We start from the raw sequence: 230,686 nt of genomic DNA, 5'->3' as shown, positions 1-230,686 counted from the left end.
ACTATGCTTGGGGCGGCGATGAATATAGTACCACCACGGGTGACGAAAAGGATAAAGACAATGAAACGAAACGCAAACGCGTATGGATAAGCTGGTCACCGGATGGTCGCTATTTTACACTGACAAGAAAAGACAATAGATCGTTGCGACCTTTGTGGGTGATCAATAATGTAGGTTCCTCTCGGCCTACCCTGGAGACTTATAAATACCAGATGCCGGGCGAGGTTGATTCAACCGAGACTGAATTCTATATCTTTGAGACAGCAACAAAGGCTCCGCGTAGGATAAATATCGCAGCTTTTAAAAACCAGACCATTTCCAACTGGACTAAAACGCCAGACAGAAATTCATACAAAGAAGATTATTACATTAACTACTGGTTGGGTAATAACGAAGAATTCTATATTTCCCGTTCTAGCCGTGATTTAAAAAGAATAGATCTTTTAAAGGTAAATGTGAACGGAACAGTAAATCCCATTATTCAGGAACGTTCCAATGTATATCTGGATGTTCAAAAGCCACTATTGCTTGAAAATGGAAAACAATTGGTTCATTGGTCCGAAAGAGACGGATGGGGTCATTACTATCGCTATGACACCAATGGTAAATTTTTAAACCAAATTACTAAGGGAAGCTTTCACTGTGAGGAAATTACGGGGTTAGATCCAACAACCCAGACCTTGTTTTTTACAGCATCTGGTCGTGAGAAAAATGAGGACCCCTATTACCTTCACCATTATAGTGTCAATCTAAACGGAAATGGAATTAAACTGCTGAATCCGGGAAATTTTGATCATCAGATTGAGATGAGTGAATCGTCCAAATATTTTGTAAACAATTCTTCAAGAGTAAATACAACACCCGAATCTGTATTATTAAATAGCAACGGACAGAAGATCATGACGCTTGAAAAGGCCGATTTATCGCTGTTATTTGCTGCCGGTTATAAATTCCCTGAGCCGTTTAAAGTGAAGGCTGGCGACGGTACCACAGATCTCTATGGTGTCATGTACAAACCTTTTGATTTTGACAGTACAAGAACTTATCCTATTGTAGAATATGTCTATCCGGGACCGCAGACAGAAGCCGTCAATAAATCTTTTGGACGGAGTATGGACCGGATAGATCGATTAGCGCAATTTGGCTTTATCGTGGTTACTGTAGGAAATCGCGGCGGTCATCCATCCCGCTCACAATGGTACCATACCTATGGTTATGGCAATCTGCGGGATTATGGATTGGAAGATAAAAAGGTGACAGCAGAGCAACTCGCAGACCGTTATAAGTTTATTGATATCAATCGTGTAGGCATTACGGGGCACTCCGGAGGCGGATTTATGTCGACAGCGGCAATGCTTGTTTACCCCGACTTCTTTAAAGTTGCTGTATCGGGAGCGGGTAACCATGAAAATCAGATCTACAACCGCTGGTGGAGCGAACGCCACCATGGTGTAACAGAAAAGGTTTCAGCAAAAGGTGATACGACGTTTTCATATCAGATCAACAAGAACACGGAATTAGCCAAGAATCTTAAAGGCCGGCTGTTGATTGCAACGGGTGATATTGACAACAACGTGCATCCGGCAAATTCGATCCGGATGGTCGATGCATTGATCAAAGCAAATAAACGGTTCGACTTCTTGCTCTTGCCGGGACAAAGACATGGGTTCGGCGATATGACAGAATATTTCTTCTGGAAGATGGGTGATTATTTTAGTCAATACCTTTTGGGAGATTCCAAAATGGACGAAGTCGATATGACCGAAATGAATCGAGAGAAGCCGTTAAAATAACAGGTTTATGACCTACCATGAAAAAATAGAATTTTTGTCCGTTACCTTAAGATCGTTTGAGGTAACGGATTTTTCTTTGGATATGCTTGCTGATATTAGCCTTCAAGATTTGCTCAACATTTCGCTGGAGAAGGATAAAACGCTGTCTTTTCGTGCTGCCTGGGTGTTTGAGACAATTGTATTAAAGGACACGGCCCTGCTTCAAGGATTGTTGCCACAATTTTTTGAGAATCTGAAAAAACAAAAAAACTGGAGTTGTCTTAGGAGTTATAGCAAAATTTTGATGTACTTGACATCAAAGAAAAATAAAAGCTATCATCTTGATGATAAGACTGAAGAAGAGCTTATTGAATATGCTTTTCAATGGCTGATTGAACAACAATGTCCGGTAGCTGTGTTGGTCAATTGTTTGGATATTTTAAATAATCTGAGCAAGAAACATACTTGGATAAAAGAGGAGCTTTTTGCCCAGATCAGTTATTTTCAGCAGATAAAACCTAGTCCGGCATTGCTGAGCCGTACGAAGCGAATCCTTCAAAGTAGCTGATTGGAAGGATATTTTTAAGCTTAGTAATTAAAATAATGTATTTCCTTTTGGATGATGTGTGCGGCCGAGATGCTTATATGCAGCTTCGGTACATTCACGCCCTCTAGAGGTGCGCATGATATAACCTTCCTGGATCAAAAAAGGTTCGTATACTTCTTCTATTGTACCTTCATCTTCCCCTACGGCAGTGGCAACAGTTTTGAGTCCAACTGGACCACCTTTGAATTTATCAATAATTGTGGTCAAGATCTTATTGTCCATTTCATCTAAACCATTTTCATCAACATTAAGCGCATGAAGTGCATATTTCGCTATTTCCTGATCAATACTTCCATTTCCTTTAATCTGGGCAAAGTCTCGTGTTCGGCGCAACAAAGCATTTGCAATCCGTGGGGTTCCCCTACTTCTGCGTGCAATTTCGTACGCTCCTTCGTCTGAGATTGGCGTATTCAGAATGTGCGCAGAACGGAGTACGATTGTGGTCAATAATTTTGCATCATAATATTGAAGGCGTGAATTGATGCCAAACCGTGCGCGTAGCGGAGCTGTCAGTAAGCCTGATCGGGTTGTTGCGCCAATTAAGGTAAAAGGATTCAATGAAATCTGAACAGAGCGGGCATTTGGACCAGTCTCCAGCATGATGTCAATTTTGAAATCCTCCATTGCCGAATAGAGATACTCTTCGACTAAGGGACTCAAACGATGGATTTCATCAATAAAGAGCACATCCCCTTCCTCCAGATTTGTCAACAGCCCAGCAAGGTCTCCGGGCTTATCCAAGACCGGGCCGGAGGTAATTTTTATACCTACTCCCATTTCATTTGCGATGATGTGGGATAGCGTTGTTTTACCTAATCCCGGAGGCCCATGCAACAATACATGATCCAATGCTTCTCCGCGCAATCGCGCGGCTTTCACAAAAATATTTAGATTCTCCAATATTTTTGCCTGTCCCGTAAAATCTTCAAAAGCCTGAGGTCGCAATGCCCGTTCGATATCGCGATCGGTATTGCTCAAACGTTCGGGATTTGGATCTAAATTCTCGTTCATCGACCAATAATATTAATTTCTCTTATAACTTTTTCCAATACTTCCCAATTTAAGCTGGATCACACCAAAAAAAGCTTCCTTAAAGATACTTGTACTCATTTTAGATGTGCCCTCGGTTCTATCAGTAAATATGATAGGCACCTCCACAACATTAAACCCATATTGAATAGCCGTAAATTTCATCTCAATTTGAAAAGCATAGCCAACAAATTTAATCTTGTCCAAGGGAATAGTCTTCAGCACCTCCCGCGTAAAACAGACAAAACCAGCTGTAGCATCCTGAACTTTAATTCCGGTAATAAAACGGACATATACTGATGCAAAATATGACATCAATACCCTGCTCATAGGCCAGTTGACAACATTTACACCTTTGATATAGCGGGAGCCGATACTCATATCGGCACCATCCACACAGGCTTGTCTCAATCGGACCAAATCTTCAGGGTTGTGGCTGAAATCCGCATCCATTTCAAAGATGTACTGATAATGTTCTCTTACGAGCCCCCATTTAAACCCATGGATATAAGCTGTTCCCAAGCCTAGTTTCCCTTTTCGTTCCTCGATAAATAAACGGTCCTGAAACTCATTTAATTGTAAGCGCTTTACGATATCTGCAGTTCCATCAGGCGATCCGTCATCAACAATCAGAATATCAAATGCATGTGATAAGGAAAAAACTTTACGAATGATTTTTTCAATATTTTCCTTTTCATTATATGTTGGAATAATAACTAAACTCTCCGCCACTTTCTTTTATTTAAGACCAGTAAAGGTAACAATTTAAGCCAAATTCTTTACTAAGAATTTCGACGAAATCCGTACAAAAAAGATATTTCGAAGGAACCTAAGTTGATGTTGCCTGCTTTTAACAATAAAAGTATCTGCCCGCTAAAACAGCTGAGTGATAAAAAGAAAAGCCCGTTACTATGGGAGTAACGAGCTTTCATTAACCAATTATAAACTTAAATTATGAGACTGCAAATATGGTGAATATTGCTTATATATGCAAATTTTAATGCGTTTTTGTGCAACATTTTCAATACAATATCTCAGTTTTTGTTAAAACTATTTGATAATATGCATAATACTGCAATTTATCGGTCAACTTCGCCAAGAACAATATCGATTGACCCTAGTATAGCGATAAGGTCGGCAATTAAAACCCCTTTTCCCAATTCGGAAATGACAGAAAGATTGTTGAAACTTGGTCCTCTTGATTTTACCCTTAAGGGAATATCAGATTTTTCTTTAGTTACAAAATAAAAGCCAAGTTCTCCTTTCGGATTCTCGGCACGCACATAGTAATCTTGCGCTTTCAAATTTACTTTTTTGGGCACCAAAGCACGTGGATCAAAATCCGTAGTACGCTTAAAATCTTTCTGCAACCTTTCAAGGCATTGTTCAACGATACGTACAGATTCACGTACTTCATCTACCCTGACCTTATAGCGATCCCAGCAATCTCCGATACTACCCATCGCCCCTTGTCCCACTGGAATCTCAAACTCTATTTCCGGATAGACGGAATATCCATCAATCCGTCTCAAATCCCATTTAATACCTGAGGCACGTAGCATAGGGCCAGAGATACCATAATTGATCGCAACGTCGGCCGGTAAGACGCCTATATTAGCTGTTCGAGATATAAATATCTGATTCTGCGTTAATATCTCATCAAGTTCAACTAGCTTTGGTTTAAAATAACTTATAAATTCGGAACAACGTGCTTCGAAGCCAACGGGCAAATCGTAGAATAGGCCTCCTACCCATATATAGTTATATAACATGCGTGAACCGGATACCCATTCCAACATGTTCATGATATGCTCACGATCTCTAAAACACCATAGAAAAGGAGTTGTTGCACCGATATCAATGCCGTATGTACCGATAGCAATAAGGTGTGATGCAATACGATTCAGTTCACATACCAATACACGAATATATTCTATCCTTTTGGGAATCTTATTATCCAAGCCCAACATACGTTCTACACCCATGACGAACGCATGACTATTATTCATGGAGGCCAGATAATCTAAGCGATCGGTGAAAGGAATTGTTTTACCATAGTTTAATGATTCAGCATGTTTGTCGAAACATCGGTGCAGATACCCCAAATGTGGAACGACCTCTTTCACAATTTCGCCATCGGTAATCAGTTGCAAGCGTAATACTCCGTGTGTTGATGGGTGTTGCGGTCCCATATTCAACACCATTTCCTGCGTCGAGATCTCGGTTAAATGTCTTTCATAGCGCTCTAATGCTTCTTTATATTTTGGATTCGCCATAGGGATCAATTAATGTTAATACCATGATATTTTTCAGGGTCCTGATAATCTTTACGTAATGGGTGCCCCTCCCAATCATCGGGCAAAAGGATCCGCCGCAGGTCTGGATGACCTGAAAAATATATTCCCATCAGATCAAATGCTTCTCTTTCATGCCAATCTGCTGTACGCCAAACGGATGCTATTGATGCAATCTCTGGTAGTTCGTCCAAAGACCGGTTTCCCTCCAGTTCCACTTTCAAAACAAGTGTATGTTGATAAGGCAGGGAATTAAGATGGTAAACAATGGTAAAGTGGTCTTCATAATCCACCGCCGTTATATTGCTCAAAAAGTCAAAATAAAGTCCTTCCGTATCTCGAAGAAAAGAACATACAGGAAGCAGATCTTTCGAGGCGATAAACAAAGCTGGTTGTAAGCCAGTGATCTCTTCTTTCAGTATTATCGCCCCCCCCAATGTGGAAACTAGTTTTGATTTAATTTCTTCAAATGTCATATTATGGGGCTAAACGCGTGATTTTCCAAGAATCTGATACTTTTTTATAAACAATACGGTCGTGAAGGCGGCTTGCACGCCCCTGCCAAAATTCAAAATAAATGGGTTTTAAGATATAACCGCCCCAATGTGCTGGACGAGGTACAGGAACATCGTCAGTATATTGCTTCTGAAGCTCTTCTACTTTACTTTCCAAAAAATCTCGATTTGGAATTTCCCGACTCTGCGGCGACGCCAAAGCTCCTATACGACTTGCTTTGGGACGCGATTGAAAATACTCATCCGAGTTAGTTTCATTGACAAATTCAATAACCCCCTCAACGCGGATTTGGCGTTGTAGTTCGGGCCAGAAAAACAAGAGCGCCGCATGCGGATTGGCTTTCATGTCTTCCCCTTTTCGGCTTTCGTAATTTGTGAAGAATACCAAGCCGTCTTCTGCAATATCTTTTAATAACACAATCCTTGAAGAGGGTAAATGTTGCGATGATACAGTAGACAGCACCATTGCATTGGGTTCAATGACCTCACTATGAATGGCCTCATCAAACCATTTCTTGAACTGAAGGACGGGATCATAATCCACATCCGATTCCGATAGGTTACCTAAAAGGTAATCTTGTCTGATCGCTGCAATATCTTTATGTTGAATGGACATATAAACCTATTTCTATATTCCTACAAACTTACTAAAATCATTGCTTTTTCTCTATAAACTTAGTAGAAATTGCCAAAAACGTTTTTTTGGCACAGATCTCGCATACGTTAAATAAAAAAGGATAATTTCTATATATACTTAATTTTACGTCCTATGTTTAATGAATTAGACCCCCAAAAAGGAAGTTTATTGATCTCAGAACCGTTTATGTTGGATCCTCGGTTCTTGAGGTCCGTTATTTTACTCTGTGACCATAACAGCGAAGGAAGTTTGGGCTTTGTCTTGAATAATAAGACAAATGTTCAAATTGGTCAATTATTGGAACCAATACCGACGTGTACTTTTCCAATTTATCTTGGTGGACCAGTGGCACAGGAAAGCTTATTTTTTGTACATAGCCGATTCGATCTTTTATTAAGTGGTGAAGAAGTTGCGCCAAACCTCTACTTTGGTGGTGACGAGGAAAAGCTTATTAATGCCATTCAACAACATCAGATTAAAACTGATGAAATTAAATTTTTCATCGGCTATTCAGGTTGGTCAAGCGGTCAATTGGATAAGGAAATCAATGAGAATAGCTGGGCCGTTCAAAATAAATACCGTCATCACATTATTTTTGAAGGAAATGGAGATTTGCTCTGGAAGGACGCTATTATTGGGTTAGGTCCTAAATATGCGCATGTCGCCAATTTTCCGCAGAGTCCGGAGTTAAATTGAGTTACTCCTTAATTGAGGTCCGCCCGATTTTTGATCCGATGGCTCAAACATCTGTTTGCTCCCTTAGGGAACAGGTATTTTTTTTTCTGCCTACGTTATTCTGACGTAGGTTTAAAGTACGATTAATAGTGTGATTGAACGTTTATGACAAAATGAATGAATTTCTGCCATCCTGTCCTACTATCAGTATTTGGAACACTGATTGTGCATGGATCACCAAAATCATAACATTAAATAGCAACATACAAAATTATGAATCCAGAAAAAGGTAGTATTTCAATCCACACGGAGAACATATTTCCCGTAATCAAAAAATTCTTATACTCAGATAATGAGATTTTCTTACGCGAACTGGTATCTAATGCAGTTGATGCTTCCCAAAAGATTAAACGTTTGGCTTCTTTGGGGCAATACAATGGCGAAACAGGTGAGTTAATCGTAGACGTCAAGTTTGATGAAGCGGCCAAGACCATTACGATTTCAGACAATGGTATCGGTATGACAGCTGAAGAAATCAAAAAATATATTAATCAGATTGCGTTTTCGGGAGCAACGGAATTCATGGAAAAATTCAAAGAAGCGAACGATGCAAACGAGATTATCGGTCGCTTTGGATTGGGATTCTACTCTGCATTTATGGTGGCAGATACCGTAGAAATTCAATCATTATCCTATCAAGACGGAGCTGAGCCGGCGCATTGGACCTGTGACGGTAGTACCTCATACGAAATTTCAACAGGGACTAGAACAACGCGTGGTACAGATATCATTTTGCACATCAATGACGAGTCCACCGAGTTTTTAAGCCAAGCGCGTCTGCAGGATATCTTGGACAAATATGCAAAGTTCCTTCCTATTCCGATTCGTTTCGGTACAAAGACAAGTTCTGAGGCAGATGGTGAAGACGAGGAAGGCAAACCAAAATATAAATCTTTAGAAGTTGATAATATTATTAACAACACAAATCCAGCTTGGACAAAGTCTCCGTCTGAATTAAAAGATGAGGATTATTTAGCTTTCTATCGCGAGCTATATCCTTATTCGATGGATGAGCCCTTGTTTTGGATCCACCTTAATGTAGACTATCCATTTAATTTGACTGGTATACTTTACTTCCCTAAGGTGAAAAATGAGCTGGAAATACAACGTAACAAAATCAAGCTTTATTCGCGACAAGTATTCATCACTGACGAAGTGAAAGATATTGTACCAGAATTCCTAATGTTACTGCACGGTGTAATTGATTCGCCCGATATCCCATTGAATGTCTCGCGCTCATTCTTGCAGGCTGATAGCAATGTCAAAAAGATCAATAGCTACATCACCAAAAAAGTTGCTGATAAATTAAATGAAATATTCAAAACCGACCGCAAAGGTTTTGAAGAAAAATGGAACGATATCGGCCTATTTATTAAGTACGGTATGTTAAGTGATGAGAAGTTTGCAGAAAAAGCGAGTGATTTCTGCCTTTTGAAAAATACCGGCAATGCGAGTTTTACGATCAAAGAATATTATGAAAAGGTAAAAGACATTCAAGTCGATAAAGACGGTAATATCGTTTACCTCTATACACACGATGCTGCTCAGCAAGATGGCTTTATCCAAACAGCGTTAAACAAAGGTTACGACGTGTTGGTACTTGACGGTCCGCTTGATACGCATTTTACTTCCTATTTGGAGCAAAAGGGTGGCGAAAAAGTACAGCTTAAACGTGTAGACGCAGATGTAATCGACAAGCTTATTCAAAAAGATGAAAAAATAGAACTTTCGTTGTCTGAAGAAGAATCCAAAAAAGCATTGGAGGTTTTTGAAAAAGCGATCTCTCGTCAAGATATGAAGGTTGAGGTAGATGCACTCAGTGAAGCTGACTTGCCAGTATCTGTCACCATCGATGAGTTTATGCGTCGTATGAAAGATATGGCGAAAACTGGTGGTGGTATGAACTTTTATGGTTCACTGCCGGACAATTACAAAGTAACTGTTAACGGTAATCACCCCTTGATCAAACGGATTTTATCAGCTTCTGAGGAAGAAGGCTCAAAATTAGCGAAACAAGCTTTTGATTTAGCACTCTTGTCAAGAGGTCTTTTATCGGGTGCGGACTTGACATCTTTCGTAAAAAGAAGTGTTGAGATGATCTAATACCCACTACAATCTTAATCAAAAAAGCGATTACCCGAATAGAGTAATCGCTTTTTTCGTGCTTTTTTGTTCGCATATTTGGCAAATTTCTAGCTTGATTTTAAGTAAAAGAAGCATATTTAATCTTGTGGGCTAACGCAATCATTTTTTATTAAAATTTAATAAACTAATTTTCACTTAGTTGTCTTGAATCGTTGTTTTTTTTGTTCAATTATTTGGAGGGAATGGGGTTTAATCGTACTTTTGTATCATCAAAATCACGGTAGGTATAGCTCAGTTGGTTAGAGCACTAGATTGTGGTTCTAGGGGTCGTCGGTTCGAGCCCGATTACTTACCCAAAGGGGCAAATCAATGTACATTGATTTGCCCCTTTTTATTTCTGTGCCTTTCATACCTTAATTAATAGCTTGAACAAAAGCATTTGCTAGTCCCTACTTAAATCTTATTCCTTTTCGAAAAATAGCCCTCTTTATACATAAAGGACTAGAGTCTGTAGATGTTTAGTAGTTAGTAAAAACTATAATTTTATCACTCAGGTAAAGGATCTATCGCAGCTGGTTTTTGCGGGTCAAAAACCGCTACGCCGACGCGTGAATCAGCACAACCGTAATACAGAAACCATTTCTGTTTAAAATATACTAAGCCCTCGATAAATACCGTTCCATCGACATACTGGCCACTCTTTTCAAAAGCTTCCATTGGACGTAGAAATGGTGTATCCAGACGAGCTAGTACTTTGGTGGGATCTTTCCGATCAAAGAGCACCTGCCCTGCCGAATAGGTGTTTTTATTGAATCTTGGATCTCCTTTGTCTGCATGGTTTTTGCCATTATAGAGCAGTAGAATTCCTTTCGCTGTCAAAATCGCGGGTGGTCCACATTCGGTGAGGGAGCTATCAAAATAGCCCTCGCGTGGAGTGATAAATGCTTGCAACTTTCCATTTTTATCTACTACAGGCTCCCAGTCGATCAGATTGTCTGATGTAGCTCCATATACCCCGTGTTCGCCCCAATATAACCAATACTTACCATTTACCTGAGTGATAATCAGTCTATCTCCTACCAACTTTGTGAGAATAGATGCGGATTTGTGTGCCATGTCAACAAGATTGGGTAATTTGGCGGATTTTTTGAAAATAGGTCCATGCTTTGTCCAGTTTCTTAGATCACTGGAGGTGGCCACGCCTAATCGCGGAACCTTGCGATTCCATTGTGTGTAGAACATGACAAAGGTTCCGTCTTGTGCCTGCGCAATACGTGGATCTTCAGTTCCCCCTGGCCATTCGCTGGCTTGTTGACTATCTTTATCCGGAAAGAATATAGGTGTTTTGCTTCGTTCAAAATGCAGTCCATCCCCGCTCGCCGCAAGCCCAAGACGGGACGTTCTATGCCCAATTTTTATTCCTGTTTTATCTTCAGCGCGATAAATGACATAAACACTATCTCTGATGACAGCGGCCGCCGGATTAAACGTATCATTATCCTCCCAGCGGATGGTAGTTTGGCTAAGGGGATCGTAGAATCTGGTGCTACTGTCCGGTGCAATAACAGGGTTAACACCTGAAGGCCGCTCAAATCCACCCATTATCCAATTTTTTCCATTGTACTTTCCATGCTGCGTACTACATCCCTGTAAAATAATAGATTGGATAATAATATAAAGTTTAATAAATGTCTTCATAATGGCTATTTTATTTCCTCCAGCGCTCTGCCTTTCGTTTCTGGTAGGAAAAGAATAAAGATAAAAGATAACACAACCATAATGGCGTAGAAAAGAAATGCATAAAACCCACCCAAAACTGTTCCCTCCACGATAATGGGAAAAAGCCAAGATATTATTGCGGCAAAAAACCAATGTGTTGTACTCCCCAAAGATGATCCTTGCGCACGCACTTCATTCGGAAAGATCTCTGCCAAGAATACCCAGATAACAGCTCCCTGCGATAATGCAAAGGCAGCAATAAAACCGATAATGAAAAATAAGAGATAATCAGCGTGGACGCCTTTTAGTCCATAGGCCGATAGCAATAGAAAGAAAAACATTCCTACTGCTCCTGTCAGTAATAATTTCTTACGGCCAAAACGGTCTATAATACTCATCCCTATCAAGGTAAAGAGCAAGTTAGTCCCACCAATAAATATAGGTTGGAGATAAGCCAGTGCAGCACTAAATCCTGCCATTTCGAATATGCGCGGCGCATAATACAGAATTGCGTTTATACCCGTCATCTGATTGAAAAAAGCCAATAGAACAGCTAATACAATGGGTTTAGCATAACGTTTTTGAAAAAGATTAACCTGCTTAGATGGGCGAACATCCCTGGATTCAGTCATAGGCCCGTACAGCATTTCCTCTTCCCCTAATACAGTATAGCTCTTACGTGCTTTGTTACTGTTTCCCACCTGCAATAACCATCTTGGACTTTCTGGAATTCCCCGTACAAGTATAACAAATAACAATGCAGGCAATGCCATGATACCAAGCATATATCGCCAGGCATCCGTCTCTATTCCTAAAAAAACAAAGTTGGTGAGATAGGCTGTAAAAATCCCTGTCACAATCATAATCTGAAATGTACCAGTCAGCTTTCCCCGATCCTTGGCGGGCGCGATTTCAGAAGTATATACCGGACCGACAACAGAACTTATCCCAACGGCAAGCCCACCAAAAAAGCGGAATAAAAGAAAAACTTCCCAAATAGATGCGAGTGCACATCCTATCGCGGATAATAGATAAAGTAACGCAATAGCATAAAGCATTGGCTTCCTGCCATAACGATTGGTGAGCTGACCAGCGATAATAGCACCGAGGATTGTACCTATCAATGAGATGGAGACAGTGAGACCATGTCGTACTGCATTGAGCTGCCATAGTTTTTGAATAATCTGCTCAGCACCCGAGATGACCGCAGTTTCAAATCCAAATAAAAAGCCTCCCAAGGAAGCTATCAAAGTAAATTTCCAAACAGGTTTCATATTGAAATTGGTTATAGCGTCATAAAAAAGCAAAACCGGTTTTGTTAATTAACCAAATATACTTTTTATTCTAAAATAAATCAAAATCTTTTATGAGGGAAAAGAGAATTGTATATGCCCGCGTTATGATCTGTCAATGTAGGTTGCAATGGACGTAGTTGAGTTAATAGGATGATACAGCTGGAAGATCTTTTCGGATCCAGCTATAGTACTTTCCTCGGGGACCATTTCCTCGCATTTCCAGCCAACCGAGTGCATGCAATAATCTAATGGTGGAATACAATGTTGCCCAGCTGATATGCTGTATTGACCTTAACTCGACGTAAAGATCATCGATGTTGTCAATAATGACTTTACGCCACAAGTGTTGAATAATATGTAGGCGTTGAGGCGTCAATTTATGACCGTTACTGGTTAACGAGCTAATTAAAACTTCCATATCTTTTTTACAATAAATAGAAGAGTCCAAAATAGATTGGTTTCGTTTTTATATGTCGTAACCCTCTTCTCTATACTATATATTGCATAAGTTTAAAAATACCGAAGGCGTAAAAACTTATTTCCGAACAACTAAAAGTCAATACGTTGTTATCCAGTTATATAAAATATGTTTTTTACGGTTCTTTCCTTTTGGAATGGAAATATTATTCCTCTTTCCCGCTGAATGTACTCTTCAATGCACATACAATTGGATAAAGCAAGGTTGGCAAGGAACATATACATGTTATTTCCTGAAAAATCCGGTCAAAATATTAACGGGGATTCATCAAAATAAGATAAGATATTTCTATATTTATGTTAGGTCTTTCCTAGGTTCGACAATGGCATGAATAATCGGAGTAAGAATATTCAATTTCGGACAACATCGCTACAACAAGATTAAATAAAAATGACAAGTACCAAAATCAACACCGGAATTTTAAGTTTTGGCATGTCTGGGCGTGTCTTTCACGCACCGTTCATCCATATTAGTCCACATTTTAACTTAACTGCTGTCGTAGAACGGTCAAATAAAACAGCACAGGAACTTTATCCAGAAATTATTAGTTATGATAGCGTAACTCAATTATTGGCTGACGATACAATTGAACTTGTGATTGTAAATACGCCAAATCATACCCATTTTGAATTCGCTACCGAGGCTTTAAAAGCAGGAAAACATGTTCTTATCGAGAAGCCGGCAGTGGAAAATATTGCACAATTCGATCAACTTATTGAGGTCAGCAAGAAAAGCGGGAAGCGGATTTTCTTTTATCAAAACAGACGTTATGATAGCCATTTTCTTGATGTAAAGAAAGTTGTCGAAAGTGGTGATCTTGGCAAACTTGCTGAAGTATCTTTTCGCTTCGACCGCTATAAACTTGAGTTGGGCCAAAAATATTTCAAGGAAAATAACCAATACATCTCCAGTGGACTTACATACGACTTAGGACCTCATCTAATAGATCAGGCTATAGCACTTTTTGGTAAGCCATTAAAATTTAGTAAAACAACCTCAATCAATCGACCGGGTTCTCAAGTTGCGGATTATTTTCATTATCATTTGCGTTATGCGGATGGCTTGAATGTATTTTTAACAGGAAGTCTCGCCGTTACCGAACCTTTACCTGCTTTTGTTTTACACGGTACAAAGGGCAGCTTCATTAAAACGATGGCTGATGTACAGGAACAGCAATTAATAGATGGCATGCTTCCCAACAATTCGATATATGGCATGGAGCCGGACGGCAGTGAAGGGAAACTTGTGACTATTGATAGCGCAAATCAAAAGCATATATCTTATCCCCGTCCTCATAAAGGAGATTATAATCTATTATTCAATGCTATCTATGAAAATCTTGTTAATGATGTTGAATATCCGATTACAATGGACCATATTAGGTGGCAGATTGAAATGTTATCGGCAGAAAATATAGGATAATATAGCTAAAAAAACCATCCCGATTACATCGGGATGGCCCTCTCCTGTTAATATTGCCAATATCAATTTTATGCAAAAAATCAACTTTTAGCAAATTCTTCCACAATGAGGTATTGCACCTAAATCCATTTAAAATAATTCAAATTTGAATCCCAGTTGATATTGTTCAATATCCGCAGTCCAATTGTCAATAATATTATTTGTCCTATTAAATTTTCGATATCGAAAATAAACTCCACCCAATTCTGCACCTAAACTGTAACCTGTTCTTGGTTTACTACGAAACGCATTGTCTCCATTGTTCAATTTATAGCGATCATCATTGAGTAAAAAATTAAAGTCGAGACCACCCATAATTGCGATAGTACGGGTAAAGTTTAGTTTCAAATAGAGTGGTACACTCATATAGGCTAACTTTCTGGTACCGGCCCCAATCCCGTGCTCACGCTGTGCTGTCTGGTCATTATTTCGGACCCGCATCAAGTTATAAACTGGTTCAGCTTGTAAAGCGATGTTTTTATTGAAATGATATGTAAGATCCCCTCCGATCTGAAAACCGACTCTCTTATTTGAGCGAAAGGCAGAGCCATCTGTATTTGATAGATTCCCCCCTGCCCGAATGCCCATCCCAAATTGTGCTGAAGCTTTGTGTGTGGACAATAGTCCAAAAATTATTGTTACGGCAAATACAATTTTCTTTCTTTTGTTGACTGGCATACAATGTCATTTACTATTTAAGTTCCTCCTGGTAATTCTGTTAACGTAACCGAATGCCTGGTTGTATACAGCCAAATCGTAATCCAACAGGAGAATGCTGACAAAAAACTATTTTTAGAGAAGTAAGTTATTACTTAGGATAAAGCTAAAAGAAAAATAAATACAGATTGACTAAATTATACGAATAGCCTTATTTTATATACGAACACCCTAATTAGCATTAAACTTCTTACTTCAGTCGATACTTTCGCAGGGCTCAATGTGGATCATGACATGTCCCAGGTCTGGGATGTGTTTAATCAAATAATCTTTGAGTTGATGCGCCAAAGCATGTCCTGCCTTCACCGTAATTTCACTGTCGACAATCGCATGTAGGTCGACGTGATATTTTGTTCCTGATTTTCGAACATAACATTTTTCGGTAGCTTTGATCCCTTTTACTTCCAATGCATATTTTCTGATATCTTCGATCACCTCAGCGTAAACATTTTCATCCATAATTTCGCCAAGGGCTGGTCTAAAGATGTGATAGCAGTTATACAAGATGAATCCGGCTGCAAACAGTGCAGCATAGTCATCTGCATTCTCATAGCCTTTTCCTAATATCAAAGCGACAGATATCCCAATAAATGCTGCAACTGAAGTAATTGCATCGCTTCGATGATGCCAGGCATCTGCTTTCAGCGAGGAGCTATTGGTCTCTCGACTCTTCTTCATCACGATTCGATAAGAGCTTTCTTTCCAAATAATGATCCCACCCAGGACAAATAAAGTCCAGGGTTTAGGGAGTTCGTGCGGTGTCCCGATATTTGCTATACTTTCATAGGCTATAATTGTAGCTGACACAATGAGAAAGCCTACGACAATAAAAGTGATAAGTGGCTCCACTCTTCCGTGGCCATAAGGATGATTCTCGTCTGCGGGCCGTTGTGCGTACTTTAGTCCGAGAAGAACGAGAAAGGAAGAGAAAATATCAGCCGTTGATTCTATGGCATCTGCGATTAGTGCATAAGAATTCCCAAAAAAGCCCGCCAGCCACTTTAGCAATGCCAGTATAGCATTTCCAATAATACTGAAATAGGTGGTTCTTACTGCTGTTTGCTCTTTAAGTTGCGACATATCAATACTGCTCTGATGTAGTACGAAGGTAGTATTTTTATTGTCAACGATAAAGAAAGTATATAATTCAATGTTGTGACGTATTGACAAAAGTTTTCAATAACTTTAATATAAAATTATCCTGCTCGCCGAAAATGGAGATTTCAATTGGTTGCTCAAAAACATATCGCCAGCTATCTCGAGGTCAAACTGCCATCGTTGAGTAGAATCCGTCGACGGATTTTAAAACGTCAACTTAAGTTATATATTTAATAGCAACTTAAATATATATTTGTTTATAAACTTCAACGAACATGGGAAATCAAAATGTAACAATTATTTTAGTGCACGGAGCCTGGGGAGATGGATCCCATTGGCGACATGTTATTGCAAATCTTCATGCGGAAGGTTATACGGTTCGGAGCGTACAAAATCCATTGACATCTGCCGAAGATGATATTCAGAAAACGAAGGATTTAATTGACTTACAGGTAGGTAAAGTTGTGTTAGTTGGGCATTCTTACGGCGGAGCAGTTATATCGGCAGCAGGGCATCATGAAAAAGTTGCGGGTTTAGTGTATATTGCTGCCTTTGCTCCAGATAAGGGCGAAAGTCTGGGTGGGATATTCAGTCGCCGAGAGCAGCCTTCTGGCGCCGCAAGTATTGTTCCTGATGCAAAAGGATTTCTTTGGATCAAGTACGATAAATTCCACGAAAGCTTTGCCCATGATTTAAACGAAAAAGATGCGATCGCGATGTCTTTAGCTCAAAAGCCAACTCATGGCAGTATTTTCGCCGCTGAGGCGGATGAGCCAGCATGGAAAACAAAACCTAGCTGGTACCAGGTATCGGACAATGATCATATGATACCACCGGCAACGCAAACAGAAATGGCTGAGCGGATCAACGCAAAAAAAATCATTCATTTAGCAGCTAGTCATGCTTCCCTGGCTACCCATCCAAATGAAATTGCTGCATTGATCAAAGAGGCTGTGAGTGCAGTATCTTGAAATCATCGTATTATAAAAAGAGCTAAATGGGTTTAAAATCCATTTAGCTCTTATGATATTTTACTTTAACTATTTGTTCTCTTGTTAATTTGCTTTTGTAAGTTCCGCTAATGCTTTTGCTATCTCTGGAGCAGCATAGTCTCTACTGCCCTCTAAGCGTTCGACTATCTGCCCATTTTTGTCTAGGATTACTGTCGTAGGAATTGATCCACCTAAAAACTCTGGTGGGATTTCTCCTGCGGGAGTGTACAAAGGTAAGTCATAGTTGTTCTTTTCCATAAATGCTGCCGATTGATCGATATCATTATCTACATCCACCATCAGGAATTCAATATTTTTATTATCCTTGAATTCTTTTCTTAGGGTATTTATGGATGGCATTTCATGTATACATGGAGGGCACCACGTAGCCCAGAAGTTAATAAACACAACTTTGCCTTTTAATGCACTCAGCGATACCACATTTCCCGACTTATCTTTAAAAGAAACGTCCGCCACGTTTGGAGTCTGCATCTCCTGGATAGGCTGATCTTTTTCGGTTTCTGGTTTGTTACTCGGTGTTGGATTTCCGCAGGAAGTCGAAACACTTGCCGCAATAATAAAAAGCCCAATACGTATGGTTATACTGTTAAATCTTATATTCATCATTGTATGTGTAAGTTACTATAGTTTATACTCGAAATTTATTGCCTTAATTTTTTTTACCCTGCTAACCTTCAGCTGTATAAAAATGTGAATACAGCTGCTGCCGTTCTGTTGAGAAGACACAAACTTGTGAAAAAAGATAATCCTAAATGCGCAATGTTTGATATTGGAGAAAAATGGGTAAGGTACGTGTGGTTATCTGACTAAAATACTGTATAGCTTTGATCTTCAGGTGTGAATATGCACTAAATGGATAAAATAAAGTATCCGTGCATAAATTCCGAGGTAAAAGAAGGCTCCCTTGAGCAAAGACTGATCGTGTATTTCCGTTCTCTATCGACTCACTGCATCGTTCAGATCCATTTTCAATCAGGACGGTGGGTTGCTTCGCACTTCCTTGGACGGTATTTATCGGTAGCCCGATGAGGCTTTTGATTCCACTCTTTATTGGGCAAGATGTGAACGATACGATGATCAACATAAGAAAAGTCATCACATATTGTCCGTAGTTTTTGAAAATGTTAGATTTAATGTAGCCCATCAATGGCTAAAATAAGCTTAATTGTGCAAGCGCACAAGTGACTGAAGCTATTTTATTTATTTTTAAAGTCCATTCGATAACATTCAAAATGATCTCTATAGAGCAGACGTTTTCACCATGATGTCAACTATAAGCTTTTAAAAAATACCCTATATAGCTAGAAAAAAAAGCCGTCCGGGATAAACCGGCGACTTTTCCTTGATGATTGCAGTTAATTATGCAGAATGTGATTCTGCAATAAAGCCTTTCTTTTTGATAATCTCGATAATTTCTTCTTCGGATATACCGTTTGATTTCACGGTAAGAATCTTATCACTGTTCGATGTGTCGACATTCCATTCGCAGATCCCTTGGGCATTGTCCAGATCAGCACGAACTTTGGCTACACAGCCTGCACAGTTGAGGTTTGTTTTGAATTGAATATTTTTGCTTTCCATGTTATTTAATTTTAATATTATTAATTCTATTTTTCCCATTTTAAACGCAAGCTATTGCTCACTACACTAACACTGCTCAAGGCCATTGCCGCTCCGGCGATCATAGGGTTTAAAAGGAGGCCATTGATCGGAAAGAGTATGCCGGCGGCAAGCGGAATACCGATCACATTGTAAATAAAAGCCCAGAATAAATTTTGTTTGATCGTGGCTACCGTTTGTTTTGACAGCCGGATTGCCTGTGGTATTTTAGTTAAATCCGAGGCGATGATGGTCATTTTCGCCACATCCATAGCAATATCGCTTCCTTTACCCATCGCTATACCGACGTCAGCTGTCGCCAGCGCGGTGCTGTCATTGATACCGTCGCCGACCATGGCCACCACTTTCCCCTGTTGTTGAAGTTCTTTTACAAAGTCAGCTTTGTGTTGTGGCATAACTTCCGCTTTGTAGTGTTTAATACCGGTTTGTTCGGCAATTGCTTTAGCGGTAGATTCATTATCACCCGTAAGCATATAAAGTTCAATGCCCATGGCCTCCATTTCTTGAATGGCCAACACGGAGGTTTCTTTGATTTTATCGGAAATTGCAATTACCGCAAGTGTATTTGTACTGTTTGCAAACCAGATAACAGTTTTGGACTCTTCACTCCATTGGTCTTCCTGACGCTGCAATTCTGTCGCGATGCTGATCCCATTTTCCATTAAAAGTTTCTTATTTCCCACATAATAAGTTTCCAACCCATACTTAGCTTTTGCGCCTTTGCCTGTTATGCTATCGAATGCAGCTATTGGCGTGGCGCTTACACCTGCCAAATGATTGACTAGTGCTTCTGCCAGCGGATGCTCTGACTGTTTCTCAATATTCAATAAGATGCCATTTGTGGTATCATCATCATTTAACCATTGGATACCTGTTACCCGTGGTCTTCCCTCTGTTATTGTTCCTGTTTTATCCAATACGATCGCATCTATGCGTTTGGCAAGCTGAAGGCTTTCCGCATCTTTGATCAAGATACCATGCTCTGCCCCTTTACCGACGCCAACCATAATTGCGGTAGGTGTTGCTAGACCAAGTGCACAGGGACAGGCGATAACTAATACGGTAACAGCAGCCAACAAACCTTGTACCACTCCGTTGTCCCCAACCAAAGTAAGCCACATAGCAAAGGTAAATAGCGCAATGCCGATGACTACCGGAACAAATACACCGGCGATTTTATCGACCATTTTCTGTACGGGTGCTTTACTCCCCTGGGCGTCCTGAACCATTTTGATGATCTGAGCTAGCATGGTCTCCTTACCCACTTTTACGGCGCTAAACTGGAAGCTGCCCTTTTGATTGATTGTGCCGGCAAAAACTTTTTCATTTTCTTTTTTCAGGACAGGTACAGGTTCACCGCTCAACATGCTTTCATCCACGTAGGAGTCTCCCGATATGACCATCCCGTCAACGGCAATTTTTTCACCAGGTTTCACCTGAATGATGTCGCCAACATTGACCGCTGCTATAGCAACCTGTCTTTCAGATCCATCTGCTTGTATCACCATCACTGTCTTAGGTTGTAAGCCCATCAACTTTTTTATGGCTGATGAGGTATTGCCCTTTGCTTTTTCCTCCAACAATTTCCCGAGCAGAATAAAAGCAATTACCACAGCCGCAGCTTCAAAATACACATGTGCATGCAATCCACGTTGATGCCAAAAATTGGCAAACAGCATATTGAAAATACTAAATATATAAGCGATCCCAGTACTTAACGCGACCAGGGTATCCATATTGGCTGAACCATGTTTTGCTTGTTTCCATGCATTGGTAAAAAAGTCCTTTCCCAACCAGAGTACAACAGGTGTCGCAAAGAACCACATAATCGGGTTCGCATAAGGCATATCCATAAAGAACATACCAATTATCACCACTGGTAGAGACAGAATGATAGCCCATATTGTTTTGGTTTTGAGTGTTCTGAATTTTTCAGCGTGAATGGACTCTAAGGTTTCTTGTTGTGTTGCTTCGTCTTCCATCAATAAATCGTAGCCGCCAGCTTGAACAGCTTTCTGGATTTTCGTAGCATCGGTTATATTCGGAAGATATTCGACAGTCAAGTTTCCGGTGGCAAAATTTACGGCAGCATTTAATACTCCCTGCTCGTATTTGACCATACTCTCTGCACTGCTTGCACAGGAAGCACAGGTCATTCCCAATACCGGAAAAGTTTTTGTTATCGTAGATACGCCATAGCCAAGGTCTTTGACAGCCTTTACGGCAGCGGCAACAACTTCATTATCCTTGACAGTGATAGCTGCCCTACGGTTATTTAATTCTACGTTGTGGCTCTCAATCCCTTTTACCAGGGACAGTTCTTTTTCAACAATTAATGCGCAATGTTCGCTTTCAACATCTTCCAATGGAATGTAAATTGTTTCTTTATAGTTATTTGTAGCCATAGCTGTATGTTTAATCTTACATTACAAATTTGCACACAAACGGCTCGGAAATCTTTATGGAATTACTGGATTGATTTGTAAAATTATGGGCTCTTTGATGGGAGAATTTCAATATGTGAAAGTACAATTTAAGTGCAACATAGTGCCGGAGCAAAAAGTAAGTTATATTATGTCATTTTTAAGTGTTGTCGCAGGTATTCTGCTGTTGACGACCTTTTATCTTTTAATAGACTAGCCACTGTCCCTTCAAAAAGTAGTTCACCTCCATATTTACCTGCCCCGGGACCAATATCAATTACCCAGTCGGCTTGTGCAATAACATCAAGATTATGTTCGATCACAATAACCGTATTCTTATTTTTTACAAGGATATCTATAAAGTCCAATAGCTTTTCCGTATCTGTAGGATGCAGTCCTGTACTCGGTTCATCAAGGACAATAATACCATTGCTTTGATGGAGTTTGCGTGTAAGTTTCAGCCGTTGCCTTTCGCCACCTGAAAAACTATCCAGTCGCTGTCCTAGGCTAAGATAACCAAGGCCAAGCTTGGATAATAAATCAAGGGCAGAATGAAATGGCTCTTCGGGAAAAAAGCTGACGGCCTCGATCACCGTCATATCCATAATATCAACTATATTTTTACCTTGATAACGGTAATTTAGAATTTTGGGCGAAAAACCCGAACCACCGCAAAGTTCACAGGCCTGTTCAATATCCTCCATAAAAGCAAGATCAATTTTCTCAATACCTAACCCTTTGCAATTTTCACACGCTCCAAGGCTATTTCGACTAAATAGTTTTTCGGAAATGTTATTAGCTTTTGAAAAGAGTCTTCGAATCGCATCCGATAAATTTAGATAAGTAAGCAGATTTGAACGTACACTAGCGGCGAATAAGGTCTGATCGACTACGATGACTTCTGGGTAAAATGTTGGCAAGACCTTGTTGATTAAGGTGCTTTTACCCGAACCAGCAACCCCTGTAACAACAGATAGAACTTGTTTTGGTATGTTAACATAGATGTTTTTCAAATTATATAAGTCTGCTTGCTTTATCTCCAAATAACCTTTCGCCTGGCGCGGACTTCGATTGAAGTCAAAATGCTCGACAAAATAGGCTCCTGTTTTCCCTTTTGAATCTGGAAGCGCCTCGAATTTTCCCTGGTATACAACTTCACCGCCCGCTTTTCCGGATCCGGGGCCCATATCGACAACCCAATCCGCAATTTTGATCAGATCCGGATCATGTTCAACAATTAATACAGTATTTCCTTTTGCTTTAATCTGTTGGATAATAGCAGCAATATTTTGGAGGTCTTTGGGGTGCAGCCCTATACTCGGTTCATCGAAAATATAAAGTAAATCGGTTAAACTATTGCCGAGATTACGCACCATTTTGATGCGTTGGGATTCCCCTCCGGACAAGGTGTCTGTACGTCGTTCCAACGTCAAATATTGCAAGCCTATGTCAACAATATGTTGTAATTTCCTAATAAGTTCGCTTAACAACACGTCATACGTACTCGAACGTATGGTATTCATGAAGTCGAGGAGTTCATCTATTGCGAGCGATGCACAATCGGCTATACTTTTTCCTGAAATTTTACAGGATAACACCTTTTTATTCAGTCTTTTACCATTACATTCAGGGCAGTCAGTCGTGGTAATAATCTTCTTGAGTACTTCTTTACGGGCGACGTGTTCTTTCGAATCCTTCTTTAGGAATGCTTTTTCGATGCGGGGAATTAATCCTTCATATTTTACAGTTTTCCCCCATTGTCTATTAGGATTTTTGGGTTTATGTTCTGTCGCATTTAAGAGGATCTCCCATTCCCACTCGTTATAGTCTTTTAATTTCTTATTGTTGTCAAAATATCCCGAAAGTATATATCGGGTTAAGCGCCATCCACCGGGCTGAAATGTCGGAAACTTGATTGCGCCCTCATTTAGGGATTTTTCCTTATCCAGAAGCTGCCCGACATCTATAGTCTGCACAAACCCAAGACCTTCGCATTCATGGCACATCCCCTGTGTGTTATTAAATGAAAACACATTGGAATACCCTACGAAAGGTGTTCCCATTCTAGAAAAAAGCAACCTCAATGAGCTATAAACGTCTGTTGCGGTACCTACGGTAGAACGTGCGTTCCCACCTAGTCTTTTTTGATTGATGATAATGGGTACATTTAAATACTCAATTTTATCCACTTCGGGTACTCCAATATGTTGTAATCGGTTTCTGATAAAGCTCGTTTGAGTTTCATTAAACTGACGTTGGGCTTCTGCTCCAATAGTCCCAAACACCAGGGACGATTTGCCCGAACCGGATACACCTGTGAAAACTGTAATCTGCTTTTTGGGGATATTAAGCGAAATATTTTTTAGATTGTTCTGCTTGGCATTTATAACGACGATATGCTCCATTTTATTTATCTTTGGTATTTATTGTTTAACTAAGTTAAGTATATTATTTAACAAAGTTAACTAATATATTGTTTTATGAATGAGAGCGAAGTTGATTTTTATCATGTCTTTACGGACTTACAGTGCTATATATTGGCACACATGAATAAGGGCAATGTGCACGGCGTGACTGCCACACATTATAATATTATTGAGTATATATATAGAAAACGTCAGGTAACAGGAAAACAGATTGCTGAAGCTTTTCAAATCAGTCAAGCGGCTATTTCCAAACAGCTTAAATTTCTGATTAAAAATAAGCTTATCGAGCAGCAACAGTCTGCGATAGATCGTAGATTCTTTGATCTAACAGTGACAGATGAAGGCAGGTATATCATCGACAATTCGGAAAATTTTAGGGAAAGTATTGCAAAAAGAGTTTCAAAATCTTTGACAGATAATGAATTGAAAACACTTACGCTACTTTTACAACGGGTTATGCAAGTTGTAAAAGTGGAATGAAATTAAATCATAATCTTTTTAATGTTGACAGTCTGCTGTCAGTTCGATGGTCTAACTTTGTCCAGCAATAAAAAATTTAATACAATGAAATTTCAATCCAATAGAATTATTACAAGTGACATCAGGAGGTCTGTAGCATTTTACGAAAAGGTTTTAGTAGTTGATGCTCATTGGTTTACAACAGATTTTGCAGAATTGTCCCTAAATGCCTTTACACTGGCTATTGGCAGTACGCAAACATTACAGTTATTTGGAGATGACTCGCCAATTCATGGTGATAATTCAGTTATCATCATGGAATTTAAGGTGAGTGATGTGGATGAAGAGTATTTACGGATAAAAGATATCACGGAAAAAATCATTCAAAAGCCTACCACGATGCCTTGGGGAAACCGTTCACTGTTGTTCTGTGATCCTGATGGAAATCTACTGAACTTCTTCACACCGGTTAGTCCTGCAGCCATTCAAAAATTTAGTTAGGTTTTATCGTTCACTCCATGCTCTGATGTTATTTTCTTTTTAGTTATTTCCTGAATAAGAAAATATATATTTAAACTATTTAGTGTGTATTTATGAGTCTTATTAAGAATATCTATTCTATCAGTTTTTACCAACAACTAGCAGATCAGTTTAGCCGTGTAAAACCTGATTTCGATGGCAAGCAATTTATCAAACGGATTTTTAGCGCTAATTTTAATGATTTAGAATGGAAGGAACGGACAAAACACAGCACAAAAACCCTACATGAGTTTATGCCACCCGATTTTGAAGAAGCGGTTAACTTGATTAATCAGGTTGTCAGAAATTCCATTGCCGCAGGCCATTCTGGTGGTCTCGAATATATTATTTTTCCCGACTATATTGAAACTTACGGTATTGACCATTTTGAATTAGCAGTAGAATCATTTGAATTAGTTACAACCTTCATAACCTGTGAATTTGCGGTTCGTCCCTTTATTATCAAATACAGAGAGCGGATGATCGCCGTTATGGAACAATGGGCTGAAAGCCCGCGTGCGGCGGTCCGTCGTTTGGCAAGTGAGGGTATGCGGCCAAGATTGCCCTGGGCAATGGCTATCCCTTTTTTAAAGCAAAATCCGGCACCAATTTTACCCATTCTGAACTTGTTAAAAAGTGATGTGTCCGAAAGCGTAAGAAGAAGTGTCGCCAATAATTTAAATGACATTTCGAAAGACCATCCAGTTATTTTATTGGAGATAGCCCGGCATTGGAGAGGGACTAGTAGCGAGACAGATGCAATTATCAAACATGCTAGCCGTACATTGCTCAAGCAAGGGCATCCCGAGATTCTGCATTATTATGGTTTGGACGGTACAGATTTCAAGACCACCGATTTATGCATCGAAACTCCGGTCGTAAAGATTGGAGAGAAGGTCAGTTTCTCTTTTCAGATTGAAAATACCCAGCCGTACCCGAAAGCGCTCCGGCTGGAGTATGGACTGTATTATAAAAAATCAAATGGCTTATTATCACGCAAAGTATTCAAAATTAGTGAACGGATCTACCAGGGATCTGAAACCAATCGGATTCAACGAAACCAATCATTTAAAGTAATTACCACGCGAAAATTTTACACCGGTAGACACAAAATATCCATTATTGTCAATGGACAGGAAACATTGACGATGGATTTTGAACTGATTTAGGTTTGATAAGGGCGAGTGCAGGATACTTTTTAATCTTGGGAAATGGTTTAAAACAAAGCAAGCAATAGGATGTTTTTATCTGTAGATTTCTATTTCAGATGATATTGACGTAGATTTCACATGACAAGTAAGATTCTTATAAAAAAGCTTCTTTTTGTATTATTGCTATTGTTAATTGCGCTTTTTGTTGGCCTGTTGATCAGGACGTTAATGTTTCCCTTTGCCCGGATAAAAAAATCCGATACAAAGGCTATTCGGTTAATTCCCGACGATACGATCTTATCCGATTAGCAGGGGGCATCAAGATACCGTTGGTTTCCACCGTGACACCTTACCTAACTGTTGGTGGGACGGATGCAATCAAATACCAGGAACTCAGCAAGAATATCTACCGATTTATGCCTGTCAAGATTAATCATTCTGAGCAACAGAGTCTGCATGGTACGAATGAATACATCAGTATTGAAAACTATATGAAAATGATCGAATATTTCTACTATATTATGCGAAATTATGATGAATCGTCTTCTGATTAACAAGATCGGTGATCACTGCTGGTTTCGAAAATTAAAGTTCTATAGCCGATCGGATTGACCAATACATGTCAGATGTTACAATAAAGCTTAAAACACGATGAAAATTAAACTCTTAATCATATTGCTCCTATGCGCTCTTTTAACTGACAACAGTCTTGGTCAACAAAAACCTTTTCCATTAAAAATAGGTTTAATTGCGGATCCGCAGTATGCTTACCAGGATACAAAAGGAATTCGATATTACAGCAATTCACTTTCAAAATTGTATGCTGCAACCACAGCAATAAATACAGCTCAAGTGAATTTTACGGTTATGGTCGGAGATCCGGTCGACGCAGGAACAAAAGATTTGATTCCTACCTTAAAAATGTCTCGGCGAGCTCAAAGCATCGGTCTATAATTCTGCTAGGTACCTTAACTATGTCGATGTGAAGGACGGTAGTGGCCTTTACAAAGCGTATAGAATGCCCCACCTACTATACCGTGACAATAAAAATAGGCTGTTTTACCTTCCTCAATACCAATGAACTTACCGAATATGCTACAGCCGCCATATCTCGCGTGCAATCTGCATGGCAATTATTAAACAATCGGCTAAAACTCGAGCAACGTTAAATACGCAGCCATGGAAATGGAGGTATCATCCATTATTTCCTGAGAACGGCCTTGAAACACTCGACAACAGGGATATTCTCGCGCTTATTGAAAGATATTCCGGCGTTAAAGCAGTTATTTCCGGAGATCATCATCCAGGTAACTTTGGTAAATATAAAGGAATTCCCATGATTACGCTTGAAGGTATGATCGAAACCGCTAATGACAATGCCTATGGTGTTTTGGAATTACATTTACTTCAGCTGGAATTGAAAGGGCAAGTTTATAAACATAATCCCGTGCGGCTGAGGTAATGTTCACAAAAAATTATCTTAGTGTTAAATTAGATTCGATTCAAATTGCAATTAGATACTGATAAAGAGACTGAAAGCGAAGTTTTAAAATTATCTTTAACGTGCCAAATATAATGAGCAACAGAAATGGAAAAAATAAGAACTTTTCAGCAATATGAGCTAAATAAAATCAGGAAAAATGTTAAAGATAGTGGCCTGCAATTCGAAAAGTTTGGAAGATCTTCAAATATAATGGACTATTCCGACAGGGAAATTAATGAGATGATCCTGGGAATCTATAAGGATAGTAAACATCTGTTGGTTGATGGTGATTACTTTATTGATGTTTCTACAGTTCAGAAAGCGAGCTGCATTTTAACGGATATATCCTATTCCCGTCGGATAAAACCCGATAAAACCTCTCCGATCAAGCTGAAAGATATTAGAAATTTTTATATTGAGGACTATTTTGTGGAGACAAGTGAAAAGTTCTCAAATTCCTATCAACACAGAATTACGGGTTACCTGAAAAAAATTGGCGGTATTAGTCTTGGAAAAGGAAAATACAGTCAGTCTTATTCTATTCCAAATGACTTTAAAACTTTCTACAACGGCATCCCGCTGGACCTCTTCTATCCTATTCAGCATTATATCAATGGCTTGTTTTTTGCTGATGATTACCATGTGGCAACATTTGAAGTTGCTAGCAATCTTACAATTATAGACGAATAGCATACTCTGTTTCGCGCTTTATTTCGTAGATTCAAGTTGTACACCGATGTAAGCAAGATATGAGAAAAGTAATTGCGGCAATTAATATGAGCTTGGATGGTTTTTGCGACCACAATTCGATGGTTGCAGATGATGAAATTCATTGGCATTATACCACCTTGCTGTCTGAAGCCGATACCATACTCTATGGCCGGATAACCTATCAGCTTATGGAGTATTGGCGTCCATTTTTAACAAAACCTAGTGGCTCTAGATCCATGGATGAATTTGCCCATGCTATGGACAGAATATCGAAAATCGTGTTTTCCAGAACCCTTAATAAACTGGATTGGAGTAGCGCTAGATTAGCGCACCGAAATATGTTTGATGAAGTTACGGCGCTAAAACAACAATCTGGTAAGGATATTTTGGTGGGTAGCCCGAGTTTAATCGTATCTTTAACAAATTGCGATCTGATAGATGAGTATCAAATTTGCATCCATCCTATAATAGTTGGAAGTGGTTTACCACTGTTTAAGCATCTAAGCCAAAGGATAGTGCTCAATCGCGTGAAAACAAAAACTTTTAATGGTGGGGCAATAATCATTTATTATAAACCAAAAAGCCGTTAACAAAACCAAGTGTTAGCTGGTCCAACTTAAAGTTTTCTCAATACCTTTGACAAAAAAAATGCGGCTCAAAAGCCATGAATATTCATGATAACAGGATGTTATTTAAAAATATCCTTACTTTCATCATAAATAGGGCTTTGAATATTTAAGAATTTCAGAACACTATGGAATACATGGTTCTGTGTCAGTAGTTTATTTTGCTTTAGCTCTTTTGATGAATTAGATACCCATACGATAAATGGAATATCATATTGTTCTTTAGGTGCAATACTCATTGGTAGCCCATGCATATAAAGATTATTTTCACCTAATGATTCGCCATGATCGGAAACAAAGAGCATGGCACTATCATATTCCTTCAATTCCTTTAAATCATCAATCAGACGATTTAAAATATAATCGGTGTAGACAATTGTATTGTCGTAAGCATTGATAAGCTCATCTTTGGAGCATTTGCCCAGTTCAACACTATTGCAGACAGGTTTAAAGGTTTCAAATTGAGCAGGATATTTCTTACTGTACGTAGGCCCATGGCTGGTACTTGTATGCAATACAATAAATATTTTATCTTTTTTGCTGGCAACAATCTGTTCTTTTAACCCAGCCAGAAGAACCTCATCGTAATTACAGCCCTCTCCTTTGCAGTTTGGTGCCAATTGCTCCGCCTTTTTATAGTCTTTGATGTGAACTGGAGGCTCTCCCCAGTTGGATGTCCGCCAGATCACATCCACATTGTTTCTGAATAAATAATTTGGCAGAATTTCATATAAGTCACTGCTATTTTTATGTTCTAAAATACATTTTACGCCCGCAGTTGTATAAGTAGAGCAAGAGGTAGCGTCAAAATGATATAAGTTAGGAACTTTGGATAGTAAAGGATTGGTGTTTTTCTGGTACCCATACAATGAAAAGTTCTGACTTCGGGCAGATTCACCTATTACCAACACAACAACAGATTTTTTGTTGTCCATGATTTTAGCATCAGGGAGGAGAATTTCTTTTTTATTCTCTTGCTGTTGATGAATATAAAAACGCGTGAAGTTTACGGTGTAAGACCAAGGCATTGCGAGCCCTCCTAATGTCTTTGAATTTTTATCTATCCATAACCAATTACTTGCATTCGCAAATATCAATATAACAATAAATAACAAACTAAGCGATGATGTAATTAAAAACCGCTTTAGTTTTACATTGATTATTTTTACTTTGATAATGTAAATACTGGGTAGGATACCTAATAGAACAACATATAAAATCAATTTAAAGGAAAAGAAACTACTCGACTCCGAATAATTGGTGTTGAGAATATTTCCAACCATTGTTTCATCGATAATAACGCTATAGGTGTTGATAAAGTAAACAGCGATTGCATTGCCAATAAAAAAGAAAACCAATAGAGCCTTGCCCACAAAGCGCGATAGAAAAAACAACAAATAAAGGACAAAAGCATTTAAAACCAACATTAATATCACGAGGCTTAGAATTAAAACAAAGCCATTTAAACTCTTATAGTCAGCATTATTAAAAACGAAGGTAAAAAACGGGAGATGAAAGAATATAAAATTAAGAACACTCATCAATAAGACGAAATGAGTTATCTTTAGGTTGTTTTTTTGCATAAACATCACATTTTATTCAAGTAAAATCATTATTCCGCTCAACGAAAAATTAAAATTCATCAACCGTTTCGATGATCAATATTGTGCCGAAAATAAGAAATAATACAATAAAAAACCGATAAATTTTTGTATTACCGATTTAACTGAAAATTTTCTATTTTCGGACAATAAAGTATGCGTTCATACATGTAAGCTCACTTTCTGTGATAGCGACTAGTTTAAAAATATAAACATAAGGACTTCAGTTTGTTATTAACTTAGTTAAAGCGATACATGTTTCAGTTATAAGCTAAAGCTGTTCAAAAAAAAATCTAATTCCTCTATCGAAACCTTGTTTACTGAAGAAACAACAGCATAGCGATTGCTCTCTAAATATTGAATACTCGTCAACTCGTCACTTTCTGACATACTCCAGTCGAATGAAGTCAACCAGCCTTTATAACTTTTAACTGTTGCTTTGTCTTCCGGCGTCTGGAATTCTTTTAGTTCTAAATAGTTCAGTAAATTACCTTTTATTTGCTCTGATCCGGGACCTGTTCCATCTGTTACCATCAAATAAATGGTCTGCTTCCCTTTTACGTAATTTGCGGTGGCATAGGAGCCTGTTTCCGGGTCTTCGAATGCGTTGACTTCTGTCAATTTAAATCCATAGATCTCGTTTTTAAACTTTGATTATTCGATCTCCTTTACAATCCAAAACAGAGTAAAAAGATCATTAAAGGATACATAACGATAATTTCTGTGATTTGCCAACTTGTAATAGATTAAATAGCTAGGCAACTTAATCTGGAAAAAGCGCAGCAAAAACTTTTTTTAAGTTGCAGTGTTTGCCTAACTAGCAATCTAATTTTTTACAAGACTAACAAAATCAAGGATCTGTAGTTTTAAAACTACAGTTTTGGCTATTGATATATTTGGTTTTATAACTGGGCATGACTTTTGCCAAATAAAATTTATAAGTAATAAATAAAAAAAAGATTATGAGAAGAACACCCTATACTACGACAGTTATTGTCCTACTTGTATTATGTGCAGTAGTACTAATGACAACATGCGCAAGAATTGTATAAATATCAATACGTATCTGATTCTTTAGGTCAGTCAATAAAAGACCAGGCGCATATTGCCCCTAGTCCTTTATGTGCACTTCGAAGGATAAATCGTGTGAATGTAACCATCTATTCAGCATCCGATGCTTACACCATTCGAAATAACTGCATTTTTCTTTACAACAACAATGCCGTCGCAGATGCTGTGTGTCTGAAAGTCCCCATCCGCTAAATGCGGACCTCCTTTTATTCGGACGTCATTTCCGATCCTACAGTTTTTATCTAATATTGCATTTTCTATATAACAACGTTCCCCGACCCCTACTGGTGGTGGTTTTTGTGTATTACCCAATTCAATCACTTCCTCAAGTTGTTCATAATAATCGGAACCCATCATATAAGTCGATTTAATTACGGTTCCCTCCCCGATACGGGAACGGATCCCGATCACTGAACGTTCGAGTTTATCACCATTAAGAATACAGCCGTCGGCAACAACAGTATTGTTGAGGGTCGTTCCCGAAATTTTTGACGGCGGTAGCATGCGTGCCCGTGTAAATACGGTTTCATCAAATAAATTGAAATCAGGAACATCTGCAGTCAATCCAATATTGGCATCAAAAAATGACTTTATGGTTCCGATGTCTGTCCAATACCCGTCAAACTGATAACTTAGCACTTTGTATTTATTGATTGCATCTGGTAATATTTCCTTCCCAAAATCCATACCCGGATTGGCTAAAAGAAGATTGAGCAAAACTCCTTTCGAAAAAACATAAATTCCCATGGAAGCCAGATAATTTCGGCCCGATAGCGACATTTCGTTGGATACTTCCGAGGACCAGTCCAATACTTCCTTCTTATTTGGTTTTTCTGTGAAGGCGGTGATGACATTTGCCTCATTAGCCTTGAGGATACCAAAGCCTGTGGCATCATTGACATTGACAGGAATAGTTGCAATTGTAATATGTCCGCCATTCTGTACATGAAAGTCGACTAGAGCGGCGTAGTCCATTTGGTAGAGCTGATCCCCGGACAGGACAAGGACATAATCATAATCGACATTCAGCAAATGTTTATATGTACGCCTTACAGCGTCAGCCGTTCCTTGGAACCATCGGTCACCCTCGTTCGTTTGCTCAGCGGCCAGTATGTCTACAAACCCCTTACTAAAAATGCTAAAATTGTACGAATTTTTAATGTGTGTGTTTAAAGATGCCGAATTGAACTGCGTCAAAACAAATATCTTATTATATCCAGAATTTAAACAATTCGAAATAGGAATATCTACCAAACGATACTTCCCCGCAATCGGAACAGCTGGCTTAGAACGCTGTTGTGTTAGTGGATAAAGTCGCGATCCTCGACCCCCTCCCAAAATAAGGGAAACTACTTTGTGTACCATATCTCAAATTAAATAATTGGTTTTAAATCTAATTAACTATCGAACTCGTCCGTCCAAGGATCTGTATAACAATCTTCTTAACGACTTTCATTTATATTATGTCAAGCACAGGAAATTTCTTTCTGTTAGATGTAATTGGTTATCATTACTAGCGTGTACCTGGCAGCCTATATTGCCGAGCTAAGCTATCTAAATATAACAAAATTAATTTTTTAAACAAAAAAAAGTGTAGATTACAATCAATTCAGAATGATATAAATGGAGGTAGTCAAAGGAGGTACTAGTTATTTTAGGCATTCGGACTAGTCAGATAAAAACTAAGAAACAGACCTTTTAAGTGTAATGACCGTGATCTCTGGCCACACGCCTATTCTACCCTTTAGCCCGTGAAAACCAAAACCACGGTTAACATACAGGTACTTACCCTGTTTTTGATATAATCCGGCCCACTGTTCGTAAAAATATTGGATAGGACTCCATTTAAGCCCGAAGAGCTCTATTCCAAATTGCATGCCATGTGTATGTCCCGCAAGCGTCAGATGCACATGTTTATCATGCGCCAAGGTGACCCGATCCCAATGTGAAGGATCATGTGACATCAATATTTTAAAGGAATCAGCTGATAAATCAGCTGTTGCCTTACTAAGGTCCCCATATTGATGAAAACCACCCTTGCCCCAATTTTCCACACCGATCAATGCGATGCTTGCTCCCTTTTTATTAATTTTGATAGATTCATTCAGCAAGAGTTTAAATCCCATTTCTTGATGAATTTCTTTTAATCTGTGGAGGTTGGATGCCTTCAAATCAGCATTATCCCATTGTGTATAATCCCCGTAATCATGATTCCCAAGCACCGAAAATTTACCAAACGGTGCCTTTAAAAGTGTAAAGTCTGAAATCCATTTTTCCATTTCGGCAGCCTTGTTATTAACGAGATCTCCTGTAAACAATAAGACGTCACTATTTTGTGCGTTTGCTAAGGCTATCCCCCTCCGCACTCCATCAACGTCGGATAAGCTACCAGAATGAATATCTGAAATTTGTGTGATTTTAAATCCGTCGAATGCATCTGGCAGATCTGGAAAACTTAAGATTTCTTTTTTAACCCGGTAAAAATGCCTTCCCCTTGTGAGGCCGAAAGCGATAACAAATACGATCAGCGCGGCACATATAAGAACGAACTCGCTTAGATATATGTTTCTCGGCGGAAAGCCCTGTACTATACGCAGTAAATCTTCAGTCAATAAAATTGGCAAGGCAACCAGTTTCGGTATATACACAATTAAAAAAGAAGTGATTAAATTGCCTGCTTGCCGCTGAATATCTTTACCCTGCCGTCGGAGAAAAATCAGCGTTAAGACTCCGATGAGCAATAATAAATCTATATACCAATATGCCTTGTGTAAAAATGCAGTATGAAAAACAGTAGTAAATGCTTGAAAAAAATAAATATCACCAAGTATAAATATCAGGAATATGAGCAACAGTCTCTTTGCCATGTTTGAATTGTTTAAATCTATGCTGGCGAAAGATATGCCAAAAATGCCTGGAGAGAAAACGAATGGCTTCTTAAATTAGATATTGATTTCTGTGTGACAATAGGGAATGTAATTAGCTGATCCCTATGTGATAATTGACAGATTGACATGTTCTAAAGTAGCAATGGAAGAAGAAAAATGAGCGGTTCGCTTGTGACAACTGGACAACTGATTATATGCAGACTGTCAGTTGCTGATAAATATAAAAATAGAACGTATGAATAAATAATAATCTTGCGCAGATTATTGCTGATGAACGGGCTGAGCCAAGCCTATGAGTAGTCCCTCCACACCACGAATATAGCAAAGACGATAAGCATTTTCGTACTGCACAAGCTCTCCGACAAGTTGAGCTCCATGTTTGACAAGTCTACTTAAAAGTTCGTCAATATCGTCAACAGTAAACATTGCTCTTAAGTAGCCTAAAGAATTCACTGGGGCGGTCCGATGGTCAGATATCACAGCAGGAGTGAGAAATTTCGATAATTCCAGCCTACTATGTCCATCGGGTGTAACCATCATAGCAACTTCTACTAATTGCGCATGGACACCAGTAATCCGGCCTGCCCAATCACCTTCAATTATACTTCGCCCTTCAAGCTGTAGGCCGAGTTCCGTAAAAAATAGAATGGCTTTGTCTAGAGATTCTACAACGATGCCCACATTGTCCATTCGCAGTAATTTGCTTTGTTGTGCCATAACGATCAATTTAAGAAATGAATTTATATTAATGGGTTGCTAGTTATCAGGATGAAGCTGGCTTTGTCTGCTCTCCGTATGCCCAGGAGAGAATTGTTTTAACCGCATTACGTATTCTGTTTAAACCTTCTTCATTTAATTCAATTTCGCAAAAAGTACTATCCGTGTTTATTGAATGTAACACTAAATAATAAATTCCTGCGGTTAAAATACTGCTAATAGCTCTTAAATCCACATTCTTACCCTCCATTTCCTGATCAGCAAATGCAAAAAACAAAGCGCTCATCTTTTCACGTTCTCTGGTAATCTGCGACATAATCTTAGATTTCTCGCTTATCTGCCACAAAACCGCTTTCTGCATTTCAGTATTCTGAAGAAAACTGTCCATTTGGTTTAATAACAGTGATTCCAAAAAACCTTTTGATCCTTCTTTTGGTGCGGTTCCAAAGTATTCAACAGCACCGAGAGTCGCAGCTACCCAATAATCTTTACTTCTGATGTATGTTTCCACTAAATTGTCAATTGAACCAAAATAAAGGGAAATGAGTTTCCTGTCAACACCAGCAGTTTTAGAAATATTGGCTATTGTCAATCCTGTGTACCCTTTATCTCTAAGCACTTTGCCTACAGACAAAATGAGTTTGTTCATGGTACGTTCTTTATCGTTCTTCTCTCCTTTATAAGTTTTACGCATCTGTTTTCGATATGGTATTGATCTGAATCCCTAAAATTAATGATTCAGATTAATATAATAAATAATAAAAAATTATATAACTAATTTATCGTGATTTTCTTAAACTTACAACTTTACCAATGTCTTCCAATACGTTTAAAACCTTATCTAGATGTTCTTTTGTATGTGTAGCCATCAGGCTTGTACGAATACGCGCATCCTTTTTTGCTACACCGGGATACACAATACAATTGGCATAGACCCCATTTTTTAACAACATCCTCGATACCTGAGCGGTACGAATTGGATCGCCAATTTTTATCGGAATTATGGGTGAGGATGATGTTCCGATATCCACGCCGAGCGACAGTAGCCCTTCTTTAAAATAGGTGACATTTTCTATGAGTCTGGTACGCCAAAAGGGCTCTTCGTCAATTAGATCAATCGCTTTTAATAAACCAAAACTTGCTGGAGTTGAAGTAGATGAGAATACCTGTTGTCTGGATTGGTAGCGAAGGTAATTAATGATCTCCGGAGTTGAAATGATAAAACCTCCAATATGGCCCAACGCCTTACTCAGGGTGCCAGCAATAATATCCACCTTATCCAAAAGTTTGTAGATTTCAATAGCACCCCTGCCTTGATCACCCATAACGCCTATGCCATGAGCATCATCGACCATTAAATATGCACCATATTTTTTTGTCAACACATAAATCTCATCCATCTTCGCTAAATCCCCATTCTGAGAATATACACCGTCAATGATAACTAATTTGGTTCTAAATTTGCCTTTCGCTTCAACTAATGCACGTTCAAGATGAACCATGCTATTATGTGGAAATCGCTTGACATTTGTATTTGGTAAGCCTTCATATACACTTGCATGTACTTCCATGTCAACGATAGCGCAGTCTTCTTGTTTCAATAAGCTTAATAATGTCGAGCTATTTGCAGTATACCCTGTTGTAAAAACAATACTCGATCCCTCCGGACGATTGAAAAATTTGCAAAGTTTCTGTTCTAAAGCCACATGATATTCATGATGTCCTCCGATTAACGGCGATGCCCCCGCTCCCGTACCATATTTTTCAATTCCAGCTATTGCAGCAGCTTTCACTTTTGGATGCTGAGAAAAATTAAGATAATCGTTTGATACAAGACTTATACATTCAGTTGGTGTATCTAAAAATGGAGAACTTACAATAGCTGTAGGACCACAGCCTTGAGTTATAAATCTAAAGTTAAGATGCTCATTTTCTTTCATATAATTGATATAGGAATCGAAATACTTCGCGGTATCCAGCATATCAAAACCAGCAATATTCTCAAATTCTTTAAAACTCGCTGTCGCAAAATCAATGTGTTGGTTAATTTTCATAGATATTTTGTTAGGTATTCATAATAACACCCTAAATATAAAGTAAAAATTAGTTTTTCACCTCGCTAGACATTCGTTTACGAAAATTCCTTCACGATGTATATAAAGGTATAAGACAATGTTAATCTTGTGAATAGAAAGCGGTGGGGCGAATTCTTCGAATAAACAAAATGTTAAAAACAACAGAGGGCAGCCCCTATAGCTACCCCTGTTATATTATACACCTACCTACAGTATACATATCATATCTACATTCATTATAGGATAAATACATCCTTATAAGCTCATTTGGGCAGTTCATTAGAACTGAATGAGTAAAAAATGCCTCAATGATATACAAATATAGAAAAATAATTTTCCCTTATATGTCAAAATTAAAAAAAATAATTAAAATGTGTATTAGAGCGGTTGACACCATATCTAGTATAGGTTACTATCTCCTTTATCCCCTCGTTAAAACTATAGTTATTATATTTTTCATCCTTGTAAGAAAATAGTGAATCTTAAACATATTGAATAATAAATTTTCTCAAAACAAGGAATATTGTAAATTATTGTTATAAATTTGAGGATATCAATGTCAAAAATCACTAATTGTTACTTTATGCTATATTTTAAAGTAATCCGAGAGGTAGTCTATGTAAAGGTTTTTATAGGTCGTTAAAAGAAAAATGGCTACTTGTCTGTTGATTTGTAGCCACTTATGATAGGTATACTGTAGGGTGCTCCGTAATAATGCTGTAAATCTAAGAAAAATACCGCAAAACATTTCTTTTCTATGAAAAAAAATGTTTAAAACACAGATGAAATTAGTGAGGATATAGATAATAATTTCTTTGGATATTTTGACGGACCACTAAGAATATTTATTTTAGGTTCATCTCTCAAACGTTTAGGCATTATAGTTATTGACAACGCACATCAACTAATGATATGAAAATCCATACGACAAACTACGTGGACACATTTATCGAAGTCGCCAAAGATACGGGAGTATCTAAAGGAAATATACCTCCAAAAAGAGCTAGAAAGACTGTAGCGGAAATGCAATATGAGCTTATTGCACAATTTCCCTATAAATATACTTCTGATGAATTACTTTTTAAAATTTATGCGGAGCGCAATACGCTTGTTCAGGACGTATATGAAGAAGCTAAGAGAATATTCTTTTCAAAAGGTCAAGCCTGTCTACGCGCTTCTCCCCTTCCAAAAAAGTACGGCTTTGGCATCCATTGTGATCATGAAGGGAAAGTTGCTCTCTATGGAATGGAAACAAAGGAATATCTCCATTTTCTGAATGATACTAATATTAAAAAAGTAAAAGCCATGAAATCAAATAGATAAGTCGTTCGGTTGTAATGTTCGTTATAGTATATAACAGGCGGACCTTCACCAAATAGGTATCCGATCAAATCTTATTGAATAATTTTTGCTTTGTCTTTCGATGCAAACGCTTTTATAATGACCGGTGCTGTTGCAATCAGAACAATAACAATAATGACAAGTTCCAGGTTTTCTTTTACCCAAACATTTTCACCTAACAGGTAACCGAGCGTAACTAGGCTTCCCGACCAGACAATTGCTCCAATCACGTTGTACAATACAAATTTTTTGAACTCCATCCCAACGATGCCCGCAACGATTGGTGCAAAAGTTCGGACAATAGGAAGAAACCTTGCAAGAACAATAGCTCCACCACCTCTTTTTTCGTAAAACTCCTGAGCTTTGTAGATATAACTTTTCTTGAAGAACCAGCTATCTTCCATACTCATTATTCTTCTCCCAAAAACCTTTCCGCACCAATAGCCGACAAAATTACCCAAAATTGCGGCCAATGACACCAGTACAATCCAATAGAGCAATGTCGGTATTTGTTCTGATGGCGGAATTGTCATGTTAGATACAATCATTCCCGCGATGAATAGGATCGGATCGCCCGGAAGGAAAAATCCAATGAGGATACCTGTTTCAGCAAAAATAATAAACAATAGCAGATATAAACCTCCATGGCTAACAATCCAGTCTGGATTTGTGAGGTTATTTAGAAATTCAAAAAAAACATCCATTAAATAAGTCGAATTATATCCAATACAAAATAATCTGCTCTCTTCCAAATTTAAAGCACACTGTACCGATTAAATTGGATTACAGTCCAAATATCCTATAGCAATGTGATCTTTAATTAAAGGCGCAAGATAGAAAATCAGTCGCAATTGCAAGCAATTTTTTACACTTATTTTTGGAACAAAATAACATGAGTTACAAAAACACAATTTGCTGGCTTTTTTTGACCGGCAATAGGGATGTTACTGAGTTGCTTGCGCAGTAAAGATCGTTTTCAATTTGTTTTGCAGATCTTCGCCCCTTAGATTTCGGGCGATTATTTTACCGTCGGGACCTAATAGAAAGTTGGCGGGAATGGAGTTGATTCCATACAGCTTCGCTGCTACACTGTCCCAGCCTCCCAAATCTGAAACTTGGGGCCATAGCAGCCTGTCTTCTGTGATAGCCTTGATCCAGGCTTCTTTCCTTGCCGCATCATCTAAGGAGATGCCGAGGATCTCTAGCCCGGCATCCTGGAATTTTTTATATGCTTCTACAAGATTGGGATTTTCCGTACGGCAAGGTCCACACCAGCTTGCCCAAAAGTCAATGAGCAAATATTTTCCAAAAAAATCCGAAATTTTAATCGTTTTTCCATCGGGGCTTTTGAGCGTGAGGTCCGGAGCAAGTTCCCCGATTTTGGTTTTGGACAGGGAGGCGAGCTGTAGTGGAATAATCCGGCCTTGAGGGCTATCTTTTAAACGTTGCGAAAGACCATCAAATGCTGACTCAACTGCAGTGGCAAACTTCTCCTGACTTGCAACAAAACTTAAACCTATAACACTGAGGTATGAATCGGGGTGTTCTTGCGCAAACCTCAGGTGGAGACTGTAATTTTCATCCATAAGAAGTTTCTCCCGAGTTACAAATTGAGCGAATAGTACTGAATCTTTCTGTTGCTCGATTGGCAGTTTTGAAAACTCTTTGTTTAACGCATCGAACTTCTCATCAACACCCTTTTTCATTCGTTGGAATTCCTCGTTTTCCAGATTTAGCTTCGATCCGCTCAAAACGATATTTTTGAGCGAGTCTTTGGCATTTACGGCAATCTCAGCCGCCTCCAGGTAAAAGCGAAAGTAATCCAATTTTTCACGGGGCTGCAGTTTCGTTGCGTACGGGTTTTTATTCAGGTAAAGAGCGGAATAAACAGGATAGCTGAGCCTTCCCTTAAATGCAAAATGCCCCGCTTTGGTTTCTGTGGAATCCACATATGAAACACCGTCACTGTTGTAAACCAGAAAAAGTTTACTGCCATCTTTCAGCTGTTCTACTTTGCCTGTAATCGAGTATTGATCTTGAGCAATGCCCAAAATTGGAAATAATAGCAATAGGCACAGGATGGGAGTTTTCATTACGCTGCTCTTTAGGTCTATTAATCAATCTATTACTAAAATAGTAAATTTATTGCAATCTGACCAATAACTAAATATCCAGTTGTATCCGTGTATCGGAAAATAGCGTTTTTACAATAGGGATCATTTGCGTAACTTGATTCAGTCCGCCAATTGGTACAGATAAATAGGGATCTTTCATGCCATACAATGTTGGATCTTTAATCTTCAAACTCATTTTGGAACTATTTTTTCCAAGATAACGTTTAAAGCAAATCTCCTGAATATCATTGATAAAGATAAACTGATAATCGCTGGTCCATATCCCATTAGGAGCTAATCTGACTGTTGTTTTCTCTCTGAGCGGCATCAAAGTAAATTTTAAACCAATAAAAATGACAAAAATACCCGCAATTGACTGCTCACGAAGTATCCCAATCCCTGAGAAGCAAATGACTAAACCAAAAATAAGCGTAAATAATATATTTGGGCTTATCGTAAATGTTATTTTATAATTTATTGTGGTTTTATTTAGCGCACGCGAATGAATAATTTCATAACTTTTGATGAACTTCTTTTTTTTAGTATACTCAAACCAGTTCATGAAATAATACACATTGATCAGCACAATGCCAATTACACAAAAGCTTAATCCGGTTTCCTTCATGTTAAACAGATAATACATGAAAAGATTGACGGCCACATATAAAATATTGTAGGCTATGATCTTATAAACTCTTTTATTTTCCATGCAGTTCAAACGAGTTGTAAAGATAATCATTTCATCTATCACTCATCACGTAGGGAATCCTATCCTTCTCATTAGATTACGGAAGACTATCGTAACGTAACTGCTAATCATATCGTTAGTATAATTGGTTTTGTATTTATCTAACATAACAATCAATCTGTTTTCTGTGCAATTAAAACATTGTATATCCGTATTGTGTAAAAAATTGGAATGTATTTACATGTTTATTCTCGAACGATTATTGTTCGCAAATAAACAGCTGGAGATAACCGGTTTGTCACAAATTAATTAACCTACCTGCATTTAGTCGCATATTCTTGTGTATATTTATAGTCTAAACTAAGTCATTCGCAATGTCAAATCCGCTAATACAATTATGGTTATACAACGATTGGGCGAATAAATTGCTGATCGAAAAAATGAAACAGGACGCTGAACGAATTCCTTCCGGTTGTTTACGGCTATTAAGCCATATTATGAATGCGCAGATGATATGGCTATATCGGCTGAATGGTGAAAAACCTCCTGTAGGAGTATGGGATGAACATACTCTATTAACCTGTGAACGATATCATCAATTAGCTTCTTCGGGGTTTACAGAAAAGGTCCGTGCTGATGAAGGCAAGATCAGGGAAACCGTAAACTATACCAATACAAAGAACGAGCAGTTCCAGAACTCTTTTGGAGACATTCTGTTACATGTATTTAATCACGGTACATATCATCGAGCACAAATCGCTACAGAAATGAGAAAGAATGGACTTGATCCTATCAATACCGATTACATTTCCTTCGTTCGAACATAAACGTAACTTCAGCAATTAGAAACTAATAGCACCCAAAATTTTCGAGCATGGCTTTCAAACATTATTTTAAGGCTACTTTAAGATGGTTTCATCAACAACAGCCCACATCGGCAGCAAAGTTATATCCCAAGAGTCACCGGGTTTCTATCCAGGGCAAAGCGGATTTACAGCTTTCGGCGGCAAAGGCCTTTAAGGGAGATCCGACATTGTATAATCCTGAAGATCTGCTACTGAGCAGCCTCGTCTCTTGCCACATGATGTCTTACCTATATGTTTGTTCTAAAAATAACGTTGAAGTAGTTTCCTATACCGACAATGCCGAAGCAGTTTTAGAAACCAGTCCGGACGGCAGTGGTAGGTTTGTTCAGGTTGATCTACATCCAGAGGTCAGTATATCAGACCCCGCAAAGATCAAATTGGCGCTATCATTACATCATGAAGCGAATCGGCTTTGTTTTATAGCCAATTCCTGTAACTTTTCCGTACGACATCATGCAGTTTGTTCTGTCTCCTGATAAAAAAGAGTTGTTTCGCAGAATTCGTATTTCAGCGACTGAAACAAATTGTATCCGGTTCGATCACTTATTAAGTGACTTTCTCATTTGATCTAATCGTTTATCAAAAATTAAGTATTTAAAATTCAGGTGAATTTTTTCATGTTTTTTTTATTTTTAGTCCATGATTGACAACTCGAAAAAGAAGGCCGCCATAGGCTTTATATTTATTACTTTACTTATTGACATCACAGGATGGGGTATTATCATTCCTGTTGTTCCCAAGCTTATTGAGGAACTTATTCATAGTGATATCAGTGAGGCCGCAAAATATGGTGGTTGGCTCGGTTTCGCCTACGCGTTCACCCAATTTATATTTTCACCGGTGGTGGGAAATCTGAGCGATAAATATGGACGAAGACCGATTATTTTAATTTCCTTATTCGGTTTTGCAGTAGACTATATATTTCTCGCGCTTGCTCCTTCGATCGGCTGGCTATTTTTAGGACGAGTGATTGCAGGGCTAACGGGGGCAAGTTTCACAACAGCCAGTGCTTATATTGCGGATATCTCTACGGATGAAGACCGGGCGAAAAATTTTGGATTGATTGGGGCCGCTTTTGGATTGGGATTTATTATTGGCCCAGTAATCGGTGGATTGCTTGGACATTACGGCGCAAGGGTTCCTTTTTACGCTGCTGCGGGCTTATGTTTATTAAACTTCCTTTATGGGTATTTTATTCTCCCAGAAAGCTTGGATAGAGATAAACGACGTGCATTTGACTGGAAGCGTGCAAACCCGATCGGGTCATTTCGGTTCTTAGGAAAACACCCTGAAATTTCCGGCCTGATTGTAGCTTTGATATTGATCTATATCGCGGGACATGCTGTACAGAGCAATTGGAACTTTTTTACTATGTATAAATTTGACTGGACAGAAAGAATGGTCGGTATCTCTCTTGGCGTTATTGGCCTGTTGATAGGCATGGTCCAGGGCGTTCTGATACGTTGGACAACGCCAAAGCTCGGTGAACAAAAAAGCATTTATTATGGATTGATATTTTACGCCATAGGGCTATTGCTGTTTGCATTCGCCAATCAGGGCTGGATGATGTTTGTCTTTCTGATCCCTTACTGCTTGGGCGGAATTTGTGGTCCTGCACTACAGTCAGTAATTACTAAAAATGTTCCATCAAATGAACAGGGAGAACTTCAAGGTGCATTAACCAGTTTAATGAGTGCGACATCCATTATAGGTCCGCCGATGATGACCAATTTGTTTTACTATTTTACACACGATCAGGCCCCCTTTAAATTCTCTGGAGCTCCTTTTTTTCTGGCGTTTATTTTAATGACTATTAGTGTGATTATTGTGTATTCAGCGTTTAGACGTAAGAGTAAGGAACAACTTGAAGGTTAAGTTGCAGGGACATTTTACCACGAGTGCGCTAAGTTTCTCCTGTGTGTAAGGTTACTTATTTTGTTAGTAAAATCTCTCATTTAAGAAGAATGATTTCTCTTGCGTATATTCGAGTAGTAAAAAAAGATCTATATGAATAAAATAATTCGTTTTTTTGATTTACATCCAGGTGAAGAGCGTAAAGAGGCTGTACTTGATAATGTCATCAATAACATTTCATTCCGTGGAGCCAATGCATGGATTTTGGCCTGTGCTATTGTTATTGCCTCGGTTGGTCTCAATGTAAATTCAACAGCGGTCATTATTGGTGCGATGCTGATCTCTCCCTTGATGGGTCCGATTGTGGGTGCAGGATTTGCGCTTGGAACATTTGATTTTCAATTACTAAAGAAGTCAATCAAAAATTTGTTGATCGCAACATTGATTAGTTTGATTGTATCCTATTTTTACTTTCTTCTGAGTCCATTTAAAGAGGCACAATCCGAACTGCTCGCCCGTACCTCACCCAATATCTATGATGTACTTATTGCGCTTTTTGGAGGACTAGTAGGTGTTATCGCCCTAACTCGTGTGGATAAAGGGAATCCCATACCAGGGGTAGCCATTGCTACAGCCCTGATGCCACCGCTTTGTACTGCGGGTTACGGGCTGGCTATTGGAAACTTGAGTTATTTTGCTGGAGCTTTATTTTTATATATCATCAATTGTGTATTTATCTGCATCGCCACATTTACGATTGTAAAATACCTGAGGTATCCCAAGAAACATTATGTCGATCCAAGAAGAGAAAAGAGGATAAGTCAAAGCATCACGCTGATTACTCTTGCCTTGGTTGTCCCAAGTATATATTTCGCATATAATCTCCTACAAGAAAAGAAATATTCCAACAAGGTTAAACAATTTGTTCAGCAACAATTTAGTGATAAGGGCTATACTGTAGTCTACGAAAAATTATTTATGAAGCCAAAGCGTTTAGAGCTAGCTTTTTTGGCGAAGAAATTTAGTGACCAGGAAATTGCCGCCTTGAAAAAATCCATGGCGTCATTTGGAATAGAACATACTGATCTGATCATCCGTCAGGATAGCTTCGACTTGAAGACGACGATCTTAAGTGAAATTGATAAACGAAGCACCGCCGTTAATGATAAGGATTTAACGATTCGGGCACTGAATAATGAACTTGCAAGATATCAAGTGGCAAGTCCACAATTGGATCAAGATCTGTTGGTACTTTTCCCAGAACTACAGTCGTATAGCATAGGACAACAACAATATTATGCAAAAAAGGATAGTCTTGCGAATCTCATTGCCTTTATCTATTCTTCAAAAGATCCTCTAGCTGAAACTCAACAGGTCAAATTACGCCTTTGGTTAAAAAACCACTTTCCGAAGGATAGCCTCGAGCTTATAGATCGAAGGATCAAATAGTCTTAAATTTAGGTGCGAGCAATCGGTTAAATATGGTATAAATTAGCCGCTCAGGCCTGGTTGTTCTTTCAATGAAACGATGTTGAGTTTATGTATCGCTATTTCATTCCTTTCCTGTTCAGGTTTAGATCGCTAAAGTCAAAACTAAAATCAGTTACATCAGAAATCGGTTTTAACAACGCCGATTGGGCCTGTCCGTTTTCATCATAATTAAAAATAATATAGGCATCAGCATCATAGCTCCTGTCGTCCCATTTAATAATAAACACATTATTGGAATAAGGTAATAATTCACCCTTTAATCTCGGTGAGCGCTGGCATGTAATACGGAATTCATTCCTTTCTTCCTTAATTATGACATCGCCAAACCATTGATCCTGATATGTTCCAACAAATTGCTCAGGCTTTGGCCAATGTTTTTTCTCCTTACTAAAAGATGCTGATCTTGAAAAGGCATCTTTCTTTTGCTTTTCATACGTTGCATTCAGTGTAGCCATCCTGATCGCATAAGTCTTTAACCAGTTCCTGTTTTCAATGCCCAGATAAGAGTCCTTTACTGTATTGGTGATGGTATTGAATGCAGCTCCTGACTGTTGGTTGGTCAATATAACAATACCGAGTTTCAGATCTGGAATCAATGTGAATTGTGTTACTGTGCCTATCAGTCCACCAGTATGCTGTACCTGTTTATGTCCTTTTACGTCACTTAGAAACCAGCCTAAGCCATAACCAAAGAAACTTGTATCGTAAGGACTTTTTGGTGCCACCTTATCTGCGATCTGTAAGCTCCAGAGTTGCTGTGCATTTTTGTCCGACACTAACTTTTTTCCATCTCTAGTTGTAAAATTATTCATTAGGCACTCCGCCCAGATAGTCATATCATGAATGTTGCTCATGATTCCACCAGCAGCATTAGCAGTTTCGTTCCAATCGTGCGGTACCGGAATAGCCTTCCCGTCTACTGGCGCATGTGCATCTATTTTATTCGAAATAGCTTTTGCCCGAATATAACTACCAAAACTGGAGGTCATCCCAACAGGTTGCATAATTCGCTGTTCAATAAAATCTGCCCAGCTAAGCCCTGATATTCGATGAATAACCTCTCCGGCGACGATAAATAGAATATTATTGTAATTTATTCCTGCTCTAAAAGAGTTTACGGGTTTAAGATACCGTACATTGTGAATAATATCATTCACGGTCAAGCTTCCACCGTCCGGGAAAAACATCAGGTCACCTTGTCCCTCGCCTAATCCCGAGCGATGGGTAAGCAGATCCCGAATGGTAATATTTTGCGAAACTTACGGATCGTACATCTGAAATTCTGGTATGTATTTCGATACCGGATCATCCCAGTCCAATTTACCTTCGTCCGACAGTATAGCGAGAGCAACACAGGTAAAACCTTTCGAATTGGATGCGATCCCTACAAGGGTATTTTCATCCATTGTTTGCTTAGTCACTAGTGAACGCACACCAAAACCTTTGGCATAGCTGATTTGACCATCTTTTATGACTCCCACTGACATTCCCGGAACATCAAAGGTTTTTAATGTACTTTGAATTAATTCATCCATATCTCTTTCAGGAACCTGGGCCTGAACAAGACCAACATTCAAAAGAAAGAGGAAAAAAGAGAGTTTATGCTTCATTATTGTTAGATTACCCTCAAATCTAATCATATTTCATGAAGTAATTTTACGCGTTGTAACGCTTTTTTAATTAGCCATAAATGTTTAACAATGCACGGGAAGATAACCAATCCACATCGTGTGCTAATAATGAATCTGGTTGCTATACATCGAAATCAGGGTATGGAAATCCTTTTCCTGTCTCACAGAAGAATTTTAAACTTCGAAAGAATAATGCCCAATCATAACTACAGGAAGCAAACTCGCCACTAAAATTAGCCCAGCCGTCATGATGGAACAATACGGTGCAGCCCTTCTGATGGGGTGTCAATTCAAAAGTCAATGTTGTACCTATCCATTCTTCAAAACCTGTTCTACATTTCCATACAACAAGTGAATAAGGACGTAATGCCAGCACTTCCATCTCCTTGAAGTAGTCCGGACCGAAACCAAAGCGCAATACGCTGCCAATTGCCACAACAGCATTGGTGTCAGGTGTCCACCAGCCTGCCAAGCCTTCCTGTGTAGTAATTGCCCGGTAGACTTTCTCCACCGAAACCTTGATTAACAATCTGTGGTATATACTCTTACTTGCTTGTTCAGAAAGCAATTCTTCGCTAATATCAGGCGTCGCAATGGGGATGTTTTTTGGAGTCGCTAAGCCTTGTCCGTGCATAATGAATTGGTTCAGGCTTTCGTGGATGTAATAAGTCCATGCTGCATGACAGACTTCATAACATTCCATATCGGGAATTAGCCCTTGGTGGGTAAATTTTATTTGTGTCCTATCGCCGAGATCAATAATATCGAATATTACATGGGTCCCTACCCACTCCCCTTTATCTGCTACGAATTTGAAATTATTCGCCAATACCCGCCATACAATCTTAAGATTGGGTTGTATCTCAATGAGCTTTAGCTCACATTGATGTATATCCTGATAATGATAAACAAACACCTCATTCAATGTGTCTGTGGATCCTTCAATATTTTCAGACCACCAACCTCGCACATTGTTAATTGCTTCAAATACCTCATAGGGCTTTGCTTCAACGATTAATTCTGTTGTAAAATCAAGTTTTTCCATACTCTGTGTTTTTATCCGTTAATTTCATTTGTTTAGACTTCTACACTGTCAAATACATAGATCTGCACGGCACCTTCGCTGCCGGCCATGACTTTCCGATCCGCAGCACATGCTCTACCCTGTTCGGAAGCAAAGGCGGCTTTCAGCACTTCCATCGTTTCAAAATGTAATGTTCCGATACAATAGACATCGTCATGTCCGGTTGTCGATAGGATATCACCTTTCGCCACTTCATATTTAAGGAGCCCTGGAAGTGTCTTTGCTAACGGAACATGAATTTCAAAATAATGTCTGTCAAATACTGCTTTATCTGCTGGGGTTCGATAAATTGCGATCATTCTTGCCATGCTTACATATTTTAAGTTTATAGGTCAAATATATTGACATTTTAAACCCAAGACAGGGTGCTAAATAGACATTGTTAGCGGTTGATTTGGACAACATCTTTTCTTACCTTTGAATAATAGGTAATCAGGCCGTTCAATTAAACCGAAAAAGATGAAACACTTAACAATTTTGGTGCCTAAGGTTCAGACTGGCCCCAATACATTATCATGTATAGTGGGTACCTATCATATTTTTACAGAAGCCAATAGATATTACCAGGAGAAACATGATCAGACCCTTTTTGAAATTGAATTGGTGGGGCTGTCCAAACAGTCCGTTTTCTTGAATGGCTTGCTGGCTGTGATGCCACAGAAGGATATTTCTGCAATTAATAGGACCGATCTGATCGTCATTCCGGCCATCAATCCAAATTTCAACACATTGGATAAGGAGAACATACCCTTTATAGATTGGATACGTGATCAGTATACACATGGAGCTAATGTCGCCAGCATGTGCACTGGAGCTTATGTTTTAGCTTCCACAGGACTCTTGGAAGCCAAGAGCTGTTCCATTCATTGGAATGCTGAAAAAAACTTCAAGCAGCTATTTCCTCATGTTACGATGAAGACAGACAGCATTATAACAGATGAACAGGGCATTTTTACAAATGGTGGTGGATATTCTTTTTTACATCTGCTCATCTACCTGGTTGAGAAGTATTATGACAGGCAAACGGCAATCTATTGTTCAAAAATATTTCAGATTGACATTGATCGACAACAGCAATCGGATTTTGTAATCTTTAATGGTCAAAAAAAACATGGTGATGAAATGGTTATCAAAGCGCAAGAATACATTGAACAAAATTTCGCTGAAAAAATTTCAATCCAAAAGCTTTCAGAACGATTTACAGTAGGTAGAAGAAGTTTCGACCGAAGGTTCATTAAAGCAACGGGTAATACCCCTATTGAATACTTACAGCGCGTAAAAATTGAGTCTGCAAAAAAAGAATTAGAGATCTCCGGAAAAACAGTAAATGAGGTCATGTATGAAGTCGGTTATTCCGATTCTAAAGCTTTTAGGGAGATTTTTCGCAAAGTAACCGGCCTTTCCCCCTTAGCCTATCGCAATAAATACAACAAATCAGCCATTAAATAATATTAATTGCGACCGATTTGGGGGCGCCGCATTACCGAAAATCGGATTTAAACAAAGCACAGATTATCTGTTTTTTTAAGCTTTACCACCCAAAATTGGAATTTTCATACGAGATCAACAATAATTTTTTAACATTTGTAAAATGTTTGCACGTCCGTGATTCAGATCTTTGTCTAAAAGAACAAGATATGAACTGGATAATTTTGATCATCGCCGGATTGTTTGAGGTTGGCTACACCTACAGTTTGGGAAAAGTGAAGGAAACGACAGGAAATGCTGTGTACGCCTGGTATGGAGTCTTCGCGTTATGCTTAGCCATCAGTATGATTTTATTGATCAAATCCGTGCAAGGACTTCCTTTGGGAACAGCCTATGCGATCTGGACGGGTATTGGCGCTGTGGGAACAGTCATTATTGGCATTCTGGTGTTTAAAGATCCCGTAAGCTTTTGGCGTCTGTTTTTTATAGCCACACTGATCGGTTCAATTCTTGGATTAAAGTTTGTAACTGGCCATTAGAACAGTAGAGGTCTACATCTCCTGCGGCGGTATTATTACACATTCTTGTCATTCATTGCCGGCATATGAATCTCTTTCACACAACTTGCTTTTGATGTCGAGATAATAAATCTTAACGCCTGAATGGCATCCGATAATGGAATAAGATCGCTATTTGTTTCTTGAGTAGTGGTTTCCGGACTATTCTCATCATCAGGCGCTGTTGCCAGATAACCAAGGTTCAATATAGATACTGCAATCCGATCGGATCGAAGTTGTTCTCTCAATGAATGAACCACACCCCGCAGTGCAAATTTTGTCGCTGAAAAGGTAACTTCCCTTCCATTATGGTTATCAAGTCCCCATGTAGAACCGATCAAAATAATTTTGGCATTTTCGGCCTGCTTCAAATTTTCCAATGCTGATTGAATATTTAAAATACATGAAGTGATATTGGTATTGATCAGGCCACTAATCTCCGTTATGGGAGAAGACGCAAAATCATACTCATCACTAAAAGCGTTATTCTCCCAAATACCGACATTATAGATAAAATAGTCAATTTTCGTATTTTTTATCCTGTCTTTGATTGCGTTAACAGCCTCCACAGGGTTGGATAGATCAGCCGGCACCCAACACACATTAGCGTTGTCCTCCAAATAATCGGGTTTACTTCTGGACACTCCAAATACAACATCAGACGGATCTGGAAGATGTAGTGTGATTGCCCTTCCCAATCCCTTACTAATGCCAAAAATAAGATATGTTTTCTTTTCCATTGTATTACAAATATAAGGTAAGAGCCCCTTTTCTATGGAATATTCCGAACTATTTTGAATTATTTTTGATCGCATGAAGGCAGAAAATAGCTAAAAAATACAACAAATTGATGTTTTCAGTGTTCTATGCTTATGGAAAGAAATTATAACAAAGGAAACACGATCTCTAGTGGTCATAGTACCCACAAAGGTAAGGCTGCAAGAAAGTATATTGTCAGTGAAATTATTCTCAATGACGAGCTTGTCGGTGTGGGCATTTATTATGATGGAACTGACGAACTTCGGGCCGCGGTTGTGGTAAATGATCAGGGACAGGGTGTTGAAATCCGTAATCTTCATGATGAACACTATCCAGAAGCGCAATCAGATGATGACCTAGCGGAGCTCTGGCCACTCTATGAAAAACTCGTGGCAAAATAAATATTAGCTCTTTTCAATTCAGCAACCCCTTAAAAAATATATAAAATCTACACTTATATATCGATAAATCCAATTTTTCCATTTTATTATATTTAATAGCTATATAATTACATTTATATATAATACATTTTAAATGATTAACATGCTATTCTTTTAGACTTTCGGAACGATGTCCGTGTTTTACCATTCATTCGGCATATGTTTGGCTTCGATTCGGGGTAAGATATGGCCTTCTTCAACCCTCAGTCGATATAAGATCATAATGAACACATAGTCATATTGCCATCAGACCGTGTTTAACTTGGACTCACCACGGACTCACCACGGACTCACCACGGACTCACGTCGGATTCATAGTGGACACAGTCCGAAGCTGGTAAGACGAAAGCTGCACCCAGGTTCGACCAAATCCAGTAAGATACCCGAATCACAGCCGACCATGCGCTTTTTTACAAGAAATTAGTGTATAAAAAGTTTATTAAAATGACCTTACAGCCTTTATTCCAAACTTATTATGCCTACCCTTCCAATATTTCAACTTGAAGGGTAAGCACATCCTAACTAAAAATTGATTTAGAACTTCATCTTCTGAATTCGTATAGCGTTCAGTATCGCGATAAGAGAAACACCGACATCGGCAAATACAGCCTCCCACATCGTAGCTAATCCTCCGGCGCCAAGGATCAAAACCACTCCTTTGACTACAAATGCCAATCCTATATTTTGGTAAACCACTTTTTTGGCCTGTTTACCAATATTAATTGCCATTGGTATCTTAGATGGTTTGTCATCTTGTATGACTACATCGGCGGTTTCGATGGTTGCATCACTGCCCAGTCCCCCCATGGCTATACCAACGTCACTCAAAGCCACTACGGGGGCATCATTGACGCCATCACCAACGAAAGCCACACTTTCACCAATAGATTTTATCTCCTTGACTTTATTTACTTTATCTTCCGGAAGAAGATCTCCATAGGCTTTATCAATACCCAATTCCTTCGCTACATAAGCGACGACCGTCCCCTTATCACCACTTAGTATAGTCGCTTTCACTCCTAACTTATGCAAAAGTTGTATGGTCTGTGCAGAATCTTCTTTGATACTATCTGCAATGGTGATAAATCCAACGAAGCGACTATCCAATGCAATGGCTATTGTGGTATAAACGATTGTATTGGGATCGATGGTATAGCTGATATTAAACTTGTCCAAAAGCTTAAAGTTTCCAACCAAAAATACCTTGCCGTCCACACTACCCTTCAGTCCATGTCCCGGTATTTCTTCGACATCAGTCAAATTTACAGATTCATCGACCTCACCCACATATTCCCTGATTGCTGTTGCTACTGGATGACTGCTATGACTTTCGATTTTATTGACCAATCTGAGGATTGTCGCTTCATCAAAATCTGCTTCTAAACGAACTTCCTGCACTTTGAAAACCCCTTCGGTCATCGTACCGGTTTTATCCATGACAACATTCTGTATCGCTGCCATCGCATCCAGAAAGTTACTTCCCTTGAACAGGATACCGTTTCTACTCGCAGCACCTATGCCACCAAAATAACCCAATGGAATCGAGATGACCAAGGCACATGGACAGGAAATCACGAGAAATACAAGCGCTCGATAAAGCCAATCGCTAAATACGTATTGTCCGACAAAAAAGTAAGGCAGCAGACAGATCGCTATCGCCAAAAGTACCACAATCGGCGTATAGATCTTCGCAAATTTCCGGATAAAGAGTTCCGTAGGCGCCTTCTGCGAGGTTGCATTCTGCACAAGCTCTAGGATTTTACTCAATTTACTGTCTTTGTAAGCAGTTGTCACTTTCACCAAGCTTACGGTGTTCATATTGATCATTCCGGCCAGCACAACTTCCCCTTTGGTTTTTGTATCCGGCTTACTTTCACCCGTTAATGCCGCCGTATTAAACGAAGCTGTATCTGAGATCAGTTCACCGTCCAATCCAAGTTTCTCTCCGGGTTTCAGCTGAATAATATCACCAATTGCCGCTGTTTCGGCTTTGATGACCCGACTACCGTTTGCTTCTACAATAGTCACCTCGTCCGGACGCTGGTCCAGGAGCGCCTTAATATTGCTCTTGGCACGACTTACAGCCAGTGTCTGAAACACCTCGCCTACTGCGTAGAAAAGCATGACGGCAACCCCTTCCGGAAATTCTTTGATCGCAAATGCTCCCAGCGTAGCAATGCTCATCAGTAAGAATTCGGAGAATATTTCCCCTTTGCTGATGCTTTTCAGCGCATCTTTAATTACGGGAAATCCAACAGGAATATATGCGACTACATACCAACACACCCGGATCCAGCCCTTGAACCAGGCTTGAGGCAACCAGTTGTCCATTGCAATAGCTGCAATCAGCAGTACAAATGAAATAATTGCAGGTAGAAAGAACTGCAATTTACTGCCTTCTACCGCAGCGTGATCATGTCCGTCGTCGTCGTCATGACTATGAGTATGCCCCTGTGCAGGCGCTTCCTGTATTAAACGTTGCGCGCCTGCCTGATTATAAATTTTTTCGGTTTGTGTACAACAAAGCTGTTTACCTTGTGCATCATAAATATGTTTGTGTTCCATAACTTACCATGATTTTACCTGTTAAAAAAACGCGAATAGTTAATGCTCATGTCCACCGGTATTGCTCATCTTCGCATTGATAAAAAATGCGCTTTTCACAACGATTCTGGTCTGTGCAGGGATTTCCTGTACAGGCATAATCGCTGTATAGCCCATTGCCGAGACACCTTTTTGAACTTCAATTTTTTCAAAATTTATATTTTTGCCTTGTTCTGTGGCGTGCTTAGCAGCTTCCTGTTCATTTTTATGTTCATGTTTTGCCTCGCCTTCATCATGTGCATGACCATGATCATCGTGCCCTTCTTCATGCTCTTCGGGCTGCTTGCTTGTCTCTACGAAAATATAGAACTTACCGTCAGCCTCTACGATCGCATCATTTGGAACAGCCGGAGTCGTCACATTATTTATTCCGATCATACCGGTAATGTTCATTCCGTCTATCAGACCAATCTTACTGCCGATTACAGTACTATGCACGGCAATTGTTTTGCTGTCGTTCTCAAAAGAAGATCCGATCGTAAAGACTTTAGCAGTATAGGTTTTATCCGGATTATTTGTCAGCTGAAAATTAATGATTTGTCCGATTTTGATCATCGGAAGATCCTTTTCAAATACTTGTAGATCGAGATGTAACAGGCTGTTGTCCACAATCTCAATAACCGGAGATGAGACATCTACATAACTGCCTATTTTTGCGAAAACATTGCTTACAGTACCATTAATTGGGCTTGTAACCACAAGTGATGAGCGCAGGTTGGAAAGATTGACCGTGTTCGGATTGATACCCATTAACTGAATCTGCTGTTGCAGGGATGCTTTTCTGGCGCGAAGACTATTAAACTCTGCTGTTGCCGATTGTAAGTTTTTTCTCGCCCCGGCGTTGCCTTCGTTGAGTTCCTGCTGTCTCGCCATTTCTTGTTCCGCGAGTGTGATTTTGCTTGCCAAAGCAACATACTCCTCTTGAAGCTGAATAAATTGCGGATTTGTGATGGTTGCTATCACCTGGCCTTTGCGTACATTGTCGCCCAACTGCACATTTAAGGTTTTGATGACCCCACCGTATAAGGTTGTTGCATTGGCTTTATTATTATTGGGCACACTAAGTACACCATTGGCTTTGATGGTTGCTGTTAATTCTTTTTCCTCAATGCTTCCGAAGACAATGCCTACAGCTTTGATTTGTTGCTCACTTAGCGCAGCGACCGTCACTGGCCCCTCCTCATGATTTTCTCCGGCAGCTCCTTTTCCTTCCTCCTTTCCCTGGACCTCGCCAGCGCCTTTTGAACCTGATCCGCAGCTATATAAAACTGATGAAATCGCTAGTACAAAGAATATTTTTATGATAACTTTCATTGTTGACTTATTTATTATTAAAGTAATTGTATTGGATTGCCGATTGATTGTATTGATTGAGCACATCTAAATAGTTTTGTCTGATACCAATAGCCTGACTTAAGAATTGGCTCATCTCCGCGAAGCTTATTTCACCGGTTCTATAACCCAGGCTTGCCGCCTTAATGATGGCGTCTGCTTGCTGAAGACCAGAAGATTCATAAAATTGTAATAATGCACTGTTTTTCTCGATGCCGGCCAGGGAGTTTACCTTATTGGTCTGAAACACTTGTGTATCGTATTCCAATTGTCTTTGCTGTGCCTCCATTTCAGCATTTGCGGCTTTTATCTTACTCTTGTAAGCACCAAGCCCAAATACAGGGAATGACGCCGATACGGAGAAGCCGGTAAAAGGATCTTTTGCCCCCCAAAGACGTTGTGAGAAGAATCTGCCTGAAAATTCTGGTTTATTTGTATTTTTCTGAACCGCAATATTGGAGGATGCAATATTGACATTCTGTTGTTGCAGCGCTAAAACAGGATGCGACGGGGCGGTTTCCGAATTTTGTAGGTCCGCTTCCATTTTGATCTTCTCCAATGGTTGCTCCACAGGCAATAACCAGTCGTTGCGATTCAGGAGCATCATCAATTGTTGTTGTTGAACCAGCATATCCTTTTTGTTCTGCACTAGCTGCGCCTGCAATTCTTTTAATTTCGCTTCTGCAGCTATTTTATCCAAGGCAGCAACATCGCCGGTTTTAAAGCGAAGCTCGGTCGCCTTGAACATCGCTGAATAAATGCTATCCAAGTTCACATAGAGCTTTTGTCTGTCCTGGAGGTACCAAAGCTGGTAATATGCTGTACGTACATCTTTCTTGATATTCGCATTGAGCACATCTGTGTTCAGGCTAGCATATTTTAGCTGTTGTTTAAAATATTCCTTGCGGGCAGAATAGAGTCCGGGCCATGCGATACTTTGCGTGATCCCGATTTTCATGATCCCTGTTTTATCGCTGGGCCGATAATCTTCGTTTTCCACAAAGACGCCTGTTTTTGGGATTTCATTGGCAGTTTTGACCGTATAGGTCGCTCCAGTTATTTCAGCTTCATTGACCTGAAATTGGCGGTTGTTTTTTAGTGCAGTACCGATCGCCTGATCGATCCCGATCCGTTCCTGTGAAAAAGTCTTAAATCCAGATGCAGAAAATAGGAAAACCAATACTGTTGCAATGGCTTTGCCCGCATTCCCTTTTTTCATATTTCTCTTTGAATTAAAAATGATATACAATAGCGGCAGTACAAATAAGGTTAAGAAAGTTGCTGTCACCAATCCGCCGATAACGACTGTAGCCAATGGTTTTTGCACCTCCGCACCGGCACTTGTGCTGATTGCCATCGGTAGAAAGCCTAATGATGCTACGGTGGCCGTCATCAGTACAGGACGTAGCCGGGTGAGTGTCCCTTCTTTGACGCGCTGAAAAATGTCATTCATGCCATCTTTCTTCAATTGATTGAAGGTACCAATCAGAACAATGCCATTCAGTACGGCAACGCCAAAAAGAGCGATAAAACCAATTCCGGCACTGATACTGAAAGGCATGCCACGCAGCATCAGCGCAAAGACGCCGCCAATTGCACTCATCGGAATGGCGGTAAAGATCAGGGTTGCTTGCTTAAACGAATGAAATGTGAAATATAGCAACATAAAAATCAGTAATAACGAAACCGGTACTGCAATCATTAGGCGTGCACTCGCTTTCTGTAAGTTCTCAAACTGACCTCCATAGGTGAAGTAATAGCCTGCCGGTAGTTTCACCTTCGTTGATAGCTGTTGCTGGATATCTTTGACCACACTTTCAACATCTCTTCCGGCGACGTTAAAGCCGATGACGATCCGTCGTTTACCGGCCTCTCTGCTGATCTGTGCTGGACCAAGCTTGTAGTCAATTGCTGCTACCTGTGTGAGTGGGATCTGGATACCGGTATCTGTTGGAATCATCAGATTGCGTACATCATCTATACTATTGCGATGTGTTGTATCCAGACGGACGACAAGATCAAAACGACGTTCGTTTTCATAGATCTGTCCTGTACTTTTACCGGCAAAAGCTGTACTTACCACATCATTTACGTCCTGAATCGTCAGTCCATAATTGGCAATACGTGTACGGTCGTAGACAATATTGATCTGTGGAAGGCCTGATACCCGCTCCACCTGAGGAGAAGTAGCTCCTTTAACAGATTGAATCTGTGCGGCGACAATATTGGCGTAAGAAGCCAGTGAGTCAATGTTTTCGCCGAAGATTTTCACGGCCACATCCTGGCGGATTCCGGTCATCAGTTCATTGAAACGCATCTGTATAGGCTGGTTCTTTTCAAAGAAAACCCCCGGTATTACCTCCAGTTTCTCAAGGATAGCTGCTCCAAGTTCGCTATAGCTCCGCCCGGATTTCCATTCTTTCTGTGGTTTGAGGACCACCATCAGATCTGTGGCTTCTGGAGGCATTGGGTCTGTCGGCACCTCTGCCGCTCCCGTTTTGCCCACAACCATTTTTACCTCTTCAAACTCCTTAATGATCCGGGAGGCTTGCATCGACGTTTCTATACTTTGTGAAAGCGAACTCCCTTGGGGCAATATACAGTGAAATGCATAATCCCCTTCCTGTAGTTGTGGGATAAACTCTCCGCCCATGTTTTTAAAGAAGAAAACCGATAACGCAAAGAAGGCTATCGTCAAACTGACAATGATATATTTAAAGCGGATTGCCTTCTGCAACAACGGTGCATAAATACGTTGGAGTTTTTCGATCAAGCGATCACTGAAAGTCTTCTTATCATGATGCTTTTTAGGTAGAAACAGGGCACACATCATTGGAATGTAGGTCAGCGAAAGAATCAGTGCTCCAAATATCGCGAAACCTACTGTCTGTGCCATTGGACGGAACATCTTTCCCTCCACACCCACTAATGTCAATATTGGGATATAAACGATCAGGATGATAATTTCGCCAAAAGCGGCACTGGTCCGTATTTTTGAGGCTGATTCAAACACCTCGTGGTCCATTTCGGACTGTGTAAGCTTTTCGGTAGACTTGCGTAGTCCCAGGTGATGGAGCGTCGCTTCAACAATAATGACAGCACCATCGACAATAAGTCCAAAGTCTATGGCACCCAAGCTCATTAAATTGGCGCTTACGCCAAACACATTCATCAGTCCTAATGCAAAGAGCAGCGATAAAGGAATGGCCGAGGCGACGATGAGCCCTGCACGGAGATTACCTAAAAATAAAACCAATACAAAGATGACGATTAATGCGCCCTCTATGAGGTTCTTTTCGACGGTGCCTATTGCCCGATTGACCAGATCTGTACGATCCAGATACGGCTCAATGACCACATCATTTGGTAGGGATTTTTGGATAGTAGGTAGTTTCTCCTTTACACGTTTGACGACTTCATTGCTATTTTCACCCTTTAGCATCATCACTACACCCCCTACTGCATCCACTTCGCCGTTATAGGTTAGGGCGCCGTATCTGACAGCATGTCCAAAACGTACATCCGCCACATCTTTAACATAAATTGGAACAGCGCCCGATTTTTTAACTGCGATATTTTTTACATCTTCCAGGGATGTTGCCAGTCCGATGCCGCGAATGAAATAGGCGTTGGGTTTTTTGTCGATATAAGCACCACCGGTATTTTGATTATTTTTCTCCAGCGCGGTGAAAATCTCCGGTATGGTGATATTCATCGCTTTAAGACGGTTAGGGTCAACAGCTACTTCATATTGTTTCAATTCACCTCCAAAACTATTGACCTCAGCGATACCCGGGGTACCATAGAGCTGACGAGCCACGATCCAGTCCTGCATTGTCCGCAGATCCTTTGCATTATACTTGCCTTCACTGCCCTTCTTGGGGTGAATAATATATTGGTACACCTCACCTAAGCCCGTACTAACGGGGGCCAGCTCTGGCCTGCCAATACCTTGGGGAATTTGGTCTACGGCTTCTTTTAGACGTTCGCTGATCAGTTGCCGCGCAAAGTAGATGTCTACGTCTTCCTCGAAAACGACAGTAATTACAGAAAGTCCAAAACGTGATATACTTCTGATTTCCTCGATCTTTGGTACCGTAGCGATACTTTGTTCAATCGGGAAGGTAACCAGTTGTTCGACTTCCTGACCTGCCAAGGTAGGACAGGAAGTGAAAATTTGTACTTGATTATTGGTGATGTCGGGAACGGCGTCAATGGGCAGCTTTGTTGCACTCCAGCCGCCCCATATAATAAGTAACAAGGTCATTAATGCGACAATGATCTTATTCTTGATGCTAAATTTAATTATACTATCTAACACAATATACTTGTTTAATGCTTAAATAATAGATATAGAATATCCTATTTCCATGTAGCAGTATACTACAATTAATTCCTACGGGCAGCACTGATTAGAAAAGAAAAATTTTCCAATAATGTTTGCCTAAGGCAATTAAAAATTAAAATTAAGCATCTACCTTAGGCGGCTGCCAGATAGTTCCGAAGTAGTTCGATAGAATGGGTATGTCAAGAAGCGGCATGCGATTGTCAAAATAAATTGAAATCGGAATACCTGCGATTTTTGGTAACTGATACTCAAATACCGTAATATTTCCGCTACAGCAGTTGCAATAGCAAAAAATTGAACAAGCATCCGTGGTATCTTCGCTATGGTTATGCGGTTCGTTCAATTGTGTTCCCATAGCTGTCCCCTCGGTGCGAAAGTCCGCATCACTGCATGGGACAAAGGAAAGCCCCAAAATATAGGTGATCAGTATGATAACAGTTAACCTCATTTGTTATACAAATTTAGAAAAATATTTTAAAAATTTATTCTTTTATAATTATGGCACATTTCGTTGCGGCCTATAAACCTATTAGACCATAGCAATGGTCTTGCCAGAAAGAGCTTATTCCGAAAAAAAATAATCGTACCGCCTCCGACAAATCCTGCTCCATCCTAATATTAAAGCGTCGGCCTCCTGTTAAATAGATGCCGTTTGAAAATGATATGCCTTGCTGGGCTGAACCTCTCTATTCCTTAAAAAAGCTGAATCTGTCTATTACAGCCATATGTTTAATTTATACGAAAATAATAGCCCAATAAAACTATTAATAAAACTAGAGGTAAAAGGCGTTAAGATGCTTAAAAACAGTGTTTAAACACTGTTGCATATTTGTAGAATTTTCACTACAAGAAAAACTACTTGTCGAAAATCATGATGATTAAACAAAATGCTATATATATAATTGCACAAATAAATTTTAACACTGATCAACAAAACATAATGACAAAACGAATAAATGTTAACTCTGTAAATAAAAATTAGTAATAACATAAAATAAATCAATCAAAATCACTGAGAAACCAAGTAAAATCAAAATGTCTACTTACATGAAAAAGAATCGTTACCGCAATCTTAAAAACGTCATAATGTTGGGATGCATTATGCTGATTGCATCAAGCATTTACTCTTGTAAAAAGAGTGGTGAAAACACAAGTCTGGCCGGAGAAACGATGGTCAAAATCAATTTACAGGGTGTAGCAGCCTATGGTGAAGACGACAGTAGCGCTGTGGGACAAAAACAGGGCTCAACAAAAGCCTCTGCTGCAAGCTATGCTGCTGATGTACAGGAAATGAGTGTTCCTTTTGGCAACGGCACCTCCATTGATGTGGTATTGACAAACAGTTCCGCTGCGGCAGTCAAAAAGGGATTGGTTGCTTCATCGGCTGTCAAAGCCACAACGCCTCAGGTAACTGAAAAGCCTTTGGATAACGGTGTGAAATACAAAGTTGTTGTTTATGACGACCAAGGGAATTATGTGACTGAAAAAACGTATAGCTACGGTGGTGAATCCGCTACCGACGGTATTGTTCTTGATGCCGGGAAAACATATACCTTTATTGCCTATTCAACCAATAGCACGAGCGCAGTGCCAACCATTAATAGTCAGAGCACATTGTCATCCGCAAGTCTTAACAATATTAGTGGCGATTTAATGTATTTTGCGAGCAAGCTCAAATTAAACAGTGGTGTGAACAACTTGAATGTTGTTTTAAAACACCGTTTTAGCCAGATCACAACAACATTGTCAATGGATGCCAATATGACTGGTGCAATTACCAAACTTGAAAATGCGGTATTTAAACCTAGTCATTCATCTGCTAACCTTAAGCTTTCGGATGAGGCACTTACGTATAATGGATTAAACGACGCTGGCGTATCGGCACAATTTCCTGCTTTGGGAATAGGCCTACGGACTGTCGTGAGCACTCCTTCCCTATTGATCCATCCAGCAACAAGCGCGGGAACACTTAAATTGGGCACGTTGACTATTGATGGTGAAACCAAATCGAACGTGACAATTCCGAATGTAAAGATCAATCCGGGACAGAAATACGATCTGAAACTTAATTTCAAAACCTGTACACAAGATGTGACCAGCAACGGATTAAACTGGAGCTATCCAGCAGTAACCGTAAATGGTAAAACAGGAATTCGGATTGACGGTGTATTTCATCCAAGCGGTACCACAATATCAAAAAGCTTTACGGCACCTGCCGCCGACTACGGGTTTGTATTTGACATCACTGAATTGGACAATGCCTTCAATATGGAAATTAATGGTGTGAAACTGGCAAAAAATGAAATCCAATTTGAAGTTGGCGCATCCTCAGCACAAAATATCCAATTCCTCGACGGAAGTAAATATGCAGGTACAAATGTGGAAACAGGTAAAAGAATTGACCAAGTCTATAATATGCAGGGAACAGCTGCTAATCCATTAATCAAACTTGTGATCAGCAGAACTGGCAAAGTGACCATGTTTGGTAGTAAAACAAATGGCGGTCCGCTGTATGAGCTTGTATTGGTCAATGGTAATTCCTTCAATACTTTCCCTTGGGGCAGCACACAAGACAATACAGTTAAAGTGACTCAACTTGTGGACGGACGTACAATTATTAAAGGTGTAGGTGCAGGTAAGAAGAAAATACCTTGTAGCTAAGCACAGAAATAGATTCAGAATATATATAAATCATTAAATAAAAGACTATGAAAAAGAAAATTGCCTATATCGCCCCAGAGGTTAAGGTACAAATGATCGAACTTGAGCAAGGTATCGCTGCGGGATCTGCTTGTGCAAGACCCGAAGACTCTAACGGTCAGGTCGGTGAACAATGGGGGCTTGGCGACAATGACAATCGTACAATAGACTGGTAATAAAATCAGCACTACCGGTATGCAAGAAGGCCGAATTAAACACAGAAAATGGTGTTTAATTCGGCCTTTTTAATGATTGTAAAAAGTGGTTATAATACCTTCTGCAAACGTTTTGGGAATTCGCTTATTTTTGAAATGCTGAGCTGTTTCATCACTTGAAACAGGTGTGCCTTGAACATATTGATCGTATGTTCACCGCCTACCTTCCCTAGGGCACCAACACCATACATAAATGGTCTTCCCATGAAATTGAATTCAGACCCAACAGCATGTGCACGGGCTAGGTCTACACCAGAGCGGATACCACCATCCAGCATAATCTTGATTTTGTTTTTATATTCCGGATTGCCTGCAAGATGAATCAATGAATTGATGGATGATTCACTGGCATCAAGCTGTCTTCCGCCATGGTTGGAAACGATGACACCATCTACCCCGAGTGCGATGGCAGCCTGCATATCCTCATCGGTTGCAATACCCTTTAATACCAGTGGTCCTTTCCATAAGTCGCGAATGGCTTTGATCTTTTCGACATCTACTTTTCCGGTAAAGGTTCTGTTCATAAACTGTCCCAGTTGGGCCAGGTCCAGACCCTTTTCCATATAAGGCTTTAACGTTGCAAAAGATGGGATGCCATGTCTGAGTGTTTCAATACCCCACGTTGGACAGGCAAATGTTTGTAGAATATTTGCAATATTCATCTTTGGAGGCATGGACAAACCGCTTTTAATCTCTTTATACCGAAGTCCAAAGGCAGGAACATCGACCAGAACCACAAGTACAGGGCATTCTACTTCTGTCAGACGTCTTAGGATATCGTCGCGCAATTTATTTTCTGTTGGGTGATAAAGTTGAAACCACGCCTTGCCCTGTGATACTTCAGCGATGCGCTCAATACTGCTTGTTGACACTGTGCTCAAGATGTAGGGGATATCATTTTCTGCGGCAGCTTTTGCCAAGATTTCCGGTGCATTAGGCCACATCAAGCCTTGCAAACCGATTGGCGAAACGCCAAATGGGGCACTGTATCGGCGACCAAAGAGCTCTACGGACATATCGATTTCCTCGCTCGCTTGAAGATATTGCGGCTTTAATAAAATATGATCAAAATCATTTTCATTCCGGGCGAGATTTAGCTCTTCATTAGCACCTCCTATTAGATAGTCAAATGCAAATTTTGGGATTCTTTTCTTTGCCTGTCTTCTTAAATCTTCAACAGCGGGAAATCGTGTATTGTATGTAAACTTTTGGCTCATGATTGATGTATTAAATATTGGCAGTGATTTATCTGCGCGCCAAATATACTATATAATTTGAAAATAGTTTGATATTTATCCAATAATATCCTATGTATTCCGTCGGTAGCCGAGCTCGGCCCCACCGCTGACAGGCAGGTTCACCCCTGTGATAAAACGGGCACTTTCGGATAACAAAAAGATACATGCATCTGCAATGACATCTCCTTCCGGACAATACCCCAGGAGGTGAATGTTTTTTAAAAAATCAAAAATCTGTTCAGGCTGCGGCTGCTCGGATGCCCATTGCTGAAGCATAGGTGTCATGACTGCGGCCGGCATAACTGAATTCACCCTTATTCCCAACGCCGCATAATCTATTGCCATCGCTTTGGTCAGCGCATTGACAGCGCCTTTTGTCGCAGCGTAAGCAGCATGATTTTCCTGGCCGATCTCCCCCACTAGACTGCTTGTATTTAAAATGCATCCGCCGGAGTCCTTTAGATGGGGAAAGCCATACTTGGTCGTCAGCAAAATACTTTTTACATTGATTTCAAACAGCTGGCTCCACTCCTGTACACTGGTGTCATGCAAAGGTTTTGACGGACTCGCCAACCCTGCGTTGTTGTGAATAGCATCCAGCCGGCCAAAAGTCGCTATAGTCTGATCGACGGCTGCCTTTACATCTTCTTCTTGGGATATATCTGCACAGATACCCAAATGCGGAGCCCCCAGCAGCTCGACTGCTGCAGCGACGGAACTTTGGTCCAGGCCAATAAAAGCAACCTTCGCTCCTGCCTTTGCGTAGGCTTGAGCGCATGAAAGACCAATTCCAGCAGTACCACCGCTGATCAATATCACTTTATCCTTTAATGCGTTCACAATAAATCTATAAAAGGTTATTCAATTAATTCAGGAATCTAAAATACGACAAGTAAGCATTTACTTGAAAATTACATATAACATTGTGACAATAAGGAGTAATATACCGGTTAAAACACGATAATTTCCGATTCCTTTCCATGCGGCTCCACGAAGCGGCTCCAATGGACTTTTCCAGTAAAGCAGTTCGCTTTCAGTACTATGCTGTACCGGATATAGATACGATAGGATGATTTGCATAAGCATGCAGACCAAGAAAAGATAGAAGGCCATCATCATAAACGGTGTCTGTCCAATCCAGGAATGTGGAAAGATCTTATTGATAATAAAAACACCCATGCCTAAAAATGATCCGATCCATAAAGTCATTTTTGCAGATACCGCAGAGGCTTTCCGCCAGAATACCCCCAAAAGGAAAACACAGGTTATTGGGGGGGCGATATGGGCGATCACATCATTGATACCATTAAAAATGCTTTCATACTTATCCAATAACGGCAATAGGCACAAAGAAAAAACCATCGCGATCACAGCGGATATTTTTCCGATACGAATCAGCTGCTTGTCCGTAGCCTCTGGTTTCCGCTGTTTGAAGATATCATAACTCACCATGGTCGAGATGGAGTTGAGCGCGCCCGAAATCTGGCTCATTAGACCGGACAGCAAGGCTGCTACTAGTACACCGATCAGACCGGAAGGTAACAATTGCGTTATCATCAATGTATATATTCCTTTGGAATTCACGTTGCCAGCCGCATCTACCCCCAAGCTATGAAGATCGAGCTGTCCACTTTTAAACAGGGTATAAGCAAACAGTCCGGGCAGCACAAATATAAATACGGGTAAAATTTTGAGAAAACCACAGAACAGGGCGCCGACCCGGCCATGGTTATCATCTTTTGCGCCCAACACACGCTGAACAATTGTTTGATCAGCGCACCAATACCAGATTCCCAAAATGGGATAACCAAAGAATACGGCATACCAAGGCATTCCACTACTGTCGCCGGTACCGCGGAGCATGGACAGCCGGTCAAGCGCCCCGCTTCCGGCAAGTATATCTTTCATGGGCATCCAACCGCCTATACGATCGAATGCGGCAAAACTGATAATAAATGCCCCCGCTAATAAAACAATGGTCTGAATGGATTCTGTAACGACTACCGCGCGCAGTCCGCCAAGTATCGTATATATTCCCGTGATTATGCATATTACTGTGATACTCATGTACATATTGAATCCAAAAAGTGTTTTCAGTACAATGCCACCCGCTAGCATGGAAAAGGCAATATGGATCACAATAGCGGACACAATGGAGATAAAAGTCAACCAGTCTCTACTGGAGCGATCATACCTTCTTTCTAAAAAATCAGGTAGGGTTGCTACGCCAGATTTAAGATAAAACGGCACAAAGAAAAGAGCTAACAGGACCAATGTAAATGCCGCCATCCACTCAAAGTTACCATTGAGCAAACCGGTATCAAATCCACTTTGCGCTAGGCTTACAAGGTGCACAGTTGATATATTGGTGGCAAACAGCGCAAGTCCGATCGCTGGCCACCGTAGGGTTTTTCCAGCGAGAAAATAACCTTCAGCCGTACCTGTATTTTTTTTGCCGCCTCCTATGCCGGCACGAATACCCACGATCAAAATAAGGGCAATGTAAGCGATCGCGATACCTAAATCTATAATTCCTAACATAAATTATGCTATATTAAGTCACAACTACTTCCAGCCTCCATTGCTGTACGATAAACACCATTCTCAATCCGCACAGGCTGTGCAAAATGAGATTTTAGGTGCGGTATGTGTTCAAGGAATAATGCTTGATGACCAAGGCTAATGTGGTTGAACAGAACTAAATGCTGATGTAGTTGCCCCATATCCCCCACATGTGGAACCACAGGGATACCATATTTACGGCAAAGGAGACTGACACTGATAAACTCACTTACACCACCTACACGCACTGCGTCCACCTGTACAAAACCCGTTGCACCCAATTGCAAATAATTTTTGAATACAATGCGGTTGGGTACATGTTCGCCCATAGCGACCTTTATTGGCGCAATGGTATCTGCCAGTATTTTATGTGCAACAATATCATCGGGATGGGTGGGTTCCTCCACCCAATAAGGATTCATCGCTTTGAGTTCATGACATATGGTCAATGCTTGTGGCAAAGTCCACTGTTGGTTTGCATCCAACATGACAGTAGCTTGATCTCCTACTACTTCCCGAACAATATGTGCTCGTCTGATATCGCGGAGCGGATCTTCACTGCCTACTTTTAGCTTCATGGCTGTAAAGCCATTGGCAATTGCGCGTTTGCAGTTTTCACGAACCTGTTGGTCTGAATAGTTAAACCAGCCGACAGAGGTATCGTAACCGGTATACCCCTTTTCGATTATATCCATTCTTTCTTGCCGACTTTGCCAATTTTCGGCAATTAACGCAATGGCCTCTTCCCGCGTAAGCTCATCTTCCAGGTAGGAAAGATCCAGTGTGTTAACAATTTCTTCAGGTGACAGATCTATTAACAGTTTCCAAAGCGGTACACCACGCGTTTTTGCCCATAAGTCAAAACAGGCGTTTGTAACCGAAGCCAATGCCAAGTGCACTATACCTTTATGTGGCCCTAGCCATCGAAATTGCTGCTCGTTGCTTAAGGTGTTGAACATCATGCCAAAGTTTGCCATTAGTTCTTCGATCGGCATTCCTTTGAGGCGTTCGGCATAGAAAGATGCTGCCCGACAGACCAATTCATTTCCTGCGCCTATCGTGAAAGCTAGTCCAGTTCCAGTACGTCCCTTGTCATCTTTCAAGCGTGTGACGGCATAGGAATATATAGGATCTTTGTGTACAGCATCGCTCCCTGCTCCAGTACCTAAAGGAAATCGGCGGTCTTGAATATCGTAGGTTGAAATCATTCTATTTCGTTTTTTTTAAAATTTTTGGATAGGTAAAATTATAGTTTCAATTTTTCTTTTAGCTTAAGTAGCAGATCAACATCAGTCTCTTTAATACGTCCGGCCCTATTTGGGCCGACGTTTAAGATCAGGATATTATCCTGGGCAGTTGCTGTCCGGTAGATTTGCTCCAGTTCACCCAGCGTTTTGTATTTTTTATCTGTTGTGTTATAAAACCAGCGCTCTCCCAATACCACCGTTGTTTCAAAGGGCATGTAGTATGTATTACCTTGTGCGGCAAAAAGCTTGGGGTCAGGTGTGGCAGGTAGATACGGGTCTCCCAAACGGAAGTCACTCGGGAAATAACGTATCGGGAATAGCTTTTGCTGATCTTTGGGCAGCACCATATGCTTATCTACATTTTCAGGGCTGCCAATGCTCCAATTGATGCCGACCTGACACTGTGGTGATTTGCTTTTGACCAAAGTATAGATTTCCTGTGCCGGCCATCTGTAATTCTCCTTTTCCCAGCCGCCATCTAACCAAAGTTCAACAATGTCGGTATATTTTTTGGTGATGTCGATCAGCTCGTTCAACTGGTTAACCATATAGGTATTATACGCTTTGTCTGCTGTCCAGTCTTTTACATTTCCATTTTGCTTACGGTCCCATAAGGAATAATAAAGTCCAAGGCGAATTCCCTGATTTCGGCATTCCTTTGCCAATGCCGCTACAACGTCTGTCTTATTTGCTGAGCTCGCCACATCATAGCTTGTATATTTACTGTCCCATAGACAGAAACCATCGTGATGTTTACTAACTAATATGATATATTTCATGCCGGCAGCTTTTGCAGTTGATACCCATTGTTTTACGTCGATCGCTGTTGGGGCATACGAACTTGGAGGTTTCGATCCATCCGTCCATTCCTGATCATGGAAAGTATTCATACCAAAATGGATAAACATGCCATACTTGCGGTCAATCTGCTCTTGCTGATATCGGTTAGGTTTATCAGCCGCAGTAGGCACGATAGCTTTCGTTTGGGCAAACACCTTCGAGCCTATTAGAAAAAGGGTTAAGCAAAATAATAACTGCTGTTTCATCATTTAATTTAGTATAAGTTTTTATTTCAATATGTTGCTTCAATCAGTATGGAATACCTCTTCCATATCGGACCAGATAGCGCCTTTTTCATGGGCATCTGGGAGCGGCATTTGACAGGGGTCTGTTTCTTTCCACCAGCGTTGTGTTTCAGGATCTGATGCCATCCGTTGCATATCGGCCGAAAAATCTGTTCCGGTATACTCGAAATAGCTGAATAGATAATGTTTTCCATCGACTTCCTTCAAGAAAATAGAATAGTTACGAATATGGCATTCCTTAATTTTCTGAAGCACTCTTGGCCACGCTTCGGCATGCAGCTTTTTGTAATAGCTCAATTTATCTGTTTTTAGACCTGTAATGGAAGCATAGCGTTTGACCGACACGTGCTTTCCGCAGCTCGCAGCTAAAAATGTCATTGCATATAATAACATGAAAAGCGTAACCGAAAAAAATTTCTTCGATAGTATATTTAGGTTTTTAGTCATCATTGTTACTTTATACACATCTGCTAAACTACTATTCTGGATACAATAAAACTATGCCTGGATTGCTCAATATTGACACTATATTAACGGTACTTGCTTCAATATTTTATATTAAAGATAAAATAGGCTATATTTAAATTCCTTTAAAAAATAATAACCAAGTAAATGAAACCCGTTTTCACGAAAATATTAGAGGGATCAGAAATAGCGACATTCGCAACAAAGGAGGTTTGTCAGCCATCTTTTTCTACCGAATTCCATTTTCATCGTGCTTGCCAGATGACTTACATTGTGCAAAGTGAAGGTAAACGGATTATAGGTGACAGTATAGATAGTTATTCAACGGATGAGTTGACTTTTTTAGGACCTGATCTGCCCCACGTATGGCATAATGATAGCATGGATAGAGATTCGATGGAAGTGTCGCGTTCAATGGCACTTTATATCGAACCTAAATTAATGGTCGAGGTCTTAGGACATCTTTTCAAAACACACAAAATAGAGACATTCCTTACCGCCTCAAAACGAGGTCTTTTATTTCAGGGAGAGACAAAAGAACAACTGAAACGCAAACTGGAACAGATAATCCGTCTCGACTATGGTATTCAAAAAACAATTTTACTTCTTGAGATTATCGAATTGCTGATTACAACAGACGAATATGTGTGCCTTTCAAGTTCTGGGTATATACACAATTATAGTTCGACGGATAATGATAAAATTGACCGGATCTTTAAGTTTGTATTCAATAACTTTTCAAACGAAATTCCGTTGGATGAAGCTGCGACTTTGGCAAATATGTCCAAGCATTCGTTCTGCCGGTATTTTAAGTCCCGTACACAAAAAACTTTTGTGCAATTTGTAAACGAGGTACGTATCAGTGAATCATGTCGGCTGATTGCTGAAAACAAATTACAGATTACTAACATTGCTTTTGCCTGTGGTTTCAATAGTCTTTCCAATTTCAACAAGATTTTTAAATCCATCAAAGGGATTACGCCGAGCAGTTATAGATTCGCGTTGCGACGTTAAAATAAATTGTCCCCTCATGAGCGATAAATGTTATCTGAGATTTAAAACTGACTGTGGATAAAAAAAGATCAAACCGATTGCTCAGAACTATCGTCTATATGGAAACAAAGGGAATATGAAAAAGAAGAAAAATTTGTTTGAAAGATTTTCAAACTGGGCTACACATGCGACCGGAAGTTCAGCGGCGTTTATCCTGGCCACCTCTACTGTTATCATATGGGCAGCAAGTGGACCTATATTTAATTATTCAGAGACCTGGCAACTGGTGATTAATACAGGGACTACGATAGTGACGTTCTTAATGGTGTTTCTTATTCAGAAATCTCAGAACAAAGATTCCAAGGCTATCCATCTCAAACTAAATGAACTAATTGCTTCGCATGAAGGCACAAGTAATCGGATGGTAGATTTAGAAAATCTAAGTGAGGCAGAGCTAGATCAACTTGCAAAGTTTTATGCCCACATTGCCAGACTGGCGCTTAAAGAGAATGATCTTACTTGTACCCACTCTATCGACGCAGCTCAAGAAAATCACGACTTTAAAAGCAAAATCCGTCGAGAAAGGAAGGAAAACAATCAATCCATTAAACAATAATAATTCCTAACACAGCAATTAACCTGTTGATTGTTTTTTTTAATCTTCCATACCTTTATCTTGAAAAAATGGGCTCAATTTAATTGAGCCCAATAGTCATTTTAAGCTAACTCTCTTTTTCATGTTGGGCTTAGTCGTGCCCCTCCGTTTTGACTATTTTATTATAGATGCCTAATAATAGAAAAGGGGCCGCCCATTGCCCAACGAACAGGGCAGTTTTATCGTGCATCATGCATTTCAATGCCGCTGATACACCCATAGAAAGTAATGCTGCACCTAAAAATAGTGCAGAGGGAACTTTAGACGTTTGTTGTTCAATTTTCTTGGTGATCTCACCTTCGTTTCCTGTCGTTAATGCCATAATATACGTTTTTAGTAATCATTTGAAAAGTTCAAAATCCTTCTATTTTATTCTTATTCAGCATTTGAGTTTAGGTTTGTATCAGCAAGTGTTGTCAAATCCTGATCGCATTGCTTTTCCTCAGCTAATGTTATCAATAGCAGATCCAACGCTTCTTTATGGTCCAATACCTTTGCAAAAGCCGCCAGCGTCCCATAAGTCGCTATTTCATAATGTTCCACTTTCTGTGCCGCAGCAATAATTCCAGCGTCACGGACAGCACCGACTGCAGTTTCTTCGATGATACTTTCCCCTTCCGCTATTAATCCCGCCATTGCCTCACATTTTTCTGCTTTCGGCTTCAGGCCTAAGCTATCAAAGCATTGTTCCAATCGGTCCACATGCGTTTCGGTCTCACTCAGGTGTTTGGAAATGGCCGCTTTTAATTCTTCAGACGAAGCATTTTTGCTCATTTTGGGTAAGGCCTTTGTCAACGCTTTTTCTGCCCAATAGATATCCTTTAAACCATCTTCGAATAGTGCAGCCAGATCCTTGGCAGCATCGGGTTTGGCCCTTGTTTTCGTTTCAGTAGCATCGGGTTTTGAAGCTGTTTTACTGGTCGATGTTGCTTTTGCTTTGTTTTCCGTGGTTTTACTTTTGTTTGCGTTTACTGTTGCCATAGTTCTAACATGTTTATGCTCAAAGAGCGGTTCACTAATTAAACAGACGCAAGATTCCATTCGTTCATCTTACAGTATGGAAAATCGCTAAAACACGCATATATTCATCATTAATAGTAAAAACACGTTTGGGGGTGGTAAAGACGCATTGCATAAAATACATAACTGTTGCGTAAAAACCGATCTCGAATGGGTACTAGTTCCTTTAACTATAGGGAGATGGCGACGGTTCAAACAAGTAAACTAATGCTAAAATAGGATGTATAAAAACCAATCAGCGCATAAACGGTGTCAAGGTATACTATTTATCGTATTCGCACTAATAGGCCAGCTCAGTCCAGAGGATTTTCCGGCCGATATACCAGAGTGGCCTGAAGAAGAATTGCAGGAAAATGATCCCAACGATGAACCAGAGATTAAACCGGATGACTTAGACTCAGAAGAAATAGATCTGGGGATACAGGAAGAAGTTCCGGAATTAGATGAACAGGAAATTGACGAAAGCACGGACGGTGCTGAAGATGTTCCCACTGAACCTCGGAATTCGCTCACAGACTTAAATGAAAAGACAATTTAACAGTAAAGAAGTGTAAACGGCCAATATATATTCAGGAAAATGAATTTAACTTAATAGCCTCGTTTTAAATCCAAAACGATTCTAACAGGCCGTATTCCGAAGACAACGCACTTCTACGATGGAACTGCGTATCAGTCTCCAATTTCGTTTTAAATACGTAAAATTATAGTTTTCAAAACGCTAAGCTATTGAGTTATGTTCCTCAAGCAAGTATACCATTAAAAGAAGCGCATATGTTTACATCAATAATTATAGGTATTGTTTTAATTCTGGTTGCCACTTAGGTATCAAAAAAGCGATACGCGGAACAGAAAGAATCGTTAATATTAAATTATAACATTATGAAAATCATTTTAAGAATTGTTGGCTTATGTATAGCCATCATGACCTGGAGTATGGTCCTCCACGCACAGGACAGCACCCAGATCCAGGCTCAGGCTGGAGATATTGATTTTGCAAGCAAAGCGATAGCAAGTAATAATTTCGAAATCCAGGCTGCTAATATTGCGCTGGCCAAGTCGCAGGATCAAAATATCAAACAATATGCACAGATGATCGTTGATGACCACACAGCAGCCGGCAACGAACTGGCTACATTGGTAAAAAATAAAAACTGGCAATTGCGTACACCCGATAAAAACTACAGCCAATTGATTGACGAATTGAACAATGCTGATCAAGCCAACTTTGATCGGACCTATGTTGACCTGATGGCCAAAAGTCATCAAGATGCCATCACACTATTTAAGGATGCAAGCACCGGTATGGCAACAACAGATGTAGATCTGCGTAAATTTGCAACTGATAAAATTCCAGCTTTTCAGAAACATCTCGATCTAGTAAAGAATATGCAACCCGCGAACATTAACACTCCAAAAGATACGCTAAAAAAGACAAGTCCCGGCGCTGCCAATCCGGCCAAATTAAAACCAGTCAGACCCAGTTTGAAATAATAATATATTACGCCAACTTTCCAATGTTGAGGACAAAGTTTAACGCTTTGTCCTCCTCCTTATTAAATAAAAACAATTATGGAACAGGCATTCGATTATATCCACCAACTTTTAAACAGGCAGATGGCTTTACGTGCAAAAATTGAAGCCAGCCCGGTTGCCGGCGAAATCAGTTTCCGTTACGCTAATGATTATTACCAGGAAGAAGTTCGCAGTATGGGCCTTGCTATGATACGGGATGGAATGAGTGATGAAGGGGAACAGTTGATACTGGACTTTACGCAAGAATATTATCCTGATCATCTGGATGATGAATGTTTGTGGATCAAAAAAATGATACGCTATCTAAGTGCCGTCACCGATACACTGATTGACAATCTGCATGCGGAAGGTTACAAATGGCTACAAGGAAATGTCGATATGCCAAACGAACATGCCCTATATTATCCATTACATAAGCTTAATGCCGATAGCCTACAATCATTGGAGTTGGGACTCCATACAATTGTCGATCTGAGCAAACCTGAGGAATTCGAAGATCTACATGGTTGGCTTTATTATCGTTCTGAAGAAAAAGACGCGTGTGAAACAAGTGAAGTTTAGGGACGGTCCGTCCATCGTCTAGTGTCATGAATAACAGGTAGACCTACGTCTTTTGGAAAATTGCAAAATATCCTATTTTCCGCCGAAAAGATCTCGAATCCATCTTCCAATACGGTCGCAACTCCACAGTTATTCTCCTTTCTTATCACGGTCAAGGTTATCCAAAGGAACACCTTGTTCTTTCGTAGCCGTGCTTTTAAGGATCGAATCCGCAGGGCGACTACGATGAATATTATCTAGCGGCACACCGTGGCTTGTCTCTAAGGTGTCCGCCGCGGTTGTATTATCTTTAGCTTCAGCGCTTTTATTCGGTCTGTCGCGACATGCGCTGAGCATAAATCCTATACTTAGAACGCTTATCATTAATTTTGAATTTTTCATTTTATGTCAAATTTATAGTTGATAATTTTTAAATCTTTAAAAGACCAGCTCTTTCCGTTTGCACATGCAGCGCGTCCACGGGTTTGGGTTCTGCCATCTGCAAAAATTCACTTTCGAAATTTCAAAAGTAGACGAATAAAATGACCTGAGGTAGGAACATAATGACATAGGAGCTTGTTGAATAAACTTTCCATTATTTTTCTCTTTAGTTTTCATTATCTGAATCTGATCCGCAAAAATAAAGCTGTTCTATTCCGATCTATTGTTAATGCAGCTTATTTTTTTAACAGAACATCAATCAGCGTTAAGTCAGTTTGCCCACAAGTCGAAATCAAGTACTTATACTTACGTTACATGTGTGGAATACGTTTTCACGATCCAAATTCAAACTACATAAATCGAGAGGCTGTTTAAAGTAAAAACGATACTATGATAGATCTTGATAATCCCCCTGAGGAGTGCATTACATTCTTCAAGGATACACTACAGCTGTTGCATACCAGTGGCAGCCAATTTATGATCGGTGGCGGGCTGGCGATGTTCCATTATATCGGGATTATCCGGCCCACCAAGGATCTTGATATTTTTTGCAAGAGCAGTGAATATCCAAATATCCTGAAACATTTTGCGGCCAATGGTTATCAGACCGAATTGACGGATGTCCGCTGGCTTGCCAAAATACATAAGGCGCCCTATTTTGTTGATATTATATTCGATAGTGTTAATCATAATTGCACGGTGGAACAGGATTGGTACGATCGTGCACCCGAAGGGATATTATTTGATACACAGGTGCGCTATATACCGGCCGAAGAACTTGTCTGGTGCAAATTATATGTACAGAATAGGGAACGTCATGATAGTGCTGATATCAATCATCTGTGGCTCCGCTATGGGAAACAGTTTGACTGGGATCACTTACTCATGCGTATGGACCAACACTGGCATCTTTTACTTGCGCAGATGATTATATTCCAGTTTACATATCCTCATGATTATCGGGATATTATTCCACGCGATCTGTTTGAAAAATTGATCAGACGTGCTCAGGAACAATATGAGCTTCCCCCCTGTCTCGAAAAAATATGTTTGGGGCCATTAATTGATCAGACACAATATCAAATTGATATTAAGGACTGGGATTATAAGTCATATACCATAAAAACAGTATAACCATGACAAAGAAAACAACAATTGCAGCAATAGGTGACATTCATATGAATCAGAGCCAGCATGGAAAATGGAAAACGATATTTGAGGAGATTTCGCAGAAAGCCAAGGTCCTGCTCTTATGTGGCGATCTGACCGACACGGGTGACGAAGAGGAAGCCGGAATGCTGGTTACGGAATTACAGCATCTAAAACTTCCGGTTATCGCGGTTTTGGGCAATCACGACTATGAAAAAGGCCGTCAAAAACAGATTCGTCAGATTCTAACGGATAACAAAGTTACGGTCTTGGACGGCGAAGCGATTGTGGTCGAGGATATCGGTTTTGCAGGTGTCAAGGGCTTTGGTGGGGGCTTTGACCGCTATATGCTTTCGATGTTTGGTGAAGATGGCATGAAAAGCTTCGTCCAAGAGGCCGTTAATGAATCCCTCTTATTAGATCGAGCCCTAGCTAGGCTCGAGCAGGAATACACGGATATAACAAAGGTTGCTCTTCTTCATTATGCCCCGATTGCGGAGACCGTAGCTGGCGAGCCCAAAGAGATTTATCCTTTTTTGGGCTCGACTCATCTGATGGAACCGCTTCAACGCCGTAATGTTGCTGCCGCATTCCATGGACATGCTCATGCCGGCAGATTCAAGGCCCAGTCGCCCGCAGGTATTCCTATTTACAATGTTGCCGTTCCCGTTTTGCAGGCCCATCATGGAGATGGGACAAGTTTCGCTATGGTAGATATCTGATTTTTTAGGGGAACCCTTATCTAGGCATTGACAATGCAATAGCAAATCATGTCTAGCCTAATTTGAGATTAATACAAACTTTCCACTAAGGATAACCGTTCAGTATAAGAACACTAAGATTTCATTAAATGGAAAAATTGAAAGACAAAAAAATCGCCATCTTAGTTGCTGATGGTTTTGAAGAAATTGAATTGAGCAGTCCAAAGGAAGCACTTGAAAATGCGGGTGCCAAAACGCATATTATATCACCTGCGAAGGATAAGGTCCGCTCAAAAAAAGGAGATGAATGGTCTAAAGAGTATGTTGTCGATGTCGCGCTTCAGGAGGCAGAGGAAAATAAATACGATGCCCTGCTGCTTCCCGGCGGCGTCATCAATCCCGATAAACTTCGAACCAACAAAACTGCTATTGCATTAATTAATGCTTTTTGGGAACGTAATAAGCCAATCGCCGCCATCTGCCATGGCCCACAGCTTCTAATCAACGCAGATCTCGTTAGAGGCAAGAAAATAACTTCGGTAGAAGCGATTAAAATAGATTTAATCAACGCAGGTGCCAATTGGGAAGATAGCGCCGTTGTCATTGACGAGGGGCTAATAAGTAGTCGTACACCTGATGATCTACCTGAATTCAATAAAGCAATTATTAAAGCTTTTGCAAGGGCATAGATTCTCTAAAAAGACGTAGAAGTACACGATCTTCACGTAGTAAATCGGTCAACGTTTAGGCCCACTAAGCTGTTCAGCTAATAAGTAACATGTAAATCAAAATATTATGAACACAGCAAAACGTTCTGCCAGCAACACTTCCAAAGGACAGTCACATGGCAACACCGACAAAGCAAAAAGCATGAACAAGAGTAACACAAAAGGTTCATCGGCTCAACGAAGCGCCGAAAATGGCAACGCCAATAAAACAAAAGATGAACTCTTGCAAATGGCCAAAAAACTTGAAATCATTGGTCGGCATGATATGACCAAAGATGAGTTGATCAAGGCCATTGAGAAGCAGGGGAAAAATTAAAAAAAGGAAATAAAGAAAGTCGCCTATTGAAGCGACTTTCTTTATTTCCTTTTTTCTTTGGGCCGGTCCGTGGGATCATTTGGCATATCATTCAGTTGGTCAATCTGCGGATCTACTCCTGCTTCAGCATCGCCTCTATCTTGATGATCTACATCCCTTAGCACTTCACCATCAGCGCCAAGTTTCACTTTTTTCTTTTTCTCCATTTCCTTTCCGACCAATCTATTTTCATTTTTTGTTGCCATAATTATTTTTTTATTAATGTAAAAGCATATTATGAAAACCGAATCTGACCAATTCGGCCGTGTTTCTTGTTCTTGTTTTTTCGATCAGGCGCTGGCGATGTCCTTCCACGGTACGTTTACTTAAAAATATACGATCAGCGATTTCGGCATTGGTGTAACCCTCCGAAATCAGTTCAAGCACAGCCAATTCTCGTTCAGAGAGATCATATTTAGTCATTATAAATCCTTTATCCGGATTATTTTCCATGTATAGTCTGTAATTCTCAATACAAGATAGACCTAATGAAACACTTAGATATTTTTCTCCGTTGATGATTTGGCGAATTCCAAAGATCATCTCATCGGCTGAGCTGTCTTTGACGAGATAACCGTCTCCACCAGCACGTAACACCTCAAAAACAGTTTGTATATCATTCAACATCGAAAGAGCAAGTATTTTAATCTGCGGATATTTTTCCTTGGTACGTCCTATAAATGTAATGCCATCCATTTTCTCCATTTTTAAATCTGTTAAAATCATATCCGGAAGATTATTTTTTGCCAACAAGTCCAAAGCACCCTCCGCACTTTCGACGTCATCTGATACAGCTATATCTTTTTGAGACTCCAAAATTAGTCGAAAACCATTTCTTACTAAATGATGGTCGTCTACAAGCATTAACTGTATCATAATTTTCTAATTTTTTTGACCTTACTGTCTCCACTAATAGAAACATAAGTAAACTGTAAAAAGTTTTTTTAATACAATATCGTTGACAGCGGGAGGCGAGACGAATCTTGTCAAATAGGTAACTAAAAAAACTAAATTTAAAAAGTTAAACGACTCTTAGTTTGAAACTGTTCTATGATTAAGACAGTAACAAAATTGAAACCCTGTTAGAAAATTTAAATAGAGAATAGATTATGAAGAAGACAGCGAAAGTCCTTATGGCGATAACATCCATTTTATTGGCGATCTACGGATGTAATGGTAAAACCAATGAACAAAAATCAAATGAATTAATGCGGGATTCGGTGCCAAATGACACGACAACAATCCAATATCGGGATACAAATTCAAGTGAATCCCGAGGTGATATCCCGCCTACGCCTCAACCCGACACATCTTCAAAAAAATAAAACTATTTTTATTTGATTGTTGTTCAACATCCGATAATAGCATAATTAGTATGCTCTTCCGTCGGGAGACGATTTGAGTAGATTTATTGTAGGAAGCTAGACACGTATGTGTCTAGCTTTTTTATAGTCTATTGCTGGGATATATATTTATTCAAAGGTCAGGTTGATCTTCGAAAAGCCTAATCCTTGCAATAGAGGTTTAAATACCGTCGTCGCATTTGCTTTGGTCTGTTGCAAGATATCGGATTTTTTGACATCATCAGCTACTGCTTTTTCAGCGGTTTTATAAGCTTCGTCAACCAGTTCAGCCTCTCTAAGAAAAGCCATCTTGGTATCATATACCTTTGACGCTTCGTGGTCGATCTTGATATAACAGATCTCGGGAGCAGGCAACTTAATGGATACCGAGTCTCCTACCACTTTGATATCTTCAGGTGTAAGTTTTGTTAAGTTCACACAACCTACCGCATCTGCCTTAACAATAAGCAATACACTTGCTGTAGGCAAGAATGTGTTGATGTTTTTGTGTTCGACTACATCACTGTAGCGGTATTTGACCAGTTCCAATTTGCCCATTGCTTCAATACGGTCAACTAAAAGCTGGTGCTTGCTTTCCACCCTCGGTCCGCTATTATATTTTTGATAGACAAACCAAGCTCCTACTGCCAAAATGGCTACGACAACTAAAAATTTTAAAAATTTTCCCATAAATAATATAATGCAAATAATAGACCAAGGTCCAATTATGGTCATTTGAACCGAAAATGTTACGCGAATATTATCTTTTATCGCCTTTCAATATACTTCAGTAAAAATATACCATTTGATAGACAATTGTTTAGTTAAAAAGTTTAAAAAACATTTGGAGGATATGGGGTATAATGCTACTTTTGTGACATCAAAATCACGGTAGGTATAGCTCAGTTGGTTAGAGCACTAGATTGTGGTTCTAGGGGTCGTCGGTTCGAGCCCGATTACTTACCCAAAAAAGGCAGATCAATAAAATGATCTGCCTTTTTCATTTCGATACTATTCCCCATATTATATCCGTTTTCGCGCCTTGGAGACAAGTAGCTAGATAATTATCAAAATGATATCTTGGATACCCGGATCAAGGAGTGGCAGTAAGAAGGAACAAAACATAGCTTTTTGAAATAAAAGATTAATACTACAATCAATTTTAAAAAAAAAGAATCAAAACTATACCATTTTAAGCACTGTTCCTCTTATAAAAAATCAGAATTATGGTAACATCAAATCAAAACAATCAACAGATGCCCAATGAGCATTTGCATGAATTATTCGTGGATGAATTAAAAGATATCCTTGGCGCGGAAAAGCAGCTTTTACAAGGATTGAAGAAGATGAGTAAAGCGGCCAATAATGAAGAGCTCAAACAGGCTTTTGACGAACATTATAGTCAAACTGAAGCTCAGATAGAACGGCTGAAAGATGTATTTAAATCACTGGGAAAGGCTGCTCGAGGTAAGAAATGCAAAGCCATGGAAGGGCTTTTAGAAGAAGCAGAAGAAATTATAGAGAATTTTGAAGGTGATCCAGCGTTAGATGCTGCCCTTATTTCAGCAGCACAGAAGGTTGAACATTATGAAATAGCCAGCTATGGCTGTTTAGTCACATATGCAAAATTGATGGAACATACCGAGGCTGAGCAGTTGCTTCAACAAACTTTAGATGAAGAAAAACAGACAGATACCTTATTGACAGAAATAGCTATGTCAGGTGTTAACGAATCCGCATCTTAACAAAATAAAAATGCCCGTAATTAGGGCATTTTTATTTAACCTATCACCCCGACAGACAATTTAACTTTTTTCTTTTTGAAATACCAGTCCTGTCCATGCAGAGATAGTGAGTTTATGAACAGATTGCATCCCTTCAATACCTGGCATTTCTGCAGTTATCATCTGACTGTGAAAAATCAATTCCCATAGCTGATCTTCATTCAAATAGATATGTTGTGTCTCTCCCGAAAAATTCATCACAGCTAAGATCTTCACTTGTTGTTTTTCTGCGCGCAATATCAATACCCCTTGTCCTGTCAAGCATTCCATCGTGAGCTCCTCCCGGCGCAGGTTCTTTATTATGGGATGTGATTTACGCAAATCGATAAGTGCTTTATAGTAAGCTAAATGTTGTCGGTATGGCTCAATTTGTGTTTCTTTCCAGTCTAATACCGAACGTTGGAAGGTGGCATTATCTTGTGGATCAGGTACCGCGCCTTGGATCTGGAACGCTTCGAATTCCCGTTTTCTGCCCTCCTGTACATTTTTTACTAATTTTGGGTCACTATGGCTGACGAAATAAAGGAAGGGCTTTTTTGTGCCCCATTCTTCTCCCATGAACAGTAGTGGAATATAAGGCGATAGAAATACAGCTAAAGCCATCAATCTGGTGGTTTCTGGACTATATAGAACGCTACTCCGCTCACCCAACATCCGATTGCCTACCTGATCATGATTTTGACTAAAAACAATAAAATGTTTTCCTGTTATTCCAGTGCTATCTGTTCCGAAGAATTTTTGACGATGGCTGGAATAACAGCCGTCAAATACATAAGCGTTTTGATAGGCTTTTGCAAGATGACTGACGCCTTCGAACTCTTTGTAATATCCTTTTCTTTCCTCGCCAGCTGCAACCCGTAGCGCATGGTGAAATTCATCAAGCCATTGCCCATCCATCGCAAAACCATTTACCTCCAATGGATCCAAAAACCGGCGGTCATTTAGATCGCATTCGATAAATAGGTAACGTTGTTTCCCGGTTTTGGTTACAATGTCCTCGGTGAGCCGCCGGATATCTTGCAGGATATGTGCTGGCCCAAAATCTTTGATTGCATGGACAGCATCCATCCGTAAGCCATCGATATGAAAGTCTTCAAACCACATCCGTATATTGGCCAATACAAAATCCCGAACACCGTGGTTCAACGCATCATCATAATTCACGGCCTCGCCCCAAGGTGTATGGTACTTTGCTGTAAAATAAGGGCCGAAAGCAGGTAAATAATTTCCCTCGGGGCCAAAATGGTTATAAACCACATCCAAAATAATAGCGATACCTGCCTGATGGCATGCATCAACTAATTGTTGCAGAGCCCGTGCTCCCCCGTAGGAATGGTGTACTGCAAAGGCGTAGACCCCGTCGTATCCCCAGTTGCGCTCACCTGCAAACTGCCCCACCGGCATCAATTCTATCGCGTTTATACCCAGTTCTTTTAGGTACGGAATGCGCTCAATGACGCCATAAAAACTGTGGCTGGCGCTGAAGGTGCCTACATGTAATTCATAGATAATAAGTTCTTGTTGTTTGGGAGCGAGATAATTATGATCTGTCCATGAGTAGGCCAAGTCTATCATTGCTGAAGGACCATGGACCCCTTCGGGCTGGTATAAGGATGCGGGATCAGGATAGGCTTTGTCATTAATTATAATTTTATACCGCTCATTACGCAGGGGCTGATCGCTTTTGGTATACCAGTATCCATACTTCTGCTTTTCCAGCGGTAAGATAATCTCCCGTTCGCTTAACAGGCAATTTACCGAAGTAGCCATTGGCGCCCATACCCGTATGTGAGCCTGATTGTTTATCCAGCGAACCCCCAATTGGGTAACTCCTGTATGTTGCATAGTATTATCGATTAATTTATAGAATTTTATCTTAGTTGGATATAAACACCAATATGGAGCGAGGCCGAACGACAACAGTCTCCTCTGCTCCAAATGTTGCGTGTTCCATTACGGTATCCATGTTTGTATCCAACACTTTGGACCAGGAGGAAGTATATTTATGATCCGGAAGTTTGTATTCAACATCCGCCCAATACGCGTTAAAAATAAGGTAGAAGTGTCTGTCAGTGATCTTTGTGCCGTTTTGGTCGACCGATCGTATCCCCTTGCCATTTAAAAATACCGCTAGGGATCGTGCAAAATCATCCTGCCAATGTGAGTCGTCCATTTCCGTTGCGTCCGGAAGAAACCAGACAATATCCTCTAGCCCTGTGCCACGGATCGGCACCCCCTGAAACCATTTGCGCCGGCACAAGGTTGGGTGCTCTCGTCGGAAAGCAATCAATGCCTTGGTAAAGTTGAGCAATGACATATCCATTTTTTCCCAATCGAGCCAAGAGATAGCATTATCTTGGCAGTATGCATTATTGTTACCCTGCTGTGTTCTTCCAAATTCATCCCCAGCGACCAACATGGGTACTCCCTGAGAGAGAAAGAGCGTGGTCAATAAATTCCGTCTTTGTTTTGCACGCAGATTATTGATCGCAGGGTCGTCTGTGGGACCTTCCGCGCCACAGTTCCATGAGCGGTTGTGGCTATCCCCATCGTTGTTATCTTCGCCATTGGCATCGTTGTGTTTATCATTATAGGAAACAAGGTCGTTCAGCGTGAAGCCATCATGTGCAGTGATAAAGTTGATGCTGGCTGAGGGGGTACGGTTATCCCCTTTATAGAGGTCCGAGGAGCCGGTAAGGCGATTGGCAAATTCACCGATCATGCTGTCTGCGCCGATCCAGTAATCGCGTATACAGTCGCGGTATTTTCCATTCCATTCGGCCCATCCTGGTGGAAACTCACCCACCTGATAACCACCCTCGCCAATGTCCCAAGGTTCGGCGATCAGTTTGACCTGCGAGATAATTGGATCCTGGTGGATAACATCAAAGAAAGAACTCAACTTATCTACGTCATGTAGTTCGCGGGCCAATGCAGAGGCTAAGTCAAACCGAAAGCCGTCTACATGCATCTCCTGTATCCAATACCGCAGGCTGTCCATAATCATACGCAGTACATTTGGCTGCCGCGCATTGAGGGTATTGCCTGTTCCCGTAAAATCCATGTAGTACCGCTCATCCTCAGCCAAGCGATAATAGGCAGCATTATCAATTCCCCGGAACGAAAGTGTAGGACCCATTTCATTTCCCTCGCCCGTATGATTGTATACCACATCCAGTATAACCTCAATTCCGGCTGCATGTAGTGACTTTACCATATTTTTGAATTCGGTCACCTGCTGACCACGCGTCCCATTGGATGAATAGCGCACATCTGGTGCAAAAAAACCGACAGAATTGTAGCCCCAATAATTGCTAAGACCCTTATCCTTCAAATGGCGATCGGTCAGGAAATGGTGGACAGGCAGTAGTTCAACTGCAGTTATTCCCATTTCTTTTAGATAAGCGATCGCTACGGGGTGCCCCATGCCGGCATATGTACCTCTGATTTCTTTGGGGATATCTGGGTGAAGCGCAGTGAATCCTTTGACATGCACCTCGTAAATAATGCTTTGATGCATTGATATACATGGTGGCCGGTCATCTTCCCAGTCAAAGCTATTGTCGACAACGACCGATTTAGGAACGTACGGAGCGCTGTCGGCATCCCCGAAACTCAGATCCCCATCTTCATTACCAATACCATAACCAAAAAGGGCGTCATTCCATTGTACAGTACCCGATATTGCCTTGGCATAGGGATCTATCAGTAATTTATTGGGATTGAAACGGTGCCCCCGCTCCGGCTCATAGGGTCCGTGTACTCGGTAGCCATAGCATTGCCCGGGTTTTAGTCCTTCTAGATAAATATGCCAGACTTGATGAGTTTTCTCGTTTAAGTTGATTCTGGCAATTTCAACCGTTTCTTCCGTGTCATCGTATAAACAAAGCTCAACACTTTCAGCGTGCGCTGAAAATAGCGCAAAATTTACGCCCTTACCATCAAATGTTGCCCCGAGCGGGTAAGGCGATCCTGTATAAATTTTTGGTTCCATCATGAATTATCTATTATAAATTTGCGTATAGTGACGTAATTTTTTCGCTAGTTTTTTATGAAAGGCCTGTTTTTCCATCCGCCATAGCCAATTGCCAGCTGTACTAGCTGGACGATTCATACGGGATGAACCATCTAAACCCAAAATATCCTGCATGGGTATGATAACCGTATTCGCGACTGAGGCATACAGCATGCGGATAAAAGATTCATTCACTGTGTGTGTGTCGATGGGCCTTCCCATATAGCGATCTATTCTTGTGCGGGTTTGCTGATCAATTTCTTGATTATACCAAGAAAATGTTGTATTGTTGTCATGTGTACCAGTATAGGCTACACAGTGATTTTCGTACTGGTGTGGGGTATGCAGTGAGCGCGCCATATCGTCACCAAAAGCAAATTGCAGCACCTTCATTCCCGGTAGATGGTAGCGGTCACGCAGTGTATACACCAGTGCGTCTATATCGCCGAGGTCTTCCGCGACAAATGGCATTGCTCCTAGCTCAGTCTTCACCTGATCGAAAAAATCTGACCCCGGTCCTTTAGACCACTGCCCGTTTTTGGCCGTCTGTTCTCCAGCGGCAACCTCCCAATAGGCCGAAAAAGCTCGAAAATGATCCAGCCGGACTTGGTCAAATAGTTTACAGCTATGGCGCAATCGCTCAATCCACCAGCGGTATCCCGTCTTTTTAAGTATCTCCCAACGATAGACTGGCATGCCCCAGAGTTGTCCCTGATCATTAAAATAATCGGGCGGTACACCAGCAATCGAAAGCAGTTTGCCGCTTCCGTCAAGCGCAAAGAAACGACAATTGGCCCATACGTCTGCTGAATCGTAATTAACGTAAAATGGGATATCACCCAGTAGGCGTATGCCACGGTCGGTACAGTAATGACGTAAATCATTCCACTGTTGAAAAAAGAGATACTGCCACCATTTCACCATCCGGATCTCATTGGCATGTTCATTCTCGAATTGATCCAGCGACTCTTGATTCCTCGCGCTATATTTTTCAGGCCATTCGTACCAAGGCTGGTTATTATATTGTTTTTTTAATACCATAAAAAGGGCAAAATCCCACAGCCAATTTGCTTCCTCATGGCAGAATTTATCAAAAGCCACACTGTCCATGCCCGAACGTGCATAGGCTTTTTTTAACAGCTCATATTTCGCTTCGCTGACCGCTTGAAAATTGATCGTTCCTGAGACTGTTGTTCTGACCCCACGCAATTCCTGTTTTGTCAGCAGCTGCCTTTTAACCAGTGCTTGCAGATCAATAAAAAGCGGGTTACCGGCCCAGGCACTGAGCGTACTATATGGAGAATGCCCCTGCGCTTCTGCTGTTGGGCCCAAAGGTAGCGTTTGCCACCAGGATTGACCGCTTGCCTGCAGCTGATCGACAAAACGGCGCGCTTCGATACCCATGTCACCGATACCATAGTCGGCAGGTAGCGAACTAAGGTGCATCAATACGCCGGCACTTCTTTTTTTTGGTTTATCTTTATATTGAATAAGTGCTAAGGGTATATTTTTTATTATTTTTCCGACAGGAATTTCTGTTTCATCACCTTCCACCTCTACCAGTTTATGCTGCCATTTCAGCGAATCAACTGTAGGTAGTTGCACTTTGGTATCCAGCCAGTTAAAGGTGCCTGAAACAAAATGAGATGCTTTACCTATAGCAGCAAGGCGTAGAGGAACGACCACCACCAGCCAATCATCGCCATATTTGCGTGCAAAGGCTAATATATTTTTTTTATAGGTGCCGACGACCTTAAGTTTGATGTAACTGCTTTCTGTGGATAACGTGGGGCAACTAGTTCGAAGTCTTGTCAGCTCCCTGACCAATGCCAGTTTAATGGTTCCATTATGCCGTTGTTGCCATAGTGATTCTAACCCATGACTTTTGGTGGGTGCCTCTATGTTGGCCAATATGGACTTAAGACGTGTATAATCAATCGGTTTTCGGTTGTCAGGATCGACAAAACTGTGGTTCCATACTTCCGATCCCTGATAGATGTCAGGCACACCCGGAGCCGTAAATTTCAGTACCTGTAAGACTAGGGAATTAATAATTCCAAAATCTATTATTTCCTGTAAGAACTGATAAAAACTTGTAAAAAAAGGTCGCTCTTTGTTCAGCAGGAAACGTGCGAAATCTGCTACAATAGCCTCATAGGATTCATTGGGTCTTTCCCAGCTCGACCGCTCCTTGCCTTCGCGCAGATATTTAACCAAATAATCCAAAAATCGTTTTTCAAACGCTCCTTCTGATTCAGCTTCTGGTGAACCAAAGGGATATGAACTTACTAAAGTTTGGTAAATAAAATATTCGTCATTGGGATGGGGAAGATCACGTCTGTACTCGTTCCATACGATGTCCTGCCAGATCTGCACCTGATTAATCCACTTACCGGCCATGGCCGTGAGCACCGATAACCGACAGCGAGCATCCTCTCCCCTTTTGGTATCGTGTGTTGAGGATGCACTAAGCGACAATGGCCAGTATTTCTGTCGCTTTTCCATCGTCTTGTGAAATCGGCCGATGCTGATGCCAAAGTTAGCCGGATGGTCACCCACTTCATTATGGCCAATAAAGCGGTTGTACGTGTACATCAATGTATCTTCAATACCCTTCGCCATGACCGGGCCAGTAAACTGCATGCAACGTGACAAAAATTGCATAAGCTCATCTTTATACGTCGGGCTATCGCCCTCCTGTGCAATCTTGAAAATGGCCCAGACCCGTGCCAAGATGCGGGCATCCAAGTCTGGATCGGCATGCAGCTTTTTAAAAATAGTGGTGATTATCCGATAGCTCTGCCGCGACAACGGAAAATGATCATCGTAAATGCGGTAAACAGGAAAATTAGCCAAGAATGCCTGCACAATAGCCGCTAATAGATGTCTGTTCAGGTTGGATTTATCGTCGAGCAAGTCTGCCAGCAAGCGTACGAGATTAGCTATTTCACCCTGCATGTATACCGAGAGGATTTTCTTTTTCTTCTCCAGCTCCTGAAGTTTCAAAGGTTTTTGTTCACCAAGTAGTTGTTTATAGAAAGAATTTAGTTTTTTCTTGCCTTTACTACAAGTCAGGAGATTATTGCATGCTGATAAAAATTCATAGCCAGTTGTTCCCTGTATCGGCCATATCTGTGGTAATTTCTCATCTTGTTCCAATATCTTTTCGGCCACGATATAACACTCAGGTCCTAACAATGCGCGTAAATCCTTCAAATATTGCGTTGGGTTGTACAATCCATCAATGTGGTCGATACGTACCCCGTCTATTAAACCCTCCTGCATAATTTGCCTTACCAGTTGATGTGTTTGCTCAAAGACTTTAGGATCATGTACATTCAAGCAGATCAGTCCATTGACTGTAAAAAAGCGACGATAATTTATGCGCTGTTGCGTGTCCCACCATGGGCATAATTCGTAAAATTGAGCATCTGCCAGTTCTTGTAGGCTTTCAGGTGAATTATTAAAGGCCTCAAGGCATCCTTCAAGCATATGGTTTGAAATATGTGAAAACACGATCGAACGCAACGTGTTCCATTCTTCCTGGTTTCCGTTTGCCTGTACCGTATTTACCTGGACGAGAAATCCGTTGAAATCATTATGCACTGTTTTTAGTTGGTCCGCCAGAATGCTGCAATAGGATTCAGGACTGAGCGGATAGCGATCACTTCCATATCGCAGGTATAATTTATCATCATGCCGCACTACAGCGAGCTCACCCTCTTTGATTGCTTGCTGTAGCTCCGTTTTTAAGACTGGTACCATTAATTTGCCCGGGGCAAACATATTGCCATGATAACAAGTATCGAAATAGCTCCTGTAGCGGGAGGCTTTTCCAAATTCAAGTATATCCATCAACCAGGCATTCGCGGTATGAAAGGCCATGTGGTTGGGCACAATATCCTGAAGCCATTTTATGCCATATTGGTCGAGCTTTTTGCGGATACGCCGCAGATCGGCAAGCGTTCCCAATTCGGGATTTAGTTGATTTACGTCGATACCGTCATAACCATGCCTGCTGCCCGGTGTAGATGTCAAGATCGGTGAAGCGTAAATCGTATCTACACCGAGTTGCTGCAAATAAGAAAGTGCGGCTTCGAGATGGCTAAAATTAAAATCTTTATGAAATTGGATCCTATAGGTCGTATGAGGGGATATAGATTCTAGTCCTTTTGCATGCATGGCTTCGCTTGATTTTTGATTTACATCAGAACGCTGCCCAGTAAAATTAGTTCGACTTATCAATAAAAAAAAAGTTTATTTTCATTTTAAGTGTTGTATTTCAACTTGTTAAAAAAATAATTTAAAATTAAAACGATTTTATTTTTTGCAACGTTCTCCTCCTGATAAAACAAAGAGTTTACACGATTTAATAGTAATATAATGATGAAAAAGATAGGAATTACATTTTCTGCTTTTGACCTTTTGCATGCAGGTCATGTTAAAATGTTGGAGGACGCCAAAGAGCAGTGTGACTTTTTAATATGTGGGCTACAGACCGACCCTACATTAGACCGACCCGGGAAAAACAAACCAACACAGAGCGTTTTCGAACGTTACATGCAACTTAAAGCCTGTAAACATGTCGATATGATCATCCCCTATGCAACAGAGCAAGACCTTGAGGATGTACTGCGTTCCTACAAAGTACATGTACGCATCTTAGGAGATGAATATATGGATAAGAAATTTACTGGTCGGCAGTATTGTGAAGAAAAAGGCATTAAACTATATTTTAATAGACGCGAAAATAGATTTTCAAGTTCTTCACTCCGTAAGATCATTGCGACAAAACAAGAACACGCTCAAGGTGCTGTTGTTAAATTGAACGACACAGGCAATTATCCTTTACAAAGAAAAAATGCATAATAAATTAAAATAGCAAGAAATGGTTATCGGAATAATATTTGGTGTATTCGATATGTTGCATGTCGGACATATTGTGGCCTTGCAAGAAGCAAAACGACAATGTGACTATTTAATTGTCGGACTTAAAACAGATGTGAATAATGAATGTTCAAATGACTATATGGCTGCACAGACCATAGTCGAACGGTTTATTAAGTTAGAAGGATGCCAGTTTGTGGACGAAATCGTTCCATACGAGTCGGATGATGATATTTCGGATATGCTCCAATCATTACCTATTCACAAAATATTTGTCAGTGAGGACTACAGAATACGTGATTTTGAGGGTCGGGATTATTGCGTTGCGGAAGGGATAGAAATCGTTTATACCAAACGGAAAAATCGCTTTTCAAGTCAGTCCTTGCGGAAGATTGTCAGCGAAAAAGAGCTAGAAAAGGCAACGAAAATTTTTAGTAGATCCGTTTAATGTACTCAGGCCAGATTTGACCAAAAATACTGTAACGATCATCTGACGGATTGTTTGGATTAGAAAAAAGGTCATGATAGTATATTATATTATGGAAAAAATCAATACTGCAATTATTTCTAATGTTCGTAAGCTGCGTTGTGCTTACCGCATACTTTTTGAACACGATTCACAAAGCCCTGCAAGGATTGTACTTGAAGGGCCTTCTATTGAAACAGTCGGCAGCCAATTGTTTTATCCAGACGAGATAGCGCTATTATTAATAGATTATCGTATCGTTTATAAAGATAGTCGTCTTTTTTTTTCGTTTACCCATGATTATTTTCCTGATACCCCAATTGTCCTCCTTGTTGAAAAAGAGCAGTTTTCGGCGTCGCAGCGTTGCAGACATGATATCGACGCCATTTTAGTAATTGATTCAGATCCATCCAATATGTTTTCCTTGATAAGAGGTATTCCAATTTGTCCTTCCCTTATGTAATTAATCCCATCGGACTCTGCCGTATGACAAGTTCTTTCTGGCCAAATTGCTGTTCGAGTTTGTGTTTATATTCCGTCCAATACGAGCAGTCTATTTCTGATACCATGACTTCGTATACGACCAATTCATCTTTAATCTGTTGTTTGCTGTCATTAGCCCAGATACCTTCTGCAGGCGTTCGCTTATAAACTGTCATTCCGCCAAAATCTCTGATTAATTGCCTTTTGATATTTTTGTAAAGATAATCTGGAAACGAATTGCCTTCATTATTGCTTAATGGGACAAAAATTTCTATTTTATTTGTAGGTGCTACATTATTCTTGGCGACTTCGATTGCTTTAATGGCATCTTTTGCGCTCAATATCTTTTTAAGCTGGAAATGCCGACCCTCCAATTTATTGTAGGCAACGAAAAAGTTCTGCAACTCTTCGAGTAATTTTTCAGGTAATTGCACTACTCGCTGTACATTTTCTAGGATTTTAGAAGCCTCCGGTACAACCAGAAATCTGTCATTTTCAATTTCATTGCCCGCATCGTCCTTTTGCACAGCTTTAATTGCACCAATTACCCGACAAGACAATATACAGCCTGGGAAAGTACCTTGTTCAGAAATAACTACAACATCGAGCGGATCACCATCTTCACCTAGAGTACCCGGTATAAAGCCAAAATCGTAAGGGAAAACGAAGCCCACTGGAAGATATTTGGCCAGTACAAATCCACCACAGTGTGGATCATAATTGTATTTGGCATTGGAGTGCTTTGGGGTTTCAATTGTGCAATTGAAGTGTTTCATAATCATATCGAATAGGGATCAAACTTGCGTATATGTCTAAGCTAATTAACGAAAGAACAGCTATAGTGAAGAAATAGTTTAGTTGTTTTCAGAGACAATTCGGTTAAATGGCACAATTCGCTTCGAGTCAATGGAATAACGTTTATTATCAAACGATCGAAGTTGCCAATGCCATTTCTTGCTGGCAGAAGGTTTTTGAGCAAATTGGAACGCACAGAAAAATTTTGCTCTATCGAAACTGAAACCGTAATATTGCATATCATTAATAATCATGCTGGACAATTAATGAATTAATGTAAACTACTATACCGAGAAAAGAGATCAGAACTTGTTTCGGATGAAGGCTAGAAATTTGAAGCACGGATGGAATATGTAAATGAACTTTCAAAAAACATTGATGAGTATCCTGAGTCCATATTGGTTATGCGTCAGCAAACGGAGCAGAAACTGCCGGCACATCAACATGTCAAGGGACAGCTGCTACTTGTTTTTGGTGGTATCGCTTATCTTCAGACTGCAGAAAGAGATTATTATATTCCTTCAAACCATTATATATGGATCCCGGGGAACTTTGCGCATAACCTGATGTATAATACACAGGATCTTCATATTATCAATATTTATTTTCCGTCTGATAATAATGAGGATGCGTTCTACAAACAGCTTGGTATCTATCCCGTCAGTAGGGTATTAGCTGAATTGCTCGCTTTTAGTGAAAACTGGCAAGGAAATTATTTTGTTGGTTGCTGGGAGTATGAATTGATGTCTACACTGAAGAAGTTGCTCGCTCGTGAAAACTTACAAAAATTTTCCATTCAGTTGCCGACCACGGATGATAAGCGCGTTGTTACCATTATAGATGATATGCGTCAACGCATTGGTGAACCTTTAAACCTGGAAGAATCTGCCCAAAAATTCGGTCTTAGTGTCCGAAGTTTGACCAGACTCTTTCAGCAGCATCTGCACCTCTCTTTTATACAATACCTCAAGATGCTACGTGTCATACGCGCGATGGAACTCCTGAAGGATACCAGCTTTTCTGTAAGCGAGATCGCCTATCAGGTGGGCTACTCTAATATTTCAGCGTTTAGCAATACCTTTTTTCAGCTGACCAATATCCGGCCTTCGGATTTTCGCACTAAGTTGCGGTAAGAGCAGCCTGTTTTTACTTTACTTTACTCAATATGGAACATTCTTTTTTCGAAGTTTTAAACTAACATTTCGAATACTCGGCAGTAGCAACAACATGACGACGACAAGAAGAAGTAAGACAAGCATGATATCATAATAATCCCGCACCGCCCGTGCGAATACCTGTTGTTTGATCATTTTACTAAAGAGAAAATCTGACGCACTCTTCGCTACATACATGTCATTTCCTGTATTTAAATAGGTGTTTTGTAGATCTTGAAATACCATGCCTATTAGTGGGTTTGTTACTGTCAGCGTCTCGCGTAACTTTTCATTTATGGAAGCCCTTGTATACAGTTGCAGTTCATTGTTAAAGGCCATGCTACAACAGAAACCAATAAAGCGGGCAAAGATACCTAATAAGGAAGCATGCAATGCTATCCTTGGCGGAGCTGCCGAAGCCGTGAAAAATACAATCGGCACAAAGAGGCTACCTGTGGCAAGACCGTAAATAAACATCGGTAAGATAAAGTCGTTGGTATCCCCTGCAACTGAAACAAACAACAACATATAACCATAGTAGAGCGCCATCAACATAAATCCGGTCAGCATTAACCGGAACAAATTGGTTCCCATCAGCACAAAACGAGCTGTCACAGACATGCTGAGCACTGTTCCTATTATCACCGCCGACCAGAGGGGTATTGTATGTAAGGAATCTGTTGTTAAAGTTGTTTCTACATAGGAATAGGTCAATGCTGTACTTCCCTTAAAGAGGTAGAAAATCACCAGTAAAAGTAGTCCGAATACAAAATTTTTTGCCCTAAAAATACGGAGGTTGATTAAAGGCCGTTTTAACCGCATTTCACGCAGGCCAAAAAGTAGGAGCACGATAATTAAAATAATGCTAAGCATTTTAATGCGTGGACTATCCAACCAGCCAAGCTGCCGGCCATATATCAGGATATATCCAAAGGATAGCGTGATGTAGGTATAATAAACATAACCTATCCAATCCACTTGGTACAAAGGCACTTTCTTATGTAATCTGGCGGTTGGGTGCATGGTAGTGAGCACGATCAGACCGAGTAGCAAAAGTAGAACCAGGACACCATAAAAGAGCCAGTTAAAATCCCTGACATAGAGGACAGCACTGCAATAAATCGCATATAGTGGAACAGAAATCTGGATTCCGGCATATAAAATCGTATAACCTATTACTCTTGCACGCGTCGATTCCAGTCGTGGAAAAATTAGGTTGAGCACAATCCCTGACAGCAGCGCACAGGTAATTCCCTGTAAAAACTGTCCGGCCAGAAAAACTGTCCAATCTCTGGTGTAAAAACAGATCAGCGAACAAGCTCCGTTGATACCGATTCCCAGTAGCAGATAGTTTCTTGATGCAAAATATTTTACAATACGGAAATCCAAAGCCAAGAATGTTACTGTTGAACCATAAATGACCACCATGCCGTATTGCATGGCAGTAGCATCAATCCCGTAAAATCCCATTACGGCTACGGGATTGCTGTACAAGGCAAAACAACACAGCGATATCATTAATAGTGCAAAGATGACCATCCGGGCTAATCCTTCCGAAACCCAATGTCTAAACAGCGGTATTTTATGTGCTTCCATCGTTATTTGGATAAGATATAAACATTGGCATTCATCCCAGGAGAAAGCTTTTCCAGCTTTCGAGGTGCATCTGTCAATTCAATTCTGACAGGTATTCGCTGCGTGATTTTAACAAAATTTCCTGTAGCATTATCCGGAGGCAAGAGTGAGTAACGTGCTCCTGTAGTTGGTGAAAGTGATTCGATCACTCCCGAGAATACTTCGTCTGGGTAAGCATCTGCTTTGATGCTGACCTGCTGACCAATATAAAATGATTTGATCTGTGTTTCCTTAAAATTGGCAATCACCCATTTCTTGTCAGCCTCATTAAGTAAAAATGCTAAGGTCTGTCCCGGCTGCACCAGCTGTCCTTGCTGAATGTTTTTTTTACCAATCCGGCCATCAAAGGGTGCTTTAATCACCGTGTATCGAAGATCCAGTTCCTGCCGATCCAGGAGTGCTGTTTTGATGTTAATTTCGGCAGCAATGGCGGCCCGCTGAGCCTGTATATCCTTGAGTTTTGCTGCAGCGGCTTGCAGCGAAGCCTGTATTTGTGCGTAGTCAGATTGCTGGCTGATAAGGGCTGTATTTACGATATCGAACTTTTGCTGCGTCGTTGATTCTTCTGCTAGCAGGCTTTTGTACCGTTCATATTCTTTATGTTGCTGATCGAGTTTGGCCTGTGCACCGGTCAGCTGGGCGCTTATCACTGCAATGTTTTTGGATTGTGTTTCCTCATTTGCGGCTAAGATGGGTAGTTTTGCACGTGAACTTTGTAATTCCGCCGCGGCAGCTTCCCGCTTTAACCAGTATTCATCTTTTTCAATCAGGACAAGGGTGTCGCCCTGATGTACATACTGGTTGTCTTTATAGAAGATTTTACTGATATATCCGCCCACTTTAACGTTTATCGGCGATAGGTAAGCATCTACTTGTGCATCATTGGTCTGTTCGTACTTAAAATTCTGCCATAAATAGCATATTGCCCAAAACAGCAGGCCTATAAGCAGGGCAATGCCGATATACTTGGTCGTCATGACGACAATCTTATCTATTTTATTCTTGTTCATAACATATGTTTTAGAGTGTTCCGGTAATAGCCTGCAGTTGGATACTGTTCAGTTTTAGTTCGACCAAGGCAGTTACGCGCTTAAATTTCGCTTCTAATAGCATATTTTCCGCTTCCAGAAGATCCGTCAATAGTGATTCCTGATTGAGGTAACTGTTTTTAATAACACGGACAGCCTCGGTGCTTTGTGCAATATTTTTTTCAGCTGTTGCTACACGCTGTGCGGCCTGCTGATGCTGTAGAAAAATCTCCCTGATCTTTAGATTGACCTCCTCGCGTTTAACCTGTAAAATGGCGCGTTGCTCATCGTTATATAGCTTCGTCTGTGCGACAGTATGTTTGCTTTTAATTGCATTGTCAATCGACCATTGCATTTTGAGTCCCGTCTGTCCAAATCCCCACAGATCATTGCTGTAGGGATAGAAGGAAATCTGTGGATAGCTGTAGCTATAATTCGAATACAGGAAGAGTTTGGGTAATGTGCCAGATTTTACTTGTTTGACCTGTAATTCGCTGGTTTTAACAGCAGACTCAAGGATTTTAAACTCGGGAGACTGCTGGGCGGCCAGATCAACATAGTCTGGGTAACTGCATCCCGTATGTTGACTAGCAGATAGGTTTTCCTGAGCCGTTATCCGAAGGGATTCCATTTCTTCCCGTCCCATGAGCACATTCAGTTTTTGTTTGTTAACGTCCATTTTTTTGAGCACCTCTGACTGACTAAGTTCCAAATTGTCCAGTTTAACAGCAATTCGTAGCACATCGCTTTTTAGGACTATGCCGTTCTTATACAGGTTTTCAATGATTGTTAACTGGCGACGTTCCGCTGTTATTTCGCTGGCGATGAAATTATTGAATTCCATCAGTTTGTACAGCTCATAATAAGCAATAGCCGCCAAATATTTGATGTTGCTATGCTGCAGTTCGTATGCAAAGTGACTGGCTAATTGTTCTTCCTCCTTTATTTTAACATTTCCTTTATCCAGACCACCGTTATAGAGATTAAGGTTTAGGTTGTAGCCCAAGCCATAGCCATAAGTCTGCACCGGTACATCCTGTGCTGTGGAAAACAGTCCATTCGGGTACAAGAGGAATTTCGTGTTAAGTTTAAAATCTCCCGTAAGAGAAAGGGTGGGCAGGTATCGATCTTTCGCTTCGATAACAGCCAGACGCGCAGCCACCTGTCTGAGCCCCTGCAGCTTTAACTGTTGGTTGTATGTGCTGGCCAATTCCCATATTTTTGCCAGACTCATGGTCTCCGTCGTATCTCTTTCCTGTGCATTGACGGACTGCAACAACAAGATAATACTCAAAGCGGTCGACATAAGAGATAATTGGTACTTCATTTCGCAGCTCCTTTATCAGTAATATCTTTATGTTTACTATGCTGGTGATGAGCTGAATAATTCTTCCAGGCCCGTTTCAATTCATATAAAACAAGGGTCAGATCTCCCATCGGGAATAATGGAAATAGATACATTCCGGCATAATTGAAATGAAATCTGTCAATTTGATCACTGCCTTCTTGCTCGGCGTTGGCTATTAGATCTACTGCTTTATCCGGAACGGATTTTATGGTATTCTTTTGTGTGTTTTTTTTCATGATAAACTTTTTAATGCTTTGCACAAAGTTATCAGCAAGATTACCCGAAGATTTTATATAATTGGCCTAAATTTGGCTGAATCTGGCCAATCCATTAGTTAATTTTTTTTTCGCTATACCAGGGCATGGAAATAGAAAGCCGATAGTGTTAGATTATGCCGCTAGCAGAGGCGCTATGCAGAAGTTTACGTACAATCTGGTTCAATGCAGTTGGAACAAGACAAAGATATCCCTCCATGTTAACGCTGGTACAATTTTTATTGGGCATTCTAAGGTTTATTTCGCAGATTCCACATAAAGAAAGAGCCAAATGTGCGAAACATTTGGCTCTTTCCTTATTATAGTGAAGTAGCTCGTTAATTCAATTTATAGAGTTTAAGCTGTTTTTGTAATTTTTTTCGGGACATATGAATTCGAGTTTTGATCGTACCCTCCGGCATATTAAAGTAACTGGCGATTTCATGGTATTTATAGCCCTCTAAAAATAAACGAAAGATTTCATAATTTTCAGTTGTAAGACTACACATCGCTTTTTCGATGTCTTCAGCTATAAATTTATTAAGCCCTTTGTTATGTACACTCGTATTGGTCTCTTCTAAGCCAATGTACGTATCTTGGATTTCGCTGACACGCTTTGCTTTACGGTATTTGTTTATGTAAGTATGTTTCATAATAACATACAGCCAGCTCATTAACTTGGGGTGCTGCACAAAATTATCCAGGGATTTTAGGGCCCTGATCCAAGTTTCCTGAATTAGATCCTCCTTTTCATCCGGGTCATTTGTGAATTTAGCAGCAAAATGATTTAATAACCCTCTTTTTTCCTTGATCAGTACGTTTAGATTGTAATTGTTCATAACTTTTCCTCTATCTTGTCTATATTGCTATTATTTGAAGTTGATTTCATAAGAAGGTATCAATAAGAGTGCTAGTATATGATGATCTTTTAGCCCATCATCTTCCCATTATCCGTTAACGTAGAAGTACGTTTTTATGGAAAAAACTTAGCATACGGCTAGTTAATGAGCATTTTTTAGTATATTTTTGCTTAAAACATTTAAAAATTAACTAATTAGGATAAAAGATAATTAAGTAATAAGCCAGATGGAAAACGTATGAAGTACGTAGCTAAGGCGTAAAAATATAAAGTATTTGTTAGCGTGCTGCCTAAAAAAGTGGACAACTCCTATCATCTGAAAAGTCGTAAAAAAGCTGCAGCTTGGTGAAATCTTTAGGATAGGCTCGCCGTTTAAATCCAACATAAATTGCCTTTCCTAAAAATAAACCCTAAATTTGATAAATCAACACTTAACTAAGCCATTTCCATGAATGTAGATCATGTCAGACGATTGTTTACTCAGCTTTACGAAGAAAACTGGGTGAAGTTGTATGTGCATGTTTTTCGGATGTTGGATGATCGCGATGAGGCCCGCGATATTGTGCAGGAGATCTTTGCCAACCTTTGGGACAGAATGGACCGGCTAGAGATCCAGCATTCTTACCGGGCTTATCTTTTTCGTTCGGCGCGTAACCTGGTGATCAACCGCATGGCCAGTCAGGATGTAGGGCGAAAATATGAAAGCTATCTTGAGCATAGGGCTCCAGTCTTTGAAATCATGCCTGACGAATTATTAAGGGAGAAGGAATTGGTGCAGCAAATCGAAGATGCCATTGAGCACCTTCCCCGTAAAATGGCACTCATCTTCAAAAAAAGTCGTTATGAACAACGGAGTTATCATTAATTTTGCTTCGAAAAAAAATACGCACTATTTTCATTTTTTTCTACCACTAAAGCTGCCTTTCCCTGTCTTCTAAGCAGTAAACACCACAACTGCCCATGAAGCAACTAGTAACTAAACAATTATTATTAAAATATAAGCAGGGCTTATGCAGTGCCGAAGAGATTGCTCTTGTCGAAAGTTGGTACAATGCTCTTTCGAAAGAGAACAATAACAAAGAAATCCCTGAACTTAACCTCACGGTCGAAGATCTACACTTTCAGAATACCCTATTTGCTACCGAATCAGCTGCCAAACGCCGCAAGCGGGCCTATCTAAAGGTAGCCGCCAGCATTGTGGTTCTCTTAACAGCGGGACTCGCAATTTATTTTTTGCCTGACAACCAACGCCTGCGACAACAGCCACTTCCTTTTAGTGTCGGACAGTTTCAGGCCGATTTACTGATTGGCAATGAGCTGATCACGCTGAACGATAAGCAACATCTGAGTAACACATTGGCTGACCTGCACGGACCCCAAAAATGGACTGTTCAGACAAAAAAGGGGCAAGAATACCAAATGCAGCTCCCCGATGGAACCACCGTATGGTTAAATGCGGATAGTAGACTGGAAATCGCCGAACATTATAACCAACAGAACCGCTCCGTATTCCTTCAAGGTGAAGCCTATTTTAAGGTTGCCAAAAATAAAGACAAACCTTTTATTGTCAACGTGCAGGGAACAAAAATTGAAGCCCTGGGAACTGCGTTCAATGTGCGTCTCTATAAAAGCGAGAGCCCAATGTTAACCACACAACTGGATGAGGGAAAAATACAGGTGACAAACGTGGACCACCAACAGGTCTTGCTTCCCGGTCAAAAGATTGAGTTGGACCTGAGCAATGGAAGCCTACAATTGCACAGTACGCGCAATCAGCCCGATCTTACGGCCTGGAAAAACGGTTATTTTGAATTCGATCAGACCCCTTTACCGCAAATTATGGCCGACCTGGCACGCTGGTACAACTTTACCTATACCCTATCACCTGCATATAAAAATAAAGTCCTCAGTGGCAAGATCAGCAAACAGCAGCCATTTGAGGAAATGCTCCACATCTTACATTTTGCGGGCATAAACTATAAAATCGATAAGGATCACCTCATGCTTATTCCCTGACCAAAATCAACGAACAAACGTATTTTTAATCTAATACCCTATGAAACACTCTGTAAAAGCACTATTATTCATGCTGATGCATGTCAATGGCTATGCCTTTGGCCAGCATCCTACTAATGCGCCTGATCACATTCCATTTAAGCAGCTTGTCAAGTCTATCGAGCAGCGTAGCGATTACCGCTTTGTGTATGATCCCAATGAAATCAATCCGGATCTTGCCTTAATGGTCAATCTCAGTGATACCGATATCCCAACACTGCTTAAACAGGCATTTTCCGCCAAAGGAATCCGTTATAATATTGTTAAAAATACCATTGTTCTGCAGGGTAGCCTAACGGCTAAAACGCAGCAGATGGATGTCTCGGGCCGTGTCCGTAATACAGCTGGTCTAACCTTGGAAGGGGTCAGCTTACGGGTAAAAAATAAAGTCCTCAGCACGGTAACCGACGCCAATGGCCGGTTTAGTCTGCGTGGGCTGCAGCTCAATGATGTGGTTCTGTTAAGTTCCGTAGGCTATCGGAGCAGGGAAGTTAAAATTACGGATGCTGGCCCACTCGAACTGAACCTTGAGGCTGACCCCGGTAACCTTGATGAGGTGGTTGTCATTGGTTATGGTACCTCCTCCATTCGTAAAAACACCGGATCGGTATCCAGTATCACAAGCAAAGAGATTGGGGCTCAGCCTGTGTTGGATCCGCTTGCTGCCTTACAAGGCCGTGTCGCAGGGCTGAACATTGCTTCCAATTCAGGTCTACCCGGTAGTTCCTTTCAAGTGCAGCTCCGGGGTGTAAATTCCCTGAGCAATGGCAGTAGTCCGCTTTATATTATCGATGGTATACCATTTTCTGATGAGAGCATGAATCAATTTAATGCGGCTAATGGTAAGCAAAGCCCGCTCAGTTTAATTAACCCCAAAGATATCGAGCGTATTGATGTCCTAAAAGATGCTGACGCTACCGCCATATACGGTTCCCGTGGAGGCAATGGGGTTATTCTGATCACAACAAAAAAAGGAAATAATAATGGACTGAAAATTGATTTTAATACGAATCTTGGAGCAGGAAAAGCAATCCGCAACCTCAAGATGCTGAATACCGACCAATATCTACAGATCCGTAGAGAGGCATTCCAAAACGACAACTTTACACCAACAATAGATAATGCACCAGATCTGCTGACCTGGAGTCCAACAGCATACAGCGATTGGCAGCGACAGTTTTATGGTGCCAGTGCTCCTTTTTCCACCTACCAGCTTTCATTTTCCGGTGGTGATGAATACACGCAATATCTTGCCAGTGCTAACTTCAACAGACAGGGCGATCCACTTCCCGGTAATCTTAATTATCAACGTGGTGGCGGACTGCTGAATCTTTCGACACAATCCAAAGACCAACGATTTAAATTACATGGTAGTTTTAATTTAAACCTGGACCGCAACAATAGTGTGCCAACGGATATCGCCCAATTTTATAACCTTGCACCCAATTATCCTTTATATGACGAACAGGGAGCCTATTACTGGTTCCAACAGTCCTTACAGAATCCGGCAGCCTATATGGAACGCTCGAGCCTTTCAAAATCAAAATCCCTGCTAGCCAATTTTTCCGCTGAATATGCCGTTCTGCCTGAATTGATTGCCAAGCTTAGCGTTGGTTATAACCTCAAAAGTATGGATCAAACAGCCATACTGCCCCTGCGGGGTTTTAACCCCTTGACAAGTACTGGATCGATGGCTTCTTACGGGAATTCAGATTATCAGTCATATATCGTTGAACCACAGCTTAATTACAGCAGAAGTTTTGGAAAACATGAATTAAAGTTCCTTTTGGGAGGTACCTGGCAGCAACGGGTAAGCGAGGGCAAATACCTGGATGGTAATAGTTATCCAAGTGACTCTCAGCTCGAAAATATTGGCGCCGCTGGAATAATTGTAGTCCGCAACAACCAATATGCAGATTACCGCTATCAGTCAGCATTTGGGCGTATCAATTATGCCTATGATGACAAATACCTATTCAATGTTAGTTACCGTAGGGACGGTTCGTCGCGCTTTGGTCCGAATAATAAATACGGAAATTTTGGTTCTGTAGGTGCTGCCTGGGTATTCAGCAGTGAAGATTTTCTCCGAAACCAGACCATACTGAGCTTCGGAAAACTACGTGCAAGCTGGGGTTTAACCGGAAATGACCAGATCGGCGATTACCAATACCTTGACACCTGGGGAACAGGCCTCGCTTATCAAAACATTGCTGGACTCTACCCTACACGGGTTTTCAATCCCAATTTTGGATGGGAGGAAATAAAAAAGAAAGAGCTCGGTCTCGATCTTGGATTCCTAAAAGATCGTATATTTCTAACAGCCAATTATTACAACAATAGATCCGATAATCAGCTGATCAATATTGTACTTGCCCCACAGACAGGATTTGGCTCGTATTTTGGTAATCAGCCCGCATTGATTGAAAATAAAGGTTTGGAGTTTGAACTGAGCAGCAGCAATATCCAAAAGGATAAGTTTATCTGGAAAACCAATTTTAACATCACCTTTCCAAGCAATACGTTATTGGATTATCCAGGCCTGGAAAACAGCAGTGCCAGCAGAAGTTATGTCATCGGTGAGTCTACACGGATCGTGCGCGGATTCCAATTTACGGGAGTGGATACACAGACTGGGATAGCGCAATTTTTGGATGTGGATGGTGACGGAAAAATCAGCGATTTTAAGGACTATGTGACTTTGGGGTCGTTGATGCCAAAATATTATGGCGGCCTCAGCAACAACCTGACCTACGGTGATCTGTCGCTTGGATTTATGTTTCAGTTTGTCAAACAGGAAGGACCTTCCATTGGCTATGGGCCTCAGGCCGCGACCATTGGCGGTCTTGCCAACTTGGATGAGTATGTCTTGGGCCGTTGGCAGAAACCCGGCGACATCACCGATGTGCCGCGCGCTACTGCCAACGGAGCCAATGCAGCAAATCTCGCCTACCGCAATAACTATCGGTATTTCAATTTATACCTATTGGACAGTATCGCTAATTATCCGGTAAGCCTGATTCGCTACTTTCCGGAAACAGGCTACCTGGTTGCTTACGATCCGCTCAAGGCAGATAAGATCAAAGCAGTCACAGCCGAGACGATGGCCATTCAGGGACTTATTACTGGCCAGTTGAATCAGCGTCAAACAGCAAAAGCATGGTTCATCAAAAGTGTATCCGACTTAAAATCTGCCCCCTTGCTCACGGCAATAGCCAAGTGCTATCAGCAATGGGGTGACATGCAACATTCAAAGCCATTACTGGAAGCCGCGTACCTTCAGGCCCCCTTTGACCCGGCGATCAAAATGCTTCTAAAGGCAGATGTTGAGCAAAGAGGCATCCAAAGCCCATCAGCCCAACAGGCCTATTTCAACAATTTGGACAAGCAATGGAAACAGCTTTATTATAAAGACTTTGATCAAACCATTGGGAATACAGCTTTTCCAAAGGAAATTAGCATCGTGGATATGGTCAAAAAACCTTTAAGCCGGACAGATTTTGAAGGTAAGATTGTGATTATAGATTTTTGGGCCACCTGGTGTAAGCCCTGCATCGCCTCTTTTCCCTACCTGCACCAGGTGTATAAAAAGTACGCGGAAGATCCAAAAGTAAAATTTGTTGTACTCAACTCAGGCAGTGGCAATAGCTGGGATGATGCCTACAAATGGGCACAGACCAATCCGCAATTTGATTTTCCTTTCTATTATAATCAGGATAAGAAGCTGAGTAGTAAACTTGATATTACTTCTATTCCAACGACGTTGATCCTTGATGGCCAAGGAAATATTCGCTTTCGTAAGGTCGGATTTGAAGGTGAGAAACTATTACAGAGTTTGGACGCTATGATTGAATACCTAAAAGAACGGGAGCAATAAACTGCATGCTTCTCCCGGCCCATCAAACTGCGTTAAGATGTTTTTAAAAACAAGAAAAGGGAGCTAAAACTCCCTTTTTAATAGATATCGTCAAAATCACATCGCAACAAATAACTCTTCATGAGGCCGGATCTGATTGCTATATTCAGAAAATCCATCAACCCGGCTTTCAGATATTTCATCTGAATTTGGCAAGGGCCTTCATCAGATCATTGATACCATGGGCGAATGGGGTATCCGCTATCGGGAGCAGATTTTAAATAAGCTAGACCGCTCTCTTGGGGTACTTTCCTCTTATTGAAACGTGTTTGCACAAGCAACGGTATTGAGAAACTTCGAGAAGCACGGGATAAGGACCATTTCAAAAGCAGAAGTTGCAACAGCAAATAGCGTTTTATTGTCCCAGGTCTGACCATAAAATATAACCGCTGGATACCTTGCCCATGTTGTCACGATAATTGACATAAACCCAACGGTCATCGACGATATTTTCAATATCCACCTGGACCTGAGTTCCTTTTCGGAGATAATTTTTCCGTGTTTTAGTAAGTCTTGGATATTTATGAAAATAGGTTTTAGCCGGTCTGGTCCGATAGGTGCCATGTGTTCGCAATGTCAGTTGATTATAATTACCGGAAAAATCATCGGTTAGATTCTGCCTGTTGCAGCCTGAAAATTGAACTTTAAGCTGTTTTTCCACAAAAGTCAATTTTAGTGTGCAGCTCGGATCGTCCTTCTCTTTTATAATAGAGCTATTGCCAAAGCGTGTACCTTTCCCAGAAAAGGTGCCATGGGTACCTGAAGGGATATTCCACCAGGCGAAAACATCTGCAACGACAGTGGACTGCATAGATCTGATTACCATCGTACTTGAAGCACCTGTAGCGGTCACAAGCCGATAGGTCCCTGTCTGCCCAATAACGGGAACGCATAAAAAAATAAAAAATATGCTGATCAAGACTTTCATGCCCACTATAACAGTGTTGCACGATCTTTTGTTTCTGTTGATAGCTGAATTAATTTGTTTGGAACCCAAACATTTAAAAAAAAGACAGATCACTCAATGATCTGCCTTTCCCTTTTGTCAGCCCTCCATATTGGATAGCTGTGACGCGTTTAATAGGCAACCAGTCTATCCTCAATTTCTTTGACAGCATTTACCGTTTTCATAAAGGAATCTGGTGTAACGGAAATGGAGTCAATCCCCTCTTCGACCAGGAACTGTGCAAAATCTGGGTAGTCGGATGGTCCCTGCCCACAGATGCCTACCTTCACACCCTGATGCTTTGCGGTCCGGATCAAGCTGGTAATCATAATTTTGACGGCGTCGTTGCGTTCATTATACAGGCTGGCGACAAGTGATGAATCGCGGTCCAAACCTAGCACCAGTTGCGTGAGATCGTTTGATCCGATCGAAAATCCGTCGATATGTTGTGCGAATTCTTCGGCTAGAATAACGTTTGCGGGGACTTCGGCCATCAGATACACCTCCATGCCATTTTGCCCGCGTTTAAGGCCAAACTCCTCCATGACGGTGTAAACCTGAAACAATTCATTTACTGTTCGGCAGAACGGAATCATTACCACCAAATTGTCTAGGCCCATGACCTCCCGTACCTTTTTTATTGCCCGGCATTCCATCCCGAAGGCTTCCTTATATGCTGCGGAATAATACCTTGAAGCGCCACGCCAACCGATCATCGGGTTCTCCTCCCTAGGCTCAAAGTATTTTCCGCCGGGCATATTATAGTATTCATTGGTTTTAAAATCCGAAAAACGGACGATGACTTTATTTGGATAATAGGCGGCAGCGATTTTTCCGATTCCGTAAGAAAGCTTTTCAATGAAATAATTTTCCGCATCGACATAGCCTGCTGTCAGATTATCGATATAGCTGCTCAGCGTGCTGTCGTTCAATTCCTGATGTTTTAAAAGCGCCATCGGATGTGCCTTGATGTAGTTGTTGATGATAAACTCTTCCCGGGCCAGCCCCACCCCTTTTGCGGGGTAATCTGCGTATTGAAAGGCGATGTCAGGTGAACCGATATTCATTAATATCGGTGTATTGACTTCAGGCAGATCGGCAAGGTCATGAGCATGTCTGGTATAAGGGATTCTTCCCCGGTATACGATGCCTGTATCTCCTTCAGCGCACGAAACCGTGATTTCCTGTGCTGTGAGCAGGATTTCGGTCGCTCCCGCGCAACCCACAATGGCCGGTACTCCGAGCTCCCTCGCCACAATGGCAGCATGGCATGTACGGCCTCCTTTATTGGTGATGATTGCCGACGCCTTTTTCATGATGGGCTCCCAGTCAGGATCAGTGATCTCTGCAACCATAATATCACCCGGATTAAAGTTAATTGTATGTATCTGCTGTTTGCTGATGCCTTTAAAGTTGTGTACTGTTCCTGAGGCAATTTTATCACCTACTGCGATACCCTTTAATAAAATTTCTGATGCCCTATCCTTCCGCTCAATTTTATATTCCGTGATACAGCTGGAGCTTTTCAGGGAATGGATGGTTTCAGGTCGGGCCTGAACAATATACAGATCACCGCGCAGGCCATCCAGCGCCCATTCCACATCCATGGGGCACCATCTTCCTTTGAGTGCTGTATAATAGTCTTCAATTAGGCACACCCATCTGGAAAGCAAGAGAATCTGTGTGTCGTCCAGACAGAACTGCTTTGTGTGTGCTTCGGGTGTATCAATCACCTGCACGGTTTCGTTTTTCCCAATAGCGTAGGTCATCTGCACTTGTTTGCTTCCTAATTTTTTTTCTACGATCGAAGCATAGCCCTTTTTTAATAGCGGTTTGTATACGATAAATTCATCCGGATTGACCATACCCTGAACAACAAGTTCGCCCAAGCCATATGATCCATTGATCAGAACAGCATCTTTAAACCCGCTTTCCGTATCAATTGAAAAAGCGACGCCTGAAGATCCACAATCCGATCGGACCATCTGCTGCACGCAGACAGAAAGCCCTATGTTAAAATGTCCGAAATTAAATGCCTCTCTGTAGCTGATCGCCCGATCCGTAAACAGCGAAGCGAAACAATTCTTTATCGCGGTTAAGAGCTCCTGTTGGCCACGGATATTGAGGTAAGTATCCTGCTGTCCAGCAAAAGAAGCATCGGGTAGATCTTCTGCTGTAGCTGAAGAACGTACTGCAACGCCAAAGTCCTGTATATTGTCCGGGCCTATTAGTGCTACGTAAGCAGCGAGAATTTCCTCCTCCATCGTTGCCGAGAAATTACCCTGCTGGATGAGTTTTCGGATGCTGCTCCCACTGCTTGCCAGTACCTGCAGGTCTTCAATGACAGCTTCCGCCAGGATCGCGCGAATCTTTTGATCGAGCTGATTGTCAGAAATAAACTGAAAATACGCTTTGCTGGTTACAATAAATCCATCCGGAATATTGACACCTAAGGGCTTCAGGTGCTGTAACATTTCACCGAGGGAGGCGCTCTTCCCGCCGACCAGATCAATATCCCCTATCGAGGATTCCATCAGCGGCATTGTAAATTTGTTATTGCTCATTTTATCATAATTTTACACGAAGGTAGGCGGCATTTTTTGAAGTAATTTGTTAAATATTAAGACAAACTGATACTATTTTAATACATTTATCAAATACATCATAATATTCATATTTATATTATATAAGTGGAAGATTACTTTGGACAGCAGGTTATCGCGAGGAATTCAACGTTCAGTTTGGCAAAAGCCGATGTTTACCATGCATCGAATAGCTTCCATAGCCATCGGGAATTCGAACTGATCTATATTCGTTCCGGACAGGGAACATTTTCAATCGGACAATCGTCTAAAAGGATATCCAGTGGCACTATGATCGTGATCGGAGCAAATATGCCGCACATGTTCAAATTTGAGACCAATCGCTACTATGATTATGCCATGAAGCATGGCCGGACACCGGTGCCGCTGAAGCTGCTAACGCTTCATTTCGATCCCCAAAAATTAGGACAGGATTTTCTAGGGCTCTCTGAAAACAACTTATTGGTCAGGTTGCTGCACGCTGCAAAGATCGGACTATATGTGGACGGGCAAATAAAAAAAACTATTGTCGGCATGCTGGAAAAACTGGAAAATTGTCAGCCGCATGAACAGCTGCCCTATTTACTGCTTCTGATGAATGAAATTGCCGCAAGCCAAAACCTTTCGGGCAGCATCGAAAAGGACGATATCAAGCCATTCAAAAAAATAGACGAGACACGCCTGAGCCGGATTTATCTGTATACGATGGACAACTTTTATAAAGACATCAAGCTACGTGATATCGCCGCGATTGTTTATATGGTGCCCAATGCCTTCTGTCACTATTTCAAATCGCGAACAGGAAGAAACTATTTCGATTTTCTGCTCGAGGTCAGAATTGAACATGTTTGCAAACTCCTGCGGGAAGGAAACGAAAGTGTTTCAGCAATCTGTGCAAGTTCTGGTTTTAATAACATTTCGAATTTCAACCGCTACTTTAAGCAGCATACAGGGAAATCTCCCCTCGCCTATCGTCAGGAACATAGACAGTAGAGTTAAAAAACAGATCGAGAAATTAATAACGCTTCCGGCAGCCGGAACCTCTAAACTTCTATTCTCATTTCAAGTAAATTGGGCTTAAACCCTACTTTGCTATAGGCGATTATCGCACTGTCATTCTGGTCATAAACCTGAAGTCTTACCTCGGAGATATTCTTTTCCTTAGCCCAGCTTAACAATGCTTCCAGAATCAATTTATTGATACCCTGTCCACGGTGCTCGGGTTTTACATACATAAATCCCAAATGCACATATCGGGTGAACTTCTGATAGGGCTTGGCATCGACTATTTTCGCATAGCCAGATCCGACAAGATCATTGTCGACCACAGCGACCAATACTTCTGCTTCAGGTGATTTTATGAGCTCCAGCAGGTCGTAGTAGTGAATCTCACCTTCTTTCAATGTATCGTCAAACGGACGTTCGGCGGCAACGATTCCCTGTTCAAATTCCAATAATATATCAATTTCATGTTCCTGTGCCGGTCTGATTTCTAAATCCATTCCTATGTCTTTTTTGTAATGTGCAATGATACCCACTTTAATTTCAGGTAATAAGCGGTTAGCGCAATATACAAAAATCAGCAACCCAATGAACCTTGTAAATGTCAACTGTCTGTAAATTACCCAGAATTGTATATCCTGTTACAAAAGTAAATAGCACAATCGATTGCGTTTAATTTATTTTCACAATATGAAAGTTGTTTAATAAATTAATATTGAACAATTAAAAATAAATTATGAGAAAAATCAAATTAGTAGCACTGCTCGGTGCTGCATTGGTCTGTTTTGGTTCTTGCAAAAAGACTGTAGAGCAAACCGAGACCCAAGAAAAACTATCGTTGCGGGCGGCCACCCCAGGACCTAACGGTTATGAAGTTCCCCTCGGGGGAAATGCTTTTGTCACGTCGGCACCTACTGGCGCTGTTGAAGTGATCAATAGCAATGGCCTGGCCAACTGGACCAATGCGAACAGCATCGTGAGTACCTATGCCAAGCTCCCACAGGCAGGCACATTAAGCGTAAAAATCCGGGCCAAAGTATTGCCAAATGGGGACAGTAGCGTGGTTAAGTTAACCATTAATGGCGTCAGTAAACAAATCAGTATGAAAGGCGGTACTGTAAAGGATTATACGGTCGGCAACTACACGATGAATACTGCTGGTTACGTCAAAATGGACCTTCAAGGGATCTCCAAAACCGGCGGTTATTTTGCCGATGTTTCTCACCTCGTTCTGAGTGGAAGCGCCACCAACGGAACAACCATCTATAGTGACAACAATGTGGATAACACCTACTACTGGTCACGACGCGGGCCATCCTGCCACTTAAGTTATACGGTGCCGACAAACCAGCAGGTATCCTATTACTATAGCGAAATCAATGTTCCTACAGGTGAAGACAAGATAGGTTCTTACTTTATGGCTAATGGATTTGGCCAGGGCTATTTTGGCATGCAGGTCAATTCGGCCAGCGAGCGCCGGATCCTATTTTCGGTATGGAGCCCCTACAGCACTGATAATCCGGCGGAAATACCCGTTGAGGATCGGATTACCCTTAACCGGAAAGGAGCGAATACCACAACGGGCGAATTTGGTGGCGAAGGTTCGGGCGGACAAAGTTATATGAAATATGGATGGACAAGCGGAAAGAGCTATAAATTCCTGCTCAAGGGCGAACCCGATGGCAATGGTGCCACCGATTTTACAGCCTGGTTCAATGATCCGACGGTCAATACCTGGACATTGATCGCAAGCTGGAAGCGGCCTAAAATAACAACTTATCTGACTAATTTCCACAGTTTTTTGGAAAACTTCAATGCAGACAACGGCTATCTTGGACGCTCAGCAGACTATAAAAATCAATGGGTACGCACAGCATCAGGCAGCTGGATGCCGGTGGTGCAGGCCAAATTTACTGTAGACGGCACCTATTCCAACAACCAGCGTATAGATGCCATGGGCGGCACTAATGGGGGTAGTTTCTTCCTTAAGAACGGTGGATTTTTCAATACCGTGGTTAATCCCGGTACCTTATTTACGGTCAACAATGGAAACCCCGCTCCTGCAATTGACCTCACCACCCTTCCATAGGTACAATACCGGATAAGGGCGTACTATAACAAGCTAATCACAAAGGGCGGTATGGCTACAGCTGTACCGCCCCCTTTTTGCGTTGTAGACACTTTTGGTCCACCGGAATAGCTGTGCCAAAAGGTAAACGATTTAGGTTCTAGGTTTGTTCATTCAGAAAATATCAACTAAAAAAGAAATACTATGCATATCAAATTCAAATTTGCTATAGCCCTGGTCACTGGAGCGGCACTGATTTTATTCAAGCGTCATGCGGAAAAAGTTAAAAATAGAAAACAGGAAAAGAAAGCCAAAAATAAGTCAAGAAGCAAACAACCAAGTAAACCCGTCGGTTATCGGCCATTTAAAGATCTAGCTTCGGAAATTAATCCAGATATTGTTGCCATGCAGCATGCTGATCCGCAGGTGGTAACGGACAACAAACATGTCCCAAATGTAAATTCACCCCAGCATGTTGCTTACCATCAAAAAGGAAATAGGCATCATTAGCTAGCCGGATCACTTTAAATTCGGGCTATCATCTGCTGCATTATGTCAGATTTGTGATTATCTTTAACTAAAGTTTTATCCGGTCCTATGACAGAAAATGTATTTAGCCAAGGTGCTGATCCTAATAAGGAAAGAGAACGTCTCGCCGCATTACGACATTATGAGATTACAGATACCCCTTCTGAAGCAAGTTTTGATGGTTTGGTAAAACTCGCCACCGAAATTTTCAACGTGCCTATTGCTCTCCTGTCCCTTGTTGATGCAGAACGCGTATTCTTTAAAGCCAATGTTGGTATGGGTACGACCAAAACGTCTACCCGGGCACATAGCCTTTGTGCACTGACCATCATGGATGAAAACGTCACTGTGATTGAAGATGCGCTTCAGGAAGAGAGTTTATCGCACAACCCAAATGTCATTGGTGAGCTGGGACTTCGATTTTATGCCGGCGCGCCATTAATCACACCGGAAGGCTTTTCAATTGGCGCATTCTGTATTCTGGATAAAAAACCACGGCAATTCAGTCCATCTGAACGAAGTATCCTGGCAGGATTGGCCCGTACGGCGATGGATCAGATTGAACTTAGAAGGTCTGCCCTTGTCAAAATTGCCGATGTAGAAGAGGTCAATATCACTTTGGCCAATATGCAGCAGCGGCTGATTGATTTGAATGGGGAAATGGAAGCGGCAAATGCACAACTCAGTAAAACAAACCTGCAGCTCAACCGTTCAAACAACGTTACAGTATCCCTAAACAAAAATTTAAGAAAGAGCGAACAACGTCTTAAATCTTTTATCAACAAAGCACCGGTCGCATTTGCCATATTGACCGGTCGCGAAATGACAATTGAGGTGGCCAATAATATGGTGCTTTGGATATGGAGCAAAACTGCATCCGTGATTGGAAAACCCCTCGCAACAGCAATGCCTGAGCTAAAGGATCAACCCTATCTGGAACTCTTGGACCAGGTGTTTTTAAGCGGCGATACTTATGTCGGAGATACGGCCCTGGTGACATTAAAAACCGACGGCGCATTCAACGACCATTATTTTGATTTTATTTATGAACCCCTCAAAGACGAGGATGGAAATACAGAATCTATTATTGTCATTGCCAATGAGGTCACCGACAGGATTCGTCAGAAAGAGCGTCTGGAAGAGCTTAACCAACAATTGCAGATGGCCCTTGAAGCTGGAGAATTAGGTACATTTAACTTAGAGGTACCAACGGGAAGAAATTATACCTCAGCGACCTGCAGAAATCATTTTGGGTTATCTGATGGCGAAGTTTTTGAGTATGCCGACTTTATGAATTCAATTGTTCCAGAACATCGGGATATGGTTCATAATGAGGTGCAGGCAGCAATTTTTCATCACATACCTTACCAAGCGGAATACCTTACACAATGGCCCGACGGGTCACGGCACTGGATCAGTTCATCCGGCCTGACCCGATATGACGCTGAAGGGAAACCCGTTAATCTGATAGGTGTCACTGTCGACGTGACCAAACGCAAGAATTATGAAGCCCAGAAAGACGACTTCCTGGGGATCGCCAGCCACGAGCTAAAGACGCCGATTACCAGCCTTAATGGTACTATTCAGATGTTGGAAATGCTAAAGGATAAGGCAGCTGACCCGACGGTTTGCAAGCTGATAAGTATGGCCGGAGTCAGCATCAAGAAAATTACAGCTTTGGTGGATGATCTCCTCAATATGCACCGTATTAGTGTGGGACAATTGGAACTTCAGCGAACAACGTTTTCCGCAGCAAAAATGCTAGAATCTTGCTGTAATAACCTCAATCTACTTGGTAAATACCAGCTCAAAGTCGGTGGTGATCTTGACGCGGTCCTCTATGCGGATGAGCAGCGTATCGAACAGGTGGTGGTCAATTTTATCAATAATGCAATCAAATATGCACCCAATTCGAATGCTATTGAAATCAAGATTGAGCATCTGGATGAGTACGTAAAAATCAATGTACGGGATTTTGGTGATGGAATAGACCCTGCAGTCCAACAACATATTTTTGGTCGCTATTACAGGGCCAATCATGATGGTAAAAAATATTCAGGCCTTGGACTCGGACTCTATATTGCGTCCGATATCATAAAACGGCATGGTGGAAATATCGGTGTGGATAGTTCAATCGGTGGTGGTAGCAATTTCTGGTTTACTATTCCACACGCATTATAGGGATAAATACCCTTTTTGGTAAAAATTAATACGGTCCATACAGAAAAGGCATATGGTTTGCATTTAATCCTCAAAATAAAAATTAAATTGTAGGACATTAACTCGTTAGGGTCTTAAATGTATATGGAAGAAAAAAACACGCATATTGATCAATTAAAACAAACTAATTATAATTCGAACAATGATCTCGATCTTTATCTTAAAGCCTTAAATTCTGCCTATTCAGGCATTATTATTACAGATAATATGCAATATGACAATCCAATTATCTATTGCAACAAAGCATTTGAGACGATCAGCGGCTATTCGCACAATGAGATTATTGGGCATAATTGTCGTTTTTTGCAGGCTCAAGATCGTTCACAGCGCCAACGCCAGCTTTTAAAAGAAAGTATCCAGCGTGGTGAAGAATGTAAAGTCGAAATTCGCAATTACCGCAAGGACGGTACGCTTTTTTGGAATGAACTGTTTATATCTCCTGTGAAAAACGAAGCGGGACAGGTTACCCATTTTATAGGCGTACAAAATGATATCACGGCGCGCAAGAAAGCCGAGCACGACCTTAGGGAAGAAAAAGCACATGTCGAACTCAAAATACAAGAACGAACGAAAGAGTTACAGGAAAAGGAAACTTTTCTCTCCAGTATCATTGAGACAGTCCGGGAGAGTTTATTGGTATTGGATGCCAATTATATCGTGTTGAGTGCGAATAGACATTTTTTAAATTCTTTTAAGGTTTCTTCGGAGGAAACGTTGGGAAAACCGCTCTTTGAACTTGGCAAGCAGCAGTGGAATATCAATTCTTTGAAAGAACTCCTGACACAGATTCTGCCGACCAACAATCCTGTTATCGATTACGAGGTAGACAATATATTCCCCCATATAGGGCGTAAAGTGATGTTATTAAATGCTTATCGCATTGAATTTGAAGGGCATTATAAAGATCGCATATTGATTGCTTTCGAAGACATTACGGAGAAAAAAGAGCAAGACCAGCGAAAAGACGATTTTTTGTCCATTGCTAGCCATGAGCTCAAGACGCCCCTTACGACGATTAAAGGTCTGGTTCAAATTTTACAACGTATGAGCTCAGATCATTCAAATGAAAAATTCGTGAGCACGCTCGATAAGATGTCAGCCTATGTCGATCGCTTAAATCTGTTGATCACTAAACTGTTGGATACGTCAAAAATACAATCCGGTCTTATCGAATTGCATATGGAGCCATTTGATATTGATCAAACAATCCGCGAGGCAATTGATAACATTACACTTGCTGTGCCTGGTTATGAAATCCAGCTATCGGGTACTACAGGGGCCATTGTTCGGGGAGATGAGCTACAGATTATGCAAGTAGTCAATAACCTATTATCTAATGCTATTAAATATTCACCCGATTCAAATAAGGTGGAAGTAAGCATTCACAAAGTTGCTAATTTTGTCAAAATCTCCATAAGAGATTACGGTATGGGCATCAGCTATCAGGATAGACTGAAGATATTCGAAAGATTCTTCAGGGCCAGCCATATACAAAAAAAATTTCCCGGGTTAGGGATCGGGCTCTATGTATCACATGAGATTATAGCCAATCATAACGGAACCTTATGGGTAGAAAGTGAACTCGGAGAAGGTTCTACATTTAATTTTACATTACCAATTATAAATAACGACGAAAGCCATGGAGCGTAAAAAAATAATGATCTGTGATGACGACCAAGGAATAGTAGAGATGCTTGAGCTATTTCTCGAATTAGAAGGATTTAATGTTATATCCGAGATCAACAGCACAAACCTGATTAAACAGCTCACGACGCACCAGCCAGATCTGTTGTTATTGGATTTATGGATGCCTTTACTATCGGGTGATCAGGTGATAAAAATTATCCGAAATACGCCCGAAGTGAAAGACCTACCAGTGCTTATACTTTCGGCGAGTGTCGATGGGGCCGCCATTGCAGAGGATTTAGGTGCAAATGGATTTATTGCAAAACCTTTTGATCTGGATGAAATTACGTCCAAAATCAATGCAATATTAAGTAATTGAAACATTTATCCGGAAGATTAAAGAGGCAATGGTATTCCTTTGTAAGATGACAACGGAGTCCCCATAGAACTACGAAATTAGCATCCGCGAAATCATGATGAGATAAGAGAATTCCGTAAAAACCTTACGGAATTCTCCCGTTCAAAATAACTTGGATGCCCCTTCCGCCCTACTGTTATCCAATTAAGGCAAATTCCTTTTATTCAGCCTTAATTTGAACCTCCCCCGAAATAAGTCCGTTACTTTTCGCTTTTACGACAATTTGGCCTTTGTTTTTGCTTGAGACAATAACCAACGCTTTACCATGAAATGCCCGTCGCGATGTCGACTGAAAACGCGTATGATCTGTTGTATTCCCATTGTCTGTCGCTACAATTTTTGCCCCATTTCCCTCCACCTCAAAATCGATCTTATCTGCTGCATTGGGAACTAGGGTGCCAAATTCGTCCACAACATAAGCATGTACAAAAGAGAGTTCATTCGCCGCCGCACGGAAGGACTTGCTTTCTGCAATCAGTTTGATCCGCTTCTCCTTTGCTGCTGTACGGATGGTTTTACTTAAGACCCTTTTTTCCTGCTGATAAGAGATTACTTCAAGCGTGCCGGGTTCGAATGCGATCTCCTTAAAAACGAGTTCGTAACGGTCTGGATCTTTTTTCTGATCGCCGATCTTTTTGCCGTTGCGATAGAGTTCTACCCGGTCGGCTTGGTTAAAGTAAACCACTACATCAATTTTATCTCCTTTTTTCCAATTCCAGTGGGGTAATACATGTAGGACAGGCGTTGCTGTCCATACGCTTTGATACAAATAATATACATCCTTCGGGAAGCCTGCTAAGTCCACTATGCCAAAGTACGAACTTCTTGCTGGCCAAGTATATGGTGTGGGTTCGCCTAGGTAATCAAAACCCGTCCACACATACATCCCCGCGATGTGATCATACTTTTCCATTAACCGCAAGCTTGTCTGATGGTTTGATCCCCAAGGCGTGAATACATTGTCGTAAGCTGATATGCTCCAGTCCTTGTTGCCCCCATCAAAAGGAATATCCCATCTTTCGGGCCACATACGAATGGAGTCATACGGAAGCAAATCATATTTCCCACGGCTTTCCAATGCCGAGGTGCTTTCCGTTACGATAAACTTTTTTCCAGGATGATCCTGTGGGAAGCTTGCCCATTTCTTATGGTTGTAATTGTAGCCAACTAAATCTACCGCCGCACTCATCAGTACGGGATTGGCTTTGGAAAGCTCATTATTGGCAATAGTGGTTAGACGTGTACCATCCAGGCTATCGACAATCGCCGCCAGTGATATCGGAATAGCTGTACCGTCAGCTTTGGAATGCCACTGCTCCTGTGCTTCATTGCCCAGACACCAGATAAACAGCGACGGATGATTCCGATCTCGTTTGACATGATCCACGAAGTCCCGCTTGTACCATTGGTCCCAATATAAATGATAGTCATAGGGGTTTTTATGACCTTTCCAGACATCGAATGTTTCACTCATCACGACGAAACCCAAGCTATCACAAAGGTCCAAAAATGTTGGGGCCGCAGGATTGTGCGATGTGCGTATCCCATTCACCCCCATTGCTTTCATTATGCGGAGCTGACGTAATGCTGCAGACCGATTGAATGCCATGCCAAGTGCGCCAAGATCACTATGTAAACAGACCCCCCGGATTTTAAGCTGTCTCCCATTGAGTATAAAGCCCTGTTGCTCATCGAATCTAAAATTGCGTAAGCCAAATTTGGTATGCTGTTCATCCACAACCTGACCATCCACAATGAGCTGCATTCTTGCTGTATATTGATACGGGGTTTCAATATCCCATAAGACAGGATTTTCAAGGACTATCTGCTGACCGATAGGATGTAGGCCTGCTTTGACAGCATTCAAAGTGGTACGTTTACTTGCGACAATAACACCTTTAGCTGAAAGAATCGCTGTCAGCAATGTTATCTTTTTTGATTCTTTACGGCTATGCTCAATTGCCAGCGACAAGTCTACTACTGCACGTTTCTCGCTAAGCTGTCCAGCCCTTACGAAGGTACTGTTGGTGCCTATGCTGATTGGATTTCGAATGATTAATTTAACATCCCGATAAATCCCCGAACCAGAATAGAAACGCGAGTTGGGCTGATTCTTATTATTTACTTTGACTGAAAGCAGGTTGTCTCTACCATCCCAGTATAGATCATGAGACAACTCATATTCGAATCCGATATAACCATTGGGTCTTTTCCCTAAGAAATGCCCATTAATCCAAACTTCACTGTTTTCGTATACACCTTCAAATGCGACAAATACTCGTTGGTTTCGCTCAGCTTTAGCCAACTTAAACGTTTTTTGATACCAACCTACGCCACCATCGAGATAAGCAGCCCCGCTACCTGCGGGACTGTTTTCTCTAAATGGCATTTCGATACTCCAGTCGTGTGGTAGATCGAGCTTTCGCCAGCCTTCTCCTTTTCGCCCATCGCTATATTGCTGGTTGCTGTCCAGTTTAAACCACCAGCCTCTATTAAAATCAATAACCTTTCTGGACTGCCCACTTACGGAGCCCGTGAGCATCAATAATAGAAACAGTATACCTATTCGGCTATACCCTATATCAAATAATTGCTTCAACATACATTTATTTGGTCTTTTGAGTATCAGACGTATCTTGGGTCAAGCTCTCCTTGTAGGCCTTACTGATAAAATTAAAAGTCAGCATGGCAGCTCCATCATTCGAAAGTACGGGATCTCGCAATACGGCTAATTGCATGGTATTCTCGGTCAACGACATAATACGGACATCGCCCCAGTCGACGACGATCCCATCTTGTGGTTTTCCATGTAAAGGCGAAGCCCCCGTCATGCGGATGGTTTTCTTTTGGGTATCAATATTAAAAGTCCCCTTCTGAACTTTGCCCAGCATGGCATGGTTAACATTGATGTTTGCGCCACCCTTCAGGTCAAAAGTCATACTCCCATAATCGCCTGCCGGCATCAGCCAGCTATTGCCTTTCCAATCGGGTTCCCAGCTCCAGCTATCGCTGTTTAAGGGGGCGGCTGTTTTGTTGATGCTTCCCCACCAGTCACCGGTGCCGTAAAAATACATTGGACCTTTAAAGTAACGGGAGATCCCGTCAGCATCTAGATCGAGGTACCAGGTTTTCTCTTCCCCGGCCCCGCCCGTCAATAAAGTCCAGGTTTCGTCACTGATAAATTCGGCATACATCTGATCGATTTTAAATGTCACAGGTTCGCCGTAGACAATGCCACCTCGGGTCTCGACACCAAATTTGACCGTGTACTCACCAGGGAAAGGCATTTTCAAGGTCACCTTTTTTTCCTGGCTCCGTCCCTGTGGATGCTCCCATAAAGCGGTGTATTTAGAATCCATCAGACTGGTTAAATACACAATATTGGGATTATTAGCGTCATGTTCAACGGTGAAAGCTTTTCCCTTCTCCAACTGTGCCGATGTGACATCGATGTCCCCCAGTGTATAATTCTCTGGAGAACAGGCTCCAAAGAGTACCATCGCCGCAAAGAAGCAGATGGCATATGTGAATATCTTTTTCATTTTTGTCTAGTTATAATTCAACGGATAGCAAATTCTACTAAGCTTTTGTCTAGTTCCAGCCGGCATTTTGTTTCAATACACCATTGGATAAAGTAATCTGCTTGTTTGGAATTTGCATAAATCCTTTCGTCGTCAAAAAACGCTCCTTAGTCACGATAACCTTCTCCGGCACCGAACCGCTAAGCACATCTTCTGTTGTTTCCAGTGTAGCAGCCGCATTATTTAGCCCCTGCCGCAATACATCCCAATAGCGGATACCTTCAAACGCAAATTCAAATTTTCTTTCCTTCAGAATATTATTTTTTGAAACTGCTAACGATACAAAATTGGCCTTATACGCTCTTTTCCGTACCTCGTCAAAGTATTTCTGTGCATTTGCGGAACCGAGCTCTGCCGCCATCAGCAAGACATCAGCATAGCGGATGACAAAGTAATCCTGGTCTTGGGACAATTGCATATCCTTATCCCCTCCTGTATTGGTAGTGCCATCTGGCAATGCCGTGGGAGCATATTTTTTTATGGTGTAACCAGTATACTCACGCTGGTCTTTCAGATCAAATCCCGTGATGTTCTCGCCATCGATATCAATAATTGAGGCGGTTTTGCGCGTATCCATGTTGTCAAACTCATTGAAGAACTTTTTGCTTACCGTACATGCCCCCCATCCTTGGCCATAAGGCGACCAATTTTTACCGCGCATGCCCAGAAAGACGACCCAGCGGTTGCCATCAACATAGCCGTTGTAGTTCGATGTATTGTTGAACTTCTGTGCAAATACAACCTCAACATTTCCCTTACCGGCATATTTGGAGATATCTAGTGTATTATTGCTTGCATTGGGGATATAACTCGCTGCCGGCCAAAGATTCTTGAAATCAGCCACCAGCGCAAACTGGCCGCTGCTGATAACCTCTTCCAGTCCCGTCAGGGCTTCGGCTTTGGTGATACCGATATCTTCGCCACCATAATAGCCTGAATAAAAGAGATAAACACGGGCTAGTAGCGCTTTGGCAGCAAATGGAGTTGCCCGACCATCATTGGTTGCCGCAGCTGACTTGGGGTAAGCTGTTGCTGGGATATTGGCAGCAGCAAATTTAAGGTCTGAAACAATCAGCTGATAAATCGCTTTGGGGTCCGACTGTGGGATATTCTCATTGGTCGGGCTTGTGAGCAGAGGTATGTTTTCGAATAAACGGACGAGATCAAAGTACATGGTGGCCCGCAGGAATTTCGCTTCCCCTTCAATGCGTGCCCGTACAGTTGTATTACCCGAAAAATCAGTGCCGTCCAATTTTCCCAATAGCGTATTGCACCTAAAAATTCCAGCATAGTAATCCGACCAGGTGCCGTCAAAGATATTGTTGTCCGATTGAGATTGTGCAATATCAAAACGGTCGATTGCCTGAAATGAGCGACCGTCTGTTGTACCTGTTCCGCCAAAACAATTGTCGGCGGCCACCTCTGCTGTCAGATAGAAAGACTGGCTGCCGTTGGAAGTCGTCCGTTGATAACCATCATAACAACCGACCAAAGCCATGTCAGCATCGGCTACCGTTTTATAAAAATTGCTTTCCAAAACGCTTGTCATCGGTTCGACATCCAAAAAACTGGATGAACATGATCCTAAGATTAAGGACCCAAATAACATGGAATGATAGATATAGCTCGTTTTTTTCATGATTTCTTGTGTTTAGAATTTAACATTTAGGCCAAATAATACAGTCCTTGGTCTTGGATAGTAACCGAGGTCGATACCCGATACCCAACCATCGGTTCCATAACCGATCTCGGGATCCATCCCATCATATTTGGTGAACGTGAACAAATTTTGACCTTGTACGTAGAAGCGGATCTGATTGGCATACTTCCATTTGATCAGCTTCGACAGATCATAACCTAAGGTCACATTGCTGATCCGAAGAAAGTCTCCATCCTGAATATAAAGGTCTGAAAACTGCCAGTTGACATTGGTTTCTGTAACGCGAGGGATCGTATTGGAAGTACCCTCTCCCGTCCATCGGTCTAATATTCTTGTGGTATAGTTTGCCTGTTTATTGGCATGATTGCGATAAGACTGTACAATTTTGTTACCGAGGGAGCCGTAGGCATTCACCGAAAAATCAAATCCTTTGTAATCTAGTCCAATATTAAATCCATAGGTAAAATTAGGCATGCCCACGCCCAGATTTGTTTTATCCGAGGCATTGATAATACCATCATTATTCTGGTCTACATATTTCACATCGCCCGGTTTTACATCCGCTTGAAGGATACCTTTCCCGGCTGTTTTCCAAGCGTCGATCTCGGCTTGGTTCTGGAATAGACCGTCTGTTTTATACCCCCAGAAGTAGCCAATGGGCAGACCATTTGCGGCACGGTAAAATTCTTCCGAATTATCGTACAACATAGCTGTCTGTCCGTGGATAATACCATCTTCGGTAGGTATCTGGCCAACCTTATTTTTGTTATAGGCACCATTTACCCCAAGACGGTATTTGACTTCATTGATCTTGTCCGCCCAATTTAGTCCCAGTTCCACCCCCGTATTCTTTACATCGCCCCCATTGATAAAAGGTGGCAACGTTCCGGTTGTCGCCAAAACAGGCGCTGTAACCAGCCAGTTCTTGGTCTTTTTGACATAAAAATCGGCAACGACATCCAAACGGCTGTTTGCAAATTTGGCGTCAAATCCGATATTGGTCTGTTCGGAAGTTTCCCAGGTCAGATTCGGATTGGATAAGCGGCTTGGATAAGCCCCAGCGATATTATTATTGCTTGTTCCAAAGACATAATGCGCTCCGGGATTGGATGAGGTGATACCTGTTGAGGTACTAATGGGCGCTGCATATTGAAAATCAGCGATATCCTGGTTACCCACCTGTCCCCATGAAGCACGCAGTTTGAGGAAGTTTACGCCAGCTAAATTTTCCTTAAAGAAATCTTCCGAAGAAATGACCCAGCCAGCCGACACAGAAGGGAAATATCCCCAGCGGTTGTTACGTGAAAATTTGGAAGAGCCATCTGCCCGTATTGTCGCATTCAGTAGGTACTTTTCCTTATAATTATAACCCAGCCTTCCAAAATACGAGACCCTTCGGGTGACATTTTCAGGCCGCCCCGATACAGTTCTGGTCTCCACCACATTACCCTTTTCATCCAAATGTGCCTGGCCTGTGGTATTGTCCAGATAAGCATGTGCAAAATCGTTGAACTGGGAAAGTAGATTCCAGTTGGACCCCGAAAGGTAAGTTCCCTGGTAACGTAACGATTCCATACCGACCATGGCCGAAAAACGATGATCCGTATTGATATCAAAATCATAAGAAGCGGTATTTGTCCAGGTCAGCGTATGACCTTTGCTCATGTTCTGTGAGGTCGTTGTATGATCTTGGTTGTAGGTGTAGATGGAGAAGCGGTATAAGGGTGTAAAACTTCTGTATTCCGAAGCATAATAGTTAAATCCCAACAATGAACAAACCTTTAGGCCTTTGATTGGTTCGATTTCCGCATAGATATCGGCCAGTAATTTTTGACCATCATTGGCGTTATTCGAATTAGTCATCATCACCCCATATGGGTTGCTGTCCCCATTGTACCAGGGTGAATTCGAAGTGTCATTGAAAGGACTTCCGTATAAGCCATTGTCCGAATACACCGGTGACAAGGGCGAAGTAGCAAAAGCACCACGCAGCGTATTGCTGTACTGATTGCCGACACTGATGCCTCGATTTTTAATGTAGTTAAAGTTGAGATGCTGCCCTATTTTCACAAAATTATCGAAAAGTTTATGTTCCGAGTTCGTTCGGAAACCATAACGCTGGTAGTTGGAAACGTCTTTACCTCCTACAATTCCTTCCTGGCCAATATAGTTCATTGATAAGGCGTAGGTGGATTTCTCATTGCCACCGGTAAGGCCAACATTGTAATTATCCATTTTCGCATTATCCTTGAACATGTAATCCATCCAATTCGTATTAGCCAGACCGTCCATGCCGTTAAAATCAATCACCGCGGCCCCCGAATTCAGCGATTGCTCATTCATGATCAGCTTGTACTGATCTGCATCCAGCAATTTTGCTTTACGCGAAACGTTCTGAATGCCCGTATAGCCATCAAACGACAGCACATTTTTTCCCGCAGCACCCATTTTAGTGGTGACAAGGACCACTCCATTTGCCGCCTGCGATCCATAGATGGCGGCCGAAGCGGCGTCTTTAAGCACATCGATAGACTGGATATCAGCCGCATTCAGGACCGAAATATCCCCTCCTGGGACGCCATCAATGACATACAGGGGACCGGAATTGCCGATTGTTCCCAATCCACGGACGACAACTTTCATATCCGCCCCGGGCTGACCGGAGGTGGAGGTGATGGACACACCCGGTGCTTGTCCCTGAAGGGATTGTAATGGATTCAATTGGTTACGTTTCTGCAATTCTTCGCCTTCAACCTTTAGGTTTGCTCCTGTATTCAATTTTTTCTTTTGCACACCATAACCTATCACCACTACTTCTTCGAGGTCAGAAGATTGTGGTTGTAGGCGGATTACCATATTGGGGCCGGTAATTTTAACTTCCTCCGTTTTATACCCCACGTAAGTAATGGTCAATATAGTCCCTGTGCTGGCCTTCAGTGAAAACTTGCCCGAATCATCACTGCTTGTTGAAATCTTCTGATTCTTTACGCTAATACTCGCTCCCACGATCGGCAAGCCTGAATCAGCCGAAACAACCGATCCTGTGAAGGATTGTGCCCAGACCAAAGAGGTCACGCTGGTCATGACCACGACGGCCATGCCCCTGCTCAACAATTGTTTGCTTATCATATGTCTTGATTTATAAATTGGTTTTTATTTATTTTAATTTGATCCGTACAGCTTTTCCGATATAGGATACTGCTGTTGATTTTTTTGATGGTACATCCAGTCCGACTACGTTCATGTCGCTGATAAAAATGATATTGAACTTTCTTTTGGTCAACATGCCCTCGAAATCTCCCTGACGATCAGCCAAAGACAGTACGTGCGTCGAATTGTCATAACTGAAATCAATGCGACTGTATTTCCCTTTTTCATAATTATAGTTGCTTCCTTCGTCTTCATAGAGTGAAAATTGACCGTTCGCTCCTGCATAGACGTAAAGATCCAGCACATCCGGTTTTTTCTCCGTCGTATATTGCAGTACAGGTCCAATAGGTAATATAGCTCCGGCCCGGACATAGACTGGAATACGTTCATAGGGTGCCGCAACGAGCAGATCCTGCCCACCTGCTATCATCTTGCCGCTGTATAGATCATACCAGCTGTCTCCTTTCGGGAAGTGTATCTTGCGTGAGGTTGCTCCTTTTTCTGTGACTGGATTGATGAGTAAAGATGGGCCCCAAAGATATTGGTCATTGCTGTCGAATCCATCTTTGTCTTGCGGGAAATCCATGGCAAGTCCACGTATCATCGAATAGTCTTCGAAAAAAGTCTTTGCCGCCAGACTGTAATTGTAGGCGAGTAATTTATACCTTAGGTTGATCGCATAGGTCATGCTTTTATAGGCTGGATGATCCGCAGGAGCAATATGGTATGGCTCGCGATACGGATATTGTCCATGCGCCCTGAACAAGGGCAAGAATGCGCCATATTGATACCATCGGCTATTGAGCTCGCGCCATTCTTCCAAATCAGTAGTATTCGGTTTGTGAAATCTGTTTTCGACCAAAAAGCCACCAGCATCCATTGTCCAATACGGTGTGCCCGACATCGAGAAATTGATTCCCCCGGCGATCTGGTCTTTCATATCATGCCATCTGGAGGCAATATCACCGCTCCATGCTGCCGCAGCATAGCGTTGTTGTCCGGCAAAAAAGGATCGTGTCAAGATAAAAACCCGTTTATTGGGATCTGTCGCCCGCTGACCCTCATAGATACCTTTTGCATTTTGTAAAGGGAACGCATTATAATAGCGGACAGAGGAACCTATGTTCGGCTGAAAAACCGATTTGCGCTCGTCCAAATCAATATTGGAGTGAATATCTGGCTCACTGGCATCCATCCACCAGGCATCGATCCCGATTTTGAAAAGATTGTTGTCCAACAATTTCCAAAACCCATCGCGTGCTTCTTTGTTGAAAGGATCATAAAAGGTGGAGGTATAACCTTTTCCGATCCAATCTTTTCTGCCATCGTAGATATTGCGTGGATAGATCCATTTATTGGCCTTAAATTCTTGGTATACGGAAGACTCTTCATTGATTTTGGGCCAGGCCGAAATCATGATTTTAAAGTGTTGGTCATGTAATTTTTTGACCATTGCCCCAGGGTCTGGGAAGCGCTTCAGATCAAACTTTTGGCTCCCCCAGTCATTTTCAGCCCAGTAAGACCAATCCTGCACAATATTGTCGATTGGAATCTTACGTTTGCGAAATTCAGCTGCAACCTCTTCGATTTCCGCCTGCGTCTTGTAGCGTTCTCTGCTCTGCCAAAATCCAAAGCTCCAAAGCGGCATAATCGGTGCCTTGCCGGACAAGTGGCGATACCCAGCAATAACCTCATCCATTGATTCACCCTGCACAAAGTAATAGTCAATAGCATCTCCGGCTTCCGAATTAAAGGAAAATAAGTTTTTACGCGCTTCTGGGATGGGGCTTTGCCAGTTTAAGGTAAAATAAGATTCACCCCCATCTGGTATCCATTCCATCCGGATCCGGTAAGTTTTATCTTTCTGCATGTCCCTTTCTATTTCAAAGGTACCAGCATTCCAGGATTGCCGCCAGCGGTCGGCAACGAGCTCACCGTCTATCCAGACTTTCATATAACCCGAATATTTAAAATGCAGTACATGCTTGCCCGTATAAGGCGAAGCAAGGCTCCCCTCATAAATGACCTTACTGTCGGCCAACTTTATCCCCGTTGGAAACTTGTGCTGATCCGTTAGATAGCCATAATCGATGATCGATTCCGGTCGGGTTAGGAATACTTCGTCGGCCTTGTTCCGATTTACATAGGTCGCCGTGAGCCAACCTGGTTCACCTTCTTTTGACAGCAGCTTGAAGGCATTTAAGGGCAGCAACGGCCTGACGTCACCTGCCTTAGTAATGGAGTAATTGTGCCATAAGATACCGTAGTTGTTGGTTGATAGCAAAAAAGGGATCCCGATTTCCGTATTGTACTGCAGCAAAGAAACTTGCTTCCCGCGGTTATAGTTCATGATGGCATTCTGATGTTGACCAAGTCCATAAATCCCCTCTTCGGAATTGACAATAAAGTCTTGGTTAATGTGATAAAATGCATCACCTTGATAACTATTGGCTAAGAAAGAACTTGAATTCCGTTTTGCTTCTTTAAAGATGGATTGTCCCTTCAGATCAAAAAACGCTACTTTGCCACTCACCAAAGAAACGATTGCCTGCATATTGGCTGTTTTTAAATTTACGGTGGAGTCGCTTGAGCTGACAGCCAGTGATTTCACTTGACGACGAAGTGAATCAATGATCACCAGGCTCGTTTGTTTTGGAAAGGCAGCACCGGCCGGAACAGCTGTGATACGCATGATTTTGTCCGTCACCACATCTAAATAGACATCTTGATCAATGGAAGTTTCCGAATTTTTGAAGCTGACTTTAACACCAGTTGGAGTTTTTTCATAATGAGCTTTGTTGGTCTGCCCGAGTCCATGTTGTAGCATGGCGAAGAGCATCAAACCACTTAAAGCATACGTTAAGTTGCGCATTTAAATAAGATTATTGGTTACTATATTTCCCTTGGTTATTACGCGTCCTTTCCTACCGAAAGAACAAATCAAATATAGCGTGCAACCGGTTGTATAAAGGTGATGATTTGTTAACTTTTGGGGGCTATTTTGTTAACATACAAAATATAATACAGAACCTAAATAGTATTTAAGCGCCAGTTTTACAGCTGTTTGCGGTAGAATGAGGGCAAATTGCCAAAAGCAGATTTAAAATATTTGCTGAATTGTTTGGGATTTCCGAATCCTACAGTATACGCAATTTCGGCCATTGATAATTTTGAGTTCTGAACCAGATGCATAGCACGTTTAAGCCGGATATGACGGATGTATTCCATCGGCGAATAACCCGTAATGGCAAGCACCTTTTTGTAAAGCCCTACGCGGGTGATGTTCATTCCTTTGGCCAGCAGTTCGACAGAAAGCGACGAGTCACTGAGGTCCTTTTCAATTTCCTTTACCAGCGTACGGATAAACTGTTCATCGGCAGACTCAATATCGGGTTGGGTCAGTTGGACGTCAATCTGTTTTTTATAACGTTTTACCAAGCTCTGCTGCTGATTGAGTATCTGCGCCAATTTAGAACGCAGCAGACTGATATTAAAAGGCTTGTTGATGTAATCTGTAGCACCGGCCTGCAAGGCTTCCAGTTCAATTTTCTGATTGACTACCGCCGTTACAATCAGCACAGGGATATGGACCAGCTTAGCCTGGACTTTTATATAGCGGCAAAAATCCAACCCACTCTCCCCGGGCAGGCTGAGATCGGTGATGACGAGATCAACTTGTTGCTTGCTTAAAATCAATTTCGCCTCATTGACACCTTTTGCAGAGTGGATTACGTAGATTGACCTTAGGGTCCGCTCCAGGTAATGGAGGAAGTCAATATCATCTTCGACCAATAAAATAGCGGGTTTATCCTGCTTGTTGCTTTCGACGGGATCAGTGCTCGTTGCGACCTTATTTAAAGGTAGTTGAACATAAAATGTCGTCCATTGCACATTGCTGCTCAGCCTGATATTTCCACCCAAAAATTCTACATAGTCTTTTACAATAGAAAGCCCGATACCCGTACCCTGATTTAGTTTTCCATTTGGCACAGCCAGTTGCATGTAACGTTCAAAAACGCGGGATTGTAAGTTTTCAGGAATCGCTGCACCTTGATTTTGAACTTCAATAAGCAGTACCTTTCCTACTTCTTGTTCAGTTACTTCGGCATTGAATACCACAATACCGGATACTGGGCTAAACTTGATCGCATTTGACATCAAATTGAAAATAATGCTTTCCAGTTTGTTTTTGTCAAACCAGGATGGATATATGTCTTGGGCAATATTGACCTGTAGGGAGATCTGATTGCTTTGGGCCATTCCGGCAAAGGCATCGAGTTGTTCGCGGATAAATCCCATGAGGTCTCCATACTCCTCATTCAGTTCCAGTTCACTTTTCTCCAATTTTCTAAAGTCCAGCAGCTGATTGACCAATTTAAGCAGGCGGTCGGCATTCTTCTTGATTAAGTTTAGGTCAGCTTTTTTTTCTGGATGCTGTTCTTCATCCAACAACTGCTGTGCTGGGGTTAGGATCAAGCTGATCGGAGTCCTGAACTCATGACTTATATTGGTAAAGAAACGTGTTTTTAAAGCATCCAGCTCCTTTGCCTGTGTTGCCTGTTCCTGGGCGAGGTAAAGTTGATTGCGCGTCTTGACACGTAGTTTTGTCAAATAAAAATAAGCCCATAGGACGGCTAGTAGCAAACAGGCATAAAAAAGAAAGGCCCAGGTAGAACGCCAAAAAGGCGGCTGTATATCGATTGTCAAAAGTAGTACACCATCCGACCAGCTATTCGAATCGATAGCGTGCCGAATATACAAGCTGTAGCTGCGGGTGTCCAGATTGGTAAAACTGGCCCGCATAGTTCCCGGTTCAAAATCAAACCATTCATCACTTAGACCAGCAAGCTGATATTGGTAGAGTCCATTATGCTGTTGCAGATAATCAAAGGTGGAGAGCTCCAGGGAGATGGCATTTAGATTGTATGGAAGGCTTAATTCATTGAGATTATTCAGGGCTTGATCATAGATGACCCGACCTGCAAACTCCTCACCTACTGCTACCCGCTTGTTGAATAAATAGAGATTGGATAACACTGGCAATATCAGCTCACTTTTGTCACTGATTTTTGTAGGATCAATGAAGTTAAATCCTTTTGGCCCGCCAAAAATAAGCCTTCCATCCCGCATTTTTAAAGCAGCGTTCTCATTAAAAACATTCCCCTGTAGGCCCAGTTCCTGTGTAAAGTTGCGGATAATAAATTTTTGTGCCTGCCCCTTACCGACGATCTCCGACAGGCCTTTATTGGTTGAGGCCCAAATATTACCTTGATTATCGACCAGCAAAGCTAGGATTGCATCATCACTGAGTCCATCCGCCTGTGTCAGGTAGCTGATTTTTTTATCATCTATCACATGCAGACCCTCTTGTGTTGCTACCCAAATACGGCCATTTTTGTCTTCCTTTATATCATAAATCAAATCGTTCATGAGTTTTAGGCGCGAACTTCCCGTACTGATATAGCTGATCTTATCATCAGGCCCCAGCAATGCCAAGCCTGTAGCTGTGCCGATCCAGAGCCGTTTTTTTGAATCCTCAAATAAGACAGAGATATAATTGCTGTTGATAGGTTCCCCCTGCCGGGTGTATGTTTTCGAAAAGCGCGACGTTTTTTTATCAAACAGGTAAAGACCCGTGCTCAGTGTTCCTACCCAAAAACGATGCTGACTATCCTCATAGATCTCCCATACACTGTCGTCATTTAGCTCTCCAGGAGCCGAATCACGATGGAAAACCTGAAAATCTTTGCCATTGAAACGGCACATACCACCTCGATAAGTCCCTATCCAGAGCGTATTGTCTGCATCCAGGAATAAGGAAACGATCACATTGCTACTCAGGCTCTTCGGGTTGCCCGGATCATGAAGATATTGAGTAAAAGTCTTCTGTCTAATATCGTAATAGAGCAATCCGCCTCCATTTGTTCCGATCCAGAGATTACCTTTGCGATCCTCTACAAACTTATTGACATCATCAAAAGGGAGCGATTTGGGGAGGCCGGGATAGCTCTTGATTAAGGAGAATAACAATAAGTTGGGATGATAATAACTGATGCCGCCTTTGTACGTCCCAGCCCAGATAATACCTGATTTATCCCGATATAAGGACGTTATACTATTGTAAGGTAGGCTTCGTAAATCATATTTGTCATTCCCAACGATTTCGATACTGGTGGTTTTCTTATTGTAGATGTTGATCCCTCCATGATCGGTGCCCAGCCAAAGCTGTCCCCGGTCGTCTTGCACGATATTACCCACAAAAGGATTGGAAAGTTCCTTTTGTAAATGATGAATTTGTCCGTCTTTTGGATCAAGCCAGTAAACCCCGATCGGAATATCTTTTGAGAATATCCAAATGGCGCCATCGCGATCGGTAAACAGATTATAATTAATCAGCTTATTTGGGATTGGTAGCCTGCTGGTCTTAATACTTTGCAGTGACTTGGTATCGATATTGGCGATTAGGCCGTTTTCGTAGATTACCCAGATGGTCTGGCCGCTGCCGGAAATTACATCGGTGATTTTGCTGTCCTTGGTCAACTGCGGCACCTTGCGATACGTTTTCTTTAGGTAATCGTACAAGATCAGGGACCGATCGCTATACAAAAGTGCAAAGCTATGCTCATCCAGGGGCCTGATAGCATAGACATCCATGACAGGCAGCTTTAGGGCAGCCAGCAAGGAATCTATTTGTTGAACGATGATACCTGCGCGTTGATCATATACATTCATGCGATTTGCGGTACGAATCCATACATTTCCTTCGGGTCCTTCAAAGAGTCCCGAAATGACATTGCCACTCAGTCCGGTACCTTTACTGGCAGAATAACGAAAATTTGTGAATTGTACCCCGTCAAACCGGCTCAGGCCAGATTCGGTACCAAACCAAAGGTAATTGTACTTATCGCGGAGTGCACAATTGACGTGATTATGAACCAAGCCTTGGTCAGAAGTTAAGGTTTTAAAAGCGTAGTTGTTGACCTGGCCCCAAGCCGAAGATTGCCCTAACAAAAGGAGAAAAAAGAGGTGGAGATACGCGTATAAAAAAGACTTAAGCTGCTGCATTGGTTATGATCTCCCCAATGATACAAAAATTGAGCAAATCCAGCAAGTCCCAATACGCTTTTTAATGCGAACACAATGCACCTTTATTTAAGGTAGCTTATAAAGAATGATATACGGCAGATAACAATTTAAGAGCTCCATCGTGTAAAGACAAGCTTGTTGACTATATGTTGACAAGCTATGCATCATACAATAGAAATTGCATCATAAATAGATTTATGATGCAATTATTCTGCGCTAACGCTAAAGCAGTATTTTGTGTTCCATCAGATATGCCAATGCTTCGGTGACTGCCTGTTCGCTGCTTTTGGGGTTAAACCCCAGTTCAGTTCTTGCCTTAGAAATATCGAAATCCTGTTGAAGGCCTGAGAACATTGCAATATCTTTTGTCGTGATTATGGGTGGTTTCCCTTTTAACTTCGCTGACAACTGCATCAGTCCCGCAATCCCATAGAGCACAAACTTGGGCACAGAAGCTGGAATACGTAGGTTAAGTGTAGGATATAGTTTTTGTGCTATTTTGGTTGTATCAGTGATGCGCATACACTTTTCATTTGCGAGTATGTACCGCTCCCCTGATTTTCCTTTCGTGGCGGCGAGATAACAGCCTTCGGCGACGTCTTTGACATCCACCCAATTGAGTGCAATATTGGTGTCGACGGGAATCTGTTTGGTTAATATCAATCTTAGGATATCATAGGAAACATTCAGGGGAAGAGCAGCTTCGCCGCCGATCATGGCACCGGGCATCACAGAGATCAATTCGACACCCCATTCCTTCGCCAATTTAAGCGCTAGCGTTTCTCCGTCATTCTTCGAATTGTAATAGGCATCCCTGCGATCTGGATTGTAACCGTTCGATTCTTTGGTGGGTGTGTACGTATAGTTCAGCGCGGCTATGGAACTTACATAGACGATTTTTTTGACACCTGCTTCAGCAGCGGCTTCAATGGTATTTCGTGTCCCCTGCATATTCACCTCGTAGATCTCTTTTTGTGGATCTTTTGCCCACAATTTAAAAGCGGCACCCACAGCATAGAAGGTTTCGACGCCTTGTAATGCTTTTTTAAATGCAGCTTTATCCCTGATGTCTGCCTGGACGACTTCGCAATTCAGCCCTTTTAGACTGTCGCTGCGGCTGATATTCCGCACCGATGCGCGTACCTGAAAGCCTTTTTCGATCAATAATCTGACAAGGTTATTACCTAAATGTCCGTTCGCACCGGACACCAGTACCAAATTTTTAGTTGACATGTGTGTAGATTTTAAATGTTATGGCAAAGTTCTGCCCTGGCGATTTAAAACCACTTCACAAATGTTACCTAATGATCCGTTTACGGATGCGGCTCAAACTTTTGGGGTTCATGCCCAGAAAAGAAGCAATATACTGCATCGGGACGTTGTGGAGCAATTCCGGCTGCTCGGCCATCAGTTTCAGATAACGTTTTTCAGCTGTAAGCGTTGCCAATTCCTTTGCTCGTTTCTCATTGTAGGATAGCGACTGTTGAAACACATAAATACTGAAATCTTTAAATGCAGGTGATTGTTCAATGAAAAGATCAAGATTCCTTTTGCCGATTCGCAGTAGTTCACAGTCTGTGATGCATTCCAAATTTTCATCCGATCGGGTTTGATTGTTGAAGTTGACAAACGAAGTGATAAATCCCGGTGGGCAGTTGATATGCGTTGTTACCTCATCACCCTTATCGTTATAATGAAACAAGCGGACAAAGCCCGATACAACAAAATACAGATAAGCTGGCACCTGCCCCTCCTCCTCGATGATATGGTTTTTAGGAAACTTTACCGGTTCCAGATAATGTTGGCACAAATCCTTTTCCAGACTTGAAAGCGTGACCTGTTGTGTAATTAGTTCAATAAACTTTGTGTGCATCTCCTACCGATTATTTTCTTTTGCAATATAGGGAATAAATCCATGTACCATAGTGCTCTTTTTCTGGAATAGAACCGATCAAGAAATACAATCTCATTCAGATAAACCACAAATCAAAGCGGATACCTATCCAGCTTCGATTTGTGGTTACGGCGACCTGTAATGGTCAGCAGCAAACGCTATCTTAAAACAGAAAGCTGTATTTCAATACCGACTGTAGTCCACGTAACGGAATGGTTTGTCGATTTTCCAGGTTCGCAGTCAAGCTGTAACTGGTGTATAATTTTTTATTGAGGATATTATTGATGTTAAGTTCCAGACTATGTTTGCTTTTAAGTGGTTTGTAACGGATGGATGCATCCAGAAAGCCATTGGCAATTGGATCAAGGGCACTGCTTTGATAACTACCGTAGCTCCAGGTTCCTTTCACAAATAAGTAGGTGCCGACAACATACAGCATACCGAGGCTATGGGTATTTGAGGTATAGCGGTTGGAATTTTGTTCCTGCTCGCCGCTAAGCTTATTCAAAAAAGTGCTATAGCTATACTGATAGGTCAATGTCGTATGGGAGATTCCCTTATATTCAAGCCGCGGACTTAAGGTCATCGTAGTGCCGGTGGCTGCCGCAAATTGACCATTCAAAAGTTGATTGTATTTATTTTGATTTGCAGTTGCATTGAACCCCAAATAAATTCCCTCTTTCAATAAGGATTTGGACATACCCAGTGTCAGACTATTGGTCGTTGTCCGATTATCATAGGGCAGCAATTTGCTGATGATCCCCTGCTGTGTTACATCCTGACCGATTAGATAATCATTTTGTGTCTGTAAATGCGAAGCTGTTACATTCATGTAAAATAAGCTGATTGGCCGTTCGATGTTATAGCGTAGTATATAAGCTTGACTCGAAGTGAAATACAAGGGTGCAGCAAAACTTTTTATTTCCCTAAAATTACTTAGGATTGGATTCGGGTAAAGCTGATCGAGGTCTGAATTTTCTTGATTAAAACGGAGTGATAACAGGAAGTAATCCCTATTGGGCAGGTAAGCCTGCAGGGAGGCAGATGGTGTAAACAACAGTTTCGTTGTTTTTGTCGCGGATCCTACCAGACGATCAGCAATATCCCATCCATTCCAGGTCAGAGGAAGAGCTCCGGATAAGATAAAATTCTTATTTTTCCAGTCCAGCTTTACACCAGCAGACATTTGCTGTTGTTTCCAGCGTAAATTGTTGTCGGGAAACCTTTCGTTATCAAATACAGATCCATCTTTGACCAGGTTTAATGCCGAATTCAGTTCTTTATCGAGATAATTCAAACGGGCAAAATATGTCCGTTTTAAGCGCGTATTGTTACGTGTATAGGCGACCTGAATATTTCCGCTGGTCTGCGGCAGAGAAACGGCTTGCCGAACCTCATCGTAGGGCTGATTTTCATTTAAATAATTCGCCATCACACCGGGTGATACTTCCAGCCGGTCTGTATGCCATTTGCGCTCCAGATCCAGATTAAAGGTGATCAGGTCCTTGTTTTTTAACTTGGGCGTATACTCCATGGATTCGGCAATAAAATTCAGCCGATCCCGACCCCATTGATCATAGCGTGCCCCATCATCCAGTAACCAGGTATGATGGTTTTGGTTTTCGGCTTTAAAATCAATTGTATTTTTTAAATAATAGCGATTATCGTTACCTTCCAATGTAAAGCTACCGCGCCCATAAAACGGTTTTTTTGTGGTATTATAATAATTATTGTAGGTAACCTCACGACCATCGGCCAACAGATATCTTTGCGTACCATCGCTCATGAGTCGCTCCCTGTCGGCCCATAGATTGCCATTGACGCTGGAACTCCATTGTTCGGAGGATTTATAAAACTGATTCGTATTAAAGGCTACGGACCGGTTGTTGTAATACTTATTTGTCGGTACAGCGGGAGTTGCTGCTGCAATCGGTTCAGTCAGGTTGAATGAGCCAATGGATTCCACATCATTGTTTATGCGTTCACCTATGGAATTATATTGCAGCGTATTTAAAGTTTTATACTTCTTTTTGAAGCTCATCGTATTTCCATTGACGAAGCCATCGAACGGTGCGGCAATACCAATTGTAGCTTCCCCGGACCAGATCATTTTAGCATCTTCGTTCAGAACGAGATTTAATGCGACATCTTCGGAGTTGCTTACCCCCTGTTTGACTTTTTTATGTTCATGATTTTGGACCAGCTCCACGTCTTTTACCGCTTTGGGCTGTATCGTTCTGGTGCCTACGCCATAGCCATTCTGAAAGATATTGTCCCCATCAACATACATGCGGCTGACGGTCTTGCCATTGTGTTTGATGACACCATTGTCGTCCACCTCAATGCCAGGCATGCGACGCAGCACATCGCCGATATTTCTGTCTTCTGCCGAGACAAAGTTATTGACCGCATAACGCGTGGTATCACCTGCGCGGCGTACGGCCAACGGTCTGCTCCTGACTGTGACATCTGCCAGTTGAATAGATTTTTTGACCAGCTCAAAGTCCACTTTCTGGTTCTGGTCTTTATATTCCTTCCGAACTTTCTCATAAGAGATATGACTCACCTCGATCCATTGGACCTTGGACATTTCTTCTTTCGTCAGATGAAATGCATACTGACCTGTACTATTGCTCCTGACTGTATGGAGGCTACTATTGGCATAGCCGATCACGATGGTCGCATAAGCTATTGGTTGCTTGTCGCTGCTGATAGTACCTTCGATTTTCTCCTGTGCAAAAACAAGTGTGGACAGTACGGACAGGTATAGACTGCAAAAGATATCTTTCATTGGGATCCTTAATTGATGGTACGTTCAACCGGGTTATTCAGCTGAAACTTTTGTTTATCTTTTCCGGCTTGCTTCATCAGCGCTTCCGCCTGTTCACGCGTGATCTCCCTTCCGTCCTGCGTCTTGAAACTTACTGTTGCATCAGGCGGTAACTGAGCCATCATTGCACCCAGCTTGTCTGCTTTACTGTTTTCAAGTGCTTTGCGGTATTTCTCATAGGGAAGTTCGGGTAATTTGTCGATCTCCATCAGGGGCATCTTGTCTGTGACCTTATCGAGTCCGGCATAACGAAAGCGAACTTCATTGGTCACATCGCTTGCTTCAAGAATGGCGCCGGGCAGGCCATGCAGCTTCCAGGGACCGACAGGAAAAGGGATTTCTTCGGTAAACCAGGCTTCATAGGTACGGCCACCAAATTGTCCGATAGCTTTTGTGCAGGCATAACCTCCGATATCTCGCTTTTCTTCGGTGATGGCCCAATCTATTTTGTAATTTTTATTGGGGCACACCTTATACAACTGGCCCAGCATGGTTACAAGGCAGGGACGCTCTCCAGTTCCGAAAGGTGTATAGAGATTGACCAATGCATCCGACTGGTCGGCAGCATCCATACTGATATGGAGCGAGCCCTGCTCCTGATTCTTTTCCATCGGTGCCATCGAATAGAAGGAGCTCCCCTTACCAATGTATAAATACATGGAACGTGTAATCAGGTCTTCTTTTTTTGTAGTGTCAGCAATATGTTCAAAATCATATTTAATAAACATATCCACCTGATTGTCCTGGGCAAATAACTTCTGTGCGAAGAGAAAAAGACCGATAGTAACGGTCAGTAAAAACTTTGTTGTGTTCATTTTTAGTATTTTTATCTTATCAATGCATCAAAAGTAATATGGCTTAACAGCCCCCTTTATAATCGCTTTGTTAAATACTGTTAACCAGGCGCAGGATTGTTAATTACTGTTAAGTAATGTTATGAACTGTTAGCAAATCCCCGTTTTTCGCAGATTTTAGCTAGCATTGTAGTTGAGAATTTTATGATGACCACACACAGGAAAACACGCATTATCATTGCCTTGCTCATTGCCAGTACCATAGCTGTTATTGTGATGCAGCTATTTTGGCTATCCAATGCCTTTCGTATCAATCAGCAAAAGGAGAAGATTATCATTCAGGGGGCAGTCAAAGATGCGATAGATGTCGTTCGCCTCAAAACATATTTCGGTATTGACAGCTCTCTTTCTAAAGAGCAGTCCTCGATTCTGCGTGCCATGGGTGGCATACTCGATCAGGTATCTAATAATGAGCTGAAAGGTGTTGAGATCCGGCGGCAGATCACAAAGGATTCCACAGCAAAGAAAAACTGTGATACCTGTGCGGCCGGCCCGAAGAAAACCGCACATGAATTTCGGATGGATATCGCCGAACGTGACAAGGATATGGAGAAGAAGCTTGTTGATTCGGTCTTAGCGGCCACCAACGGGGGCAAGCGACCCAAGAAAGTTAAAGTCAGTACAAGTTTTGTCAAAGACAGTTTCGTTCAGATCCCTTCGCGCAGCGTCCACAAGGCGGAGTTGCCATCTGCTGATACAGGCTGCTTAAAAAAACAGGTTCAGCCGACAAAGCTTTCATCAGCGGCGCAATCGAACGGTTCTGCAGTTAAGGTTTACGCCGATGATACCGAATCCACACAAAGTAACATGGATACATTAGCCATTGGTCGGCTGTTGGATTCGCTGATCAAGACCAATTTTGAAGATCTGCAGTTGAAAAATCAATTTAAAGTTGCCTTTTCTGCTCTTGCAGATAGCACAAAACAGCGCTTGGATTCCACTAGCCACTACCTTTTGGTGCGGAGTACCATCAGCCCTGTGTATAATGCCGAAATTACTGTAAAACCCGATGTACTGACGAGTTTACAAAGTATGAAATGGCTTTTCTTCGTTTCGTTGCTTATTTTGGGCATGCTTTTTTATACGGCGCTAGCACTCATTAACTCATTCAATCGTGAGAAGCAAATGACCGAGATCAAGAATGATTTTATCTCCAATATGACGCACGAATTCAAAACACCGATCGCCACCGCGAGCCTGGCTGTGGAGCTGATGAGCAAATTTGGGATAAAGGACAACCCTGAAAAACTCGATGAATACCTCAATATCTGTGGCGCTGAACTCAAACGTGTATCCAGCATGATTGAAACCGTACTTCGGCTGGCGCAGGATGATCCTTATATTTTGGAAAAAGAGCCCACAGATCTCAGTCAGATCCTGCATGATTTTCAGCGCCAGACAAAGTCTAAACTGGATGAAGTGAAAGGAACGTTGACACTCACAATTGCCGACGATTTTCCGAATGTCGTGGTGGATAAGACTCACTTGGAAAACATTCTCTATAATTTGCTCGACAATAGCCTAAAATATAGTCATCAGGCGCCCGATATCCAGCTCCGTGTTAGCCTGGAAAAACAGTATTTCAGCCTGTCCTTTCGCGATAATGGGATCGGCATTCCCAAGGACTATGTTGACCGTATATTTGATCAGTTCTTTCGAGTGCCCATGGGCAATGTTCACGCAACAAAAGGCTTTGGTCTGGGCTTATCGTATGTTAAAAAAATCGTGGAGCTACACGGGGGGACAATCCGAGTGGAGAGCTGCCTGGACATGGGGACCACATTTATCCTTCACATCCCTCTTAAATCTTAATCCGTCCGTTATCATCGTATGAACAAAATTAAAGTATTATTGGCCGAAGACGAGCCCATGATGGGTAAGTTGATCAAGGAAGCCTTAGAGCTTCGTGATTTTGAGGTAATCTGGGCTGTTGATGGTCTCAAGGCCTTTTCATCCTTCTGTGTAGTGCGACCTGACATCTGTATATTTGATGTGATGATGCCCTACAAGGATGGATTTACCTTGGCGCAGGAAGTACGTGGGCTAGCTAGCGAAGTTCCAATTATATTTCTGACAGCAAAGTCAACGATTCAGGATCTGGCCACGGGTTTTGAGGTCGGTGCCAACGATTATATCAAAAAGCCATTCAGCATGGAAGAATTGATTATTCGTATGCATGCCCTTCTCAATAGGCGTTCCGCCCTAAAGCACACTGAGGGCAGCGCGGCTGAAGAATATGCTATTGGCAAATACTATTTTAGTTTCAAAAATCTGCATCTTACCATTGGGAGTAAGCAGCAGCAGCTGTCTTACAGGGAGGCCCAATTGTTGAAGCTGCTCGTTGATCATCAGGATGCCGTACTCGACCGTAAGGTGGCGCTGGACTATGTATGGGGGGATGATAGTTATTTTAATAGCCGGAGCATGGATGTCTTTATCAGCAAACTGCGCAAATTTTTGGAAGCGGATCCCAGCATTAAGATTGTCAATATCCGCGGCAAGGGATTTAAGCTGGTTGTTGGTTAAATAATATGCAGTGACTAAGCCTGTTCCCTAAGGAGAACAGGCTTCATGTAACAACTAATGGGGAGTTATTTTGCGTTTTTCTTAGCTGTAACGTCGTTACGTATCTCTTGTGAAAGCGCTTTTGTTTCTTGAAGCGCGTTGCGCAAACGTGTACCTGCAGCTTTGTTATTCTTGTTGAAGAATGCTTCTGCATCTTTCTCCGCTCCTTCGATCAGAGCTTTCAGTTGATTAAACTTATCCATTTTATAATAATTTATTGAATTAAACTTGTTGCATTTTAGCAAGAATGATGCCTATATTCAACCGCTTTGCCTGTAGTCCCATATCGCCAAAATTTATGGTGAATACATCCTCACCTTTGTTGCCGCTATTGTAGTTATCCAAGATAAGACAGAAAGAAATCAGCAGATGAATTCCAAAACTTTTGTTGCGAGCGCATTGTTCTAAACTAAAAAATACTAAACAGCTTGTTTTCCAAAAGAAAATAAAGGTTTATCGCTCGATTAAAGTCAGTTTACATTTACACTGTTCACATTGACACTGTCAAAGTAAATCATAACAATCAAAAGTATAAAACTATGCCCGAAGGCCCTTCCATCGTATTGATTAAAGAAAATCTCCAGCAATTTATAGGCGAAAAGGTAACAAGCGCCTTTGGAAATGCCAAATTCGATAAAGATTGGCTTGCTGGAGAAGTGTTAACGACCATCAAGACCTTTGGTAAGCAAATCTATCTGGTGTTTGATCAAGCAGCGATACGTATTCATTTGCTTATGTTCGGTTCATACAGTGTTGATGAACAGACCAAGCCTGAAAAGAGTTTGCGTCTGATGATCCAGTTTGAAACAGGCAGCATATTTTTCTATACCTGCTCCGCAAAACGGATTGATAAATCCTATCTATCTGAAATTGACTGGCAGGCGGATGTGATGAGCGATATATGGAACCCGAGTCAGGCTAAGAAAAAATTGAAATCCATGCCAGCAGCTATGGTATGCGATGCGCTGCTTGATCAAAATATTTTTTCGGGCGTAGGAAATATTATTAAAAATGAGGTGCTCTTTCGAATTGGTGTCCAGCCCGAAAGCTTGATCGGCAACCTACCTCCAAAAAAGATAGCGCAGCTCGTCGCCGAAGCACGTCGTTACAGCTTTGATTTTTTAAGTTGGAAAAGAGATTTTGTCTTAAAAAAACATTGGTTGGTACATACTAAATCCGTCTGTCCGAAATGTGGCGAAAAACTTGCCCGAGGTCATTTAGGCAAAACCAAACGGAGATGTTTTTATTGCCTAAATGACCAGAAACTATATTAGTTCAAATATATGTTTTAAAGCACAACACTATTTATCCTGATCAGTTTCTTTTCTTTTCTCTTCTTTCACGATGGCCTTGGACAAAGGCCGCGTATCGGGTGTATTTGCAAAAGCATTACCTTCTTTTTTCAATTCTTTTTCCTCTTCCTTCGCATCATCTGTGCTTTTCTTAGGTTTATTGTTATTTACAGCCATAATTTTATACTTGAATGATTCCTATTTTATAAGCCTTGCTAATCACTTTTATACATAACAATAGCGAGGACAAAATCGTTGGTCTGCCATCTAAAAAGTGTCCTAAAAATTCATATAAAACAAGCGTTCTTATTTTATATATTTGAACAAATTTTTAAAATGATGAAGAAGAAAAAGATTGTGCTTATTCAGGATAACGAAGATATTCTAAATATTATGGATGAAGTGCTGGAAGAAGAAGGATTTGATGTCACTTCATCGTTGACCACCGAACCCATTGAAAAAATTGATGAAATTGACCCCAATCTCGTCATTGTTGATGAGCATATCAAGGGGACTAAAAAAGGAGCCAAAGTCATCGAGGAACTGAAATCTGATCCGGATACCGAGGATATCTCAGCGGTATTAACGTCCACATCTTTTGATTTACCAGCGAAAGCGAACGCCTGCAAAGCAGATGATTTTATTGAAAAACCTTTTGATCTCGATCATATGATTGATGTCGTTAAGAAAAATTCCTAACAGTTTCATCAAACGCGTCTATTGTTCATAGCCTTGGCCCATTTTGTTCTTTTGCAACGTGGGCACTGTGGCCCACCAGCACTTAGTTGAGTTAAGATATTTCCACAATACATACAGGCAAATGGCCCGTCGGTCATAGCGGTATCCACAGCCTTGTAGGATGATGGGAAAAGCGGCAGCCCGTATTTTGTGTCTTCATCCGAATAAAAAAGTACACTCATCGTCCCATCGACTTCCAGTACACCTTCCTTGACCTGGCCGAGGTGTTCTACATTCAGGTTGCGCAGCTCAGAAAAAAATTCCATGCGTGAGAAGGTATTGTCATTCTCATGTTTGATATCAAATACACCGTCTTTAACTACGGGCAAGACCTTGCCCTCTAACATCTGGGCTACCTTTTCAGATTTAGACGTGATCCAAGTAATGGTTTTATAAATGACTATTACGCAGATAAAAACAACAACCGAATGAAAAATCGGAATATCTTCCTGAAACATGGGATCTCCAGCTGCCGAACCCAACCCAATAATAATGGCTACCTCAAACAGTGTTAGTTGCCGCACTCCCCGCCTTCCGGATAGGCGCAATATCGTTAAGATCAGCAGAAACATGATGGCCGAACGAAGGCCTATTTCGAACAGAAATGATGTATCTATGCCGCCAGCAAAAATTTTTTCCAAGTTAATCATAACTCAAGAACAAGTAATTGACCTATTCGTTTTGAAACACCATTGTTATTATCCGTTGAATTTAACGCAGAAGGTCGTGCCTACATTCAGTTCACTTTCTACGGTGACCTTCGCGGAGAGACGATTAGCTATACGCTTCACGATGGAAAGACCGATCCCCGAGCCTTCAAAACCCTGTGAGTTGGGCAAACGTTTGAAGATTTCGAAGATATTGGCTTTATCCCGGATATCCATGCCTATCCCATTGTCTTTGATATAATAGCAAACCGAATTACCCTGTTTTTCACTATAGACCTCTACCCGCGGCTGCTCTTTCTTGCTGCTATATTTAATTGCATTTCCGATCAAGTTTAAAAACAACTGATAGAGCAGCGTACGCTCAGCCTGTACCGGTAAAGTTGGCCCCAAGACAAACTCCAGATGCGCAACCTCAAACTGCTGCTTGCAACTTTCCACAACGTTCAGAATTTTTAGTTGAGGATCTATTAACTCCATCTTGAAAGACACAGAATTGGATTGCGTCAATTGGTAGACCTTATCCATCATTTCGGTGATCAATGTTGTGGCATCCATAATATTGGTTGCCATTTTACGCAATAGATCTTTGGGTAGATCATCTTTTAACAGCATCATCTGCGCCGCCAGTTTGATGGAGGACAATGGATTTTTAAGATCGTGTGTCAATGTATACCCGAAAGTATCCAATGCATTGTTTGAGCGCATCAGTTCTTTATTGAGTTGGGCAATCTCACCGCCCCGCTGTGCGATAGCTTGTTGGGTTATTTGGGCGACCTTTTCTACAAAAGCAAGTTCGGACCTACTCCATTTGGTGGATTTACCCTTCATAATTTCGCGCCATGCTTCAAAAGAAGTTCGTGGCGATGGAAATTCTACCTTCCGCCCGGGATCATATTGATAGATCTTTTCGGGCTTGCCTGCCCAGACGTCCTCGTACACATGTTCTTTGCGAAAAAGATAAATGTACCAGGTATTGCTGGGCAAAATATTTATCCGAATAATCCCCGGAAATATGGTGGATTGCATTGCCTGATCGACGTCATAAACAAAATTTGATGTAGCGAATAGCTCATTGTCTGCCAGTTGGCCCAGATGGTGATCAATTTGTTGTTGAAATTGCTCCGTTGGAACATCGCCCCAAGTTTTGAAACCACGGTCATGTTTGATCATCAGGCCATCCGCTCCCACGATTTCCATGATTTGCGGAGCAAAGCGCTCAAGCACCACCGCTATATCATGATTTACGAGTAATTCAGACTTCAGGTCACGCTCCATGACGCCCATGATCGTCTGTGCGACAAGGTTTTCCTTCTGATGTTCCGACAGGTAATAATTTATCGCATATTGAGTCAGAAATGCACATAAATGCCGTTGGGCAAGGTCCACGTTGAGAGGCTTGCGGTTTTGGCAGGCTACCAGCCCCCAGAGTTTACCCTCGATAACAATAGAAAAACTCGCACTGGCGTGCACCCCGGCATTACGTAGGTATTGCAAATGCACGGGCGACAATGCCCGAAGGCTACAACGTGTCAAATCAAGCTCTTCAACCTTGCGCCCCTGCATAGCAATTGTAGGCGCATCAATATCAGCGACATGTCGCGCCAGAAATTTGGTATAAAGTGTCCGTGCTTGGGCTGGGATATCAAATTCGGGATAGCGATAGCCCAAGAGTGAATTCATATCTTCGGCCAATGATTCGGCAATGACCCGACCACTACTGTCTTCCTCAAAACGATAGACCATGACGCGGTCAAAACCAATGATCTGCCGGATCAATACGGTTAATGACTGCCAGGCATTACCATGCTGCTCTTCCAAATATTTGGCATAGTAGAATAAGCGGGTTGCTTTTAAATGATCTTCATTGCAGATCTCGATTTCCAGATATGTTTTTTTGTCATATCGATAGATACTGAGGTAATAATCCACGTCTTTGACACGTATTCGCTCCACAAAACGAACGAATATCTCACCATTGATTTGCTTTTCAATCTCCACGAGATTCCATTCCACCTCCGATGACAATAGCGGTAGTACCCGATCCATTGGCAATCCCAAAATATCCTTCATTGGTGTCTCCAGGAGCTCAACTAGGTTTTCACTTGCGGCGATACATCCACTGTCATCAAAAGTAAATAAGAAACCAAAAAACTGGATCTTACCACATAGATGAATCTCCTCTTCATGGCATTCTATCTGCCGCATACTGCTAATTTTTAGTAATTAAATCTGCTTATAATAGGAAATCTTCCAAGAGACATTTTGTCAAAAACAGTTAAATCCTGCACCCCTCTTCAAACAAATCATATCGATTGCTAAATATATTAAAAAATATTTACCTGAATTAAATCAAACGATTGCTTAAAATTCCATTATCTTTAAAAATGCTATTATTCAGTCCACTAATTATCAAGTTAGCCTTTAGGCTTAAAAAAAGCTAGGTTGGAAAGGAGCCTAGCTTTTTAAAAAAAATTCTTCATGAATGGACAAGCATTCTATAGTTAATTAACAGTATCCAGCTAAAAACTGTTTGAAATAATTTCATTTAATTTAAAAAAAGACCAAAAAACAACAAAAGCAAGTTGGCACGGGGTATAAAAAAGTAAAATATATCAAACGAATTTCAAAAAGCACTTGTTATCTGATTAGTTTCACTAAACAAATAGATAATATGAATTTAAACAAAACATTTTTCGCGTCATTAGCGACCGCAGCAATCTTAGTTTCATGTAACAATCAAACACCACAGGAAAAAGCAGCCGACAGCATGGAACATGCAGAGGATAAAGCTGCAGATGCGAACGAAGAAGCGATGAAAACCTCAGAGGATGCTGCCACCAAAGATGCCGAAGCTGTCGTTTATTCAAATAAGGCTGCGGCCAATGCTGCAATCGCATCGGTTCCTGCTCCGACATTATCAAATGATAAAGCCAAAGAACTTTATACGAAGCTCGGTAAAACTTGGGTAGACCGTATCAATGCCGACTCACATGAGAAAGCAGTGGATAAGGAGAAATCGTTGCTGGATATTAAAAATGAGATCGACAAAAACGCGGTAGAAGGAAAAATTACGGCTACCGACAAAGATAACATCATGAAATATCAGTCCGACTGCCTGGCTGCTATCAAATCTGCACTTTAATACCAACATATTAGATACTTAAGGCATAAAGGGATATACACTGATCTTAAAATAGATCAGTGTATTTTTTTTGCGGATATAGCGGTCCTCTACTTTTTAAAAAGATTCAAACGCATGCACCAGGAAAAGAAAGCTGCAAGCGTCTGTTTGTTCAAACCCTTACATTCAAATATCCGGTATGGAGAAGGAATAACGTTGGAGTACACACCGTCCTCACAAAAATGGATAAACGGCTTCGTTGTTAAGATGTCTTGTTCCGAAAAGGGGCTATTATCCAACGAAACAATACAATCTGTACGAAGGTAGTTGCTGTCTTTATCATTATACCCCCCCTGTATGGATATTTCATTTCCATTGTCCCACAAAAAACCTACGATGTCATAGGTCAATTCCTCCAGTTGTTTATTTTCTATCACTAAATAATGCATTGTTCAGGTTTAAGGTTAAAGTCCGTTTTTACCCTGCAGCCAATAACCATGGTGCTTGATTCGGGCATTCGTGTGTTTTTTTATCACTTTTCTAAAATTTTGCACCGAATTCACATTTCCCGTAAGCACAAAGTAAGCATCGGACCAGTCTCCATTTTTGAAAATGGGTAAATCATTGATTTGATCCGGATGAGCAAATACCGTTGCGTTTGGAAAGACAATGCTGTTTTCCAGTCCCAGCAGCTCAGGGATCATATTGTTCTCGGCATCCAGTTCAAAAAGAAACAGATATTGCTTTTTTTGCTCCTGCATCACCGGCAAAAAAGAGCAGGCTAATGCCAGTGATGTTTCATCGCCAAAGAACACGATTTTCTGCGCCGAATGGTCGTAATATTTTTGTTCCGTCCGCGGTTTGTTGAGCGTCATGCAATCACCTATTTTCAGCCGGTTCATATAATCACTGCCAGGACCATGTCCATGGAGATGTGCTATTAATTTTAAGTTGTCTTTTTCGTTGTTTATCTCAGCAAAGGTATATCTTCGGGCGTCTGTATCAGAGACGCGAATGTCAAAAAAAGCACCGACCGAAAAGTGCAATTTTTCAAAATTCCCCTGTAAACTAATTCGTTTAAGAGAAGTAGATAAGTATTCAATGTGGCTTACCTGTACATCGGGAATTTGAGCTACGAAGAGATTCAGGGTATCAAATACCCACTTTGGAGCGCTTGGCATATTCTTCAATTTTTATTCAATACAAAGAAAGCCAGCAGCACCAGCATAAAAAAGAATGGATAGCTGTATTGATTGGACTAATCGTGGTTTTTACTGCGAAACATTTTAGCACTCATGCCGCATATCTTGGTAAAAAGGCGGGAAAAATAAGGATAATCTTCATAACCCAATTCAAAGGCAATCTCTTTAACCGATTTGTCCGAGTGATAAAGCAATCGTTTAGCTTCCAGAATCACGCGCTGCTGGATATGGTAGGAAACCGAAAAGCCGGTTGCATTTTTCACACATTCGTTGAGATAGGAAACAGAAATATTAAATTTGGCGGCATAGTCAGCTGGACGTTTCAACGTCTGGAAGTCTTGTTCCAAGGCGAGGAAAAAGCCCTTATTGATTCGTTCAAATCGCGAAAGTGAATCCGCGGGTTTCGTATATTTTAGATGTATTGAAATCAGCAGCCCGATCAATGCATTGCAGCTGTCCCGCAGTAAGGAAGAATACAGCTTGTCCGTCGTCCGCTCATATAACTCAACGCAGAGACTATAGCTCTTCTCAATAATAGCAAGATCTTCCGGTCCGATCTCCAAGGGCTCTAAAGGCGAGATGCTCTGCAAAATATTCAGGTAGTCTGCGGGTATATTTTCATTGCTCATGATCAGCATAAACATTTCGATATTTTCCACCTTCAACGCGCGGTGCACCTGGTTGGGTGATTGATAAAGAATGGTGGGTTTATCCGTGCGGTACAGCTTAAAATCTATTTCCATGACGGTCACACCACTTTTCTGCAAAACAAAAAAATGATAATCGTGTCGATGCGCCTGCATGGTTTCCTCATCTTCCCAGAAAGAATCAGGTGAGACTTTCGCAATTGCAATACCATTCCCAAATTCTTTGGGTAGCGTCCTGACGGGGATATCTTTTTTATGCGGCATATCTTGTTTGAATTTTACCATTGATTTTTATTTTGCGGATCAGAATGGCAGTAATAACTCATCCCCAAGGATAAACAATTCCAAACTATCCGCCAAATAGAAACCCGCGCAACGGATCATATTTGGGATACAACCGAAAAAGCGTTTAAAAGCTCCTGCAAAGTGAGTCGGATGTTTGTAACCGACCTGTTGTGATATTTGACTGATTTTTAGATCTGTTGTCTTTAGTAAGGTTTTGGCCCTGTACATCTTACAGGCGGTCATATAGCTAAAAATAGTTTGCCCCACATACTTTTTGAAGTTCAGCTTTAAGTATTGTTCGTTTGTCCCTACTTCCTTTGAAAGAGCTGAAATGGTATAATTCTGGTCCAGATTGTTTTCAATAATTTCTTTTACCAGAAGCACCTTTTCCTGTTGATCGGCAGCAATTTTAGATTGCGAAGACCGTACATGATGTTGCACTGAATCCAATAACAGACAAAGGATCATACTGACTTTTGCCCGCAGATAAACCGTCATCAGTTCGTGGGTGAGGCTCATCTGTTTCAGATCCATCAGCTTGCCCACAAGAGCCGGGATATGATCTATCAAGCGGCAGTTTTGTCCATCGCTGAATAGGAGTTCTTGACGAAATATCCCTTCCAGACCAACATCACGGATATATTCGTGGTCAAAAGCCAAGATAAAATAAGTACTTTCTTTATTACCAACCAGCGCTAAACTGGGATTATTTAATTGAATAAACAAGTTCTTGTTTTTGTATACTGTCTCCTTTAAACCATTGTAGTGGATGCCTAGCACATCGGCGAGATTGACGACCAAGGCATAAACCTCTGTTTTTAATTGAACACAATAATCCCCACAGTTTTTGGTAGCGATCATCCGTAAGCCCTTTAATTGTCGGTCTATCACTGTTGGCTCATCAGCCAGATCATAGCTATCTTGATAAATTTCTTTCTGCGTCATCTTGTTTTCGGAATACGTTACTTCCTTGCGTATAATACTTTTTACTTTTGCGTCGCCTTATTTAGATTAAATATAAACAATTATCAAAAATAGTGTTATCGTTTCAATGGAACAAATAAAATATATATTAACTCTTGCCCTTAGCTGTTCTTTCTATTTCACCTATGCTCAGGTTGCCCGTATTTCCGGTATCGTTCGCGATAATGAGGGAAAAGGAGTCTCCCATGTGACCATTCAGATCAGGAACAGTAAACTCGCCACGATGACGGATGCTCAGGGGCATTACCAATTGGTGGATGTACCCTATGGTGATCATGTGCTATTTATTTCATCACTGGAACTACAGGCAAAAGAAGTATCCCTGCGAGCGCACCAAAAGAATCAGCACCTCAACATCCATGTGGATACAAAGAATAAAAATGACCTGGAAGAGGTCAAGGTAGAGCGTAATTCAACTAAAAGAGAAATGGAGATCGGTGGTTTTGCGGTAGCTGTCATCGAAACAAAAGAAGCTGCACTGCGCAATTTGACTACCAATGAATTGCTCGATCGGGCTGTGGGTGTACGCGTCCGTCAGAATGGAGGCGTGGGATCCCAGATTGAGTATAATCTCAACGGGATGTCGGGCAGCACAATCGGCCTGTTTTTGGACGGAATAGAAATATCTACCTATGGATCTTCATTTAACCTCAATAATATTCCGCCCGCTATGATTGAGCGCATAGAGGTGTACAAAGGAGTACTTCCCTCCCATTTGACAGGAGATTATGTGGGCGGCGCCATTAATGTGGTCATGAAAAAAGATGCGGCCCATAACAATGCGACCATTGCCACGTCATATGGTTCTTTTAATACCTTCAATGCGGATGCAAGCCTTACCCTGCGGGATAAAAAGACCGGGCTTTCATTTCGGGGCTCTGGCTTTTATACCTATACGGACAATAGTTATGAAATGTGGGGGAAATTCTCAAAATACACCGATCGAAATGGAATACTGACCCGGGATTTTAGGGCAAAAAGATTCAACGATACCTATAGATCGGCAGGCGGTCGTTTTGAAGTTGGTTTTACAGATGTGAAATGGGCCGATCAGTTTTTCCTGGGTTATAATATATCGGACACCTATAAAGAAATACCCCATGGAACAACAACAAGTCAGCCTTATGTTGGCCGTTTTTCGGAGTATAACGCCCATGTATTCAGCCTGAATTATAACAAGCGTAATCTTTTCGTCGACGGATTGACGCTCAATGTCAATGCCGTACGTAGCAAGCGTAGCACCTATGTGCAGGATACCGTAACAACATTGTATAACTGGGATGGAAATCCGGTTGTGTTACACACGGATTTCATGATCGAAAATGGTCTTCCTCCGATTACGATGAAATCACCCAATGGGGCACAACAGGGATTGCCTACGATAACGCAGGTGGACCGCACAATCACAAATGTGCGTTCGAATTTGGGTTATATGATCTTACCCGGCCATCGCGTATCGCTTAACCATAAACTGGAAAAGACCGACCGCGATGACACCAATCTCCTGCGTCCTGTCAATAAGGATCTACGCACGCTGACAGCACTTACCAAGCACATTGTATCAGCAAATTATGAGGCACAAACCTTCAATAATAAATTGAAGACCAACATCCTTGTCAAATATACAGCCAATAGTACGCGGCAGAGCAATCCAAATCCGACCTATAATGCAGACGGATCCTATACCCTTGATCCGGAGACAAAAAAGACCTTTAGCGACAATTTTGGCTATGGTGCGACACTGTCATACAACATTCTGCCAAAGTTCTTTTTGATTACTTCCATGGAAAATGGCAAAATCATGCCCTCTGAAGAGCAGATGTTCGGGAATCTTGAAACCAATATATTACCCAACCTCAATCTTACACCCGAAAAAAATATAAACTATAACCTGGGCTTCCGGTTGGCAAATCTGGATTTTGGCCAGCATAAGTTTTCGTTCTATGGAAGTGCCTTCTGGAGAAACGGCTATGACAAGATCACCCGGCAGACAGTCGATAGTATTGTCACAGACTCTGATCTGGATATCCAGGCATCCGCTTTTGTCAACCTTGGCCGCACACAGTCCCGGGGTGTGGAGGCCGAGCTGATCTATGTGTTTGGCAATAAGCTTAATGTTATGCTCAATTTTTCCAAATTCAACGCCTTGTACAAACGACAATACGACGAAGCCGGGCGCGCGGATGACCGGTATAATCTACAGATTCCGAACGAACCCTATTTTACGGTTAATGCCAATGCGCAGTATCGCTTGGACAATATCTTTCAAAAACGCGCCATCATGAATCTCTATTATAATATGGGCTATGTCGGGAATTACGATATCGCATGGCATCCTTCCGAAGGCAGCCTCACCCCTAGCCAGTTTGCGCACGATCTAGGGCTTAGCTATCGCTTCCCCTCAGGAAAACTAGTGGCAAGCTTTGATGCAAAAAACATATTTAATGCCGCACTCTATGACAACTTTGGTGTCCAGAAGCCCGGAAGAGCATTCTACATCAAACTCAATTACACCATTAGCAAATTCTTATAATAAATAAAAGTAAATTCAAATTTTATACAAATGAAAAAAAATCTATTTAAAACCGTTCTGTTCGGTGCATTGGTTGCATCCGTATCCTTGGGCAGCTGTAGTAAAGATAGCGGAAATCCCGGTGAGGTAGCACCCCCTGAGGAAAAACCTACGGATACAAGATGGATCACCCTGACGGCTGCACTAAAATTGACAAACGATGGCGATGGTAACGGTGGGACAATGGCCTATGCCATTTCACCTGATGAGGCCATCAATCCAGCTTTTGAACTTGATATTTTCAATGGTAAAGGGCTGAAATTTGATTCCCCGAGAACCTCACGTATTCAGGCATCTGCAGATGGTAAGTATTTATACGATATCCAATATACCGGAACTGACGGTGGTATCTTTCAGAAATTCGCGGTCAATGGTGCAGAAAAATATGTAAAAAACGGCAACGAGGTAAACGCATCGATAATTTTGGGAACCTCACCCCGCTGGGTTAAATCAGCTGAGGGGATAGGTATTGGTGTGAGCGCCTCCACGGAGACAGCTTTTACCGGAACATTTCCAGCGGTAACCTTCGGCAGCATTACCTCCACAGCGACTGTAGCTTCCATCAATCTCGATAATCCAAGTATCTTAAATACAGCTTCATTTACGATTCCGTTTACACAGGAGCAATTGGCACAAGGGTATTCCATTGGTCGTATAGATGTGCCGATCATCAACCAGGCAAAGAACAAAGTCTATATCGGCTGTAATATTTCCAAAGTAAATCCGAAGGGTACTCCCAGCCAGAATCAGGAAACAGGTGTAGTCTCCTGGCCGAGCGATGCAGCTAATATTGCCGGAACAGTGACCCTGGTAATTGATTATCCGTCCTTAAAAAATCCAAAATTAATATGGTCTACGCAAAGCAAATATGGTAATAATGGCTACCGTACCATGACACAGTATATCGCCGAAGATGGCCATGTTTATCAATCCACAGGAGCAAATACGACGAGTTATCCGCATATTTTGCGCATTGATAAAAACACGAATGACTATGACAATAGTTATGTATTCGATTTGTCCAAAGCACTGGGTGTTAGTGGTCTTGCTGGAATCAAAGCATGGAAATACCTGGGTGAAGGTAAAGCGTTTGTACTATATGACATTGACAAAAAGGGTGGGTATTTAGCGCTCATAGATATCAATGCAAAAACGGCGACCAAAATTGCCACAGAATATGAGTCTAAATTAAACTTTGACCAACAGCAAAGCATCGCGCATGTAGGAGATAACGTTTATGTCCCATTAACGCCTATCAGCGAAGCTGGCAATGTATTTGTTTACAACTGGAAAACCGGTAAATTGACTAAAGGGGCCAAGTTACTGAATGGTACAGGTCATCGCTATATCGGCGCTTATTAACAAGGTCTTTTCTGACGGTCTTGTTCATTCGGATCTAAAAAGGGGCTCTCTAATTTTATCGAGAGCCCCTTTTTTGCTATTGGATCTATCAAAAATAGTATTAAAATGAATAGGCCAAACTCATGTTGATACGCGTACCATTACCTTTCACATAATTCATATGATTTGACTGCCATTGCGAGATCACGGTATAGTAGTCTTTATTGAGTAAGTTTTCGATCCCCACACGTAGTATCGCGCGTCTATGGAATTGATATTTGCTGGAAAAATTAAAGGTAGTGAATGAGTGAATGGGGCCTGTACCGTAGCTATATAAACCATTGACGGGTTCAAAACGATTTCGTCCCGAAGTGGCTATCATTTGCGTTGTCAATGACCATTTTGAGATTGGATTTACGGTAACGGAAGCCGTAATTTTAGGCGGATTTATACGATCTCCGCCAAGATATGCCTTACTCCCATCCGCTAACTCTCTTTTCCCTTCTGTATACGAATAGCTTGCTCCGATATCTAGGATCGGATGCACACGATAGTTTGCCGACAGTTCAAAGCCATATATTTTCTCAGGTGAGCGGGCGATCTGAGGATTCCCGTCAACGAAAACATACGAAGCTCCCAGGGTAGATGTGCTATAATAAGTTGCTGCCTCATAGGAAAATCGGCCAATATCTCCAGAGAAGCCAAATTCATAGTTATTAGCTTTTACGGCCTTGATAGATGTATTAGTAACCGTATTTTCCTTCGCTGCGCGTAGCACTAAGCCCAGATCAGCGACACTGAAACTTTGAGAAAAACTTACAAATGGCTTGAAGAACTGTATGTTGGTATAACGAAGGCCAGCGTTGAGCATCAATGCCGTAAAGTTAAGATCTCCGCCATTGACCACAACACCGCCGCCGACATAATTACCGTTGACAGCATTCAAAATTCCCAAGGTAGTAAAAGTTGGCACGTTAATATGCACATTTTCCAGGCGGCTACCGGCCTTCAATATCAGATCTTTACCAAAGTTCGTTTTCAACTGAAAATAGGGCGCCAAATTGCGCATGTCCATATTGGGGATCACGGTACGTCCATCGGTAAGCGTTGTATTTGTTTTATCGGATAGCAAATCCAGTCCATAAGTGATTTCACTGGATATATCATTAGACCAACTCAAAGGGCTATTAAAGTTTAAACGTAAGCCCAATTTTTTACTCCTGGTTCCGGGCTGGCCATTTCCTTCAAAAAAATTACTGTAATTGATCAGCGTCTCATAGTCCTGAAAATAGATATTTGCGTCGAAATCAGTCTTTCCGAGCAATTCTTGCGCAGCATACTTTAAGCTTGCGTTATGATTATAAGGTGTACCCTCGGGTTGCCCCGGTCTCTTGCCAATAACGCCTGTCGTGGGTGCATTAAAATCGCCATATTTTCCTGCCTTCGCTATATAGTCCGTATACTGGGTGCTTTTAAAAAAGTTGTACATCAGTTCCAAACGATTTTTGGCGTCAATGCGATAGCCCACCTTTGCGAAAGCATTCCAGTTTTTAAGGTCATTCATCCCATATTCCGGAGACAGTACAACACCCTCAGCATCTTTGTAAAGTCCCGTTTTTTCATATCTTCCACTAAGGACATAATCCCAATGGCCCTGACGTCCATTAAAAAGCTGGCTGACATTATAGCCACCTGTTTGCCCAGGTTTTACCAGAGAAAAGTTACTGCCTATTTCCGTTGTTCCAGCAAATGCTCTATCCGGGTCAGCATGTTTGGTGATGTAGTTGATCAGTCCGCCATCAGCTCCGTTGCCGTAGATGGCCGTTGCACCTTTGATCACCTCCACACGTTCGATCACGCTGGGATCCAATGATCTTATATCACGGGCACCGTCGCGCAGCGGTGTAGATTGAGGTATCCCATCAATCATAATCAGCACGCGCCTGCCCCGAAGTGTCTGTCCCAGGTTTTGTGTACGATTGGTCGAAAAGCCTAGTCCGGGCACTGTAGCCGCCAAGATATCACTGAGGTTGTTACTGATACTCCGCTGGGATTCCAGCTGCTTCTGGGAGAGTACTGTTACCGATGATGGTACTTCATCTAAAGATTCAACACGTCTGGAAGCAGACACAATGACCTCATTGATCCTGGTATTGGACCGGAGTACAGGTAAGATATCGAGCGTATCATTCGGTTGAATAGTAACCAATGTATCAAGCATCTGGTAACCCGTTGCAGTAAATTGAAAGCGATGTGATCCTGCAGGCAAAACTGAAACAAACCGACCAAACGCATCGGCCTGGAGGTTTTTTGTATTATTTATTTTCACTGTTGCATGCGGAATCGCTCCTCCATCCATTGTGCGGACCGTTCCCGACAGATGAACATCTTGCCCATGCAACGTCGCTGCCGATAGTAACATCAATGCCAGCGAAGGGATTATTTTATTGCTATTTGTAGGAAAGATATTCTTGAAATCAGTTTGATCGAAAGAGATCGGTTTTCGGTTGTTTTTCATAATGCCACAAATATAGAATTATTTATAATAATTCTAAATAATTTAAATCAGAATAGATTTATAGCCTGACCGAAGAAAGATTGTAACGACATCCAGATTACGGAAAATAGCGGGCCATATCCTGCTGATGAACGCCACGGTTTAGCTCCTTCTTTAAAGAAATGGTAACAGTCCTGGAAAAATCGCCTTTATAGTAGAGATGGATCTGTCTGGCGCGCAGGTCCGTCGCCATTGAATAATTTGAAATGATGTCGCCCGGTTTTTTCTGTGCTGTTTTCTCCAGAAGGAAAGCAACATCTTTTAAATGAAATACCCGTTCTTGGGCAAGGTACTCTATTGCCATATCCCGTCGCCAACAAAATTCATAGTGGTTATTATTCACCGCATAATTGGTCAGCGCAAAGTTTCTACTTGTCTTTCGTATGCAATAGTTCGCATGTATAATGGCATAGTCTCCATCGGCATCACCTATGAATAATTGCGCTCCAGTCAATCGCACGAGATTAAATTGCATGATGTAGTCTACCGCTTCCTGTACTGTTTTGCATTGTCTAAGCACATCAGTGACAACCTCCTCACTCCGATCCAGCTTATTGGGATCCCGAATAGCCGCAATTTCATCTATTGCTGTGTAGTCCATAAACAGGCCATGTTCGTTCATTCCGCCCTGCGGATTTCTGTACATTATTTTATTCAGTTCCTTATCCTCGGAAAGCTCAGTCCAGATCATATAACCGTAGCTTTTTTTATGCTGTGGGTAATACCATAATCGATAGCTAAGATCAGGAGATTCATCTTCATTATTTCCGATCCAGATATGTTGACCATCATTGGCGATAAATATGGTACATGCGCTGCCTGTCAAGCAATTTATAAGACACAAGACGATTAAAAAACAACAATAAAATTTTCGTTCCATGGAGGTATAATTTTTTACAAATTTACCCCTGGGCACAACATCTACTGTTCGCGTTTATCCACCCGAACACATTTCATTGTTGTTTTTGGTATTTCTGCGTTATTTATTGTGTATTTATATTTTTTGCCCAGTCCGGAATTTTGTATTTTTATTCAGACATAAATCGTATAATATCGCTCCAATGAATGCTTTTCTGATGTGCTTTTCCGGCGGTGCCTGCTTTCTCTTTAGCTTTATGCTTTTTTTCTATCCACATCGGCAACATGTAAAAGCCAACCGATGGCTTGCCCTGTTTGTTTTCCTGATGGGCAGCTTACTTTTAGAGGTTAGCGTTGGCGATAGTGCACTTCGGTTTACCGATCTCCGGTTGGGGTTCAATGCTTTGCAATTTATGATGGCTCCCAGTCTGTTGTTAAGTACCATTTACTTTGTAAATCCTGCCAGAATTTTTGTTCGAAAAGATCTTTTCCATTTTTTGCCGCTTCTTTTTTTTGTCGTGGCGGCATTACTCCCTGTTGGGGGCGGTGCAGATTTGATGATAACGAAATTATTCCCTATAGGCTCGGCTGATTTTCTCGTTCGTGATCTATTGCCCCTGCAGCTAGCGGTGTATGTCATCTGTAGTTATCTTGTATTGATTCGGTATAAAAAGAGTGCCAAAACCACAGCTACTTTTGGAGGAAGTCTGAACTGGCTCCACAATTTTTTATTGATTTTGAGTCTGGTATTGTTGTTTTGGATCAATGATGCACTGATTCAGCTAAATTTTATGCTGAAAGCCATGCCTCTGGTCTATACCAGTGCCGTCTTTTTTATGGCAACATTTTCTAGCCAGCAGCATATTGTTATGGTATCGGCGGACGAAGTGCTGTCTAGTCGCATGGATACGATTGATGATCCGCTGCCAAAACAGCGTAGAAAGGAACAGCGAATGAATCAAGCTACGCTGGTCGGGCTAGCGGATGAACTGGATAAACTGGTTGCAGAGCAACACATTTACTTGGATAGTGAGCTGAGCCTTCCTCGTTTGGCCGAAAAGCTTCATATCAATGTGCATGATGCTTCTTATCTGATCAATGAAGTCACTGGCCACAGTTTCTACAATTTTATCAATTGCCAACGTGTGGAACAGGCAAAAAGATTGCTGGTTTCTGGCGAGGTAGAAAGGCTCAATATGGTCGGAATAGCTTTTGCATCCGGCTTTAATTCAAAAACGGCCTTCAATACAGCTTTTAAAAAGTGGACGGGCATGTCGCCGACACAGTATGTTAAAAGTTTGGCCAACCCGCAATCCCAAAAATAAAAGAGGCATATCAATGAGAAAACCTTACATATCCAAACAGGACAATATCAATGGACATATTGCTCAAATCGGCGATTTAAAAATATATTATGAAGAATTGGGAGCCGGCGCTCCTCTCCTCCTTTTGCACGGTTTTGGTGGTTGCACTCAGAATTGGCATCCTTTTGTTCCCGAGCTTTCAAAGCAGTATCGACTGATTATTGTGGACCTGCGTGGTCATGGTCATTCCACGAATCCTGAGAACAGATTTACCCATCGGCAAGCGGCCGATGATCTATTTCTCCTACTCGACAAATTAGGGATAACGCGCTTCTCCGCGATGGGAATGAGTTCAGGTGGGATGACACTGCTGCATATGGCGACAAGCCAGCCCCTTCGTATTGAAGCTTTGGTATTAATTAGCACAACTTCCCACTTTCCGGATCAGGCAAGGGCCATTATGCGCAGAGCCTCGTTTGCCACCATGCCCGAAGAGGTTGTAGAGATGTACCGGGAGTGTGCAAAACGTGGTGATGAACAGATTCATCAACTTATTACACAGTTCAACGAATTTCATCAGGATTATGATGATATGAATTTCACAGCGCAGCTTCTATCCACCATTAAAGCACGAACGCTTGTGGTTCATGGTGATCGTGATCGCTTTTTTCCATTGGAAATTGCGATAAGCATTTATCATGCTATACCAGATTCTGCATTATGGATTATTCCGGAAGGTGAACATGTCCCGATTTATAATCCCACCATTCCGTTTATCGTAACAGTCTTGCGGTTTCTTAAATCACAAGACTGTCAGTAATCGTTTTATTATTTTACTAGGTATATGGGTGTAGACTTACACTTTGGGGGTAGCATCAGGAGCTGTAGCCAAAAGCTGCCATTCCCATAACAGACTTGTACCTACATTACCGGAATGATCAATCAGACTCTGGGCAAGTTCCGGTACAGAATCTGTCCGCGCCCAGTCACGTTGCAGTTCGGAACCGAAAACCATCCAGGTAATCGGTACCACGCCGGCCTGGATCATGCGCTGAATAGCCATCTCATGTCCCTCAAGGCTTACGCCTCCGGAAGCATCTGTTACAACATATACTTCATAGCCTTCTCCCGCAGCCTGTATTGCCGGCATCGCCAGACAGATTTCAGACCAGAGCGCAGCAATCACAATTTTGTTTTTGCCCGTTTTCTTTACCCAGTCTATCACATTTTTATCCTCCCAGGCATTGATCCAAGTACGATCAAGTGGCTGTTGATCAGGGAACACATCTTGCAATTGTTTAAGCAATAGTCCACCCTTTGATTCGATAACTGTAGTCAACAATGTCGGTACAGCAAATACTTTTGCTGCCTTTGCTAGGCCAACCACATTATTAATAATGGTTTGTGAATCGTGACTGCGCAGACCGGCAAACTGAAATGGTTGATGGTCGATCAGTATCAATGCACAGTTATCTGGGGTCAGAAGCGCTCCCAGTCCCGCTTTTGGATTTTTTTCTGTTGTCATGACATTGAATGTTTAGATGAATTGAAATACTGTTGATTATAGCCCGAATATTCGGGCAAGTAGATGATCTATTGAAATTAAAATATGGATCAGTTATACATCGACGACGGTTCCACATTTTTCGGAATATCTTGGATAATATCCCAATGCTCTGCTATTTTCCCATCCTTAATTCGCCAGATATCCATTGACATTTTTCCGTGGTCTCCCGGAAAATCCTGGGTGTAAGATTGTATCCAGACCAGCTCTCCTTCCGCTGCGATCCGCTTTATGGAGACTTTAAATTCCGGAAATTTGCCAAAGAGATGTGTATTGACCGCATCAACAGTTTCAGCGATCCCTTTACCTGAATATGGATGATGGTTGATAAAATCGGGATGCATCATCTTTTTTGCTTCTTCAAGATTTTTATCGTTATAGAACGTATGGAAAAATGTCGTAGCAATCTCTTTGTTGGTTTCTTCCTGCCGAAGGTCTCTAGCTGGTTGGGCGCTAACGTTACTGGTGCTTCCGGTTATTATTGCCAGTACCACCATGGTTCCTATCTTTTTCATTTTTGTATATAATTTTATATACCAAAGATGATGAGACCGAAGATATTTAAAAATGATTTATAACAAGAAATTCACTTGATCTATATCAAGTGAAGGTATAATTGAATGGGCTGCAACCCAGCGGATTTACTCAGATATTCTTGCGTACCCTGCTAAAGGTTTCGGGGCTGATCCCCAGGTAAGATGCCAGCATATTTTGTGGAAACCGCTGCAAAAACCCCGGATAGTTTTCGATCAGATCCTTTAGTTTCTCTTCAGCGGTATAATTCATGGATGCTTCTATCCGGTGTTGGGCAGCCGTGGAATGACGTTCGTCGAGAATATGTGCCATTTTAAAAAACAGAGGAGACTTTTCCTTCACTCCATTTAACTGCTCGTTCGTCGCTATTAAGAGGTCACAGTCCTCCAGCGCTTCGATATTGTATTTGGTAGGTTTTGACATTCTCAGACTTTCCCTGTCGCTCATCCACCATCCTTCAACACCAAAACGGACGACATGTTCGTTTCCCTTTTCATCAATCGCATATTGCCGCATTGCACCTTTGACAATAAATGCCATGTATCTGCATATTGTACCTTCATGCAAGAGAAATTGTCTTTTTTTCATGATCTTCGGAGCAAAGGCTTCTTCGATATGCTGAAACTCTTCATCGCTGATAACGCTCGACGTAATTGAGTTAAGGTACTGTCTGAGGAATGGGTACATAAATTAGCTATCCTAATTAACTGATATTTGTTGCGCATATTTTTCTAAAGAAGTGACTTCCTAACTCGCCTTTTACTATTTTCCCTAGAATTTGTCTTCACTCCTATTTTATTTAAAAAAAATAGATTTGGAAGTAAAACTAAAATACAAAAAAACTATTAATTGACACCTCCATTTTACGCTTTTCATGATCAAGCCTAAGGGAGCATCATCCGATGTAATCATCACCTGATTGGGTTGTGTTCCTATACCTGTGTTTTCGCTGCCCCCTCCAGATTTTCGATATGAGCTTTTGAGAAACAAAAAACTGAGCCGTTTAGAAAATAACGGCTCAGTTTGTTTACGGAAATTTGTTTTATAAAAACGTTCTAAATGGAAGTCATAGCGACGGAAGTTTAGCTGCAAAAAATATAACAATGAATAAAACCATCTTAATCACAGGAGCTTCGTCCGGAATAGGAAAAGCTTCCGCACAATTTTTTTCAGCTAAAGGCTGGAATGTTATTGCCACAATGCGTAGTCCTGAAAAGGAAACCGAACTCATTAATTCCCCTAATATTCTTGTTACTCCATTGGAAGTCACACAACAGCAATCGATCCAGGAGGCGATAGGTAAAGGCATTGAAAGGTTTGGGAAAATTGATGCATTGCTTAATAATGCAGGCTATGGGACCAGCGGAATTTTTGAGGCCATGAGCGACAAGACTATCCGGGACCAATTTGATGTGAATGTCTTTGGTGTAATGAACGTAACCCGTGCCATTTTACCGCATTTTAGGGAACAGCAAAGCGGGGTAATTGCAAATATTACTTCAGGCGTAGGAAAAATTCCCTTTCCGTTGGTATCGGTATATGTTGCGTCAAAATATGCGATAGAGGGATTTTCAGAATCATTGGCATACGAACTGGATTCCCAAAATATCAAAGTTAAAATTATCGAGCCCGGTTATACCGAGACCAACTTCCAGCAACGTGCCTTTTCAGATTCGGAACCCACAGTTAATCCTGCACATTACACTGATTTCCTTAACGAAACGAATGCCCTATTCAACAGTTTAGGCAGTGAAAATATCGCTTCGGCACAGCAGGTAGCCGAAACTATTTTTAATGCCATAACTGACGGAACACAGCAACTGCGTTACATCGCTGGCCCTGACATTGTCTCAATGATTGAGGCGCGGGACAATAAAACAGAGCAGGACTATGTGGAATTTCTACGGGGTATGTTTGCTCCCAACGGTTTTGGAAATAGAAAATAAGGGTTCGGACATCAAGATTGCTTACTACACCGTAAGCAGTCTTGTTGTTGCTATAGACCGCTCAACGGATGTCAATATCATTGTCAATTCCGCATGAATTTGCCTGCTTAAAACCAGGATCCACTAGCTACAATCAGTCTTCCGAAGCAATGTTAATAACTGAATAAAAATATTTAATTTATTCTACAACAATGTATTGTTTTAAACGTTCTATAACCATAAACAATACTTAAATTATGAGAAATTTTAAGAAAGAAGCAATTTACTTTTTTGGCTTTGTAGTGGCAGCCCTTCTCCTGTCTGCATCAATCAACTCCTGTACCAAAGACAATACGGTGCTTTATGCGGTTAATGATACAGCAGATTATCTGGAAAATCTCCGCAATTACAAAAAGAGCAATCATCAGATTATGGCCGGTTATTTTCGTACCTGGCGGGACAAGGCGACAGACCCTGCTACGAATAAGACATCCATGAAAGAACTACCGGACAGTTTGGACATTGCCTTTGTCTTTCCGGACTACACACCGCCGACCAATGTATTCTGGGATTCGTTGAAAACCTCCTATGTCCCTCATTTACGAGCTCGCGGTACCAAGGTGGTCATGACGGCAGATATTGGGGCCACATTGGATAAAAGCTTTCCCAATACGCCTGCGGGTTATGAGGCCCTCGCTACTAAAATTATAAGCGAAAAAATCACGGCCTATAATCTGGATGGTATTGATTTTGATGTCGAACGTTCACTCAATACCGAAGATCTACAACGCGCTACTGGCGTTTTTACGGCACTTTCAAAATCTCTCGGACCGAAATCCGGCACTGGAAAACTGTTGATCTACGATACCAATCAAGAGGGCAACACCCCCCTATTTACCGTAGTCCATGCTTTAGTGGATTATGTATTGGTGCAGTCTTATGGGCGTTCGGTAAGCGGTTTGCAAAACACCTTCAATTCGTATGCGGGCAAAATCCTTCCCAATCAGTATCTGATCGGTTTTTCTTTTTATGAAGAAAATGGCGCAAATTGGGGTGATGTCACCTCGCCGTTGGCAAATAGTAGAGCATATAAGTACAGCAACTGGAACCCCACGCAAGGGAAAAAAGCAGGTGTATTTAGTTATGCGATAGATCGCGATGGTGTTCCTTACGGACAAAATCAGATCGTGCCGACCAATTATCCCGTTACCAGACAGTTGATTTCATTGGTCAATCCATAAAAGTTAGATGCTGTTGCGAGAGCGTGATTCTATTACAAAAGAAGCATTTTGTCGATCGACAAAATGCTTCTTTTTCGTTTATTGATTTTCGTAAACATCTGTTTGCGAGAAACTAGGGTCAACAAATACACCGTAGCGTATGTACCATAGGTTGTGAATTACTCCGCACGCAGTCGCTCCACAGGATTTGTCCGTGCTGCCCGATAAATCCTTGTTCCGATAATTAAACAGCAACATAGCACTAGGATCAGCAATGTGCCGATATAAGGTTCGGGACCTGCCGGCGAGTGATAATGATAGATCACCTGAAAAATGAATTTGCTGGTAAACAGATAGCCCAGCGCTGAACCCACAACAAATGCGATCAGGAGAATGCGGATAAACTCTTTACTGATCAACTGGATGATCTGTGTTATCGAGGCCCCAAGGACCTTACGGATCCCGATTTCCCGGTTTCTTTTATCTATATTCAATGAAATTTGCGCAAATAGTCCGGAGGCTGACAAGAGTAAAGTGACCACTGCCAGAAAGAATGCGATGGATTTAAACGCGTCGGTCATTCGGATTTCTTTCTCAATCACATCCGACTGTAAGTATGCACGGTAAGGCACATTGGGCATTAATCGGTTCCACGTTGACTGTAGGTATTTATTTACCGTCACAAGCTTATCCTGATCTGTACGGATAACCAAGGACTTATAATTATCGGGGGGCGCCAGACGTAGTACACAGGGCGGTACAAGTTCATGCAGACCGTATTCTTTATAATCATTGACCACACCCACAATGGTGTAACGGACACTATCCAGTGTTACTTGCTGACCGATGGCCGGTTTTAGCTGCAAGCGCTGCACAAAAGTTTCGTTGACAATAATGGACTGGTCCGCATCCGTTCCGGTTTTGAAAAAATGTCGGCCCTGTAACAGGCGAACGCCCATCGTGTTGAGGTAATCTTCGCCTCCAACGCGTGCAACCTGCGTCTGTATGTTATCTTTTCCCACCAGGGCGGTTTGTGTGTAGGAACTTTCGCCGATCTGCTCCGTTGTGCCGGCCAGGTCTCTGATCATCGGATTCTGTCGGATCGCGGAGCTGAATAAGGTATACTCTTGGGGAGTATTAATGCTGACAACTGCGACCTCATTGATCGCATAGCCAAAATCAACCTTTTGCTGGAATCTTGCATTTTTGGCCATCACAATACCAACGACCAGCGCAAAACAGGATAAGCTAAACTGTGCGATAAGCAAAAAGCGTGTAAAGCGGCTCGATGCACCTAAGGCAGTTTTACCTTTCAGGATCGACACTGGCTGGAATGATGTAATATACAGCGCAGGATATAAGCCCGAAAGGATTGCACAGACAGCCGGTACGCAGATCAGAAATAACCAAAAACCAAAATCAGCGCCGTAATCTGGAGAAAGATCAAGACCAGTAAGCTGGTTGACCGTCGGTAACAATAACTGAACAAAAAGTAAGGCCAACACTGCCGCCGAGAGGCACAGGATCATATTCTCGGTCAGAAATTGCCAGACCAGCTGCCTTCTGACACCACCGATTACTTTACGGATACCGATCTCCTTCAGCCTGCTGCTGGCAAAAGCAATGGAAACATTGGTAAAGTTGAAACAGGTAATCAGCAGTATCAACAGTGACATTACTGCGGGAACAATCACCAGTACACCGCGCGGATTTGTGTTCAGCTGGCTTCCGTGGATGTATCCGGGCATATCAATATCCGAGCTGGTTGCCAGTTCGGAAAAAGGCTGTAGGGTAAAACCCGAAATACGTTGATCCTGATGATGCTGGTTGTTAAGTGCAATGTAGCGGTTCAGGTCAGCAACGACCGAAGTGGCACTTTGACCATTGGACAATTCAACGAATGTCGTGATAGCATTTGGGCGCGTCCAGTCGTCTGCGGCAGGAAGACCGTACCTACCCCCATTGTCAAAGGCGGTAATGAGATCAAACTGAATGCTCGAGTTGGCCGGAATCTGCTCCGTCACAGCAGTAATTGTATAGACATTGAGCGTACCGTCCGCACCGATCAGTGTCACCGACTGCCCTACAGCAATCTGTTTTGGAAAATATTTATCAGCAAGTGCCGCACTTATGATCAATTGATTAGGCTGGTCAAAACCGGATAGATTTCCATCCCGCAAAGGAAAATTAAATAGGTCAAAAAGAGCTCTATCCGTAAAATGAATATGTTCGTCAAAAGTGTGCTCCCCAATTTTGACCACGACAGATGTGTTACTGAGCCGCGCAGTCCGTCCTGCGCCGTCTTTTTCTTTTAGCATGGCATCGGCAACCGGAGCTGGTACAGTAGCCCATGGCTGTTTGTCCCCTTCCACCATACGGATGCTGTTGAGCCGGAAAACAGGCTTCTCGCTTTTTTGGGTTTTGTCAAAGTTTGTCCTATAGTTGTAATTTAGATAGGATAATATACAGCAGGCAATGGCGAACCCCAAACCTAACATATTAAGCGTCACATAGACTTTGTTGTGCCAGAGTATTCGGATGGCAATCTTCAGGTAATTGGAGAACATACGATCATTTTAGTTACTGCTTGCCAAATACCATACCAGTAGCTAGCTAATCTCAATTTATGCCGCCTTTGGTCAATTATGGACTATTTTAGCTTTTTTATGGAAAGGCCATTGTACGCATACGGACAGTTTACCAAAAACACTGTTCAAATACGTACACTGCCCGAAGCCATTGCGGCCTATTCGTGCATCAGGAAAAAAGAAAAGCAAAACTTTTATGCCAGCTTTCTTGTCCTATTGCAAAGTAAGAATAAACTTTGAGTGTTGCAGATACCATACCTTTCAATCCGATCAATCCCTATTCAAGCCCATCCTTCTTAACAGCGTACTTAATTTAAAGAGAAGCAATGAATTTAAAACGTATTTTTGGGGCTGTCCTGACCATCTTAGGTATTACAGGGCTAGGTTATGTCGGGTATGAAATCATACAAAAAAATAGTGATTATACCACATTGATTGTGATTGGTGTACTTGGGCTGCTGTTTTTCTATTCAGGGATCAGCCTGGTCCGGAATACCAAGGACGAGGCCTAATTTCATTTTTAGTATATATGGTATGAAAAAGATTGAGTTTGATAATTCACATATTTATCCCGGTTCCATTGCGAAGCTATCGTTCAAAGTATCCTCAAATAGTGCGTTTTTGGAAGTTGATGTGGAATTTATCGACGGCTCCCGCACTGTTGCCGATCTCCAGGTGCTTCCCAAAAAGGAAATGATCCTTATTGTCGCCCCGTATACCACTGCCGCAGGAACAAAAATCGGTAAAAAAGGCTGGCGCCTCAGCCTAGTGGAAGAGATGATCTGGAGGGTGACCGAGAAACAGCTCGATATCAAATAAAAAAAGCGAGCAAAAGCCCAGCCTAATCATCCAGTCTTTGTACCCGCTCGAAATCCATACATGCAAGTATGCCAGCAAGTGCTGTTTAGCATCCGGCTAGCTTACATGCTCAGGCAAATACGCCTCCATCTTGAGCCTTGCCAATAGATAACTTATGGTCGATTCTGCCCCCTGATTAATATTTACTGTACGCTCTTCCAAACCATCAAAACAACCACCGGTCACCGGATTATAAACGATCTGCTGGATATGATTGCGTCCCAGGAACCATTCAAACGCTGTTCGTATGGTATTTCGATAATGCTCATCTTTTGTATGTCTGTAAAACCTGTCCAGCGCAATAATGGTGTAGGCCACATCAATGGGCTGCTCTCCACCTTTGGCTTCAGATCGCGGCTGATCGCGTTGGGCCCAGCCTTTGTTCGAGATTACATGGATCTCGTCATCTACAATAATTCTACTCAACAAAAAATCGAAGGACTGGTAAGCAATATCGCGATATCTCGTATCAGCAGTTGTCTCATAAGCGGCCAACAATGCTTCCGGAATCACGCTATTGCCATAGGTCATGTAGGATTCGTACCATTGCCAATCGCCGGTACTTTCATGCGTAAACATCGCGACCAGCCGGTCAGCAAGTATAGTTACGATAGTTTGATAATTTTTGCCTTTCATAAAACTTAACCCCTTTATTGTAAAGGCCATAGACCGAGTTGAATAATAAACCAATGCATGTGCGGAAGCACGTTCCAAAAGTTCAATCGCAGGCTTGACTATCCGCTCCGGTAAAAGATGGGCTAAACCCACTACTTCGCCCAAAGCCCATACCGCGCGCCCGTTGGCATCCTCCAGATTCTCCTGCTCGTTTTGTCTGGTAAAATGACCGTCACTGTCTACGTAATTCAAAAATGTACCATCCTCCTGCATACAGTAGCCGATAAAATCAAGGTATTTTTTGATCAGGCCAAGGTCTTCCTGAGATTCATATAACTTATAGTGATGTAACATTGCGATAAGTGCCCGGGCATTATCGTCTAGCGCATAACCACTGTTCAGGTCGGGCATACTGATGTCTGCAAATTGGACAAACGCTCGCTCCGCTGACATCCGAAACATGTGGTCTAGATTGAGCGGCGGAACCGAATACAACATGTCCCTTTTTTCGTCAACAAGGAGTTCAAATAGATTGACATGAGCAATAGCTACGTTTTGCCAGGAGGTTTTTACCATTTTTTGAAGATTCACATGGCGGATTTTCTCCAGCCTCGGTGTATCGTCTAGAATTTGATTCACAGCCTCGGCCAGTTGGTCCGATGCTTCAAAATCGATCATCGTTCCCATGTCTGCTTTCAAAACTTCCCTGACATGGGGAATCGGTGTCGAAACAATGGGACAGCCCGAACTCAATGCATAAGAAAAGGTTCCACTGACCGCCTGAAAGGGATCCTTTGACGTAAACAGATAAACCTCCGTGATCGACAGGTAGGCCAACAGCGACTCGATCGAAAGAAATTCATTGACAAACCTGACGTGATCCGAAAGTTCATACCGCTCAATTATTTCTTCCAGTAGATTTCTATACGCCTCCCCTTCCTGTTGCAACAAGGTGGGGTGTGTCTGTCCCAGAATAAGAAATAGTACATCAGGATTTTGTCTGATAATAGCCGGAAGTGCATATAGTGTTGTTTCGATGCTCTTGCTTGGACCCAAAAGGCCAAAAGTGCTTAGGACTTTTTTGCCCAATAGATTAAACTGCTCCAGTGTTTCTTGCTTATTTTTTGCCGGAGCCAGATGCGTCCCATGGGCGATCACTGTGATTTTATCTGCAGCGATGCCATAGCTGCTCATAAGGATATCAGCAGAATTTTGAGTCATGACGATGATCTGTGAACAGTACGCCGCAATAGCTGTTACCTGCTCCAGCATACTGCCATCTGGCGACGGCAATACCGTATGAAAAGTAATAATGATGGTGATCTTTGCCGCATTCAGTTTGGAAAGGAAAGAACTGAATTTCGCTTCCTGGCCAATGAATAGACCGAATTCATGCTCAATACAGACCAGATCAATATTCTTTTGGAGTTGAATGTTTTCAAATAGCGTATCAAATGCATGCGGATCTGCAATCTGCAATAGACCTACAGGCGCTTGGTCATAATTCGTAAGTCCCTGAGGTGCTACGATTGGTATGGGAATGAGCTCGTATGAATCTTGAAATTTACTTGAAATGGCCTTCATCAAATCTGTCGTGTAGGTGGCAATACCGCAGGCGCGAGGGGGAAAAGTTGACAGGAATGCAATTCCTCTTTTCGTTGTTGAAATCATTGTTGATTGTTTATGTGAAGTCCTTGCATACGATCGTCTTGTATCTTGAACAAGGGTGCTGCACGTAGGGAGGTTCTATAAATGTACGCAATTAAAACCGGATGGATAGTATAATCAAACAAAAGGTTTCGGTTTATTACACCAGTTGACGGTGGTGAAGATATTTTCGTACATATTACCGGTCTTATCAATGAAGTACGAGAAAACGACAGCGTAACATTTGATTTAGAAAACGGAAGAAAAGACATTAACGCAACCAATGTACCTGCCGCATAATTAAGTAAAACAGTCAATCTGGGAGTTGCATCGCGCATCTTCTAAATGACGTGTAGCAGATTTCTGCTACACGTTTTTTTATTTAACCATGGCTACGCATCGCTTTTATGGCCAGCGCGGCTGCCATTCCACCGATGACGTACCAGGCGACGGTCATTACTTTTGTCCGTTCGGTCTTTTTTATCGGCTTGACATCGAGTCCGGCCTGCTCCGGAATGGTCAATGTAGCCAGGCCCACGACTGTCCCGAGTAGCGCTCCCCTTAGAAGGATATGTTTATCACCGCCATAGCCAATTATGGTGTATAACATCGCGTTTGATGCAACATCTGCACCAAAGGTAGCAGCGACCAGCGCATTTCCCTTTGGCGGTGTAAATCCAGCAGCTTTAACCGTCTTTTTCATCGCTTCCTCGCCTACTTCATCAATTGCCGGCGCTTCGGTATCAAATCTTTTTGCAACACTGTGGATCACATTGAGGACTACTGCTCCGATTAGTCCACCCAGCATATTTTTGTTAAATACATTCATTTTATCTTATGTTAGTTTCTCGCTCCTCTGCACATTTGGAGGCAGATTACTTTGAGAACATCGGGCAATACAAAAAAGTTCATATTTTAGGACACTGTACAGAAAACGGGCATTGAAGAACAGGCTCCGGGCATTGTATCCCCTTTTCCAGGTAGGTGGCAACAAAATAATGACGACCGATAACAGTATATGGCACCAATTCAATCCACAGGAAAAACCGGTTGCTATTTGTGAAAAAAATTAGCGCTGCAATACCTGATAATTTTATACTTTTGTGTGTCTTCCAACAATAATCTAATTTTAGTCAGGAACAAGCATTATGCAATTTAACTTCACCTTTGACTCCAGTCCTTTTAAGACCCTGATCGCCTTTCATAAGATTATAAAATCTTTTGAGGAAACGGCATTGTCCGAAGTTGAATTTCAGGCTAGGTATGCAAAATCTTTGCTAGAGGAATTAAAAAAATATCCAGCGCTTATCGAGGGGATAGAAAAAGCCGAGGATTTACGCCAATATGAACCTATTATCAAAGTTCTTTTGGCGGACCTCTTCCCAAGGTCACTGACCAGGAATGAGATCAAGGCCATTACGATCCCCTTCTATCTCTACACCTTTAATCATACCGAACGCCTGGACAATATCCTCCATGATGCCGGCGATCATTATGATTTTAGCTACCGCGATCTCTCTTCAGATACTTATTATATCCTGAATTGTTGTATGATCATCAGTCAGTACTATGGCGTTAAAGTGGATGCCATGGATATGCCGATATTTCTGGATATTCCGGATAAAAATAACATCATGCATCATTACCGGGTGCTGTTCAATGCCGATTTTATGGATATTATTCCTACAGATCGCGCGGTAGAACTTTCTGAGGAAGACATTATTGAGCTGATTGACAATTTTTCAGATATCGCCCTGTGGAAGTCTAAATTTCCTGAACAAAGCTGGATCCTGAAAGGCTTTTCCATTATGACCCTCTTTGATGCTACAACCGAGAACGCTGTATCCAGCTTCAAGAGTAACTTGCTGCGTGAAGATCCCAAGGTTCAGCTGGATGAAATTCAGGAGATTTTCAGATCCATCTACAGAATAGACGACCTGCGGATCGGACTGACCTCATTTGAAAAAATCAAGGAAGACTTTAATCTGAAAATCGTCGAAAAACAGTTGTATAGCCACCTGCTATACGATTCAACGATAGCCGAATGTGAGGAAATGCTCTGTAACGAAACCTTAGAAAGCATGCTTAAAAAGCAGGAGCTATTGGTTGTTCCGGACATTGATCAGTTGCCCACGATAGACCCCAAAAAAGCGTTTTTTATCAACAAACTCAAACAGCAACAGGTGAAGAGCTTTATCTTTGCCCCTTTGATCCAGGAAGATAAAGTGCTCGGCATATTGGAGATGTCCTCTTCCAAAGTCCGTGCACTGAATTCGGTCAATGCCAACAAACTCCACTTTATCTTACCTTTTATCAAGGATAAAGTATCCAAAGCATTTTCTGAAACGGAGAACCAGATTGAAGCGATCATCCAAAAAGAATATACGTCTATCCATCCCAGTGTCAAATGGCGCTTTCAGGAAGAGGCCATCCACTACCTGAATGACAGGGCCTTCGGCAAGGATTATACCCTACAGGAAATTGTTTTTGAACATGTGTATCCACTCTATGGCCAGATTGACGTGCAGGGCTCTTCGGAATCCCGTAATCAGGCCATCAAGGAGGATCTGATCCACCAGGCGAGCAATCTGATCACGCTGTTCACCGCCATCAATCAAGAACACAAATTACCGCTGTTTGAACAGAAAATCTTCGATCTGGAGCGAAATCTGGAAACGCTCGATCATTCCCTGTCAACCGATACCGAACAAGTTATCCTGGATCATTTTAACCTGGATGTGCATCCCATTCTCGACAACTTCCGCAAAAACAATAAAAACAGCGACATCGTTAAGGCGATTGATAGCTATTTTGACCGCATAAACATCGCCATAGGTGGATTTTATGAGGCGCGGCAGGATTACGACAACTCGATTACGCTGATCAATAAAAAGTTGGTGACTATCCTTGATGAAAAGCAGGTCGAAGCACAGGAATATTTTCCGCATTATTACGAGCGCTATAAGACCGACGGCATTGAGCATAACCTTTATATCGGTGCTTCCATCGCACCGGACAAAAATTTTGAGCTCTATTACCTCAAAAATTTACGATTATGGCAATTGCAGGTCATGTGTGAGATGGAGAGTCAGTTTAGGATACTTCAACCCGAACTCCCTCACCAGCTGGAGGTGACCTCCCTGATTCTGGTCTTTGCCACACCGATTTCCATCCGTTTCAAAATGGATGAAAAGCAGTTTGATATCGATGGTTCCTACAATGTACGTTATGAAATCGCAAAAAAACGGATTGACAAAGCGAAGATCAAAGGGTCGACAGAGCGTATTACTCAAAAAGGCAAGCTGGTCATTGTCTATTCCCATGTGCATGAAGAAACGGAATACTTAGGTTATATCAATCTCCTACAGCACAAAGGTTTATTAAACGATGATATCGAAAAATTTGAGGTCGAGGATCTGCAGGGGCTGATCGGTCTTAAAGCCATCCGCGTTGGATTTAGGTAGGAAAAAGAAGATACTTTCAGGAAAAATGGAAACATCGGATAAGGACAGGGAATTATTATTAGCCATTTCAGCAGGAGACGAAAAAGCATTTGGTCATTTATATAAAAACTACTATGCTAAGCTAATCACTTTCCTGAAGAAGTTTACCTATGAAGATCCTTCCAAAGCAGATGACATCCTGCAAGAAGCTTTTCTTCGCGTATGGTTATACCGGGACCGTATTCTTGAAATTGATAACTTTCAGGCCTGGCTTTATAAAGTCGTCAGCACGGAGAGCTTAACGTACCTGCGCAAAGAAGTCCATGCCAAAAACAAGGTCGCCCGACTTAAGCTGCAATACGATCAGGCGCTCCTCGCCAATATTGATTTGCCGCGCGCGATGGAATTTGATGAAATCAAAAAAATTGTCTATCAGACCGTTGCCAACATGCCCGATCAGCGCCGAAAAATATATCTGCTCAGCCGCGAGGAGCATCTCAATTCCAAAGAAATCGCCAGCCAGCTCGCTATTTCGACCAATACCGTTCATAACACAATCAGTACCGCCCTTAAGCAAATCCGACAAGCTCTTTCGGATCAAGGGTATCCCGTTTCCCTCGGAATCCTGGTGTTGTTAAAAATTTTTAAAAAAAAAATACTACCTCCCAATAGTAGTTCGTTCAGAAACTACATTCCTATTATCAAAGGGAAATAAGATTGCTTTTTCTTATAAACGTTATTAAACCGATATCATGCACCTAAACCGGATAGATTATCTACTGGAACGCTATTACCTGCAACAATTGACCGAAGCAGAGTGGCCTGAACTGCAGCATCTCCTGTTACAGGATGATCCGGAGACACTCGAACAGGCATTTATCCGACTGATGCACAAATACGACAGCGATCAGGAAACATCAGTTACATTGGAGGACGCGCAAATTGAGCGCATTTTAGCCATCGATAAAGTTTCCGGTACCGAAATAATGGTAGATCGTACGATGCAACGCAAGTCAGCTCTTTTTCAGCTCAGGCTTCGTATTGTTGCGGCCGTGGCCTGTATCTTGATTGTTTGCGGTATCTACTGGTATCAGAGCCAATCTGCAAAACCGTCGTTTCAACAAACCTTTACTGCCGACTTTCAGCCCGGACATGATGGCGGGATGCTCAGTATGCCTAATGGGAAAATAATCCAGCTCGACAACAGCAGCAATAAGCGTTTGCTGTCCGTCAGTGCCGGTGTTTCCTTACAATATGATAGCACACAGGCTGTTTATTCCCTGAGCCAACCCGGCGCCCTAACGCAAAATATCTATCATACAATTGAAACCCCCAATGGAAGACGCTATCACCTTACGCTCAGTGACGGTACACAGATCTGGTTGAATGCGGGCAGCAGATTACGTTTTCCGATTGCATTTGATGGTTCTCTACGCGAAGTGTTCCTGACAGGTGAAGCTTATTTTGAAGTCAGCAAAAATCCGCACCGCCCCTTTCTGGTCAACATTCATAACAGCGACACCAAAATTGAAGTACTGGGAACGCATTTTAATGTTTCCTCCTATCCCGAAGACCATGGTTTTATTACAACGCTACTGGAAGGTAAAGTACGCATTTTCAGCAGACAGGCGGAGCTGATTTTACGGCCTGGTGATCGTGCCATTAGCCATGCAGATGGATCGATACAACTAAAAAATATGGCGATAAACAACATAGATGCGGACTGGAAAGATAATTATTTCAGCTTTTCAGATGACAACATTGAAACTGTTATGCTGGAACTGGCGCGATGGTATGATATCCGGGTAGAATATGAAGGACCAAAATCAACAGCCACATTTTCAGGTAAAATAGGCAAAAAGCTCAGCTTTGCGCAGGTCATGGAAATCATCGGTGGAACCGATATTAAATACAGTTTAGATACAGCCGCCACGAACCGCAAAGTCGTCATAAAAACAAATTATTAAGCCTACAGCAATAAAAAATACCGTTTTCCTCCGGGGAAACAACGCGTGAATTATAAAACTAAATTTAAAACCAATTTTAAGTATGAGACACTTTACTCCAATTAAGTGCCCTTTCAGATGTGCAGATATGCATTTTTGGAAGCGAAAAGCATCCTTGATGCTCACCTTTAAATGTAGCGTTGTAATGGCCGGAATGAGCCTACAGTCGATTGACACCCTCGCATTTTCACAATCGGCAACCCACAGCAATCAGCGTATTCTACTGTCTACAGCGCTCAAAAAAGTAGAAAACAAAACCGGGCTTGTATTTTTCTATAAATCGGCGGATATCAAGGATATCTGGGTTGCGGATCCCATCCTGATCAACAAGACCAATCAAACGGTGCTGGAAGAACTTTTCAGTATGATACCTTTCCAGTATACGCTAAAGGGTAACACCGTCGCCATCAACAAAATTCATCGATTGAATCCGATATCAGGAATTGTCAAAGATGCCAAAGGTGATCCTATTGCCGGTGCCAGCATAACGGTCAAAGGTACCGCCAAAGAACCTCAACCGGACCTGACGGCAGATTCAGTTTAGAAGTATCCGAAGGAGAAATCATTGTGGTTCGCGCTGTTGGATATGAAATCCTGGAGGTTCCTGTCGCTGACCCGGCACGACTAAAAAATATTGTATTAAAACAGCAGACGCAGCTGCTGGACGAAATGGTGGTTGTAGGCTATGGTACCCAGAAAAAAGCCGTTGTATCCGGTGCGATAGCGACAGTAAAAGGCGAAGAACTGGCCAAATCTTCTTCCATCAACCTTTCCAATTCTTTTGCTGGCCGTTTGCCCGGAGTAACAGCGATGCAAAATAGTGGAGAACCCGGCGGTGACGGCTCTACGATCCGTATCCGCGGTATAAACTCCTTATCCGGCGGTAATAGCAGTCCGCTGATAGTCATTGATGGTGTGCCTTCAAGAGCAGGCGGTATCGACCGGCTCAATCCAAACGATATTGAGAGTGTCTCCGTCCTGAAAGATGCTTCTGCGGCAATCTATGGCTCACGTGCCGGTAACGGGGTAATTTTGATCACAACAAAACAAGGTAAACCAGGCAAGCCGCAGTTTACCTACGATTTTACCTATGGTATCCAGCGGCCGACACGCATACCCAAAATGGCTAATTCGGCACAGTATACGGATATTATTAACGAAGTAACGAAAGTATACCCCGAAGATCCATCCCAATGGTCAGCGATATGGCAAGCACTCAATACAGGATCAGGTGTATATAACGGCCCTTCAAAAACAATCACAGCTACATACAGTCCCGCAGATCGGCAAAAGTATATGGATGGTTCTGATCCCCTTCGTTATCCGAATACCGACTGGTTTGGTGCGACGCTAAAAAATTGGGCACCACAGCAACGCCATAATGTACAGATCACCGGCGGTAACGAAAATTCGAAGTACCTCGTTTCGCTGGGGTATTTAAATCAAGATGCCATTTATAAAAATTCGGCGACTTATTACAAACAGTATGATCTTCGGACAAACCTTGAATTTAAGTTGAATGATTACATCACCGCACGGTTAGCAATCACCGGCCGGGAAGAGTCCCGAAATTTTCCCACCCGCAGTGCGGCAACAATTTTTGGTTATTTAATGCGTGGATTGCCCACATATATCGCTACATGGCCCAATGGCTTACCCGGTCCGGATCTGGAACAGGGAGCCAATCCTGTTGTTATTACCACGGGTGATACCGGATATGACCGCAATACGAGAGATTATTTGCAAAATACAGGTGCCATTGATATCAGAATACCCGGAGTTAAAGGGTTGAAATTAACGGGAACTGCCTCCATAGACAAGTATTGGGGACGTAGTAAACGATGGGAAACGCCCTGGACGCTCTACGATTGGGACAAAAAAACTTTTGAATCAGATGGTTTAACACCTAAGCTAAAACCCTATATACCTTCTGGCATAGAACCCAAAGCGCAGCTCCGGGAAGCGCAGGAAGATCAGCTTGCGATCAACCTTTCGGCCCTACTCTCCTACGATACCACGTTAAAGGGAGGTCATAATCTCTCGGCCATTGCAGGATTAACACATGAGAAAGTAACTAACAATGGCTTTTATGCTAATCGCATGGACTTTGCCTCCACACAGATCGAACAGCTGAATTTTGGTGACCGTGAACGACAAACGATGGGAAATGAGAATGTATACGATCGGGCACGCCTGAGCTACTATGGCCGGTTTAATTACAACTATAATGAAAAGTATCTTGTTGAATTTAACTGGCGGATCGATGGATCCTATGTCTTTCCTCAAGATAAGCGATTTGGCTTCTTTCCGGGTGTTTCTGCCGGTTGGCGTATTTCCGAAGAGAATTTTTTCAAAAACAACATCAGCTTTGTCAACAACCTAAAACTACGGGGTTCTTGGGGACAAATGGGCGCCGAAGCTTATTATGGCGGTAGCCTTCAGGAGTATAAATACCTGTCGTTAATGAATACCGGCTCTGGTGTATTCAACGACAAAGTATTTCAAACCTTATATGAAAGTGATATTCCAAATTATCAGTTTACATGGGAAGTTGCCAATAACAGCAATATTGGTTTAGATGCCGCATTTCTCAACAATAGATTATACCTGGAGCTCGATTATTTCTATAACAAACGGACCAAAGTACTGACCAAAAATCCCGGTGTTATCCCGCAAAGTTCGGGTATTGCAGACAACTTACCTATCGCCAATCTTGGAAACCTAACCAATAAGGGATATGAATTTAAGTTTACTTATAGCGATCGTGCTGGTGATCTGAGTTATAATATCGGCGTTAATGGCGGTTACGCTAAAAATAATGTGCAATATTCTAGCGACCCGCTCAATACATTATCTTATCAGCAGCAGGTAGGGAAAGTTACGGATTCCTGGCTCGTATACTTATACGACGGTGTGTTCAAAGACCAGGCGGCGATCGACGCGAACAACATTGATTATAGCGGCGTAGGACTAAATGGCGCATTGCGGCCCGGTGATATGAAATTTGTCGATTACAATGGCGACGGCAAGATCACCAGCGATGATAGGGTCCGCTTAGATAAGAATGGTAGCCCGACATTCACTGGAGGCTTCAATATCGGAGCACAGTACAAGGGGTTCGACATCAGTATTTTACTGCAGGGCGCCACAGGTGGGATGAGAAAAACCGGAGTAACCGTATCAGGTTTAATTGGGAACTATTTAGAGTGGTCGTACGACAACCGATGGAGCATTGATAATCCGAGTGATAAGGACCCTCGGTTAACGAACCGAAATGACCGCTATTACATGAATGACAATACCTACTGGATTCGCAGTAATCAATATCTTCGATTGAAGAATGTCGAACTTGGCTACAGCTTTCCGCTTGACTGGTGTAAGCGTGTTGGCATGAATTCCATCCGTCTGTACGCCAATGGCATCAATTTGCTCACATGGGATAAAATTAACATTTGGGATCCCGAATCCGATAACAGTGACGGCATTTTCTATCCCCAATCAAAAATTATCAATTTCGGAGTAAAAGTTGGCTTATAATTCTTATTTAAACCCTTAAAATCAATGTGATGAAGACAATTTTAAAATATAAAACATGCTATATACTGATCATCAGTAGCCTTTTTATCGCATCCTGTAAAAAGGACTTTCTAAACCTAACACCACGCGACCGATTCTCGGACGAGAAAGTTTGGCAAGATCCTGTTTTAGCGGAAAAGTTTATCAGCGACATCTATAACGCATTCGAGAACAGCAATTCAGGTTTTACGGAACAGATGCAGGCATCAGCAACAGACGAAGCGATCTGGAACCATACAGATGCATTTTTATTGTTAAATACCGGCAACATCACCGGAGCAGCTTTGGGCTGGGACGGCACTTCAAGATGGTGGGAACGCATGTATAAATATGTTCGATTTTGCAATATTGCCATTGAGCGGCTTACCGACGCTGGCAAAAACGGTATTGGGGACCAGGTTGTTAAGAACAAGCTCTTAGCTCAAGCCTACTTTATCAGGGCTTATTGTTATCATCAATTATTGCGTTACTATGGTGGTGTCCCGATAATAACAAGCAGTTACGCATATACAGAGGACCCCACCACATACCAGATTAAAAGGAATACCTACGAGGAATGTGTCAACCTGGTTGTTAAAGACTGTGATGAAGCGTCTAAACTACTTGGTAGCGAAAAGTTGGACAAAGGCCGTGTGACAGCTTTGGCGATTTTGGCCCTTAAATCCAGAATGCTACTCTATGCAGCAAGCGATCTTCATGACAACGCGAAATTGACGGCAAAAGTTACCGATCTCAGTGACCTGAAAGATAAACTGCCTTTATTATGCTACATGAGCGGTTCACAGCAGGAACGGTATAAACAGGCCCAGGCGGCGGCCAAAGCCGTGCTGGATGCCGGAAGTGGATATAAACTCAATCTCTCGGCTCCGGTGTCAGCCCTGGAAGGTCGAGCCAATTATAAAAGCATGGCCATGGGCGGCGGAAGCAAAGCGCCCGGCATAGATCCGGCCGGCGCCACTGAGCTCCTTTTTGCACGCTATTATATTACAGAAAGCAGTTCGTCCCATGCCCGGGACAATGGTCCAAATGGCTATAGAAACTGGGGTGGCAACCAGCCGCTCGGACGGTTGGTGGATGACTATGAAATGGCTGACGGCAGTAAATTCAGCTGGAGCAACCCCGCGCAGAAATCCGCTCCTTATAAAAATAGAGATCCGCGTTTTTATGCTTCCATTCTATATGATGGTGCCGACTGGAAGCCAAGGGACAAATCGGGTTATGGATTTGATCCCGCCAATCAGATCCAGACCGGTTCTTATGATCTGATCGTAGACGGGAAATTGACCAAAGTTTCGGGACTGGATACCAAGCAAAGTTCGATTGAACCACATAACGGGACCTGGACCGGATACTACATCCAAAAGTTTATTGATCCGGATCCGGAGATTGTCGATGCCCAGGGCAGGCAATTTGTTCCCTGGCCCTATTTCAGATATACCGAAGCGGTATTCAACTATGTTGAAGCCAGTATTGAACTGGGTGAAACCGGCCCGGCCAGAGATTGGTTGAATAAAATCCGGTTCCGGGCAGGTATGCCTGCTATTACGGCAACGGATCAGAATACACTACGGGAAATATATCGGCATGAACGCCGGATAGAAATGGCTTATGAGCAGCAACGTTTTTTTGATACGCGGCGCTGGTTAATTGCGGCTGAAACTTTGGGACGCAAGGTGACCATCATCAAAGTTGACGGAACATTCAAACCCGGAAAATCGCTATCAGGTAACTATAGATATGACGAAACCATATACGACTATACCTATACACCTCAGGAATTCAACACCAAAGAAGACCGTACATGGAAAAATCAGCTTTATTTCTTACCGCTTTCGCGGGATGAGATCAGAAAAAACCCTTTATTGGTTCAGAATCCGGGTTACATTGAATAAAAAACAAACCGGGCTTCTGTTTATATATTTAATTATTCGTTTTAAAGGCGTTTCCCATGGGAAACGCCTTTTTTGTCTTTATGCTCAAGTTAAAGGAAAATCCCAAGCCCCCTTGTAGCTACCTCTCCTTTCAGCTTTAGCTAAAACCATTAAAACTTATGATTTAGCCCGAATTGTATGATCTGATTGATTACGGGAAGCAGTTCTTTTCCCATATCTGTTAGCGTATATTCCACTTTTGGCGGGATTTCCGCAAAAGACTTTTTATGCACGAATCCCTTATCACATAAAAACTTCAGCTGACTGATCAGCATCTTTTCACTGATCCCCACGATACAGCGTTTCAGCTCGCCATAGCGGATCGTCCGTTCATTGATCTGGAAAATAATCAGCATGGTCCATTTGCCACCTATGATTTCAAGCGTTTTGCGTAGTGGGCAGTTTTCGTCCGAAATATTTATATTCATTTTATCTAATTGACAGTCAGCTATTCTTAATCTGAGGTAAGTACCCTACTTATAGGTAGGTACTTGTATATTAGTATGCTAAGTTAGACATTTGTAGCATCTTTACACACTTTTAAAATTAGAAATGATATGTCAAAAAATGTAATGATTGTTCAATCCTATTTTGATGCTGTAGCCAAAGGAGACTTTGCTACAGTAGACAGCTTATTTGCAGCTGATGTCGTATGGCATCAACCAGGCGAAGGGATTCAGTCTGGAACCTATAGCGGAAAAGAGGCCGTATTCGCACATTTGGGCAATTTTATGAAATGGAGCAACGGTACTTTTGCTATTGATGCAATTGATTACCTAAGTAGCAATGCCAACCTTGTCACAGCTGCAATCCATTTCAAAGCAACCGGGGAAGATCAACAACTTGCCATGAAAGGTATAGACCTATTGCGTATCGAAGAAGGCAAGATCAAAGAAGTCTGGTTGTTTTCGGAGAAAATTGAAGACGAAGATGCGTTCTGGAACAATGCTGCAAAAAAGTAGTCTATTTAAAGCGGGAACGCGATTGACCATTCTCGCTTTATAACACCGTTTTTCATGCCCGCAACAATTTTTCCACCAAAAAATATAGTTCATCCAGATCAAAGGGCTTTGCCAAGAATCCATCTGCCCCACAGTCTCTGGCGGACTGTTCGCCCAATAAGCTTGCCGACATTATGATCACGGGCAACTGGCTGAATTTTTCCGAATTGCGAATCTCCCGTACGATTGTATCACCTGAGACCTGCGGCATCTGGAGATCTGTAAGCAATAGATCAGGCCTAACGGCATCTATAAGGGGCATTATTTCCATGTTTTTTGTTGTTGCGATAACATCGGTTTTATCATTCGTCAAGGCTAGAGCTAATACATCTAAGATTAGGGGCTCATCATCGCAAATAATTATTTTTCTGCTCATCTTTGATTGTTTAGTGCCACCGCAATGATTGAGAAAATATAGGTTTATATCATCTTACTTTGAGATTTCATAAGATAGACAATAGGTTAACCTAAATAGTTCTAATTAAATAGCCCTATTTTTTTGTCAGCAGCAAAAACGAAACGCGGAGGACTATATAATGCCCTGCAGATCTGTTGTTCGGAATAGGAAAAACTACTGACTGAGGTTAGTAGCGTTGCGGTGATCCACTACCTCCGTGATAAGAGCGGTAAGCGCCACAAGCTTTGCTTCAATCATAAAAATTCGATCTATATCCTCCTGATGAACTTGTATATTTCAAACCACAGTACCGATACACTTGCGACAGCCAGCGCTATAGCCAATTCAGATCCACTCAGGGCTGTCACCTCAAAGAAAGCAGCAACCGGCCTACAGTACAATATGACAAATAGCAGGATAAGCACAACACAAGAGATCCCCAACAGTAAAAAATTACGATTCTTAAAGCTTTCGACTATGCTATAATAGAAAGAGCGGTTGGCATAGCTCAACAATATATTTGCAAAGATCAAGGTACAGAAAACCATCGCCCTTGTTTTTTCTTCGTTCCCGCCATGCTGGGCAGTAAACTGATAGCTAAATAAGACTCCAAGCGTGATCACTATCCCTTGGATAATGCTTATCCCCAATTCACTGATACTCAAAAAAGTCTTTCCCATTGCTCTCGGAGGTTGTTTCATCGTATTTTTTTCGATGGGTTCATTCTCATAGACAATAGAACAGGTAGGCCCCATGACGAGTTCCAGAAAGATCACATGGACAGGTGTAAATATCTGTGGATAGATCCATCCCAAAAATAAGGGTAAGGATACCGTCAGAATAATGGGAATATGAATGGAAATAATATACTGCACAGCCTTTTTGATATTGGTATAGATCCGGCGACCAGCAGCGATGCCAACAATAAGTTTCTGCAAATCATCATTGGTGATGACCAATGCCGCCGCTGATTTAGCGATTTCGGTACCCTTATTTCCCATAGCCACACCGATATGCGCTGCTTTCAATGCTGGACCGTCATTTACGCCGTCTCCGAGCATAGCCACGACCTCACCACTCTTTTTCAGTGCATTGACGACCGCAAGTTTGGCGTCGGGAAACATGCGGGTAAATAGTGTTGTGCGCTCAGCTAGCTTTATGATATCATCTTCGGTATTCTCAACGATTTCGCTACCATTTACAGGTATAGTTTCATTGATAATGCCTGCTTGCAATGCAATTGCCTTTGTTGTTTCGGCGTTATCGCCGGTAATCACCTTTACCTTGATCCCCGCAGCATAGATTTGCTGAAAGACCTCCTTTATCCCCTCTTTGGGTGGATCATAGAACACCGTGAGCCCTAAAAAAGCAAACTTAAAATCCTGCTGTTTCGCAGGGAAGTCATTTCCTTCAAAATTTGCTTTGGCGACACCTAGAATCCGATATCCTTGCTGAGCAAAAGTGTTAATCACCTCCCTTATCTTACCTCGATCGGCTTCGGAGAGCTGGGAAACACTGAGTATCGCCTCGGGTGCCCCCTTGGCCGCAATGATCCGCTCATGCTCACTATTTTCAAAAAGGTGGGTCATCATGGGCGGCCTGCCCTCCAGCGGGTATTCATGAAAAAGTTGATAACTCCTTCGTAAATCATTTTTTTGCGTTTTTTCGTATATTTTATGCAACGTGATCTCCATGGGATCAAAAGGTACAGGCTCGCTGCTCCACATTGCATAGTCAATAAGCTCATGAAGTGCTTCGTGCTCAAATTCACCTTCAGCATACACCTTATTAGAATGATAATCATACAGGTTTTTTAATTGCATGATATTGGCTGTGATTGTACCTGTTTTGTCGGTACAGATTACTGTGGTACTCCCCAAGGTCTCTACAATACTGCTCCTTTTGATGATAATACCCTCGCGCATGAGCTTCCATGCCCCCAGGGCCATAAATGTTGTAAATGCGACAGGAATCTCCTCGGGTAGTACAGACATCGCCAATGTCAGCCCATTGAGCAGGCTCCCTACGATATTGTGCGTATCCAAATAACTAAACAGGCAAACCAACAGGAAAATAGCGAGTCCAACGATTGCCATTGCTTTGACAAATTTCTGGATCTGGATCTGCAAAGGCGAGATCTCTTCTTTTATCGTTCGAATGGATTCGCCAATTTTGCCGACGCGCGTTTCCTTGCCTATCTTTTGTGCCTGAAAAACAGCAAGTCCCGACACTGTTATTGTGCCGCTGTAAACTAAATTATCGGTTGTCGTACTATCCTTGAACACGGAGAAACTCTCTCCTGTGAGGGACGACTCGTTCACCGAAAAATCGTTGCTGTGCACTATAATTCCATCTGCATTTATCATGCGCCCTTCTTCTGTGACGCAAAGATCACCTACAACAATTTCCCGTGTTGGAATCTTGACCACCTGCGCATCGCGGATGACCACACTCAGGGGCTCATTGAGTTTTTCAAGCTCTTCCAACGCTTTCTTGCTACGGTTGTCCTGATAAAACGAGATCCCAGTGACCGCCACAATTGCTACCAACATAAAAGCTGCTTCAGCATAGTCGCCCACAATCACATAGATCAGTGAAATAACAATCAGTAAGATCAGCATGGGCTCTTTCAAAACTCCCAAAAGCAATTCCAGCCAGGTACTTTTATGGCCTGCCGCCAACTGGTTAAACCCATATTTTGTCCTAGCCTGATTTACTTCCTCCTGGCTGAGACCTTTAAGATGGCTGGGGATATTATATCTCATAAAGAAATTGCTTAATATAAAAACGGTTATCTACTGACTCTATAAGAAAACACGATTTTTTAGAATATGTTCGTCAAAATTTCACTTTTATAAAGTGGGTTTTAGTTTTTCTTAATTAGTTATATAGTTTTCATAATCGACGGTTTGATACGTTAAAGTTAGGTTTATAATAATTTTCAGGCCATGATCACCGCTATTCTTTGCTATGATCCTTATCACTTTCCGCTGAGGAGTAACAATTTATTTTAATACATTTAAGCTGGGCAACGGATACTCTGCTGTGCTGATGTCATTATTTATTTTGATCAAACCGGGCTTCCAGTGGCTTGTCGAATTGGTAAATATCGGTGTACAACGTAGGCTTACCGTTTTTTATTAGGCAGGTCAGGTAAGTAATTATAATCGGTATGGGCTTGCTCAGTACAAAATCTTTCTTTTCGTAAGATAGTATTGCGTTCTCAAGCGCTGAAATTTTGTATTCTGAACCATCATATGATAATAGCATAGCGGCGAGGCGGTCGGCATTTTCCACACGTACACAGCCATGACTGAGTGCCCTTTTCCCGCGACCAAAAAATTGCTTCTGAGGGGTATCATGGATATATACCGCATGCGGATTCTGGAATCTAAATACGACTGCACCCAAGGCATTGTCCTGCCCAGATGATTGCCTTATACTGTAGCTATAAGGATTTTTAGCGATCTGTCTGCGTGTTGATGCATTCACGACGACTTCATTGCCCGATGCGTCATAGACGGTGTAATTATGATCAGCGAGATAGCTCCGATCTTCCAAAATTTCGGGTAGTATTTCATTGAGGAAAATACTTTGTGGCACCCGCCAGTCGGGTGCCGTTGAAAAGTAATTGATTTCGCTTTCCAAAACAGGCGTTTTTGTTGCGGGCTTTCCTACCACAACCTTAAAGTCGGATATCTCGTCTCCCTGATGAAATTCCAGTGTATAGGAAGGGATATTTACCATGATATAATTGTCACTTTGGGTGCTAATCCACCGAAGACGTTCCATATTAATGATGATCTTGCCCAATTCCGCTTGAGCAGTCATACCATTATTCGCAGTATAGGAACGATCCAGGTAAGCCTGAAAATCACTGTAAGCTTTGATCTTTGGCTGGGCCTTAAGTATTGCTCCCTGAAAATCCGCCTGCATTCGGGCTGTTGACAATAGCTCATCCGCGCAAAATCCATTGATTCTGCTGCTATCAAGGGTAGATGAATCGTACAGCGGATTATATTTTCCAAAATGAAGGTGATTCATAAAGGTAATAAGGCCATCTGTCAGCAGTATATCAAACGAGGCTTTTTCCTTCTGATTCTTTTCGGAAGGAAAATCCCGCCATTGTTTTAACTTTTCAAATGAAAGACTTTCCAAATGGTAATCAGCGCGCGACAGTCCATAATGGTCAGCCCGTGTCAGCAGAGCGAGTGCTATTTCCGATTGATCCTGCCTTTGTAGGCTATCTGTCCAGCTATATCCTGAATAATTGTCCGTGTAGAACCTGGCGACCGATTTTGGGTAATTCAGCTTGGACAGATAGATATTGTCCTTTAGCGCTGTTGAGATTTCTGCACCTATTTTTATATCCTGCGCGCAGATCGCAGCGGAGAGAATAGAGAATAAAATAACTACAAAATACTTAACCGCTCTCATGATATCTAATTTTCATCTCCATCTCTGCATTTGTCTTCGGATGGACAAACCTTCGAAATGATCAATTAATACCCTACAAAGTTCTGATTTATAAATCAATATACCTTATATAATATCAGCTAATTTTTATATAATTGGTAGTAAATGTACAGGAGTTATCTATATTCTTATCAGCTTCAAAAACTATATTCAGCACCTATAGCAATATACCTAGGCAAAAGCCGATATTCGGTGATGCTACGGTAGGTGTCCGTCACCACGGCATTTCTGAACTGGCGTGTATTCAGTATATTTTTTGCGGTGATATCAAACCGAGTCCGGATCTTTTTGGCCTCGTAAAAGACCGAAAAATCGGAAAAATAATACGTTTTTGCATCAGTACCGAGAAAATCACCAAAACGGTAGGACTCATTTTTCAGGTTTGCCTGCAGCCCTTTACCCATATTCAAAAAGACATGCATAAAAGCCTTGGTATTTTTTAGCTGATCCCTTCGTTCACTGGTATAAGCGGTAGATTGTATGCTGTAGCCCGTGTAGATATTGACCCTTGACCTCCATGCACTTCGGAATGATAGCGCATACTCCTGTGCGAACAGCTGTATCTGGCGTGCACCCACGCCAACGACCATGGCCTGATAACCCGAAGAATTACCGCCAATATCCAAGCGGATATTTCCGCCCAAGGTCTTTACATAATAATTGAGCTGCAATTTATAAAACCTGTCTTTTCTGTCTTTGAGTAAGATCTTGTCATTCAGGTTGTAGTTGACGCCAATATCGTTCTGATTGCTGATGTAATCAAACATCGTGGTATAGCCCAGGGAAAGGTTAGCAAAAAAACGGTCTGTCATGCTCCCATGCGTATAGGTCAACATACCCTCAGAGCTGTTTAATGTCGCCATCTTATCCAATCCCTTGATAAAGCTGCGCAGCCCAGTGCTGTAATAATTGGGAACAATATCCAATAGCTCCGTATTTTTTTGTTGAAAGGAAAGTTGGGCTTCTAATTTTCCCTTTGGGTACAGCATCCATTTCCCCGATAGCCCTGGTGTGATCAGCCAATTATTTCTGTTCTGGGTATCTCCGCCCCGGTCGAGACGACTATGTATATACCAGGCTTGTACTTTTGGTGTCCACTCCCATTTCCCTTGCTTTACCGTATACTTCGCTAGGATACCCGTTTGATTGGACCGCAGGTCAATCTGATTGGAAAAGCCTGCAGGATGGATCGGGGTATCATTTTCCCGGTTTAGGGCAAGTACAGTTTCGAGCTGTTGCTCCTTATATTCGTTGAGCAGCGCGACTTCCATAAAATTTCCGTTTTTTGCCCGCCGGACATAGTGCGATGTCAGGCCAAGGTAATCCAGGTTATTTTCGATATGTTGGCTCACGGCCGCGATGTTCCCGACCTGAAAGAGGTCTTCGTAATAATACTTGTCTATGCTATAATCGACCGGAGACCGCTGACGGATCCAGCGTGCTGAGCTGACGAGAACCTCACGTTCGGAAAATTTATGCGTATAGCTAAGATTGTGGCTGGTCAGGTTTCCTTTACTACCCGTTAGTTCGGTACTGCCGATGCCATTGAACAAGAGGTTACCTACATCCTGTTTCTGGAGCGATCCCAGATTACCGGAGTAGGTCAGCGTGGATTTCTGATTAAGATCATACTGCAGTTCCCATTTCGAAAAATAATTGTCGATATGCCTGTTGAATTCATAGTTTTCGGTATTGGTAAATTGCAGATCCTCGATATGGTAATCCTGTACCATATTTCGGTAGAAGGATTTCTTTGTCGGATTGACAAAGCCGAGCCACTTGACCTTCAGCTTTTTCGTCGGATTCAGAATGGTATTGAATGAAAGCAATTTATCGTTGTTGAAATTCGTTCTTTTGTAATCAAAGTCGGGAAAAGCCGGCATGTTGTCGATCAGCGTGGGTGTCACCGCTCCTGCGCCGATCTGTCCCGGTTCGTCGGTCTGGCTTGAATACAACAGGTGATTGATACTGCTTACGGCATCAACACCATTGTTGTTGGCCGCTCCCAGTAGATAATACTTATTTCTCTTGCCAAAATTCATTAAGCTGGCGCTCGCCTGATAATACTGTTTTCCGGCCGGGGTGGCCGAAACTGCGACCGATCCCACCCATTGATTCTTACTGTCCTCCTTGAGCTGGATATTAAGGGCGATCTTATCCGAATTCTCGATCCCTTTCAGATGTTTGTTGTTGGAATAACGTTGTAGAATCTGGATTTTATCCACGGGCTGTACCGACATATGCTGTGTCAGCAGCCGATAGCCCTTTTCAAAGAGGTCATCGCCTTCGACCATCACCTTCTCGACCTCCTTATTACCGACCTTGATACTTCCGTCGCTACCGACATTCAGTCCCGGGATCTTCTTTAATAAATCTTCGACCGTACGTTCATCACCCTGCAGAAATGATTTTGCACTCAGCTCAATTGTATCCCTCCCGAGCATATAGGGGCGCTTTGCATGGACAAGTACTTCGGCCAGGCGCTCTATCCCACCCGCAATCAGCTGCACATTGACTGTTGTATCGGGCCTACGGATATCAATTTCCCGTTCGGTCGGCACATAGCTCAATGCCTGAAAGGACAGAACCTGCGGTCCCGGCTGTTTTGCAGCCAGGCGATATCGCCCCGCTCCATCGGTAAAGGTATAGGCCAATAAACCCGAATCCCGCGATAAGCGCAGCTCTACCCGTACACTGCCGACAGGCTGTCCATTGGAAGTCACCGATCCATGGACGGATAGCTGAGCCTGTGCATGTGACAAAATAATGCCGGGCCAAAGGAACAAAAACAGTAGATACCTATTCATTTACGTTTTTCTGTTCCCATTCATACACTTGCTCCACGGTGCCCCTAGCCTTGGTTCTTTCCTCGATAACAACCTCGCTGGCGGGAAATTTACTCTCCAGAATCCGCTTTTTCTCTTCGGAGATGGTCTCATATTTACTGATATATTCCTGCAGCGTCAATTTAGGCAATGCGTAGACGTAGGATTCCTTTACGGGGATATCACCGGCGTATGGATATCCTATTTCTTTGAGAATCCAGTAATTGGGGTTTGCGCTTTCGTTATACAGCATGACGATGAGCCCGGGCAGTCCGCCAAATTTGTATGGCCCTATCGGTACCGGAATGCTGTTGGTATAGTAAGCGATCAGTGTTGTACCCCGATAATTCGCCGTAGCCTTATGGCATACATATTTTCCCAGGGTATCGGTACTGCTGTAGTTTGTATTCCAGATCAGATCTGGGAACTGATCCTTGACCAGGTAATTGACACCCTCCAGTGAGCGTGTTTCCAGTATTTCCTTATCGTCATTTTTTTGGATGATCACCCGTCTGAAATTTTTGCCTACATCGAGCGATAAAGCAAATATACTTCCCGGATCCTGATCCAGGGCATCGGTATTGGTATCCCGTGCAACGGGAAGGGAATCGCGGACAACAGTTTTTACGCCATTTTCAGCATACACATGCTCCCGAAAGGTTGCAACTCCGGAGGGGATATATTCATAAACGGCATGCAGCTTCTGAGCCTGCACACCCCAGACCGAACACAACAATAAACAAACTAAAAAATAAGATCTCATAACACTGAAAGATGTGAAAGTGAACCCGGAGGTCCACTTTCGGATTTAAATTTTCTGATGATTAACTTTAGCAGCTAGACGATTAGTTGTAATAAGCGTTGCTACCGTAGGTATCCGTCAGCAGTTCCTTCATACGGCAGAAGAAACCACCACAGCTGGAATAATTACCGCTGATCGTTACCGAACCGTCATACTGTCCGCCCACGTAGTAATCAATTCGGAATGTACATCTGACTTTCGATGAATTGGCGGTTTTGATTTCCACCATTTCAATGCGTCTTGTACCGTCCGGTGAGCTGTGGACCATTTTCGGTGCTTCCACCTTTTCGCTTACCGTTGTAGCTTCAATAGCTTTAGTTTCAGCTGTTTTGTTTACAGCTGCTTTTCCTGTACCTGCAAATGCTGCCGATGACATCACCGCCACCGCTACCGCACTCATGAATAGTTTTTTCATTTCATTTTGGTTTAATTTTGAACATGCTATAGAGCAGACCTACGCCCTATTTGATGATAAAAGTATGGTGTAGGATCATGTGAAAAAATGACCCTTTAATATTCGTTAGGACTGCTTCACGATTCGCGATATTAATATATATATCCGTTTGGTTACAAAAAATAATGATGGGACTATATGCTGCTGATAAGTACAGGTCACTGTGGCATATTGGCGGGTCATACTATTATTAGCCCTGTGAGATTGTTTCCCTCGGTGGATTGAAAACAAAAAAGCATTCCAAAACAAAGAGCGATGGTATTTTGTTATCTTCTCAAAAGTGAATATAAACGCGGAAACAGATAATTATGGCAAAAAAACAACAGAACACCAAACAGGAGGTTGCAAACTTTCTGGGAGAAATGATTTCATTTAGAAATGCGTTAAAGCTAACCCATTGGTCTATAACAGGCAAAGGGAGTTATGAAGCGCATATTTCCCTGGATCAGGCTATTGAATCCCTGATCGACATTACAGACAGGTTGGTCGAGACAACTTTTTCTTTAGAAGGTACACTGAATATCATTATTCCTGAAACTTCAAAACCCGCCAACTATATTAAATATATTGAGGACTTTTATAAGCAGGTGGAAAGCAAGCGGGAAGGATTATTTAAAGAAACTTTTTCCCAATCCATTATTGACGATGCACAGGAAGCTGTCCAGCAATTATTGTTCCGTCTAAAACGGTTAGAATAACGCTGGAGACGCCTTTTTGGCTATGATATTAAATCAAAAGCCCTTCCAGAAGAAGGGCTTTTGACTTTTGACTGTCGACCAAAATAAAGTTAATTGGCCGGAGATCGTGTTATTGAATTATCCTGATCTACCCGCAATTCCTTTAGCAAAATATCCCTAACCATATTTCGCATTCTTAAGTCATCTATTGCAGATTTAACGATCTTTATGTTATAATATGCATCACTTTCAGATTCGCGCCTGATCTTTTCGGTGAACGCTTTCGCCTCTCCTTTATAACGGATTACGATATTGGTTTCCTTTTCAGCGATTTTTTTGATGGTCAGCGTCCAGACAAGTCCATATGCTATAATGGAAAGAGGTTTTTTAGGAGGTATTACTGATGCTGTCTTATCCTTTAGCTCATATTCATATAACATATAAATACTGGGTTTGTAAGGATCAGTTTTAGCTTCCGACAGGAGCCGTTCGTATTCCTTTTCGTTATCGACGAGCAGCTGGGTATTTGTGTTGCGCTCCGTGATTTCAAAAGCGGCGCTGCTATCGTTTTCATAAATTGAGGTAAGACTGGATGAGTTACTTTTTCCCAACCGTGCTGCCAGTTCAGGCATTGCTTCTTTGACACGGTCAAAACTTGCCATTAACTTGACACTATAAAATTCAGGACCAGAATTTTGTCCACTAAGCTTACTAACGGCTACGAAAAAAATAACGACAATAAGGGCATACTTGTTCATCTGGTAATTTTATTTAAGTCTTTAATGGGTTATGGTCTAAAGATAAAAATTAAATAGCAGATTACATGACTTTTTACTGATCCTCCACAGCAAACTTATCTAATCCGACAACATAAGTACCACGATGCACACTTCGGTGATCGCATAATTCCACGCTCGCCGTTTTGCTTTGGGAGCCAGATCAGCAATAGATACAATAATTGGTTGTTGACGATAAATTTCGAAAAAATAATTTAATAAAACTAATATTTTTAGTAATAAATATAAGTATGGGATCTTAGGCCACTGGCCAAAATCTGGTCCATCGGAGGGAATGTTAATAATATATTTTTATACTAAAACAGGCGTGTAAATATATTTTTAGTATATTTATATATTAAATAACAGGTATCTGCACTAAAAAATTCAGGTTATGAAAATTCTCTTAACTGGTGTTACAGGTTATATCGGAAAACGTCTTTTGCCTGTACTGTTGGAACAGGGACATGAAGTTATTTGCTGTGTAAGAGATAAGAATCGTTTTGATCCATCGGCAATCTCGGATCAAGTTCAAATTATTGAAGTTGACTTTTTGAATAAAGAAAGCCTAAAAAATATTCCGCTTGAAATAGATATCGCTTATTTCCTAATCCATTCGATGGCTACACAATCAGGTGATTTCCAACAGATGGAAGCCGATTGCGCGACCAACTTCAGCAACTTTATTGAAAAAACCACGGCCCAGCAGATCATCTATCTGAGTGGAATAATTAATTCCGATCGATTGTCCAAACATCTCGACTCGCGGAGAAACGTTGAGCGCATATTAGCAAGCGGACGGATTCCTGTCACAACACTGCGGGCTGGTATCATCGTTGGCTCGGGAAGTGCATCTTTTGAGATCATACGAGATCTGGTAGAAAAACTCCCCATTATGATTACACCCAAATGGTTGCAAACCAAATGTCAACCTATCGCCATACGCAACGTGATCGAATTTATGATCGGTGTCATCGCTAATCCACAAACATTTAACCAAAGCTATGATATTGGCGGTCCCGACATCCTGAGCTATAAAGAGATGCTGCTGCAATATGCTGCCGAACGAAAACTAAGGCGACAGATCTATGTTATCCCACTGATGACACCTAGGCTCTCCTCCTACTGGCTTTATTTTGTTACTTCGACTTCCTATCACCTGGCCAGAAATCTGGTGGATAGCATGAAAGTGGAAGTGATCTGTAAACCCAATAATCTGGCGAACGAGCTTGGGATCAAGTTGATCAATTACAGACAATCGATACAATTGGCTTTTCAAAAAATTGAAAGCGACAATGTGGTGTCTAGCTGGAAAGATGCACAAACCAGTAAAATTTTAGCTGGGGGTCTCACCCGGTTACTCGAGGTACCCAGTTACGGTTGCTTTAAAGATGTCCGTAAGGCTCCGCTCCAAAATAGTGAAGCCTCATTGACCAAAATCTGGTCCATTGGTGGGAATTCTGGCTGGTATTATGGCAATTGGCTCTGGAAAATCCGTGGGTTCATGGACCAATTAGTCGGTGGTGTGGGGATGCGAAGGGGACGAAAAAACAAAAGCGATCTGGCTGCAGGTGATGCACTTGATTTTTGGCGCGTGCTGATCGCCGATCGAAAGACCAAAAGATTACTGCTTTATGCGGAGATGAAACTCCCGGGAGAAGCCTGGCTAGAATTTAAGATCGAAGATAATATCTTGCTACAGACGGCGACCTTTAGACCCTTGGGCATCGCTGGACGGCTCTATTGGTATGCTGTATGGCCTTTTCATGGCTTTATATTTAGGGGCATGATAAACAGGATAGCTAAACCTTAAAAATAAGAATTCACAAGTTATGATTTATTAATCTCTTGGAGTACGAGCCAAGATAAGGTAAAATTTTTGGCTTTAAAGACGATATCGAAGAGATAAATTACGCCAAATCTCTGTCGCAAAGTGCTGATCCGAATGCATATTTTCAAAAAACCAGTAGTCGCCCCTTTTTACTAGTTTTTGATCAATTCCGTCGAGCAAAATTGGCAATTCCGTATCGAGCTTTGATAAAGACTTTTTCAACAACACCAGCTGATAATCCTGTCCTTTGTAAGTTAAACGGAACACCTGTGAACGATGTGGCTCGCCGCTTATCCCGTCAATCGTGCCTTGCATAAATATAGATCTTCTAAAATTTTTAAATTACAGCAATTACGCCAATATGATTACGCTAAAAAGTATACTAATCGAGCAAAAATCAGCTTAACAGTGTATAATTTTTATAACGAATATCAACAAATAATCGTGCCAAAGTCGATGATTTTTTTTTCCATTTTGATTTCGTCATTTTGACTACAACCAAGCTCAATTTGGCAACAGATACCCTAAGCCTTCTTTAGACATTTGTGGTATGGAATCAAACAATAACACGATGAGAAAGACAATTTTCATTACAGGAGCTTCTTCCGGATTGGGAAAAGCAACTGCCAAACTATTTCAACAAGCGGGTTGGGATGTGATCGCAACCATGCGAAATCCCGAAAAGGAAACCGAGCTTACCGAAATCGAACATGTTACGCTATTAAAATTAGATGTAAGCGATCCTGCGCAGATTAAAGAAACCGTAGAAAAAGCAATCTCTTTAGCCAAAATTGATGTCGTTTTCAATAATGCAGGTTATGGATTGATGGGCGCGTTTGAAACCTTGAGCGACGAAAAAATACTTCGCCAGATCAACACCAATCTGTTGGGTGTATTGCGCGTTACACAAGCATTTATTCCACATTTTAGAGCACAGCAAGGCGGTTTATTTATTTCGACCACATCAATTGGCGGATTTATGGGATTCCCACTACATTCGATGTATCATGCGACAAAATTCGCTTTGGAGGGCTGGAGCGAAAGTATGTCCTTTGAACTGAAAAAATTTGGGATAGCGATCAAAACAGTTGCTCCGGGAGGAATCGCGACAGATTTTGCAGGTCGTTCATTGGATATGAATCGAACTCCGGACTATGAAGACATCGAAAACAAACTGTTCGAACAAATGGATGTGATGATGCAAAATGCTTCCACGGCAGCGCAAATTGCCCAGGTAGTGTATGAAGCCGCAACGGACAATAAAGATCAAATACGCTATCTGGCAGGCCAAGATGCACATGCACTCTATGAAAGACGACTGGCAATCGGAAAAGAAGCGTTCAGGCAAGAAATCGCAAAACAATTTGAGGCCTAATTTTTAAATCGGCAACTGTCTTTGCGGGCAGTTGTTTTTTGTAAATTTGTAAAACAAAAACAGGATGCACAGTATCAATTCCATATCCGAATTTCATAAGCAATTGTCATTGCCGGCCCCACTACATCCGCTCGTAAGTGTCATTGATGTAGCTGGAATAAAACCCGATGAAAGCAACGTTTGGGAGCAGTTCTGTGTGAATTTCTATTGTATTTCGCTTAAAAAAGACGTTACGGCAAAAATAAAGTACGGCCAGCACTATTACGATTTTGACAAAGGAACTATGAACTTTATTGCGCCCAAACAGATTCAATCCTTGACGATTGCTGAAATCAGAAAAATGAACATCGAATGTGGAAAAGGTTACATGCTTATGTTTCATCCTGATTTTTTGTATACGCATCCCCTTGCAACCACAATAAAAAATTATAACTTCTTTTCGTATGCGCTTAATGAAGCATTACATCTGTCCGAACGGGAAGAAAAAGACATTGTAGAAATTTTTCTTAAAATCGAAAAAGAATATCAACATATCGACAAACATACCCAGGGTATTATTTTGTCACAAATTGATATGCTATTGCAATATAGCAACCGGTTTTACGAGCGTCAGTTTATCACGCGAAAAGCCGTCAACCATACGCTGCTAACACAATTGGAAAAATTGCTGGATGCGTATTTCGATAGCGAAGAAACATTAAAACAAGGGCTTCCGACGGTAGAGTATTTAGCAGAAAGCCTCCATGTATCAGCACGTTATTTAAGTGATCTACTACGTTCGGTTACCGGCAAAAACACCCAACAGCACATCCACGACAAGTTGATTGAAGAAGCCAAGGAAAAACTCACGGCCACAAGTCTCTCAGTGGCAGAAATTGCCTACCAACTCGGTTTTGAACATCCACAATCCTTCAACAAACTGTTTAAGAAAAAGACCAATCTCTCCCCTCTAGCGTTCAGACAATCTTTTAATTGACCGCTCCCCCGCCATGCGCTCGATTTCCGGCATTTTTTATTTTTATTTGCATCTTAAATTTTAATATCGTAATATTGCAATATAAAATAAGCTTCATTATGGGACTTACAAAGACAGAAATTTTTACGGACGAGCAGAATAAAGTGGCTGCAGCGTTCAAAGTATTGGGCCACCCTGCCAGGATTGCGATACTCCAGTACATTATTGATAAAAAAGCCTGTATATGCAACGATCTTGTTGATGAACTTGGGCTTGCTCAGGCAACTATTTCACAGCATTTAAAGGAACTAAAAAATACGGGTATTATTCAGGGTACTATTGAAGGAAAGTCTGTCTGTTATTGTATTGACGAAGAAGTGTGGAAGTCGGTACAGAGTGATTTCAATAGGTTCTTCAACCAGGAAGTGAACGTAAAAAGCTGCTGTTCGTAGCGCTTTTTTTTAACCATCAATATCGTAATATTGCAATATATCATATAAACACATTAAATCTAGTAAAATGAGACTATCAAAAATCAAAGAAATCCTTCCAACCTTGGAAAATGTTGAATTCCAATTGGAGAATGGAACATTTGTTCCCGAACACTTCCACGTAACAGAGGTGGGCCAGATCACAAAAAATTTTATAGACTGTGGCGGTGTTATCCGTAAGGAAAAAACGGTAAACTTTCAGCTTTGGAATGCGGATGATTACGACCACAGGTTGAAGCCAGGAAAGCTGCTCCATATTATTGCCCTTTCGGAAGAAAAATTGGGAATGGAAGATGCAGAGATCGAAGTGGAATACCAGAGCGACACCATCGGTAAGTATGGCCTTGATTTCAATGGAAAAACTTTTGTTTTAAAAAGCTTGACAACGGCATGCCTTGCTCAGGATGCATGCGGCATTCCTGCTGAAAAACAAAAGAAGAATCTCGCTGATCTACCCGTTAATCAATCATCTTGTTGTACTCCGGGTTCGGGCTGCTGCTAAACCATACATTTATGATGATGTACCCTACATTATTAGACACGATCGAACAGCTCCAGTGGAAACAGTTTGCCAGTGATGAACGTCAGGCTGCTTTACAGACCTTCGTAGATTTTGTCCAGCGGAAGGTAACTGCTGGGCAGCAGGTAAATCTGAACTTCATCTGTACCCATAACTCACGCCGGAGCCATTTAGCCCAGGTGTGGGCACACACCGCCGCCGCTTATTTCAAGATACCGAATGTCAGTAGCTACTCCGGTGGTACGGAAGAAACGGCGCTGTTCCCAAAGGTTGCCGAGACATTGACTGCCCAGGGCTTTCAGATCTTCAAGATTGCAGACAGCAATAATCCGGTATATGCAATAAAGAGCAGCGACAATGCGGTGCCCATTGTCGGGTTTTCAAAAAAGTATGACAGTGCATATAACCCCTCAACTGAATTTGCGGCAATTATGACCTGTTCCGAGGCTGACGGTGGCTGTCCTTTTATTGCTGGTGCCGAAAAACGCATACCACTACCTTTTGAAGATCCCAAGATATCCGACGGTAGTCTGGAACAGGATCAGATTTACGCCCAGCGGAGTTTGCAGATAGCAATTGAAATGTTCTATGTTTTCTCTCATATTAGACTATAGCCTATGCCCTCGAAACTTAAATTTCTTGACCGATACCTTACGCTATGGATTTTTTTGGCGATGGCCGTTGGAGTCTTGTCCGGAAAATTCTTTCCTTCCTTGTCGACCTGGGTCAACAGTTACAGCAGCGGAACAACTAATATTCCTCTGGCAGTCGGTTTGATCATGATGATGTATCCGCCATTGGCTAAAGTACGGTACGAACATATTGGAAAAGTTTTCCGTAATGTAAGGGTATTGGGGATCTCACTCGTGCTGAACTGGATTGTTGGCCCGGTATTGATGTTTGCGCTAGCACTCCTTTTCCTGAACGGCTATCCGGAGTATATGACCGGATTGATATTGATCGGCCTCGCCCGATGTATCGCAATGGTTGTTGTCTGGAACGAGCTTGCTGATGGAAATAGGGAATATGCTGCTGGTCTGATTGCACTGAACAGTATTTTTCAGGTACTGTTGTACAGTCTTTACGCTTACCTATTTATTACTGTATTGCCTCCGCTATTTGGCGTATCTGGGCTTTCCGTTGCTATTTCAATTATGGAGATTGCAAAAAGCGTCGGCATATATTTGGGTATTCCTTTTCTTGCGGGAATACTAAGCAGATACGGGCTGATTGCATTAAAAGGCGAAGACTGGTTTCAGAAACGGTTTATTCCGTTTATCTCACCGGTCACGCTAATTGCTTTGCTGTTCACCATTATTGTCATGTTCAGTCTTAAAGGTGAAATGATTTTGCAGCTTCCTTTCGATGTGCTGCGCATTGCTGTTCCTTTGATGATTTACTTTGCGTTGATGTTCGTCGTTAGCTTTATTGCCGGCAAGAAAGTCGGCGCAGATTATTCACAGAGTACGGCAATTGCTTTTACTGCTGCTGGCAATAACTTTGAACTGGCCATAGCAGTAGCCATCGGTGTATTTGGCATTCATAGCGGCCAGGCTTTTGTCGGCGTGATTGGCCCGTTGGTTGAAGTTCCTGCCTTGATCGCACTGGTTAATCTGGCTTTTTGGTTCAGAAAGAAATATTTCAGTCCCCCATCCGATAGCAGAATTTGAGGAAGGAAATTTTTATATTTATCTCTTAAATTAAATTCAGGAAAGAAAATGGGCCAGTACTTTTGGATTGCCATACCTGCACAGCTGTTTTTTCAGTATTGCGGAGAAACGATGGAAAAACATCGTGCGCACGCCTATATTGAAACGATAAACCGGCGTTCAGGCGAGCGTAATTATGTAAAATATAACAAGGAAAATCAGTCGGCATTTCTGGAAAGCTTTTCATCGGCGGATTATCATGGTTTTTTCCTGTCTACCTATCCCTTTTCAGATCAGGAGGATATCACAAGCTCTGGTCTCTTTTACGATTCGCCTGTAGCCGAATATTCAATCGCAGGAAGTGGCGGCTATGAAACTGATCGGACAAGAGAAATCATCCACCTGAGGCAGATCATGAAGCAGGCTGACAAATCCGCAAAAGCATTTTTTGCGGCCTTGCAGCGCAACCTCAAAAAAATCCCCGATCTACGCATTACCTTGAAAAGTGGAAATAAAAACCATCTTTACCTGCCAACACCAAAAAGTATCATTCCACAAAACGCACATAGCCGGCTGATAGAAATACCTTGGGAAGAGCATTGTCTCAGCAAAGGCCTCGTGTACCGGCAAGAATAATTCAAATCAGGTGGAGTACACAATGTTGACGAAGCAGGAAAACCGGTGAGTTTGGCCGGAAGACGCCTGTAATTCAGAAAACCTGACAAGAAAAGAAAGCGCCGGTACTAAGACCGTGCGCTCTCCAACTAAACCACCATTTTAATAAACCTATCAGATTGAAACGCAATTTTTTCTAAACTTTTACTCAAATGCATTTAATTCACCAAATCCGGCGGCATATTCGCCATAGCCTGTCATAGTAAAGCGGAAATAACGTGTCTGCACGGGCGTATAAAAGCTGACATTCCGCAGTTCGGGATTGGTGGCGCTACCACCGGGCTTGCTGCCCGTATAGGAGCCCTGGACGGTCCAGTTAACACTATCACTACTTGTCGCCACCCGCATCGCTGTTACTGCGGAGATATACCCCGAACCAAAGTAGTCCCAATACCTTGGTGTAAAGGTAAACCCGCGTATATTTTTTTGACTTTGCATATCTACCGTAAAGGTTACTGCGGGTTTTGTGCCAAAAGCAAATTCCGAATGCCAACCCGTTGCAGCATTATTATCAAAGGCAAGTGCGGGGGCACCTGGAGCATACTGTGTATCCGTCGAACTTGCCGTAGCGGTCCAGCCTGTACGGTCTATGCGATTGCCCGTAGGTGCCGGATTGGCCGGGTTGATATTCTGCAATTGTACTTCCACCGTTAGATACGCCAAACCGAGTGTCTCATGCGGCGGTACCGGTCCTTCGTCCGCAATGCCCACTGGCAGCAGGTAGCTGCGGCCCGGTACAAAGGCAGTGGTATTCCGAAGCGCCATGACAAATGCTGCTGCCGCATTGAGGGTGCCGCTGGCAATAGAAACAGTGGCCGGAGTAAAGGCAAAGCTGTTCGCTGGGAAAGCCACATAATTTGTCTGGTTGGCTTGGTTATATCCCGCCAGCAGATCCTGCCGTTCCCGAAGGCCTACCGTCAACGACTGACCAAAGGCTGTATTGACAGCTGCCGTTACATTTAGGTTGCCACTGATGACATCCCCATTGGGCGTCCGGTTAATAATAACCGGTACCACACGGTTAGCAGGTACGCCATTGAGCTGTGTGGTGATCCTGTTAAATCGCACCCGCAAGTACATCACCTGTCGGTTGCTGCTCAAAGGTAGACTGGAATTCGTGCTTGCCAGCCGTATAGGCACCACATATTGCTTGCTCAAGTCCAGGTCGCCAGTTTGTCCCAAGGTAATGCGCAGTGAATCCACGGAGCGTTCCTGTCCGGCAGGGATACGCACCTGACCATTGTTCGCCAATACAAAGGCACCAGCCGGAAAAGCCGGGGACTGCGTCTTATTTGCCAGATCATAAGCGGAAAGCAGTGCTGTGTCTATGGTCGCCGTTACCTGTACTTCCTGGTCAAAAGCCCGTGTCAGCAATACCGGGAAGGCTGTTCCAGCCCCGGCGAGCACATTGTTGCGCGCCGTGACATAACTGGCATCAGCCGTATTAAAACCCGCACCGGTTGGCATATAAATAATCAAGTCCTGTGGTGCACTTACATTATCTTTACTGCAGCTGGCTATAACGCAGACCAGGATAATCCAGCTCATACCGCTTACAAAGGAAGCACGCAGTTTATTTAAATATCTTTTCATACGATCTTATCGCTATGGTTCATAATTTTTTTCCTATTCCCTATTCGCAACGTACATTGGGTACCCATTGAATATTGCTGGCGGCAACCGCATCCCGGTTGTGGCCGCTAATATCCCGTACGGTTCTTCCCTCCGCTGCATTAAATTTCCAGTAACCCACGAGTCCCGCACTGGCTGGATCCACGCCGCATTTTCCATTACCGATCTCCGCCTGCGTCAATGCCCTGGACCAGATTCGTGCTTCACTAATAGCCCCATTTATCCTGCGGCCATTTGCGGAAAACCCAAAGTAAAAAGGTCCTCCAGCGAGGTCCACGACGCGGCCTGCTGCCTTTGTCGCCAACAGTGTACCATCGACATAGACCTTGAGCTCACTGCCGTTATAGACTGCGGCAATATGATACCAGGTTCCGGTGTTGAACGTGAAATTGACATTGGTTGCTGTCGCACCACCCGCTACCTGTAATTGGTTGGGTTGAACCGTCACATCGCCAAAGCGCAGCAGAAAGTTTTCTTCAATACCCATGATACTGCTGATAAATGGTGAGCTGTTCTGAAAACTATTCACCATCACCCTGGTTTCCATCGTAATGGCCGACATGGCTCGCAAGGCATCATTATTTTTTGAAAAATCAACTTGAAAACTATTACCCGCAAGCGATGCTGCCGGAGTAATGATGACCTGGTTGATAATCAGATAGACAGTCTTGGAGGATTCAATAAGCGGTAATCCCGAAGTGCTCCGCACAGTAACGGGCATCATATAGGCTTTGCCGACTTCAAAAAGTTCGGTTCCATTCACCCGAAAGCTAACCGCATCGGAGACGGTCAATCCAGGCTGTATCTGTACTTCATTGGCGGATAACGCATAACTTCCCTGTGGAAGTGCCTGATAAGCGGTGCCAAAACGTTGGTTATAGGCCGCAATTAAGGTCGTATCTACCGCAATCTGTGCAGTTACCGCCTGCGTTGCGGGTTGCGTGGATGTTACGCTAAAAGCTTGTGAACCACCAGTATTATCCACCGTCAGCCTCGCTGTATTATTGACCTCCGCCAAGGTTAGATAAACACTGTTTGTGTTGACCTCATCACTTTTGCAGGCAAACAGTAGACTCCCGATTAGGCAACTGAATAACCAGTTATATATTCTTTTTTTCATGATATTAGCTCCTTAAATTAACGTACAGCGGGATTCATAATCTGGATCGCTTGTCTTGTCCATTTATAATCCGGGGTGTTCGGATATTCGTATTCTGTATGGTAGCTCCCAATACCGCCCTTAGGTCCTTCTGTTGGATTCCAATATGCAAAACCCAATAGCGAAGGTATCGTCCCCCTTTGTGGATCAGTAAAATTGACGCCGCCATCCCGCCACCAGTTTTCAAAGTTTTCACAGGGTACAAACTTCTGCGGCGGACACTCGCCGAGACCATAGTTTTGCAGTCGTCCCTGGAGGACCGAAGGGGAACTCGAACCATAGGCTTGCTGCATAAAATAACTGTAATAGGGTTCTACGCCAGGATGGCTATAACCATCAATAATCAGCAATTTGTCTGTTCCCGACTTTGGGCCGAGGTATTTTCCTAGCGCTTGAAATAGACGCAATACATGTGGGTTATTGCCGTTTACAGCATAGCGATTTCCGAAGAAAGAATTAATTTCGGCAGCTTCTCCAGGTTCATAGTCCAGGTCAAATCCGTCAATATTATATAAGGCAATGGTATCGGCAATAGCCTTAGCAACGTTATCTATTGCCTGCATCACATTGGTTTCTATCAATTGCGGATCATTTTGCCGCATAATCCGTTCCACCCCACTGCCAAAACTTGTAATGACAAATCGTGTTCCTTTTTGTTGCCGTATCCGTTGCATGGTCTCATAATTATGCGAACCGATCGGTGGCATTCCACCCCAAAATGCAACAATATCCACACTGTCGGGAATCTGGTCAATCACACTAACCGTCTCCGGGCTCCCGGGTGTCCCCAATCCGCCCCACCAACCGAAGTAGATCGGATGCTTGCTGCGCTTATAAGCCCTTAAGTTTTCATAATATTCTTCACTTCCGACGGGAACCAGTTTTGAAACAGGCTCCGGCACCGGAATATTCTGCTTTTCGCAGGCAGCAAATAAAATACTTCCTGCAAAAAGACAGGTATATAGCAGATATTTAATTGTTTTCATGGTGTTTTCAATTTTTGTTTATACCTCTATTCTGGACAGCGGATTCCAGTGACCCATTGTGGGGTTCCACTGACGGTACCCGTATGTCCATGCCCCGTTACATCAGCAATCGTACTCCCCTGGCCAGCATCAAATTTCCAGTAGCCATATAATCCATCCGATTGCGGATTTACGGCGCACATATTATTCAAAAGCTGAATACCCGTGCGCGCCTGCGTCCAGAAACGCAATTCCTGCACTTGAATGGGGTTGCCATTGGCTCCGAAAGACATTTGGTTGAGATTAAAGGAACTCCCCGGAGGAGCTGTCGTAGCAGCATCTTCGACACCATTGACATAAATGCGAAAGCTGTTGGCCTGCCCATCAAATACATAGGCAATATGGTACCATTGATTGACCGAAAAACGTGTCCGGGATGCCGGCTGTACCCCTTTATATTTGACCTGCAGCTGATCGGGTGAGATCACTACATCACCAAAACGCGAATAGATCTCATCGGGATAAGCCGCAAAGAGCGTCATATTATTGCGAAATGGGCCATTCGTCACCCGCACTCGCATCTCTACGGTAAAAGCCTTTAGATTGCTGATAGGATCCGGAATGGCAAAACTGACGCCACCAGCCCTCGATAAATCCAGGGCCGGATTCACCAGCACCTGCTGGATCTGGGCATAAAGCACTTTGGAGCTCTCTAGAATCGGAAAGTTAGTTGAAGACAGGCTGGCTACTTCGATCGGAACCAAATATTGTGTACCGACTTCAACGGCTCCACCCAATGGGCTTATCTCAACCTGTATCGCCTCCGAAACACTGGAGCCTTTACGGATGACTGCCTGGGTAGCGCTCAGCTTGATAAGTTGGCTGGGCAATGCTTTGAAATCGGTTCCATGCTGTGCATTATAGCTATCCACCAGCGCCGGATTGACCCGAAAGGTAACGTTCAAATCCTGATCGACAACCGCGGAGGCACTTGCCGTCACCGCCAATGAACCACCCATATTATCCACTGACAAGCCGACAAAAGGGTTCACCTGTGCACGGGTTATATATATACCCCTTTGTTCCACGCTTGATTTCTGGCAAGCTGTTAGCAAGCAGCACAGTAGGACAAGTAGAAAGAAAGGGATCCTTTTTATGCAATATTTTTTCATAACAATAGCGTATTAAATAATCAATCGTCTATTACCTTGGCTTGGCATCCCACCAGACCTTTGTCCCACCGTTATCGGCTCCACCCAGCAAGGTCAGCGCGCGCGCGACCTGTGCGCCATTCTCCTGGTACTGTTGTAAGGGATAAGGGAGACGACGGACCTGTACGGTACTATTGACTGTACCACCGCTCCGGTTGAGCGCTATTGGAAAGAGCCGCGGAAAATCTGTGCGTCTGAATTCAGCCCAAGCTTCCTGTCCATTGGGATACATCGCAATCCATTTTTGGGTAATGATACGTTCGAGATTGGTATTAAAGTTGTCGGCCTCATTCCAACGAATGGTACTGCCGCCCAGGGAAGCCGTGCTATAGGCACTGCCTGGAGCATAGTCCGTATAGTTTGCTGGTCGTGCTGTCGCATTGGACAGATAACCAGCCGGCATCGCTACCCCTAATTCTGTAAAAGAGAGCTGTACCCCTGTTTCGTACAAGGACTGGGCATTGCCCCCCATATTCCAGCCGCGCAATGCACCTTCAGCCCGCAGAAAATAAACTTCCGATGCCCGCATCCAAGGTAAGCCGGTGTCGTTGGTCACATTCAGCTGCGAAAAAGGCTGATACACGGCCGGTACCACATTGATCCCCGTACGTACCCCTACATATTCATTGGGACGTACCGTGGAGGTCGAAAAGAATACCCCGATTCGTGGATCACTGTAACCACGCAAGTAAGAATCCATGGATGCGCCCATCCGCGCTTCGTTGTAATCCTGGGTTAGGGTACGCAAGGGGTTTTTAAAATTCAGTCCTGCCGCCGGTTTTTGTATGGCCCCGTCGCCAACCGCGGTCAATAAGCCTGCGGGATGGCTGACGGCCTCTTCGGCAAAGCGTTTGGCATTGGCCGGATCAACATAAGCCATGCGAATCGCTAAACGCAGTTTCAGGGAGTTGGCATATTTTGCCCATTGCAGGTAGTTGCCGGCATAGATCTGGTCGTAGCGTGCCAAAGGAGTCCCTGCGGCAGCTCCACGTTCGTGCAGCAGATTTGCCGCACGCCCCAGTTCGCCAATAAAGGTCCGGTACAGACTTTCCTGGCTGTCGTATGCTGGCGTGAAGGTTCCTGTTGGGATCTGCGAATAAGGAACAGGACCGTAACTATCGGTCATACGCACCATACCAGTGATCTTGATCAGTTGAGCAACCGAAAACTGCAGCGAATCGCCAGAAAGTGTCGTTGCCTCCTGCACCTGTTTCCAGGCATTCAGCAATCGGCCAGTCAGGTTAAACTGCTCATTCACCCAGGTCAGGTTGAAACCATAGGTCAGGTTGTTGGTATTTCCGTTCCAGTTGTTGGCCTGGGCCATATAGCCCGAATAACAATCCGCGGCGAGATTAAATGCAATCTGATAGCTGTTTACAAAATTGGTGCCGGCGCCCGCATCTGCCGCCGGGATCACCGCATTGATCATAATGGGAAAATTACGTCCCGTGAGGTAGCCATCGGCTCCCATTTGCTCACGTGTAGCCTTATAGGGATCAGTATTGTAATCCGCATAATTTTTGGTACAGGCGCCAGCGAGTAAAGTCAGTGCCGCACAGCCGATGCCTAGCATCCGGAACCTATATCTTTTAGATGAATTTTTCATTGTTATGTACGTTAAGGTTAAAACTGAGCCCGGACACTGAAACCAAAACTCCGGTAGCTGGGCTGGCGGAAATAATCTATCCCCTGATCGTAGGTACCGGTAGAAGAAGTCGATTCCGGATCAAAGGGTGATTTGTTGTAAAACATAAATACATTTCTTCCCGTTAACGCCACACGAATATTGGGGCCTTTTGGACCAAACCATTTTGTTGGCAGATTATATCCGAGGGCCACTTCACGTAATCGGACATTCGTTGCACTATAAATGTAATAGGCCGCCATACCGCTCGCGCCATTTCCCAATAGATTATAATAGCCCTGTACATTGGGATATAGACTACCATAGATCATTACGCCACCATTATCACGGTCTTGTGCTGATTGCTCCGACACGCCAAAGGCATCCATAATGGATTGGGTATAGGAAACACCAATTCCCCCTACCCGTGCATCCACCAGAAAGGAAAGATCCACTCCTTTGTACGAAAACTGATTGTTCCAGCCTAGCGTATAGTCTGGTGCAGCGCGGCCCACATAACGCCGTGGAATTGTCGTCCTGCCGATGGAGCCATCACTAGAATTCACCCATAGATTCCCCTGATTATCTTCCCGTAATACCTGGGAAATATAAAAATCCGCCATTGACCCACCTACAGTCAGTACATTCTGAAAATCGCCCAGACCACCCACAAGACGCTGTTCATTTTCATAAGGCTCCCCTGTAGCCGGATTAATAAAGCCCTCTGAAAGACGCATGACGCGGTTTCTATTCAACGAAAATACCAAACCCGAAGTCCAGTCCAGGGCACCAAATTTACCCCGATGGGATAAGTTCGCTTCAATTCCCCGGTTGCGGATATCTCCGGCATTATAAAAGAAGACCGTGTAGATGCTACTTCCCAATAAGGGTTGTTCGAGCAGCTGATTCGTTGTATTGGATTGATATACAGTTGCATTCAAGGATAGGCGGTCGCGCAGAAAGCGGAGTTCCATACCGGCCTCATAGGACTTTGTCCGTTCCGGGCGGTAGTCCGCAAAAGGTGCTGGCCGAAACGAGTCGTCGACTAAGGAAAACACGGGATTGGCCACACCAAAACGAGGCGGATTACCCACCTCAGCATAGGAAAAACGTACTTTAGCAAAAGATATTGCTGCCTTGGAGACCTTCCATTTATCACTGATCACCCCCGAAATACCGACAGAAGGATAGAAATAAGAGGAAGTTGAGGCAAATCCGGGCGGCAGTTGCGAAGGCCACTCATAGCGACCAGTCAGGTCCATAAACAGCCAGTTTTGATAGCCCAACTGGGTGGTCGCAAAGACAGACTGCAGCTGAGTGGCGCTGTAAGTTTGTGTCGCCGGGTTGTCCGTGTTCTCCTGTACCGAGTAAAAGTTAGCCAGGCGCAGTAGGTTGCCCCCAGCACCTAAACCATCCAAACGATCGTTTTGATAGCTTCCACCAATATTGCTGCGCAACGAGAAACGATTTTCCGCAAAGCTATGCTTCATACTGGCGATCAGATCCAGGTATGTATTTTTGGTGGTGTTCTTGCCGGTCTGATAATAGCCAAATTCGGAGGCAAAGAGACCCCAGGTACCAGCGGGTCTTTTGGTTTCACTCTCCAGTACACTATTATCAATACGGGCGCGCCCAGTCACATTCAACCAATCTGTTACCTTATAGTTTGCTGTCACGCTCATCATATAACGGTCCGTATTCGTGGTCCGACTTTGCGCATCAGTGATCCAATATGGGTTTTGCATCCCTAGCCCCTGATCCTGATAGGGCCAGAATTGTGTTTCGATCAAGCGGTTTGGATCGTAACGTGAGTAGACCTGATATTTTCTAAAATCATCTCCCGGCGGAAAGAGGTAGACCGGTACAATCGGGTTTTGGTATTGGCCCTGGGCCACCATATTATTGTCTTTGAGCCGCACATACATCCCGCTGAAATCGGCGGTCAGGCGGTCTGAAAGCTGCGCATTGTGCCGCAGGTAAAAGTTATAACGGTCGAATTTATTGTTGCGGATAATACCTTCGGCATTGTTTGTTCCCACAGAAAATAGCGTCTGGCTCCTGTCGGTACCACCCGTGATACTTGCTCCATTGCTGATGTTGTAACCTGTCTGGAAAAAGTCCTTTGGTCGATAGTCCGATGGTTGCGGCAGCTTAGCTCCCCAACTGGCATATTCCTGTGGATTGGACTGGCCATAAGTATTTTGAAAACGAGGCATCACAAAAGGGGAAAAGAAATCCGAACTATGCGATACGTTGACACGTATACTGCCAAACAGCCCTTCGGTATCGCCGCGGGTACCTTTTTTGGTATTGACGAGGATGACACCATTGGCGCCCTGATTTCCGTATAATGCAGTTGCGGAGGGGCCCGTCAAGGCGCTGATGCTTTCAATATCTTCGGGATTAAAGCTGGAGATCCCCTCCCCGCTGACAACTCCTTCAAAAGGACCATTGGTGCCGCCGCCATTGTTATTCGGAATCGGGATACCGTCAATGACATAAAGCGCGTTGTTGTTGCCGGCAATGGATTTTGTTCCCCGCATGACCACCCTGGTTGCACCACCGATTCCCGAGGAACTCGAGTTGATCGTGACACCGGCAATCTTTCCGGTCAGGCTGTTCACGAAGTTGGCATCTTTATTCCGTGTAATTTCTTCGCCTTTAAATTCCTGCACATTATAGGTCAGTGCTTTGACTGACTGTCGGATACCCAAAGCAGTCACCACGACCTGATCCATTTTCATTTCTTCCTGTTGCAGGACAATCTGGAGCATTTCTGCCGACGCGACTTTATGCTCTTGCCGTATATAGCCGACAAAGGAAAAAACCAGGATATCGCCAATGCTGGCATTGAGGCTAAATTTCCCTTCGGTATCGGTTGAGATACTCTGTCCGGTATTTCGGTTTAATATGGATACACCAGCAATACGTTGTCCTGTACTGTCGCGCACAGTTCCCTGTATGGGGATGAATATTGCCGTTTCCGGACTGCCAGCGGGTAATTTTGGGCGGAGCACGACGGTATTCGCGTGGACCGTATAGGCCAGCGGCAAGCCCTCCAGGACTGTTTCCAGCGCTTCACTCACCGATACGTTGGCCAGATCAATGCTTCGCTTCTGGTTTTTGGGGATAATGCGGCCATCATAAAAGAGATCATATCCGCTTTGCTTACGGATCTCTTTCAAAAGAGATTCCAAAGAAGCATGCTGGCGCCTTATCGTAATTTTCTGTGCGGAGGTCAACGCACTCACGTGTGTAAGGGACACAATGAGTAAGGCAGTGGTTAGTCGCATAATCAGCCATATTTTACGGCATAGTATTCCATCTATACCAATTTTAATAGTATATTTTTTATACATTTGTTTAGTTTGGTTAATATACAGCATACCTTGACTTTCCAGGGCTTGGGCAGCTGTAGGTGTAAACAATTGAAAGATTGGGCCAAATCTTAACCAGGAGTGTTTCAGGCACTTCTGGTTAATCTTGTGGATCTAATAGGTTATCCGAAGTCTCTTTTCATTTTATCATTCATTTTAAGGTTTATATTAGGGTTATTTAAGAACTTATACTTTATTTAAGAACATCTATTTTATTTAGAGACATATACTTTACGGCCCTCGATCTTAAAATGGGCCAGTCCCGAGGATTCAATTAATTTAAGCACAGCCGATAGGTTGTTCTTTCTTGAAATCCAGCCTCCGGCCTCCATATCGAGTGGCACACTGCTATCATAGATAAATTCGACGTCATACCATCGGGCAATTTTGCGCATCGCTGTTTTAAAGTTGATATGATTCAGTGCGAAGTCACCTTCTTTCCAGTCCACAATTTCATCGAGATCCACTTCCTTAACCGCGATTCCCGCCGCTGTGGCGATGGCCTGTTGGCCGGGCCGGATGATTTCCTTCCGTTGCCCATGAATGACCCGGACAGATCCTTCCAGCAAGGTTGTACTGATCGCTGCCTCATCCGCATAGCTATTGATATTGAAATGTGTCCCCAGTACTTCGACCTCCAGGTCCCCCGTTTTGACAACGAAAGGATGGGTTTTATCTTTTGCCACTTCAAAATAAGCTTCGCCTGTTAATTCCACCTTCCGCTGTCCTTTGCTGGTATAGAGCGCTGTGCTGTAGGTCAGGCTGGATGCAGCATTCAGCCATATTTTTGTTTGGTCTGGGAGCGTCACGACATAGGTCTGACCGTTGGCGGTGGATAAGGTATTGCTGCTCTGATCGTTGGCACTGCCCCCTAAGATCTGATACAGAATCTGGCCGTCAGCGGTTTTGCTAACACTGACACCGGCCTGACGGGCGATCTCGCCCTCACCGGCATCACCCAGGAGAATCTGCTCCCCATTGGCGAGCGTCAGCGTTGCGCCGACCGCTCCCGGAGCAATGTCTTTGTGCTGTGGTACAGTGACCAGCTTGTTATCGCGTGAAGACAGACTGTAATAAAAAATACCGGATCCCAGTGCAAATAGCAGGATGGCTGCCGCTGCAATACGTGGCCAGCGTCTGATTTTCTTGATCGGATAGCCTGGTAGCTGCTGCCGGATCAGTTCCAGCTGCTGCTGTTTCTGCAGTTCGTCAAAACCAGAAACATCTGCTGTATGCAGATTGTGGTACCAGCTCTCCACGATGGCCTGTTCTTCGGGAGATGCTTGTCCCTCCAGATATTTAAGCAGTAATTTTTCTGATTCTTTCATTGGTTATTCCAGGCCCTATTGCTGGCCCTATATACCTATGACAAAGAAAAGCATGCGAACAAGTATCGAATAATTAAAAAAAATAAAAAAATAGCTAATAGTCAGATAATCAGGAAAATAATAAAATAGAATGGACCTAGATTTTTCCGTAGAATTTTGAGCACATTGGTCATTTGCTTGGCTATCGTATGTTCGGAGGTACCCAGACGCTCCGCGATCTGCTTATGGGAAAGCCCTTCTTCGCGGCAGAGTTTGAAAACCTCTTTCATCCGTGGCGGAAGACTGTCTACCTCTTTTTGGATCAGTTCCTGGAATTCTTTTTCACGGATCTGCAGGTCAATCAGGTAATTCCCTTCGCGGATAAATTCCTGCAGCGAATCCAGGTAGGGTGCTTCTTTGCGCCGTTTATAGATCAGGTTGAGTGCGCGGTTTCGGATAGCCGTAAAAAGATAATTGGCCAGACCGGTCGTCAGCGTCAGCACTTCGCGCTTGACCCAGAGCTCTGTAAAAAGATCCTGGATCAGATCCTGCACATCTTCGGCGCGGCCCAATTTTTTCCAGGCATGCTGTTGCAGCACAGTTTTATAGCGGTCATAAATTTCCAGATAAGCCGCATGATCGCCGGCCTTGAGCAGCTTAACCAACTCCATGTCCGAATGATTACGATACTGCATCATCTGTTGTTTTAACTATACTTTTATCCGTCAATTTGTTATGGTAGATTTATGAGGTACTCCTGCCCCAACTTGTCAATAATCAAGATTTATTTGTCAATATTAAATATTTATTTGCAATTGTCCTAAAATTTGATTGTTAAAATCAATTCTCAGCTATATGAATTGATTTTGACGCCTGTCCAAATGACGATCAGCGATAATCTTTTGCTAGTAGTCCATTATGTTGGAATTTATTTCGCTCTTTTTTCCAGTTCAGCACGCGGGGCAATTAAAATTTTTCCCGCAGGTACCGATCCCTTAAACGGTTGTGCCCTTAATTGGTAGGTCCCGTTGGGAATGGCAACAGGTGTACCTTTGTACCTCAAGGAAGTCGTGTCGGGATTGGTATTATCCAGGGTATAGTAAATATCCAAGCCGTCGATATCCGTACTCAAAGAAACCAGTAATTGTTTTTGGGTATCGTGTTTTGCTGTTGCCAGTACATCAAAAGCCGCTGTTGAATACTTGATCCGAGCCCGATCCAGTAGCTTAAAATGTGTCGTTAATTTTTGTTGAAAATCCGGCCAGCTCTGCTTTGTCGTGGGTGACCAAAAAACCTCTGCTAAGGCCAGTGCGCGGGGCCAGGTCATGTATTCCGCATGCCTGCCGTTGGGGATCGATTCGGTCCATAAATTTCCCTGTCCACCCAAAACCAGACTACTATCCACTCCGGTGGGAACGGGATTCCACAAATATGAATTCTTTAAACGCAGCATGCTATAAGTGTCCGGTTCCAATAAAGGATCGCCTTGGTACAAATCCAGGTAAGTATGCGTATCGGGAGTGAGAATGACTTGGTGCCCCTGTTTTGCTGCGTCAATAGCACCCTGCACGCCTTGCCAGCTCATTACCGTGGCATCCGGCGCCAGGCCGCCTTCGAGGATCTCATTCCAGCCTATAATTTTTTTCTGGTACTTTTTAACCATTTTCTCTATTCGTTTTATAAAATAGCTCTGTAACTCATGTTCGGTTTTAATCCCCTGCTGTTTCATGAAATTCTGTACCACAGCCGAACGCTGCCAGAAATATTTCGTACACTCATCGCCACCGATATGGATGTATTGTCCCGGGAATAAGGCTGCGACCTCCTTCATTACTTTTTCTAGAAAGACATACACACGATCGTCTGCCGGGTTTAAGGTGTTATCGTCGATATTATAAAATTTGCTGCCGGGATTCACCATATAGTTATACCCCGTCGCAGATAAATAAGGGTAAGCGGCAATAGCGGCAAGCGAGTGACCCGGTACATCAATTTCAGGAACGACGGTTATATTTCTTTCCGCAGCATAAGCGACCACTTCTCTTATTTCTTCTTGCGTATAGTAGCCGCCATCGGTAGGTTTTTCGTCTTTTTGCGGCGGAGTATATGACCACCACTGCCCTGTTCTCGGCACCCGCCAAGCCCCCACTTCTGTGAGGCGGGGCAGCGACTTAATTTCGATGCGCCAGCCTTGGTCGTCGGTTAAATGCCAGTGAAAAACATTGTATTTGTAACTGGCCATATCATCAATATATTTTTTCACAAAATCCTTCGAAAAGAAATGACGGCTTACATCCAGCATCAGGCCTCGCCAGTGAAACCGGGGATAGTCTGTAATTTCTACTGCCGGTAAACTTAGCTGTTGCTGTTGGGGACTGTCGGCTGCCTGACATAGCAATTGCCGAAAGGTTTGCAGCCCATTGAATAACCCTGCCGGTTTACGCGCCTGTAGTATGACCTTGTTTTTTGTGATCGATAACTGATAGCCTTCGTCATTATTGATATTATTCAAGGAAGGGTTTAGCAAAAGGCTGATGGTTGAAGTTGATTTTTCTGATCCGTCAGCTATCGTCAGTGTCGTGCCATTTAATTCAGCAAGCCAATTATTGAGATGCTCGGCAAGCGGTTTAAGTTCCGTATGACCCTGTGGTATCCGTATGGCAGTACCGGCGTCAATTGTGAAAGTTCCCTCACCTTGGGTATACGACACTGGTTCTGGAATAATGGCGGGCTTTGTTTGTCCTATCACTAGACTGTTCAGGTTGATGAACAACAAAGCCAGGAGCAAGCGGTTCTTAAAAAAAACTATATTCATATCTTAGATTTTTGTAGATAGCTAAATATATAAAATAAACGACATTAAGCTATTACCTATTTATTTCTACACTTGTTTCCCCTGCATAGCAATAGGAAATTGCCGGCGTCTGTGTGGGTCAAGTTATGCGACGGTATTGTAGAAGTCGACCTCGGGTCGATAGAAAAAAATGAAATTATTTTTGAGACAGCGGGTAATTTATGATGACAATGTCCAGCAAATACAGGTTTAGTTAGTACAAAAACAGCCGCTCAAAAATATGAACAGCTGCTTGTTATGTTTGTATAATTGAGAATACTTACTTTTTGTCTCTGGCTAGATCTGCCCGTACTTTCTGTACAAAATCAAGCGAAACCTCTGCAACACGCACGATAATATCATCGGTAAGCTTCAGTTCAGTAATCAAATTCTCCACTACATCATAGCTTTTCGCCTCGGCACCTTGTTCTATCCCCTGTTCAATGCCTTGTTCGATACCTGTTTGGATACCTTTCTGAATAGCCTCGTTCAGCTGTTGCTCCTGATATTGGCGCACCGCTTCCGCATCCCATTTACGTTTTAGACTTACATCATACATTGCTCGTTCCTCCTTATTCAATTTTGCGTATTCTGCTATTTTAAATAATTTTTCAAATATAGGCTTCTTCAGATAGCCCGGGATCTTGTTAAGCTTGGACATATTCCGTAAAACATAAAGCCAACGATCCAGATCATTTTTTAATTCTGCCTCTACTTTTGTAAAGTTACGCAATTGAACGTAAATAAACCCCAACTCTTCATAAAAAACTCGACCTGTCTCCCTGTTACACAAACAGATATCGTGAAGGACAGCACTGGATTCTTCTGCCTGTGAAAAAGTAAATCCATCCATAAGTACGACGATATATACCTCAGTGATTGCATAATTCCACGCTCGACGGTTTCCTTTGGGCGCCTGATCCGCAATCAACTTACTGCTGTAGTAAAGCATGCGTTTTTTTAAATTTATCTGTGCGGTACGCTGTACTTCAATCACAAATTTCTCTCCATTATCAGCGGTACAGATCAGGTCAAAGATCACGGTACCGATCTCCTCGCTATCGCCTACATGTTCATTCTTTTCGTACAATAAATCGACAATGGATTTCCGTCCACGGAATAACCCATTCAACAGCGAAATCAATAAATCCTTATTGGGTTCGGATCCAAAAATACGCTTAAATGCATAGTCTGAAACTAGGTCGATATAAACTGGTTCCTTCATAACTACAATAATTGGTTGTTGACTGTAAATATCGCAAAAACAAATCAATAAAACTAATATTTTTAGTAAAAAAATATAGCGAAAAGTACCCGCTAAATATTTTTTAAGGTAATGTAACAAAATAACCATCTTGGCTGTCTTTCATCTAGTAGCTTATCTGAAAATAGATAATCATTTAAAACTTTTCAATTATGAAGTCCCTATATCTAATTCTTTTGCTTTTAGTAGCACAAATTGTGTACAGTCAAACACCACAAGGTCACTATGAAGGTGCCTTGACACGAAATGGATCTGTTCAGTTAATTTCATTTGATTTTAATAATGATAAAACAACTTACGATATACCGGAAATTGGTTATATGAATGTGACTACTGAAAAAATAGCACTTTGGGCCTGAAAATTTTCTATGGAGATTTCGATTGCTTTTTAAACCATAAAATAGGTGATCTAACCGGAATTAGCAAGGATGCAAAACCTGAAATTAGGATACACCTGAAAAGGACAGCTGCAACAGAGAAAAGCTTTACAGAAGAAGAAATAAAATTTGCAAATGCTGATGTTTCGCTAGCTGGTGTTTTGTACAAACCAAAAAAATCAGAAAACCCTGTTCCCTATGTCATTCTGGTACATCGTTCCGGATGGGAGAACAGGGAGACGCCCTGGTACCAATCCATGGCTTATATTTTGGCAAACAAGGGAATAGGAGTTTTATTATATGATAAACGAGGGACTGGTAAATCAACAGGTAATTTTTCACTCGCAGATTTCAATGACTTTGCAGAAGATGCTGCTTCCGCCTTTAATTACCTGAAAGCGCGACATGACCTGAACTATGCCAAGATAGGCTTTGCAGGTGCAAGCCAGGGTGGCTGGGTAGTACCATTGGCAGCTAATAAAGTTTCCAATTGCGGTTTTGCCATTTTAATCGTAGGTCCCGCAGTTTCTCTTTACGAACAGGATATAAACCGGGTTCAGTATACCTTGGCCGAGGAAGGATATTCCAAAGAATCCATTCATTCTGCACTTCGCTATTCTGGACTTTTTTTCAAGTACATTAGGAATAATACGACAAAAGACTGGGATGCACTTCAAAAATATACCGCTGAGATCAGGGGGCAAAAATGGATAGATCAGGTAGATATCCCGCAGTCGAAAACAGGGGATGATGTATTATGGTGGCGAAAAAACGAATATGATCCAAAGGAAGCGCTGAGTGCAATAAAATGCCCCGTATTAAGTATTTTGGGAGAAAAAGATGTATTGGTGCCACCCGCTGAGAATAAAAATAAAATGGAAACCTACTTGACAAAAGCGGGTGTGAAACACAATATTATTACCATAAAAGACTGCGGGCATGACATGATTACCCAAGGAAAGATGAATGGTACAGGGGACAACTGGCCTTATACCTATTGGCAATGGCAAAAACAACCAGAGGAATTTATAAATTCAATTTTTGATTTTATAAAAAAATAATGCAAATCAAAATAACCACAGGAAGACAGGAAAAAGCGTGATCAAGTTTGTGATTCATACAGATTCCTTCAACAACTTTCAGGAACAAGTGGAAAGCAAACTTCTTCCAATCTATTATCGATGATGCACAGGAGGCTGTGCAACAGTTATTGTTCCGCTTAAAACGATTGGAATAAGACGATCGGCGGCTCTGAAAACGCTTGATCAGAACAAGACGAAAAGCCTGGGTAGATATAACCCGGGCTTTTTATTTGATCTGTGCACAGGGACGACCAGCCACTGCGTGCTGATCAAGATCAATGTCCCTTACATCACTTGAAGGATCGATCGCTGATGGCTAAAATTCTCCAGACTGAATCTCCCGTGATATTTACCCATTCCGGAAGTGCCTACTCCACCGAAGGGTAGATCATGCGATCCCACGTGGATCAGCGTACTGTTGATTTCCGCATCCCCACTGGTTGTTCGGGCAATCACATCGTCCGCAAATTTCTGGTCTTCGGAAAACACGTACAAAGCCAGTGGTTTGGGTCTATTATTGATCTCTTTGAGTACGTCATTGCTATTGGTGTAGGTTAAAATAGGAAGAATCGGACCAAAAATTTCCTGCTGCATCACCGCGTCATTCCAGTCGACTTCATCCATCAAGGTCGCTTCAAAATGCCTTGTTTCCAAATCATATTTTCCCCCATAAATCACTTTTTGGGGAGCAGCATCCAGGTATCCAGCCAGATTCTTGATCTGATGCTGGCTTACGATCTTGCCGATCTTCCCTAGTGATTCGTCATTGTACGTCGCTTTCAGATAAGATTTAAGCTGATCAATAAATGCCTCTTTTACAGATTCATGCACATAGACGTAATCCGGGGCCACACAGGTCTGTCCACAATTGATCCATTTACCGGCAGCGATGCGCTGCACTGCTTTTTGCAGATCCGCATCGTGGTGCACGATCGTAGGGGATTTTCCACCCAATTCCAAGGTAAGTGGAATCAGTTGTTCGGCAGCGGCCTTCATCACAATTTTTCCAACATTCGGGCTACCCGTAAAAAAGATATAATCGAAAGCGAGGCTCAGTAGATAGGTATTTTCTTCAATCGCGCCCTGAAAGACAGCAACATATTTTTCATCAAAAGCTTCGGTAACAATCTCTTCAATTATCCTGGCAACATGCGGCGTATTTTCAGAAGGTTTGATGATCGCCGTATTTCCGGCCATCAAGGCACCGATCAGCGGACTAAAAGTCAACTGTATCGGATAGTTGAACGGACCTATGATGTAGTTTACACCATAGGGCTCATAGATGTACTTACTGATGACTTTGGCTCCTGAAGCATGCGGTTTTGATTCGACAAACTTAGGTTTTACCCATTCTTCCATATTATCGATCATATCATCCAGTTCATTGAGAACAATCTGAACTTCGACGCGTTCCGCCTCTGCCCTGCTTTTTCCAAGATCAATATACACGGCCTCACAGATCGCGTCCGTGTAACTTGCAAAAACTTTACGAAAATTTTGCAACTGTCTTTTGCGGAATGCTATTTCCTTGGTTGCTTGCGTGCCGAAAAAATCTTTCTGTTTTTCGAATACTTCTTTTATTTTGTTTTTAACTTCTGTAGTCATTTGTTCGTGATTTTATGCATTTTAAAACATTTTATTCCATAAAAAGTTTACTACTTTCCTGTCTTATAGATCAAGATTGGGTTGCAATACGGTAAAACAAAGGTAGGTTAATATTTATATTGTGCAAAATATAATATTGGTAAATATACAAGACTGGTAAACAGCTTGTGCATTGCTTGAGGTAGTTCCTGTTCCGCCTACATTCAGCTGTATATCGTAAATTATCTGGCTTAAAGCCATATCTTTGTTTTATTACGTTAAAGACCTGAAACTGGTCGATAGGAACTGGAGCAGCTCATTTTTGGCGGTATATTGTTTGTTTCCTATGAACTCTGCCTAGCGCTGTCGATTGGTTATACGACAAACAGTAGACAGGCGATAGAAGTTGGGATGGTCAATTATTTATGGCCCACGTTCACGATGATAGCCACCGTAATTTTCACATCCAAGACAGCCAATTGGCTGATTTTTCCGGGTGCCCTCATTTCGATGTGTGGCCTGCTCTGGGTTTTAAGTGGTGATGAGGGTTTTAATTTCAATGACATGCTTAGCCATATCGCTGCCAATCCCCTAAGTTATGGCCTGGCATTTATAGGCGCTATCCTCTGGTCAGCTTATTGCGTGGTCACTGTCCGGAGTGTAAAAGGTTTGAATGGGATAACCCGATCTACGCGGTACTTTGAAAAGTGGAAATAAAACCCATTTTTACCTGCCGACATCAAAAAGTATCATTCCACAAAACGCGCATAGCCGGCTGATAGAAATACCTTGGGAAGAGCATTGTCTCAGCAAAGGCCTCATCTACCAACAAGAATAATCATCATGGCCTTGTTCAGCAGCCGGCCCCTGTTCACGTAATTTTATGCTCGTGTAATCGCCTCCCTGAAGTGGATCGGTGCCATCTGCATCATTTTTTTAAAGAAATTATTAAAATGAGTAGCCTCTTTAAAACCTAAAGAATAAGCGATTTCTGAGACGTTCCATTCGGTATGTCGCAGTAATATTTTTGCCTCCTGCAACAAACGCTCCGCAATAATCATAGAGGTTGTTTTTTCTGTAGTCACCTTGACGGCCCGGTTTAGATGATTGACATGCACGGAGAGCTGGTCCGCGAATTCACAGGGCGAACGAAAGCTGATCCGCTGCCTCACATCTTCAATCGGAAACTGACGCTCTAAGAGTTCCAGGAACATATGGGTGATTCGTTGAGAAGCATTCGTTTGTTGCTTTTCAACCTTTGAAGCCGTTTTCATCCGATGGGTATAGTGAAGCAGATCAAACACGAGATTTCTGAGCAGATCATATTTATGTTCATAATCCGAATCCAATCCCGCCTGCATTTTCAGGTACACCTGCTTTATTTCTTCCAATTGCTCATCCGTGAGCTCAAAAACAGGTATGGCATTGGGTTTAAAAACTTCGTAGTCGTTGAGATTGCCAAAATGGTGAAAAAATGATGCTGTAAAAACACAAAAAAATCCAGCTTTATAATCGTCTATCCATTCAAATTTGTAAGGGATCTGCGGGTTTGTGAAAAATAAAGCCTGCTTTTTAATTTCAATGACCTTATCAGCATAATGTATTCTATTTCTGCCAATTATCAGGGTAATTTTAAAATAATCTTTCCTGCTGTAGACCACAGGCTTAGTATGCTTACCTATGTATTCATCTATTTTAAAAACATTGAAATGCCCCACACCATTTTGGATATTTTCGGGGACCCTGTCAAATTTAGACTGGTAAAATCCCTCCAGCGACTGCATTTTTTCCATCAGATAAATATACGAAAATCAAACAAAAAGTGTTGTCACTCTAGAGTGGCAACACTTTTTGTTTTTGGATTAAGATTTTAATTAAAATCAGTAGAATAAGAAATATTCTTGTTGTTTTCCAGTTCTTCTGAAAGCAAATTAATTTTTTCCGTCGCCCTTTTATAGGCATCGCTTCCGAGATATAGCCGTACAGGGGGATTCGGATTCTCTGTCAGATCAATAAACACCTGAGCCAGCTTTTCGGGGTTACCGATTTGTGTTCCGTTCATTGCTGCATATTTTGCGTGAGAGGCTGTAATGGCAGTGTAGCTGTCGATTTTCTTTTCAGCAAAAACCAGCGAGCTATCTTCCAAAAACTCCGTCCGGAATGCCCCTGGTGCCACCACCGTCACTTTAATACCAAACTCTTTCACATCCTCTGCCATCACCTCTGAAAGTCCTGTCACCGCATATTTTGTTGCCGCATACATTGCCCAGCCAGTCCCCGGGGCAAATCCCGCAATAGATGAAATGTTGATCATATGACCTGATCTTTGTTGCCTGAAGTAAGGCATCGCAGACTGCATCGTTTTGATAACGGCCATTACGTTGATGTCAAAACTATCCTTGATTTCTTTCTGACTTAATTCTTCCACAGCTCCACCAATACCGTAGCCTGCATTATTCACCAAAACATCGATTTTTCCGAACTGTGCAACCGTACGTTCAAACGCCTCATGGATGGATTTCTCACTTGTCAAATCCACTCCCAAAGGTAAGAACTGTTGCTCGTCAAAATGCCCGACGGCGTCAATTAAATGTTGAGATTTTCTACTTGTTGCTGCTACGCTATACCCTTTTTCGATGAGCTTTTTCACCAGCGATAGCCCCATTCCTTTGGAGGCCCCGGTTATAAACCATACTTTATTTGTCTTCATATTAAATTTATTTATAGAACAAAATTAGTACTTCAATAGCCGGCAGTGTTAACAAAATAGAAACAATAGCTTACAAAAATCAAACAATTGCCTCAACATCAGATAAACGGCATATGTACGATATTTTTTATTTCTTAGTATGCTAACATAAATATTATTACCTTAGAATATTGTTTAAAGAAATAAATCTAAGCCTAAAAAATAAGATACAACAATAATATTAGGTAAAGGAAAAATAAATTTATGAGAAATACGCTACGGATCGCTTCATTACTATTTTCTGCTGCCATTTTCATCTATGGGTGCAATAAGGATGACAGTATACCCAAGTTACCAGAGAAAGTTATCGAGAAACCCGAAGAACCAGCCCGAGTCATTAGAGATACCTTTCTGTTTTTACGAAAAGATGTTATCGTCTTCAAAGCATATAGAGGGTCACTCAAAGGAGGTATTGATATTTCAGCTCAAGAGAAGCCAGAATCTTTTTGGAATTCTGCCAAACTGACCAATTATCGTTACGATACGCTGACCGTTACCAAAGACAGTACCTTTGAAAGACCGTATAAATATGAAATCAATGATTTTCGGTTTGAGCAAAGGAAAGACAGTGTTTTCCGATGGAATCGCTACGCAAGATTTTGGGAATTTTATGGGATGCGCAAGAAAGATACCGTCGAACAGTATGTGCGCTTTTATAGTTTTCAAAAATACACGCCACCCTATTTATATGCTGAAAACGGTCACGATTACGGTGAAATATCCTATACCTATTATTTCAATGACAATAAATACCTTTTTAAAGGTCCTGAAGATATGAAAAATGAGAACGATGAGGTGGCCTGGTACGGCATCAAATATATATACGTCAAAAAGAAATAGCTTATTCGACGAGCAACAGGACCCATTTATAAAAAAAGGGAAGCACCAGCTACGATGCTTCCCTTTCTTATAGCCCAAGGCCTCCCTACTTACGTCCTTTTGGTTTCCACCGTCCCAGCAATCTGCTTGTCGCAAAACTGACGAGTGTACCCAATACAGCGGTTAGTACAGTCTGTGCTATATCACCAAAGGAGAAGCTTGCCCATACCGAACAAAGCGTGCCTCCCAATGCCGAGATGCGGATATCATTCAGCTTCATCGGCTCCACTCCTTTCCACCTTGTCCATTTTTGGGGAACTATCCGATACTTCCGGAGGTGGCTCGTCCTCGTCCAATACCGTCTCGAGTATGCCCAATCCAATAGCCACATACTTCAATACATTGCCCACCTTACCCGGTAGTTTAACAGGTGCCGCCAGCACCAGCTGCAGCACCTGTCCTATTTTGTTAAAGATTTTTTTCATTCTATTTTTTTTAACTGTTTGTAATTGTTCAAGCAGACCTGAAGTCATTGTACGTCCACTTCGACCAATCCCTGGAGCAAGAGTGCAGCTACAGCACTATAGAATTGTTTGTAGGCTACACCCGAAGCCAATAGGCGATAATCGCCATCTTCCAATACATATTGTGCGCCTACCAGTATACAGCCCGCAGTCTGCTTATAGCTATTCCCTTTGTGAAAGTAGACGTAGCTAAAGTTTGGTATATCAAGTATTTCAAGCATGCCACGATGCAATTTTGGATAGTCGTCATAGTAACGGCCATTCATTCCGCCATCACGGTTAAAGCCCAGGATATACTTCCCGGCCGGGATAGCGGTCTCGCCCCTTATTTTCACCGACCGTGGAATATTTTCGAGACCATAACAGACAAATTGGTTGTTGACATATAGCTCCGACAATGTACTGTGTTTGCCCTGTTTGGTACGTTTTACGTTTACAACTGATTTCATACTATCTTTTTATTTTATAAAAGACCCAGGTATTGACTTCTGGAATAGAGCGTTTCTTCACGGTCATGCAGGAACAGGTATAGGTGCACCGGCTTCCCATGCAGGATGGATGGCAGATCGATGGCCATTTGAGCATCTTGCCGTAGCACCGACTGTTCATTGATAGCGGCTTGCGCGCTAGTGATGTCATAAGCACATAGGATGACCTGATCGTCCCATTGGCTATAATCCTTGATATTTGATTCGGAGGCAGCCCATGTCAATTGGATTTTATTGACTATCCGCGCGCAGTCATTCACCGCCAGTGGAGACAACATGCCATTGCTGATCTTGACAAGTGACGGCTCTATCCGGAAATCCGGGAATTCGCCTTTGATCACATTGGTCAGCGTATGCGACATGGCCCGACCAAAAGCTGCCTGCACCGAACACTTACTATTGCCATAACCTTTCAGGATCAGTGGGTACAGCGGATTTAAGAATCTGCGTGCCAAGCGAAAGCGTTCCTGTACTGCCTGCCGACGTGTCGGATCTTTATCCTGCTTTTTAAACTCAGAAATCAATCGCATATCTTTTATCGTTATGTATTCAAAAATCAGGAGGAGCGCGCAGCTCCTCCCGTTTAATTAATCCCTTCGCGGTTAGGCCAGGTCCAGTTCGCCCAGATAGCTACTTTTGGATACTTTGGTCGCCTTGCGATCCGTGAAGAAGATCCAGACATGACCTTTGCCCCCCAGCAGGTGTGCCGGAATCTCGATGTCGATGGTACCGTCGGCACGTGTCGGCGGTGTTGGTGCCGTCATAAACTCATCCTTTTCAGGCTGGTAGATCAGGATGATGACCTGATCATCGGCCTTGGTCTTGTAAAGGCTATTGAGCGTGGTATCCCAGTCGACGGAAAGAATTCCACCCGCTACAGTTGCGGCCATGGCGCCACCACTGAGGTATGAGCCTGTACTGATGTCGATCTTACTGTAATCCAATGCGAAATTTGGATAAACACCCGTTATTGCCTGCGCGATATTGAGCTGCATCGCTACATTGGTCGGTGCCATTGTATCTGTTTTGGAGAGCCCAAATCCGACCTTCAGTATTGGGGTGATCGGCATGAGGAATTTGGAGATCGTCAGGAAACGCTCCTGTTGGATAATCTGCTCTTCGGACATCCCTTTCGTGCGCTTTTTAGGCAGGCCTTTGAGGTAATTGATAGATTTCCAGGACGAGGCAATCACCGCGCCCACTTTACCGCTTGCTTTGCCGATTACACCATTTTTGATTGTTGCCATTTTGTTTTATTGTTAAGAAAGTTAAACCATCATAAAGCATTAACTTATACCGGTATTTGTCGCTTTATATGAACAAACATACTACATGACATTGCCCCTTGTCAAGAGCCTTCAGCAAGTCGGCGGAGACTTGTCGGAGGTATCCCTATTTTTGTCGGCGGGCTGTCGGAGAGCGGATGGCAACAGATACAAAACAAGTCTTTGACAGCGTCCGTATTCCAGCGGAAGTACCAGGCTCCCATGACTAAAAATTTCCAGAATAGACGGTCGGATTAACCTTTCCTTCGGATCAGCTAGGTACCTGCTTCGGATGAACAATAGATTATGGACAGACTCTGACCAGACCTTTACCAGTGTCTGAACAGGGAAAGCTTGGTCAGACAGTGGTCAGTATGGCCCCTATTGTTGGTCGCTTGCGCAAGCCTTCCGAAGCAGCTCCGCATACCATCCGAAGCTAAGGCATCCGCCTAGGCCATCGTTTGTATTCGTGGATATAGAGCTGTACTACATCTTTTTTTAGAAATAAATCCGCATTGCCCTCTTTATGGGCCGCTTTGAGAAATCCTTTCGCGATACGCCGTTCGATGGTGCGCACACTTTTACTGAGATACGAGGCTACTTCGTTGATTGTCATCGTACCCATGATCTTATTGAGTTCGGAATAATGCTGATCCTGCAGGAGCTCGAGGATACGGTCAATTTTTTGATGGTATAGATCACTGTCAACCAGCGCCGTTGAACGCTGCTTAAGCAAATAAACAAATCGAGTATTTGGGAAATTATCTGTTGTAGTGGCAAAGCGGTAGCTGGATCCTTGGCATGAAGGATGGCCATTAGAAAAAAACATACATTGGTCTTTAGGAGACGACATACCGCCGAAATCCCAAATGGGTATGCTATATTTTAGCCTTACCCATTTCAGTAAGTCTGGTTTATAATCGGGACATCTGTCAGTCAATTACCACATAAGTATCCCAAACCTCGTGTGGCAAGTGTTCCTTGTTTTTCCAAAAATCACCTACATAATCTTTTATACGGGGCCCTATGCTCCCTATTTTTACAATTTCATTATCTTTCATATTTGCATACATGGCCTGTTTTGTCTGCACTTGCAGCTCTACCAATTGTCCGTTTCTTGGGTGAGCGAGGTTGACGTGCAGTAGATTGACCGAAATGGTCTTACTGATCTTTGGGAAATAATGCCGCAAATTATGTTTTCTGAGGTATTCAATAATTCCGTTGGCCTGCAGCTCTGATCCATCAGTCAGTATGACAAAAGCTTCGCCTTTGGCATGCGAGCGGATAAATACAATAGCGTGCAGCTTGAAATGGCCACGTTCGTCGCGTTCTGCGGCGGCCGTAATTGACCGCTTATGATAAAACAAGAAATAAGTTAATTCCAGTGGTGCAATAGCCGTGTCGACAATCACAAATCGTTCACTGTCGACTGAAGGCTGCTGTATATTTTGTTGGAGCCTCATGAATATACTAGCCAGCTCTGCTTTTACAAAATCCTTGGTGTCACGTGCATAGAAATCAATTACTGTCTTGATGCCCTGCATCCAGTGCAATTGCGGATCTGCCTGATCAGCGTTTAGCACAAGTGGCTTCGTGCTATCTTCCCTTCTTCTACGTTTATCAGCAAGCCGTTCAAACCAAAAGGCATACACAATAGACATAAAGATAAAGAACATATAATGTCTCGATAGATGTAGGGAAAACACCTTCTTGTGGTCAAATTCAAAATAAAGGCCTATCGTGAAGGCAATAAAAATGGTTAGACCAAAAGATAAGGGACCAAAGAAATAAAGAATTTTCCACCAGAAACGTTTCCATGTGTATTGTGCGTCACGATCACGGTAACGACCATACTTTTCGATCTTGTAGAAAAGTATTGACAAAAAAACCATCAAGGCGACTGTGAGGAAATAGCGTATTCCAAATTTTTCATCAAAGATCGGCCCATTTATCCAAAAGTATTCCTTGATTGAAATCCTATTGTACAAAAAAGGAAAAATGATTATAAAAACATAGATGAGCCAATTATGGCTTAGATGCGTAGTGAACAGCGCAATTTTCTCTTTCAAAAACTTCATATAGGTTACTTTTCGTCAAATTCTAATCGGTTAAGCTATCTAAATCTAATTAATTTGTAAATATTCTCCACAATTTCTATATTTTTTTACAATTTTCTTATTTATTAAGCTGCTATTATTTTTTAGTGACAATCGATAAAACGATGCCAACGTGTCTATTTTTCTACCTTAGTCCGAAAACCGTATTCTTAACGCATCAATACCCTTCCTTAGCTCTTTTGGGCTGGAATAGTGCTGTTTAAACATAATTAATTAGTCAATTTTGAGCTATCAAAACGAAAAATAATTATGTTTAAACAACCCTTTACCCAAATTGGCGTCGATAATGCGCAAGCAAATTTCCTGACGCTAACAGCTTTACAACAAGCCGCTGTGATCAGTCTGATCAGAACAGATTTTGATACCTGGATGAATCAATGGTTTGCCTTGACGACCAGGCAACAGCAGCAGATCCTGACGATGGATCCAGATTTCAAGCAGAAAATCGCCATCGCAATCGCCAACACCTATCAAGCGGGCTACATCGTCAATTTTACGAAGGAAGATCAAGAGGAAGATATTCCTGATCGCAAGGAGACGCAAGTATTTGGTCTCGAAGACTGGCAGGATCCCAATGATAACACTACTCTGAAAACTTTACGGGTACCGCTTATGGTCAGGATCAGTTACGGTACATAACCAGAGCAGCTCAAAGGTATGGAGCAGTTCCGATAGCCCTGCTCCTTCCTTTACCTTCCAAAATCGCCAATATTTACCTAATCACTTCATTATGAAAAAGAATACACATTTTAAATTAAGCCATCGCTTCCAAAAGGTCGATGACATTCCCCGGGATTTTGCGCCACATTTAAAACTTGCGGCTGCACCTCCGATAGCCTATCGCAGTAACATCGGCTATGTAGTTCACCAGCAGTTTGATGGTCTTGTAGGTTTCATCAACTGCCTGGATTTTGACCTTGAGGCTACGGAGAGAATCCCTATCGAAATCAGAGGAAACGATCTGCATATGCTCTATCTCCCAGAAGGCGAACAAGGTATTATCCTGACGGATAAGAAAACGCATGTCAGTCAAGCCATAGCGCCACAACGGGGACGATTTTTTTATCTGCCCGAAGGAGAATATGAGCTATGGGTACCAGCCGGTCGCCACTTCGTATTTAACTTTTACTTTCGTGGGTCAATATTCCGGGATGGTAATGAGAAGCCATTTCCTTATTTATATGACTTGATTGCCGATTTTCGGAATGGATCCGATCAAAGTAGCAGCAGTATAGACTTTAAAGTTGGCAAACGCACCTCCTTATTGATCAAAACCATTTTGAGCAATCTCAAGAAAGGAGATCTGGATAGTGAAGATAATATACTATGGGGTATCAAGAAACTGATCAAGCTATCCAAGGAGAAGATCTTTGAGGAATATCATAAGATTTCGGAGGCCCAACTAAAGGCTAAAGAAGCACATGATCACATGCGGCACTTCGTTTCAGTATACGGCCATGATTTTAAAGTTGATGATATAGCCGAGTTGCTCGGAATCAGTGTGGACTATCTACATCGTCTTATCCACAGCTATTATGGGCACAGCCCCAAGGGGATGAAGACCACATTTGTACTGGATCTGGCCCAAAAATATGTTTTAGATGGTATGCCTACCGACCAGATCGCCTATGAATTGGGCTACGCTTCACCCAGCAGCTTTGCCCGCTTTTTTAAAAAGAAAACGGGCATGACAGCAACGGATTTTTTTGAACGTAATAACCTCTGATTATTTTTAAATCTTTATTATTAAATTAGTGAATATATACCTAAAGTTATGAACGTTTTTTTTAAGCGGGTCTGGGAATTCCTTAAGACGATATTATTTAACATCTTTGAAGCAAAGCCATATCAATCAGAATTACAGCTTATTGAAGATGCACAAAGAAGGTACGAAGCCGAGAATATAATGAAGAAAAACAGATTAGTTGCATTTTTCGTCTCGTACTTTCCTGATAATTATACCATAGATCAAAGCTTACTTGATGAAATCTACGGTACGGATGGCTATTGCTTACAATTACATGATGTTTATCGAGTCTTATCAAAATCCAAAAAAGTGCTTTGTCCCCGCAAACCTTTAGTAGCAAAAAACAAGTATAGTTATTATATGTGGAGGGTCACACAAGACACCGCACTGGACATACCATTGATGTTCTCAACGCATCAATGCCTTGAGGAAGTCGAAGAAGAAACAGAAGAATTATCTTTAGCCAATGCAGATATTCTGATCTTGGGAAGTGGTGGAAGTGAATTTTTCTTCAACGAGCTTCTATCTACAATAGATTTGACTCACAAATATGTGGTTATCTGTTCTTCATTTAGCAAAAAGCTGCTCGCCGAAATAGTCCTCTATCGCGTAGATAAGGATATCTATCCCGATGAGCTTTGGAACGAAAAGATTTGTCATGAATTCATCGATGAGATTATCCGAGAAGCAACAACAATTCATTTGAAAGTTTAACTTATCATCCCCTCCCCAAGGGGATTTTTTATTCCCATTCCCTTCCATTATCCCAATCCAGTACATACCCGACTCCAGCTTCGGTCAAGTCCACCTGCTTTTTACTACCGAACTTTGGTATAAGTTAACGACGAAAAAGTTAGCGGGATAAAGACGAAGAAATAATAAAAGCCCGGTAATAAATAATAAAACGCAGGATTGAAATAATAAACTTTGACAAATAAATAGTTAGAGGCAACAAGTAAATAGTTAGTAGCATGGATAAAATTAATAATCATATCGACCATACAGTTTCGGTATCAAATAAAGGAAGCAGGCAATGGGTACTCTTGGCGCTTTTAAAGGTAAAATGTACCGAACTTATCTCTTTCGCCAAAAAACACCCCCGGGAGTTTGTGGTTCAGCTAATTACCTATATGCTTCTTTGCTTATGGATTGTGGTCGCCTCAAGAAAGCTATTTGATTATTCTGCTTTTAGACAAGCCATGCTAGATCAACCTTTCGAAGATAAGTATGGGATTGCCTTGTCCTACCTCTTACCAGTGATTCAGCTTGGTACAGGTGCACTCTTTATTTTCGACAAGACAAAGCGGTATGGATTCTCGCTTACGATCTTGCTTATGATCGCTTTTTCCTGGTATATCACGCTTGTGTTAAAAAGAACATGGGGATTTATTCCATGCTATTGTACACTGGAGTTCCCTGTTGATTGGAAAGGACATCTCTGGATCAACGGAATTATTGCTGTAATTGCTATTACCGGATTACTATTAGACAGTATAAGGAAACGAACTAAGCCCCACGTTACCTGAAAGATATTAGTGCTATTCGCCACAGCGGAAACTGAGCCCTAGGCTGGCATGGTGGAAGGGCGCGTCTGCCAAAAGACAAGTAAAGGATTGGCTATCCTGTACCTCCATTAGGGGTTAAAACAGAGCCGACTATCAAATTACTATAATTCATAAACGATGTTATGAAACAATTCAAAATTAATGCAAAAGCCACAGTAGCTGTGGCCATTGCAGTCGCTTCATTCTTTGGGTTCAATAGCTTCAAGAAAGCTGACCCACACTATTACAAATTGGTAAACGGAGAATACCGTATGGTAGTCCAGTCCAGTGGATCATGTCAACCCGGAAATCCAGAGACATGTCTTTGGAAAATTGAAAGTGACGAACTGACAATTCCTGAGTCAGCAGATCCAACACGTGAGTCCTATAGTACAGGAGAATTCAATGGTGACTACGCTACTGCACCTTAGCCTTTTTTGAACTGGATAGCAGATACTCGTTGATGAGTGCTTTAAATCTTAGCGACCCAGCGGATTCTATCCCATTCTTTTTAGGCAATGGTCGAGGGGGATTTCTTTCCAGAATTTCCCCCTTTTTGCCAACAATAATCCAAGTCGGTACCCCCTTAATTTTATAAAACTCATTCATGGGATTATTAAATCCCAGCGGCGCCGTGGATACAGAAAGAGACAACGAATCCGTATAGAAAAGTGTTTCATTATTTCCTAGTTTGGTCCCCTTTGTAAGACTGTTCTTCCATTGCTCGGTATCCTCATCAAGATTGATATCAATAAATACCACATCGGGATTACCTTTGTAATATTCCCGAATCTGTGCAAGGGGTTCGGCCAGTACCAAGCAAGGTATACATCGTGTATACCAAAAGTCCAGCACCACCACTTTTCCCTTAAAATCCTCCATCCGCACCACTTTGCCTTCTTTATCCTTTAATTCGAAAGGATAGGCCATCTGGATGCTATCCATAGTAGCATATCCTGCTTTAGTTCTTGCTGACACGCTTTGTTTCATAATTAAGCCTAGGCAAACTAAAATATGTAGTATGGTCAGTTTTACATTATGTGTTTTCATATCTATCTTTTATTTTGTGTCAATCCACTGAGTTGTACTTCTTGAAGCGGAATCAAAAAGGCATATTTTAGGCTGTTTGGCTGTAGTATATATTGCTCATTAGCCAGTTCTCGTTTTAAAATTATATTTCGACCTTCTACATTCAGGCGCCTTACGTCAGACCACCTCATCCCGCGAAAGAGAAGTTCTTTCCGGCGTTCATCCAATATTTGCCGAAGAGCGTCTTCCCTATCCCTAAAGGTAATTTTTGGTCTATCGGACGGAGCAAAACGATTGGTATAGAGTTTTTCCAATAAGGACTTTGCAGCATCAAGATCACCTTCCCTTGCTTGACATTCGGAAAGAATTAAGAGCGTCTCGTCAGTAGCCACGCCATTAAACAAGTTGGTAACATTTAAGCCCGTCAGATACAGATTTTTTCTGTTTGCCCGTCCGTCTTTTGTAAATGTGAAATAAGCACGTAGTCGCAGGTCCTGAGGGTCGTATAAATCAATCACAGTAGAATCCACGAAGGTATTTGGTGCATATCTCGGGATCGAGATCGAAGCATAAGCTGCAATCTGGCTCATTAACAATATCTCTACATTGTTTCTGTCAAACACAGCATCTCCTTCAAGGTTCAACTTATTATAATCTAATAATTCGTTATAAAGTTGCCATGAACTGTCTGCGTATTTCCCTGCCAATCTATAGTTTCCCATTATCAAGTTGATCCGGGCGAGCATGCTGTACCCCGCAGCAACACATGGTCGGTTTTTATAATTGGAAGGAATTTTATTTTGTAACAGCCCTACCGACTGGTTGAGGTCTCCTAAAATAGCATTATAGGTATCTTCAAGGGAAGATCTCTTCTCCAGACGGTCGATGTTTGGCGAGTATCGCAACGGAATTCCCAACTCATTTGCAGCAGTCTTCTGATCGTAAGGCATACAAAAAGTCTCAGCCAGTGCAAAATTCCAGATCGCCCTAAAAAACAACGCCGTCCCTTTAATATCATTATATTCACTCTTATTTGAGGTTGTTATTTCAATGTTTGCCAATACATCTAGCACAACGTTGCTGACGTAAATTGCATAATAACAATTGTTCCACTCGCCTATTTGTGGATTTCCTTCATAAATATCGTCTGCCCAAACATAAGAATTTCGTTCTTGCACCGAAGTCAGCGACTGCCAAGTGGATCTATCAAAATAATACTCATCAGAAGCCAATGCTACCAGAGCCGGAAACCAATTGTTCAGTCCCTGTGCCAATTGGCCGTCATTTTCCAGTAGATTCCTGCAATCGGCTAAAGTTTTTGGATTAACAATACTCGCATCAGGTTTTTCGTCCAAAAAAGATTTACTACAGCCAAAGCAGCATAGGACGAACAAAGTATGTATCAATAATAATATTTTCATATCAGATAATTTTATAAGATTAAAAGCTGGATTTGATGCGCAGGCTAAATAGCCGTGGTGCAGGATAGCTCGATTGATATACATTTGGGTCAAGTCTATGGTTATTTGCTCGCCATAGGATCCCGACATTGTCCACCACAATGGATATGTCTAGAGATCTTACCCAATTGTGCTGATCCAAGAGCCGGCAGCCGATTTGAACATCCTGCAATCGGATCATGTCAGATTTCTCCACAAGTGCGCTACTATAGGCATACAGGTTACTGCGTGAAGAGTTCGCTGGATAAATTAGACTGGGTACATCTGTCCACGATTCATCGCCTACCTGTTGCCATCGTCTATCATAATCATAGATCGAAGCACCGGTTGTGGTCGCACTATAAAGCGCTGTATTACTCAAGGATAACCGTCTAAAATAACCGCCAAACTGATATAGCAGATTGAAACTGGCATAAAAACGGCCGTAGCTAAAGTCATTTCTAAAAGAGCCGAAATAAGTTGGAACCCGAGGGCCGTGATATCGGATATTCTGGAGGCTTTTGCTATTGAGAATAGCACTATAGTCTTTGCTTTCCACGCCGTCCAAATAGCCTATTGGATTACCTTCATTATCTAAGCCCGCATAGGGGAAACTAAACAATGCTGATTGGGAGTATCCTTCATAAGGATTAAGGTAATTGGTTGTCAGATAACCAAAGTTGCTACCCTGTTTAACCAGATAATGAACAACTTTATCCCTGGCTTTTGAAAAATTAAATGTTGATTGCCATTGCAAAGCCCCTACAAGGTTTTTGCTGGTTAGAGATAAGTCAAATCCCTTCACCTCAGTATCAGCAACATTGCCTTTATATTGGATCAGTCCAGTCTGCGGCGATATCGGTCCATTGCCTATCAAATCATTTCCTTTTTTCCAGTAATGATCAATATGTAACACGATGCGCTGATCGTATACACCTAGATCTATCCCAATATTGGTTACCCTTGTCTTCTCCCAACGCAGCGACGGATTTGGCGGGTTGACAATGGTCGCGAAACGATTCTGGTAGATGTTTTTAAAGCTTTCATATCGTGCAGTCAACCAGGCCGACATTGTTTTATCCACATTGCCTTGTACCCCATAGGAAGAACGAAGCCTCAATTCGGATAGCCACGAAACTGCGTTTAGCAAACCCCGTTTGGCATTATAGGCACCGCCTACCGACCAGAGAGGTACCCCCTTTTGGTTGGTCGCTACACCAAAGAGATTAGATTCATCCCTACGGACACTTCCATATACGTCATAAATACTTTTGTAGCTATAGGCAGCATTTAGCAGATAAGAGCGGTAACGGTCTACATGCCAGTTCTGATAATTTCCGTCATTGATGACCTGACTACCCCCATAGATGCGCGACAAGGCATTGATGTGGTCTATTGTCGCTGATGTTGCTGTGGACGGATCATAACCAATCAACTGTTTTTTATCAACTTCACTCCTCGCATCCGACAGTTCCATCGCCATTAGCGCCGTTATATGATGGTGTTTGTTGATCTTCTTATCCAAAGCCAGCTGCCCACGCCATAGAAACGAAGTCCCACGTAAGTGACTGATTGTCCGGTTTTCGCCGACTGGTATCTGTTGTATATATTTAGCTGTAGCATTATCATATCGTGTAAATGTATTGACCATATTGCGTACATAATAGGAATCCTCTGCATAACGCATAAGATCATCCCCAATGGATTTGGTATACTGATATTTTACACTGGCGGTTAGGAATGGAAAGATCT

Annotated in this window: 200 protein-coding genes, 2 tRNA genes and 2 pseudogenes (1 of these 204 running past the window's edge); 89 read left to right on the top strand and 115 right to left on the bottom strand. The window is 42.0% G+C overall.

The annotated features are described in order from the left end of the window. Together HMAT_RS06240 and HMAT_RS06235 are read left to right on the top strand one after the other, a co-directional pair. Positions 1-1,793, top strand: the 3' portion of a protein-coding gene (locus HMAT_RS06240) for a DPP IV N-terminal domain-containing protein (protein WP_104381900.1). Its footprint begins 694 nt before the window's first position; the window shows 1,793 of its 2,487 coding nt (coding positions 695-2,487); the start codon falls outside the window, past its left edge; it ends in the stop codon at positions 1,791-1,793. A gap of 7 nt (positions 1,794-1,800) precedes the next feature. Then, positions 1,801-2,340, top strand: a complete 540-nt coding sequence (locus HMAT_RS06235) for a hypothetical protein (RefSeq protein WP_104381899.1) — start codon at positions 1,801-1,803, stop codon at positions 2,338-2,340. A 27-nt stretch (positions 2,341-2,367) separates the two neighbouring features. On the opposite strand, the gene ruvB is transcribed toward HMAT_RS06235, so the two are convergent. The 5 genes from ruvB to pdxH all read right to left on the bottom strand — a co-directional run bounded on the left by ruvB (position 2,368) and on the right by pdxH (position 6,833). Then, positions 2,368-3,390: a Holliday junction branch migration DNA helicase RuvB gene (gene ruvB / locus HMAT_RS06230; protein ID WP_104381898.1), complete on the bottom strand. Its 1,023-nt coding sequence runs from the start codon at positions 3,388-3,390 to the stop codon at positions 2,368-2,370. A 12-nt stretch (positions 3,391-3,402) separates the two neighbouring features. Further along, positions 3,403-4,140 (bottom strand): polyprenol monophosphomannose synthase, encoded by a 738-nt coding sequence (locus tag HMAT_RS06225; RefSeq protein ID WP_104381897.1) that lies wholly within the window; start codon positions 4,138-4,140, stop codon positions 3,403-3,405. A 347-nt stretch (positions 4,141-4,487) separates the two neighbouring features. Then, positions 4,488-5,684, bottom strand: coding sequence for an NADH-quinone oxidoreductase subunit D (locus HMAT_RS06220; RefSeq protein WP_104381896.1), 1,197 nt, complete (start codon positions 5,682-5,684; stop codon positions 4,488-4,490). A 5-nt stretch (positions 5,685-5,689) separates the two neighbouring features. Continuing rightward, positions 5,690-6,178 (bottom strand): NADH-quinone oxidoreductase subunit C, encoded by a 489-nt coding sequence (locus HMAT_RS06215; RefSeq protein ID WP_104381895.1) that lies wholly within the window; start codon positions 6,176-6,178, stop codon positions 5,690-5,692. A 1-nt stretch (position 6,179) separates the two neighbouring features. Next, positions 6,180-6,833, bottom strand: a complete 654-nt coding sequence (gene pdxH, locus HMAT_RS06210; RefSeq protein WP_104381894.1) for a pyridoxamine 5'-phosphate oxidase — start codon at positions 6,831-6,833, stop codon at positions 6,180-6,182. A gap of 153 nt (positions 6,834-6,986) precedes the next feature. On the opposite strand from pdxH, the gene HMAT_RS06205 reads away from it, so the two are divergent. The 3 genes from HMAT_RS06205 (at position 6,987) to HMAT_RS06195 (ending at position 10,028) form a co-directional block, all read left to right on the top strand. Further along, positions 6,987-7,550, top strand: a complete 564-nt coding sequence (locus HMAT_RS06205; RefSeq protein ID WP_104381893.1) for a YqgE/AlgH family protein — start codon at positions 6,987-6,989, stop codon at positions 7,548-7,550. Positions 7,551-7,802: 252 nt separating this feature from the next. Next, complete coding sequence (gene htpG, locus HMAT_RS06200) at positions 7,803-9,692, top strand: molecular chaperone HtpG (protein ID WP_104381892.1); 1,890 nt, start codon at positions 7,803-7,805, stop codon at positions 9,690-9,692. Between the two features lie 262 nt (positions 9,693-9,954). Next, a tRNA-His gene (locus HMAT_RS06195) sits at positions 9,955-10,028 on the top strand. Between the two features lie 192 nt (positions 10,029-10,220). On the opposite strand, the gene HMAT_RS06190 is transcribed toward HMAT_RS06195, so the two are convergent. From HMAT_RS06190 to HMAT_RS06180, 3 genes are all read right to left on the bottom strand, one after another. After that, positions 10,221-11,372, bottom strand: coding sequence for a glycoside hydrolase family 130 protein (locus HMAT_RS06190; protein ID WP_104381891.1), 1,152 nt, complete (start codon positions 11,370-11,372; stop codon positions 10,221-10,223). Between the two features lie 5 nt (positions 11,373-11,377). Next, on the bottom strand, positions 11,378-12,667 hold the full coding sequence (locus tag HMAT_RS06185) for a sugar porter family MFS transporter (RefSeq protein ID WP_104381890.1): 1,290 nt from the start codon (positions 12,665-12,667) through the stop codon (positions 11,378-11,380). 163 nt (positions 12,668-12,830) lie between these two features. Next, on the bottom strand, positions 12,831-13,106 hold the full coding sequence (locus tag HMAT_RS06180; RefSeq protein ID WP_104381889.1) for a transcriptional repressor: 276 nt from the start codon (positions 13,104-13,106) through the stop codon (positions 12,831-12,833). Positions 13,107-13,556: 450 nt separating this feature from the next. On the opposite strand from HMAT_RS06180, the gene HMAT_RS06175 reads away from it, so the two are divergent. Beyond that, positions 13,557-14,588, top strand: a complete 1,032-nt coding sequence (locus HMAT_RS06175) for a Gfo/Idh/MocA family oxidoreductase (RefSeq protein ID WP_104381888.1) — start codon at positions 13,557-13,559, stop codon at positions 14,586-14,588. Positions 14,589-14,717: 129 nt separating this feature from the next. Here HMAT_RS06175 and HMAT_RS06170 read toward each other — a convergent pair whose 3' ends face one another. Continuing rightward, positions 14,718-15,305 carry an outer membrane beta-barrel protein gene (locus tag HMAT_RS06170; protein WP_104381887.1) on the bottom strand — a complete coding sequence of 196 codons (588 nt, stop codon included), beginning with the start codon at positions 15,303-15,305 and terminating at the stop codon, positions 14,718-14,720. A 234-nt stretch (positions 15,306-15,539) separates the two neighbouring features. Continuing rightward, positions 15,540-16,424: a cation diffusion facilitator family transporter gene (locus tag HMAT_RS06165; protein ID WP_104381886.1), complete on the bottom strand. Its 885-nt coding sequence runs from the start codon at positions 16,422-16,424 to the stop codon at positions 15,540-15,542. 293 nt (positions 16,425-16,717) lie between these two features. On the opposite strand from HMAT_RS06165, the gene HMAT_RS06160 reads away from it, so the two are divergent. After that, on the top strand, positions 16,718-17,413 hold the full coding sequence (locus HMAT_RS06160) for an alpha/beta fold hydrolase (RefSeq protein WP_104381885.1): 696 nt from the start codon (positions 16,718-16,720) through the stop codon (positions 17,411-17,413). A gap of 84 nt (positions 17,414-17,497) precedes the next feature. Here the strand turns inward: HMAT_RS06160 and HMAT_RS06155 are convergent, their stop codons facing one another. The 4 genes from HMAT_RS06155 to HMAT_RS06140 all read right to left on the bottom strand — a co-directional run bounded on the left by HMAT_RS06155 (position 17,498) and on the right by HMAT_RS06140 (position 23,903). Next, positions 17,498-18,061 carry a TlpA disulfide reductase family protein gene (locus tag HMAT_RS06155; RefSeq protein ID WP_233789125.1) on the bottom strand — a complete coding sequence of 188 codons (564 nt, stop codon included), beginning with the start codon at positions 18,059-18,061 and terminating at the stop codon, positions 17,498-17,500. 753 nt (positions 18,062-18,814) lie between these two features. Next, positions 18,815-19,036: a cation transporter gene (locus HMAT_RS06150; RefSeq protein WP_104383322.1), complete on the bottom strand. Its 222-nt coding sequence runs from the start codon at positions 19,034-19,036 to the stop codon at positions 18,815-18,817. 26 nt (positions 19,037-19,062) lie between these two features. Then, positions 19,063-21,480: a heavy metal translocating P-type ATPase gene (locus HMAT_RS06145; protein WP_104381884.1), complete on the bottom strand. Its 2,418-nt coding sequence runs from the start codon at positions 21,478-21,480 to the stop codon at positions 19,063-19,065. Positions 21,481-21,647: 167 nt separating this feature from the next. Then, on the bottom strand, positions 21,648-23,903 hold the full coding sequence (locus tag HMAT_RS06140) for an excinuclease ABC subunit UvrA (RefSeq protein ID WP_104381883.1): 2,256 nt from the start codon (positions 23,901-23,903) through the stop codon (positions 21,648-21,650). A 75-nt stretch (positions 23,904-23,978) separates the two neighbouring features. On the opposite strand from HMAT_RS06140, the gene HMAT_RS06135 reads away from it, so the two are divergent. The 8 genes from HMAT_RS06135 (at position 23,979) to HMAT_RS06100 (ending at position 28,837) form a co-directional block, all read left to right on the top strand. After that, positions 23,979-24,404: a MarR family winged helix-turn-helix transcriptional regulator gene (locus tag HMAT_RS06135; RefSeq protein ID WP_104381882.1), complete on the top strand. Its 426-nt coding sequence runs from the start codon at positions 23,979-23,981 to the stop codon at positions 24,402-24,404. Positions 24,405-24,488: 84 nt separating this feature from the next. Then, on the top strand, positions 24,489-24,884 hold the full coding sequence (locus HMAT_RS06130; RefSeq protein ID WP_104383321.1) for a VOC family protein: 396 nt from the start codon (positions 24,489-24,491) through the stop codon (positions 24,882-24,884). A gap of 92 nt (positions 24,885-24,976) precedes the next feature. After that, a complete protein-coding gene (locus tag HMAT_RS06125) occupies positions 24,977-26,071 on the top strand; it encodes a DNA alkylation repair protein (RefSeq protein ID WP_104381881.1) in 1,095 nt (364 codons plus the stop codon). 323 nt (positions 26,072-26,394) lie between these two features. Continuing rightward, positions 26,395-26,607 carry a hypothetical protein gene (locus HMAT_RS06120; RefSeq protein WP_199768562.1) on the top strand — a complete coding sequence of 71 codons (213 nt, stop codon included), beginning with the start codon at positions 26,395-26,397 and terminating at the stop codon, positions 26,605-26,607. Between the two features lie 97 nt (positions 26,608-26,704). Next, a complete protein-coding gene (locus HMAT_RS06115; RefSeq protein WP_104381880.1) occupies positions 26,705-27,007 on the top strand; it encodes a hypothetical protein in 303 nt (100 codons plus the stop codon). Positions 27,008-27,179: 172 nt separating this feature from the next. Next, positions 27,180-27,515 carry a hypothetical protein gene (locus HMAT_RS06110; protein WP_104381879.1) on the top strand — a complete coding sequence of 112 codons (336 nt, stop codon included), beginning with the start codon at positions 27,180-27,182 and terminating at the stop codon, positions 27,513-27,515. Between the two features lie 126 nt (positions 27,516-27,641). Continuing rightward, entirely contained in the window at positions 27,642-28,226 is a 585-nt protein-coding gene (locus HMAT_RS06105) for a hypothetical protein (protein WP_104381878.1), read from the top strand. A 59-nt stretch (positions 28,227-28,285) separates the two neighbouring features. Continuing rightward, complete coding sequence (locus tag HMAT_RS06100; protein ID WP_104381877.1) at positions 28,286-28,837, top strand: dihydrofolate reductase family protein; 552 nt, start codon at positions 28,286-28,288, stop codon at positions 28,835-28,837. Positions 28,838-28,935: 98 nt separating this feature from the next. Here the strand turns inward: HMAT_RS06100 and eptA are convergent, their stop codons facing one another. The 7 genes from eptA to HMAT_RS06065 form a co-directional block, all read right to left on the bottom strand. Beyond that, positions 28,936-30,456 (bottom strand): phosphoethanolamine--lipid A transferase EptA, encoded by a 1,521-nt coding sequence (gene eptA / locus HMAT_RS06095; protein ID WP_104381876.1) that lies wholly within the window; start codon positions 30,454-30,456, stop codon positions 28,936-28,938. 282 nt (positions 30,457-30,738) lie between these two features. Next, the gene (locus tag HMAT_RS06090) at positions 30,739-31,095 is read right to left on the bottom strand and encodes a hypothetical protein (RefSeq protein WP_199768561.1); all 357 of its coding nucleotides are present in this window, start codon (positions 31,093-31,095) and stop codon (positions 30,739-30,741) included. 543 nt (positions 31,096-31,638) lie between these two features. Then, positions 31,639-32,910 (bottom strand): glucose-1-phosphate adenylyltransferase, encoded by a 1,272-nt coding sequence (locus HMAT_RS06085; RefSeq protein WP_104381875.1) that lies wholly within the window; start codon positions 32,908-32,910, stop codon positions 31,639-31,641. 317 nt (positions 32,911-33,227) lie between these two features. Then, the gene (locus tag HMAT_RS06080) at positions 33,228-34,412 is read right to left on the bottom strand and encodes a metallophosphoesterase (RefSeq protein WP_104381874.1); all 1,185 of its coding nucleotides are present in this window, start codon (positions 34,410-34,412) and stop codon (positions 33,228-33,230) included. Between the two features lie 282 nt (positions 34,413-34,694). Then, positions 34,695-35,150: a VOC family protein gene (locus HMAT_RS06075; RefSeq protein ID WP_104381873.1), complete on the bottom strand. Its 456-nt coding sequence runs from the start codon at positions 35,148-35,150 to the stop codon at positions 34,695-34,697. Positions 35,151-35,196: 46 nt separating this feature from the next. After that, positions 35,197-35,844, bottom strand: coding sequence for a TetR/AcrR family transcriptional regulator (locus tag HMAT_RS06070; protein ID WP_104381872.1), 648 nt, complete (start codon positions 35,842-35,844; stop codon positions 35,197-35,199). Positions 35,845-35,929: 85 nt separating this feature from the next. Continuing rightward, the gene (locus HMAT_RS06065; RefSeq protein ID WP_104381871.1) at positions 35,930-37,204 is read right to left on the bottom strand and encodes an aminotransferase class I/II-fold pyridoxal phosphate-dependent enzyme; all 1,275 of its coding nucleotides are present in this window, start codon (positions 37,202-37,204) and stop codon (positions 35,930-35,932) included. A gap of 933 nt (positions 37,205-38,137) precedes the next feature. On the opposite strand from HMAT_RS06065, the gene HMAT_RS06060 reads away from it, so the two are divergent. Continuing rightward, positions 38,138-38,548 (top strand): DUF6157 family protein, encoded by a 411-nt coding sequence (locus HMAT_RS06060; RefSeq protein ID WP_104381870.1) that lies wholly within the window; start codon positions 38,138-38,140, stop codon positions 38,546-38,548. A 71-nt stretch (positions 38,549-38,619) separates the two neighbouring features. Here HMAT_RS06060 and HMAT_RS06055 read toward each other — a convergent pair whose 3' ends face one another. The 3 genes from HMAT_RS06055 to HMAT_RS06045 form a co-directional block, all read right to left on the bottom strand. Further along, positions 38,620-39,270 carry a DedA family protein gene (locus HMAT_RS06055; RefSeq protein ID WP_104381869.1) on the bottom strand — a complete coding sequence of 217 codons (651 nt, stop codon included), beginning with the start codon at positions 39,268-39,270 and terminating at the stop codon, positions 38,620-38,622. Between the two features lie 240 nt (positions 39,271-39,510). Further along, positions 39,511-40,659, bottom strand: a complete 1,149-nt coding sequence (locus tag HMAT_RS06050) for a TlpA disulfide reductase family protein (RefSeq protein ID WP_104381868.1) — start codon at positions 40,657-40,659, stop codon at positions 39,511-39,513. Positions 40,660-40,729: 70 nt separating this feature from the next. After that, positions 40,730-41,389: a hypothetical protein gene (locus HMAT_RS06045; RefSeq protein ID WP_104381867.1), complete on the bottom strand. Its 660-nt coding sequence runs from the start codon at positions 41,387-41,389 to the stop codon at positions 40,730-40,732. A gap of 353 nt (positions 41,390-41,742) precedes the next feature. On the opposite strand from HMAT_RS06045, the gene HMAT_RS06040 reads away from it, so the two are divergent. From HMAT_RS06040 to HMAT_RS06025, 4 genes are all read left to right on the top strand, one after another. Then, positions 41,743-42,195, top strand: a complete 453-nt coding sequence (locus HMAT_RS06040; RefSeq protein ID WP_104381866.1) for a DinB family protein — start codon at positions 41,743-41,745, stop codon at positions 42,193-42,195. 47 nt (positions 42,196-42,242) lie between these two features. Beyond that, positions 42,243-42,710 (top strand): OsmC family protein, encoded by a 468-nt coding sequence (locus HMAT_RS06035; RefSeq protein WP_104381865.1) that lies wholly within the window; start codon positions 42,243-42,245, stop codon positions 42,708-42,710. A 163-nt stretch (positions 42,711-42,873) separates the two neighbouring features. After that, positions 42,874-44,109, top strand: coding sequence for a TCR/Tet family MFS transporter (locus tag HMAT_RS06030; RefSeq protein WP_199768560.1), 1,236 nt, complete (start codon positions 42,874-42,876; stop codon positions 44,107-44,109). A gap of 132 nt (positions 44,110-44,241) precedes the next feature. Continuing rightward, positions 44,242-45,537 carry a DUF389 domain-containing protein gene (locus HMAT_RS06025; RefSeq protein ID WP_104381864.1) on the top strand — a complete coding sequence of 432 codons (1,296 nt, stop codon included), beginning with the start codon at positions 44,242-44,244 and terminating at the stop codon, positions 45,535-45,537. Between the two features lie 98 nt (positions 45,538-45,635). Here HMAT_RS06025 and HMAT_RS27375 read toward each other — a convergent pair whose 3' ends face one another. The 4 genes and pseudogenes from HMAT_RS27375 to HMAT_RS06010 all read right to left on the bottom strand — a co-directional run bounded on the left by HMAT_RS27375 (position 45,636) and on the right by HMAT_RS06010 (position 48,602). Then, on the bottom strand, positions 45,636-46,034 hold the full coding sequence (locus HMAT_RS27375) for a DUF3471 domain-containing protein (RefSeq protein WP_233789283.1): 399 nt from the start codon (positions 46,032-46,034) through the stop codon (positions 45,636-45,638). 75 nt (positions 46,035-46,109) lie between these two features. Beyond that, positions 46,110-47,114, bottom strand: a pseudogene (locus tag HMAT_RS27370) (serine hydrolase domain-containing protein); the annotation flags it as partial. A 217-nt stretch (positions 47,115-47,331) separates the two neighbouring features. Next, positions 47,332-48,255, bottom strand: a complete 924-nt coding sequence (locus tag HMAT_RS06015) for an SRPBCC family protein (protein WP_104381863.1) — start codon at positions 48,253-48,255, stop codon at positions 47,332-47,334. A 32-nt stretch (positions 48,256-48,287) separates the two neighbouring features. Next, the gene (locus HMAT_RS06010) at positions 48,288-48,602 is read right to left on the bottom strand and encodes an EthD family reductase (protein WP_104381862.1); all 315 of its coding nucleotides are present in this window, start codon (positions 48,600-48,602) and stop codon (positions 48,288-48,290) included. A 151-nt stretch (positions 48,603-48,753) separates the two neighbouring features. Between HMAT_RS06010 and HMAT_RS06005 the strand changes: the two genes are divergently transcribed. Continuing rightward, positions 48,754-49,743, top strand: coding sequence for a GlxA family transcriptional regulator (locus tag HMAT_RS06005; RefSeq protein ID WP_104381861.1), 990 nt, complete (start codon positions 48,754-48,756; stop codon positions 49,741-49,743). Positions 49,744-49,931: 188 nt separating this feature from the next. Beyond that, positions 49,932-50,261 (top strand): multidrug efflux SMR transporter, encoded by a 330-nt coding sequence (locus HMAT_RS06000; RefSeq protein WP_104383319.1) that lies wholly within the window; start codon positions 49,932-49,934, stop codon positions 50,259-50,261. A 35-nt stretch (positions 50,262-50,296) separates the two neighbouring features. Here HMAT_RS06000 and HMAT_RS05995 read toward each other — a convergent pair whose 3' ends face one another. Beyond that, a complete protein-coding gene (locus HMAT_RS05995) occupies positions 50,297-51,019 on the bottom strand; it encodes an SDR family oxidoreductase (RefSeq protein WP_104381860.1) in 723 nt (240 codons plus the stop codon). Between the two features lie 132 nt (positions 51,020-51,151). On the opposite strand from HMAT_RS05995, the gene HMAT_RS05990 reads away from it, so the two are divergent. After that, positions 51,152-51,439 carry a hypothetical protein gene (locus tag HMAT_RS05990; protein ID WP_104381859.1) on the top strand — a complete coding sequence of 96 codons (288 nt, stop codon included), beginning with the start codon at positions 51,152-51,154 and terminating at the stop codon, positions 51,437-51,439. A gap of 573 nt (positions 51,440-52,012) precedes the next feature. On the opposite strand, the gene HMAT_RS05985 is transcribed toward HMAT_RS05990, so the two are convergent. From HMAT_RS05985 to HMAT_RS05970, 4 genes are all read right to left on the bottom strand, one after another. Beyond that, on the bottom strand, positions 52,013-54,043 hold the full coding sequence (locus tag HMAT_RS05985) for a heavy metal translocating P-type ATPase (protein WP_104381858.1): 2,031 nt from the start codon (positions 54,041-54,043) through the stop codon (positions 52,013-52,015). Positions 54,044-54,082: 39 nt separating this feature from the next. Beyond that, a complete protein-coding gene (locus HMAT_RS05980; RefSeq protein ID WP_104381857.1) occupies positions 54,083-55,396 on the bottom strand; it encodes an efflux RND transporter periplasmic adaptor subunit in 1,314 nt (437 codons plus the stop codon). Between the two features lie 7 nt (positions 55,397-55,403). Continuing rightward, on the bottom strand, positions 55,404-59,735 hold the full coding sequence (locus HMAT_RS05975) for a CusA/CzcA family heavy metal efflux RND transporter (protein WP_104381856.1): 4,332 nt from the start codon (positions 59,733-59,735) through the stop codon (positions 55,404-55,406). Positions 59,736-59,880: 145 nt separating this feature from the next. Next, positions 59,881-60,210, bottom strand: a complete 330-nt coding sequence (locus HMAT_RS05970) for a DUF6660 family protein (RefSeq protein ID WP_104381855.1) — start codon at positions 60,208-60,210, stop codon at positions 59,881-59,883. A 599-nt stretch (positions 60,211-60,809) separates the two neighbouring features. Between HMAT_RS05970 and HMAT_RS05965 the strand changes: the two genes are divergently transcribed. Both HMAT_RS05965 and HMAT_RS27220 read left to right on the top strand, forming a co-directional pair. Then, positions 60,810-62,423 (top strand): fimbrillin family protein, encoded by a 1,614-nt coding sequence (locus HMAT_RS05965; protein ID WP_158655645.1) that lies wholly within the window; start codon positions 60,810-60,812, stop codon positions 62,421-62,423. A gap of 47 nt (positions 62,424-62,470) precedes the next feature. After that, on the top strand, positions 62,471-62,638 hold the full coding sequence (locus tag HMAT_RS27220; protein ID WP_199768557.1) for a hypothetical protein: 168 nt from the start codon (positions 62,471-62,473) through the stop codon (positions 62,636-62,638). An 89-nt stretch (positions 62,639-62,727) separates the two neighbouring features. Here HMAT_RS27220 and HMAT_RS05960 read toward each other — a convergent pair whose 3' ends face one another. From HMAT_RS05960 to HMAT_RS05935, 6 genes are all read right to left on the bottom strand, one after another. After that, positions 62,728-63,894: an alpha-hydroxy acid oxidase gene (locus HMAT_RS05960; protein ID WP_104381853.1), complete on the bottom strand. Its 1,167-nt coding sequence runs from the start codon at positions 63,892-63,894 to the stop codon at positions 62,728-62,730. 90 nt (positions 63,895-63,984) lie between these two features. After that, on the bottom strand, positions 63,985-64,755 hold the full coding sequence (locus HMAT_RS05955) for an SDR family NAD(P)-dependent oxidoreductase (RefSeq protein WP_104381852.1): 771 nt from the start codon (positions 64,753-64,755) through the stop codon (positions 63,985-63,987). 60 nt (positions 64,756-64,815) lie between these two features. Further along, positions 64,816-66,456 (bottom strand): sodium:solute symporter, encoded by a 1,641-nt coding sequence (locus tag HMAT_RS05950; protein ID WP_104381851.1) that lies wholly within the window; start codon positions 66,454-66,456, stop codon positions 64,816-64,818. Positions 66,457-66,464: 8 nt separating this feature from the next. After that, positions 66,465-67,685: an enolase C-terminal domain-like protein gene (locus HMAT_RS05945; RefSeq protein WP_104381850.1), complete on the bottom strand. Its 1,221-nt coding sequence runs from the start codon at positions 67,683-67,685 to the stop codon at positions 66,465-66,467. Between the two features lie 38 nt (positions 67,686-67,723). Continuing rightward, positions 67,724-68,773, bottom strand: a complete 1,050-nt coding sequence (locus HMAT_RS05940; RefSeq protein WP_199768556.1) for an alpha-L-fucosidase — start codon at positions 68,771-68,773, stop codon at positions 67,724-67,726. Positions 68,774-68,809: 36 nt separating this feature from the next. Continuing rightward, positions 68,810-69,259, bottom strand: a complete 450-nt coding sequence (locus HMAT_RS05935; protein WP_233789124.1) for an L-rhamnose mutarotase — start codon at positions 69,257-69,259, stop codon at positions 68,810-68,812. Between the two features lie 162 nt (positions 69,260-69,421). On the opposite strand from HMAT_RS05935, the gene HMAT_RS05930 reads away from it, so the two are divergent. Both HMAT_RS05930 and HMAT_RS05925 read left to right on the top strand, forming a co-directional pair. Next, on the top strand, positions 69,422-70,288 hold the full coding sequence (locus HMAT_RS05930) for an AraC family transcriptional regulator (RefSeq protein WP_104381849.1): 867 nt from the start codon (positions 69,422-69,424) through the stop codon (positions 70,286-70,288). A gap of 115 nt (positions 70,289-70,403) precedes the next feature. After that, positions 70,404-70,883, top strand: coding sequence for a low affinity iron permease family protein (locus tag HMAT_RS05925; RefSeq protein WP_104381848.1), 480 nt, complete (start codon positions 70,404-70,406; stop codon positions 70,881-70,883). A 130-nt stretch (positions 70,884-71,013) separates the two neighbouring features. On the opposite strand, the gene HMAT_RS05920 is transcribed toward HMAT_RS05925, so the two are convergent. Together HMAT_RS05920 and HMAT_RS05915 are read right to left on the bottom strand one after the other, a co-directional pair. Beyond that, positions 71,014-71,244, bottom strand: coding sequence for a hypothetical protein (locus HMAT_RS05920; RefSeq protein ID WP_104381847.1), 231 nt, complete (start codon positions 71,242-71,244; stop codon positions 71,014-71,016). 53 nt (positions 71,245-71,297) lie between these two features. Then, a complete protein-coding gene (locus tag HMAT_RS05915; RefSeq protein ID WP_104381846.1) occupies positions 71,298-71,903 on the bottom strand; it encodes a ferritin-like domain-containing protein in 606 nt (201 codons plus the stop codon). Positions 71,904-72,162: 259 nt separating this feature from the next. Here HMAT_RS05915 and HMAT_RS05910 point away from each other — a divergent pair, with 259 nt between their 5' ends. From HMAT_RS05910 to HMAT_RS05900, 3 genes are all read left to right on the top strand, one after another. Then, positions 72,163-72,480, top strand: coding sequence for a hypothetical protein (locus HMAT_RS05910; RefSeq protein ID WP_104381845.1), 318 nt, complete (start codon positions 72,163-72,165; stop codon positions 72,478-72,480). 341 nt (positions 72,481-72,821) lie between these two features. Next, entirely contained in the window at positions 72,822-73,433 is a 612-nt protein-coding gene (locus HMAT_RS05905; protein WP_104381844.1) for a DUF4142 domain-containing protein, read from the top strand. A gap of 78 nt (positions 73,434-73,511) precedes the next feature. Next, a complete protein-coding gene (locus HMAT_RS05900) occupies positions 73,512-74,036 on the top strand; it encodes a hypothetical protein (protein WP_104381843.1) in 525 nt (174 codons plus the stop codon). 129 nt (positions 74,037-74,165) lie between these two features. On the opposite strand, the gene HMAT_RS05895 is transcribed toward HMAT_RS05900, so the two are convergent. Beyond that, a complete protein-coding gene (locus HMAT_RS05895; RefSeq protein WP_158655644.1) occupies positions 74,166-74,399 on the bottom strand; it encodes a hypothetical protein in 234 nt (77 codons plus the stop codon). A gap of 447 nt (positions 74,400-74,846) precedes the next feature. Between HMAT_RS05895 and HMAT_RS05890 the strand changes: the two genes are divergently transcribed. The 4 genes from HMAT_RS05890 (at position 74,847) to HMAT_RS05875 (ending at position 77,350) form a co-directional block, all read left to right on the top strand. Beyond that, positions 74,847-75,590 (top strand): nucleotidyltransferase domain-containing protein, encoded by a 744-nt coding sequence (locus HMAT_RS05890; RefSeq protein ID WP_104381841.1) that lies wholly within the window; start codon positions 74,847-74,849, stop codon positions 75,588-75,590. A 2-nt stretch (positions 75,591-75,592) separates the two neighbouring features. Further along, positions 75,593-76,327: a metallophosphoesterase gene (locus HMAT_RS05885; RefSeq protein ID WP_104381840.1), complete on the top strand. Its 735-nt coding sequence runs from the start codon at positions 75,593-75,595 to the stop codon at positions 76,325-76,327. Between the two features lie 128 nt (positions 76,328-76,455). Further along, entirely contained in the window at positions 76,456-76,995 is a 540-nt protein-coding gene (locus HMAT_RS05880) for a type 1 glutamine amidotransferase domain-containing protein (RefSeq protein WP_104381839.1), read from the top strand. 106 nt (positions 76,996-77,101) lie between these two features. Next, the gene (locus HMAT_RS05875) at positions 77,102-77,350 is read left to right on the top strand and encodes a Rho termination factor N-terminal domain-containing protein (protein WP_104381838.1); all 249 of its coding nucleotides are present in this window, start codon (positions 77,102-77,104) and stop codon (positions 77,348-77,350) included. A gap of 41 nt (positions 77,351-77,391) precedes the next feature. Here the strand turns inward: HMAT_RS05875 and HMAT_RS05870 are convergent, their stop codons facing one another. After that, complete coding sequence (locus HMAT_RS05870) at positions 77,392-77,595, bottom strand: hypothetical protein (RefSeq protein WP_104381837.1); 204 nt, start codon at positions 77,593-77,595, stop codon at positions 77,392-77,394. A gap of 13 nt (positions 77,596-77,608) precedes the next feature. Continuing rightward, the gene (locus HMAT_RS05865; RefSeq protein WP_104381836.1) at positions 77,609-78,265 is read right to left on the bottom strand and encodes a response regulator transcription factor; all 657 of its coding nucleotides are present in this window, start codon (positions 78,263-78,265) and stop codon (positions 77,609-77,611) included. 233 nt (positions 78,266-78,498) lie between these two features. On the opposite strand from HMAT_RS05865, the gene HMAT_RS05860 reads away from it, so the two are divergent. Further along, positions 78,499-78,714: a hypothetical protein gene (locus HMAT_RS05860; protein ID WP_104381835.1), complete on the top strand. Its 216-nt coding sequence runs from the start codon at positions 78,499-78,501 to the stop codon at positions 78,712-78,714. A gap of 147 nt (positions 78,715-78,861) precedes the next feature. On the opposite strand, the gene HMAT_RS05855 is transcribed toward HMAT_RS05860, so the two are convergent. Then, positions 78,862-79,422: a DUF4230 domain-containing protein gene (locus HMAT_RS05855; protein ID WP_104381834.1), complete on the bottom strand. Its 561-nt coding sequence runs from the start codon at positions 79,420-79,422 to the stop codon at positions 78,862-78,864. Positions 79,423-79,623: 201 nt separating this feature from the next. Between HMAT_RS05855 and HMAT_RS05850 the strand changes: the two genes are divergently transcribed. Both HMAT_RS05850 and HMAT_RS05845 read left to right on the top strand, forming a co-directional pair. Further along, positions 79,624-79,697: transfer RNA gene (locus tag HMAT_RS05850), tRNA-His, on the top strand. Between the two features lie 261 nt (positions 79,698-79,958). Further along, a complete protein-coding gene (locus tag HMAT_RS05845; protein WP_104381833.1) occupies positions 79,959-80,477 on the top strand; it encodes a ferritin-like domain-containing protein in 519 nt (172 codons plus the stop codon). Between the two features lie 60 nt (positions 80,478-80,537). On the opposite strand, the gene treZ is transcribed toward HMAT_RS05845, so the two are convergent. From treZ to treY, 3 genes are read right to left on the bottom strand one after another with little or no spacing between them, the layout of a single operon-like run. Beyond that, positions 80,538-82,361, bottom strand: a complete 1,824-nt coding sequence (treZ, locus tag HMAT_RS05840) for a malto-oligosyltrehalose trehalohydrolase (RefSeq protein ID WP_104381832.1) — start codon at positions 82,359-82,361, stop codon at positions 80,538-80,540. A 31-nt stretch (positions 82,362-82,392) separates the two neighbouring features. Beyond that, positions 82,393-84,513: a glycogen debranching protein GlgX gene (glgX, locus tag HMAT_RS05835; protein ID WP_233789123.1), complete on the bottom strand. Its 2,121-nt coding sequence runs from the start codon at positions 84,511-84,513 to the stop codon at positions 82,393-82,395. 3 nt (positions 84,514-84,516) lie between these two features. After that, on the bottom strand, positions 84,517-88,776 hold the full coding sequence (gene treY / locus HMAT_RS05830; RefSeq protein ID WP_104381831.1) for a malto-oligosyltrehalose synthase: 4,260 nt from the start codon (positions 88,774-88,776) through the stop codon (positions 84,517-84,519). A 138-nt stretch (positions 88,777-88,914) separates the two neighbouring features. Between treY and HMAT_RS05825 the strand changes: the two genes are divergently transcribed. From HMAT_RS05825 to HMAT_RS05815, 3 genes are all read left to right on the top strand, one after another. After that, positions 88,915-89,400: an adenylyltransferase/cytidyltransferase family protein gene (locus tag HMAT_RS05825; protein WP_199768555.1), complete on the top strand. Its 486-nt coding sequence runs from the start codon at positions 88,915-88,917 to the stop codon at positions 89,398-89,400. A 19-nt stretch (positions 89,401-89,419) separates the two neighbouring features. Then, a complete protein-coding gene (locus tag HMAT_RS05820; protein WP_104381829.1) occupies positions 89,420-89,866 on the top strand; it encodes an adenylyltransferase/cytidyltransferase family protein in 447 nt (148 codons plus the stop codon). A gap of 91 nt (positions 89,867-89,957) precedes the next feature. Then, positions 89,958-90,347, top strand: a complete 390-nt coding sequence (locus tag HMAT_RS05815) for a hypothetical protein (RefSeq protein ID WP_158655643.1) — start codon at positions 89,958-89,960, stop codon at positions 90,345-90,347. Here HMAT_RS05815 and HMAT_RS05810 read toward each other — a convergent pair. Continuing rightward, a complete protein-coding gene (locus HMAT_RS05810) occupies positions 90,340-91,143 on the bottom strand; it encodes an inorganic diphosphatase (RefSeq protein WP_158655642.1) in 804 nt (267 codons plus the stop codon). The two genes, HMAT_RS05815 and HMAT_RS05810, sit on opposite strands and share 8 nt — an antisense overlap. Before the next feature lie 363 nt (positions 91,144-91,506). On the opposite strand from HMAT_RS05810, the gene HMAT_RS05800 reads away from it, so the two are divergent. Continuing rightward, positions 91,507-92,295, top strand: a complete 789-nt coding sequence (locus tag HMAT_RS05800) for an AraC family transcriptional regulator (protein ID WP_104381825.1) — start codon at positions 91,507-91,509, stop codon at positions 92,293-92,295. Positions 92,296-92,322: 27 nt separating this feature from the next. Here HMAT_RS05800 and HMAT_RS05795 read toward each other — a convergent pair whose 3' ends face one another. The 5 genes from HMAT_RS05795 to HMAT_RS05775 all read right to left on the bottom strand — a co-directional run bounded on the left by HMAT_RS05795 (position 92,323) and on the right by HMAT_RS05775 (position 97,420). After that, positions 92,323-93,912: an MFS transporter gene (locus tag HMAT_RS05795; protein ID WP_104381824.1), complete on the bottom strand. Its 1,590-nt coding sequence runs from the start codon at positions 93,910-93,912 to the stop codon at positions 92,323-92,325. 2 nt (positions 93,913-93,914) lie between these two features. Then, positions 93,915-94,961: an HlyD family secretion protein gene (locus HMAT_RS05790; RefSeq protein WP_104381823.1), complete on the bottom strand. Its 1,047-nt coding sequence runs from the start codon at positions 94,959-94,961 to the stop codon at positions 93,915-93,917. A gap of 10 nt (positions 94,962-94,971) precedes the next feature. Continuing rightward, positions 94,972-96,306 (bottom strand): TolC family protein, encoded by a 1,335-nt coding sequence (locus HMAT_RS05785; RefSeq protein ID WP_104381822.1) that lies wholly within the window; start codon positions 96,304-96,306, stop codon positions 94,972-94,974. Beyond that, complete coding sequence (locus HMAT_RS05780) at positions 96,303-96,563, bottom strand: hypothetical protein (RefSeq protein WP_104381821.1); 261 nt, start codon at positions 96,561-96,563, stop codon at positions 96,303-96,305. The genes HMAT_RS05785 and HMAT_RS05780 overlap by 4 nt, the downstream gene beginning before the upstream one ends. Before the next feature lie 356 nt (positions 96,564-96,919). Then, the gene (locus HMAT_RS05775) at positions 96,920-97,420 is read right to left on the bottom strand and encodes an RNA polymerase sigma factor (RefSeq protein ID WP_104381820.1); all 501 of its coding nucleotides are present in this window, start codon (positions 97,418-97,420) and stop codon (positions 96,920-96,922) included. Positions 97,421-97,888: 468 nt separating this feature from the next. On the opposite strand from HMAT_RS05775, the gene HMAT_RS05770 reads away from it, so the two are divergent. From HMAT_RS05770 to HMAT_RS05760, 3 genes are all read left to right on the top strand, one after another. Further along, positions 97,889-98,305, top strand: a complete 417-nt coding sequence (locus HMAT_RS05770) for a sigma-70 family RNA polymerase sigma factor (RefSeq protein WP_104381819.1) — start codon at positions 97,889-97,891, stop codon at positions 98,303-98,305. Between the two features lie 95 nt (positions 98,306-98,400). Further along, positions 98,401-99,456, top strand: coding sequence for a FecR family protein (locus tag HMAT_RS05765; RefSeq protein WP_104381818.1), 1,056 nt, complete (start codon positions 98,401-98,403; stop codon positions 99,454-99,456). A 40-nt stretch (positions 99,457-99,496) separates the two neighbouring features. Continuing rightward, positions 99,497-103,369, top strand: coding sequence for a SusC/RagA family TonB-linked outer membrane protein (locus tag HMAT_RS05760; protein ID WP_104381817.1), 3,873 nt, complete (start codon positions 99,497-99,499; stop codon positions 103,367-103,369). Positions 103,370-103,763: 394 nt separating this feature from the next. Here HMAT_RS05760 and HMAT_RS05755 read toward each other — a convergent pair whose 3' ends face one another. Together HMAT_RS05755 and ppsA are read right to left on the bottom strand one after the other, a co-directional pair. Further along, on the bottom strand, positions 103,764-104,336 hold the full coding sequence (locus tag HMAT_RS05755) for a hypothetical protein (RefSeq protein ID WP_104381816.1): 573 nt from the start codon (positions 104,334-104,336) through the stop codon (positions 103,764-103,766). A gap of 149 nt (positions 104,337-104,485) precedes the next feature. Then, on the bottom strand, positions 104,486-106,918 hold the full coding sequence (gene ppsA / locus HMAT_RS05750) for a phosphoenolpyruvate synthase (RefSeq protein WP_104381815.1): 2,433 nt from the start codon (positions 106,916-106,918) through the stop codon (positions 104,486-104,488). A 126-nt stretch (positions 106,919-107,044) separates the two neighbouring features. Between ppsA and HMAT_RS05745 the strand changes: the two genes are divergently transcribed. Then, complete coding sequence (locus tag HMAT_RS05745) at positions 107,045-107,929, top strand: AraC family transcriptional regulator (protein WP_104381814.1); 885 nt, start codon at positions 107,045-107,047, stop codon at positions 107,927-107,929. Positions 107,930-107,979: 50 nt separating this feature from the next. Here the strand turns inward: HMAT_RS05745 and HMAT_RS05740 are convergent, their stop codons facing one another. Beyond that, positions 107,980-108,438, bottom strand: a complete 459-nt coding sequence (locus tag HMAT_RS05740) for a GNAT family N-acetyltransferase (protein WP_104383315.1) — start codon at positions 108,436-108,438, stop codon at positions 107,980-107,982. Between the two features lie 236 nt (positions 108,439-108,674). On the opposite strand from HMAT_RS05740, the gene HMAT_RS05735 reads away from it, so the two are divergent. From HMAT_RS05735 to HMAT_RS05715, 5 genes are all read left to right on the top strand, one after another. After that, the gene (locus HMAT_RS05735; protein WP_104381813.1) at positions 108,675-110,027 is read left to right on the top strand and encodes a DUF3472 domain-containing protein; all 1,353 of its coding nucleotides are present in this window, start codon (positions 108,675-108,677) and stop codon (positions 110,025-110,027) included. A 183-nt stretch (positions 110,028-110,210) separates the two neighbouring features. Then, on the top strand, positions 110,211-110,516 hold the full coding sequence (locus HMAT_RS05730) for a hypothetical protein (RefSeq protein WP_104381812.1): 306 nt from the start codon (positions 110,211-110,213) through the stop codon (positions 110,514-110,516). An 87-nt stretch (positions 110,517-110,603) separates the two neighbouring features. Beyond that, a complete protein-coding gene (locus tag HMAT_RS05725; protein WP_104381811.1) occupies positions 110,604-112,715 on the top strand; it encodes an ATP-binding protein in 2,112 nt (703 codons plus the stop codon). 123 nt (positions 112,716-112,838) lie between these two features. Then, positions 112,839-114,404: a PAS domain S-box protein gene (locus HMAT_RS05720; protein ID WP_104383314.1), complete on the top strand. Its 1,566-nt coding sequence runs from the start codon at positions 112,839-112,841 to the stop codon at positions 114,402-114,404. Beyond that, on the top strand, positions 114,394-114,759 hold the full coding sequence (locus tag HMAT_RS05715) for a response regulator (RefSeq protein ID WP_104381810.1): 366 nt from the start codon (positions 114,394-114,396) through the stop codon (positions 114,757-114,759). Before HMAT_RS05720 ends, HMAT_RS05715 begins: the two co-directional genes overlap by 11 nt. Positions 114,760-114,958: 199 nt before the next feature. Here the strand turns inward: HMAT_RS05715 and HMAT_RS05710 are convergent, their stop codons facing one another. The 10 genes from HMAT_RS05710 to HMAT_RS05665 form a co-directional block, all read right to left on the bottom strand. Further along, positions 114,959-117,400, bottom strand: a complete 2,442-nt coding sequence (locus HMAT_RS05710; protein WP_104381809.1) for a glycoside hydrolase family 2 TIM barrel-domain containing protein — start codon at positions 117,398-117,400, stop codon at positions 114,959-114,961. 4 nt (positions 117,401-117,404) lie between these two features. After that, positions 117,405-118,340, bottom strand: coding sequence for a hypothetical protein (locus HMAT_RS05705; RefSeq protein ID WP_104381808.1), 936 nt, complete (start codon positions 118,338-118,340; stop codon positions 117,405-117,407). A 49-nt stretch (positions 118,341-118,389) separates the two neighbouring features. Then, positions 118,390-120,018: a RagB/SusD family nutrient uptake outer membrane protein gene (locus tag HMAT_RS05700; RefSeq protein WP_104381807.1), complete on the bottom strand. Its 1,629-nt coding sequence runs from the start codon at positions 120,016-120,018 to the stop codon at positions 118,390-118,392. 12 nt (positions 120,019-120,030) lie between these two features. Continuing rightward, the gene (locus HMAT_RS05695) at positions 120,031-123,168 is read right to left on the bottom strand and encodes a TonB-dependent receptor (RefSeq protein WP_199768554.1); all 3,138 of its coding nucleotides are present in this window, start codon (positions 123,166-123,168) and stop codon (positions 120,031-120,033) included. Positions 123,169-123,196: 28 nt separating this feature from the next. Beyond that, entirely contained in the window at positions 123,197-126,061 is a 2,865-nt protein-coding gene (locus HMAT_RS05690; RefSeq protein ID WP_199768553.1) for a TIM-barrel domain-containing protein, read from the bottom strand. Between the two features lie 182 nt (positions 126,062-126,243). After that, positions 126,244-130,254 carry a two-component regulator propeller domain-containing protein gene (locus tag HMAT_RS05685; RefSeq protein WP_104381806.1) on the bottom strand — a complete coding sequence of 1,337 codons (4,011 nt, stop codon included), beginning with the start codon at positions 130,252-130,254 and terminating at the stop codon, positions 126,244-126,246. Positions 130,255-130,497: 243 nt separating this feature from the next. Continuing rightward, on the bottom strand, positions 130,498-131,508 hold the full coding sequence (locus HMAT_RS05680) for an NAD-dependent epimerase/dehydratase family protein (protein ID WP_104381805.1): 1,011 nt from the start codon (positions 131,506-131,508) through the stop codon (positions 130,498-130,500). 64 nt (positions 131,509-131,572) lie between these two features. Continuing rightward, a complete protein-coding gene (locus tag HMAT_RS05675; protein WP_104381804.1) occupies positions 131,573-132,148 on the bottom strand; it encodes a Crp/Fnr family transcriptional regulator in 576 nt (191 codons plus the stop codon). A gap of 184 nt (positions 132,149-132,332) precedes the next feature. After that, on the bottom strand, positions 132,333-134,960 hold the full coding sequence (locus HMAT_RS05670; RefSeq protein ID WP_104381803.1) for a TonB-dependent receptor: 2,628 nt from the start codon (positions 134,958-134,960) through the stop codon (positions 132,333-132,335). Between the two features lie 8 nt (positions 134,961-134,968). Beyond that, positions 134,969-135,814, bottom strand: a complete 846-nt coding sequence (locus HMAT_RS05665) for a GLPGLI family protein (protein WP_104381802.1) — start codon at positions 135,812-135,814, stop codon at positions 134,969-134,971. Positions 135,815-135,997: 183 nt separating this feature from the next. On the opposite strand from HMAT_RS05665, the gene HMAT_RS05660 reads away from it, so the two are divergent. Both HMAT_RS05660 and HMAT_RS05655 read left to right on the top strand, forming a co-directional pair. Further along, entirely contained in the window at positions 135,998-137,665 is a 1,668-nt protein-coding gene (locus HMAT_RS05660; protein ID WP_104381801.1) for a sensor histidine kinase KdpD, read from the top strand. An 18-nt stretch (positions 137,666-137,683) separates the two neighbouring features. After that, positions 137,684-138,379: a response regulator transcription factor gene (locus HMAT_RS05655; protein ID WP_104381800.1), complete on the top strand. Its 696-nt coding sequence runs from the start codon at positions 137,684-137,686 to the stop codon at positions 138,377-138,379. Positions 138,380-138,444: 65 nt separating this feature from the next. Here the strand turns inward: HMAT_RS05655 and HMAT_RS05650 are convergent, their stop codons facing one another. Then, positions 138,445-138,621 (bottom strand): histone H1, encoded by a 177-nt coding sequence (locus HMAT_RS05650; protein WP_104381799.1) that lies wholly within the window; start codon positions 138,619-138,621, stop codon positions 138,445-138,447. 336 nt (positions 138,622-138,957) lie between these two features. Here HMAT_RS05650 and HMAT_RS05645 point away from each other — a divergent pair, with 336 nt between their 5' ends. Continuing rightward, on the top strand, positions 138,958-139,692 hold the full coding sequence (locus HMAT_RS05645) for a DNA-formamidopyrimidine glycosylase family protein (protein ID WP_104381798.1): 735 nt from the start codon (positions 138,958-138,960) through the stop codon (positions 139,690-139,692). 27 nt (positions 139,693-139,719) lie between these two features. Here HMAT_RS05645 and HMAT_RS26975 read toward each other — a convergent pair whose 3' ends face one another. After that, positions 139,720-139,887: a hypothetical protein gene (locus tag HMAT_RS26975; RefSeq protein WP_158655641.1), complete on the bottom strand. Its 168-nt coding sequence runs from the start codon at positions 139,885-139,887 to the stop codon at positions 139,720-139,722. A 159-nt stretch (positions 139,888-140,046) separates the two neighbouring features. Between HMAT_RS26975 and HMAT_RS05640 the strand changes: the two genes are divergently transcribed. Further along, positions 140,047-140,409 (top strand): two-component system response regulator, encoded by a 363-nt coding sequence (locus tag HMAT_RS05640; RefSeq protein ID WP_104381797.1) that lies wholly within the window; start codon positions 140,047-140,049, stop codon positions 140,407-140,409. 8 nt (positions 140,410-140,417) lie between these two features. On the opposite strand, the gene HMAT_RS05635 is transcribed toward HMAT_RS05640, so the two are convergent. Both HMAT_RS05635 and HMAT_RS05630 read right to left on the bottom strand, forming a co-directional pair. Beyond that, complete coding sequence (locus tag HMAT_RS05635) at positions 140,418-140,972, bottom strand: DUF421 domain-containing protein (RefSeq protein WP_233789122.1); 555 nt, start codon at positions 140,970-140,972, stop codon at positions 140,418-140,420. 174 nt (positions 140,973-141,146) lie between these two features. Continuing rightward, complete coding sequence (locus HMAT_RS05630; RefSeq protein ID WP_104381795.1) at positions 141,147-143,321, bottom strand: ATP-binding protein; 2,175 nt, start codon at positions 143,319-143,321, stop codon at positions 141,147-141,149. 466 nt (positions 143,322-143,787) lie between these two features. Between HMAT_RS05630 and HMAT_RS05625 the strand changes: the two genes are divergently transcribed. Continuing rightward, positions 143,788-144,258 (top strand): hypothetical protein, encoded by a 471-nt coding sequence (locus HMAT_RS05625; RefSeq protein WP_104381794.1) that lies wholly within the window; start codon positions 143,788-143,790, stop codon positions 144,256-144,258. Between the two features lie 89 nt (positions 144,259-144,347). Here HMAT_RS05625 and HMAT_RS05620 read toward each other — a convergent pair whose 3' ends face one another. The 4 genes from HMAT_RS05620 to HMAT_RS05605 form a co-directional block, all read right to left on the bottom strand. After that, positions 144,348-144,686, bottom strand: coding sequence for a hypothetical protein (locus HMAT_RS05620; protein WP_104381793.1), 339 nt, complete (start codon positions 144,684-144,686; stop codon positions 144,348-144,350). 15 nt (positions 144,687-144,701) lie between these two features. Further along, on the bottom strand, positions 144,702-145,418 hold the full coding sequence (locus HMAT_RS05615; protein ID WP_104381792.1) for an FAD-binding oxidoreductase: 717 nt from the start codon (positions 145,416-145,418) through the stop codon (positions 144,702-144,704). A 77-nt stretch (positions 145,419-145,495) separates the two neighbouring features. Beyond that, positions 145,496-146,371, bottom strand: a complete 876-nt coding sequence (locus HMAT_RS05610) for a helix-turn-helix domain-containing protein (protein WP_233789121.1) — start codon at positions 146,369-146,371, stop codon at positions 145,496-145,498. A gap of 18 nt (positions 146,372-146,389) precedes the next feature. Continuing rightward, entirely contained in the window at positions 146,390-147,316 is a 927-nt protein-coding gene (locus HMAT_RS05605) for an AraC family transcriptional regulator (protein WP_104381791.1), read from the bottom strand. Between the two features lie 106 nt (positions 147,317-147,422). On the opposite strand from HMAT_RS05605, the gene HMAT_RS05600 reads away from it, so the two are divergent. After that, on the top strand, positions 147,423-149,888 hold the full coding sequence (locus HMAT_RS05600; protein WP_104381790.1) for a TonB-dependent receptor domain-containing protein: 2,466 nt from the start codon (positions 147,423-147,425) through the stop codon (positions 149,886-149,888). Between the two features lie 30 nt (positions 149,889-149,918). Then, the gene (locus HMAT_RS05595; protein WP_104381789.1) at positions 149,919-151,289 is read left to right on the top strand and encodes a hypothetical protein; all 1,371 of its coding nucleotides are present in this window, start codon (positions 149,919-149,921) and stop codon (positions 151,287-151,289) included. 100 nt (positions 151,290-151,389) lie between these two features. On the opposite strand, the gene HMAT_RS05590 is transcribed toward HMAT_RS05595, so the two are convergent. Beyond that, positions 151,390-153,786 (bottom strand): TonB-dependent receptor, encoded by a 2,397-nt coding sequence (locus HMAT_RS05590; RefSeq protein WP_104381788.1) that lies wholly within the window; start codon positions 153,784-153,786, stop codon positions 151,390-151,392. A 97-nt stretch (positions 153,787-153,883) separates the two neighbouring features. Then, positions 153,884-154,705, bottom strand: coding sequence for a carcinine hydrolase/isopenicillin-N N-acyltransferase family protein (locus HMAT_RS05585; protein WP_158655640.1), 822 nt, complete (start codon positions 154,703-154,705; stop codon positions 153,884-153,886). A gap of 181 nt (positions 154,706-154,886) precedes the next feature. Here HMAT_RS05585 and HMAT_RS05580 point away from each other — a divergent pair, with 181 nt between their 5' ends. After that, positions 154,887-156,008: an AraC family transcriptional regulator gene (locus tag HMAT_RS05580; protein ID WP_104381786.1), complete on the top strand. Its 1,122-nt coding sequence runs from the start codon at positions 154,887-154,889 to the stop codon at positions 156,006-156,008. 13 nt (positions 156,009-156,021) lie between these two features. Next, positions 156,022-156,807 (top strand): alpha/beta fold hydrolase, encoded by a 786-nt coding sequence (locus tag HMAT_RS05575; protein ID WP_104383310.1) that lies wholly within the window; start codon positions 156,022-156,024, stop codon positions 156,805-156,807. Positions 156,808-156,843: 36 nt separating this feature from the next. Here the strand turns inward: HMAT_RS05575 and HMAT_RS05570 are convergent, their stop codons facing one another. From HMAT_RS05570 to HMAT_RS05560, 3 genes are all read right to left on the bottom strand, one after another. Next, positions 156,844-157,512 carry a hydrolase gene (locus tag HMAT_RS05570; protein ID WP_104381785.1) on the bottom strand — a complete coding sequence of 223 codons (669 nt, stop codon included), beginning with the start codon at positions 157,510-157,512 and terminating at the stop codon, positions 156,844-156,846. 89 nt (positions 157,513-157,601) lie between these two features. Further along, positions 157,602-158,066: an ester cyclase gene (locus HMAT_RS05565; RefSeq protein WP_104381784.1), complete on the bottom strand. Its 465-nt coding sequence runs from the start codon at positions 158,064-158,066 to the stop codon at positions 157,602-157,604. 130 nt (positions 158,067-158,196) lie between these two features. After that, positions 158,197-158,772 (bottom strand): Crp/Fnr family transcriptional regulator, encoded by a 576-nt coding sequence (locus HMAT_RS05560; RefSeq protein ID WP_104381783.1) that lies wholly within the window; start codon positions 158,770-158,772, stop codon positions 158,197-158,199. 416 nt (positions 158,773-159,188) lie between these two features. Between HMAT_RS05560 and HMAT_RS05550 the strand changes: the two genes are divergently transcribed. Together HMAT_RS05550 and HMAT_RS05545 are read left to right on the top strand one after the other, a co-directional pair. Next, on the top strand, positions 159,189-160,031 hold the full coding sequence (locus HMAT_RS05550) for an SDR family oxidoreductase (RefSeq protein ID WP_104381781.1): 843 nt from the start codon (positions 159,189-159,191) through the stop codon (positions 160,029-160,031). A gap of 236 nt (positions 160,032-160,267) precedes the next feature. After that, a complete protein-coding gene (locus HMAT_RS05545; RefSeq protein WP_104381780.1) occupies positions 160,268-161,251 on the top strand; it encodes a glycoside hydrolase family 18 in 984 nt (327 codons plus the stop codon). Between the two features lie 158 nt (positions 161,252-161,409). Here the strand turns inward: HMAT_RS05545 and HMAT_RS05540 are convergent, their stop codons facing one another. After that, positions 161,410-163,797: an ABC transporter permease gene (locus HMAT_RS05540; RefSeq protein WP_104381779.1), complete on the bottom strand. Its 2,388-nt coding sequence runs from the start codon at positions 163,795-163,797 to the stop codon at positions 161,410-161,412. Between the two features lie 347 nt (positions 163,798-164,144). Between HMAT_RS05540 and HMAT_RS05530 the strand changes: the two genes are divergently transcribed. Both HMAT_RS05530 and HMAT_RS05525 read left to right on the top strand, forming a co-directional pair. Beyond that, positions 164,145-164,330, top strand: a complete 186-nt coding sequence (locus HMAT_RS05530; protein WP_104381777.1) for a hypothetical protein — start codon at positions 164,145-164,147, stop codon at positions 164,328-164,330. A gap of 22 nt (positions 164,331-164,352) precedes the next feature. Next, complete coding sequence (locus tag HMAT_RS05525; RefSeq protein WP_104381776.1) at positions 164,353-164,637, top strand: hypothetical protein; 285 nt, start codon at positions 164,353-164,355, stop codon at positions 164,635-164,637. A 96-nt stretch (positions 164,638-164,733) separates the two neighbouring features. Here the strand turns inward: HMAT_RS05525 and HMAT_RS05520 are convergent, their stop codons facing one another. Beyond that, positions 164,734-166,962: a glycosyltransferase gene (locus HMAT_RS05520; protein WP_104381775.1), complete on the bottom strand. Its 2,229-nt coding sequence runs from the start codon at positions 166,960-166,962 to the stop codon at positions 164,734-164,736. Positions 166,963-167,097: 135 nt separating this feature from the next. Between HMAT_RS05520 and HMAT_RS05515 the strand changes: the two genes are divergently transcribed. Further along, positions 167,098-167,238, top strand: coding sequence for a cold shock domain-containing protein (locus tag HMAT_RS05515; RefSeq protein WP_104383309.1), 141 nt, complete (start codon positions 167,098-167,100; stop codon positions 167,236-167,238). An 82-nt stretch (positions 167,239-167,320) separates the two neighbouring features. Here HMAT_RS05515 and HMAT_RS05510 read toward each other — a convergent pair whose 3' ends face one another. Then, positions 167,321-167,767 carry a hypothetical protein gene (locus HMAT_RS05510; protein ID WP_104381774.1) on the bottom strand — a complete coding sequence of 149 codons (447 nt, stop codon included), beginning with the start codon at positions 167,765-167,767 and terminating at the stop codon, positions 167,321-167,323. Positions 167,768-168,086: 319 nt separating this feature from the next. Between HMAT_RS05510 and HMAT_RS05505 the strand changes: the two genes are divergently transcribed. From HMAT_RS05505 to HMAT_RS05485, 6 genes are all read left to right on the top strand, one after another. After that, positions 168,087-170,402: a GAF domain-containing protein gene (locus HMAT_RS05505; RefSeq protein ID WP_104381773.1), complete on the top strand. Its 2,316-nt coding sequence runs from the start codon at positions 168,087-168,089 to the stop codon at positions 170,400-170,402. A gap of 25 nt (positions 170,403-170,427) precedes the next feature. Continuing rightward, positions 170,428-171,096, top strand: coding sequence for an RNA polymerase sigma-70 factor (locus HMAT_RS05500; RefSeq protein WP_104381772.1), 669 nt, complete (start codon positions 170,428-170,430; stop codon positions 171,094-171,096). Positions 171,097-171,133: 37 nt separating this feature from the next. After that, positions 171,134-172,348 carry a FecR family protein gene (locus tag HMAT_RS05495; protein ID WP_104381771.1) on the top strand — a complete coding sequence of 405 codons (1,215 nt, stop codon included), beginning with the start codon at positions 171,134-171,136 and terminating at the stop codon, positions 172,346-172,348. Between the two features lie 127 nt (positions 172,349-172,475). Continuing rightward, positions 172,476-172,931, top strand: coding sequence for a carboxypeptidase-like regulatory domain-containing protein (locus tag HMAT_RS27215; protein ID WP_233789120.1), 456 nt, complete (start codon positions 172,476-172,478; stop codon positions 172,929-172,931). Between the two features lie 23 nt (positions 172,932-172,954). Beyond that, on the top strand, positions 172,955-175,924 hold the full coding sequence (locus HMAT_RS05490) for a TonB-dependent receptor (protein WP_233789119.1): 2,970 nt from the start codon (positions 172,955-172,957) through the stop codon (positions 175,922-175,924). Positions 175,925-175,953: 29 nt separating this feature from the next. After that, positions 175,954-177,855, top strand: a complete 1,902-nt coding sequence (locus HMAT_RS05485) for a RagB/SusD family nutrient uptake outer membrane protein (RefSeq protein WP_104381770.1) — start codon at positions 175,954-175,956, stop codon at positions 177,853-177,855. A 149-nt stretch (positions 177,856-178,004) separates the two neighbouring features. Here the strand turns inward: HMAT_RS05485 and HMAT_RS05480 are convergent, their stop codons facing one another. Next, positions 178,005-178,322, bottom strand: coding sequence for a helix-turn-helix domain-containing protein (locus tag HMAT_RS05480; protein WP_104381769.1), 318 nt, complete (start codon positions 178,320-178,322; stop codon positions 178,005-178,007). 129 nt (positions 178,323-178,451) lie between these two features. Between HMAT_RS05480 and HMAT_RS05475 the strand changes: the two genes are divergently transcribed. After that, positions 178,452-178,856, top strand: coding sequence for a nuclear transport factor 2 family protein (locus HMAT_RS05475; protein ID WP_104381768.1), 405 nt, complete (start codon positions 178,452-178,454; stop codon positions 178,854-178,856). Between the two features lie 52 nt (positions 178,857-178,908). Here HMAT_RS05475 and HMAT_RS05470 read toward each other — a convergent pair whose 3' ends face one another. The 6 genes from HMAT_RS05470 to HMAT_RS05445 form a co-directional block, all read right to left on the bottom strand. Further along, complete coding sequence (locus HMAT_RS05470; RefSeq protein WP_104381767.1) at positions 178,909-179,271, bottom strand: response regulator; 363 nt, start codon at positions 179,269-179,271, stop codon at positions 178,909-178,911. A 290-nt stretch (positions 179,272-179,561) separates the two neighbouring features. Continuing rightward, positions 179,562-182,057 (bottom strand): cation-translocating P-type ATPase, encoded by a 2,496-nt coding sequence (locus HMAT_RS05465; protein WP_104381766.1) that lies wholly within the window; start codon positions 182,055-182,057, stop codon positions 179,562-179,564. A gap of 292 nt (positions 182,058-182,349) precedes the next feature. Then, positions 182,350-183,729 carry a L,D-transpeptidase family protein gene (locus HMAT_RS05460; RefSeq protein WP_104381765.1) on the bottom strand — a complete coding sequence of 460 codons (1,380 nt, stop codon included), beginning with the start codon at positions 183,727-183,729 and terminating at the stop codon, positions 182,350-182,352. Positions 183,730-183,905: 176 nt separating this feature from the next. Further along, positions 183,906-186,575 (bottom strand): carboxypeptidase-like regulatory domain-containing protein, encoded by a 2,670-nt coding sequence (locus HMAT_RS05455; RefSeq protein WP_104381764.1) that lies wholly within the window; start codon positions 186,573-186,575, stop codon positions 183,906-183,908. Continuing rightward, a complete protein-coding gene (locus HMAT_RS05450) occupies positions 186,568-187,356 on the bottom strand; it encodes a GLPGLI family protein (RefSeq protein WP_104381763.1) in 789 nt (262 codons plus the stop codon). Before HMAT_RS05450 ends, HMAT_RS05455 begins: the two co-directional genes overlap by 8 nt. Before the next feature lie 82 nt (positions 187,357-187,438). Next, on the bottom strand, positions 187,439-187,810 hold the full coding sequence (locus tag HMAT_RS05445; protein WP_104381762.1) for a hypothetical protein: 372 nt from the start codon (positions 187,808-187,810) through the stop codon (positions 187,439-187,441). A gap of 347 nt (positions 187,811-188,157) precedes the next feature. Here HMAT_RS05445 and HMAT_RS05440 point away from each other — a divergent pair, with 347 nt between their 5' ends. Further along, complete coding sequence (locus HMAT_RS05440; protein WP_104381761.1) at positions 188,158-188,547, top strand: DUF5856 family protein; 390 nt, start codon at positions 188,158-188,160, stop codon at positions 188,545-188,547. A gap of 89 nt (positions 188,548-188,636) precedes the next feature. On the opposite strand, the gene HMAT_RS05435 is transcribed toward HMAT_RS05440, so the two are convergent. After that, positions 188,637-189,284, bottom strand: coding sequence for a hypothetical protein (locus HMAT_RS05435; protein WP_104381760.1), 648 nt, complete (start codon positions 189,282-189,284; stop codon positions 188,637-188,639). 412 nt (positions 189,285-189,696) lie between these two features. Between HMAT_RS05435 and HMAT_RS05430 the strand changes: the two genes are divergently transcribed. Beyond that, positions 189,697-191,115, top strand: coding sequence for an SDR family oxidoreductase (locus HMAT_RS05430; protein WP_104381759.1), 1,419 nt, complete (start codon positions 189,697-189,699; stop codon positions 191,113-191,115). A 72-nt stretch (positions 191,116-191,187) separates the two neighbouring features. Here the strand turns inward: HMAT_RS05430 and HMAT_RS05425 are convergent, their stop codons facing one another. Beyond that, a complete protein-coding gene (locus HMAT_RS05425; protein ID WP_104381758.1) occupies positions 191,188-191,448 on the bottom strand; it encodes a hypothetical protein in 261 nt (86 codons plus the stop codon). Positions 191,449-191,704: 256 nt separating this feature from the next. Here HMAT_RS05425 and HMAT_RS05420 point away from each other — a divergent pair, with 256 nt between their 5' ends. The 7 genes from HMAT_RS05420 (at position 191,705) to HMAT_RS05390 (ending at position 196,759) form a co-directional block, all read left to right on the top strand. Further along, positions 191,705-192,508, top strand: a complete 804-nt coding sequence (locus HMAT_RS05420) for an SDR family oxidoreductase (RefSeq protein WP_104383308.1) — start codon at positions 191,705-191,707, stop codon at positions 192,506-192,508. A gap of 64 nt (positions 192,509-192,572) precedes the next feature. Next, the gene (locus tag HMAT_RS05415; protein WP_104381757.1) at positions 192,573-193,484 is read left to right on the top strand and encodes an AraC family transcriptional regulator; all 912 of its coding nucleotides are present in this window, start codon (positions 192,573-192,575) and stop codon (positions 193,482-193,484) included. A gap of 98 nt (positions 193,485-193,582) precedes the next feature. Continuing rightward, positions 193,583-193,915, top strand: a complete 333-nt coding sequence (locus HMAT_RS05410) for a helix-turn-helix transcriptional regulator (protein WP_104381756.1) — start codon at positions 193,583-193,585, stop codon at positions 193,913-193,915. A gap of 67 nt (positions 193,916-193,982) precedes the next feature. Further along, positions 193,983-194,456, top strand: a complete 474-nt coding sequence (locus tag HMAT_RS05405) for a DUF6428 family protein (protein WP_104381755.1) — start codon at positions 193,983-193,985, stop codon at positions 194,454-194,456. 17 nt (positions 194,457-194,473) lie between these two features. Beyond that, positions 194,474-195,088, top strand: a complete 615-nt coding sequence (locus HMAT_RS05400; protein ID WP_104381754.1) for a protein-tyrosine-phosphatase — start codon at positions 194,474-194,476, stop codon at positions 195,086-195,088. Positions 195,089-195,091: 3 nt separating this feature from the next. Continuing rightward, a complete protein-coding gene (gene arsB / locus HMAT_RS05395) occupies positions 195,092-196,144 on the top strand; it encodes an ACR3 family arsenite efflux transporter (RefSeq protein ID WP_104381753.1) in 1,053 nt (350 codons plus the stop codon). 48 nt (positions 196,145-196,192) lie between these two features. Then, a complete protein-coding gene (locus tag HMAT_RS05390; RefSeq protein ID WP_104381752.1) occupies positions 196,193-196,759 on the top strand; it encodes a hypothetical protein in 567 nt (188 codons plus the stop codon). A gap of 183 nt (positions 196,760-196,942) precedes the next feature. Here HMAT_RS05390 and HMAT_RS05385 read toward each other — a convergent pair whose 3' ends face one another. The 10 genes from HMAT_RS05385 to HMAT_RS05340 all read right to left on the bottom strand — a co-directional run bounded on the left by HMAT_RS05385 (position 196,943) and on the right by HMAT_RS05340 (position 212,131). Then, positions 196,943-198,391 carry a BT_3987 domain-containing protein gene (locus HMAT_RS05385; protein WP_104381751.1) on the bottom strand — a complete coding sequence of 483 codons (1,449 nt, stop codon included), beginning with the start codon at positions 198,389-198,391 and terminating at the stop codon, positions 196,943-196,945. 40 nt (positions 198,392-198,431) lie between these two features. Continuing rightward, positions 198,432-199,550 carry a DUF1735 and LamG domain-containing protein gene (locus HMAT_RS05380; protein ID WP_104381750.1) on the bottom strand — a complete coding sequence of 373 codons (1,119 nt, stop codon included), beginning with the start codon at positions 199,548-199,550 and terminating at the stop codon, positions 198,432-198,434. A gap of 17 nt (positions 199,551-199,567) precedes the next feature. Next, entirely contained in the window at positions 199,568-200,575 is a 1,008-nt protein-coding gene (locus tag HMAT_RS05375) for a glycoside hydrolase family 18 (protein ID WP_104381749.1), read from the bottom strand. A 26-nt stretch (positions 200,576-200,601) separates the two neighbouring features. Continuing rightward, complete coding sequence (locus HMAT_RS05370) at positions 200,602-201,726, bottom strand: DUF1735 and LamG domain-containing protein (RefSeq protein WP_104381748.1); 1,125 nt, start codon at positions 201,724-201,726, stop codon at positions 200,602-200,604. A 31-nt stretch (positions 201,727-201,757) separates the two neighbouring features. Then, positions 201,758-203,371, bottom strand: coding sequence for a SusD/RagB family nutrient-binding outer membrane lipoprotein (locus tag HMAT_RS05365; RefSeq protein ID WP_233789118.1), 1,614 nt, complete (start codon positions 203,369-203,371; stop codon positions 201,758-201,760). Between the two features lie 17 nt (positions 203,372-203,388). Beyond that, entirely contained in the window at positions 203,389-206,682 is a 3,294-nt protein-coding gene (locus HMAT_RS05360; protein ID WP_233789117.1) for a SusC/RagA family TonB-linked outer membrane protein, read from the bottom strand. Between the two features lie 296 nt (positions 206,683-206,978). Then, the gene (locus HMAT_RS05355) at positions 206,979-208,094 is read right to left on the bottom strand and encodes a FecR family protein (RefSeq protein ID WP_104381747.1); all 1,116 of its coding nucleotides are present in this window, start codon (positions 208,092-208,094) and stop codon (positions 206,979-206,981) included. A 101-nt stretch (positions 208,095-208,195) separates the two neighbouring features. Then, positions 208,196-208,771, bottom strand: a complete 576-nt coding sequence (locus HMAT_RS05350) for an RNA polymerase sigma factor (RefSeq protein ID WP_104381746.1) — start codon at positions 208,769-208,771, stop codon at positions 208,196-208,198. Positions 208,772-209,001: 230 nt separating this feature from the next. Next, positions 209,002-210,888, bottom strand: coding sequence for a beta-N-acetylhexosaminidase (locus HMAT_RS05345; protein WP_104381745.1), 1,887 nt, complete (start codon positions 210,886-210,888; stop codon positions 209,002-209,004). Between the two features lie 298 nt (positions 210,889-211,186). Continuing rightward, positions 211,187-212,131 carry an Rpn family recombination-promoting nuclease/putative transposase gene (locus HMAT_RS05340; RefSeq protein ID WP_104383305.1) on the bottom strand — a complete coding sequence of 315 codons (945 nt, stop codon included), beginning with the start codon at positions 212,129-212,131 and terminating at the stop codon, positions 211,187-211,189. Between the two features lie 191 nt (positions 212,132-212,322). Between HMAT_RS05340 and HMAT_RS05335 the strand changes: the two genes are divergently transcribed. Together HMAT_RS05335 and HMAT_RS05330 are read left to right on the top strand one after the other, a co-directional pair. Next, complete coding sequence (locus HMAT_RS05335; protein WP_104381744.1) at positions 212,323-212,529, top strand: hypothetical protein; 207 nt, start codon at positions 212,323-212,325, stop codon at positions 212,527-212,529. Beyond that, the gene (locus HMAT_RS05330; protein ID WP_104381743.1) at positions 212,520-213,608 is read left to right on the top strand and encodes a S9 family peptidase; all 1,089 of its coding nucleotides are present in this window, start codon (positions 212,520-212,522) and stop codon (positions 213,606-213,608) included. Before HMAT_RS05335 ends, HMAT_RS05330 begins: the two co-directional genes overlap by 10 nt. A 306-nt stretch (positions 213,609-213,914) precedes the next feature. Here the strand turns inward: HMAT_RS05330 and mdlD are convergent, their stop codons facing one another. Beyond that, positions 213,915-215,234 (bottom strand): NAD(P)-dependent benzaldehyde dehydrogenase MdlD, encoded by a 1,320-nt coding sequence (gene mdlD / locus HMAT_RS05325; RefSeq protein ID WP_104381742.1) that lies wholly within the window; start codon positions 215,232-215,234, stop codon positions 213,915-213,917. Positions 215,235-215,546: 312 nt separating this feature from the next. Here mdlD and HMAT_RS05320 point away from each other — a divergent pair, with 312 nt between their 5' ends. Further along, positions 215,547-215,930, top strand: a complete 384-nt coding sequence (locus tag HMAT_RS05320) for a hypothetical protein (protein WP_199768551.1) — start codon at positions 215,547-215,549, stop codon at positions 215,928-215,930. A 164-nt stretch (positions 215,931-216,094) separates the two neighbouring features. Here HMAT_RS05320 and HMAT_RS05315 read toward each other — a convergent pair whose 3' ends face one another. Continuing rightward, positions 216,095-217,006: an AraC family transcriptional regulator gene (locus HMAT_RS05315; protein ID WP_104381741.1), complete on the bottom strand. Its 912-nt coding sequence runs from the start codon at positions 217,004-217,006 to the stop codon at positions 216,095-216,097. A gap of 77 nt (positions 217,007-217,083) precedes the next feature. Then, on the bottom strand, positions 217,084-217,923 hold the full coding sequence (locus tag HMAT_RS05310; RefSeq protein WP_104381740.1) for an SDR family oxidoreductase: 840 nt from the start codon (positions 217,921-217,923) through the stop codon (positions 217,084-217,086). 243 nt (positions 217,924-218,166) lie between these two features. Here HMAT_RS05310 and HMAT_RS05305 point away from each other — a divergent pair, with 243 nt between their 5' ends. Next, the gene (locus HMAT_RS05305; RefSeq protein ID WP_104381739.1) at positions 218,167-218,802 is read left to right on the top strand and encodes a hypothetical protein; all 636 of its coding nucleotides are present in this window, start codon (positions 218,167-218,169) and stop codon (positions 218,800-218,802) included. Between the two features lie 85 nt (positions 218,803-218,887). Here the strand turns inward: HMAT_RS05305 and HMAT_RS26970 are convergent, their stop codons facing one another. From HMAT_RS26970 to HMAT_RS05275, 7 genes are all read right to left on the bottom strand, one after another. Next, entirely contained in the window at positions 218,888-219,061 is a 174-nt protein-coding gene (locus tag HMAT_RS26970) for a hypothetical protein (protein ID WP_158655638.1), read from the bottom strand. Next, positions 219,048-219,266: a hypothetical protein gene (locus tag HMAT_RS05300; protein WP_158655637.1), complete on the bottom strand. Its 219-nt coding sequence runs from the start codon at positions 219,264-219,266 to the stop codon at positions 219,048-219,050. The genes HMAT_RS26970 and HMAT_RS05300 overlap by 14 nt, the downstream gene beginning before the upstream one ends. 44 nt (positions 219,267-219,310) lie before the next feature. Then, positions 219,311-219,754, bottom strand: a complete 444-nt coding sequence (locus tag HMAT_RS05295; RefSeq protein ID WP_104381737.1) for a DUF5675 family protein — start codon at positions 219,752-219,754, stop codon at positions 219,311-219,313. Between the two features lie 14 nt (positions 219,755-219,768). After that, positions 219,769-220,323 carry a DUF6266 family protein gene (locus tag HMAT_RS05290; RefSeq protein ID WP_104381736.1) on the bottom strand — a complete coding sequence of 185 codons (555 nt, stop codon included), beginning with the start codon at positions 220,321-220,323 and terminating at the stop codon, positions 219,769-219,771. A gap of 72 nt (positions 220,324-220,395) precedes the next feature. Continuing rightward, positions 220,396-221,040: a DUF6266 family protein gene (locus tag HMAT_RS05285; protein WP_104381735.1), complete on the bottom strand. Its 645-nt coding sequence runs from the start codon at positions 221,038-221,040 to the stop codon at positions 220,396-220,398. Between the two features lie 454 nt (positions 221,041-221,494). Continuing rightward, the gene (locus HMAT_RS05280; RefSeq protein ID WP_104381734.1) at positions 221,495-221,887 is read right to left on the bottom strand and encodes a helix-turn-helix domain-containing protein; all 393 of its coding nucleotides are present in this window, start codon (positions 221,885-221,887) and stop codon (positions 221,495-221,497) included. 103 nt (positions 221,888-221,990) lie between these two features. Further along, positions 221,991-223,136: a hypothetical protein gene (locus tag HMAT_RS05275; RefSeq protein ID WP_104381733.1), complete on the bottom strand. Its 1,146-nt coding sequence runs from the start codon at positions 223,134-223,136 to the stop codon at positions 221,991-221,993. A gap of 288 nt (positions 223,137-223,424) precedes the next feature. On the opposite strand from HMAT_RS05275, the gene HMAT_RS05270 reads away from it, so the two are divergent. The 5 genes from HMAT_RS05270 (at position 223,425) to HMAT_RS05250 (ending at position 226,897) form a co-directional block, all read left to right on the top strand. Further along, positions 223,425-223,814, top strand: a complete 390-nt coding sequence (locus HMAT_RS05270; RefSeq protein ID WP_104381732.1) for a hypothetical protein — start codon at positions 223,425-223,427, stop codon at positions 223,812-223,814. Positions 223,815-223,905: 91 nt separating this feature from the next. Next, complete coding sequence (locus HMAT_RS05265; RefSeq protein ID WP_158655635.1) at positions 223,906-224,901, top strand: helix-turn-helix domain-containing protein; 996 nt, start codon at positions 223,906-223,908, stop codon at positions 224,899-224,901. Positions 224,902-224,949: 48 nt separating this feature from the next. Continuing rightward, positions 224,950-225,636 (top strand): hypothetical protein, encoded by a 687-nt coding sequence (locus tag HMAT_RS05260; protein ID WP_104381731.1) that lies wholly within the window; start codon positions 224,950-224,952, stop codon positions 225,634-225,636. Between the two features lie 257 nt (positions 225,637-225,893). After that, complete coding sequence (locus tag HMAT_RS05255; RefSeq protein ID WP_104381730.1) at positions 225,894-226,448, top strand: MauE/DoxX family redox-associated membrane protein; 555 nt, start codon at positions 225,894-225,896, stop codon at positions 226,446-226,448. 161 nt (positions 226,449-226,609) lie between these two features. Further along, positions 226,610-226,897, top strand: a complete 288-nt coding sequence (locus HMAT_RS05250) for a hypothetical protein (protein ID WP_104381729.1) — start codon at positions 226,610-226,612, stop codon at positions 226,895-226,897. On the opposite strand, the gene HMAT_RS05245 is transcribed toward HMAT_RS05250, so the two are convergent. From HMAT_RS05245 to HMAT_RS05235, 3 genes and pseudogenes are all read right to left on the bottom strand, one after another. Further along, the gene (locus HMAT_RS05245; RefSeq protein WP_104381728.1) at positions 226,884-227,516 is read right to left on the bottom strand and encodes a TlpA family protein disulfide reductase; all 633 of its coding nucleotides are present in this window, start codon (positions 227,514-227,516) and stop codon (positions 226,884-226,886) included. The genes HMAT_RS05250 and HMAT_RS05245 overlap by 14 nt on opposite strands. 2 nt (positions 227,517-227,518) lie before the next feature. After that, positions 227,519-228,916, bottom strand: a complete 1,398-nt coding sequence (locus HMAT_RS05240; RefSeq protein ID WP_158655634.1) for a RagB/SusD family nutrient uptake outer membrane protein — start codon at positions 228,914-228,916, stop codon at positions 227,519-227,521. A 19-nt stretch (positions 228,917-228,935) separates the two neighbouring features. Beyond that, positions 228,936-230,686: pseudogene (locus HMAT_RS05235) on the bottom strand (hypothetical protein); the annotation flags it as partial.

The organism is Sphingobacterium sp. HMA12, from assembly GCF_002933815.1.
Classification (GTDB): domain Bacteria; phylum Bacteroidota; class Bacteroidia; order Sphingobacteriales; family Sphingobacteriaceae; genus Sphingobacterium.
This window is presented reverse-complemented; position numbering and strand designations above follow the sequence as displayed.

What these genes read in the sequence shown, in the direction of transcription:
- HMAT_RS06235 (WP_104381899.1), top strand. Translation starts at nt 1,801, where the DNA reads ATGACCTACCATGAAAAAATAGAATTTTTGTCCGTTACCTTAAGATCG.
- ruvB (WP_104381898.1), bottom strand. Translation starts at nt 3,390, where the DNA reads ATGAACGAGAATTTAGATCCAAATCCCGAACGTTTGAGCAATACCGAT.
- HMAT_RS06220 (WP_104381896.1), bottom strand. Translation starts at nt 5,684, where the DNA reads ATGGCGAATCCAAAATATAAAGAAGCATTAGAGCGCTATGAAAGACAT.
- HMAT_RS06215 (WP_104381895.1), bottom strand. Translation starts at nt 6,178, where the DNA reads ATGACATTTGAAGAAATTAAATCAAAACTAGTTTCCACATTGGGGGGG.
- pdxH (WP_104381894.1), bottom strand. Translation starts at nt 6,833, where the DNA reads ATGTCCATTCAACATAAAGATATTGCAGCGATCAGACAAGATTACCTT.
- HMAT_RS06205 (WP_104381893.1), top strand. Translation starts at nt 6,987, where the DNA reads ATGTTTAATGAATTAGACCCCCAAAAAGGAAGTTTATTGATCTCAGAA.
- htpG (WP_104381892.1), top strand. Translation starts at nt 7,803, where the DNA reads ATGAATCCAGAAAAAGGTAGTATTTCAATCCACACGGAGAACATATTT.
- HMAT_RS06190 (WP_104381891.1), bottom strand. Translation starts at nt 11,372, where the DNA reads ATGAAGACATTTATTAAACTTTATATTATTATCCAATCTATTATTTTA.
- HMAT_RS06185 (WP_104381890.1), bottom strand. Translation starts at nt 12,667, where the DNA reads ATGAAACCTGTTTGGAAATTTACTTTGATAGCTTCCTTGGGAGGCTTT.
- HMAT_RS06180 (WP_104381889.1), bottom strand. Translation starts at nt 13,106, where the DNA reads ATGGAAGTTTTAATTAGCTCGTTAACCAGTAACGGTCATAAATTGACG.
- HMAT_RS06175 (WP_104381888.1), top strand. Translation starts at nt 13,557, where the DNA reads ATGACAAGTACCAAAATCAACACCGGAATTTTAAGTTTTGGCATGTCT.
- HMAT_RS06170 (WP_104381887.1), bottom strand. Translation starts at nt 15,305, where the DNA reads ATGCCAGTCAACAAAAGAAAGAAAATTGTATTTGCCGTAACAATAATT.
- HMAT_RS06165 (WP_104381886.1), bottom strand. Translation starts at nt 16,424, where the DNA reads ATGTCGCAACTTAAAGAGCAAACAGCAGTAAGAACCACCTATTTCAGT.
- HMAT_RS06160 (WP_104381885.1), top strand. Translation starts at nt 16,718, where the DNA reads ATGGGAAATCAAAATGTAACAATTATTTTAGTGCACGGAGCCTGGGGA.
- HMAT_RS06155 (WP_233789125.1), bottom strand. Translation starts at nt 18,061, where the DNA reads ATGATGAATATAAGATTTAACAGTATAACCATACGTATTGGGCTTTTT.
- HMAT_RS06150 (WP_104383322.1), bottom strand. Translation starts at nt 19,036, where the DNA reads ATGGAAAGCAAAAATATTCAATTCAAAACAAACCTCAACTGTGCAGGC.
- HMAT_RS06145 (WP_104381884.1), bottom strand. Translation starts at nt 21,480, where the DNA reads ATGGCTACAAATAACTATAAAGAAACAATTTACATTCCATTGGAAGAT.
- HMAT_RS06140 (WP_104381883.1), bottom strand. Translation starts at nt 23,903, where the DNA reads ATGGAGCATATCGTCGTTATAAATGCCAAGCAGAACAATCTAAAAAAT.
- HMAT_RS06135 (WP_104381882.1), top strand. Translation starts at nt 23,979, where the DNA reads ATGAATGAGAGCGAAGTTGATTTTTATCATGTCTTTACGGACTTACAG.
- HMAT_RS06130 (WP_104383321.1), top strand. Translation starts at nt 24,489, where the DNA reads ATGAAATTTCAATCCAATAGAATTATTACAAGTGACATCAGGAGGTCT.
- HMAT_RS06125 (WP_104381881.1), top strand. Translation starts at nt 24,977, where the DNA reads ATGAGTCTTATTAAGAATATCTATTCTATCAGTTTTTACCAACAACTA.
- HMAT_RS06115 (WP_104381880.1), top strand. Translation starts at nt 26,705, where the DNA reads ATGAAAATTAAACTCTTAATCATATTGCTCCTATGCGCTCTTTTAACT.
- HMAT_RS06110 (WP_104381879.1), top strand. Translation starts at nt 27,180, where the DNA reads ATGGCAATTATTAAACAATCGGCTAAAACTCGAGCAACGTTAAATACG.
- HMAT_RS06105 (WP_104381878.1), top strand. Translation starts at nt 27,642, where the DNA reads ATGGAAAAAATAAGAACTTTTCAGCAATATGAGCTAAATAAAATCAGG.
- HMAT_RS06100 (WP_104381877.1), top strand. Translation starts at nt 28,286, where the DNA reads ATGAGAAAAGTAATTGCGGCAATTAATATGAGCTTGGATGGTTTTTGC.
- eptA (WP_104381876.1), bottom strand. Translation starts at nt 30,456, where the DNA reads ATGCAAAAAAACAACCTAAAGATAACTCATTTCGTCTTATTGATGAGT.
- HMAT_RS06085 (WP_104381875.1), bottom strand. Translation starts at nt 32,910, where the DNA reads ATGGTACACAAAGTAGTTTCCCTTATTTTGGGAGGGGGTCGAGGATCG.
- HMAT_RS06080 (WP_104381874.1), bottom strand. Translation starts at nt 34,412, where the DNA reads ATGGCAAAGAGACTGTTGCTCATATTCCTGATATTTATACTTGGTGAT.
- HMAT_RS06075 (WP_104381873.1), bottom strand. Translation starts at nt 35,150, where the DNA reads ATGGCACAACAAAGCAAATTACTGCGAATGGACAATGTGGGCATCGTT.
- HMAT_RS06070 (WP_104381872.1), bottom strand. Translation starts at nt 35,844, where the DNA reads ATGCGTAAAACTTATAAAGGAGAGAAGAACGATAAAGAACGTACCATG.
- HMAT_RS06065 (WP_104381871.1), bottom strand. Translation starts at nt 37,204, where the DNA reads ATGAAAATTAACCAACACATTGATTTTGCGACAGCGAGTTTTAAAGAA.
- HMAT_RS06060 (WP_104381870.1), top strand. Translation starts at nt 38,138, where the DNA reads ATGAAAATCCATACGACAAACTACGTGGACACATTTATCGAAGTCGCC.
- HMAT_RS06055 (WP_104381869.1), bottom strand. Translation starts at nt 39,270, where the DNA reads ATGGATGTTTTTTTTGAATTTCTAAATAACCTCACAAATCCAGACTGG.
- HMAT_RS06050 (WP_104381868.1), bottom strand. Translation starts at nt 40,659, where the DNA reads ATGAAAACTCCCATCCTGTGCCTATTGCTATTATTTCCAATTTTGGGC.
- HMAT_RS06045 (WP_104381867.1), bottom strand. Translation starts at nt 41,389, where the DNA reads ATGGAAAATAAAAGAGTTTATAAGATCATAGCCTACAATATTTTATAT.
- HMAT_RS06040 (WP_104381866.1), top strand. Translation starts at nt 41,743, where the DNA reads ATGTCAAATCCGCTAATACAATTATGGTTATACAACGATTGGGCGAAT.
- HMAT_RS06035 (WP_104381865.1), top strand. Translation starts at nt 42,243, where the DNA reads ATGGCTTTCAAACATTATTTTAAGGCTACTTTAAGATGGTTTCATCAA.
- HMAT_RS06030 (WP_199768560.1), top strand. Translation starts at nt 42,874, where the DNA reads ATGATTGACAACTCGAAAAAGAAGGCCGCCATAGGCTTTATATTTATT.
- HMAT_RS06025 (WP_104381864.1), top strand. Translation starts at nt 44,242, where the DNA reads ATGAATAAAATAATTCGTTTTTTTGATTTACATCCAGGTGAAGAGCGT.
- HMAT_RS27375 (WP_233789283.1), bottom strand. Translation starts at nt 46,034, where the DNA reads ATGGCTACACTGAATGCAACGTATGAAAAGCAAAAGAAAGATGCCTTT.
- HMAT_RS06015 (WP_104381863.1), bottom strand. Translation starts at nt 48,255, where the DNA reads ATGGAAAAACTTGATTTTACAACAGAATTAATCGTTGAAGCAAAGCCC.
- HMAT_RS06010 (WP_104381862.1), bottom strand. Translation starts at nt 48,602, where the DNA reads ATGGCAAGAATGATCGCAATTTATCGAACCCCAGCAGATAAAGCAGTA.
- HMAT_RS06005 (WP_104381861.1), top strand. Translation starts at nt 48,754, where the DNA reads ATGAAACACTTAACAATTTTGGTGCCTAAGGTTCAGACTGGCCCCAAT.
- HMAT_RS06000 (WP_104383319.1), top strand. Translation starts at nt 49,932, where the DNA reads ATGAACTGGATAATTTTGATCATCGCCGGATTGTTTGAGGTTGGCTAC.
- HMAT_RS05995 (WP_104381860.1), bottom strand. Translation starts at nt 51,019, where the DNA reads ATGGAAAAGAAAACATATCTTATTTTTGGCATTAGTAAGGGATTGGGA.
- HMAT_RS05990 (WP_104381859.1), top strand. Translation starts at nt 51,152, where the DNA reads ATGGAAAGAAATTATAACAAAGGAAACACGATCTCTAGTGGTCATAGT.
- HMAT_RS05985 (WP_104381858.1), bottom strand. Translation starts at nt 54,043, where the DNA reads ATGGAACACAAACATATTTATGATGCACAAGGTAAACAGCTTTGTTGT.
- HMAT_RS05980 (WP_104381857.1), bottom strand. Translation starts at nt 55,396, where the DNA reads ATGAAAGTTATCATAAAAATATTCTTTGTACTAGCGATTTCATCAGTT.
- HMAT_RS05970 (WP_104381855.1), bottom strand. Translation starts at nt 60,210, where the DNA reads ATGAGGTTAACTGTTATCATACTGATCACCTATATTTTGGGGCTTTCC.
- HMAT_RS05965 (WP_158655645.1), top strand. Translation starts at nt 60,810, where the DNA reads ATGAAAAAGAATCGTTACCGCAATCTTAAAAACGTCATAATGTTGGGA.
- HMAT_RS27220 (WP_199768557.1), top strand. Translation starts at nt 62,471, where the DNA reads ATGAAAAAGAAAATTGCCTATATCGCCCCAGAGGTTAAGGTACAAATG.
- HMAT_RS05960 (WP_104381853.1), bottom strand. Translation starts at nt 63,894, where the DNA reads ATGAGCCAAAAGTTTACATACAATACACGATTTCCCGCTGTTGAAGAT.
- HMAT_RS05950 (WP_104381851.1), bottom strand. Translation starts at nt 66,456, where the DNA reads ATGTTAGGAATTATAGATTTAGGTATCGCGATCGCTTACATTGCCCTT.
- HMAT_RS05945 (WP_104381850.1), bottom strand. Translation starts at nt 67,685, where the DNA reads ATGATTTCAACCTACGATATTCAAGACCGCCGATTTCCTTTAGGTACT.
- HMAT_RS05940 (WP_199768556.1), bottom strand. Translation starts at nt 68,773, where the DNA reads ATGATGAAACAGCAGTTATTATTTTGCTTAACCCTTTTTCTAATAGGC.
- HMAT_RS05935 (WP_233789124.1), bottom strand. Translation starts at nt 69,259, where the DNA reads ATGATGACTAAAAACCTAAATATACTATCGAAGAAATTTTTTTCGGTT.
- HMAT_RS05930 (WP_104381849.1), top strand. Translation starts at nt 69,422, where the DNA reads ATGAAACCCGTTTTCACGAAAATATTAGAGGGATCAGAAATAGCGACA.
- HMAT_RS05925 (WP_104381848.1), top strand. Translation starts at nt 70,404, where the DNA reads ATGAAAAAGAAGAAAAATTTGTTTGAAAGATTTTCAAACTGGGCTACA.
- HMAT_RS05920 (WP_104381847.1), bottom strand. Translation starts at nt 71,244, where the DNA reads ATGGCATTAACGACAGGAAACGAAGGTGAGATCACCAAGAAAATTGAA.
- HMAT_RS05915 (WP_104381846.1), bottom strand. Translation starts at nt 71,903, where the DNA reads ATGGCAACAGTAAACGCAAACAAAAGTAAAACCACGGAAAACAAAGCA.
- HMAT_RS05910 (WP_104381845.1), top strand. Translation starts at nt 72,163, where the DNA reads ATGTATAAAAACCAATCAGCGCATAAACGGTGTCAAGGTATACTATTT.
- HMAT_RS05905 (WP_104381844.1), top strand. Translation starts at nt 72,822, where the DNA reads ATGAAAATCATTTTAAGAATTGTTGGCTTATGTATAGCCATCATGACC.
- HMAT_RS05900 (WP_104381843.1), top strand. Translation starts at nt 73,512, where the DNA reads ATGGAACAGGCATTCGATTATATCCACCAACTTTTAAACAGGCAGATG.
- HMAT_RS05895 (WP_158655644.1), bottom strand. Translation starts at nt 74,399, where the DNA reads ATGATAAGCGTTCTAAGTATAGGATTTATGCTCAGCGCATGTCGCGAC.
- HMAT_RS05890 (WP_104381841.1), top strand. Translation starts at nt 74,847, where the DNA reads ATGATAGATCTTGATAATCCCCCTGAGGAGTGCATTACATTCTTCAAG.
- HMAT_RS05885 (WP_104381840.1), top strand. Translation starts at nt 75,593, where the DNA reads ATGACAAAGAAAACAACAATTGCAGCAATAGGTGACATTCATATGAAT.
- HMAT_RS05880 (WP_104381839.1), top strand. Translation starts at nt 76,456, where the DNA reads ATGGAAAAATTGAAAGACAAAAAAATCGCCATCTTAGTTGCTGATGGT.
- HMAT_RS05875 (WP_104381838.1), top strand. Translation starts at nt 77,102, where the DNA reads ATGAACACAGCAAAACGTTCTGCCAGCAACACTTCCAAAGGACAGTCA.
- HMAT_RS05870 (WP_104381837.1), bottom strand. Translation starts at nt 77,595, where the DNA reads ATGGCAACAAAAAATGAAAATAGATTGGTCGGAAAGGAAATGGAGAAA.
- HMAT_RS05865 (WP_104381836.1), bottom strand. Translation starts at nt 78,265, where the DNA reads ATGATACAGTTAATGCTTGTAGACGACCATCATTTAGTAAGAAATGGT.
- HMAT_RS05860 (WP_104381835.1), top strand. Translation starts at nt 78,499, where the DNA reads ATGAAGAAGACAGCGAAAGTCCTTATGGCGATAACATCCATTTTATTG.
- HMAT_RS05855 (WP_104381834.1), bottom strand. Translation starts at nt 79,422, where the DNA reads ATGGGAAAATTTTTAAAATTTTTAGTTGTCGTAGCCATTTTGGCAGTA.
- HMAT_RS05845 (WP_104381833.1), top strand. Translation starts at nt 79,959, where the DNA reads ATGGTAACATCAAATCAAAACAATCAACAGATGCCCAATGAGCATTTG.
- treZ (WP_104381832.1), bottom strand. Translation starts at nt 82,361, where the DNA reads ATGCAACATACAGGAGTTACCCAATTGGGGGTTCGCTGGATAAACAAT.
- glgX (WP_233789123.1), bottom strand. Translation starts at nt 84,513, where the DNA reads ATGATGGAACCAAAAATTTATACAGGATCGCCTTACCCGCTCGGGGCA.
- HMAT_RS05825 (WP_199768555.1), top strand. Translation starts at nt 88,915, where the DNA reads ATGATGAAAAAGATAGGAATTACATTTTCTGCTTTTGACCTTTTGCAT.
- HMAT_RS05820 (WP_104381829.1), top strand. Translation starts at nt 89,420, where the DNA reads ATGGTTATCGGAATAATATTTGGTGTATTCGATATGTTGCATGTCGGA.
- HMAT_RS05815 (WP_158655643.1), top strand. Translation starts at nt 89,958, where the DNA reads ATGGAAAAAATCAATACTGCAATTATTTCTAATGTTCGTAAGCTGCGT.
- HMAT_RS05810 (WP_158655642.1), bottom strand. Translation starts at nt 91,143, where the DNA reads ATGAAACACTTCAATTGCACAATTGAAACCCCAAAGCACTCCAATGCC.
- HMAT_RS05800 (WP_104381825.1), top strand. Translation starts at nt 91,507, where the DNA reads ATGGAATATGTAAATGAACTTTCAAAAAACATTGATGAGTATCCTGAG.
- HMAT_RS05795 (WP_104381824.1), bottom strand. Translation starts at nt 93,912, where the DNA reads ATGGAAGCACATAAAATACCGCTGTTTAGACATTGGGTTTCGGAAGGA.
- HMAT_RS05790 (WP_104381823.1), bottom strand. Translation starts at nt 94,961, where the DNA reads ATGAACAAGAATAAAATAGATAAGATTGTCGTCATGACGACCAAGTAT.
- HMAT_RS05785 (WP_104381822.1), bottom strand. Translation starts at nt 96,306, where the DNA reads ATGAAGTACCAATTATCTCTTATGTCGACCGCTTTGAGTATTATCTTG.
- HMAT_RS05780 (WP_104381821.1), bottom strand. Translation starts at nt 96,563, where the DNA reads ATGAAAAAAAACACACAAAAGAATACCATAAAATCCGTTCCGGATAAA.
- HMAT_RS05775 (WP_104381820.1), bottom strand. Translation starts at nt 97,420, where the DNA reads ATGAACAATTACAATCTAAACGTACTGATCAAGGAAAAAAGAGGGTTA.
- HMAT_RS05770 (WP_104381819.1), top strand. Translation starts at nt 97,889, where the DNA reads ATGAATGTAGATCATGTCAGACGATTGTTTACTCAGCTTTACGAAGAA.
- HMAT_RS05765 (WP_104381818.1), top strand. Translation starts at nt 98,401, where the DNA reads ATGAAGCAACTAGTAACTAAACAATTATTATTAAAATATAAGCAGGGC.
- HMAT_RS05760 (WP_104381817.1), top strand. Translation starts at nt 99,497, where the DNA reads ATGAAACACTCTGTAAAAGCACTATTATTCATGCTGATGCATGTCAAT.
- HMAT_RS05755 (WP_104381816.1), bottom strand. Translation starts at nt 104,336, where the DNA reads ATGAAAGTCTTGATCAGCATATTTTTTATTTTTTTATGCGTTCCCGTT.
- ppsA (WP_104381815.1), bottom strand. Translation starts at nt 106,918, where the DNA reads ATGAGCAATAACAAATTTACAATGCCGCTGATGGAATCCTCGATAGGG.
- HMAT_RS05740 (WP_104383315.1), bottom strand. Translation starts at nt 108,438, where the DNA reads ATGGATTTAGAAATCAGACCGGCACAGGAACATGAAATTGATATATTA.
- HMAT_RS05735 (WP_104381813.1), top strand. Translation starts at nt 108,675, where the DNA reads ATGAGAAAAATCAAATTAGTAGCACTGCTCGGTGCTGCATTGGTCTGT.
- HMAT_RS05730 (WP_104381812.1), top strand. Translation starts at nt 110,211, where the DNA reads ATGCATATCAAATTCAAATTTGCTATAGCCCTGGTCACTGGAGCGGCA.
- HMAT_RS05725 (WP_104381811.1), top strand. Translation starts at nt 110,604, where the DNA reads ATGACAGAAAATGTATTTAGCCAAGGTGCTGATCCTAATAAGGAAAGA.
- HMAT_RS05720 (WP_104383314.1), top strand. Translation starts at nt 112,839, where the DNA reads ATGGAAGAAAAAAACACGCATATTGATCAATTAAAACAAACTAATTAT.
- HMAT_RS05715 (WP_104381810.1), top strand. Translation starts at nt 114,394, where the DNA reads ATGGAGCGTAAAAAAATAATGATCTGTGATGACGACCAAGGAATAGTA.
- HMAT_RS05710 (WP_104381809.1), bottom strand. Translation starts at nt 117,400, where the DNA reads ATGTTGAAGCAATTATTTGATATAGGGTATAGCCGAATAGGTATACTG.
- HMAT_RS05705 (WP_104381808.1), bottom strand. Translation starts at nt 118,340, where the DNA reads ATGAAAAAGATATTCACATATGCCATCTGCTTCTTTGCGGCGATGGTA.
- HMAT_RS05700 (WP_104381807.1), bottom strand. Translation starts at nt 120,018, where the DNA reads ATGAAAAAAACGAGCTATATCTATCATTCCATGTTATTTGGGTCCTTA.
- HMAT_RS05695 (WP_199768554.1), bottom strand. Translation starts at nt 123,168, where the DNA reads ATGATAAGCAAACAATTGTTGAGCAGGGGCATGGCCGTCGTGGTCATG.
- HMAT_RS05690 (WP_199768553.1), bottom strand. Translation starts at nt 126,061, where the DNA reads ATGCGCAACTTAACGTATGCTTTAAGTGGTTTGATGCTCTTCGCCATG.
- HMAT_RS05685 (WP_104381806.1), bottom strand. Translation starts at nt 130,254, where the DNA reads ATGCAGCAGCTTAAGTCTTTTTTATACGCGTATCTCCACCTCTTTTTT.
- HMAT_RS05680 (WP_104381805.1), bottom strand. Translation starts at nt 131,508, where the DNA reads ATGTCAACTAAAAATTTGGTACTGGTGTCCGGTGCGAACGGACATTTA.
- HMAT_RS05675 (WP_104381804.1), bottom strand. Translation starts at nt 132,148, where the DNA reads ATGCACACAAAGTTTATTGAACTAATTACACAACAGGTCACGCTTTCA.
- HMAT_RS05670 (WP_104381803.1), bottom strand. Translation starts at nt 134,960, where the DNA reads ATGAAAGATATCTTTTGCAGTCTATACCTGTCCGTACTGTCCACACTT.
- HMAT_RS05665 (WP_104381802.1), bottom strand. Translation starts at nt 135,814, where the DNA reads ATGAACACAACAAAGTTTTTACTGACCGTTACTATCGGTCTTTTTCTC.
- HMAT_RS05660 (WP_104381801.1), top strand. Translation starts at nt 135,998, where the DNA reads ATGATGACCACACACAGGAAAACACGCATTATCATTGCCTTGCTCATT.
- HMAT_RS05655 (WP_104381800.1), top strand. Translation starts at nt 137,684, where the DNA reads ATGAACAAAATTAAAGTATTATTGGCCGAAGACGAGCCCATGATGGGT.
- HMAT_RS05650 (WP_104381799.1), bottom strand. Translation starts at nt 138,621, where the DNA reads ATGGATAAGTTTAATCAACTGAAAGCTCTGATCGAAGGAGCGGAGAAA.
- HMAT_RS05645 (WP_104381798.1), top strand. Translation starts at nt 138,958, where the DNA reads ATGCCCGAAGGCCCTTCCATCGTATTGATTAAAGAAAATCTCCAGCAA.
- HMAT_RS26975 (WP_158655641.1), bottom strand. Translation starts at nt 139,887, where the DNA reads ATGGCTGTAAATAACAATAAACCTAAGAAAAGCACAGATGATGCGAAG.
- HMAT_RS05640 (WP_104381797.1), top strand. Translation starts at nt 140,047, where the DNA reads ATGATGAAGAAGAAAAAGATTGTGCTTATTCAGGATAACGAAGATATT.
- HMAT_RS05630 (WP_104381795.1), bottom strand. Translation starts at nt 143,321, where the DNA reads ATGCGGCAGATAGAATGCCATGAAGAGGAGATTCATCTATGTGGTAAG.
- HMAT_RS05625 (WP_104381794.1), top strand. Translation starts at nt 143,788, where the DNA reads ATGAATTTAAACAAAACATTTTTCGCGTCATTAGCGACCGCAGCAATC.
- HMAT_RS05620 (WP_104381793.1), bottom strand. Translation starts at nt 144,686, where the DNA reads ATGCATTATTTAGTGATAGAAAATAAACAACTGGAGGAATTGACCTAT.
- HMAT_RS05615 (WP_104381792.1), bottom strand. Translation starts at nt 145,418, where the DNA reads ATGCCAAGCGCTCCAAAGTGGGTATTTGATACCCTGAATCTCTTCGTA.
- HMAT_RS05610 (WP_233789121.1), bottom strand. Translation starts at nt 146,371, where the DNA reads ATGGTAAAATTCAAACAAGATATGCCGCATAAAAAAGATATCCCCGTC.
- HMAT_RS05605 (WP_104381791.1), bottom strand. Translation starts at nt 147,316, where the DNA reads ATGACGCAGAAAGAAATTTATCAAGATAGCTATGATCTGGCTGATGAG.
- HMAT_RS05600 (WP_104381790.1), top strand. Translation starts at nt 147,423, where the DNA reads ATGGAACAAATAAAATATATATTAACTCTTGCCCTTAGCTGTTCTTTC.
- HMAT_RS05595 (WP_104381789.1), top strand. Translation starts at nt 149,919, where the DNA reads ATGAAAAAAAATCTATTTAAAACCGTTCTGTTCGGTGCATTGGTTGCA.
- HMAT_RS05590 (WP_104381788.1), bottom strand. Translation starts at nt 153,786, where the DNA reads ATGAAAAACAACCGAAAACCGATCTCTTTCGATCAAACTGATTTCAAG.
- HMAT_RS05585 (WP_158655640.1), bottom strand. Translation starts at nt 154,705, where the DNA reads ATGGAACGAAAATTTTATTGTTGTTTTTTAATCGTCTTGTGTCTTATA.
- HMAT_RS05580 (WP_104381786.1), top strand. Translation starts at nt 154,887, where the DNA reads ATGAATGCTTTTCTGATGTGCTTTTCCGGCGGTGCCTGCTTTCTCTTT.
- HMAT_RS05575 (WP_104383310.1), top strand. Translation starts at nt 156,022, where the DNA reads ATGAGAAAACCTTACATATCCAAACAGGACAATATCAATGGACATATT.
- HMAT_RS05570 (WP_104381785.1), bottom strand. Translation starts at nt 157,512, where the DNA reads ATGACAACAGAAAAAAATCCAAAAGCGGGACTGGGAGCGCTTCTGACC.
- HMAT_RS05565 (WP_104381784.1), bottom strand. Translation starts at nt 158,066, where the DNA reads ATGAAAAAGATAGGAACCATGGTGGTACTGGCAATAATAACCGGAAGC.
- HMAT_RS05560 (WP_104381783.1), bottom strand. Translation starts at nt 158,772, where the DNA reads ATGTACCCATTCCTCAGACAGTACCTTAACTCAATTACGTCGAGCGTT.
- HMAT_RS05550 (WP_104381781.1), top strand. Translation starts at nt 159,189, where the DNA reads ATGAATAAAACCATCTTAATCACAGGAGCTTCGTCCGGAATAGGAAAA.
- HMAT_RS05545 (WP_104381780.1), top strand. Translation starts at nt 160,268, where the DNA reads ATGAGAAATTTTAAGAAAGAAGCAATTTACTTTTTTGGCTTTGTAGTG.
- HMAT_RS05540 (WP_104381779.1), bottom strand. Translation starts at nt 163,797, where the DNA reads ATGTTCTCCAATTACCTGAAGATTGCCATCCGAATACTCTGGCACAAC.
- HMAT_RS05530 (WP_104381777.1), top strand. Translation starts at nt 164,145, where the DNA reads ATGAATTTAAAACGTATTTTTGGGGCTGTCCTGACCATCTTAGGTATT.
- HMAT_RS05525 (WP_104381776.1), top strand. Translation starts at nt 164,353, where the DNA reads ATGAAAAAGATTGAGTTTGATAATTCACATATTTATCCCGGTTCCATT.
- HMAT_RS05520 (WP_104381775.1), bottom strand. Translation starts at nt 166,962, where the DNA reads ATGATTTCAACAACGAAAAGAGGAATTGCATTCCTGTCAACTTTTCCC.
- HMAT_RS05510 (WP_104381774.1), bottom strand. Translation starts at nt 167,767, where the DNA reads ATGAATGTATTTAACAAAAATATGCTGGGTGGACTAATCGGAGCAGTA.
- HMAT_RS05505 (WP_104381773.1), top strand. Translation starts at nt 168,087, where the DNA reads ATGCAATTTAACTTCACCTTTGACTCCAGTCCTTTTAAGACCCTGATC.
- HMAT_RS05500 (WP_104381772.1), top strand. Translation starts at nt 170,428, where the DNA reads ATGGAAACATCGGATAAGGACAGGGAATTATTATTAGCCATTTCAGCA.
- HMAT_RS05495 (WP_104381771.1), top strand. Translation starts at nt 171,134, where the DNA reads ATGCACCTAAACCGGATAGATTATCTACTGGAACGCTATTACCTGCAA.
- HMAT_RS27215 (WP_233789120.1), top strand. Translation starts at nt 172,476, where the DNA reads ATGCATTTTTGGAAGCGAAAAGCATCCTTGATGCTCACCTTTAAATGT.
- HMAT_RS05485 (WP_104381770.1), top strand. Translation starts at nt 175,954, where the DNA reads ATGAAGACAATTTTAAAATATAAAACATGCTATATACTGATCATCAGT.
- HMAT_RS05480 (WP_104381769.1), bottom strand. Translation starts at nt 178,322, where the DNA reads ATGAATATAAATATTTCGGACGAAAACTGCCCACTACGCAAAACGCTT.
- HMAT_RS05475 (WP_104381768.1), top strand. Translation starts at nt 178,452, where the DNA reads ATGTCAAAAAATGTAATGATTGTTCAATCCTATTTTGATGCTGTAGCC.
- HMAT_RS05470 (WP_104381767.1), bottom strand. Translation starts at nt 179,271, where the DNA reads ATGAGCAGAAAAATAATTATTTGCGATGATGAGCCCCTAATCTTAGAT.
- HMAT_RS05465 (WP_104381766.1), bottom strand. Translation starts at nt 182,057, where the DNA reads ATGAGATATAATATCCCCAGCCATCTTAAAGGTCTCAGCCAGGAGGAA.
- HMAT_RS05460 (WP_104381765.1), bottom strand. Translation starts at nt 183,729, where the DNA reads ATGAGAGCGGTTAAGTATTTTGTAGTTATTTTATTCTCTATTCTCTCC.
- HMAT_RS05455 (WP_104381764.1), bottom strand. Translation starts at nt 186,575, where the DNA reads ATGAATAGGTATCTACTGTTTTTGTTCCTTTGGCCCGGCATTATTTTG.
- HMAT_RS05450 (WP_104381763.1), bottom strand. Translation starts at nt 187,356, where the DNA reads ATGAGATCTTATTTTTTAGTTTGTTTATTGTTGTGTTCGGTCTGGGGT.
- HMAT_RS05445 (WP_104381762.1), bottom strand. Translation starts at nt 187,810, where the DNA reads ATGAAAAAACTATTCATGAGTGCGGTAGCGGTGGCGGTGATGTCATCG.
- HMAT_RS05440 (WP_104381761.1), top strand. Translation starts at nt 188,158, where the DNA reads ATGGCAAAAAAACAACAGAACACCAAACAGGAGGTTGCAAACTTTCTG.
- HMAT_RS05435 (WP_104381760.1), bottom strand. Translation starts at nt 189,284, where the DNA reads ATGAACAAGTATGCCCTTATTGTCGTTATTTTTTTCGTAGCCGTTAGT.
- HMAT_RS05430 (WP_104381759.1), top strand. Translation starts at nt 189,697, where the DNA reads ATGAAAATTCTCTTAACTGGTGTTACAGGTTATATCGGAAAACGTCTT.
- HMAT_RS05425 (WP_104381758.1), bottom strand. Translation starts at nt 191,448, where the DNA reads ATGCAAGGCACGATTGACGGGATAAGCGGCGAGCCACATCGTTCACAG.
- HMAT_RS05420 (WP_104383308.1), top strand. Translation starts at nt 191,705, where the DNA reads ATGAGAAAGACAATTTTCATTACAGGAGCTTCTTCCGGATTGGGAAAA.
- HMAT_RS05415 (WP_104381757.1), top strand. Translation starts at nt 192,573, where the DNA reads ATGCACAGTATCAATTCCATATCCGAATTTCATAAGCAATTGTCATTG.
- HMAT_RS05410 (WP_104381756.1), top strand. Translation starts at nt 193,583, where the DNA reads ATGGGACTTACAAAGACAGAAATTTTTACGGACGAGCAGAATAAAGTG.
- HMAT_RS05405 (WP_104381755.1), top strand. Translation starts at nt 193,983, where the DNA reads ATGAGACTATCAAAAATCAAAGAAATCCTTCCAACCTTGGAAAATGTT.
- HMAT_RS05400 (WP_104381754.1), top strand. Translation starts at nt 194,474, where the DNA reads ATGTACCCTACATTATTAGACACGATCGAACAGCTCCAGTGGAAACAG.
- arsB (WP_104381753.1), top strand. Translation starts at nt 195,092, where the DNA reads ATGCCCTCGAAACTTAAATTTCTTGACCGATACCTTACGCTATGGATT.
- HMAT_RS05390 (WP_104381752.1), top strand. Translation starts at nt 196,193, where the DNA reads ATGGGCCAGTACTTTTGGATTGCCATACCTGCACAGCTGTTTTTTCAG.
- HMAT_RS05385 (WP_104381751.1), bottom strand. Translation starts at nt 198,391, where the DNA reads ATGAAAAGATATTTAAATAAACTGCGTGCTTCCTTTGTAAGCGGTATG.
- HMAT_RS05380 (WP_104381750.1), bottom strand. Translation starts at nt 199,550, where the DNA reads ATGAAAAAAAGAATATATAACTGGTTATTCAGTTGCCTAATCGGGAGT.
- HMAT_RS05375 (WP_104381749.1), bottom strand. Translation starts at nt 200,575, where the DNA reads ATGAAAACAATTAAATATCTGCTATATACCTGTCTTTTTGCAGGAAGT.
- HMAT_RS05370 (WP_104381748.1), bottom strand. Translation starts at nt 201,726, where the DNA reads ATGAAAAAATATTGCATAAAAAGGATCCCTTTCTTTCTACTTGTCCTA.
- HMAT_RS05365 (WP_233789118.1), bottom strand. Translation starts at nt 203,371, where the DNA reads ATGAAAAATTCATCTAAAAGATATAGGTTCCGGATGCTAGGCATCGGC.
- HMAT_RS05360 (WP_233789117.1), bottom strand. Translation starts at nt 206,682, where the DNA reads ATGCGACTAACCACTGCCTTACTCATTGTGTCCCTTACACACGTGAGT.
- HMAT_RS05355 (WP_104381747.1), bottom strand. Translation starts at nt 208,094, where the DNA reads ATGAAAGAATCAGAAAAATTACTGCTTAAATATCTGGAGGGACAAGCA.
- HMAT_RS05350 (WP_104381746.1), bottom strand. Translation starts at nt 208,771, where the DNA reads ATGATGCAGTATCGTAATCATTCGGACATGGAGTTGGTTAAGCTGCTC.
- HMAT_RS05345 (WP_104381745.1), bottom strand. Translation starts at nt 210,888, where the DNA reads ATGAATATAGTTTTTTTTAAGAACCGCTTGCTCCTGGCTTTGTTGTTC.
- HMAT_RS05340 (WP_104383305.1), bottom strand. Translation starts at nt 212,131, where the DNA reads ATGAAGGAACCAGTTTATATCGACCTAGTTTCAGACTATGCATTTAAG.
- HMAT_RS05335 (WP_104381744.1), top strand. Translation starts at nt 212,323, where the DNA reads ATGAAGTCCCTATATCTAATTCTTTTGCTTTTAGTAGCACAAATTGTG.
- mdlD (WP_104381742.1), bottom strand. Translation starts at nt 215,234, where the DNA reads ATGACTACAGAAGTTAAAAACAAAATAAAAGAAGTATTCGAAAAACAG.
- HMAT_RS05315 (WP_104381741.1), bottom strand. Translation starts at nt 217,006, where the DNA reads ATGGAAAAAATGCAGTCGCTGGAGGGATTTTACCAGTCTAAATTTGAC.
- HMAT_RS05310 (WP_104381740.1), bottom strand. Translation starts at nt 217,923, where the DNA reads ATGAAGACAAATAAAGTATGGTTTATAACCGGGGCCTCCAAAGGAATG.
- HMAT_RS05305 (WP_104381739.1), top strand. Translation starts at nt 218,167, where the DNA reads ATGAGAAATACGCTACGGATCGCTTCATTACTATTTTCTGCTGCCATT.
- HMAT_RS26970 (WP_158655638.1), bottom strand. Translation starts at nt 219,061, where the DNA reads ATGAAGCTGAATGATATCCGCATCTCGGCATTGGGAGGCACGCTTTGT.
- HMAT_RS05300 (WP_158655637.1), bottom strand. Translation starts at nt 219,266, where the DNA reads ATGAAAAAAATCTTTAACAAAATAGGACAGGTGCTGCAGCTGGTGCTG.
- HMAT_RS05295 (WP_104381737.1), bottom strand. Translation starts at nt 219,754, where the DNA reads ATGAAATCAGTTGTAAACGTAAAACGTACCAAACAGGGCAAACACAGT.
- HMAT_RS05290 (WP_104381736.1), bottom strand. Translation starts at nt 220,323, where the DNA reads ATGCGATTGATTTCTGAGTTTAAAAAGCAGGATAAAGATCCGACACGT.
- HMAT_RS05285 (WP_104381735.1), bottom strand. Translation starts at nt 221,040, where the DNA reads ATGGCAACAATCAAAAATGGTGTAATCGGCAAAGCAAGCGGTAAAGTG.
- HMAT_RS05280 (WP_104381734.1), bottom strand. Translation starts at nt 221,887, where the DNA reads ATGTTTTTTTCTAATGGCCATCCTTCATGCCAAGGATCCAGCTACCGC.
- HMAT_RS05275 (WP_104381733.1), bottom strand. Translation starts at nt 223,136, where the DNA reads ATGAAGTTTTTGAAAGAGAAAATTGCGCTGTTCACTACGCATCTAAGC.
- HMAT_RS05270 (WP_104381732.1), top strand. Translation starts at nt 223,425, where the DNA reads ATGTTTAAACAACCCTTTACCCAAATTGGCGTCGATAATGCGCAAGCA.
- HMAT_RS05265 (WP_158655635.1), top strand. Translation starts at nt 223,906, where the DNA reads ATGAAAAAGAATACACATTTTAAATTAAGCCATCGCTTCCAAAAGGTC.
- HMAT_RS05260 (WP_104381731.1), top strand. Translation starts at nt 224,950, where the DNA reads ATGAACGTTTTTTTTAAGCGGGTCTGGGAATTCCTTAAGACGATATTA.
- HMAT_RS05255 (WP_104381730.1), top strand. Translation starts at nt 225,894, where the DNA reads ATGGATAAAATTAATAATCATATCGACCATACAGTTTCGGTATCAAAT.
- HMAT_RS05250 (WP_104381729.1), top strand. Translation starts at nt 226,610, where the DNA reads ATGAAACAATTCAAAATTAATGCAAAAGCCACAGTAGCTGTGGCCATT.
- HMAT_RS05245 (WP_104381728.1), bottom strand. Translation starts at nt 227,516, where the DNA reads ATGAAAACACATAATGTAAAACTGACCATACTACATATTTTAGTTTGC.
- HMAT_RS05240 (WP_158655634.1), bottom strand. Translation starts at nt 228,916, where the DNA reads ATGAAAATATTATTATTGATACATACTTTGTTCGTCCTATGCTGCTTT.